The sequence below is a fragment of the Escherichia sp. WS338 genome (genome assembly GCF_046486405.1).
Taxonomy (GTDB): Bacteria; Pseudomonadota; Gammaproteobacteria; order Enterobacterales; family Enterobacteriaceae; genus Escherichia; species Escherichia coli.
The window spans coordinates 115,344-283,229 of sequence record NZ_JBJQLL010000004.1; the positions used below are offsets into that span (position 1 = coordinate 115,344).

The 167,886-nt window shown below is 52.3% G+C and carries 147 protein-coding genes, 1 rRNA gene and 1 pseudogene (1 of these 149 cut by a window edge); 47 read left to right on the forward strand and 102 right to left on the reverse strand.

Annotated elements, in window-relative coordinates:
- A protein-coding gene (gene pbp4b / locus ACJHWT_RS04725) for a penicillin binding protein PBP4B (RefSeq protein ID WP_001317977.1) crosses the window boundary here: on the forward strand, positions 1 to 200 show its 3' portion. Its footprint begins 1,102 nt before the window's first position; only the last 200 of its 1,302 coding nucleotides appear in the window; its start codon lies off the left edge, out of view; it ends in the stop codon at positions 198 to 200.
- A 57-nt stretch (positions 201 to 257) separates the two neighbouring features.
- Here pbp4b and yfeX read toward each other — a convergent pair whose 3' ends face one another.
- From yfeX to ACJHWT_RS04745, 4 genes are all read right to left on the reverse strand, one after another.
- Complete coding sequence (gene yfeX, locus ACJHWT_RS04730) at positions 258 to 1,157, reverse strand: porphyrinogen peroxidase (protein ID WP_000084590.1); 900 nt, start codon at positions 1,155 to 1,157, stop codon at positions 258 to 260.
- A gap of 95 nt (positions 1,158 to 1,252) precedes the next feature.
- Positions 1,253 to 1,828 (reverse strand): RpoE-regulated lipoprotein, encoded by a 576-nt coding sequence (locus tag ACJHWT_RS04735; RefSeq protein WP_000838945.1) that lies wholly within the window; start codon positions 1,826 to 1,828, stop codon positions 1,253 to 1,255.
- A 60-nt stretch (positions 1,829 to 1,888) separates the two neighbouring features.
- Positions 1,889 to 2,338, reverse strand: coding sequence for a DUF2919 domain-containing protein (locus ACJHWT_RS04740; protein ID WP_001296281.1), 450 nt, complete (start codon positions 2,336 to 2,338; stop codon positions 1,889 to 1,891).
- Positions 2,325 to 2,750 carry a GNAT family acetyltransferase gene (locus ACJHWT_RS04745; protein ID WP_000406000.1) on the reverse strand — a complete coding sequence of 142 codons (426 nt, stop codon included), beginning with the start codon at positions 2,748 to 2,750 and terminating at the stop codon, positions 2,325 to 2,327. Before ACJHWT_RS04745 ends, ACJHWT_RS04740 begins: the two co-directional genes overlap by 14 nt.
- A gap of 213 nt (positions 2,751 to 2,963) precedes the next feature.
- On the opposite strand from ACJHWT_RS04745, the gene amiA reads away from it, so the two are divergent.
- Both amiA and hemF read left to right on the forward strand, forming a co-directional pair.
- Positions 2,964 to 3,833, forward strand: a complete 870-nt coding sequence (amiA, locus tag ACJHWT_RS04750; protein ID WP_000102892.1) for an N-acetylmuramoyl-L-alanine amidase AmiA — start codon at positions 2,964 to 2,966, stop codon at positions 3,831 to 3,833.
- 3 nt (positions 3,834 to 3,836) lie between these two features.
- Complete coding sequence (gene hemF, locus ACJHWT_RS04755) at positions 3,837 to 4,736, forward strand: oxygen-dependent coproporphyrinogen oxidase (protein WP_001298446.1); 900 nt, start codon at positions 3,837 to 3,839, stop codon at positions 4,734 to 4,736.
- Positions 4,737 to 4,741: 5 nt separating this feature from the next.
- Here hemF and eutR read toward each other — a convergent pair whose 3' ends face one another.
- From eutR to maeB, 18 genes are all read right to left on the reverse strand, one after another.
- Positions 4,742 to 5,794, reverse strand: coding sequence for an HTH-type transcriptional regulator EutR (gene eutR / locus ACJHWT_RS04760; protein ID WP_000753706.1), 1,053 nt, complete (start codon positions 5,792 to 5,794; stop codon positions 4,742 to 4,744).
- A 45-nt stretch (positions 5,795 to 5,839) separates the two neighbouring features.
- A complete protein-coding gene (gene eutK / locus ACJHWT_RS04765) occupies positions 5,840 to 6,340 on the reverse strand; it encodes an ethanolamine utilization microcompartment protein EutK (RefSeq protein WP_001295463.1) in 501 nt (166 codons plus the stop codon).
- Positions 6,341 to 6,352: 12 nt separating this feature from the next.
- Positions 6,353 to 7,012: an ethanolamine utilization microcompartment protein EutL gene (eutL, locus tag ACJHWT_RS04770; protein WP_001111038.1), complete on the reverse strand. Its 660-nt coding sequence runs from the start codon at positions 7,010 to 7,012 to the stop codon at positions 6,353 to 6,355.
- A 9-nt stretch (positions 7,013 to 7,021) separates the two neighbouring features.
- On the reverse strand, positions 7,022 to 7,909 hold the full coding sequence (eutC, locus tag ACJHWT_RS04775; RefSeq protein WP_000372316.1) for an ethanolamine ammonia-lyase subunit beta: 888 nt from the start codon (positions 7,907 to 7,909) through the stop codon (positions 7,022 to 7,024).
- A gap of 20 nt (positions 7,910 to 7,929) precedes the next feature.
- Entirely contained in the window at positions 7,930 to 9,291 is a 1,362-nt protein-coding gene (eutB, locus tag ACJHWT_RS04780; protein ID WP_000769970.1) for an ethanolamine ammonia-lyase subunit alpha, read from the reverse strand.
- Positions 9,292 to 9,302: 11 nt separating this feature from the next.
- Positions 9,303 to 10,706: an ethanolamine ammonia-lyase reactivating factor EutA gene (gene eutA / locus ACJHWT_RS04785; protein ID WP_001097496.1), complete on the reverse strand. Its 1,404-nt coding sequence runs from the start codon at positions 10,704 to 10,706 to the stop codon at positions 9,303 to 9,305.
- Positions 10,703 to 11,929, reverse strand: coding sequence for an ethanolamine utilization protein EutH (eutH, locus tag ACJHWT_RS04790; RefSeq protein ID WP_000512386.1), 1,227 nt, complete (start codon positions 11,927 to 11,929; stop codon positions 10,703 to 10,705). Before eutH ends, eutA begins: the two co-directional genes overlap by 4 nt.
- A gap of 216 nt (positions 11,930 to 12,145) precedes the next feature.
- Positions 12,146 to 13,333 carry an ethanolamine utilization ethanol dehydrogenase EutG gene (gene eutG / locus ACJHWT_RS04795; protein ID WP_001317978.1) on the reverse strand — a complete coding sequence of 396 codons (1,188 nt, stop codon included), beginning with the start codon at positions 13,331 to 13,333 and terminating at the stop codon, positions 12,146 to 12,148.
- Positions 13,323 to 14,159: an ethanolamine utilization protein EutJ gene (gene eutJ / locus ACJHWT_RS04800; RefSeq protein WP_000929702.1), complete on the reverse strand. Its 837-nt coding sequence runs from the start codon at positions 14,157 to 14,159 to the stop codon at positions 13,323 to 13,325. The genes eutG and eutJ overlap by 11 nt, the downstream gene beginning before the upstream one ends.
- A gap of 10 nt (positions 14,160 to 14,169) precedes the next feature.
- Entirely contained in the window at positions 14,170 to 15,573 is a 1,404-nt protein-coding gene (locus tag ACJHWT_RS04805) for an aldehyde dehydrogenase family protein (protein WP_001075662.1), read from the reverse strand.
- A gap of 11 nt (positions 15,574 to 15,584) precedes the next feature.
- Positions 15,585 to 15,872 (reverse strand): ethanolamine utilization microcompartment protein EutN, encoded by a 288-nt coding sequence (gene eutN, locus ACJHWT_RS04810; protein ID WP_000762198.1) that lies wholly within the window; start codon positions 15,870 to 15,872, stop codon positions 15,585 to 15,587.
- A 106-nt stretch (positions 15,873 to 15,978) separates the two neighbouring features.
- Positions 15,979 to 16,272: an ethanolamine utilization microcompartment protein EutM gene (gene eutM / locus ACJHWT_RS04815; RefSeq protein ID WP_000387713.1), complete on the reverse strand. Its 294-nt coding sequence runs from the start codon at positions 16,270 to 16,272 to the stop codon at positions 15,979 to 15,981.
- A 38-nt stretch (positions 16,273 to 16,310) separates the two neighbouring features.
- Positions 16,311 to 17,327, reverse strand: coding sequence for a phosphate acetyltransferase (gene pta, locus ACJHWT_RS04820; RefSeq protein WP_000582963.1), 1,017 nt, complete (start codon positions 17,325 to 17,327; stop codon positions 16,311 to 16,313).
- The gene (eutT, locus tag ACJHWT_RS04825; RefSeq protein ID WP_000651281.1) at positions 17,324 to 18,127 is read right to left on the reverse strand and encodes an ethanolamine utilization cob(I)yrinic acid a,c-diamide adenosyltransferase EutT; all 804 of its coding nucleotides are present in this window, start codon (positions 18,125 to 18,127) and stop codon (positions 17,324 to 17,326) included. Before eutT ends, pta begins: the two co-directional genes overlap by 4 nt.
- Positions 18,124 to 18,813: an ethanolamine utilization acetate kinase EutQ gene (eutQ, locus tag ACJHWT_RS04830; protein WP_000733928.1), complete on the reverse strand. Its 690-nt coding sequence runs from the start codon at positions 18,811 to 18,813 to the stop codon at positions 18,124 to 18,126. Before eutQ ends, eutT begins: the two co-directional genes overlap by 4 nt.
- Positions 18,788 to 19,267: an ethanolamine utilization acetate kinase EutP gene (eutP, locus tag ACJHWT_RS04835; protein ID WP_000820789.1), complete on the reverse strand. Its 480-nt coding sequence runs from the start codon at positions 19,265 to 19,267 to the stop codon at positions 18,788 to 18,790. Before eutP ends, eutQ begins: the two co-directional genes overlap by 26 nt.
- Before the next feature lie 12 nt (positions 19,268 to 19,279).
- Positions 19,280 to 19,615: an ethanolamine utilization microcompartment protein EutS gene (gene eutS, locus ACJHWT_RS04840; protein WP_000356956.1), complete on the reverse strand. Its 336-nt coding sequence runs from the start codon at positions 19,613 to 19,615 to the stop codon at positions 19,280 to 19,282.
- Positions 19,616 to 19,907: 292 nt separating this feature from the next.
- Positions 19,908 to 22,187 (reverse strand): NADP-dependent oxaloacetate-decarboxylating malate dehydrogenase, encoded by a 2,280-nt coding sequence (maeB, locus tag ACJHWT_RS04845; RefSeq protein ID WP_000342670.1) that lies wholly within the window; start codon positions 22,185 to 22,187, stop codon positions 19,908 to 19,910.
- Positions 22,188 to 22,475: 288 nt separating this feature from the next.
- On the opposite strand from maeB, the gene tal reads away from it, so the two are divergent.
- Positions 22,476 to 23,426, forward strand: a complete 951-nt coding sequence (gene tal / locus ACJHWT_RS04850) for a transaldolase (protein WP_001003709.1) — start codon at positions 22,476 to 22,478, stop codon at positions 23,424 to 23,426.
- Positions 23,427 to 23,445: 19 nt separating this feature from the next.
- Positions 23,446 to 25,449, forward strand: coding sequence for a transketolase (gene tkt / locus ACJHWT_RS04855; protein WP_000087287.1), 2,004 nt, complete (start codon positions 23,446 to 23,448; stop codon positions 25,447 to 25,449).
- Between the two features lie 76 nt (positions 25,450 to 25,525).
- On the opposite strand, the gene ACJHWT_RS04860 is transcribed toward tkt, so the two are convergent.
- The 3 genes from ACJHWT_RS04860 to aegA all read right to left on the reverse strand — a co-directional run bounded on the left by ACJHWT_RS04860 (position 25,526) and on the right by aegA (position 29,317).
- The gene (locus tag ACJHWT_RS04860; RefSeq protein ID WP_001270548.1) at positions 25,526 to 26,569 is read right to left on the reverse strand and encodes a DUF1176 domain-containing protein; all 1,044 of its coding nucleotides are present in this window, start codon (positions 26,567 to 26,569) and stop codon (positions 25,526 to 25,528) included.
- Between the two features lie 125 nt (positions 26,570 to 26,694).
- Complete coding sequence (gene nudK, locus ACJHWT_RS04865) at positions 26,695 to 27,270, reverse strand: GDP-mannose pyrophosphatase NudK (RefSeq protein WP_001296284.1); 576 nt, start codon at positions 27,268 to 27,270, stop codon at positions 26,695 to 26,697.
- A gap of 67 nt (positions 27,271 to 27,337) precedes the next feature.
- Positions 27,338 to 29,317 (reverse strand): formate-dependent uric acid utilization protein AegA, encoded by a 1,980-nt coding sequence (gene aegA, locus ACJHWT_RS04870; RefSeq protein WP_001078845.1) that lies wholly within the window; start codon positions 29,315 to 29,317, stop codon positions 27,338 to 27,340.
- A gap of 205 nt (positions 29,318 to 29,522) precedes the next feature.
- Between aegA and narQ the strand changes: the two genes are divergently transcribed.
- Both narQ and acrD read left to right on the forward strand, forming a co-directional pair.
- Positions 29,523 to 31,223, forward strand: coding sequence for a nitrate/nitrite two-component system sensor histidine kinase NarQ (gene narQ, locus ACJHWT_RS04875; RefSeq protein ID WP_001296285.1), 1,701 nt, complete (start codon positions 29,523 to 29,525; stop codon positions 31,221 to 31,223).
- Between the two features lie 163 nt (positions 31,224 to 31,386).
- Complete coding sequence (gene acrD / locus ACJHWT_RS04880) at positions 31,387 to 34,500, forward strand: multidrug efflux RND transporter permease AcrD (protein WP_001273133.1); 3,114 nt, start codon at positions 31,387 to 31,389, stop codon at positions 34,498 to 34,500.
- Positions 34,501 to 34,598: 98 nt separating this feature from the next.
- On the opposite strand, the gene ypfM is transcribed toward acrD, so the two are convergent.
- On the reverse strand, positions 34,599 to 34,658 hold the full coding sequence (gene ypfM / locus ACJHWT_RS04885; protein ID WP_001386977.1) for a protein YpfM: 60 nt from the start codon (positions 34,656 to 34,658) through the stop codon (positions 34,599 to 34,601).
- 380 nt (positions 34,659 to 35,038) lie between these two features.
- On the opposite strand from ypfM, the gene ACJHWT_RS04890 reads away from it, so the two are divergent.
- From ACJHWT_RS04890 to ACJHWT_RS04900, 3 genes are read left to right on the forward strand one after another with little or no spacing between them, the layout of a single operon-like run.
- Entirely contained in the window at positions 35,039 to 35,395 is a 357-nt protein-coding gene (locus ACJHWT_RS04890) for an ArsC family reductase (protein WP_000258253.1), read from the forward strand.
- A 3-nt stretch (positions 35,396 to 35,398) separates the two neighbouring features.
- Positions 35,399 to 36,526 (forward strand): succinyl-diaminopimelate desuccinylase, encoded by a 1,128-nt coding sequence (dapE, locus tag ACJHWT_RS04895; protein ID WP_001277812.1) that lies wholly within the window; start codon positions 35,399 to 35,401, stop codon positions 36,524 to 36,526.
- A gap of 27 nt (positions 36,527 to 36,553) precedes the next feature.
- A complete protein-coding gene (locus tag ACJHWT_RS04900; protein WP_000383836.1) occupies positions 36,554 to 36,754 on the forward strand; it encodes a YpfN family protein in 201 nt (66 codons plus the stop codon).
- Positions 36,755 to 36,834: 80 nt separating this feature from the next.
- Here the strand turns inward: ACJHWT_RS04900 and ypfH are convergent, their stop codons facing one another.
- From ypfH to dapA, 8 genes are all read right to left on the reverse strand, one after another.
- A complete protein-coding gene (gene ypfH, locus ACJHWT_RS04905) occupies positions 36,835 to 37,533 on the reverse strand; it encodes an esterase (RefSeq protein ID WP_000679819.1) in 699 nt (232 codons plus the stop codon).
- A 73-nt stretch (positions 37,534 to 37,606) separates the two neighbouring features.
- Entirely contained in the window at positions 37,607 to 39,622 is a 2,016-nt protein-coding gene (gene tmcA, locus ACJHWT_RS04910) for a tRNA cytosine(34) acetyltransferase TmcA (RefSeq protein ID WP_000829310.1), read from the reverse strand.
- Positions 39,623 to 39,636: 14 nt separating this feature from the next.
- Positions 39,637 to 40,500: a neutral zinc metallopeptidase gene (locus tag ACJHWT_RS04915; protein ID WP_001267498.1), complete on the reverse strand. Its 864-nt coding sequence runs from the start codon at positions 40,498 to 40,500 to the stop codon at positions 39,637 to 39,639.
- Positions 40,501 to 40,646: 146 nt separating this feature from the next.
- Positions 40,647 to 41,045 (reverse strand): type II toxin-antitoxin system tRNA(fMet)-specific endonuclease VapC, encoded by a 399-nt coding sequence (locus ACJHWT_RS04920; protein WP_000911329.1) that lies wholly within the window; start codon positions 41,043 to 41,045, stop codon positions 40,647 to 40,649.
- Positions 41,045 to 41,272, reverse strand: coding sequence for a toxin-antitoxin system antitoxin VapB (vapB, locus tag ACJHWT_RS04925; RefSeq protein ID WP_000450524.1), 228 nt, complete (start codon positions 41,270 to 41,272; stop codon positions 41,045 to 41,047). Before vapB ends, ACJHWT_RS04920 begins: the two co-directional genes overlap by 1 nt.
- Before the next feature lie 156 nt (positions 41,273 to 41,428).
- Positions 41,429 to 42,142 carry a phosphoribosylaminoimidazolesuccinocarboxamide synthase gene (purC, locus tag ACJHWT_RS04930; RefSeq protein WP_001295467.1) on the reverse strand — a complete coding sequence of 238 codons (714 nt, stop codon included), beginning with the start codon at positions 42,140 to 42,142 and terminating at the stop codon, positions 41,429 to 41,431.
- Between the two features lie 212 nt (positions 42,143 to 42,354).
- The gene (gene bamC / locus ACJHWT_RS04935) at positions 42,355 to 43,389 is read right to left on the reverse strand and encodes an outer membrane protein assembly factor BamC (protein ID WP_001297320.1); all 1,035 of its coding nucleotides are present in this window, start codon (positions 43,387 to 43,389) and stop codon (positions 42,355 to 42,357) included.
- Positions 43,390 to 43,405: 16 nt separating this feature from the next.
- Positions 43,406 to 44,284 carry a 4-hydroxy-tetrahydrodipicolinate synthase gene (gene dapA, locus ACJHWT_RS04940; RefSeq protein WP_001295469.1) on the reverse strand — a complete coding sequence of 293 codons (879 nt, stop codon included), beginning with the start codon at positions 44,282 to 44,284 and terminating at the stop codon, positions 43,406 to 43,408.
- A 145-nt stretch (positions 44,285 to 44,429) separates the two neighbouring features.
- Here dapA and ACJHWT_RS04945 point away from each other — a divergent pair, with 145 nt between their 5' ends.
- Positions 44,430 to 45,002 (forward strand): glycine cleavage system transcriptional repressor, encoded by a 573-nt coding sequence (locus ACJHWT_RS04945; RefSeq protein ID WP_000176187.1) that lies wholly within the window; start codon positions 44,430 to 44,432, stop codon positions 45,000 to 45,002.
- Entirely contained in the window at positions 45,002 to 45,472 is a 471-nt protein-coding gene (gene bcp / locus ACJHWT_RS04950) for a thioredoxin-dependent thiol peroxidase (RefSeq protein ID WP_001068682.1), read from the forward strand. Before ACJHWT_RS04945 ends, bcp begins: the two co-directional genes overlap by 1 nt.
- 98 nt (positions 45,473 to 45,570) lie before the next feature.
- Here bcp and ACJHWT_RS04955 read toward each other — a convergent pair whose 3' ends face one another.
- Complete coding sequence (locus tag ACJHWT_RS04955) at positions 45,571 to 46,632, reverse strand: AI-2E family transporter (protein WP_000892043.1); 1,062 nt, start codon at positions 46,630 to 46,632, stop codon at positions 45,571 to 45,573.
- Positions 46,633 to 46,844: 212 nt separating this feature from the next.
- Here ACJHWT_RS04955 and bepA point away from each other — a divergent pair, with 212 nt between their 5' ends.
- Positions 46,845 to 48,308: a beta-barrel assembly-enhancing protease gene (bepA, locus tag ACJHWT_RS04960; RefSeq protein ID WP_000489684.1), complete on the forward strand. Its 1,464-nt coding sequence runs from the start codon at positions 46,845 to 46,847 to the stop codon at positions 48,306 to 48,308.
- Positions 48,309 to 48,328: 20 nt separating this feature from the next.
- Entirely contained in the window at positions 48,329 to 48,688 is a 360-nt protein-coding gene (arsC, locus tag ACJHWT_RS04965) for an arsenate reductase (glutaredoxin) (RefSeq protein WP_000166449.1), read from the forward strand.
- Between the two features lie 105 nt (positions 48,689 to 48,793).
- On the opposite strand, the gene ACJHWT_RS04970 is transcribed toward arsC, so the two are convergent.
- From ACJHWT_RS04970 to upp, 3 genes are all read right to left on the reverse strand, one after another.
- Positions 48,794 to 49,495 (reverse strand): DnaA inactivator Hda, encoded by a 702-nt coding sequence (locus tag ACJHWT_RS04970; protein WP_001307333.1) that lies wholly within the window; start codon positions 49,493 to 49,495, stop codon positions 48,794 to 48,796.
- Positions 49,496 to 49,589: 94 nt separating this feature from the next.
- Positions 49,590 to 50,879, reverse strand: a complete 1,290-nt coding sequence (gene uraA, locus ACJHWT_RS04975; protein ID WP_000198327.1) for a uracil permease — start codon at positions 50,877 to 50,879, stop codon at positions 49,590 to 49,592.
- An 85-nt stretch (positions 50,880 to 50,964) separates the two neighbouring features.
- A complete protein-coding gene (gene upp, locus ACJHWT_RS04980) occupies positions 50,965 to 51,591 on the reverse strand; it encodes a uracil phosphoribosyltransferase (protein WP_001295473.1) in 627 nt (208 codons plus the stop codon).
- Between the two features lie 324 nt (positions 51,592 to 51,915).
- On the opposite strand from upp, the gene purM reads away from it, so the two are divergent.
- The 4 genes from purM (at position 51,916) to ppx (ending at position 57,375) form a co-directional block, all read left to right on the forward strand.
- Positions 51,916 to 52,953, forward strand: coding sequence for a phosphoribosylformylglycinamidine cyclo-ligase (purM, locus tag ACJHWT_RS04985; protein ID WP_001295474.1), 1,038 nt, complete (start codon positions 51,916 to 51,918; stop codon positions 52,951 to 52,953).
- Complete coding sequence (purN, locus tag ACJHWT_RS04990) at positions 52,953 to 53,591, forward strand: phosphoribosylglycinamide formyltransferase (protein ID WP_001028626.1); 639 nt, start codon at positions 52,953 to 52,955, stop codon at positions 53,589 to 53,591. The genes purM and purN overlap by 1 nt, the downstream gene beginning before the upstream one ends.
- 171 nt (positions 53,592 to 53,762) lie before the next feature.
- A complete protein-coding gene (ppk1, locus tag ACJHWT_RS04995) occupies positions 53,763 to 55,829 on the forward strand; it encodes a polyphosphate kinase 1 (protein WP_000529576.1) in 2,067 nt (688 codons plus the stop codon).
- A gap of 4 nt (positions 55,830 to 55,833) precedes the next feature.
- The gene (ppx, locus tag ACJHWT_RS05000; RefSeq protein ID WP_001121363.1) at positions 55,834 to 57,375 is read left to right on the forward strand and encodes an exopolyphosphatase; all 1,542 of its coding nucleotides are present in this window, start codon (positions 55,834 to 55,836) and stop codon (positions 57,373 to 57,375) included.
- 38 nt (positions 57,376 to 57,413) lie between these two features.
- Here the strand turns inward: ppx and pdeF are convergent, their stop codons facing one another.
- Together pdeF and ACJHWT_RS05010 are read right to left on the reverse strand one after the other, a co-directional pair.
- On the reverse strand, positions 57,414 to 59,657 hold the full coding sequence (gene pdeF, locus ACJHWT_RS05005) for a cyclic-guanylate-specific phosphodiesterase PdeF (protein WP_410232315.1): 2,244 nt from the start codon (positions 59,655 to 59,657) through the stop codon (positions 57,414 to 57,416).
- A gap of 181 nt (positions 59,658 to 59,838) precedes the next feature.
- Positions 59,839 to 59,991, reverse strand: a complete 153-nt coding sequence (locus tag ACJHWT_RS05010) for a hypothetical protein (RefSeq protein WP_000017555.1) — start codon at positions 59,989 to 59,991, stop codon at positions 59,839 to 59,841.
- A 17-nt stretch (positions 59,992 to 60,008) separates the two neighbouring features.
- Between ACJHWT_RS05010 and ACJHWT_RS05015 the strand changes: the two genes are divergently transcribed.
- The 3 genes from ACJHWT_RS05015 (at position 60,009) to ACJHWT_RS05025 (ending at position 61,584) form a co-directional block, all read left to right on the forward strand.
- Positions 60,009 to 60,200: a YfgG family protein gene (locus tag ACJHWT_RS05015; protein ID WP_000076001.1), complete on the forward strand. Its 192-nt coding sequence runs from the start codon at positions 60,009 to 60,011 to the stop codon at positions 60,198 to 60,200.
- A gap of 310 nt (positions 60,201 to 60,510) precedes the next feature.
- Positions 60,511 to 61,029, forward strand: coding sequence for a glycine zipper 2TM domain-containing protein (locus tag ACJHWT_RS05020; RefSeq protein WP_001311989.1), 519 nt, complete (start codon positions 60,511 to 60,513; stop codon positions 61,027 to 61,029).
- 15 nt (positions 61,030 to 61,044) lie between these two features.
- Positions 61,045 to 61,584, forward strand: coding sequence for a DUF5384 family protein (locus ACJHWT_RS05025; protein ID WP_000755178.1), 540 nt, complete (start codon positions 61,045 to 61,047; stop codon positions 61,582 to 61,584).
- A 92-nt stretch (positions 61,585 to 61,676) separates the two neighbouring features.
- On the opposite strand, the gene guaA is transcribed toward ACJHWT_RS05025, so the two are convergent.
- Both guaA and guaB read right to left on the reverse strand, forming a co-directional pair.
- Positions 61,677 to 63,254, reverse strand: a complete 1,578-nt coding sequence (guaA, locus tag ACJHWT_RS05030; RefSeq protein ID WP_000138282.1) for a glutamine-hydrolyzing GMP synthase — start codon at positions 63,252 to 63,254, stop codon at positions 61,677 to 61,679.
- A 68-nt stretch (positions 63,255 to 63,322) separates the two neighbouring features.
- Entirely contained in the window at positions 63,323 to 64,789 is a 1,467-nt protein-coding gene (guaB, locus tag ACJHWT_RS05035; protein WP_001299507.1) for an IMP dehydrogenase, read from the reverse strand.
- Between the two features lie 161 nt (positions 64,790 to 64,950).
- Between guaB and xseA the strand changes: the two genes are divergently transcribed.
- Complete coding sequence (gene xseA / locus ACJHWT_RS05040) at positions 64,951 to 66,327, forward strand: exodeoxyribonuclease VII large subunit (protein ID WP_000937871.1); 1,377 nt, start codon at positions 64,951 to 64,953, stop codon at positions 66,325 to 66,327.
- A gap of 68 nt (positions 66,328 to 66,395) precedes the next feature.
- On the opposite strand, the pseudogene ACJHWT_RS05045 reads toward xseA, so the two are convergent.
- The 14 genes and pseudogenes from ACJHWT_RS05045 to yfhM all read right to left on the reverse strand — a co-directional run bounded on the left by ACJHWT_RS05045 (position 66,396) and on the right by yfhM (position 94,647).
- A pseudogene (locus tag ACJHWT_RS05045) lies at positions 66,396 to 74,433 on the reverse strand (adhesion domain-containing protein).
- Positions 74,434 to 74,553: 120 nt separating this feature from the next.
- Positions 74,554 to 75,531: a SinI family autotransporter-associated protein gene (locus tag ACJHWT_RS05050; protein ID WP_000806620.1), complete on the reverse strand. Its 978-nt coding sequence runs from the start codon at positions 75,529 to 75,531 to the stop codon at positions 74,554 to 74,556.
- Positions 75,532 to 75,585: 54 nt separating this feature from the next.
- Positions 75,586 to 77,763 carry an intimin-like inverse autotransporter SinH gene (sinH, locus tag ACJHWT_RS05055; RefSeq protein ID WP_001317981.1) on the reverse strand — a complete coding sequence of 726 codons (2,178 nt, stop codon included), beginning with the start codon at positions 77,761 to 77,763 and terminating at the stop codon, positions 75,586 to 75,588.
- 209 nt (positions 77,764 to 77,972) lie between these two features.
- Positions 77,973 to 78,188 (reverse strand): zinc ribbon domain-containing protein, encoded by a 216-nt coding sequence (locus ACJHWT_RS05060; RefSeq protein ID WP_000422355.1) that lies wholly within the window; start codon positions 78,186 to 78,188, stop codon positions 77,973 to 77,975.
- Between the two features lie 61 nt (positions 78,189 to 78,249).
- Complete coding sequence (gene der / locus ACJHWT_RS05065) at positions 78,250 to 79,722, reverse strand: ribosome biogenesis GTPase Der (protein WP_001317982.1); 1,473 nt, start codon at positions 79,720 to 79,722, stop codon at positions 78,250 to 78,252.
- A 117-nt stretch (positions 79,723 to 79,839) separates the two neighbouring features.
- Positions 79,840 to 81,018, reverse strand: a complete 1,179-nt coding sequence (gene bamB, locus ACJHWT_RS05070; protein ID WP_001177033.1) for an outer membrane protein assembly factor BamB — start codon at positions 81,016 to 81,018, stop codon at positions 79,840 to 79,842.
- Positions 81,019 to 81,028: 10 nt separating this feature from the next.
- Positions 81,029 to 81,649 (reverse strand): ancillary SecYEG translocon subunit YfgM, encoded by a 621-nt coding sequence (gene yfgM, locus ACJHWT_RS05075; protein ID WP_000409203.1) that lies wholly within the window; start codon positions 81,647 to 81,649, stop codon positions 81,029 to 81,031.
- Between the two features lie 17 nt (positions 81,650 to 81,666).
- A complete protein-coding gene (gene hisS, locus ACJHWT_RS05080; protein WP_001107167.1) occupies positions 81,667 to 82,941 on the reverse strand; it encodes a histidine--tRNA ligase in 1,275 nt (424 codons plus the stop codon).
- 110 nt (positions 82,942 to 83,051) lie between these two features.
- Positions 83,052 to 84,170: a flavodoxin-dependent (E)-4-hydroxy-3-methylbut-2-enyl-diphosphate synthase gene (gene ispG, locus ACJHWT_RS05085; RefSeq protein WP_000551807.1), complete on the reverse strand. Its 1,119-nt coding sequence runs from the start codon at positions 84,168 to 84,170 to the stop codon at positions 83,052 to 83,054.
- Positions 84,171 to 84,196: 26 nt separating this feature from the next.
- A complete protein-coding gene (gene rodZ, locus ACJHWT_RS05090; RefSeq protein WP_001090835.1) occupies positions 84,197 to 85,204 on the reverse strand; it encodes a cytoskeleton protein RodZ in 1,008 nt (335 codons plus the stop codon).
- A gap of 284 nt (positions 85,205 to 85,488) precedes the next feature.
- Complete coding sequence (locus ACJHWT_RS05095; protein WP_000003317.1) at positions 85,489 to 86,643, reverse strand: bifunctional tRNA (adenosine(37)-C2)-methyltransferase TrmG/ribosomal RNA large subunit methyltransferase RlmN; 1,155 nt, start codon at positions 86,641 to 86,643, stop codon at positions 85,489 to 85,491.
- A gap of 149 nt (positions 86,644 to 86,792) precedes the next feature.
- Positions 86,793 to 87,224, reverse strand: coding sequence for a nucleoside-diphosphate kinase (gene ndk, locus ACJHWT_RS05100; protein WP_000963841.1), 432 nt, complete (start codon positions 87,222 to 87,224; stop codon positions 86,793 to 86,795).
- Positions 87,225 to 87,372: 148 nt separating this feature from the next.
- On the reverse strand, positions 87,373 to 89,685 hold the full coding sequence (pbpC, locus tag ACJHWT_RS05105; RefSeq protein ID WP_001137634.1) for a peptidoglycan glycosyltransferase PbpC: 2,313 nt from the start codon (positions 89,683 to 89,685) through the stop codon (positions 87,373 to 87,375).
- Positions 89,686 to 94,647, reverse strand: a complete 4,962-nt coding sequence (gene yfhM, locus ACJHWT_RS05110) for an alpha2-macroglobulin (RefSeq protein WP_000736364.1) — start codon at positions 94,645 to 94,647, stop codon at positions 89,686 to 89,688. It lies immediately after the preceding gene.
- 206 nt (positions 94,648 to 94,853) lie between these two features.
- On the opposite strand from yfhM, the gene sseA reads away from it, so the two are divergent.
- On the forward strand, positions 94,854 to 95,699 hold the full coding sequence (gene sseA / locus ACJHWT_RS05115; RefSeq protein WP_000108624.1) for a 3-mercaptopyruvate sulfurtransferase: 846 nt from the start codon (positions 94,854 to 94,856) through the stop codon (positions 95,697 to 95,699).
- Positions 95,700 to 96,360: 661 nt separating this feature from the next.
- Positions 96,361 to 96,486, forward strand: a complete 126-nt coding sequence (gene timP / locus ACJHWT_RS05120; RefSeq protein ID WP_242815226.1) for a small toxic inner membrane protein TimP — start codon at positions 96,361 to 96,363, stop codon at positions 96,484 to 96,486.
- A gap of 31 nt (positions 96,487 to 96,517) precedes the next feature.
- On the opposite strand, the gene sseB is transcribed toward timP, so the two are convergent.
- The 11 genes from sseB to trmJ all read right to left on the reverse strand — a co-directional run bounded on the left by sseB (position 96,518) and on the right by trmJ (position 105,360).
- A complete protein-coding gene (gene sseB, locus ACJHWT_RS05125) occupies positions 96,518 to 97,294 on the reverse strand; it encodes an enhanced serine sensitivity protein SseB (RefSeq protein ID WP_001317984.1) in 777 nt (258 codons plus the stop codon).
- A 118-nt stretch (positions 97,295 to 97,412) separates the two neighbouring features.
- On the reverse strand, positions 97,413 to 98,696 hold the full coding sequence (gene pepB / locus ACJHWT_RS05130; protein ID WP_000133604.1) for an aminopeptidase PepB: 1,284 nt from the start codon (positions 98,694 to 98,696) through the stop codon (positions 97,413 to 97,415).
- A 58-nt stretch (positions 98,697 to 98,754) separates the two neighbouring features.
- A complete protein-coding gene (gene iscX, locus ACJHWT_RS05135) occupies positions 98,755 to 98,955 on the reverse strand; it encodes a Fe-S cluster assembly protein IscX (RefSeq protein WP_000523616.1) in 201 nt (66 codons plus the stop codon).
- A gap of 11 nt (positions 98,956 to 98,966) precedes the next feature.
- Complete coding sequence (fdx, locus tag ACJHWT_RS05140; protein WP_001124471.1) at positions 98,967 to 99,302, reverse strand: ISC system 2Fe-2S type ferredoxin; 336 nt, start codon at positions 99,300 to 99,302, stop codon at positions 98,967 to 98,969.
- A gap of 1 nt (position 99,303) precedes the next feature.
- Positions 99,304 to 101,154, reverse strand: a complete 1,851-nt coding sequence (gene hscA / locus ACJHWT_RS05145; RefSeq protein ID WP_001196594.1) for a Fe-S protein assembly chaperone HscA — start codon at positions 101,152 to 101,154, stop codon at positions 99,304 to 99,306.
- Positions 101,155 to 101,170: 16 nt separating this feature from the next.
- Complete coding sequence (gene hscB / locus ACJHWT_RS05150; protein ID WP_000384413.1) at positions 101,171 to 101,686, reverse strand: co-chaperone HscB; 516 nt, start codon at positions 101,684 to 101,686, stop codon at positions 101,171 to 101,173.
- A gap of 95 nt (positions 101,687 to 101,781) precedes the next feature.
- On the reverse strand, positions 101,782 to 102,105 hold the full coding sequence (iscA, locus tag ACJHWT_RS05155; protein WP_000028953.1) for an iron-sulfur cluster assembly protein IscA: 324 nt from the start codon (positions 102,103 to 102,105) through the stop codon (positions 101,782 to 101,784).
- Positions 102,106 to 102,121: 16 nt separating this feature from the next.
- Complete coding sequence (gene iscU / locus ACJHWT_RS05160) at positions 102,122 to 102,508, reverse strand: Fe-S cluster assembly scaffold IscU (RefSeq protein ID WP_000331707.1); 387 nt, start codon at positions 102,506 to 102,508, stop codon at positions 102,122 to 102,124.
- A gap of 27 nt (positions 102,509 to 102,535) precedes the next feature.
- The gene (gene iscS, locus ACJHWT_RS05165; RefSeq protein WP_001295373.1) at positions 102,536 to 103,750 is read right to left on the reverse strand and encodes a cysteine desulfurase; all 1,215 of its coding nucleotides are present in this window, start codon (positions 103,748 to 103,750) and stop codon (positions 102,536 to 102,538) included.
- 111 nt (positions 103,751 to 103,861) lie between these two features.
- The gene (gene iscR / locus ACJHWT_RS05170) at positions 103,862 to 104,350 is read right to left on the reverse strand and encodes a Fe-S cluster assembly transcriptional regulator IscR (protein ID WP_001241357.1); all 489 of its coding nucleotides are present in this window, start codon (positions 104,348 to 104,350) and stop codon (positions 103,862 to 103,864) included.
- A gap of 269 nt (positions 104,351 to 104,619) precedes the next feature.
- On the reverse strand, positions 104,620 to 105,360 hold the full coding sequence (gene trmJ, locus ACJHWT_RS05175) for a tRNA (cytosine(32)/uridine(32)-2'-O)-methyltransferase TrmJ (RefSeq protein WP_000940011.1): 741 nt from the start codon (positions 105,358 to 105,360) through the stop codon (positions 104,620 to 104,622).
- Between the two features lie 118 nt (positions 105,361 to 105,478).
- On the opposite strand from trmJ, the gene suhB reads away from it, so the two are divergent.
- The 3 genes from suhB to csiE all read left to right on the forward strand — a co-directional run bounded on the left by suhB (position 105,479) and on the right by csiE (position 108,752).
- Positions 105,479 to 106,282, forward strand: coding sequence for an inositol-1-monophosphatase (gene suhB, locus ACJHWT_RS05180; protein ID WP_000553451.1), 804 nt, complete (start codon positions 105,479 to 105,481; stop codon positions 106,280 to 106,282).
- 144 nt (positions 106,283 to 106,426) lie between these two features.
- Positions 106,427 to 107,281 carry an alpha/beta hydrolase gene (locus ACJHWT_RS05185; protein WP_001308852.1) on the forward strand — a complete coding sequence of 285 codons (855 nt, stop codon included), beginning with the start codon at positions 106,427 to 106,429 and terminating at the stop codon, positions 107,279 to 107,281.
- A 190-nt stretch (positions 107,282 to 107,471) separates the two neighbouring features.
- Entirely contained in the window at positions 107,472 to 108,752 is a 1,281-nt protein-coding gene (gene csiE / locus ACJHWT_RS05190) for a stationary phase inducible protein CsiE (RefSeq protein ID WP_000983018.1), read from the forward strand.
- Here csiE and ACJHWT_RS05195 read toward each other — a convergent pair.
- On the reverse strand, positions 108,744 to 109,883 hold the full coding sequence (locus tag ACJHWT_RS05195; protein WP_000244196.1) for a 3-phenylpropionate MFS transporter: 1,140 nt from the start codon (positions 109,881 to 109,883) through the stop codon (positions 108,744 to 108,746). The genes csiE and ACJHWT_RS05195 overlap by 9 nt on opposite strands.
- A 159-nt stretch (positions 109,884 to 110,042) precedes the next feature.
- The gene (gene hcaR / locus ACJHWT_RS05200) at positions 110,043 to 110,933 is read right to left on the reverse strand and encodes a DNA-binding transcriptional regulator HcaR (protein ID WP_000423251.1); all 891 of its coding nucleotides are present in this window, start codon (positions 110,931 to 110,933) and stop codon (positions 110,043 to 110,045) included.
- Positions 110,934 to 111,068: 135 nt separating this feature from the next.
- Here hcaR and hcaE point away from each other — a divergent pair, with 135 nt between their 5' ends.
- From hcaE to ACJHWT_RS05230, 6 genes are all read left to right on the forward strand, one after another.
- Entirely contained in the window at positions 111,069 to 112,430 is a 1,362-nt protein-coding gene (gene hcaE, locus ACJHWT_RS05205) for a 3-phenylpropionate/cinnamic acid dioxygenase subunit alpha (RefSeq protein WP_065203334.1), read from the forward strand.
- Positions 112,427 to 112,945, forward strand: coding sequence for a 3-phenylpropionate/cinnamic acid dioxygenase subunit beta (gene hcaF, locus ACJHWT_RS05210; RefSeq protein WP_001696037.1), 519 nt, complete (start codon positions 112,427 to 112,429; stop codon positions 112,943 to 112,945). The genes hcaE and hcaF overlap by 4 nt, the downstream gene beginning before the upstream one ends.
- Positions 112,945 to 113,265, forward strand: coding sequence for a bifunctional 3-phenylpropionate/cinnamic acid dioxygenase ferredoxin subunit (locus tag ACJHWT_RS05215; RefSeq protein ID WP_001080102.1), 321 nt, complete (start codon positions 112,945 to 112,947; stop codon positions 113,263 to 113,265). The genes hcaF and ACJHWT_RS05215 overlap by 1 nt, the downstream gene beginning before the upstream one ends.
- Positions 113,262 to 114,074, forward strand: coding sequence for a 3-phenylpropionate-dihydrodiol/cinnamic acid-dihydrodiol dehydrogenase (gene hcaB, locus ACJHWT_RS05220; RefSeq protein ID WP_001281377.1), 813 nt, complete (start codon positions 113,262 to 113,264; stop codon positions 114,072 to 114,074). Before ACJHWT_RS05215 ends, hcaB begins: the two co-directional genes overlap by 4 nt.
- A 9-nt stretch (positions 114,075 to 114,083) precedes the next feature.
- The gene (gene hcaD / locus ACJHWT_RS05225) at positions 114,084 to 115,286 is read left to right on the forward strand and encodes a phenylpropionate dioxygenase ferredoxin reductase subunit (protein WP_000660745.1); all 1,203 of its coding nucleotides are present in this window, start codon (positions 114,084 to 114,086) and stop codon (positions 115,284 to 115,286) included.
- A gap of 96 nt (positions 115,287 to 115,382) precedes the next feature.
- The gene (locus ACJHWT_RS05230; protein WP_001094726.1) at positions 115,383 to 115,805 is read left to right on the forward strand and encodes a DoxX family protein; all 423 of its coding nucleotides are present in this window, start codon (positions 115,383 to 115,385) and stop codon (positions 115,803 to 115,805) included.
- A gap of 47 nt (positions 115,806 to 115,852) precedes the next feature.
- On the opposite strand, the gene ACJHWT_RS05235 is transcribed toward ACJHWT_RS05230, so the two are convergent.
- From ACJHWT_RS05235 to ACJHWT_RS05260, 6 genes are all read right to left on the reverse strand, one after another.
- A complete protein-coding gene (locus ACJHWT_RS05235; RefSeq protein WP_000158532.1) occupies positions 115,853 to 116,725 on the reverse strand; it encodes an aldose 1-epimerase in 873 nt (290 codons plus the stop codon).
- A gap of 11 nt (positions 116,726 to 116,736) precedes the next feature.
- On the reverse strand, positions 116,737 to 117,831 hold the full coding sequence (locus ACJHWT_RS05240; protein ID WP_000700774.1) for a zinc-dependent alcohol dehydrogenase family protein: 1,095 nt from the start codon (positions 117,829 to 117,831) through the stop codon (positions 116,737 to 116,739).
- Between the two features lie 32 nt (positions 117,832 to 117,863).
- Positions 117,864 to 118,862, reverse strand: a complete 999-nt coding sequence (locus ACJHWT_RS05245; RefSeq protein WP_001276664.1) for an ABC transporter permease — start codon at positions 118,860 to 118,862, stop codon at positions 117,864 to 117,866.
- A 24-nt stretch (positions 118,863 to 118,886) separates the two neighbouring features.
- Positions 118,887 to 120,398 carry a sugar ABC transporter ATP-binding protein gene (locus tag ACJHWT_RS05250; protein ID WP_000493464.1) on the reverse strand — a complete coding sequence of 504 codons (1,512 nt, stop codon included), beginning with the start codon at positions 120,396 to 120,398 and terminating at the stop codon, positions 118,887 to 118,889.
- A 22-nt stretch (positions 120,399 to 120,420) separates the two neighbouring features.
- Positions 120,421 to 121,404, reverse strand: a complete 984-nt coding sequence (locus ACJHWT_RS05255; RefSeq protein ID WP_001124894.1) for a substrate-binding domain-containing protein — start codon at positions 121,402 to 121,404, stop codon at positions 120,421 to 120,423.
- Positions 121,405 to 121,500: 96 nt separating this feature from the next.
- A complete protein-coding gene (locus tag ACJHWT_RS05260; protein ID WP_001696039.1) occupies positions 121,501 to 124,782 on the reverse strand; it encodes a DUF5107 domain-containing protein in 3,282 nt (1,093 codons plus the stop codon).
- A gap of 117 nt (positions 124,783 to 124,899) precedes the next feature.
- Here ACJHWT_RS05260 and ACJHWT_RS05265 point away from each other — a divergent pair, with 117 nt between their 5' ends.
- Complete coding sequence (locus ACJHWT_RS05265) at positions 124,900 to 126,093, forward strand: ROK family protein (RefSeq protein WP_001317987.1); 1,194 nt, start codon at positions 124,900 to 124,902, stop codon at positions 126,091 to 126,093.
- Positions 126,094 to 126,155: 62 nt separating this feature from the next.
- Here the strand turns inward: ACJHWT_RS05265 and glyA are convergent, their stop codons facing one another.
- Positions 126,156 to 127,409 carry a serine hydroxymethyltransferase gene (gene glyA, locus ACJHWT_RS05270; RefSeq protein WP_000919149.1) on the reverse strand — a complete coding sequence of 418 codons (1,254 nt, stop codon included), beginning with the start codon at positions 127,407 to 127,409 and terminating at the stop codon, positions 126,156 to 126,158.
- Positions 127,410 to 127,736: 327 nt separating this feature from the next.
- Between glyA and hmpA the strand changes: the two genes are divergently transcribed.
- Positions 127,737 to 128,927, forward strand: a complete 1,191-nt coding sequence (hmpA, locus tag ACJHWT_RS05275) for an NO-inducible flavohemoprotein (RefSeq protein ID WP_000883131.1) — start codon at positions 127,737 to 127,739, stop codon at positions 128,925 to 128,927.
- Between the two features lie 44 nt (positions 128,928 to 128,971).
- On the opposite strand, the gene glnB is transcribed toward hmpA, so the two are convergent.
- The 5 genes from glnB to purL all read right to left on the reverse strand — a co-directional run bounded on the left by glnB (position 128,972) and on the right by purL (position 137,444).
- Positions 128,972 to 129,310 (reverse strand): nitrogen regulatory protein P-II, encoded by a 339-nt coding sequence (gene glnB, locus ACJHWT_RS05280; RefSeq protein ID WP_000717694.1) that lies wholly within the window; start codon positions 129,308 to 129,310, stop codon positions 128,972 to 128,974.
- A 60-nt stretch (positions 129,311 to 129,370) separates the two neighbouring features.
- Positions 129,371 to 130,705 (reverse strand): two-component system response regulator GlrR, encoded by a 1,335-nt coding sequence (glrR, locus tag ACJHWT_RS05285; RefSeq protein ID WP_001298983.1) that lies wholly within the window; start codon positions 130,703 to 130,705, stop codon positions 129,371 to 129,373.
- Positions 130,695 to 131,408 carry a two-component system QseEF-associated lipoprotein QseG gene (gene qseG, locus ACJHWT_RS05290; protein WP_001215876.1) on the reverse strand — a complete coding sequence of 238 codons (714 nt, stop codon included), beginning with the start codon at positions 131,406 to 131,408 and terminating at the stop codon, positions 130,695 to 130,697. Before qseG ends, glrR begins: the two co-directional genes overlap by 11 nt.
- Positions 131,409 to 131,572: 164 nt before the next feature.
- Positions 131,573 to 133,000: a two component system sensor histidine kinase QseE/GlrK gene (gene qseE / locus ACJHWT_RS05295; RefSeq protein WP_065203333.1), complete on the reverse strand. Its 1,428-nt coding sequence runs from the start codon at positions 132,998 to 133,000 to the stop codon at positions 131,573 to 131,575.
- Positions 133,001 to 133,556: 556 nt separating this feature from the next.
- The gene (purL, locus tag ACJHWT_RS05300; protein ID WP_000970172.1) at positions 133,557 to 137,444 is read right to left on the reverse strand and encodes a phosphoribosylformylglycinamidine synthase; all 3,888 of its coding nucleotides are present in this window, start codon (positions 137,442 to 137,444) and stop codon (positions 133,557 to 133,559) included.
- A gap of 257 nt (positions 137,445 to 137,701) precedes the next feature.
- On the opposite strand from purL, the gene mltF reads away from it, so the two are divergent.
- Complete coding sequence (gene mltF / locus ACJHWT_RS05305; RefSeq protein ID WP_000734231.1) at positions 137,702 to 139,258, forward strand: membrane-bound lytic murein transglycosylase MltF; 1,557 nt, start codon at positions 137,702 to 137,704, stop codon at positions 139,256 to 139,258.
- On the opposite strand, the gene tadA is transcribed toward mltF, so the two are convergent.
- Positions 139,255 to 139,758: a tRNA adenosine(34) deaminase TadA gene (tadA, locus tag ACJHWT_RS05310; RefSeq protein ID WP_001297409.1), complete on the reverse strand. Its 504-nt coding sequence runs from the start codon at positions 139,756 to 139,758 to the stop codon at positions 139,255 to 139,257. The genes mltF and tadA overlap by 4 nt on opposite strands.
- Before the next feature lie 57 nt (positions 139,759 to 139,815).
- Complete coding sequence (gene yfhb, locus ACJHWT_RS05315; RefSeq protein ID WP_000190644.1) at positions 139,816 to 140,451, reverse strand: phosphatidylglycerophosphatase C; 636 nt, start codon at positions 140,449 to 140,451, stop codon at positions 139,816 to 139,818.
- Positions 140,452 to 140,659: 208 nt separating this feature from the next.
- On the opposite strand from yfhb, the gene ACJHWT_RS05320 reads away from it, so the two are divergent.
- Both ACJHWT_RS05320 and yfhL read left to right on the forward strand, forming a co-directional pair.
- The gene (locus ACJHWT_RS05320) at positions 140,660 to 141,508 is read left to right on the forward strand and encodes a MurR/RpiR family transcriptional regulator (RefSeq protein ID WP_001296301.1); all 849 of its coding nucleotides are present in this window, start codon (positions 140,660 to 140,662) and stop codon (positions 141,506 to 141,508) included.
- 55 nt (positions 141,509 to 141,563) lie between these two features.
- Complete coding sequence (gene yfhL, locus ACJHWT_RS05325; RefSeq protein ID WP_001196285.1) at positions 141,564 to 141,824, forward strand: 4Fe-4S dicluster ferredoxin YfhL; 261 nt, start codon at positions 141,564 to 141,566, stop codon at positions 141,822 to 141,824.
- Between the two features lie 193 nt (positions 141,825 to 142,017).
- Here yfhL and shoB read toward each other — a convergent pair whose 3' ends face one another.
- From shoB to rseD, 13 genes are all read right to left on the reverse strand, one after another.
- On the reverse strand, positions 142,018 to 142,098 hold the full coding sequence (gene shoB / locus ACJHWT_RS05330) for a type I toxin-antitoxin system toxin ShoB (protein WP_000128775.1): 81 nt from the start codon (positions 142,096 to 142,098) through the stop codon (positions 142,018 to 142,020).
- A gap of 421 nt (positions 142,099 to 142,519) precedes the next feature.
- The gene (gene acpS, locus ACJHWT_RS05335) at positions 142,520 to 142,900 is read right to left on the reverse strand and encodes a holo-ACP synthase (RefSeq protein WP_000986029.1); all 381 of its coding nucleotides are present in this window, start codon (positions 142,898 to 142,900) and stop codon (positions 142,520 to 142,522) included.
- Complete coding sequence (gene pdxJ, locus ACJHWT_RS05340) at positions 142,900 to 143,631, reverse strand: pyridoxine 5'-phosphate synthase (RefSeq protein ID WP_001309669.1); 732 nt, start codon at positions 143,629 to 143,631, stop codon at positions 142,900 to 142,902. The genes acpS and pdxJ overlap by 1 nt, the downstream gene beginning before the upstream one ends.
- 11 nt (positions 143,632 to 143,642) lie before the next feature.
- Positions 143,643 to 144,371, reverse strand: a complete 729-nt coding sequence (recO, locus tag ACJHWT_RS05345; RefSeq protein WP_000399393.1) for a DNA repair protein RecO — start codon at positions 144,369 to 144,371, stop codon at positions 143,643 to 143,645.
- An 11-nt stretch (positions 144,372 to 144,382) separates the two neighbouring features.
- The gene (era, locus tag ACJHWT_RS05350; RefSeq protein ID WP_000020737.1) at positions 144,383 to 145,288 is read right to left on the reverse strand and encodes a GTPase Era; all 906 of its coding nucleotides are present in this window, start codon (positions 145,286 to 145,288) and stop codon (positions 144,383 to 144,385) included.
- Complete coding sequence (gene rnc, locus ACJHWT_RS05355; protein ID WP_001068343.1) at positions 145,285 to 145,965, reverse strand: ribonuclease III; 681 nt, start codon at positions 145,963 to 145,965, stop codon at positions 145,285 to 145,287. The genes era and rnc overlap by 4 nt, the downstream gene beginning before the upstream one ends.
- Before the next feature lie 271 nt (positions 145,966 to 146,236).
- Positions 146,237 to 147,211, reverse strand: coding sequence for a signal peptidase I (gene lepB / locus ACJHWT_RS05360; RefSeq protein ID WP_000002542.1), 975 nt, complete (start codon positions 147,209 to 147,211; stop codon positions 146,237 to 146,239).
- Between the two features lie 15 nt (positions 147,212 to 147,226).
- The gene (gene lepA, locus ACJHWT_RS05365; RefSeq protein WP_000790168.1) at positions 147,227 to 149,026 is read right to left on the reverse strand and encodes a translation elongation factor 4; all 1,800 of its coding nucleotides are present in this window, start codon (positions 149,024 to 149,026) and stop codon (positions 147,227 to 147,229) included.
- A 197-nt stretch (positions 149,027 to 149,223) separates the two neighbouring features.
- Positions 149,224 to 149,703: a SoxR-reducing system protein RseC gene (gene rseC, locus ACJHWT_RS05370; RefSeq protein WP_000589054.1), complete on the reverse strand. Its 480-nt coding sequence runs from the start codon at positions 149,701 to 149,703 to the stop codon at positions 149,224 to 149,226.
- Entirely contained in the window at positions 149,700 to 150,656 is a 957-nt protein-coding gene (gene rseB / locus ACJHWT_RS05375) for a sigma-E factor regulatory protein RseB (protein WP_000812053.1), read from the reverse strand. The genes rseC and rseB overlap by 4 nt, the downstream gene beginning before the upstream one ends.
- Positions 150,656 to 151,306 carry an anti-sigma-E factor RseA gene (rseA, locus tag ACJHWT_RS05380; RefSeq protein WP_001168454.1) on the reverse strand — a complete coding sequence of 217 codons (651 nt, stop codon included), beginning with the start codon at positions 151,304 to 151,306 and terminating at the stop codon, positions 150,656 to 150,658. Before rseA ends, rseB begins: the two co-directional genes overlap by 1 nt.
- A 32-nt stretch (positions 151,307 to 151,338) precedes the next feature.
- Positions 151,339 to 151,914 (reverse strand): RNA polymerase sigma factor RpoE, encoded by a 576-nt coding sequence (gene rpoE, locus ACJHWT_RS05385; protein WP_001295364.1) that lies wholly within the window; start codon positions 151,912 to 151,914, stop codon positions 151,339 to 151,341.
- Positions 151,911 to 152,066 (reverse strand): rpoE leader peptide RseD, encoded by a 156-nt coding sequence (gene rseD, locus ACJHWT_RS05390; RefSeq protein ID WP_001303621.1) that lies wholly within the window; start codon positions 152,064 to 152,066, stop codon positions 151,911 to 151,913. Before rseD ends, rpoE begins: the two co-directional genes overlap by 4 nt.
- Before the next feature lie 255 nt (positions 152,067 to 152,321).
- On the opposite strand from rseD, the gene nadB reads away from it, so the two are divergent.
- Positions 152,322 to 153,944 carry an L-aspartate oxidase gene (gene nadB, locus ACJHWT_RS05395; protein ID WP_001561889.1) on the forward strand — a complete coding sequence of 541 codons (1,623 nt, stop codon included), beginning with the start codon at positions 152,322 to 152,324 and terminating at the stop codon, positions 153,942 to 153,944.
- Here nadB and trmN read toward each other — a convergent pair.
- Entirely contained in the window at positions 153,929 to 154,666 is a 738-nt protein-coding gene (gene trmN / locus ACJHWT_RS05400) for a tRNA(1)(Val) (adenine(37)-N(6))-methyltransferase TrmN (protein ID WP_001317990.1), read from the reverse strand. The two genes, nadB and trmN, sit on opposite strands and share 16 nt — an antisense overlap.
- A gap of 131 nt (positions 154,667 to 154,797) precedes the next feature.
- On the opposite strand from trmN, the gene srmB reads away from it, so the two are divergent.
- On the forward strand, positions 154,798 to 156,132 hold the full coding sequence (srmB, locus tag ACJHWT_RS05405) for an ATP-dependent RNA helicase SrmB (RefSeq protein ID WP_410232316.1): 1,335 nt from the start codon (positions 154,798 to 154,800) through the stop codon (positions 156,130 to 156,132).
- Positions 156,133 to 156,164: 32 nt separating this feature from the next.
- Here the strand turns inward: srmB and ACJHWT_RS05410 are convergent, their stop codons facing one another.
- Entirely contained in the window at positions 156,165 to 157,046 is an 882-nt protein-coding gene (locus tag ACJHWT_RS05410; RefSeq protein ID WP_001296304.1) for a LysR family transcriptional regulator, read from the reverse strand.
- Between the two features lie 102 nt (positions 157,047 to 157,148).
- Here ACJHWT_RS05410 and eamB point away from each other — a divergent pair, with 102 nt between their 5' ends.
- Positions 157,149 to 157,736 (forward strand): cysteine/O-acetylserine transporter, encoded by a 588-nt coding sequence (gene eamB / locus ACJHWT_RS05415; RefSeq protein ID WP_000189225.1) that lies wholly within the window; start codon positions 157,149 to 157,151, stop codon positions 157,734 to 157,736.
- A 54-nt stretch (positions 157,737 to 157,790) separates the two neighbouring features.
- Here the strand turns inward: eamB and grcA are convergent, their stop codons facing one another.
- Positions 157,791 to 158,174: an autonomous glycyl radical cofactor GrcA gene (gene grcA / locus ACJHWT_RS05420; RefSeq protein WP_000627804.1), complete on the reverse strand. Its 384-nt coding sequence runs from the start codon at positions 158,172 to 158,174 to the stop codon at positions 157,791 to 157,793.
- A gap of 304 nt (positions 158,175 to 158,478) precedes the next feature.
- Between grcA and ung the strand changes: the two genes are divergently transcribed.
- Positions 158,479 to 159,168, forward strand: coding sequence for a uracil-DNA glycosylase (gene ung / locus ACJHWT_RS05425; RefSeq protein WP_001262718.1), 690 nt, complete (start codon positions 158,479 to 158,481; stop codon positions 159,166 to 159,168).
- 47 nt (positions 159,169 to 159,215) lie between these two features.
- Here the strand turns inward: ung and ACJHWT_RS05430 are convergent, their stop codons facing one another.
- Entirely contained in the window at positions 159,216 to 160,253 is a 1,038-nt protein-coding gene (locus ACJHWT_RS05430) for a tRNA/rRNA methyltransferase (protein ID WP_000997418.1), read from the reverse strand.
- A 206-nt stretch (positions 160,254 to 160,459) separates the two neighbouring features.
- Between ACJHWT_RS05430 and trxC the strand changes: the two genes are divergently transcribed.
- The 5 genes from trxC (at position 160,460) to ACJHWT_RS05455 (ending at position 166,174) form a co-directional block, all read left to right on the forward strand.
- Positions 160,460 to 160,879: a thioredoxin TrxC gene (trxC, locus tag ACJHWT_RS05435; protein ID WP_001098723.1), complete on the forward strand. Its 420-nt coding sequence runs from the start codon at positions 160,460 to 160,462 to the stop codon at positions 160,877 to 160,879.
- Between the two features lie 68 nt (positions 160,880 to 160,947).
- The gene (gene tapT / locus ACJHWT_RS05440) at positions 160,948 to 161,646 is read left to right on the forward strand and encodes a tRNA-uridine aminocarboxypropyltransferase (protein ID WP_001317991.1); all 699 of its coding nucleotides are present in this window, start codon (positions 160,948 to 160,950) and stop codon (positions 161,644 to 161,646) included.
- Positions 161,647 to 161,677: 31 nt separating this feature from the next.
- Positions 161,678 to 164,338: a peptidyl-lysine N-acetyltransferase PatZ gene (patZ, locus tag ACJHWT_RS05445; protein ID WP_216350136.1), complete on the forward strand. Its 2,661-nt coding sequence runs from the start codon at positions 161,678 to 161,680 to the stop codon at positions 164,336 to 164,338.
- A gap of 113 nt (positions 164,339 to 164,451) precedes the next feature.
- Positions 164,452 to 165,807, forward strand: coding sequence for a CDP-diacylglycerol--serine O-phosphatidyltransferase (gene pssA, locus ACJHWT_RS05450; RefSeq protein ID WP_000949265.1), 1,356 nt, complete (start codon positions 164,452 to 164,454; stop codon positions 165,805 to 165,807).
- A 43-nt stretch (positions 165,808 to 165,850) separates the two neighbouring features.
- Positions 165,851 to 166,174 (forward strand): YfiM family lipoprotein, encoded by a 324-nt coding sequence (locus ACJHWT_RS05455; RefSeq protein WP_001696047.1) that lies wholly within the window; start codon positions 165,851 to 165,853, stop codon positions 166,172 to 166,174.
- Here ACJHWT_RS05455 and kgtP read toward each other — a convergent pair.
- Complete coding sequence (gene kgtP, locus ACJHWT_RS05460) at positions 166,171 to 167,469, reverse strand: alpha-ketoglutarate permease (protein WP_000841086.1); 1,299 nt, start codon at positions 167,467 to 167,469, stop codon at positions 166,171 to 166,173. The two genes, ACJHWT_RS05455 and kgtP, sit on opposite strands and share 4 nt — an antisense overlap.
- A 325-nt stretch (positions 167,470 to 167,794) precedes the next feature.
- Positions 167,795 to 167,886 (reverse strand): 5S ribosomal RNA (gene rrf / locus ACJHWT_RS05465); the annotation flags it as partial.

Sequence of the window (167,886 nt, forward strand, 5' to 3'; positions counted from 1 at the left end):
CCTACGGTCACACTGGCTGGACCGGGACGGTGACCGTTATCGATCCGGTGAATCATATGGCGATTGTGATGTTAAGCAACAAGCCACATTCGCCAGTTGCCGATCCACAAAAAAATCCCAATATGTTCGAAAGCGGTCAGCTACCGATTGCAACTTATGGTTGGGTAGTTGATCAGGTGTATGCGGCGTTAAAGCAGTAATAAAAAGGCCAGTCAGTTGTGATACTGGCTGGCCTTAAATCATCGAATCAGAAACGATTACAACGCCATCAACTTGTCCAGCGACGGCGCGAAGTAATAGCCGCCAGTGACCGGTTTGGTGAAACGCAACATCGCATCACGTTTGCCATCGGTATCGCCAAACATGCTCAGCAGTTGCTGCTCAATGTTATGCAGACGCGCGCAGTAGGCGCAGAAGTACAGACCGTGAGTGCCACTGGCGGTGCCGTACGGCAGGCTCTGGCGAACAATCTTCAGCCCTTTGCCATCTTCTTTCAGATCAACGCGGGTCAGGTGAGAGGTTTCCGGACGTTCGTCGCCGTCAATCTCTTCGTTGGCCTCTTTGGTGCGCCCGATCATCATCTCCTGATCGTGAACGCTCATCCGGTTGAGCTGCTTGAGGTTGTGCTCCCAACGCTGCACAAACACATAGCTGCCGCCTGCATCCACGCCGTCTTTGATAACCGCCACTTCGCGGCGCGTCTCTTCACCCGCCGGGTTTTCAGTACCGTCAACGAAGCCGCTCAGGTCACGCTCTTCAACCCAACGGAAGCCGTGGATCTCTTCTTTCACTTCAATGCAGTCACCAAAGGCTTCCATCGCCGCCTGAGCGACAGAGAAGTTTACGTCGTGACGCAGAGAAAGAATGTGGATCAACACATCGAACTGGGTCGTCGGCGCAAGGCCTTTACCGTAGCCCGGAAAATCTTTCAGCTCTTCGGCCCCAACGCCGCCGCTCAGAGCGCGCCAGGTGTTGTTACCAAAGGCAACCACCGCACCAAGATGCGCATCCGGGAATTTCGCTTCAAAAGTTGCCAGTTTATCGGCAAATGTTTTACTGGCCGCACGCAGGGCGTCAACTTCCCCTTTCACGTTGGCTTCGATCCAAATCGCCGCGCGGCAATGTTCTGGCAAAATGCCACTCTGAACCTGAGACATTGTTCCTCCTGAAAATAAGAATGCCACGCAATCCGTGGCATTGTTGGGCGCTATTTTACGTGTTTTTTCGCGGCGGCGGTTTGTTCAGACGCAAATTAACGCCGCCAGATAATTTTACTGACTTTCCAGTTTTTCAGGGTATCGTCTGAAGGCATTAACCCTTCAGGACCACTCCATTCCCCGCTGAACTGGTAGCTAATATGTTGACTGCCTTCGGCTTTACATTCGACGGCACGATTATCATCACCATCAGCTTTTTGGCAATTGCCAAATGCTTTGCTGTAAAGGTCGCTAAACGGTGTACCGATTTTAACACCGGTGTCAGCAGGAATATCGCTATCCAGCACATCAATGCGGCTGATCGTACCCTGATCGCCGTTAATCACCATCGCCACGTTGTCGCCTTTCATCACTTCAAAAAAGCGCACCACGTTGCCGTTCGCGGTTTTCATTCCGCTGCGCAGGCGATAATCGCCATCAAGCGCATCGGCAATGGCTTGTTCTTGCAGTGGTGTGGACGCCGTTAATTCACCAACGCCCTGCTCGCTCACTTTGGTGGACGACCCAAACCAGTTCCACGGGTTAGCGGCAGACCAGTTAACTGACGACATCGTGGAACAGCCGGTCAGCATCAACGGCATAGCGCATAACATTAAACGCAGCGATTTCATGTCACTTCCTTTGGTTATTCAATAACGTTGCTTGGAGTGCAAATTCACCAAAAAGTGCCGTTATTCTTTTTCTTCATTAAAACAAGCGCGTAAACGTCGATTGGTCAGCAGCCAGATTAACGCCACAATATCCGCCACTACCAGCGCCAGCCCGATACCGCTAACGGATTCACCGTTCAGCCACAGCCACGGTTGCCAGCAAAGTAAAACCACCTGCGCCAACAGCAACAGAAAATAGAGCACATGCCAGATACGGGGAAATGAAGCCCGCCGACCACTCAGCAAAAACGCCAGCACCGCCGGAATGCCGGGAATCAACCCCAGCCAGAAATTATCGTGATCGGGATAAAACAGATTTAGCAGCGCAGTACCCTGCTCGCGCGACGCACCAGCAATGACAAACAGCACCCAGGTTCGCGCCTGAAGCAATAGCACAAGCCAGAAGAGCAAGGGTAAACGCAGGCGACCGTGCGCATCATAATGGACAGGATGAAACTCAGTACTCTTCATCTTCAATCAAACGCTTACCCAGACTCAGCACGTCGGCGTGTTCATATCCCAGGCGTTCATACATTCCGAGCACCATGTCGTTATCTTCCGGCACGTTGATCTGAATTTTCGGACAGCCGCGAGCAATCAGCTTTTTCTCCAGCCGATTAAGCAACGCATTAGCAATCCCACGCCCACGAAACTCTGGATGCACGCCAAGATAATAAGCAGACCCGCGATGCCCGTCATAACCGCCCATCACCGTTCCGACCACTTCACCGTTTACCTCAGCGACCAGAAACAAACTGACGTCATGGTTCATCTTACGCTCGATGTCCATTTCCGGATCGTTCCACGGACGCAGCAAGTCGCAACGCTCCCAAAGGGTGATGACCTCTTCGAAATCTTCCTGGCGAAATACGCGTATCTCCATGGTATTCGTTACCTTTTTGCGGGTTAAAAGGCTGATTATGGCGTGAACGGTCGAATTAGCCAATATCTGACGAAAATCGGTTGAAAAAGTGGCATAATGGGGAGTTGTCAACTATTGAAATGAAAAGTAAAACAATTCTCAACAGCAAACGGTCGTAACGGATTACGCGATACGATATAACATCTGGAACTTTATTATTACAACTCAGGCCGTATGAGCACTTTTAAACCACTAAAAACACTCACTTCGCGCCGCCAGGTGCTGAAAGCCGGTTTGGCTGCCCTGACGTTGTCAGGAATGTCGCAAGCCATCGCCAAAGACGAACCTTTAAAAACCAGCAACGGACACAGCAAGCCGAAAGCCAAAAAATCTGGCGGCAAACGTGTCGTTGTTCTCGATCCAGGCCACGGCGGGATTGATACCGGAGCGATCGGGCGCAACGGTTCGAAAGAAAAACATGTGGTGCTGGCGATTGCTAAAAACGTCCGTTCCATTTTGCGTAATCATGGGATTGATGCGCGTTTAACGCGTTCTGGCGATACGTTTATCCCACTTTACGATCGCGTTGAAATCGCCCATAAACATGGCGCAGATCTGTTTATGTCAATTCATGCCGATGGCTTTACCAACCCGAAAGCTGCCGGTGCTTCGGTATTTGCCCTCTCTAACCGTGGGGCAAGTAGCGCAATGGCGAAATACCTGTCTGAACGCGAAAACCGCGCCGATGAAGTTGCCGGTAAAAAGGCGACTGACAAGGATCACCTATTGCAGCAAGTGCTGTTTGATCTGGTGCAAACCGATACTATTAAAAACAGCCTGACGCTCGGCTCGCATATTCTGAAGAAGATTAAGCCGGTGCATAAACTGCACAGCCGCAACACCGAACAAGCCGCGTTTGTGGTGTTGAAATCGCCGTCGGTTCCTTCGGTGCTGGTGGAAACCTCGTTTATCACCAACCCGGAAGAAGAGCGGCTGTTAGGCACGGCAGCATTTCGCCAGAAAATCGCCACAGCGATTGCCGAAGGCGTGATCAGTTATTTCCACTGGTTTGACAACCAGAAAGCACACTCGAGAAAGCGGTAAGTGATGAAACCCGACGCACACCAGGTTAAACAGTTCCTGCTCAACCTTCAGGATACGATTTGTCAGCAGTTGAGCGCCGTCGATGGCGCAGAATTTGTCGAAGATAGCTGGCAGCGCGAAGCTGGCGGCGGCGGGCGTAGTCGGGTTTTGCGTAATGGTGGTGTTTTCGAACAGGCAGGCGTCAACTTTTCACATGTCCACGGTGAGGCGATGCCTGCTTCCGCCACCGCTCATCGTCCGGAACTTGCCGGGCGCAGTTTCGAGGCGATGGGCGTTTCACTGGTAGTGCATCCGCATAATCCGTATGTCCCCACCAGCCACGCGAATGTGCGCTTTTTTATTGCCGAAAAGCCGGGTGCAGAGCCCGTCTGGTGGTTTGGCGGCGGCTTCGATTTAACCCCTTTCTATGGTTTTGAAGAAGACGCCATTCACTGGCACCGCACCGCCCGTGACCTGTGCCTGCCATTTGGCGAAGACGTTTATCCGCGTTACAAAAAATGGTGCGACGAATACTTCTACCTCAAACATCGTAACGAACAGCGCGGCATTGGCGGGCTGTTCTTTGATGATCTGAACACGCCAGATTTCGACCACTGTTTTGCCTTTATGCAGGCGGTAGGCAAAGGCTACACCGACGCTTATTTACCAATTGTAGAACGACGAAAAGCGATGGCCTACGGCGAGCGCGAGCGCAATTTTCAGCTCTACCGTCGCGGTCGTTATGTCGAGTTCAATCTGGTCTGGGATCGCGGCACGCTGTTTGGCCTGCAAACTGGCGGGCGCACCGAGTCGATCCTGATGTCAATGCCGCCACTGGTACGCTGGGAGTATGATTATCAGCCAAAAGATGGCAGCCCGGAAGCGGCTTTAAGTGAGTTTATTAAGGTCAGGGATTGGGTGTAACTCCCTCACCCCCACTCTCGCATCCGCTGATGCAGCGTCAGTGACGGCTTCTCGGCAAACAGTTGCTGATAATCCGTGGCAAATTGCCCAAGATGCCAGAATCCCCACTGCATGGCGGCGTATTTTACCGTTGTGCTTTGTGACCACGGACTTATGAGTTCGCGGCGCACGGCGTTCAGGCGAATACGTTTCAGCCACGCGTTCGGACCAATGCCCAAAATGGCGTGAAACGCGTTTTGTAGCGTGCGGCGGCTGACATGCAGTTGATTACACAAGTCCAGCACCGTCACCGGTTCGGACATGTTTTCCAGCACATATTCACGGGCGCGGGAAAGCAATCGACGGTAACTCTGATGACTGATGCTTTCCGCCGTCATCATCGGCTGCGCTTCTTCCAGCATCGCCCCCATCGCCATTAGCAAATTATCCCCCAGCACTTTTCGCACTGCAGGCTGATGGAGATTTTCCGGGTTCTCGCAAAACGTCGCCAGCGCCTGTTGGACAAAGCCCCACAGCGCGGCTTTATGCTGCTCTTTCACTTCCAACGCCGACTGGCTACGCAGCATATGTAATACCCGATCCGGATTATGCAAAAAGTTAGCCTGACGGGTGATGACATCTTCAGAAAGCACTACGCCCAGGATCGTGTAATCGTCCGGCGTACTTAATTCAAACTCGGTTCCACCAGGGCGCGTCGCTATTTCTGCGCTTCCCAGACATTGCGAACCGATAAATCCCTGCTCACCGCGCGTCGCCGGAATGCCAAACCAGAACGAGTTCGGCCAGACCAGGCACGACTGACGCAGTGCCAGACCGGTGTATTCACGAAAAACCTGAATATCATCGAGTAGAATTTCCGTAAATTCACCATGAAACTTGCCCGGATGCAGCTGATCGTAAATCTGCTGCCAGGCGGTAATTGTCAAAGCATGTTCATAGACATCCGTTGTCTGTCGTTGATGAACATTATCCACTTCGACCTTCGGCGTGAGCTTCAGGTTTTCGGGTAAGGGTTCATGATAAAGATGGTGCAAATTGGCTGTACGGGTCTTTTTCATGATGTTAATGCCGGGTGTTGTAGGACACCCGGCACCTCCGACAGGTTAATGGGGCTTGAGACGATAACGACTACTGCGTTTACGTAACGTCCCGGCAGAAAAGAGCTGTTCGAGCGCATTTCTGGCTTTTTCCAGCGGCCAGCCAAAGTGGGCAGCCACTTCTCCTGCCGTCATTCCCTGACGTACTGATGTTAACAGCGCCAACAACTCGTCAGCAGATTCCGCGACGATAACTGGCGCGTCGGGTTCCTTTACGGGTTGCTTCGGCTGGCGGTTAAAGCCAGTAACCAGCCACTGGGTGTCATCGTCTGGCCGACCGATCTCCTTACGGCTGATGACACGCCCGGTACGCATCGCGGCAGCACAACCTGCGTCCAGCGCCGCACGACACGCCGCCAGATCGCCTTCCACCACCAGCGTTAGGCGACCAGGGTCAAGCACTTCGTGACTGAGCAGACGAACGTTAGCTGCTTTGAGCATGGCATCAGCTGCATCTATCGCGGCGACCATGCCGTCCACTTCCAGCAATCCCAGTGCATTGATCATCGGCAACCTCCGTTACGCACGCTGGATTGGATTACGCGCGATTTCCAGCACTGCATCGGTAAAGGCGTTACAGGCTGCTTTACACGCGGCCTGGCTACCGGTTAAAAATGCTGCCGAGTAGTTGGTTTCAGACGGCGGCGGTACGTAGGTCACCAGTTGCACGTCGGCAGATTTCAGGGCTGCATCAATGCCATAGGTCGCTTCCAGCGGCGGTGCCACCAGATACGCCATCGGATCGCCAAGCGTGATCCCGGCGGTTGATGAGAGATAAGAACCGGTACGCGAAACTACATGTGCCAGGAAGGCTGTGTTTTCTGCGTCATTAGCCCACTGGAAAGCCGCGCCATTTTCAATATGCGCAACCATCGCATCCAGACCAGCACGCACTTCCGCCGGGTTTGGCCCACCGAGCATAATCAGCACTTCACCGGCAGTCGGTGACGGTCCGTGTGCAGCTCCCGCATACAGCGAGCGGCCATACACCACTTCGACCATCGCCTGCTTGGTCGCTTCGTCAGCCGCAATGTAGGTGACGTCATCGGAATCAGCAGAAATCAGCCCAAGGCTACGAATATGCGGCGGCAATTTCAGTTCACGCGCAAATTCGGCGTTAACAGAGGCAATCACCCGCATGGCGGTGACCGACGGTCGAATCAAATCTAAAGCTGGCATGATGCCTCCTTATCGGGTCATGTTGATGCCGGATGCTTTCTGCTCCAGCATACGTTTCGCCAAATCCACAATGACGGCTGCGGCTTCAACCGGCGGCGTGCCGCCCTGGTGAATGTTAGAGATGCAGGTGCGATCGGCCTCAACGGTGGTCGCCATACGCGGCGAGTAAACGGCGTAGCAGGAGAGACTTTCTGACTGCCCTAATCCCGGGCGTTCCCCCACCAGCAGGATCACCACTTTCGCGCCGAGGATCTCACCGATCTGATCTTCAATCTTCACGCGACCATAACGAACAAAGAATGGAGTACCGACTTTCAGCCCGGCCTGTTTCAGGCCCGCCATCAGCGGTGGCAGGATCTCTTCGTAGTTCACGGTGATCGCATCAGTTGACAGGCCATCAGAAATAACGACCTGCACGTCCGGATTAGCAACACACTGTGCTTTCAGCGCTTCAACAGCTTCTGCACACAGGCGGCGGCCCATATCCGGGCGAGTCAGATAGAGATTTTTGTCGCTGATTTCGGAGCGGACTTCCAGCAAGCCCTGCGCTTTCACCCACTCTTCCGGTACTTCTTTCAGTACGGTATCTTTCGAACGAGAGTGATCGGCCAGGAAACGCAGCAACGCCTGGGTACGCGGACGCGGACCGGCACGACCGGTACAAACGCGGGCCACGGTGCTGCGACGCAGTTCTGTTAATACGTCCGCGCGATGTGGGTTTTCCACACCAATCCACGCTTTTGCTTCCGCAGAACCTAAATCCAGCGCGCAGCTTTCCGAGGTCACCGGTGCCGCACAGTTGGTGGTGGCGCACTTTGCTTCTGACGGCGCGGGGGCCGCTTGTCCCATTGACGCCATCACGCTGCGTACAATTTCTTCAATCTGTTTTTGATCCATGATGTGTTATCTCCGCGTCATCAGAAGAACAGTGACGGATCGCCCGCCCGTTTGGTCAGGCGACCGTTTGCCATAATGCCCATGCTTTCCAGCCAGCGTTCAAACTCCGGTGACGGACGCAGATTCAGTAACTGACGCACAGTGGCAGTGTCGTGGAATGCCGTGGTCTGATAGTTGAGCATGATGTCATCGCCCAGCGGCATCCCCATGATGTAGTTGCAGCCTGCGGTGGCGAGCAGGATCATGAGGTTTTCGTTGAGGTTCTGGTCAGCGTCAGCGTGGTTGGTGTAGCAGCAGTCACAGCCCATAGAGATGCCGCTCAGCTTACCCATAAAGTGATCTTCTAAGCCCGAACGGATAATCTGGCGGTCGTTGTAAAGATACTCCGGCCCAATAAAGCCGACCACGGTGTTGACGATAAACGGATCGTAATGACGCGCCAGCCCATAGTTACGTGCTTCCATCGTCACCTGGTCTGCGCCGAAGTTAGCGCCAGCGGACAGCGCAGAGCCTTGTCCGGTTTCGAAGTAGAGGCAGTTTTCCCCGGCGATACGGTTGAACTCCGCGCCCACTGCGCGTGCTTCATCGAGCATCGCCAGCTCCACGCCAAATTCTTTCAGCCCTTTTTCGCTGCCGCAGATACTCTGGAAAATCAGCCCGCCTGGTGCGCCACGACGGATCGCTTCAATCTGGGTGGTGACGTGCGCCAGCACGCAGCCCTGGGTCGGAATGTTGAATTTGTCGATCACGCCGTAAATGGTGTCCAACACGCGGCTTAAGTTTTCCACATCGTCAGTCACCGGGTTAACGCCGATCACCGCATCGCCCACCCCGAAGGAAAGCCCTTCGTAGATTTGCGCGGCGATACTTTGCACGTCGTCACGGGTATCGTTCGGCTGCAAACGGGCGCTAAAGGTGCCCGGAATACCGATGGTGGTATTGGCCTTTTTGATCACCGGCATTTTCTTCGCGCCGTAGATCAGGTCCGCGTTGGAGCAAATCTTCGCTACCGCCGCCACCACTTCCGAGGTCAGCCCTTTGCGGGTAAAGGCAATGTCGTCCACGCTGGTTTCATCGCTCAGGACGTATTCACGCAGTTCGCTGATGCTCCAGTTTTTAATCTGGTTGTAGGCCGTTTCGTTAACGTCGTCCTGAATCAGCCGCGTCACGCAGTCATCTTCATAGGCAATCACCGGATTATTGCGGATGTCCGCTACGGTCATTTCCGACAACACCTGCTTTGCCGCCACGCGCTCCTGTGAGCTTGCCGCTGCAACGCCCGCCAGCACATCCCCCGAACGCAGTTCGTTGGCTTTAGCCAGCACCTCTTTTACATCCTTAAACTGATATACATTGCCGAACAATGTGGTCTTTAGTTTCATAAGTCGTTCCCTCAGGAAGGAAATGCGAGTGATTTCACCGTCACCGGCACAACCGATCCGCCAAAAAGAGGCGTACCAATGTCGATATAGTCCCCCGCGCGGACAATCACTTCGTCAATGACTGCCAACGGGAGTTGTTGTAGCTGTGGGCGCAACAACATGCCCAGAGCTTTACCAAAGTCCTGCCCGGCCACCACCAGCAGGGGATGCGGATTCGGAAAACGCGCGACGAAATCGACCAGCGCGTTGATGACCGTCAGTACCGCGGCGTAACGCACAGGCAGCGAGGCGGGAAGCGCCAGCACGTACGCGTCAGTTTTGGGGCAAAGATCCAGCTGAATCAGCGCCTGTTGCCAGGCACTCACCAGATCCGTTTCATCAATCGGGATCGCCACCGGCAAATTGCGCAGCGGCAGTTGTACGCCCTCCAGCCAGATCGTGCTGCCAGAGAGTGAAAGGGTATGTGCACCCGCACCAATCACCGTGGCGCGCACGGTTTGCGCCGGAAACTGCACGTTCATCTCACGCAGGCGCGGATGGTCATGCAGCGCCGTTGCCAGAAGCGGGCCGATATCGGCAAAACAGAACGGGTCGGCGGGCTGGTGGCGATAACATTCGCCCACGCCGCCAGAAAGCGTAATGATTTCGGGCGTAACACCTGCGGGCAGCAAACCGGTTTGCATTAATGCCTGCGCGAGCGGCGAGAGCGTTCCGTCAATCACTTCGACAATCAGCTCTGCCATCCGCCGGGTAACCTGCACCAGCTGCGCGCCGGTCAGCGAACGGGCGTCAGTGCCTGCACCGAAGCACTCATCCACTATCATCTGCCCCGGTTTATGAGCGTAAACCACGCGCCCCTGGCTGTCGGTTTCCAGCAGGCGACCGCCGACATTGAGGCAGGCGGTGCCGCTGATTTTTCCGGCATCGAACAGGGCGTAGTTCGCAGTGCCACCGCCGATATCGATATTCAGTACCCGACACAGCCGTTGTTCAGAAAGGGTTTGCGCCCCGGCACCGTGACCGGCGATCACGGATTCGAGATGCGGCCCGGCGCTGGCGACGACAAAATCGCCCAGCGACTGGGAGAGCGTCATCACCGCCGGGCGAGCGTTGCGGGTTTTCGCGCTTTCACCGGTGATGATGATGGCACCAGAATCAACGCTTTCCGGCGCAATGCCCGCAGCCTGATATTGCTCGAGGATTAAGGTTTTCAGTTCCGCTTCTTTTAAACCACCCTGTTTATCGACAGGGGTAAAGAACACCGGGCTTTGCCAGCTAATTTCGCGTTTGATGAATTCGTAGCGCGGCACCTGCGACACCGCCGCACGGTTAACCAGCTCCAGGTGGGAGAAGATCACCTGGGTGGTGGTGGTGCCGATATCGATACCGACGCTCAGTAGCTGGCGAGTGTTCACGATTGTGCCTCCGCTTCGGTTTTGGCCGCGGTCGCGTCTTCTTTTGGCACCAGCATCATCGCCACGCCAATCGCCGTTACGCCGCCGATCAACTTGCCGACAATCATCGGGAAAATCATGGCGTTCATGTTGGCAGCGGCAAAGCCTAAGTGGTCACCCAGGGCGAAAGCAGCGGAAACGGCGAAGGCGCAGTTGATGACTTTGCCGCGGGTATCCATCTGCTTCATCATGCCAAACATTGGGATGTTGTTGGCAAGCGTTGCCACCATGCCGGCTGCCGCGATATTGTTCATATTCAGCACTTTACCGACGCTCATCAGCGGTTTTTCAAACCAGCGAGTCAGCAGCAGTACCATTGGATACGCCCCTAACAGAACGCAGGAGATCGAGCCGATAACTTCAATGGCGCGCATCACCTCACCGGGTTTATCGCCAGGGGCCATAAAGATAGGATCCAGACCGGGGATCAGTTCCCAGCCAAGGAGGAATTTCACTACCGCGGCAGCAAGACCGAGGGTGATCAATGCAACGAGGAATTTGGCGAAGATCTGGAAGCCGTTGATCATTTTTTCCGGGATGAATTTCAGCCCCAGCGCCACCAGCACCGCAACGATAAGTACCGGGATCATGTTCATCAGGATCAGCGCAAAGGTGAATTCCACCGGCTGACCGTTGATCTGCACACCGGAGTACATAGCAACCAGACCACCAGCAATACAGCCAATCGGAATGGTCACAATGCCCGCCAGCACGCCGAGCGCCAGATAACGACGGTCAGAAGGTTCGATAATGCCGAGCGCCACCGGAATGGAAAACACAATCGTTGGCCCCATCATCGACCCGAGAATTAACCCAGAGTATAGCCACGCTGCTACGTCACCGCCCGCCAGCTCTTTGGCGAGGAAGAAGCCGCCCATATCGCACGCCAGCAGTGTTCCGGCGAACATTGACGGGTTTGCGCCGAGCATTTCGTAAACCGGGATAATCACCGGTCCGAGAACGTGGGCCAGTACCGGTGCCAGTGCGGTCATACCGACCATCGCCAGGCCCAGAGCGCCCATTGCCATAAAGCCTTCTTCGAACTGACCGCCGGATCCTTCGATACTTTTACCGAACTTACCGAGGAAACGAGCAGAACCGCCGAACTGCGACAGGATCCTGTCTACGGCAGCTATCAGCATAAAGAACATCATGATGTACATGATGATTTCGTTAATACCCATCGCCTTTACTCCCTGTTAGTTGTTATTTATTGGCGGATGCGGCGTGAACGCCTTATCCGCCCTACATGTGCAATCCCGAAGGCCAGATAAGACGCGGCAAGCGTCGCATCCGGCAATTGCACCGCGCCACTGGCGGATGCGGCGTGAACGCCTTATCCGCCCTACATGTGCAATCCCGTAGGCCGGATAAGACGCGGCAAGCGTCGCATCCGGCATTTATTGCGCCGCTGCGTACAGGCCGACAATCTGCTCCAGGCTGGCGGTACGCGGGTTACTGCGCAGACAAATATCTTCCAGCGCGGCCTGCGCCCATGCGCCGTAATGCGCAGATGTCGCACCAACATCGCCCAGTCGTTTACCAATCCCAACTTCCGCTATCAGCTCACTTACCGCATTAATAGCGTCACGATCGTCGGATTTTTTAGTTCGCAGCGCCCGACCAATCTGACTAAACCGATCACGACAAACCATCCGGTTAAACTCCATCACCGTTGGCAGCAACATAGCGTTCGCGAGACCGTGCGGAATATGCAGCGCCGCGCCCGGCTGATGCGCCATCGCGTGGCACAACCCAAGACCCGCACTGGAAAACGCCATTCCCGCCATACATGAAGCCAGCAACATGCTCTCGCGCGCGGCAAGGTCGTGACCGTAGCCCACCGCTTTCGGCAGCGATTTGCCAATCATCGCAATGGCACCAATCGCCAGACTGTCGGTAAACGGTGTAGCGTTCAGGGCGCTGTATGCTTCAATGGCATGGGTTAACGCATCAATGCCGGTCATCGCCGTGACATGCGACGGCACACCTTCGGTCAATGCGGCGTCGAGGATCGCCACATCCGGCATCAGCGAGGCATGGGCTAACACCTGCTTGCGCCCGCTCACCGCGTCGATAATCACCGTTACGTTGGTGGTTTCAGAGCCGGTTCCGGCGGTAGTCGGAATGGCAATCAGCGGCAAGCGCGATTGCAGAACGCTGGTTTCTGACATTTCTGCCAGCGTGCTATCCGGGTTTGTCACCAGCAACGCCACGGCTTTCGCCGCATCCAGCACCGAGCCGCCGCCAAACGCGATCACCCCGTCACAACCTGATTCACGCAACTGTGCCACGGCTGCACACACGTCGGTGATGCACGGTTCGCCCACCGGACATGGCCAGAGCGTCATGGCGATGCCTTTAACAGCCAGGCTGCGCGTCAGCCCGGCGGTCATCCCCGCCTGATGCAAAAAGCTGTCTGCCATCACGAACAGATGTTTCAGCCCACGCGTTTGCGCTTGCTGCCCGCAACTACTCACCGCGCCCGGACCGCAAAGCGTCACCGGTGGAACGCTAAATGTTTTTACCCGTTGCAGATTCAGGGTATCGAACGCCTGAAAGAGCGCGGTCTGCAATTCATTTTGCATATAGCCCCTCCGCTTCCTCTCGCCCACTACTGGCGATCGCCAGCGGGGTCATAAACAAACTGTGCTGCGGTAAATGCACCTGTAACGCCGGGAATTGTTTGCGAAACAGTTCCGCCACGCCCGGTTGCATACAAGAGCCGCCCGCCAGCCATAAATCAGTAATGCCCTGCCCTTCAATATGCCGGGCGACAATGTCCGCCATTTTTTCGTACACCGGTTTCACCGCAGGCCAAATCTCTTCACCGTGACCGCGCTTGTACTGCTCTGCCTCTTCCAGCGGAATACGACGATTTCCGGCGAGAGTCAGAGAGATGTGATGTCCGCCAGTCGCTTCATCCGCCGAGTACGTCACCTTGCCCTTTTTCACGATGGCAATGCCGGTAGTGCCGCCGCCGATATCCACTACACCGGCGTTGTCCAGTTGCAGCAGATCCGCGACTGCGGTTGGCTCATCCAGCACATGGCTCACTTCCAGCCCGGCAGATTCCAGCACGTTGATGGAAATACGCGGGTCCGTACCTGGAGGAAAAGAGGTCGCCGCATGGCTAAAACGGCGACCGAATTGCTGCTCGAGGGTGTCGAGATGGCGACGAACAATGGTGACCGCACCGAAGAAATCCCAGACGATGCCCTCGCGGACTACATCGGCCCAGTCGAGGCATACCGCCACCGGCAGACCGTCGCGGTCGACAACCATCGACACCACATCGCAGGTGCCCAGATCCACCCCCAGCCACAGCGGAGATTCCGTCGCGGCGGGCGTCTGGTTACACAGCGTTGCCGCCGTTTGCAGACGTGGGGTGAGCCATTGTTCGTCGTGCGCCATCGGTTACTCCTTAAACAATGCGAAACGCATCGACTAATACACAGCGACGCAGACGGACAAACGTCCGCGCGCTGGTTACCCCTTCACCGGTTGGCGTGGTGATGGTCATGGTGGTCCAGCCTTCCCCGCCCAGCCCCAGCCCGGCAATGCACGGTCCGTTCTTAACGAAAATGCTGGTATCAATGGCATTCGCCATCTGGTTCATGTTCTCGATATTGCGCGAGTGCATTGCCGCCGTGTGGTGGCAACCGCCTTCCAGTTTCACCGCCAGCGCAATGGCATCCGCCACGTTGGCGACGCGCACGACGGGCAGCACCGGCATCATCAGTTCAGTCACAGCAAACGGATGTTCTGCGGTGGTTTCTACAAACAGCAGTCGCGTTTGTTCCGGAACTTTAAGGCCGATTGCCGCCGCGATTTTCGCCGCATCGCGACCAACCCAGTCACGGCTGACGGTGCCTTTTCCGCGCTCGTCGATATTTTTCAGCAACACCGGTTGCAGCTGCTGCGCCTGTTCTGCGGTCAGTTTCACCGCGTGCTGGCCTTCCATCAGACGCATCAGTTCATCGGCTACGCTATCAACAACAATCAGTACCTTTTCGTCGGCACAAATGATGTTGTTATCGAAAGAAGCGCCTTTGACGATGGACTGAGCGGCACGGGCGAGGTCGGCGGTTTCATCCACCACTACCGGCGGGTTGCCAGCGCCTGCGGCAATCAGACGTTTATTGGTGTGTTTACGCGCCGCTTCTACTACCGCTTCGCCGCCGGTCACCACCAAAAGGCCGATGCCCGGAAACTTGAATAAGCGTTGCGCGGTTTCGATATCCGGATTTGCCACAGTAACCAGTAAGTTTTCCGGCCCGCCTGCGGCAACAATCGCCTGGTTGAGCAACGTAATAGCCCGTTGAGAGACTTTTTTCGCCGCCGGATGCGGGGCAAAAATGACGCTGTTGCCCGCGGCAATCAGGCTGATGGCGTTATTAATGACGGTTGCCGCCGGGTTAGTGGAAGGCGTCACCGAAGCCACTACGCCCCAGGGCGCGTTTTCAATTAAAGTCAGGCCGTTGTCGCCTGTCAGCACCTGCGGAGAAAGGCACTCAACGCCTGGCGTGCCGCGCGCCTGAGCGACGTTTTTGGCAAATTTATCTTCTACGCGGCCCATACCCGTTTCACTGACGGCAAGTTCCGCTAAATCTCTGGCGTGTTTTTCGCCTGCTTCACGAATGGCAGCAATGGCTAACTGGCGCATTGCCACGCTCTTTAACCCTTGCTGGGCAATTTTGGCTGCCGCAACGGCGTCATCCAGGGACGCGAAAACGCCCATCTCATGAACGGCGGCGGGCGGCGTATCACTGCTTTGCATTTTCAGTAGTACCGCTTTCACCACCTGTTCAATATCCTGTTGATTCATGATGTTCTGCCTTATTTGTGGAAAATGACCTGACCGCCAGTCACCACCTCATCGACGATGCCAATCACGCACAGATCGACCGGTGACGTTTCGCTTTTATGCGCCTGGCGGGCGGAACTGCCACTCACCAGCAACACCCACTCCCCGGTTCCCGCGCCAATATTGTCGATGGCGACGGCGCATTGCCCGTCAGGATTACCTTGTGGATCAATCATTTCCACCATCAGCAATTTGTCATGCGCCAGTCCGTGATGGCGTACGGTACAAACAATTTGTCCAGTGACGACTGCCAGTTTCATACCCGCCTCCGTGGCGTATTTCAGGTAAAAGCTCCCCCTACCCTCCGCGGAAGGTAAACTGAAAAAGGAGAGAGCGTGACGCCCGAATCGACGTCACACAGGGTGATTACAGGTTGCTGCTATCGCCTTTCAGGCCGATCGGGAAGACTTCTTCCAGGTCGCCGTGCGGACGCGGGATAACGTGTACAGATACCAGCTCGCCGATACGCTGTGCCGCTGCAGCACCTGCGTCGGTCGCGGCTTTACAGGCTGCAACATCACCACGAACCATGGCAGTACACAGGCCGCCGCCAATCTGCTTAACACCAACCAGCTTGACGCGCGCAGCTTTCACCATCGCGTCAGAAGCCTCAATCAGTGCAACCAGGCCCCGGGTTTCGATCATTCCTAATGCTTCCATTGTGCTTTCCTCTTTATCAGGGTCCAGAACGGGACCGTTCATTCAACCAGTGTTTGTAAACTGCTTTCGCGGTTCACTTCTGTCTGACGCGGCACTGCTGCCACCAGCGCCAGCTCGATAATTTCCTGCACGCTACAACCACGAGAGAGATCGTGCATCGGCGCGGCAAGTCCTTGTATCAATGGCCCGACGGCACGATATCCGCCAAGTCGTTGTGCGATTTTGTAGCCAATATTTCCGGCCTCCAGCGACGGAAAAACCATCACATTGGCCTTGCCCTGTAGCGGGCTGGCAGGCGCTTTTTGCGCCGCCACTTCCGGCACGAAGGCGGCGTCAAACTGCAACTCGCCATCGACTACCAACTGCGGCGCGCGCTCACGGACGATTTCTGTCGCCTGCTGGACGTTGGCAACGCAGGGGTGACGGGCGCTGCCGTTACTGGAAAACGACAACATCGCCACGCGCGGCTCTTCTCCGGTGATGGCCTGCCAGGTTTCGGCGCTGGCAAGGGCGATATCCGCCAGTTGTGCCGCCGTCGGCTGTGGCACCACGCTGCAATCGGCAAAACCCAACGCGGGGCCGCTGTACTGTGGCAGCATCAGGAAAATGGATGAGAGCGTTTTACAGCCTAGCTGCAAGCCGATAATGCGTAATCCGGCACGCAGCACATTCGCCGTGGAAGAGAGGTTGCCCGCGATACAGACATCCGCTTTACCGGCGCTGACCATTGCTGCGGCGAACATCAGCGGGTCGGTAAGTTTTTCCAGCGCATCCGGCGGCGTTTTTTCGCCCGCGCGGGCCAGCCAGCGATGAGCAAATTCTTCCCGCATTGCGAGGTTGCCATGCGGATCAATCACCTGTAGCCCGTCCATCGCCACGCCGTGACTGAGCGCAAACTGACGAAGTTCAAACGGATTGGCGACCAGAATGGGCGTTGCCAGACCTTGTTGATGTAAATATTGCGCGGCTTTCAGCACACGTTGATCTAACGCATCCGGAAAAACTACTCTGGCGGGCGCTCGCAACGCCAGTTCACGACAACGTTCAATAATCATTGCGTTTCCCCCAGTCGTTGTTGGATCTGCTTCACCGTTAGCGGCTGCTTCGTTACGCTCAGGATCATCATCACGTAGACCGTGCTGGAAAGGCGGTTCAGCGCCTGCAAGATGTCCGGGCGTAATACTTCAAAGCTGCGGGTGATAAAGACCTGCGCCGCTACGGTTTCGGTTTCCCGCACTTTGGTGCGTAGCAGATTGAGTAACGCCGCATCGCGCCCGTGGCTGGCTTCCGGCACCAGATGATCGTGGTCGAGATAGCGCAGCGGCTGATGAGAAAGCCGATGCAGATCTTCGTCAGAAAGCCCGACAATCGCCTGGCAGGCCAGCGGTTCCCCCAGCGCATCGGCACGCATAATGTTGCCAAGACGCGAACGGATATCCGCCAGCCACGGCTGCCACGGTTCCGCCAGTTCAATTTGCAGCCACACTGCCAGCGCAATGGTGCTGTCGAGAACAGCGCGAAAAGCCAGGCGCGGATCGCTTTTGGCAACCATTTTTTCCGCCGACAGGTGAGTCAGCGTATCCGGCTTTTTTGCCACCGGCTGGCGGCACAGTTCGCAGCACGCCTGCGGATGTTCATCGCTACTGGTCAGCCCATGAACGGGCTGCGGCTGCTGCTGTTCATCGTCAACAAACAGGCGGCCCTGCTCGTCAATAAACTTGATGCGCAGATGGCGGCTTTCCAGTAACTCCCGGGCAGAGGGCGTCAGGCGACTGTCCGCAGGGAGATGGATCTCTGCGCCTTCGCTGAGCGTATGGTTCGCTCTTAGCCATGCTTCGGTGATGAAATCTTTCATAAGGATTGCCAGTTAGCCGGCCAGGCGACATACAGGAATTTCACGCTGGATGTCGTACCAAATTCGATGCTGGAGCCTTTCGGGATAAACATCACGTCGCCTGCTTTGGCGATCATGGTTTCGCCTTCGTGGCGAACATGCAGCTCCCCTTCCAGCACCATGTCGATTTCGTCGTAGTTCAGAGTCCACGGGAAGAATGCGTTCTCCCACTGCATAAAACCGGCGGCCATGCTGCTGCCGTCGTCTCCGGTAACCAAATCCGTTAATCCGACGCAGTGTGGCTGTGCGCCATCGAAACGACCAAACTTGACGCTACTGCCATCAATCACTTTGATGCCGCCTTTGCCGGTCACCGATTTGAAGCTCGGCTGCATTGCGCCCTGCTCCAGCGACTGTTTTTCCTTCATCACTTTTTCCATCAACTGCGCGACCAGGCTTTCGGTAAACTGGCCTTCCGGTAACTGGGCGATAATGGTTTCGCGGATACGCTGGCTTTCGGTTTTCTCTACGGGCACAGATACCGTTGCTGGTGTCGATTCCTCGCATTCGGTGATGGTAAAACCCAACAGATCCGCCACTTCACGGGCTTCCGGGGTAATAATGCTGGCGCGCAGAACCACGGACATTGCCTGTTCGCCGCGCGCGTGTGCTTCACGAATATCATTCGCTGTGATGAGTTTTTTCACCTGCTTCCTCCTGTTTGGTGAGAGATGCCAGATAATCCACCAGTTGCTGCACGCTTTGCGGGTCGTGGCTGTTTAGCTCGAAAATCGGCTCTTCGAAGCCCGTCTCAAGCAATAACTTTCGCGTTGCGGCGACATCAGCATCTGGCATGTCCGTTTTACTGATGACGGCGATTTGCCGTTTGCTGACGCCAATATCCAGCAACCCGGCAGGCAACCGACTTTCCGGGTCATTCGCGCCGTGGACATAGATCAGCATGTCCACATCCTGTAGCGTAGTAATTAAGGCGTGATACCAGCGGGGATGGCTAAAATATTCACCCGGCGTATCGATATCGCCATTATCATTAAATTCCACGGCCTGTGTTTTTCTTGCGAGGGTATAATTCCCCTGCAACGCATTAAATAACGTTGTTTTTCCTGCCCCGACGGTACCCACAAACGCAATTCGTTTCATGAATGCCTCGTATTAACTTTTGGTCATTTCACAAAGCGTATAATTTAATAAGCGTCCTAAACCACTGACGGTTTGTGATAACGCTTCTTCTACTGCGCCCACCGAGCCATAAATCACCAGCGCGCCGCTAAAACGGTCGAGAAAACCGATATGCACATCGGCGGCTTTCAACGCTAAATCACCGGCGATCATCGCCGTTTCTCCGGGAGTTAGCGTCATAATGCCGATTGCGCCCGCATCCGGAACGCCGATTTTCTTCGCCAGTTCCTCGCCGGGATGCGCGATGAGATGCGCCAGTGTGACCTGTTTACCGGGCACAAATTCCTGAATGATGCGTTCTTTATCCATGAGTCGCCGCCTGTGAAAAACTTTCGTGTATCGTGACAATTTTTCGTCAGAGTAAATAACAAAATTCGGCAAGCGCGTTTAAAAGGTGAGGTAGATCACTAAGAATGGAGAGATATTTGATGTGGTGCATAAACTTTCATATGCAACGCATGAATATAAATAAAATAATATCGAGATATTTTATATACTGATTTTTTTATTATTCGCAAACTCAGTAATAAACTTTACTAATATATTGCAGCTAAACCGCTTACCCTGAATATTCAGGGTAAGCGTGAGAGTTAAAAAAGAATTACAGCGGTTGGGTTTGCGCTTCAACCACGGCCAGCGCCACCATGTTGACGATACGACGTACCGATGCGATCGGCGTTAACACGTGAACCGGTTTCGCCACGCCCATCAGCACCGGACCGACAGTCACACCTTCCGAGCTGGAAACGCGCAGTAAGTTGTAACTAATGCGGGCAGCTTCCATGTTCGGCATCACCAGAATATTAGCGGAACCTTTCAAAGGGCTGTCCGGCATACGGTCGTTGCGAATCGCTTCCACCAGCGCTGCATCGCCGTGCATTTCACCATCAATCATCAGTTCTGGCGCACGTTCCCTGACCAGTTCCAGCGCCTGACGCATTTTGCTCGACGACGGGCAGTCAGAAGAACCAAAGTTGGAGTGCGACAACAGAGCCACACGCGGCTCAATACCAAAACGACGAACAGTTTCTGCCGCCATCAAGGTGATCTCCGCCAGCTCTTCTGCATCAGGCTCATCATTGACGTAGGTATCGGCAATAAAGGTGTTACCACTCGGCAACAGCAGCGCGTTCATTGCACCTGCGGTGTGAACGCCATCGCGATAACCAAAGACATTTTTCACCACGCTAAAGTGTTCATGATAATCGCCCACCGTACCGCAAATCATTGCATCGGCTTCGCCACGCTGAACCATGATCGCGCCGATCACTGTCGGGTTACTGATCAGCGCACGCTGCGCCTGCTCCTGAGTGACACCGCGACGCTTCATGATCTGGAAGTATTCGGTCCAGTACTCTTTAAAGCGCGGATCGGATTCGTTATTGACGATCTCAAAATCAACGCCCGCCTTGATCTGCAAGCCCAGTTTCTGAATGCGCATTTCGATCACGTTCGGACGACCAATAAGGATCGGTTTCGCCAGTCCCAGCGTTACCAGTTCCTGAGTGGCATGCAGAACACGCGCCTCTTCCCCTTCCGGCAGAACTACGCGCTTCGGCGCTTTGCGAGCCTGGGAGAAAATCGGCTTCATAAACAGGTTAGTTTTGTAAACGAACTCTGTCAGCTTGTCGATGTAGACGTCGAAATCAGCAATCGGACGCGTCGCCACGCCCGACTCCATCGCCGCTTTCGCCACCGCAGGAGCGATCTTAACGATCAAGCGCGGATCAAACGGTTTTGGAATGATGTATTCCGGACCAAAGCTCAGATCCTGATCGCCATACGCTGAAGCCACCACTTCACTCTGTTCCGCATGGGCCAGTTCTGCAATCGCGCGTACCGCCGCCAGTTTCATCTCTTCGTTGATGGCGGTTGCGCCAACGTCCAGCGCGCCACGGAAGATAAACGGGAAGCAAAGGACGTTGTTCACCTGGTTCGGGTAGTCGGAACGGCCGGTACAGATGATGGCATCCGGACGCACTTCTTTCGCCAGCGGCGGCAGAATTTCCGGTTCCGGGTTCGCCAGCGCCAGGATCATTGGCGCACGGGCCATTTTCTTCACCATTTCCTGGGTCAGCACTTTCGGGCCGGAACAGCCGAGGAAAATATCCGCGCCTTCAATCACATCATCGAGGGTACGTTTACCGTCATCCACCACCGCATATGCGGCTTTGGTTTCCGCCATGTTTGGTTCACGGCCCTGATAGATAACGCCTTTTGAATCGCAAACCACGATGTTATGTTTTTGCAGACCCAGCGCTACCAGCAGGTTCATACAGGCGATTGCTGCGGCACCCGCGCCAGAAACCACCATCCGCACGTCGGAGATGTTTTTCTCCACCACGCGCAAGCCGTTGAGGATGGCGGCAGTGCTGATAATTGCCGTGCCGTGCTGATCGTCGTGGAATACCGGAATATTCATCCGCTCGCGCAGTTTCTGTTCAATATAGAAACATTCTGGCGCTTTAATGTCTTCGAGGTTGATGCCGCCAAAGGTCGGTTCGAGCGCAGCGACGACTTCAATAAATTTGTCCGGGTCGAGTTCATCAACTTCTATGTCAAATACATCAATCCCGGCGAATTTCTTAAACAGAACGCCCTTGCCTTCCATCACCGGTTTGCCTGCCAGCGCGCCAATGTTGCCTAACCCCAGCACCGCCGTACCGTTAGAGATCACCGCTACCAGGTTACCGCGCGCGGTATATTTGTAGGCTTTTAACGGGTCTTTTTCGATTTCAAGACAAGGTGCGGCAACGCCTGGTGAGTAGGCCAGCGCCAGATCGCTCTGCGTTGCCAGAGGCTTGGTTGGAGAAACCTGGATTTTCCCTGGAACTGGAAATTCATGGAAATCAAGTGCACTTTGTTTTAACTGGTCATCCATTTGGTTGTTCCTTTCACGTAACGTTCACAAATAAAGTGTGTGGGCAACAGCCCCTGTCCACAACGTGGCGCACATTATTACCCTGCCGGAGTCTACAGACTTTGAGCAAGTCCAAACTCTCACCATTAATATAATGTTTTGGTAATAATCCTATAACACTGATGTTACCTGCTTAATCCAGCAATACCATGCCTGTCTGCTATGCTTTTTTGATGCGTTTAGCGAAATTTCTCAGAAGTGTGAATTAACGCACTCATCTAACACTTTACTTTTCAAGGAGTATTTCCTATGAACGAGTTAGACGGCATCAAACAGTTCACCACTGTCGTGGCAGACAGCGGCGATATTGAGTCCATTCGCCATTATCATCCCCAGGATGCCACCACCAATCCTTCGCTGTTACTCAAGGCTGCCGGATTATCACAATATGAGCATTTAATAGACGATGCTATCGCCTGGGGTAAAAAAAATGGCAAGACCCAGGAACAACAGGTGGTCGCAGCGTGTGACAAACTGGCGGTCAATTTCGGTGCTGAAATTCTCAAAATCGTACCCGGTCGCGTGTCAACAGAAGTTGATGCACGCCTCTCTTTTGATAAAGAAAAGAGTATTGAGAAGGCGCGCCATCTGGTGGACTTGTATCAGCAACAAGGCGTTGAGAAATCACGCATTTTGATCAAGCTGGCTTCAACCTGGGAAGGAATTCGCGCGGCAGAAGAGCTGGAAAAAGAAGGTATTAACTGCAACCTGACGCTGCTGTTTTCTTTTGCCCAGGCGCGGGCCTGTGCAGAAGCGGGCGTTTTTCTGATTTCGCCGTTTGTCGGGCGTATTTATGACTGGTATCAGGCACGCAAGCCGATGGACCCGTATGTGGTGGAAGAAGATCCAGGCGTTAAATCAGTGCGCAATATCTACGACTACTATAAGCAACACCACTATGAAACCATTGTGATGGGCGCGAGCTTCCGTCGCACCGAACAAATCCTCGCCTTAACCGGCTGCGACCGACTGACTATCGCACCGAATTTGCTGAAGGAGCTACAGGAAAAAGTTTCGCCAGTGGTACGTAAATTAATCCCACCTTCTCAGACGTTCCCACGCCCAGCTCCCATGAGCGAAGCGGAGTTCCGTTGGGAGCACAATCAGGATGCGATGGCGGTAGAAAAACTGTCTGAAGGCATTCGTCTGTTCGCCGTTGATCAACGCAAACTGGAAGATCTTCTTGCCGCCAAACTATAAACCAGCCACGGAGTGTTATATGTCCCGAAAAGACCTTGCCAATGCGATTCGCGCACTCAGTATGGATGCGGTACAAAAAGCCAATTCTGGTCATCCCGGCGCGCCGATGGGCATGGCTGATATTGCCGAAGTGCTGTGGAACGATTTTCTTAAACATAACCCTACCGACCCAACCTGGTATGATCGCGACCGCTTTATTCTTTCCAACGGTCACGCGTCGATGCTGCTCTACAGTTTGCTGCATCTGACCGGTTACGACCTGCCGCTGGAAGAGCTGAAGAACTTCCGTCAGTTGCATTCAAAAACCCCAGGTCACCCGGAGATTGGTTATACGCCAGGTGTTGAAACCACCACCGGTCCACTTGGACAAGGTTTGGCGAACGCCGTCGGGCTGGCGATAGCAGAGCGTACACTGGCGGCGCAGTTTAACCAGCCGGATCATGAAATTGTCGATCACTTCACCTATGTGTTTATGGGCGACGGTTGCCTGATGGAAGGTATTTCCCACGAAGTCTGTTCGCTGGCGGGCACGCTGGGACTGGGCAAGCTGATTGGTTTTTACGATCACAACGGTATTTCCATCGACGGTGAAACCGAAGGCTGGTTTACCGACGATACGGCAAAACGTTTTGAAGCCTATCACTGGCATGTGATCCACGAGATCGACGGTCACGATCCGCAGGCGGTGAAGGAAGCGATCCTTGAAGCGCAAAGCGTGAAAGATAAGCCGTCGCTGATTATCTGCCGTACGGTGATTGGCTTTGGATCGCCGAATAAAGCAGGTAAAGAAGAGGCGCACGGCGCACCGCTGGGTGAAGAAGAAGTGGCATTGGCACGGCAAAAACTGGGCTGGCACCATCCGCCATTTGAGATCCCTAAAGAGATTTATCACGCCTGGGATGCCCGCGAAAAAGGCGAAAAAGCGCAGCAGAGCTGGAATGAGAAGTATGCAGCCTACAAAAAGGCCCATCCGCAACTGGCAGAAGAGTTTACCCGTCGGATGAGCGGTGGTTTACCGAAGGACTGGGAGAAAACGACTCAGAAATATATCAATGAATTACAGGCAAATCCGGCGAAAATCGCTACCCGTAAGGCTTCGCAAAATACGCTTAACGCTTACGGGCCGATGCTGCCTGAGTTGCTCGGCGGTTCGGCGGATCTGGCTCCCAGCAACCTGACCATCTGGAAAGGTTCTGTTTCGCTGAAGGAAGATCCGGCGGGCAACTACATTCACTACGGGGTGCGTGAATTTGGCATGACCGCTATCGCCAACGGCATTGCGCACCACGGTGGATTTGTACCGTATACCGCGACGTTCCTGATGTTTGTTGAATACGCCCGTAACGCCGCGCGGATGGCGGCACTGATGAAAGCGCGGCAGATTATGGTTTATACCCACGACTCAATTGGCCTGGGCGAAGATGGTCCTACGCACCAGGCTGTTGAGCAACTGGCCAGTTTGCGCTTAACGCCAAATTTCAGCACCTGGCGACCGTGCGATCAGGTGGAAGCAGCGGTGGGCTGGAAGCTGGCCGTTGAGCGCCACAACGGACCGACGGCACTGATCCTCTCCAGGCAGAATCTGGCCCAGGTGGAACGTACGCCGGATCAGGTTAAAGAGATTGCTCGTGGCGGTTATGTACTGAAAGACAGCGGCGGTAAGCCAGATATTATTTTGATTGCCACCGGTTCAGAGATGGAAATCACCCTGCAAGCGGCAGAGAAATTAGCGGGAGAAGGTCGCAATGTACGCGTAGTTTCCCTGCCCTCGACCGATATTTTCGACGCCCAGGATGAGGAATATCGGGAGTCGGTGTTGCCTTCTAACGTTGCGGCTCGCGTGGCGGTGGAAGCAGGTATTGCCGATTACTGGTACAAGTATGTTGGTCTGAAAGGGGCAATTGTCGGGATGACAGGTTATGGGGAATCTGCTCCGGCGGATAAGCTGTTCCCGTTCTTTGGCTTTACCGCCGAGAATATTGTGGCAAAAGCGCATAAGGTACTGGGAGTGAAAGGTGCCTGATGGTGATCGCCGGATGCTGATTGTCGGATGTGACGCTGGTGCGTCTTATCCGGTCTACATGTCCCCGCCATTTTGTTTAACGGGTGATCCACAACGTGGGCCAGGCGTCTGGCCCATGCCAGTTATCGCAGGTGGGTTCTGCGGCGTAACGCACCAGGCGAAAACGCTGACCGTCAAAGCGCCAGCGCGCCTGAATGCCACAATCGCTTAATCCGCGCCCTTTTGCTAAGGTCACCAGTTCACGCGATTTTTCATCGAATGTTGCGTTCATCAGTTCCAGTTCATTGGTCTCCTGACCGTTGTTGAACGGCAAACGCAACCGTACCGGGCGCGAGGCCAGCGGCTTTTTACGCGACACAATCCATGCCAAATCAATGGTGTTATAGGCCCCTGCCTCACAGCTAATCATCATCAGCGCTTTATCATCGGTCAGCGCAGTGACATTCACCTCACGACGTAACGGATCAAGCGAACAGCGCAGACCATTCATCCGCCAGTTTCCATAATCCAGCAAATCGTTACGTTCTTCGCGTGAGAGTGGCGTCGGCGTTGGGTTAACCACCGCGACCTCTTTCAGCGCAGGCGCTGGCGGTACGCTGAGCGGCGGTTCGTCCCCTTTCTTTATCCACGCGGTTTCACTGCCAACGCGCTTTTGCTGAGCATCAATAAACAACAACGCCGCTTTTAAGCCACTCAGAGAAATGGTCTGATTGCCGTCGCGTAAGGTGATCGCCTTCCCTTCCTGAATCATCTGCAAAAACGCGGTGATGGTTGCCGTATCATCGGTTACTAATAACCATGGTGAAATCCGCCACTTGTCACCACTTAACGCCAACGGCTCGCCATCTAACAGCAGCCGTGGCGCTATCTCCCCTTCTGACGCATCCGGCGACTTCAATCCGCCGCGCTCAATACGTAAAACGGCATCGGTATGCGCTCCGGCGCTGCGGCTCAGGGTCATCACCAGTCCATTATGATCACCCGTATTGCGCGCCACACAAAAATTTTGATTATTACAGGTGACCTGCCAGTCGGAAAACACCCGTTGCGCTGGTGCCGCCCACACCAAAGACGTCGGCAACAAAGCGAAAAAAAAGAGAAGGAAAATGCGATAGCGCATGGACGGTACGACCCCAGAAGTTCAAACAAACAGCACAAGTCGTATCTTCGTTGCGCAGGTAGCGCGGCTCAATCGGATTTATCGGATTGAGCCAATAATAAACAACGAAATATTATTGTTATTTTTCAGTCCATTAAATGTGACATTTGCAAATAGTTAAGCAATAACACCGTCTTACCGTCACGTATCTCGCCGGTTTTAATCATCTCCAGCGCCTGGCTGAACGGCAGCTCGAGCACTTCAATATCTTCATCTTCGACACCACCGCCCGCGTTAGCGCGCTGGCTGTCACTGTATTCGGCGATAAAGAAGTGGATTAGCTCAGTCACACCGCCTGGCGACATATACAGTTCAAATAATTTGCGCACTTCGCCAACTTCATAACCCGTCTCTTCAATCGCTTCTTTACGAATACACACTTCCGGTTCGTCGTTATCCAGCAGCCCGGCGCAGGTTTCAATCAGTTGCCCGCTTTCATTGCCATTAACCCAGGTAGCGACGCGGAACTGGCGAATCAGAACCACGGTCTTTTTCTTCGCGTTGTACAGGAGGATCGTTGCACCATTACCGCGATCGTAAACTTCACGTTTATGACGGATAACTTCGCCATCTTTGCGCGTGAGATCGTAAGTAATGTTGTGCAGGGTGAAATAGTTATCGGAGAGAATTTTGTCTTTAACGAGGGTGATTTGTTGCGTCATACCGACTCCACAGCGCGAAATGAACAATTATCTTACGCTGTGAAGTCGGGTTTGTCTGCGCAGGCTATCAGTGAGATTTGACTGATTTTACGCCCAGCCAGTCAATGATCCCCTGTGCCGCATGACGTCCTTCTGCCATTGCGGTAACCACCAGATCCGCACCACGCACGGCGTCACCACCGGCGAAGATTTTCGGATTCGTGGTCTGGTAACGGTACTGGCTTTCCACATCCGCGATGATGCGGCCCCATTTGTCTACCGTTACACCGTGCGACTCCAGCCACGGCATCCCGTGCGGATTGAAGCCAAACGCCATAATCACCGCATCGGCTGGCATGACAAATTCACTGCCTTCCACCGGCACTGGACGCCGACGTCCCTGGGCGTCCGGCTCGCCAAGACGCGTACGCAGGAAACGAATTCCGCAAACGTGACCTTGCTCATTCAGCTCAAGCGCCACCGGCTGGACGTTAAATTCAAAGTTGGCCCCCTCTTCGCGGGCGTTCTTCACCTCTTTCTTCGAGCCTGGCATGTTAGCTTCATCACGACGATAAGCGCAGGTGACGTTACTCGCGCCGTGGCGCAGCGCGGTACGCACACAGTCCATCGCGGTGTCGCCGCCGCCCAGTACCACGACGTTGAGTCCGGCGGTATTGATAAACGGCTCTTCCGGTAGCTCTTCGAGTCCCATCACCTGTTTAGTGTTGGCGATGAGGAACGGCAGCGCGTCATAAACGCCCGGCGCATCTTCATTGGGTAAACCCGCTTTCATGGAACGGTAAGTGCCTACGCCAACGAAGACCGCGTCGTATTGTTCCAAAAGCGAATCCAAAGAGACATCTTTACCCACTTCACAATTGAGTTCGAAGTGAATCCCCATCGCGCTGAAGATTTCCCGACGGCGTGCCAGCAGGGATTTATCCAGTTTGAAAGAAGGAATGCCGAAAGTGAGCAAGCCACCGATTTCTGGATGGCGATCGTACACCGTCACCTCTACACCATTGCGGGTCAAAACATCCGCACAGGCCAGCCCTGCCGGACCCGCACCGATAATCGCCACCCGCTTGTCCACTTTGGTGACATGACTTAAGTCAGGACGCCAACCTTTCGCCAACGCCTGATCTGAAATGTAGCGTTCAATGTTGCCGATAGTTACTGCGCCGTGCTCATCGCGAATAGTACAGGCACCTTCACACAAACGATCTTGCGGACAAACGCGTCCGGTAATTTCCGGCAGGGTGTTAGTCTGGTGAGAAAGCTCGACGGCGGCGTCGATGTTTCCGGCTTTCACCAGTTCAATCCACTGTGGAATATGGTTATGCAGCGGGCAGGTCCATTCACAAACGCTGTGCTCGCCGCACTTAAGGCAGCGCGAGGCTTCCCGTTGTGCCTGATCGGCACGGAATGGCAGATAAATTTCATCAAAACCGGTTTTGCGCGCTTCAATCGCCAGTTTGTCCGGCTCGCCACGCGCGGGCGTTGCCTGCATTTGCTCGACTTTACTCATTACCGGCATTTCTTGCGCCGCGGTACTGGCATGCCACGGTTGATGTTCCTGACGTGCGGTACGCAAGCGGCGGGATTTCGCCATGCCTGAGAGTGCGGCGTCAGTGACCAGTTGCAGCGCGTCTGCCGGGCAATTCTCGACACAAGCAGGACCGTTTTCGCGCCCTGCACAAAGGTCGCATTTATGCGCCGTGGCTTTTACTTTTCCTGCCGCGACGGGGGTCAGGACGATTTGCATCGTACCAAATGGACAGGCCACCACGCAGGATTTACAGCCAATACACTTTTGCTGATTGACCTGAATGCTGTCATCAACGTGGCTGATTGCGCCATTAGGGCAGCTACGGGCGCAGGGCGCATCTTCACAATGGTGACAGGTCACGGCACTACGTTGCTGCTGATGTTTGATAACCGTAATTCGGGGATGAAAATGGTGTTGGCTCAGGACATGTTGCTCATCATTGTGAGCCATGACACAGGCGATTTCACAAGCATGACAACCCAGACATTGCTGACTGTTGGCCATAATAAAACGATTCATAACGACCTTCTTTTTTGGTTGTAAAAACCTTATTCTTTATATGAGTGTTGTTATTACCCGACTTACAGGGGAATCGGCAATGTTCATGTGCCCAGAATAAGTAACTATTTCGCTATAAACTGTGGCAGATCAAATAATCCCATCACTGACTAAATTTCGTTTCAGCGAACTGGAACATTAATGATTTTTTGTGGAGAAGACGCGTGTGATTGTTAAACGACCCGTCTCGGCCAGTCTGGCCCGGGCCTTTTTTTACATTGTGCTGCTGTCGATTCTTTCCACGGGTATCGCTCTGCTAACGCTGGCGAGCAGTTTACGCGACGCTGAGGCTATCAATATTGCCGGATCGCTGCGTATGCAGAGTTACCGCCTGGGCTACGACTTGCAAAGTGGCAGTCCACAACTCAATGCACATCGCCAGTTATTTCAGCAGGCACTGCATTCACCGGTATTAACCAATCTCAACGTCTGGTATGTGCCAGAGGCAGTAAAAACCCGCTATGCGCATCTGAATGCCAATTGGCTGGAGATGAATAATCGGCTCAGCAAGGGCGACTTGCCGTGGTATCAGGCTAATATTAATAATTATGTTAATCAGATAGACCTGTTCGTGCTGGCTTTACAGCACTACGCTGAACGCAAAATGCTGCTGGTGGTGGCAATTTCCCTGGCTGGCGGCATCGGTATTTTCACGCTGGTCTTTTTTACTTTGCGCCGCATACGCCATCAGGTGGTTGCCCCGCTGAATCAGCTGGTTACCGCCAGTCAGCGTATTGAACACGGGCAGTTCGACTCGCCGCCGCTGGATACCAGCCTGCCGAATGAGCTTGGCCTGCTTGCAAAAACCTTTAACCAGATGTCGAGCGAGCTGCATAAATTGTACCGTTCGCTGGAGGCGTCAGTAGAAGAAAAGACCCGCGATCTCCACGAGGCCAAGCGTCGTCTGGAGGTGTTGTATCAGTGTTCGCAGGCGCTAAACACCAGCCAGATTGATGTGCATTGTTTCCGCCATATTTTGCAGATTGTTCGCGACAATGAAGCGGCTGAATATCTGGAGTTAAATGTCGGTGACAACTGGCGGATTAGCGAAGGGCAGCCAAACCCGGAATTGCCGATGCAGATTTTACCGGTGACAATGCAAGAGACGGTTTACGGCGAACTGCACTGGCAAAATAGTCACGTTTCATCATCAGAACCGCTGCTTAACAGCGTTTCGTCGATGCTGGGACGCGGTTTGTACTTTAATCAGGCGCAGAAGCATTTTCAGCAGTTATTGTTGATGGAAGAACGTGCGACCATCGCCCGCGAATTGCACGACTCGCTGGCTCAGGTACTTTCTTACTTACGTATCCAGTTGACGTTACTGAAGCGTTCGATACCGGAAGATAACGCCACCGCACAAAGTATCATGGCCGATTTTTCCCAGGCGTTGAATGATGCTTATCGGCAGTTACGCGAGCTGTTGACTACTTTCCGCCTGACGCTGCAGCAGGCGGATCTCCCCTCCGCGTTGAGGGAAATGCTGGATACGTTACAAAATCAAACCAGCGCCAAACTGACCCTCGACTGCCGTCTGCCAACCCTGGCGCTGGATGCGCAAATGCAGGTGCATTTGTTGCAAATTATTCGCGAAGCGGTGCTGAATGCGATGAAGCACGCCAACGCCAGCGAAATCGCCGTTAGCTGCGTCACCGCGCCGGATGGCAATCACACAGTCTATATTCGCGACAACGGGATTGGCATCGGTGAACCGAAAGAACCCGAAGGCCATTATGGTCTGAATATCATGCGCGAACGCGCGGAAAGATTGGGTGGGACGCTGACTTTTTCACAACCTTCCGGCGGCGGCACGTTAGTGAGTATTAGCTTTCGCTCTGCGGAGGGTGAGGAAAGTCAGCTGATGTAATGCCTCTTATTGACCAAAGAATAGTGGCACTTAAGGTTCAGTATAAAAGGGCATGATAATTTACATTAACTCCTTTTTTTCTCCACGATTGGCTCGTACCTTGCCGCTACAGTGAAGCAAGCCAAGCCTACAACGATACGCAGAAACACGAGGTCCTCTTTTAATGGCGAATTTCTTTATTGATCGCCCCATTTTTGCCTGGGTGCTGGCAATCCTGTTGTGTCTGACAGGTACCCTGGCGATTTTTTCATTGCCCGTTGAACAATACCCCGATCTCGCGCCACCGAATGTGCGAGTGACCGCTAACTATCCCGGCGCATCGGCCCAGACGCTGGAAAACACCGTGACCCAGGTTATCGAGCAAAATATGACGGGCCTCGATAATCTGATGTATATGTCATCTCAGAGCAGCGGCACCGGTCAGGCATCTGTCACGTTAAGTTTTAAAGCAGGCACCGATCCGGACGAAGCCGTGCAGCAAGTACAAAACCAGCTGCAATCAGCCATGCGAAAGTTACCGCAGGCGGTGCAAAATCAGGGCGTGACGGTGCGTAAAACCGGCGATACCAATATTCTGACCATTGCCTTCGTCTCTACCGATGGTTCGATGGATAAACAGGATATTGCCGATTACGTTGCCAGTAATATTCAGGATCCGTTAAGCCGCGTAAATGGCGTCGGGGATATCGATGCCTATGGGTCGCAATATTCCATGCGTATCTGGCTGGACCCGGCGAAACTCAACAGTTTCCAGATGACGGCTAAAGATGTCACTGATGCCATTGAGTCACAGAACGCGCAGATTGCGGTTGGGCAACTTGGTGGTACGCCTTCCGTCGATAAGCAGGCGCTCAACGCCACCATTAACGCCCAGTCACTGCTGCAAACACCAGAACAGTTCCGCGATATCACCTTGCGGGTGAATCAGGACGGCTCAGAGGTAAGGCTGGGCGATGTCGCCACCGTCGAAATGGGGGCGGAGAAATACGATTATCTTAGCCGCTTCAATGGTAAGCCAGCCTCCGGGTTGGGGGTAAAACTGGCCTCCGGCGCGAACGAAATGGCGACAGCGGAGCTGGTGCTCAATCGTCTTGACGAGCTGGCGCAGTATTTCCCGCATGGACTGGAATACAAGGTGGCGTATGAAACCACCTCGTTTGTTAAAGCCTCCATTGAAGACGTGGTGAAAACGCTGCTGGAAGCTATCGCTCTGGTTTTCCTCGTTATGTATCTGTTCCTGCAAAACTTCCGCGCCACGCTGATACCCACTATCGCCGTGCCGGTGGTGTTGATGGGAACCTTCTCCGTACTTTATGCCTTCGGTTACAGCGTCAACACCTTAACCATGTTCGCGATGGTGCTGGCGATCGGTCTGCTGGTGGATGATGCCATCGTGGTGGTGGAAAACGTCGAACGTATTATGAGTGAGGAAGGACTCACTCCTCGCGAAGCCACACGTAAATCGATGGGGCAGATCCAGGGGGCACTGGTCGGGATTGCGATGGTGCTTTCGGCGGTATTTGTGCCAATGGCCTTCTTCGGCGGCACCACCGGTGCCATCTATCGCCAGTTCTCTATTACCATTGTTGCGGCGATGGTGCTGTCAGTACTGGTAGCGATGATCCTCACTCCGGCTCTGTGTGCCACGCTACTTAAGCCACTGAAAAAAGGTGAGCATCACGGGCAAAAAGGCTTTTTTGCCTGGTTTAACCAGATGTTTAACCGCAACGCCGAACGCTACGAAAAAGGGGTGGCGAAAATTCTCCACCGTAGCCTGCGCTGGATTGTGATTTATGTCCTGCTGCTTGGCGGCATGGTGTTCCTGTTCCTGCGTTTGCCGACGTCGTTCTTACCGCTGGAAGACCGTGGCATGTTTACTACCTCGGTACAGTTGCCCAGCGGTTCAACCCAGCAACAGACCCTGAAAGTCGTTGAGCAAATCGAGAAATATTACTTCACCCATGAAAAAGACAACATCATGTCGGTGTTTGCCACCGTGGGTTCTGGCCCTGGGGGTAACGGGCAAAACGTGGCGCGAATGTTTATCCGCCTGAAAGACTGGAGCGAACGCGACAGTAAGACCGGCACCTCGTTTGCCATTATCGAGCGAGCAACGAAGGCGTTTAACAAGATTAAAGAAGCTCGCGTTATCGCCAGCAGCCCGCCAGCAATTAGCGGTCTTGGTAGTTCTGCGGGTTTTGATATGGAGTTGCAGGACCACGCTGGGGCAGGTCACGATGCGCTGATGGCAGCACGAAACCAGTTGCTGGCGCTGGCGGCGGAAAATCCGGAGTTAACCCGTGTACGCCATAACGGCCTCGACGACAGTCCGCAGTTGCAGATTGATATCGATCAGCGTAAAGCTCAGGCGCTGGGCGTTGCTATCGACGATATTAACGACACGCTGCAAACCGCGTGGGGTTCGAGCTATGTGAATGACTTTATGGATCGCGGTCGCGTGAAGAAAGTCTATGTGCAGGCAGCTGCGCCGTATCGCATGCTGCCAGATGACATCAATCTCTGGTATGTCCGAAATAAAGATGGCGGCATGGTGCCCTTCTCTGCTTTCGCGACCTCACGCTGGGAGACAGGCTCACCGCGTCTGGAACGCTATAATGGTTATTCTGCGGTTGAGATTGTTGGGGAAGCCGCACCGGGGGTCAGTACCGGTATGGCGATGGATATTATGGAATCGTTAGTGAAGCAGTTGCCAAACGGCTTTGGTCTGGAGTGGACGGCGATGTCGTATCAGGAGCGGCTTTCCGGCGCGCAGGCTCCGGCGCTGTACGCCATTTCCTTGCTGGTGGTATTCCTGTGTCTGGCTGCGCTGTATGAAAGCTGGTCGGTGCCGTTCTCGGTAATGCTGGTCGTGCCGCTGGGGGTTATCGGCGCGCTGCTGGCAACCTGGATGCGCGGGCTGGAAAACGATGTTTACTTCCAGGTGGGCCTGTTAACGGTCATTGGTTTATCGGCGAAAAACGCCATCCTGATCGTCGAGTTTGCTAACGAGATGAACCAAAAAGGCCACGACCTGTTTGAAGCGACGCTCCACGCCTGCCGTCAGCGTTTACGCCCGATTCTGATGACCTCGCTGGCATTTATCTTCGGCGTATTGCCAATGGCAACCAGCACAGGTGCCGGTTCCGGTGGTCAGCATGCGGTGGGTACTGGCGTAATGGGCGGGATGATTTCGGCCACTATTCTGGCTATTTACTTCGTGCCGCTGTTCTTTGTGCTGGTGCGCCGCCGCTTCCCGCTGAAGCCGCGCCCGGAATAAGCAATAAAAAAGGCGACATGCCAATGTGTCGCCCTTTTCAACTTTCCGATTAAGAACCTGCTCAGCGGATTCTTGCTGTTTGTACTTTGTCTCAGGAATTACTTACGAAGCATAACTTCGATAAAGTCTTTCCAGTTCCCCAGTTCACGTTCAATCATAACAACCTCTCTTATAATTATGGGTATTCTACGGAAACAATATACCGTGGTGAAGCTAATTTACTCGATTGCTGTGATGACTACCTCCGGGGGACAAACCTTATGTAAATACTATGGTCCTGCGGTGATGATTTGTATGTGATGCACCGCAACATTTCGAGATATTCATACGGCATCTAATACTGATTTAATTCTGGTTAAAATACAGACAGATAACAAGATGAATATTCTTAATGTTTACGTTAAAAATGTTTAATGTTATTTAATGGTTGTTAATTTGAATACTTCGATAATGTTATATTTCCTGATAATCATTTGCAGGCAAAATGTTTTCACCTTTAAATGAGTATTTATTCTCATAAATCGAAAAAGGATTCATTATGGTTACACTTTACGGCATCAAAAATTGTGACACCATTAAGAAGGCTCGCCGTTGGCTGGAAGCTAATAACATCGACTATCGTTTTCATGATTACCGCGTCGATGGATTGGACAGCGAATTATTGAACGGTTTTATCAACGAATTAGGCTGGGAAGCGTTACTCAACACCCGTGGTACAACCTGGCGTAAACTGGACGAAACCACCCGCAATAAAATCACCGATGCGGCCTCTGCGGCGACATTAATGACTGAAATGCCTGCAATTATCAAACGTCCATTGCTCTGCGCGCCTGGTAAGCCTATGCTGCTGGGTTTCAGTGAATCCAGTTATCAGCAATTTTTCCATGAGGTGTAGTCTATGTCGTGCCCGGTTATTGAGCTGACACAACAGCTTATTCGCCGCCCTTCCCTGAGTCCTGATGACGCAGGATGCCAGGCTTTGTTGATTGAACGTTTGCAGGCGATCGGTTTTACCGTTGAACGCATGGACTTTGCCGACACGCAGAATTTTTGGGCATGGCGTGGGCAGGGTGAAACGTTAGCCTTTGCCGGGCATACCGACGTGGTGCCGCCTGGCGACGCCGACCGTTGGATCAATCCGCCGTTTGAACCCACCATTCGTGATGGCATGTTATTCGGGCGCGGTGCGGCAGATATGAAAGGCTCGCTGGCGGCGATGGTGGTAGCGTCAGAACGCTTTGTCGCACAACATCCCAACCATACGGGACGACTGGCATTTCTGATCACCTCTGATGAAGAAGCCAGTGCCCACAACGGTACGGTAAAAGTCGTCGAAGCGTTAATGGCGCGTAATGAGCGTCTCGATTACTGCCTGGTCGGCGAACCGTCGAGTATCGAAGTGGTTGGTGATGTGGTGAAAAATGGTCGTCGCGGATCGTTAACCTGTAACCTTACTATTCATGGCGTGCAGGGGCATGTTGCCTACCCACATCTGGCTGACAATCCGGTACATCGCGCAGCACCTTTCCTTAATGAATTAGTGGCTATTGAGTGGGATCAGGGCAATGAATTCTTCCCGGCGACCAGTATGCAGATTGCCAATATTCAGGCGGGAACGGGCAGTAACAACGTTATTCCGGGTGAACTGTTTGTGCAGTTTAACTTCCGCTTCAGCACCGAACTGACGGATGAGATGATCAAAGCGCAGGTACTTGCCCTGCTTGAAAAACATCAACTGCGCTATACGGTGGATTGGTGGCTTTCCGGGCAGCCATTTTTGACCGCGCGCGGTAAACTGGTGGATGCGGTCGTTAACGCGGTTGAGCACTATAATGAAATTAAACCGCAGCTACTGACCACAGGCGGAACGTCCGACGGGCGCTTTATTGCCCGCATGGGGGCGCAGGTGGTGGAACTCGGGCCGGTCAATGCCACGATTCATAAAATTAATGAATGTGTGAACGCTGCCGACCTGCAGCTACTTGCCCGTATGTATCAACGTATCATGGAACAGCTCGTCGCCTGATGAGTGGTTCTGCAAGAGGAAATAAGCATGGACTGGCTGGCTAAATATTGGTGGATTCTGGTGATTGTCTTTTTGGTAGGCGTCCTGCTGAACGTGATTAAAGATCTCAAGCGCGTCGACCATAAGAAATTTCTCGCCAACAAGCCGGAGCTTCCCCCGCATCGTGATTTCAACGATAAGTGGGACGATGACGACGACTGGCCGAAAAAGGATCAACCGAAGAAGTAAGCTAAGTGGCCGGATAAGGCGTTAACGCCGCATCCGGCCATGATGCCTGATACAGTCTTATCAGACCTACCCGGCTATTATTACATCATTTCAATCACATCATCATCGCCAGGCTTACCGCCGCTTAGCGCTTCGTCGAAATAATGTTTCGGAATGGTATAACGCAAGTGATCCAGGGCTAATTGCATACTGCGATTGTCGATCGCATGGCCTAAATCCTCCACGATATCCAGCGTCACATCGCCACCGGCACTGATTAACGCTTCCTGCGCCGCAACCGCATGCGCCAGATCGATAACCGGATCTTCACCGCCATGAATCAAGTGAATTGTCGTGGCTGTAGACGCGGTTTCCGGCAGGCTCGCGTAGCGTCCGTTGAAGGCAATGACGCGCGAAGCAAGGCCCGGTTCGGCTTTAATGCTCTCCAGCGCCATAATCGCGCCTTGTGAGAAACCGATTAGCGCCGTGGCATTAGCCCCTACTCCGCTTTGTTTCTGCCAGTAGCGCACCGTCTCAATAAACGTCGGCATGATGGCATCCACACGCGCCTGGCGATTATCTTCCGTAATACCCTGCACCGAAAACCACTGACGCCCCGCCGGATTACCGCTCGGCTCCGCGCCACCGACACTCACCACCAGCGCATCAGGAAACAGCGGCGCAAACCAGCTGCCTATTTCCCCCATTGCCACCGGGTTATCCCCGACACCGTGGAAAAGCAGTAACAACTGTTGTGCTGGTTTATCCGGGCTTTGAACAACAAAATGGTCATGTTTCATGGCGAACTCCTTAACTGATGTCATTAATTTTACGCCGCTGACTCACAATGACCATGGGAGAAAATTGAAGGAGTCAGTGAAAAAATTGCCATTGCGTTATGCGATCGCGCAGACGCTCAGTGCGAACATCATCAAGTGCGAATAGCGCCTGCGCTGCCTCTTCCCGCTGGCGAACCAGTAACAGCTTACGGCCTGAAAGTTTAAGTGTGGTACATAACTGCGCGTCGCTGGCGTTTTTCTGTAAACGCCCACGCAGCGCCGGTAATGCCAGTTCGCTGGTTTGTAGCAGACGCAATAAGCAACCTAACGATGTTAATAGCGGACGATGAGTGAAAGCAAAACCGGCCAGTTCAAGCCAGTCGTCGTCAGAAAGGACGGCATCGTTTAGTGGATCAACAGGAAGCATTTCGCCATTCCACTGCGCGAGAGCTTGCGCATCGCGACGTAAACGGTAATGCTCACGTTCAGCCAGCTGTTTACCCGCATCACTCATCGGTAACAGTGCCATCGCCGTATAGCAACCGCTGCTGGCTTCACGATGATTACCCATTCGCACCAGCACAAAACCGCAGCGTTGCCAGAAACGCCATAATTCCCCGGTGTAACCAAAACTCACCGAAAGATAGTCGAGGTCCTGCGTATATTGCAAAGCACCAGCAATCAGTTGCTGACCTGTGCCTTCCCGCTGACGAGCCGGATGAACTGCTATTCGGCTGACCCGCCTTCCGCGCAATGTCGCCGCCAGTGGATTGCTGCCGTGCGCCGCCAGCGACTGGGCCACCAGATTACCCCGCGGGCGACGAAAACCTGCCCATACCGCCTGACTGAGTTCTTGAGATAATCCGCCCTCATCCACCAGCCACAGCGCCCCGGCAATCTCGTTTTCGCCAGCCGCCTGTAAAAAATGTTGCCCTGGTGCATCCATCATCCGGCGTAAATCCAGCGGCGAAGTCCGGTAGTGCGCACCAGACAATAACTGATAAACCTTTAACGGCGTTTCTGGCTCGCTTCGCCATAACGTCTGTTCAAATGCGGAAATAACGATATTGCCTTGTGGTGTATGGGTGAAGTTTTCATCGTCAAAAACCAGTGCCTCACTAACCATTTTTTCCAGCGGGCATCCCTGCGCCCAACGGATCGGCTGTTGTAGTTCAAAACGGTGTAAATGCGGAAAGCGAGCGCAAAATTTCAGCAAAAAACCACGTCCGGTGCCTTCGTAGCCCTGCACCGTAGTAGTTAACAACGTTCGAGGAAAACGCGATACCAGTTGATACAACAACGGCGCAGGTATAGCTGCGGCTTCATCGACCACCAGCCAATCGGCTTGCTCATCGCTGGCTAACAAGGCATCCGGTGCAATAAAGCGAAACTTCTCGCCCGCAAATTGTGCCAGTACATCCGTTGCCGCTTTTGCGGGCGCGGTGACAATCGCACTGCCCGCAATACGAGAAATGAGTTGCCCTGCCAAGGCCGACTTACCGCGCCCACGCGCAGCAGTTACCGCTGCCACGCCCGGCGGCATGGTCAGTAGCTGCTGTAAGAGTTGCTGTTGTTCTGGTTGTGGTGCGCCGGTAGCGGGGTGCCAGTCAGTACGGGGAGTAAAATGCGCCAACGAGAACGGCTGGTTTTGCCGCCAGAGGATAGCGTCGTTATTCGCCGTAAGTACGCGTTTGAAATGCTGGACAAAATGCGGCGTCGCAATAGGGTCAGGGCAATCACTCCAGCGCAGCGAGTCGGCATCAGGTTGGTTTTCCCACTCATCCCATATAGGGAGTAACAACACCAGCCAGCTTCCCGCTTTCAACGTTCCGCTAAGTGCGGCAAAGGAAGCAGCATCAAAGCCGTGACGGGCGTCGAATACCGCATGCCGGAACTCGCGCCCAAGTAAAGTTTGTAGCGCCGAGGGAAAACAGTGGTTTTCAGCATCTGGCTGCGGCGAAATCCACAGCCAGTCGCCAGGTAAGGCATCACGCAACTTAAGCGCATGATCAAAACACCAACCCTCTTCCCCGCTCAACACCAGCAAGCGGCGGATCCCTTCACGTTTCATTTGCGCTGTTAATGTGTGAAGCGCAGTCAGTTCAGCCATCCCTGCCCCGGAAGTTAAATGCTTTTACCAAAAGTATTGCATTGTGCCGGATCGCCGCTGTCGAAACCACGTTTAAACCAGCTGTAGCGTTGCTGAGAAGTACCATGAGTGAAACTGTCTGGTACTACTCGCCCCTGACTTTGCTGTTGTAAACGGTCATCGCCGATGGCCTGCGCCGCATTCAGCGCCTCTTCCAGATCGCCGGTTTCCAGAACGCCTTGCTGCTGCATACTATGCCCCCAGACACCGGCAAAACAGTCGGCCTGGAGTTCCATACGCACAGATAAGCGGTTCACTTCCGCCTGCGTCGCGTTTTGTTGCAGTTGACGAACTTTCGGCTCGATGCCTAACAGTTTCTGCACATGATGACCGACTTCATGGGCGATAACGTACCCCTGGGCAAAATCGCCATCCGCGCCAAGTTTGTCTTTCATGTCATCATAGAAAGAGAGATCGATATAAACCGTGCCATCCGCCGGGCAATAGAATGGCCCCATAATGGACTGTCCCGCCCCGCAGCCGGTACGCGTCATTCCACGGTACATGACCAGCTTCGGTTGCTGATAGGTTTTACCCATCTTCTCGAATTGCTGTCCCCAGGTGTCTTCCGTGGTTGCCAGAATCACCGAGGTGAATTTTGCGGCTTCGTCTTCATTAGGGCTAATTGACCGCGTTGATTGCTGTTGGGAAACCGGCTGTCCGGTCATCAACCCGGTTAAATCAACGCCATAGTAGCCTGCAACCAGCACGACTATCAGTAAAATCAGCCCGCCTTTACCGCTTGGCAGGCGAAAACCGGGACCGCCCATAGACGGACCACCAGAGCTGTTGCGCCTGTCTTCAACATTGTCACTTTCACGTCGCCCTTGCCAACGCATAGATACCTCAACAATATATTCATTATAGAAATGATCGTAGGTGGTTCAGAGGAAGATTACCACAGGAAAGCGGGATGAAATGGCGGAGGAATTAAGGCTTCATGCCACGTTATATAATTTACGAATGTTAGAAGTAAAAGAGAATGTTAGCTCCAGTCTTCTAGTCTGATTCCCGCCACTCGCTCAAACTCTCGGGTATTGTTGGTTACCACAATCAAACCGCGACTGCGAGCATGTCCCGCTATCATCTGGTCAAAAGGTCCAACAGGCCTTCCCTGCCGGGCAAGCTCGGCCCTGATTTGCCCAGTATGCGTCGCAGCAGCACTATCATAATCAAGCACTTCCAAACGAGATACGAAACCTTCAATCACCGCCAAATTGCGTTCTGGCATCTGACTTTTTTCTGCCCCATAGATAAGCTCCATCAATGTTACAGAACTTATACACATCCGGCCAGAATTCAGGTTAAACCGCTCTCTGACATGTACTGGTTTATTCTTAATAGTGAAAATACAGATGTTGGTATCCAGCATGAATTTCAGCATCAGAATGATTCCCTTTCCTGCATTGCGGGTTGATCACGGATATCCATAAAATCCGCACTCACATTTTCGCCATCAAACCAACTGTCCCAGGACTCACCGGCGGGAGTGATGATTCTTGTACGACCAATCGCAATAATTTCTACTTTCTTAACGTCCTCTGGCAGAGCGACCGCTTTCGGTAATCTGACGGCCTGACTGCGATTACTTAAAAATACAGTAGTTTCCATAGCCCCCCCTTTTTTTTGGGATATACGTCATGTATATACATATTGGCCTGTTATTACTTTCCTGTCAAAGGGAGATAATGCGAAGTATTGTAGCGGGGGTATCGAAGACATTTAGCCGGAGTACCCTCCGGCTAAATAAACAAGCAACCAGAAAAATCAGTCCAGCTGTACACCCAGGCGGCGGGCGACGGCTTCATAGGCCTCGATCAGGCCACCGAGGCTCTGGCGGAAACGGTCTTTGTCCATTTTCTCCAGCGTTTCTTTGTCCCACAGGCGGCTGCCGTCCGGGGAGAACTCATCGCCCAGTACCACTTCACCTTTGTACAGACCAAACTCCAGCTTGAAGTCGACCAGAATCAGACCAGCATCATCGAACAGTTTTTTCAGCACGTCGTTCGCTTTGTAGGTCAGCTCTTTCATACGCGCCAGGTTCTCTTTACTTACCCAGCCAAAGGTTTCGCAGTAAGATTCGTTGACCATCGGATCGTGCATGGCGTCGTTTTTCAGGAACAGATCGAACAGCGGCGGGTTCAGCTCAATACCTTCTTCGATTCCAAGACGTTTCACCAGAGAGCCAGCAGCACGGTTACGCACGACACACTCAACCGGCACCATATCCAGCTTTTTCACCAGACATTCGGTATCGGAGAGCAGACGCTCCATTTGAGTCGGGATACCCGCTTCAGCCAGTTTGCTCATAATGAAGTAGTTGAACTTGTTGTTCACCATACCTTTGCGATCAAACTGCTCAATGCGCGCGCCATCCCCTGCTGACGTATCATTGCGGAATTCGAGCACCAACAGGTCCGGGTTTTCCGTGCTGTATACGGTTTTCGCTTTACCACGATACAACTCAGCTTGCTTTTGCATCTTTATCACTCCTGGGTGTGAATTAACGTTTTAAAATCTTTTGCTGTCTGGTGTGCCGGATGTTTTGTCGGATGCGGCGTGAACGCCTTATCCGACCTACGTCCGACAAACAAATTTCGTGCGAATTACCGCTAAAATCGCGTTTTTCTGTCGACGCACACGTTTGCGTATCATATCAGAAAAAAGGGCCGGATGACTCCAGCCCTGTATTTTTACTTGCTAAACGCAGCCTGGAAGACAGCTACCAGCGCGTCGTTCTGACTCTGAGTCAGAGTATGACCTTTCGGATCGATGAACTGTAGGCTGCTGCGGTTATCTAAATCGCCAACCTGCAGTTTATAGTCACCGGATGCCAGGCCTGGATCGCTCGCGCCCAGTTCCTGCCAGTCGCTGTCAGACAGCGGCTTATAAGTTACGGCCATGTTGCCCTGCGAACGGGTGCTGTCGGTCACTTTCATGCCCACTTTTTCCAGCGCCGCTGGCAGACGTTGCCAAACCACATTGAACGGCCCGCGTACGACCAGCATTGGTAAACCGGTGTCATCAGCTGCACTTTGTACGTCCATAGTGGTGGAGGCACGGTTTTGCGCAGCGTTCGCGGCGTCAGTGGCAGATTTATCCAGACCGGCGGAAATAACGTTCATCATCTCCGTGCTGTAACGCTGCATGGAAGCCGCGTCTGCAACCGGTTTGCCCGCCTGTTCCAGGTTCAGCAGTTTAACCGTAACCGCCTGCTGATAACCCTGCGGCTTAACAGAGATTTGATAACGACCACGATACTGCTCGTCTTCGTCCAGACGGTTCCATTGTACCCAATCGGTGGTCAGTGTCTGACCAGCATCATCACGTTGGGTGATGGTGTAGTTTTTCGCCTGCAGCACGCTAACCACCTGCGGCCACAGAGTATTGCCACGACCATTTTCCACCAGCAATGAAGCGGTATCGCCCGTGAACTGGGTACGCGCGCCAGAAACCAGTGCCAACGGCTGGGCTGGTGGACGAATGTCCAGCGCCTTACCGACAGCACCACTACCGTTGGTCACCGGGATTGCATAATCGCCGGAGGTCACCGGCAAAATCATTCCAGCCGGGGCATGAAGCTCCGCAAGCGGTGCCGCTTCCAGGTAGGCTTCATCACCACTGACCTGACGCTTATAGCGTGAGTCAGAACTACAGGCAGCGAGTAATAAAACAAGCGAAACACCCGCAACCTTTGCCAGGCGCGACTTTTGAACAGAGTAAGCCATCAAATCTCCCTAAACTTTACAGCAAACCGGCATGCTTAAGCGCCGCTCTGACCGTCTCACGACCACTGTCGGTGATTGGTGTCATTGGCAGGCGCAGCGTATCGGTCGCCACAAGACCCAGTTCCTTACATGCCCATTTCACCGGGATTGGATTGGGTTCGACAAATAGTTTGTTGTGTAATGGCATCAGACGCTGATTAATAACGCGTGCCTCGGCAAAATGCCCTTCTGCTGCCAGTTTGCACATCTGGGCCATATCACGCGCTGCGACGTTAGCCGTAACGGAAATAACCCCATGACCGCCTAATTGCATGAAGTCCAGCGCGCTCGCATCATCGCCGCTCAGCAGAACAAAATCATCTGAAACCAGCTCTTTGATCTGGTTTACACGCGTTAAGTTCCCTGTTGCCTCTTTGATTCCGATAATATTTTTTACTTTCGCCAGACGGCCCACCGTTTCCGGGAGCAGATCGCAGCCAGTACGGGACGGCACATTATACAGAATTTGCGGCAGGTCAGTATGTTCAGCGATGGCTTTGAAATGCTGATACAAACCTTCTTGCGACGGACGATTGTAGTAAGGGGTTACCGTCAGGCAGCCGACGATACCGCTGTCATTGAAGCGCTGCGTCAGGCTAATGGCTTCCGCAGTAGCGTTAGCACCGGTCCCGGCAATCACCGGAATGCGCCCGTCAGCCAGCTCCAGCGTCATCATCACCACATCAGCATGTTCGTCATGATTTAAGGTAGCGGACTCGCCAGTGGTGCCAACAGAAACGATCGCCGAAGTACCGCTGGCGACATGATAATCAATCAGTTTTTTCAAGCTAGCCCGACAGACATTACCTTTTTCATCCATCGGAGTAACAATCGCGACAATACTTCCCGTGAACATGGGCCATCCTCTGTGCAAACAAGTGTCTCAATGGTACGTTTGGTATGGCATTAAAAGCAAGCAGACAGAACCGTTCTGATTGTTGTATGCATGTTTTTTTTATGCTTTCCTTAAGAACAACTCACCCCTTGAAGGAATAACCAGTTTGACACTGTCATCGCAACATTATCTGGTGATCACTGCGTTGGGTGCCGATCGCCCTGGAATAGTGAACACCATCACCCGTCATGTCAGTAGTTGCGGCTGTAATATTGAAGACAGTCGCCTGGCGATGCTGGGAGAAGAGTTCACGTTTATCATGCTGCTTTCCGGTTCATGGAATGCCATTACTCTGATTGAATCAACGTTACCGTTGAAAGGTGCCGAGCTGGATCTTTTAATCGTGATGAAGCGCACGACGGCGCGTCCGCGTCCGCCAATGCCAGCATCTGTCTGGGTTCAGGTCGATGTGGCAGACTCCCCGCATTTAATTGAACGCTTCACAGCACTTTTCGACGCGCATCATATGAACATTGCGGAGCTGGTGTCGCGCACGCAACCTGCTGAAAATGAACGGGCTGCGCAGTTGCATATTCAGATAACTGCCCACAGCCCCGCATCTGCGGACGCAGCAAATATTGAGCAAGCGTTCAAAGCCCTATGTACAGAACTCAATGCACAAGGCAGTATTAACGTCGTCAATTATTCCCAACATGATGAACAGGATGGAGTTAAGTAATGAATCCACTGAAAGCCGGTGATATCGCACCGAAATTTAGCTTGCCGGATCAAGACGGAGAACAAGTTAATTTGACCGACTTCCAGGGACAGCGTGTTCTGGTTTATTTCTACCCGAAAGCCATGACCCCCGGCTGTACCGTACAGGCCTGCGGCTTACGCGATAACATGGATGAGTTGAAAAAAGCGGGCGTTGATGTGCTGGGTATCAGCACCGATAAACCCGAAAAACTCTCCCGTTTTGCGGAAAAAGAGCTGCTTAACTTTACGCTCCTGTCTGATGAGGACCACCAGGTGTGCGAACAATTCGGCGTCTGGGGTGAAAAGTCCTTCATGGGCAAAACCTACGATGGTATTCATCGCATCAGCTTCCTGATTGACGCTGATGGCAAAATCGAACATGTCTTTGACGATTTCAAAACCAGCAATCACCACGACGTTGTGCTGAACTGGCTGAAAGAACACGCCTGATTACTTTGCTCCATTCCGTGCTGGCTGCGCTTGCGGCCAGCACATCTCACATCTTCTCACTGCCCTGCAACACTCGTTTCAAATTTTTTCGCTGAAGGTCAGTCTTGCGCGATTTGCCCATCGGGCCAGGCGTGAATCACGGCTTTGATCAGCGTCGCCAATGGAATGGCGAAGAATACGCCCCAGAATCCCCACAAACCACCGAAGATCACTACTGATAAAATAATGACCAGCGGATGCAGGTTAACCGCTTCGGAGAACAACACAGGTACTAACAGGTTGCCGTCCAGCGCCTGAATGATCAGATACACCGCGAAGCAGCTCCAGAATTCCGTGCCAGCACCAAACTGGAATAGCGCCACGCCAACCACCGGAATGGTCACCACAAATGCACCAATGTACGGAATAAGTACCGAGAAGCCGACCAGCACCGCCAGCAGCAGCGAATAGTTCAGCCCGAAGAGTAAGAATCCCAGCCAGGTGGCAATCCCCACCACGATCATCTCCAGCACTTTGCCGCGGATATAGTTGGTGATTTGTTGATTCATCTCCTTCCACACCTGTCCTGCCAGTCCACGGTTACGCGGCAGCACCCGGCGAACGGCGTTCAGCATCTGCTCTTTGTCTTTCAGCAGGAAGAAGACCATCAATGGTACCAGCACCAGATAGACGGCAATGGTCAGCAAACCGACCAGCGAGGCGAGGGAAATTTTCACCACCGAATCGCCCATGGTCAGCATCCGACTGCGCATATTTTCGGCCATTGCATCAATAATGCCAGCATCCATTAACGCCGGATAGCGGCGCGGCAACGTGGCGGCAAAGTCAGAAAGCTTATTGAGCATCCCCGGCATATCGCGGATTAAGTAGATGCCCTGCTGCCAGGCGATAGGCAGTACCACGAACGCCATCAGTAGCAATATACCGACGAAAACCACCAATACAATCGACGTCGCCCAGCGGCGGGAGCAGCCAATAGACTGCAGGCGGACAGTCGGCCATTCCAGCAAATAGGCCAGCACAATAGCCACCAGCAACGGCGCGAGTAGGCCGCTAAAGAAAAAGATAATGCCAAAACCAGCAACCAAAATAACCAGCAAGGCAATCGCTTCCGGGTCGCTAAAACGGCGGCGATACCATTGCATCAACATTTCGAGCATACAGACCTTCCCTGAACCTCAAGAGCGGGATTGCGATCCGCAATTGTATCGAAATGCCACAAAAAAGACTTCGCTTTTTATGACGGATTCAGGAAACTGAAAAGTCATTTGAGTGGGCTAATCTTCGCCGTTACACTCAAAGGCGGCGCGGTGGGAACGATATTTCACAGTATCGGTCAAATGACTATCTCCAGAAATACAGGATAGAGGTTATGTTCAGGCAGTTGAAAAAAAACCTGGTTGCAACCCTCATTGCTGCTATGACCATTGGTCAGGTAGCCCCGGCGTTTGCCGACAGCGCAGACACCTTGCCGGATATGGGAACCTCCGCAGGAAGCACACTTTCCATTGGTCAGGAAATGCAGATGGGCGACTATTATGTCCGCCAGCTACGCGGCAGCGCGCCGTTAATTAATGATCCGCTGTTAACGCAATACATTAATTCGCTAGGAATGCGTCTGGTTTCGCATGCCAATTCGGTTAAGACACCGTTTCATTTCTTTCTGATCAACAACGATGAAATTAACGCCTTTGCTTTCTTTGGCGGCAACGTGGTGCTGCACTCTGCCCTGTTCCGTTATTCCGATAACGAAAGTCAACTGGCTTCAGTTATGGCGCACGAAATCTCCCACGTCACCCAACGTCACCTGGCGCGAGCGATGGAAGATCAGCAGCGCAGCGCGCCGCTGACCTGGGTCGGCGCGTTAGGTTCTATTTTACTTGCGATGGCCAGTCCGCAGGCGGGGATGGCGGCGCTGACCAGTACACTGGCGGGAACGCGCCAGGGGATGATCAGTTTCACCCAGCAAAATGAACAGGAAGCGGACCGCATTGGTATTCAGGTGCTGCAACGCTCGGGATTCGATCCGCAGGCGATGCCGACCTTCCTCGAAAAATTACTCGATCAGGCGCGTTACTCCTCGCGTCCGCCGGAAATTTTATTGACTCACCCGTTGCCGGAAAGTCGTCTGGCAGATGCCCGCAACCGTGCTAATCAGATGCGCCCGATAGTGGTGCAATCGTCAGAAGATTTCTATCTGGCGAAAGTGCGCACACTGGGGATGTATAATTCCGGACGTAACCAGCTCACCAGTGATTTGCTGGATGAATGGGCGAAAGGAAACGTTCGTCAGCAACGAGCGGCGCAATATGGTCGTGCTCTACAGGCGATGGAAGCCAATAAATACGACGAGGCGCGTAAAACGCTGCAACCGTTACTGGCGGCAGAACCTGGCAACGCATGGTATCTCGATCTGGCTACTGATATCGATCTTGGGCAAAACAAAGCCAATGAGGCGATCAATCGTCTGAAAAATGCCCGCGATTTACGCACCAATCCGGTGTTGCAGCTCAACCTGGCGAACGCTTATCTGCAAGGCGGTCAACCACAAGAAGCGGCCAATATTCTGAATCGCTACACCTTTAATAATAAAGATGACAGCAACGGCTGGGATTTGCTGGCACAGGCGGAAGCCGCGCTAAATAACCGCGATCAGGAGCTGGCTGCGCGAGCAGAAGGTTATGCGCTCGCCGGACGACTCGATCAGGCCATTTCGCTGTTGAGTAGCGCCAGTTCGCAGGTGAAATTAGGCAGCCTGCAACAAGCGCGTTACGATGCGCGCATCGACCAGTTGCGCCAGCTGCAGGAACGCTTTAAGCCTTATACCAAGATGTAATTCGCATTAAAGGAAGAACAATGACCAAACAGGTAAAAATCTACCATAACCCACGCTGTTCAAAGAGCCGGGAAACGCTGAACCTGCTGAAAGAAAACGGCGTGGAGCCAGAAGTGGTGCTCTACCTTGAGACACCCGCCGATGCGGCAACGCTGCGTGATTTGCTGAAAATGCTGGGGATGAATAGCGCCCGTGAATTGATGCGCCAGAAAGAGGATCTTTATAAAGAACTGAACCTGGCTGACAGTTCGCTTAGCGAAGAGGCGCTGATTCAGGCAATGGTGGATAATCCGAAGCTAATGGAGCGCCCGATTGTGGTCGCGAATGGCAAAGCGCGGATTGGTCGTCCACCGGAGCAGGTACTGGAAATCGTGGGTTAAGAAGTGCTCCATCGCTAGTTGAAGCACATTGCCGGATGCGACGCTTGCCGCGTCTTATCCGGCCGACGAATACTATGGGTGCATATCCGACAATAAACGTCTTGTCTACAGTTTCAGAATTTCTTTCACAAACGGAATGGTCAGCTTACGTTGCGCGGTAATCGACGCACGATCCAACTGATCCAACGTCATAAATAACGTGCGCATCTCTCTGTCGAGCCGCTTCAGCAAGAAACGCCCCACATCTTCCGGCAGTTCAAAACCACGCAAACGCGCGCGTAACTGTAGCGCCTGCAACTTATCTTCATCAGAAAGTGGCTGCAATTTGTAGATCTGCCCCCAGTCGAGACGCGACGCGAGATCCGGTAATCCAAGATTCAACTGCCGCGGTGGACGATCGCCGGTGATTAACAACCGTGTTTTGCCCGATTCCAGAATTCGATTGTAGAGATCGAAAATCGCCATCTCCCACAACTCATCGCCTGCAATACACTCAATGTTGTCGATACAGACCAGCGACAAATGCTCCATACCGTCGAGCACTTCCGGAACAAACCAGGTGCGTTTATCCAGCGGGACATAGCCCACCGCATCGCCACGCTGCGACAATTCCGCGCAAGCCGCGTGCAGCAGATGGCTGCGCCCCGCGCCTTCGCGTGCCCAGAGATAGATGTAACCGCTATGTTCCTGACGCAGCACGTTTTGCAGCGCGGCCAGTAAAGAGGAGTTATCCCCCGGCCAGAAACTTGCAAAGGTTTCGTCGTCAGGAAGATAAAGTGGCAAAGAGAGCTGTGCCGGTGTGTTCAGAGATACCTCAACCAGGATTTCACAAAATCGCGAGAAGTTTACCACAGAATCCCATGATGTTTGAACCGGGCAGCAACACTGCCCGGTCGGTACATTATTTGTCTGTTATATCCGCGTCTTCTGCGTCCAGCACCACTTCTTCAGGGCGCAGCATACTAATCAGTTTGAAGATCAAACTTAAGCCGATACCGACGATGGTCGCCAGCGCCATACCTTTCAGCTCCGCCGCGCCAATGTTTACCTTCGCGCCACTGACGCCGATGATCAAAATAACGGAAGTCAGGATCAGGTTCTGTGCTTTGTTGTAATCCACTTTCGATTCGATCAACACACGAATACCGGAAGCACCGATGACACCGTAAAGCAGCAGCGAAACGCCGCCCATCACCGGCAATGGAATCATCTGGATAGCTGCAGCCAGTTTACCGACGCAGGAAAGCAGGATAGCGAAAATCGCCGCACCGCCGATAACCCAGGTACTGTAAACACGGGTGATCGCCATCACGCCAATGTTTTCTCCGTAAGTGGTGTTTGGCGTGGAGCCAAAGAAGCCGGAGATCACGGTCGACAAGCCATTAGCAAACATCGAACGGTGCAGACCTGGATCGCGCAGCAGATCTTTTTTGACGATATTAGCCGTTACGACCAGGTGCCCTACGTGTTCGGCAATAACCACTAACGCCGCTGGTAGAATAGTCAGAATGGCAAACCACTCGAAGCGCGGCGTATAGAGGGTCGGCAGCGCAAACCAGTGAGCATTAATAATCGGCGTGGTATCGACAATTCCCATTGCGAAAGAGAGCGCGTACCCCACCAGCACGCCAATTAAAATCGGGATAATTGCCAGGAAACCACGAAACAGCACGGAACCTAAAACCGTGACCGCCAGGGTGGTAATAGAGATGATGATGGTTTTGGAGTCTGGCGTTTGCCCTTCAGCCGGGAGTAAACCCGCCATACCGGCAGCTACGCCCGCCAGCTCCAGACCGATGACGGCAACGATTGCGCCCATTGCCGCAGGTGGAAACAGCACGTCCAGCCAGCCGGTCCCCGCTTTCTTCACGATAAAAGAAACCAGGCAGAACAGCACGCCGCACATAATAAAGCCGCCCAGCGCAACTTCATACCCCAACGGCAACAGTAACAATACCGGTGAAATAAAGGCAAAGCTGGAACCAAGATAAGCCGGAATTTTCCCTTTACAGATGAAGAGATACAGCAGTGTTCCTATACCGTTAAATAACAGTACAGTCGCCGGGTTAATATGAAATAAGACGGGCACCAGGACGGTTGCACCAAACATGGCGAACAAATGTTGCAAACTAAGCGGGATTGTCTGTAAAAGTGGCGGTCTTTCACTCACCCCGATAGCACGGCGCGTCATAGTATTATCCTCTGTATTATGTGTTATAGGCGCTTTACTCAAAAAAAAGCCGACTCTTAAAGTCGGCTTTAATTATTTTTATTCTTTATTTCGTACCAAAGATTTTGTCACCGGCATCGCCGAGGCCCGGAATAATGTATCCGTGCTCGTTCAGTCCCTGGTCAATCGATGCAGTATACAGTTCGACGTCCGGGTGCGCTTTTTCCAGCGCAGCGATACCTTCTGGCGCAGCGACCAGCACCAGAACTTTGATGCTGCTGCAGCCCGCTTTTTTCAGCAGGTCGATGGTCGCGATAACGGAACCACCGGTTGCCAGCATTGGGTCAACGATCAGCGCCATACGCTCATCGATGTTAGAAACCAGTTTCTGGAAGTACGGTACCGGCTCCAGCGTTTCTTCATTACGGTACATACCGACGACACTGATGCGCGCACTCGGAACGTTTTCCAGCACACCGTCCATCATCCCAAGACCCGCACGCAGAATTGGCACAACGGTAATTTTCTTACCTTTGATCTGGTCGATTTCTACCGGGCCGTTCCAGCCTTCGATAGTGACTTTTTCCGTTTCGAGGTCGGCGGTCGCTTCGTAAGTCAGCAGGCTACCCACTTCGGAAGCGAGTTCGCGAAAGCGCTTGGTGCTGATATCTTGCTCACGCATCAGTCCCAGCTTGTGTTTGACGAGTGGGTGTTTGACTTCCACGATCTTCATACTCTTTCTCCTTTGAGGGGCAGCCACAAAAAAAATCGACGGATTATACCTCCTTTCTTCAAGGCGGCAATATTATTTTCGTTGACTTTAGTCAAAATGATAACGGTTTGAGATAAAGTTATTTTATATTCAAATGGTTATGGAAGAAGATTATTCCATCCGAAAACGATCCTTTGCCCTAGTACAAGTATTCTTTCGCCGCGCGCCTGGGGAAAAGACGTGCAAAAAGGTTGTGTAAAGCAGTCTCGCAAACGTTTGCTTTCCCTGTTAGAATTGCGCCGAATTTTATTTTTCTACCGCAAGTAACGCGTGGGGACCCAAGCAGTGACCGATAAAACCTCTCTTAGCTACAAAGATGCCGGTGTTGATATTGACGCGGGTAATGCTCTGGTTGGAAGAATCAAAGGCGTAGTGAAGAAAACGCGTCGTCCGGAAGTGATGGGCGGTCTGGGCGGCTTCGGTGCACTGTGTGCATTGCCGCAAAAATATCGTGAACCTGTGCTGGTTTCCGGCACTGACGGCGTAGGTACCAAGCTGCGTCTGGCGATGGACTTAAAACGTCACGACACCATTGGTATTGATCTGGTCGCCATGTGCGTTAATGACCTGGTGGTGCAAGGTGCGGAACCGCTGTTTTTCCTCGACTATTACGCAACCGGAAAACTGGATGTTGATACCGCTTCAGCGGTGATCAGCGGCATCGCGGAAGGTTGTCTGCAATCGGGCTGTTCACTGGTGGGTGGCGAAACGGCAGAAATGCCGGGGATGTATCACGGTGAAGATTACGATGTCGCTGGTTTCTGCGTTGGCGTGGTAGAAAAATCAGAAATCATCGACGGATCTAAAGTCAGCGACGGCGATGTGCTGATTGCACTCGGCTCTAGCGGCCCGCACTCGAATGGCTATTCGCTGGTGCGCAAAATTCTTGAAGTCAGCGGTTGTGATCCGCAAACCACCGAACTTGATGGTAAGCCATTAGCCGATCATCTGCTGGCACCGACCCGCATTTACGTGAAGTCAGTGCTGGAGTTGATTGAAAAGGTCGATGTGCATGCCATTGCGCACCTGACCGGCGGCGGCTTCTGGGAAAACATTCCGCGCGTATTGCCAGATAATACCCAGGCAGTGATTGATGAATCTTCCTGGCAGTGGCCGGAAGTGTTCAACTGGCTGCAAACGGCAGGTAATGTTGAGCGCCATGAAATGTATCGCACCTTCAACTGCGGCGTCGGTATGATTATTGCCCTGCCTGCTCCGGAAGTGGACAAAGCTCTCGCCCTGCTCAATGCCAACGGTGAAAACGCGTGGAAAATCGGTATCATCAAAGCCTCTGATTCCGAACAACGCGTGGTTATCGAATAATGAATATTGTGGTGCTTATTTCCGGCAACGGAAGTAATTTGCAGGCAATTATTGACGCCTGCAAAACCAACAAAATTAAAGGCACCGTACGGGCAGTTTTCAGCAATAAGGCCGACGCGTTCGGCCTTGAACGCGCCCGCCAGGCGGGTATTGCAACGCATACGCTCATCACCAGCGCGTTTGACAGTCGTGAAGCCTATGACCGGGAGTTGATTCATGAAATCGACATGTACGCACCCGATGTGGTCGTGCTGGCTGGTTTTATGCGCATTCTCAGCCCGGCGTTTGTCTCCCACTATGCCGGGCGTTTGCTGAACATTCACCCTTCTCTGCTGCCGAAATATCCCGGATTACACACCCATCGTCAGGCGCTGGAAAATGGCGATGAGGAGCACGGTACATCGGTGCATTTCGTCACCGATGAACTGGACGGTGGCCCGGTTATTTTACAGGCGAAAGTCCCGGTATTTGCTGGTGATACGGAAGATGACATCACCGCCCGCGTGCAAACCCAGGAACACGCTATTTATCCACTGGTGATTAGCTGGTTTGCCGATGGTCGTCTGAAAATGCACGAAAACGCCGCGTGGCTGGATGGTCAACGTCTGCCGCCGCAGGGCTACGCTGCCGACGAGTAATGCCCCCGTAGTTAAAGCGCCAGCTCTGCCGCTGGCGTTTTTCAATTCACCTGTAAATCGCAAGCTCCAGCAGTTTTTTTCCCCCTTTTCTGGCATAGTTGGACATCTGCCAATATTGCTCGCCATAATATCCAGGCAGTGTCCCGTGAATAAAACGGAGTAAAAGTGGTAATGGGTCAGGAAAAGCTATACATCGAAAAAGAGCTCAGTTGGTTATCGTTCAATGAACGCGTGCTTCAGGAAGCGGCGGACAAATCTAACCCGCTGATTGAAAGGATGCGTTTCCTGGGGATCTATTCCAATAACCTTGATGAGTTCTATAAAGTCCGCTTCGCTGAACTGAAGCGACGCATCATTATTAGCGAAGAACAAGGTTCCAACTCTCATTCCCGCCATTTACTGGGCAAAATTCAGTCCCGGGTGCTGAAAGCCGATCAGGAATTCGACGGCCTCTACAACGAGCTGTTGCTGGAGATGGCGCGCAACCAGATCTTCCTGATTAATGAACGCCAGCTCTCCGTCAATCAACAAAACTGGCTGCGTCATTATTTTAAGCAGTATCTGCGTCAGCACATTACGCCGATTTTAATCAATCCTGACACTGACTTAGTGCAGTTCCTGAAAGATGATTACACCTATCTGGCGGTGGAAATTATCCGTGGCGATACCATCCGTTACGCGCTGCTGGAGATCCCATCAGATAAAGTGCCGCGCTTTGTGAATTTACCGCCAGAAGCGCCACGTCGACGCAAGCCGATGATTCTTCTGGATAACATTCTGCGTTACTGCCTCGATGATATTTTCAAAGGCTTCTTTGATTATGACGCGCTGAATGCCTATTCAATGAAGATGACCCGCGATGCCGAATACGATTTAGTGCATGAGATGGAAGCCAGCCTGATGGAGTTGATGTCTTCCAGTCTCAAGCAGCGTTTAACTGCTGAGCCGGTGCGTTTTGTTTATCAGCGCGATATGCCCAATGCGCTGGTTGAAGTGTTACGCGAAAAACTGACTATTTCCCGCTACGACTCCATCGTCCCCGGTGGTCGTTATCATAATTTTAAAGACTTTATTAATTTCCCCAATGTCGGCAAAGCCAATCTGGTGAACAAACCACTGCCGCGTTTACGCCACATTTGGTTTGATAAAGCCCAGTTCCGCAATGGTTTTGATGCTATTCGCGAACGCGATGTGTTGCTCTATTATCCTTATCATACCTTTGAGCATGTACTGGAACTGCTGCGTCAGGCTTCGTTCGACCCGAGCGTACTGGCGATTAAAATTAACATTTACCGCGTGGCGAAAGATTCACGCATCATCGACTCGATGATCCACGCCGCACACAACGGTAAGAAAGTCACCGTGGTGGTTGAGTTACAGGCGCGTTTCGACGAAGAAGCCAACATTCACTGGGCGAAGCGCCTGACCGAAGCAGGCGTGCACGTTATCTTCTCTGCGCCGGGGCTGAAAATTCACGCCAAACTGTTCCTGATTTCACGTAAAGAAAACGGTGAAGTGGTGCGTTACGCACACATCGGGACCGGGAACTTTAACGAAAAAACCGCGCGTCTTTATACTGACTATTCGTTGCTGACCGCCGATGCGCGCATAACCAACGAAGTACGGCGGGTGTTCAACTTTATTGAAAACCCATACCGTCCGGTGACATTTGATTATTTAATGGTGTCGCCGCAAAACTCCCGCCGCCTGTTGTATGAAATGGTGGACCGCGAAATCGCCAACGCGCAGCAAGGGCTGCCCAGCGGTATCACCCTGAAGCTAAATAACCTTGTCGATAAAGGCCTGGTTGATCGTCTGTATGCGGCCTCCAGCTCCGGCGTACCGGTTAATCTGCTGGTTCGCGGCATGTGTTCGCTGATCCCCAATCTGGAAGGCATTAGCGACAACATTCGTGCCATCAGTATTGTTGACCGTTACCTTGAACATGACCGGGTTTATATTTTTGAAAATGGCGGCGATAAAAAGGTCTACCTTTCTTCCGCCGACTGGATGACGCGCAATATTGATTATCGTATTGAAGTGGCGACACCGCTGCTCGATCCGCGCCTGAAGCAGCGGGTGCTGGACATCATCGACATATTGTTCAGCGATACGGTCAAAGCACGTTATATCGATAAAGAACTCAGTAATCGCTACGTTCCCCGCGGCAATCGCCGTAAAGTACGGGCGCAGTTGGCGATTTACGACTACATCAAATCACTCGAACAACCTGAATAACCCTATGCCAATACACGATAAATCCCCTCGTCCGCAGGAGTTTGCTGCGGTCGATCTTGGTTCAAACAGTTTTCACATGGTCATAGCCCGTGTGGTAGATGGTGCCATGCAGATTATTGGCCGCCTGAAACAGCGAGTGCATCTGGCGGACGGCCTGGGGCCAGATAATATGTTGAGTGAAGAGGCAATGACGCGCGGTTTAAACTGTCTGTCGCTGTTTGCCGAACGGCTGCAAGGGTTTTCTCCTGCCAGCGTCTGTATAGTTGGCACCCATACACTGCGTCAGGCGCTGAACGCCACTGACTTTCTGAAACGCGCGGAAAAGGTCATTCCCTACCCGATTGAAATTATTTCCGGTAATGAAGAAGCCCGTCTGATTTTTATGGGCGTGGAACATACCCAACCGGAGAAAGGTCGCAAACTGGTTATTGATATTGGCGGCGGTTCTACAGAACTGGTGATTGGGGAAAATTTCGAACCGATTCTCGTTGAAAGCCGCCGGATGGGTTGTGTCAGCTTTGCCCAGCTTTATTTCCCTGGCGGGGTCATCAATAAAGAGAATTTTCAGCGCGCTCGCATGGCGGCAGCACAAAAACTGGAAACTTTAACCTGGCAATTCCGTATTCAGGGCTGGAACGTGGCAATGGGCGCTTCCGGTACCATAAAAGCCGCCCATGAAGTGTTAATGGAAATGGGCGAGAAAGACGGGATAATTACCCCGGAACGTCTGGAAAAACTGGTAAAAGAAGTTTTACGGCACCGTAATTTCGCATCGCTGAGCTTACCAGGTCTTTCCGAAGAGCGGAAAACAGTCTTCGTTCCTGGACTGGCGATTTTATGCGGTGTGTTTGATGCTTTAGCCATCCGTGAACTGCGCCTTTCTGACGGGGCGTTACGCGAAGGCGTACTGTATGAAATGGAAGGACGTTTCCGTCATCAGGATGTGCGTAGTCGCACCGCCAGCAGCCTCGCCAACCAGTATCACATCGACAGTGAACAGGCCCGACGGGTGCTGGATACCACTATGCAAATGTACGAACAGTGGCGGGAACAGCAACCGAAGCTGGCGCATCCGCAACTGGAGGCGCTACTGCGATGGGCCGCCATGCTGCATGAGGTCGGGTTGAATATCAACCACAGCGGTTTGCATCGCCACTCCGCTTATATTCTGCAAAACAGCGACTTGCCGGGTTTTAATCAGGAACAGCAGTTGATGATGGCGACGCTGGTGCGCTATCACCGTAAAGCGATTAAGCTCGACGATCTGCCGCGCTTTACCTTGTTTAAGAAGAAACAGTTCCTGCCACTGATTCAGCTATTGCGCCTTGGCGTATTACTCAATAATCAACGTCAGGCAACCACCACACCGCCAACATTGACGCTGATTACCGATGACAGTCACTGGACACTGCGTTTTCCGCATGACTGGTTTAGTCAGAATGCGCTGGTACTGCTTGATCTGGAAAAGGAGCAAGAATACTGGGAAGGCGTGGCTGGCTGGCGGTTGAAAATTGAAGAAGAAAGTACACCAGAAATCGCCGCTTAATGCTTTGCGGGCCGACGAGAAATGTCGGCCCGCATTATTCAGGCACTTTCGCGAATGGGTTCGATTTCATTCAGCGTATCAATTAACGGTTGCGGCTTACCAATAAGATAACCCTGCATATAATCGATCCCCAAAGAGAGCACCACCTCGCGGATCTCTTCGTTTTCAACGTACTCTGCCACTACCCGCATTTTCTTCATTCGCGCCAGGTGGCAAATCGACGCCACTATCTGATAATCCAGACTATTTGACACAATATTGCGGATAAAACTGCCGTCAATTTTAAGCAAATCGGCATTCACATTTTTAAGCCGCGCATAGCTGGCATAGCCGGTGCCGAAATCATCAATCGCAATCTGGCAGCCTAATTCCTGAAGATGCTGCAAGGTGATTTGCGCCTGCTTAACATTGGTCAGAGCATTACTTTCGGTGACTTCAAAAATAAGTTGCCACGCTTCAATTTGATATTTAGCCAGCAGCTGACTGACTTCAACGGGAAAACGAGCCTGACATACCGAGGTTGGCGACAGATTAATCGCAAAACGGTGAGCGGGCATCTTCGCTCTGTTTTCAGCCATAAATTGCAGCGTATGCTCAATGACCCACATGTCGATACTCGACGATAAACCAAATTCGTGCGCGACCGGCAAGAAGCTGTCGGGGCTGATCAGTTCATCATTCTCACCTTTCATGCGCAGAAGAATTTCATGGTAGACATCGCCACGCATACCGGTAATCGGCTGGGCCATCAGGAAAAAATGGTTGTGTTCCAGCGCCTGCTGTAGCCGATTCATCATCACGACTTTATCTTTCAATTCGCGTTGCAAATACATTGCCCCGCGACGCTGCATATTTTCCGGGGCGTTCGTCACGATGGAAAGTTCGGCGACCGTATTTAGCTCTCCCAGCAGCAGGTAGATATGATTCACTGGCGAGCGCACATAGCAGTAACTGACGCCAATCTGCGGTTGCATCGGCATTCCATCCCAAAAGAAACGAAATTGCTTGAGATGGCTATCCAGTGCGGTAATGCGCTCCTGGTGCGATTCTGTATTCAGTCGCAGCGCGAGATCGTTACCCGAAAGCTGATAAACATCCTCACCCGGTTCCAGCAAGGGTGACAGCCAGTGAGAAAGTTTTTGCTTGTATTGAATCCGTAGCATGATGCCATAGTTCTTAACCAGCATTTCCATGCCAGGGATGCGTAAATAACAAAGCGCAGACCAGGGGGCATCACGCAACGCGCGATTCAGGGCGCGAACATTTGGCAGATGAACCACCGGGTCCACATACGCAAGCCGCTGAATGCGTCTGACTACCGCTCGCTGACGGGTTGCCAGTACAGCCATATAATTGACAATAAAAGAGAATACCAGATAACTGGAGGAGGTTATGGTCAGCTGCGTGGTATAGCCAGGATAAATGGGAATGTAATTTTGATAGCTGTGGATGCTGATCATCAACACGACCGCCCAGAGCAGCGAAATCAGCTTATAACCATAGCGCATCGCTCCCCACATCATCAGGGGCAGCAATAATGACAAGGTATAGTTGGTGCTAAAAATTGTGCTTTTTTCATTTAACGGCATGCATAACAGCAGCAGTAAAGCACCTAATGCCAGTAACCAGAGTGCGAACTCTTTTTTGGTGACTTTGACATCAACCTGCTGTTTTAATTGCGAATAATAACTACGTAAATAAAACGGATTTCGCACTACACGAATGATGAAGTAGCACAGCGGGACACCAATCAGATTACCCACCAGCAAGGCCTGATAATTGATTAAGGTCCCGAGGTTAAAGGGCATGACGCCGACCAGATTTTCTCTGCTCGCCAGTAATCCAACAAACGCAGCAAACTGGAAAAGTATCAGAAACAGCGTTGCAGGAAACACAATCTGCCAGAATAGTCGCTGGGAAATTAAACGGCTATCACCATGTGAAACGTTGTTACGCCGGGGAGTAAAAACCCTGTAACCGCCCCAACAGAGAATGATAATGATAATAAAATTAGCCGTTAATGAGAGCGTTTCGTAAAAACCCAGCTCTGCATATTTGCGGACAAAAATCCCTAAGGCGATCCCTGGCAATGCCGCCCAGCTGAAAAACATCATCATGCTGATCATCAGTGCCAGTGGCAGATAAAAGAGAAAAACTTCACCGGAAGAAATATGCGCGAAAGTATTAATGTGGGCGAAAATGGGCAAGATTAAAGAAGGCAGGAACAGCGGAAGCCCCCACCATTTATCACGTATTTTTATATAAGTTGCATTCAGTTTCATAGATGCTCAGCAGAATCCCCCACATCCTGAAGGAGGTGTATTCAGACAGGCATCCCACCTGACTTCGAATGATGATTATTCATCACTATAGAGAGCAATGATTCTAAGTGTCATATGAAAGTTCCAATTGATATATATCAAACAAAATAACCCTGATTAATGAATTATTACGTTTATCATGTTAACTCATCATTATTACATAATCATTGTAAATAATTAAATTAACTTCCATAACATTAAAATATGTATCCACTGACGCTTTTTTACATAACGAAGAATTGACCATTTTGTCCTGTTGTGCCTTAATGTAAGTACCGTCCACGGCGTGGGACATACTTCAAGGAACCTTTTGTGAGTCAGGCAACCAGTATGCGAAAACGACACCGATTTAACAGTCGCATGACCCGTATCGTACTGCTCATCAGCTTTATCTTCTTCTTTGGCCGTTTTATCTACTCGTCCGTCGGTGCCTGGCAGCACCATCAGAGCAAAAAAGAAGCTCAGCAATCCACACTCTCCGTCGAATCACCAGTACAACGTTAGCGGTTACCTTCTCCACTCTCACAGAACATAACGGCACCTCGCTGTCGGATGCTTTTGCTCTTTGGGATTATCAAAGCGGCAGATATTTTTTCATCTTAAATTTTACGTTTTTGTCCTGACTGATGTTTATCCTGTTCGACTGCGAAATAAATACATCATTAATACATATGTTGTGATGATGTATTTTTATAAATTATTTCCCGCATGAATTTTAATAAATTTAATCTATTCCTTTATACGCAATACATTTACTTTCCTCTTTTGATGATCTTAAATGTCTTATTTTTCGTAATGTGTATAACAAGGAATAGTGATGAAATTTAAAAAATGTCTTCTGCCTGTGGCAATGTTAGCGTCATTCACTCTGGCAGGATGCCAGTCAAATGCTGATGATCATGCCGCCGATGTTTATCAAACCGATCAACTGAATACCAAACAAGAAACTAAAACCGTTAATATTATTTCCATTCTTCCCGCAAAAGTTGCCGTAGACAACGCCCAAAATAAACGGAACGCACAAGCCTTCGGCGCGCTTATTGGCGCTGTCGCTGGCGGTGTTATCGGCCACAACGTCGGGTCTGGCAGCAATTCCGGAACGACGGCAGGTGCAGTTGGCGGCGGAGCTGTAGGCGCGGCAGCGGGTTCTATGGTGAATGATAAAACCTTAGTGGAAGGTGTTTCTTTAACATATAAGGAAGGCACCAAAGTGTATACCTCCACCCAGGTGGGTAAAGAGTGCCAGTTTACGACAGGTTTAGCCGTTGTTATTACCACGACGTATAACGAAACACGTATTCAGCCAAATACCAAATGTCCTGAAAAGAGCTAATAATCAGGAGGAGTCATGAAGAAAGTTTTTCTTTGCGCCATCTTAGCCTCCTTAAGCTATCCGGCTATCGCCTCATCATTGCAGGATCAACTCTCGGCTGTCGCAGAAGCGGAACAGCAAGGTAAAAATGAAGAGCAAAGGCAGCATGACGAATGGGTCGCGGAGCGCAACAGGGAAATCCAGCAAGAGAAGCAACGTCGCGCAAACGCCCAGGCCGCGGCTAATAAAAGAGCGGCAACGGCAGCGGCGAATAAGAAAGCTCGTCAGGATAAACTGGACGCCGAAGCCACTGCGGACAAAAAACGCGATCAAAGTTATGAAGATGAGCTACGCAGCTTAGAGATTCAGAAACAAAAACTGGCGCTGGCGAAAGAAGAAGCCCGCGTTAAGCGAGAAAACGAATTTATCGATCAGGAACTGAAGCACAAAGCTGCGCAAACCGATGTGGTGCAATCTGAAGCTGACGCAAACAGGAATATGACTGAAGGCGGTCGCGATCTGATGAAAAGCGTGGGCAAAGCAGAAGAGAATAAATCAGATAGCTGGTTTAACTAAACGATGTTAGTAACTTCAAACCTATAATTCTTTAGGATAAAAAACCCTCTGTAGTAACAGAGGGTTTTGTTCATTCATAGTGCAGGGTCAAATCATTCCCACTCAATAGTTGCTGGTGGCTTGCCGCTGATGTCATACACCACGCGGGAAATACCATTCACTTCATTGATAATGCGGTTGGAAACGCGACCGAGGAAATCGTACGGCAGATGTGCCCAGTGTGCGGTCATAAAGTCGATGGTTTCGACAGCACGCAGAGAGACAACCCAGTCATACTTACGACCATCGCCCATTACGCCAACGGAACGTACTGGCAGGAAGACGGTGAATGCCTGGCTGACTTTGTCGTACAGGTCCGCTTTACGCAGTTCTTCAATGAAGATGGCGTCAGCACGGCGCAGCAGGTCACAATACTCTTTCTTCACTTCTCCCAGAACACGAACGCCAAGGCCTGGTCCCGGGAACGGGTGACGGTACAACATGTCATACGGTAGGCCCAGCTCCAGACCAATCTTACGCACTTCGTCTTTGAACAGCTCTTTCAGCGGTTCAACCAAGCCCATCTTCATCTCTTTCGGCAGGCCACCCACGTTGTGGTGAGATTTGATGACGTGTGCTTTACCGGTTGCAGAAGCAGCAGATTCGATAACGTCAGGGTAGATAGTGCCCTGCGCCAGCCACTTCACGTCTTCCAGTTTCAGCGCTTCTTCATCGAATACTTCAACGAAAACGCGCCCGATGATTTTACGTTTTGCTTCCGGATCATTTTCGCCAGCCAGCGCTGACAAGAAGCGATCTTCTGCCGGTACGTGAACAATATTCAGACCAAAGTGATCGCCAAACATATCCAGAACCTGCTCTGCTTCGTTGAGACGCAGCAGGCCGTTGTCGACGAATACGCAAGTCAGGTTTTTACCGATAGCGCGGTGCAGCAGCATTGCAGTCACGGAGGAATCCACGCCACCAGAGAGGCCGAGGATCACTTTATCGTCGCCTACCTGCTCGCGGATACGGGCTACAGCATCGTCGATAATTTTCGCTGGCGTCCACAGGGCTTCACACTGGCAGATATCACGCACAAAACGCTCCAGCATGCGCATACCCTGGCGGGTGTGAGTCACTTCCGGGTGGAACTGTACGCCATAGAAGCGTTTTTCTTCGTTAGCCATAATGGCAAACGGGCAGCTTTCGGTGCTGGCTACGGTGACGAAGTCGGACGGGATAGCGGTAACTTTATCGCCGTGGCTCATCCAGACATCGAGCAGAGGTTTACCGTCTGCGGTCAGCGCATCTTCGATACCGCGAACCAGTGCGCTGTCGTTTACGACTTCAACCTGCGCGTAGCCAAATTCACGTTCGTTAGAGGCTTCAACGTGACCGCCCAACTGCATCGCCATGGTCTGCATGCCATAGCAAACGCCGAATACCGGTACGCCTGCTTCAAAAACATACTGCGGCGCACGCGGGCTGTTTTCTTCAGTGGTACTTTCCGGGCCGCCGGAAAGAATAATGCCGCTTGGGTTGAAGTCACGAATTTGTGCTTCTGTCACATCCCACGCCCACAGTTCGCAGTAAACACCCAGTTCACGCACGCGGCGCGCAACCAGTTGAGTGTACTGAGAACCGAAGTCCAGAATGAGGATGCGATGCTTATGAATGTTTTCCGTCATTGACGCTTATTCCGAGGCAAGTGAAACAGATAATATAAATCGCCCGACATGAAGTCGGGCGAAGAGAATCAGGAGCCCAGACGGTAGTTCGGGGACTCTTTAGTAATGGTCACGTCGTGAACGTGGCTTTCCTGAATGCCCGCACCGCTGATACGTACAAACTCCGCTTTAGTACGCAGTTCGTCGATAGTACCACAGCCGGTCAGGCCCATACAGGAGCGCAGGCCGCCCATCTGCTGGTGAATGATCTCTTTCAGGCGACCTTTATAGGCCACGCGACCTTCGATACCTTCCGGCACCAGTTTGTCGGCAGCGTTGTCACTCTGGAAGTAACGGTCAGAAGAACCTTTGGACATCGCGCCCAGGGAACCCATACCACGGTAAGATTTGTAAGAACGGCCCTGGTAGAGTTCAATTTCACCCGGAGATTCTTCAGTACCTGCCAGCATGGAACCCACCATTACCGCGCTTGCGCCAGCGGCGATAGCTTTGGCGATGTCGCCAGAGAAACGGATACCGCCGTCAGCAATAACAGGAATACCGGTGCCTTCCAGGGCTTCTACTGCATCAGCAACGGCAGTGATCTGCGGAACACCGACGCCAGTCACGATACGAGTCGTACAGATAGAGCCTGGGCCGATACCCACTTTAACCGCGCTGCAACCTGCTTCTGCCAGAGCGCGGGCGCCCGCAGCTGTTGCCACATTACCGCCGATGATTTGCAGATCCGGATATTTAGCACGAGTTTCACGGATACGCTGCAGAACGCCTTCAGAGTGACCGTGAGAGGAGTCGATCAGCAGAACGTCAACGCCTGCGGCAACCAGCGCGTCGACACGCTCTTCGTTACCAGCGCCAGCGCCAACCGCTGCACCAACACGCAGACGGCCTTGCTCGTCTTTACAGGCGTTCGGTTTACGTTCCGCTTTCTGGAAGTCTTTCACAGTGATCATGCCGATCAGGTGGAATTCGTCATCAACCACCAGCGCCTTTTCAACGCGTTTTTCGTGCATTTTTGCCAGCACCACTTCACGGGCTTCGCCTTCACGCACGGTTACCAGACGCTCTTTCGGCGTCATGTAAACGCTAACCGGTTGATTCAGATCGGTCACAAAACGCACGTCACGACCGGTGATGATGCCGACCAGTTCGTTTTCTTCGGTAACCACCGGGTAACCCGCAAAGCCGTTACGTTCGGTCAGTTCTTTCACTTCACGCAGGGTGGTTGTCGGCAGCACGGTCTGCGGATCAGTTACCACGCCAGATTCGTGTTTTTTCACACGGCGAACTTCTTCTGCCTGGCGTTCAATGGACATGTTTTTGTGGATAAAGCCGATACCGCCTTCCTGAGCCAGAGCAATAGCCAGGCGCGCTTCCGTTACGGTATCCATTGCTGCGGAAAGCATAGGGATATTCAGACGAATAGTTTTCGTCAGCTGGGTGCTGAGGTCAGCAGTATTCGGCAGAACGGTAGAATGTGCAGGAACGAGGAGAACGTCGTCAAACGTCAGAGCTTCTTTAGCGATACGTAGCATGGGCAATATCTCGACCAGAGTGGTTAATAAATATTGCCGCGGCATTATACAGAGCGTAACCGATTGCATCTACCCCTTTTTGCAAAAAATGCTTGCTATCCCCGGAGGGCGGGTTACTATCGACTGAATAACCTGCTGATTTAGAATTTGATCTCGCTCACATGTTACCTTCTCAATCCCCTGCAATTTTTACCGTTAGCCGCCTGAATCAAACGGTTCGTCTGCTGCTTGAGCATGAGATGGGGCAGGTGTGGATCAGCGGCGAAATCTCTAATTTCACACAACCGGCTTCCGGTCACTGGTACTTTACGCTTAAAGACGATAACGCCCAGGTGCGCTGCGCGATGTTCCGCAACAGCAATCGCCGGGTCACCTTCCGCCCGCAGCATGGGCAACAGGTTTTAGTTCGCGCCAACATTACGCTGTATGAACCGCGCGGCGATTATCAAATTATTGTCGAAAGTATGCAGCCCGCCGGTGAAGGTTTACTGCAACAGAAGTACGAACAGCTTAAAGCGAAGTTGCAGGCTGAAGGTTTGTTCGATCAGCAACTTAAAAAACCACTCCCCTCCCCTGCACACTGCGTTGGGGTGATTACCTCAAAAACAGGTGCCGCACTGCACGATATTTTGCATGTGTTGAAACGCCGCGATCCGTCTCTGCCAGTGATAATCTATCCCACTGCCGTTCAGGGCGATGACGCACCAGGGCAAATCGTTCGCGCCATTGAGCTGGCGAATCTTCGCAACGAGTGCGACGTATTAATCGTCGGGCGTGGCGGTGGCTCGCTGGAAGATTTATGGAGTTTTAATGATGAGCGTGTGGCGCGGGCGATTTTTGCCAGTCGCATTCCGATAGTCAGCGCCGTCGGGCATGAAACCGATGTGACAATTGCTGACTTTGTTGCTGATCTACGTGCGCCAACGCCGTCAGCCGCCGCTGAAGTGGTGAGCCGAAATCAGCAAGAATTGCTACGTCAGGTGCAATCGACCCATCAACGGCTGGAAATGGCGATGGATTATTATCTCGCCAACCGCACGCGTCGTTTTACGCAGATTCATCATCGCTTGCAGCAACAGCATCCGCAGCTCCGGCTGGCACGTCAGCAAACTATGCTCGAACGTCTGCAAAAGCGGATGAGCTTTGCGCTGGAAAATCAGCTTAAGCGTGCCGGGCAACAGCAGCAGCGATTAACACAGAGGCTAAACCAGCAAAATCCGCAGCCGCGTATTCACCGCGCACAGACGCGAATTCAACAACTGGAATATCGTTTAGCAGAAACCCTGCGCGCACAGCTTAGCGCCACGCGTGAACGTTTCGGTAATGCAGTAACACACCTCGAAGCCGTAAGCCCACTGTCAACGCTGGCGCGCGGTTATAGCGTCACCAGCGCCGCTGATGGCGCGGTGTTAAAACAGGTTAAGCAAGTGAAAGTGGGTGAGACACTGACCACACGACTGGGAGATGGTGTGGTGATTAGTGAAGTCAGCGCCGTAACAAAAACCCGCAAATCACGTAAAAAAACGTCTAATCCGTAGACCGGATAAGAGGCGCCAGCATCGCATCCGGCAATAACTCCCAGGCCACGCCAGATCCGCCATGCTGGTTACTGGAAGCAGGTCACCAGACCCGGTTTATTTATTAGCGTGATACTACAATCCTGTGCTCCGGTACCTTCGTCCATCCCACATTGTTGAGAGGACAAATAAGGAAAACTGGGTGAAGACGGCCATCCCAGTGAATTAAAAACAGTATGCAACAACTCTAATTCATTGTATGTCGGTGCATTTTCTATGCTGCCACACTGCCTTGCGATATCCCATTTACTGGCATCAATGATATGTGCAGAAGCCCAGTTTTCGTAGTTAATAATCGGTGAGGATACGGGATTAGCCCCGGACGGCAATTCTGTCGTTAACAACGGTCGATGTAGCGATTTACCATTCACCACTACCGTGTCTGCCATATGTCCCCAAAAGTGCGCCGAGGAAACATTTGGGCTGGTTGGTACCGTAAAAATAGCGTCCAGCGTGTCTGTCGCGGAAGCGTAATTAGCCAGAGTAACCGTCAGTGGCGTTTTATAACCTGGGGTATTATCCTGGCGGAGCGTAAAACTTGCCGTCCCATCCGCGCCTGTCATGCCACTAATGGTATTACCGCTTTCACTCAGCGTAACAGCCGAACCAGATAACGGCTGAACGATGAGATCGTCCATCGCCACCACATCACCATACAACGTTGCCCCAGCGTTACGCGGCGATGCCTCACCGCGTTTCAAAGTAAATTCCACATTCGGCACCGTATTCCCGGCGCTATCTTTCACCGTCACGGTAACGGGCATGGCTTCGCCTTTTTTCACTTTCGCCGCCTGAGTGGCTGCATCAAACGCTGTTGAGGTAAGTGTGACGCTGGAAACCGTTGAACGCGCGTTAGCCAGGCAAGGCTGAAATGATTTTGTTGAACCCGTATACAGCGTGCCATTTCTCAAATCAACCGACTGGTCTTTACCATCGGCGGATTTATCCTCTGCCCACCAAGTGTAATACGCAGGCCAGCCAGTTTCAGTGACAAACGTGTTATTCGGATAACGCGCAGACAACGAACTTAAATCATTGAATAGTGGCTGCCTTGCTACTTCACAAGGGCTCACACTCGCATCTGATTTCTGTGTTGGGGTAAAGTACGGCCAGTCTTCATTATTGTTATTGATCTTGCCGACGCCAGAAGTCGATGTCAGTTCACTCCACAATTTCGGGCGTTCAAATACCGCACCATTCACTGCCGTCAAGGTTGCTGGCATTAGCCTTCGCAGAATCCGGGCTGGTCACTACCGTGAATATCAGGTCCTGATTAGCCGTAACCTGCGGATTTCGCGCCAATGAAGCTGTAAACGGCGTTACCAGACCGACGGTGTTATTTTGGGTAACGTTGAACGTTATCGTGCCATCACTGCCGGTGAAGCCGCTCCATGCCGACGTATTCTGGTTGAAGGAGATACGCGCCGATGTCGGGGTGACTTCATCTAAAATGAGATCATCTACGGTATTGGAGGATACAGAGATCCCTGAACGGCTTTTCGCCTGCACGCGCTTGAGCGTAACACCTTCGCCGCCAACAGGATTACCATTGGCATCTTTGATCGTCACCACGATGGGAAGCATCTCACCTTTTTTCACAGATGACGTGGGGGTACCACCATTGCTGGCAGTTCGGCCCTCATCATAGGCAGTCGATGACAGCGTAAGGCTTGCTGGTGCCGAATGTGGCTGCGTCAGACAGAGCATTAAAGCGTATCCATTAATAGTCGTCGTCGATTGTCCCGTTTTCAAATTAATGACGCCGTAATACCACGTCAACGCGTCAGTGGTGCTCATTTCATAAGTCCACCAATTTCCACTTCCGGCAGTTATAGGCAACCCCAAATCTGTCAGTATTGTCCCGCTTGGATGATCATTATATAGCCCCTGTAACTCATTGAGACGCGGCTGATACTCAACCGGGCAATCCGGCGTAACTTTATTGGTATAAAAAAGGTATGACCACGACTCATTATTATTACTTACCGAGGACCCCAAGGTCGCTTCTGCTGCCAGTAGCGGTCGTTTAAAGGTCACCCCCGCCCTACTGGTAAACGTGTCGGGCATATGACCCCAGTATTTTGCTTTCGGTGAGTTCGGACTGGTTATCACAGTGAAAATAACATCCATCGTGGCACTTTTTGTGGTGTCGCGCATCAATGTTGCAGTGAGCGGAGTTGCCAGCCCATAAGTCTCGTTTTGCGTCACATCAAAAGTCGCTTTACCATCACTTCCTGTCGTCAGAAGTGCCTGTGCCCCATTATTATAGAGTGACATGTTTACTCCGGCAGGGGTGACCGGCACGATAGTAAGATCATCATACGTAGAATCTAGCCTGTTTTTTGCACGATCCAACGCAGTCCCGCGTATGAGATTAAAGTTTGCGCCTGGCAACAGATTTCCTGCGCTATCCCGCACAATCACCGTCATCCGGATCGCCGTACCTTTCGCCGCCGTTGCACTAGGGCGACCATCGTTGCTGGCCGTTTTCTCCGCATCCAGTGCCGTGGAGGTCATCTCTATAGAAGCTGCCACTGCATGAGGGTTTACCAGACAGGACACAAATGCCACGGTGTTTGATAATGCCCTGGAGCTTGATCCATTCGATAAATTAATAGACTGATCGTACCAGACGTTCGCGTAGGCAATTTTATCGTAAGCCCACCAGGTGTTAGTCAGCGGAAGGCCTAAATCGGTCCCTATCGCACCATTAGGATGTTCACTGTATAACTCTTGAAATTCGCTTAATAACGGTTGATAAGGTTCGCCGCAGTCTGATTTGCTGACATCATTTTTTGCTGCCGTATTCAAAGAAAGCCATGATTCATTATTAGCCATGGTTGACTGCCCCGCTGGATGCTCGGCAGTAAGCAATGGCCGCTTAAAGGCAATTCCCGACCGGGTAGTAAACGTTTCAGGCATATGCCCCCAGTAACTTGCCAGTGGCGTATCCGGGCTGGTTATGACGGTAAACATGACCGGTAATTTGTTGGATTCTATCGTCGGCTGATACAACTGGGCGTACATATTGGTTACCAGGCCCATAGAATCATCTTGTTTTACCGTAAAGGAGGTAGTCCCATCCGCGCCAGTCACCCCATAAAGCAGGCTTGAAGAACTATTCATCCTCGCAGAAGCGCCTGCCGCGTTAATTACCGTAATCGACTTATTTATCATCTCGGCATTTTGACGGTTCTTCGAGCCTTCACGTCTGAGAATAAAGGGGACATTGGGCACGCTATTTCCCTGCGCATTTTTAGTCACCACGCGAATCACCGCGTCTTCGCCTTTTTTCACTTTCAACGCACTCAAGGTGTCGTCAACTTTGACAAATTGCGCCGTATCATTCGCCTCAACGATGATCTGACTGGCAACGGCGACAGGCGTGGTCCGGCAGCTCAGTAATGCACCACCAGATGAGGGCATCTGCGTTTCATCTCCTGTCTTCAGCGAAACGACATCATACGTAAAGGTTTGAGTGAATGTATCTGCAACGGTATTCGAGATATAGAACCTCGACACTGGCCAGCCAATAGCATCATGTAATGCGCTACTCCCCTGGTGCGCATAAATGGCCCTAAGTTCATTGTCAGTTGGAACATACTCCGCGCCACAACCATTTATCGAGGTATCGTTAGCCTGGCCCGACGGGAACGTAGACCAGGCCTCCCCCTCTTCCACCAGGGTACCGATACTGGTGGTAGCACTATTCTCGTCCCTCAGTAAAGGCCTTCGATAAATAAGACCGTCATCGCCTGTCGCCGTTTCAGCCATATGCCCCCAGAATTTGGCTTTTGGCGAATCCGGGCTGGTAAGCACCGTAAAGACAACGGGAAGCGTCGATTTAGTGCTGCTGGAGGAATCCAACGCTGCCGTGAGTTCTGTTTTTAGCCCGGTAGTCTGGTCTTGCTTCAATGTGAAAGTGGTGATGCCATCAGCCCCCGTCACGCCATAAATAACCAGGGTCGTTGAAAGAAAATCATCTTGAGTATTTCCCCAGGCATCCGTTACCGCCAGCGAAGCAATCGACGTCGTAGTTGACACATTGGCCCTGTTCACGCTGGTGTTTCGTTTGAGGGTAAATGCGGTATTTCCCACAGGGTTACCCTGCGCATCTTTAGTGGTCACTCGTAATACGGCTTCTTCGCCTTTTTTCGCTTTGACAACATTATTCGTACTGTCAAATTTTGTGGGGTCTGCAGCTTCAAGAACAATTTGGCTTGCCTTAACAATCGGCGTCGTCTGGCAGGTAAGCAGTTCTTTTGTGGCAGATGGAATTATCGAACTGGTGCCTGAACTGAGATTGACGGCCTTGAAGTCACGCTGTTCCAGGCTACTACTACCTGTCGTGCTGGAAAGGTAACTTGAGGCGACGGGCCAGCCCTGAACCGTTTTCATCGCATTGCCGCGGTTGGCTTCATACAATGACTCCAGCCCGGCCTGGGAGGGAACATATTCACTACCACAACCATTAGAGGATGTGCTTATAGCCTGGGTTTGGGTAAATTGCGCCCAGTCTTCATTCTCTTCTGCAATCGCTGTTCGACCCGACGTACTGGATAACTCTTTCAACAATAATGGGCGTTTAAAGACCGTTCCATCTGCAGCCGTCACTGTTTCAGGCATATGCCCCCACATTTTCGCCTTATCGCTGTCCGGGCTGGTGACAACGGTAAAAATGGTATCGAGGGTCGCTTTTTTCGTTGTGTCTGAATAGAGCGCGGCGGTCAGCGACGTTTTTGTGCCATGGGTATCCGGGCGGGTAATAGTGAGAATTTTAGTGCCATCGCTGCCGGTCATCGCGCTGTATGCTGCGGCGGTATCATTGAGCGAAGTTTCATCCGCCAGGCCACTATTGATCACAACCGGCGCAACCAGCGCATCACCGCCACCGGCAATGTGTTTTTCGTTTGATCGGGTATAACCATCGCCACGCTTCAGCGTAAAAGGCATATCACCCAATGGATTGCCCTGAGCATCTTTTACCGTCACCTTCACCTGTAGCGTTTCGCCTTTTTTCAGCTTCGCCGCATTTGCTGCCGCGTTCCACTGCGCCGGGTCCACCACTTCCAGCGTAATGCTGCTGGCAGGATTGTTAGCCGTCGTCAGGCAACTGACATAAACCGCCGTGCTACCGCCAACGGTCCGCGCGCCATCGTTGAGGGCTATGGTGTAGTAATGCGGCACCTGATCCGCGGGCGAACTGCTCCAGTAGGGCTGACGCTGCGTTGGCCAACCGTGTACCGTTTGAACGGCGTTACCGCTGTTAGCATCATAGAGCGCGTTAAGCTGGGAACGGCGTGGGAGCATATTGGCACCACAGCCACCTTTACTGGTGCTGGAAGTGTTGGCCTGGCTAACGCGCGACCACACTTCGTTATTTTCCGTTAATGTGCCGTCCGGGCTGGACACTTCCGCAGCCAGCCGGGGTCGGGCAAAGGTTAATGCATCGACGGTAATCGTCTCATCCATATGACCCCACATCTGCGCGCCAACCGCATCCGGACTGGTGAGCGTAGTGAAAATCACATTGTAATTAACAGTATTGGGAATATAGGAGTTTACAGGCGCAATATTCAGCGGCGTCGCTAAGCCCACACCTTGCGGTTGCTTAATTTCCACAGTAGCAAAACCCTGCGCATCCGTAGTACCGGCATAGACTAAAGACGGTTGCGATGTTCCGTAGAGTGTGCCATTCATCTCGATTGCGCCGCGGGTTGGATCATCAAAACCTGTAGTCTGCCCCTGACGATTTTTCCCCATATCTTTAGTGATGGTGAACGCGGTATACGGCACGGGCGCATTATTCAAGGCATTAAAGGTGCGTACCGTCATGGTAATCGTTTCACCCACTTTAGCCTGCGCTCTGCTGCTTGTGGAAACATCATGATCGGTGGTCGCAGCAATCTGGGCGACCATCTCATTGCCCGAACAAGAAAGGTAGTTTTGCTTAAAGCCGGAATAGGTGTCGATGTTGCCCGTGGCCAGGTTCACCGACGCGTGCGACGTCTCTTCCACCGCACTAAGATACGCTTTTTGCAACGTTGGCCAGCCATATTCGGTGCCGATGACATTGGCTGGATGTGCGGCAAACAAACTGTGCAATGAGCTTTGGCTCGGAATATGACCTAAACCACACTCAGCCTGCATACTGCTATTCTGATCAAACAGCGCCCAGTCTTCGTTATTTTCCCGCACTGCTCCCAGTTCGTTGTCGGTTTCATCCGCCAGCCGTGGGCGTTTAAAGATATTATTCGCTTCAATAATGCCTAACATATGTCCCCACATCCGCGCTTTGTCGGAATCAGGGCTGGTGATCACCGTAAAAATAACGTCTTTCTCATCCGAGGCGGTAAAATCACTGCGCATTTTCGCGGTGATGTGTGTTTTCACCCCCACGCCGCCTGGCTGGGTCAGCGTCAGAGAGGCCTCTCCGTTAGCATCAGTGATCCCTTCATAGGTATGCGCGTCAACTTTGCGAACGTTACTGCCACCATCAATTTGTACCGGGTGCGTCTCCCACGCAGCGTCAGTTTGATTCTTACGGTTAACACCGTCATCCAGATGCAGCGAAAAGTAGTAGTAAGCCAGCGGCTGATCGTTGTTCTTGCTATCGGTAATCGTCAGGCGTAAAGAAGCCTCTTCCCCCACCTTTACTTTCATCGCTTTTATCGTCGAATCATAACTGCCCGGCGTCAGTACCAGCTTCGGTTCAACATCGGGCGCTTCTTTATCGACACAGCTCACAATAAACGTCGTATCGTCCGGTTTTTGCGCTTCGCTGCGGTTCGAAACATCCGCCGCATAGTGCTGCCCGCTCATCCCCGCCAGTGATGACCAGTAGTAGTTACCCTGCATCGGCCAACCAGCCACATCCTGCACTGACGTTGGCACCACCGTCGCCAGCGCACCGAACTGACGCATTCCGGGCAAAATGTCGCAATGTTTATCCGCACCACTCCAGGTAAAGGTGGACCAGGTTTCATTGTGATCGTTAACCGTACCGTCTTCATTATCGACTTCCGCCGCCAGTTTTGGTCGACTAAAAGTGTAATCACGGGCCTTCAGCGTATCGGGCATATGACCCCACATTGTGGCCTGCGGGACATCCGGGCTGGTGAGGACGGTAAAGATCACTGCCGTTTCACTGGTCTGAGCAATACCCGCGAGGCTCGCGACCAACGGCGTTTTTACACCAGGGCCGTTGGCCTGGGTGACCGTAACCGTGGCAACACCATTCGCATCGGTAGTACCACGATATTCCGTCGCGGTGGTGGTTAATTCGGTCGTGCCCAGTTTTACCGGCGCAGTATTGTTCACTACACCCTGGCGGTTTTCAGCATCTTTGCGTTTGATAACAAAAGGAATATTCCCCACAACATTACCGACGCAATCTTTGGTGGTGACCGTTAACGTGATACTGCCGCCAACCGTCGTTTTCGCCGCACCGGAGGATTCGTCATAGCCCGCGGCGCTGACGGAAATAAGGTCACCCTGCGCGGGCGCAATCTTCAGCGTCACTTTCTGATCGGCGAGGGTCAGAACACTTTCATAGGGATAGCCCGTCGAGGTAAGTAGATATAACAGCGGCATGGTCTGCTGGGGGTCTGGCTGCGCCCAGGCGATCAGCGAACGCCCGGCAAGGCCCTGTGCGCAAAATGAGCGATCTGCGACTGGCTGTGGGTCCAGTAAGGTGTCCGGCGTCGCGGCATCCGCCCAAACTAAAGATACTGTCGGTGGCGTTTGGTTTTCCCAACGTGGTGTGGCAATGATATCGCCTTCTCTGTCTTGCGGGTTGGTGACGAGCAATTTAGAGACGCTAACATCCGCGCTGAATTCACTCGGTTTAGCGGTAAACGCTACCTCATGCGTCTTTGCAGGATCCAGAAAGACACTGCCCTGGTAGACGGGTATGCTGGCACTGTCGGCGGTGGGCACGGTACCGTTAAATTCGCCGACCGTATCTGAAGAGTCTTGCCATGCAGATTCTGCCCATGACCACCCAGGCAGCATTGCGCTTATCAGCAATGCGCATAACACAAGGATTTTATTCAGGGTCAGGGACATGACAGAAACTCCACCGATTGTTAAACGGACGCTTGTCGCATCAACATATTTTGCTTAATCCGGGATTAAGCAAAATATGCGGAAACAGCATTCCCTTGCGGGAATGCTGCTGAGTACGCGTTATTTGTGTTTGTAAATAATGTGAAGTTTGTAACCCTGTACCCCGTCGCCGTTTGTCGGAATGGTAAGAGCCTCTTTACCATCGCGCGCAGGACCGTTAAGGTTGGTTCTGGCTTCGTCGTTGGTCGCAGGGATGGCCAGATTGTTATTATCGAAGCTTGAGTTAACGATACCACCTGAAGTGCCCAGCTGCTGGCTGCTGCCAGAAAGTACCCAACGGAAGTCATAATTGGCGGTAACGTCAGCATCGGTACCCGCATCAAACTTGCCGTTTTTGTTCTCATCCGAGTACAGTTTGGCCACGTAGGTTTTGCCAAGTTCGATTGGCGTGCTGCCGTTGATAAGGTTGATACTGGTACCATCAACAAAGATGGCGACTTTCAGGTTCTGGTTAACCACCGGCCCTGGCGCAACGTTATCGCTGTCGCTTCCGCCGCCGCTGGCAGTGGAAATGTCATAAAGATGCAGCGCAGTCCCGACGTTTGGCGTACCGGTCTGCGTGGTCGGCGTAATTTCAATACCGATATAACGACCACGGTCGTCATCGGTAAGAGTGTAACTGGTCACCTTCGTTGCCAGCTCTTTCGGATCGCCCCCCTGAGCGTCCTTGTAGCTCATCCAGCGGATAGTATCGATAGTCTTTGCGTTATCGCCCAATCCCCCAAGATCCACGTCGCCTTCGGTATCACCAATTTCCCAACTTACGGTTAATTTATCACCCGAGTAAAGACGCTTGTCCGTTTCACTGCCTGTCGGGCGAGCGCCTTTTAGATCAGAAGTCAACGTTACATGGTCGGCATCTGTCGTAGCGCTTCCCCCTTCCGAATAGAGCCACGGAATGGTTCCCTGGAAAATATTGGTTTCGCCGCTGTCGACCCAGGCGCTTTCTTCCGCCAGCGCCACAGGTGCCACACAATAACCTGCCAGTGCCAGCGCCAATGCGATCCGGGTCAGACCGCGTCTTTTATCCTGCTTCATTGATGCTCTCCTTAATGAACCTTCAGCGACTGGCCGACTGGCCTTACGCCAATCTTATTTTTTGGTATACAGCACGCGTAAACCGTATCCCTGCAAGCCATCTCCCGCTTGTGCGCCATAGGTTTGCGCTGCTTCGCGGTTAGTGGCCGGAATCACAATGTCCTCATTGGAAGTGTTCGCCTGTGCACCCACTTCACCATTGATGCTCTTGCCGGTAAATTCCCACTTGTAGTCGTACTGCGCCATCTCTTCGTCAGTCAGTTTTTCGACCTGCTGGAAGACACCGTCTTTATTGCTGTCACGCCACAAAACAAATCGATAAGTGTTGTTGAGCGGCAGCGGTTCTTTATCTTTACCTATCAGGTTGCTGGGTTTAGCCGCCCCCACACGATAGATAAATGCATTTAGCCCACCAATTTCTGCCCCGAGGAAAGTGACATCCACATAGTTACTGTCGTCGTAGGGCGCAGCTTTTGCTTTCCAGCGATAGGTGCCGGGTAAGGTACTGGAGAGGGTGACAGTACCCTTTTCTTTATCTTGTTTAGCGATAAAAACGCAGGGGTTGTCGGTCGAGCAAGGCTTGTTGGTTAACGTCACTCGTTTGTCCTGCGCGTCGTAAAGCCGCGGCGTGAGGTTATCTTCCGGCAGCGCATCGCCGTTGCGGTCGGTGTTATCGCCAAAGCTGTCGGTTACATCGAGATCCATCACCACACCATCAACGCCATCTGCCTGGGCGCTGGCTTCGTGGCTGTGGTTGTTCTCTTCCGGCACGTTCGCGATGTTATTAACAATCAACTCAATTTTACGGTCCTGCTGAACGGTGATTTCCACCACACCAGAGTTCTGTCGGTTGCCCTTTTCATCTTCCAGTGCCAGACGTACTCGCCAGGTATTGAGTTTTTCTTGTTCGGCTTTGTCAGAGCTGTACTGCCAGGCGGGCAGCACCAGGTTCCAGTGGTTATTGTTACCCTCTGTCAGGGTATTCTCTTTGATAACCGGCATAACCAGCGTGCGGGCAGCATTGTTTTTCGCCTGCCATGACGCAGCGACAATTTTGTAGTGGTGGTTGATAAGCGCGTTAATGGTCCACTTACATTTTTCCAGCCCGACCGCCGCTTCAGGCGTGTCTTTAATGACACACTCGGGGTGTTCGTTGGTGGCATCCGCTTTTAACCACAGGGTGACATCAAGCGGATCTTTTTCTTTGTATTCCAGAACAATAAAGTTATTACGCTCAACAAAATCATGACGACTGCCCATCAACGAGTGAGCCGCTTTCACTTTATCGCTATCCAATTGATCTTTTAGCGGAACGCCGAACTGATAATTAAGAGTGGCATTAATGCTGACATCGCTGTTATCTCCGGTCCCCGCTTTATAGTCCGCCCCAACGGTTAGTAATGGCACCGGTTGATAATTCAGTCCAAGTGTTACCGCGTAGGGATCTTTCTCCAAATTATCCGTACCAAAAAGGGCAACTTCATCGCCGTAATATTGCTCGAAGACAACTTTGCCCCCCAGTTGCGGATAAGAAGGTAACCAGGCTTCGGCGCGAATATCCCAGCCGCGCGCAGGACGCTCCTCATAAAAATCGAAATCTTCGGAGTCTTTCCAGTCAGAAAGCGGATGATAATAGTTGCCAGAGAATTTTAAATAATCAGTCCACGCTTCGCCGCCTAAACCTAAACGGCGATGTCCTCGGGTAAAATCATAATCATAAAATATATTTCCGCCCAATAACCATTCATCAAAATTATATCTTACCCCAAGACCAATATTCCCGATTGTACGATCTTCTTTTCGCTGCGCAGAAAATTGACTGAAATAAACAGTGGTTTGATTATCGTACCAGGGAACAAAATAATCGATGGAACTGCCATCCAGATCGCCGCCCTGGCCAATGGAGAGGTTCGAACGGACCTTACCGTAGGGAGAGAGAGTGTCTTCAATATAAGATTGTGCGGTTGAGGTGATTTGACTTTGCAGATAGCTTCTGGCCTGAGATTCCAGCGCCTCAGGGGTCAAGTTTTCAAACCCTTGCGTGGCGGAGTTGATGATGTAATCGGCTCCGCGCTCTTTCAGCGATTTACCCTTGTTGGTTTGTTCATCCTGCTGTGCTGCCTGGCTACCTAAATCAGGTAACGATTCGTTTTGCTTAACATTTATCTCTGGTGCCGCGAAAGCAGCACCAGAGATAAATGTTAGAATAATACAGCGTTTCCATCGCAGCATGCACTTTCCCTGTGACAATGATACAGTCAAAAATAAGCTTTAATATTGTATCCCTGATTATTCAGAAAGGCATGTCATAAAGAATAAATATATTCTTAATTATTTAAATTAGTGATTTCACTCAATTACATTAGTTATTCCACTAATAACAGATTGTTTTACCATTCACATATTAAATATAAATGATAAAACAATATATTCACATGATATTAAGCAATAACAAATTCAACGCGTTTTTTAGATATTAAACCGTGCCCATGTTGGCAGAAATAGTCCACAGCACCACAAGCTTTTAACACTTGTAACGGCTGATGACACTCAGGGCAAATTGCCTGGACGGTAAAGTCTTTGTCGCAAGTTGCACAGTGGGCAGTCTCGCCGTTACGTTCGAGAGAGTTTTGGCAGATTGGGCAATTGAGTTCCATAAATGCTCCTCACATTTCATAGGCTTCCCTCTCCATATGGAAAGGGAAACCAGATAAGTGATTACTTACTTTTCTTGATATGCTTCATCAGGCGCTTACGTTTACGCATCTGGGTTGGCGTCAGGGTGTTACGCTTGTTCGCATACGGGTTTTCCCCTTCTTTGAACTGAATACGAATCGGCGTACCCATCACGTCCAGAGACTTGCGAAAGTAGTTCATCAGATAGCGTTTGTACGAATCAGGCAGGTCTTTCACCTGGTTACCATGAATCACCACAATCGGCGGGTTATAACCACCGGCGTGGGCATATTTCAGCTTCACACGACGACCGCGTACCAGCGGCGGTTGGTGATCTTCAACAGCCATCGTCATGATGCGCGTCAGCATAGAGGTCCCCACACGACGGGTGGAGCTGTCATACGCTTCACGTACTGATTCAAACAGATTACCAACACCACTGCCGTGCAAGGCTGAGATAAAATGCACACGAGCAAAATCGATAAAGCCCAGACGGAAGTCCAGCGTCTCTTTCACCTGCTCTTTCACTTCCTGGCTCAGGCCGTCCCACTTGTTCACTACAATCACAAGTGAGCGCCCACTATTGAGAATAAAGCCCAGCAAGGAGAGATCCTGATCGGAAATACCTTCACGCGCATCAATCACCAACATCACCACGTTGGCATCTTCAATGGCCTGCAACGTTTTGATTACCGAGAATTTCTCTACCGCATCGGTGATTTTGCCGCGTTTACGTACGCCAGCGGTGTCAATGAGCACATACTCACGTCCATCGCGTTCCATTGGAATGTAGATACTGTCACGCGTCGTACCAGGCATGTCATAAACAACAACGCGCTCTTCACCAAGAATACGGTTAGTGAGTGTAGACTTACCTACGTTCGGACGACCCACAATCGCCAGTTTGATCGGCAGACTTTGCGGGTCGAAGTCGTCTTCCTCTTCTTCTTCGCCGTTCTCTTCCGCTTCAAATTGCGCCCAGTATTCGGCGTCTTCATCGACTTCTTCTTGCGGTGCCAGATCTTCCATCCACGGCAGCAGCACGTGCTCCAGCAGACTTAATACGCCACGACCGTGAGATGCGGCGATCGGGTAGATTTCCCCTAAACCAAGCGAGTAGAAATCAACCACTGCCTGATCGGGATCCAGACCGTCAGTTTTGTTTGCCACCAGGAAGGTCGGTTTTTCACGGGAGCGCAGATGTTTGGCAATCGCTTCATCCGCCGGCATCAGGCCCGCGCGCGCATCCACCATAAACAGTACGACGTCCGCTTCTTCAATCGCCAGCAGCGACTGTTCCGCCATACGTGTCTCTACACCGTCTTCGGTGCCATCAATCCCGCCGGTATCAATGCAGATAAACTCACGGCCTTCAATTTCTGCACGACCGTACTTACGGTCACGAGTCAGACCCGGGAAATCCGCAACCAGCGCATCTCGGGTGCGAGTTAGACGGTTAAATAACGTGGATTTTCCTACGTTAGGGCGCCCGACAAGCGCGACCACAGGTACCATGTTTAAAGCCTCATTTTTATAAATCATCAGACAACGCACGCTATATTCGTGTCGTTGTTAAAAACAGGAAAACGGCCCCTGTCCAGGAGCCGTTTTCAAAGTGAACGACAGAGACGATTAACGTGTAATAGAGTACACGGTTCCGTCTTTTGCCTGGATCAGCAGTTTGCCGTCAGCGGCAACCGGTTCAGTCTGGAAACCGGAACTATCAACTTTTTGCTGGGCAACGAAACGACCATCTTCGACGTTAATCCAGTGCAGATAACCTTCGCTGTCACCTACCACCAGGTTGCCATTATACAGCACCGGAGAAGTCAGCAGGCGATGCAGCAGATCGCTTTGTGTCCACAGCGTAACGCCGCCATCAATGGTCAACGCCATCACCCGGTCATTTTGATCGACCAGATAGATGCGATTGCCGTCGACGATGAAATCATTCACCGAACCCAGTTCGCGTTTCCACATAATCTGACCACTGCGCAGATCAAGCGCCGTCAGGTTACCATTATAGGCCAGCGCGAAAACAACGCCGTTAACAACGACGGGAGTCGTGTCAACATCGCTCAGACGGTCAATTTCGGTAGAACCGGTCGCCTGGGAAATACGCTGCTGCCAAATCATCTGGCCCTGTTCCATCAGCACTGCGCTGACGCGACCATTATCGCCACCCACGACGGCCGCACCAAAAGCCGTTGCCGGCGCAGACTCGCCACGCAAAGAGAGCGAAGGCATATCGAGGTTAACTGTCCATTTGACAGCGCCGTCAGCTTCGTTCAGCGCTTGTAACTGACCGTTACTGGTGTGGATTAACACCAGACCGTCGCTGACCACCGGACGCGAAAGTGCTTCACCCGCGACTTTAGTTTGCCATGCCACAGTACCATCGCTGGTATTCAGCGCGTAAACCTGCGCCTTTTCGCTGCCAATGTAGACATGCCCACCAGACACGGTCACGCCGCCAGAAAGTAATGCAGGATCTTTAGAGAACCAGCCATCTTTCTCGGCCAGGTTGACAGACCAGATTTCTTTGCCGTCATCCGCATTCAGCGCTTTTACTAAACCAGCGCGGTCCGCTGCATAGACAACGTTGTCCGCCAGTGCCGGATGAAGATTGGAATAGAAGTTGCCAATGCCGCTACCAACGGAAGTGCTCCACGCAGTAGTCGGCGTAAACTGGTTTTCAACGGTTGGCAATGGGGACATCTTTACCACATCTTCTTCGCTGTTAAACAGCGAACAGCCGCTTAAAAGGGTAACGGAAAGCAGTCCTGGCAGCAGTAATTTACGCAATTGCATCGGGTCCCTCTCAGATGGACAAATTATTAATTTTCATCTGCATCATTTCGCTCAGTGCCGGGGTAACATCGCTTTTCACGCCTGCTTCCCATGCACTACGCGCACCTTGCTTATCACCTTTGCTCAGCAATGCTTCACCACGCAGGTCGGCAACAATGGCAGCCCACCCTTCACCTTTGATAGCATCAAGGGTTTTTAGCGCGGCATCAGCCTGCTTGAGCTGTACCTGAACGCGAGCAAGACGCAGATTTATCACGGCTTTGAGATTTTCATCGCTCGTGTCTGCCAGCCCCTGTTGTAACTGGGCGGCAGCTTTCTCTAGTTCATTTTTGTCAACAAATTGCTGCGCAAGTTCCAAAGAAGCCAGCGCACCATAAGTATTTTTATTTTCAGCAGCAAATTTTTCCGCCGCTGGGATGCTATCCGGTTTGCCTTCGCTCACTGCGGTAACCGCATTTTGATAGGCAAGAGAAGCGGAGCGTGCAGAATCAACCTGATGGCTGTTCCAGTAGCGCCAGCCAATCAGTGCGCCAACGCCCAAAATCACCCCAACAGCCAGTGCTTTGCCATTTTCAGCAAAAAAGCGTTTAACCGCTTCAACCTGGTCGTTTTCGTTCTCGTAAATTTCCACGCTGTCCTTCTCCTTCCTTAACCCAGTAACGTGCGCAAATGCGCGGCTACGCTATCCTGCGCAACTGCAGTTTGCTCACCAGAGCGCAAATCCTTCACTACTGCTGTGCCGTTAGCCACTTCAGACTCACCCAGCACCACAGCAACGCGGGCACCCCATTTATCAGCACGGGCAAACTGTTTCTTAAAGTTGCCGCCGCCGTGGTTGGTCATCAGTTTCACGCCCGGTAATTCATCACGCAGACGCTCAGCTAATGCCATAGCCGCAGATTGTGTATCAGCACCTGAAGCCACCAGGTATATATCGACAACAGGATCGGCTTTAAATTCCGGATTAACGGCCTGTACTAACAATACAAGACGTTCGAGGCCCATCGCAAAACCGACAGCCGGTGTTGCACGACCGCCCAGTTGTTCCACCAGACCGTCATAACGACCGCCTGCACACACGGTGCCCTGGGAGCCGAGGCTGTTAGTCACCCACTCGAAAACGGTACGGTTATAGTAATCCAGACCACGCACCAGACGCTGGTTTACGGTGTAAGCGATCCCCGCGCTCTCCAGCAGTTTGCACAGACCGGCAAAATGCTCACGAGATTCCTCGTCCAGATAATCGCCTAATGCCGGAGCGTCGTTGAGAAGCGCCTGCACTTCCGGATTTTTTGAATCCAGCACGCGCAGCGGGTTAGTGTACATGCGGCGTTTGCAGTCTTCGTCCAGCTTTTCTTTATGCTGCTCAAGGAATGCCACCAGCGCATCGCGGTAATTGGCGCGTGCTTCCAGCGAACCGATAGAATTCAGCTCAAGAGTTACGTGCTCGGAGATACCCAGCGCGCGCCACCAGCGGGCAGTGAGCATAATCAGTTCAGCGTCAATATCCGGACCTTGCAGACCGAAAACTTCGCAGCCCAACTGATGGAACTGACGATAACGCCCTTTCTGCGGACGCTCGTGACGGAACATAGGCCCGATATACCACAGACGCTGTTCCTGATTGTACAGAAGACCATGCTCGATGCCGGCGCGTACACAGCCCGCCGTCCCTTCAGGGCGCAGAGTCAGGCTGTCGCCATTGCGATCCTCAAAGGTGTACATCTCTTTTTCAACCACGTCGGTGACTTCACCAATCGCACGTTTGAATAGCGGGGTCTGCTCTACAATCGGCAAGCGGATTTCACTGTAACCGTAGCTGCCGAGCACGTTTTTCAGTGTGCCTTCAATGCGCTGCCAGATGGCCGTTTCGCCAGGCAGGTAATCGTTCATGCCGCGAATGGCTTGAATGTTTTTTGCCACGTTTATTCTCTTTCTGAATATAAAAATGAACCCTCAACGCTTCCCTCAATGTTTCGGGAGCCATGCGGGTTCAATCATACACGGGAAGCGAGGCGCTTCCCATCACGTTATTATTTTTCAACCTGCTGAACGTCAATTCGACGCGCTTCGTCCAGCTGACTGGCTTTCGCACGAATGCGCGCTTCCAGCTGATCGATCATATCGTTGTTGTCCAGACGGTCTTTGCGCACGCCATCTTCATAGAGGCCGCTTTTCTTGTTGCCGCCAGTGACGCCGAGTGTAGAAACCAGCGCCTCACCTGGGCCATTCACCACGCAGCCGATAATCGAAACGTCCATCGGAGTGATGATATCTTCCAGGCGTTGCTCCAGCGCGTTAACCGTACCGATAACATCAAATTCCTGACGCGAACATGTCGGGCAGGCGATGAAGTTGATCCCGCGCGAACGGATACGCAGCGATTTCAAAATATCGAAACCGACTTTGATCTCTTCGACCGGATCGGCCGCCAGCGATACGCGCAGCGTGTCGCCGATGCCTTCAGACAGCAGCAGACCTAAACCAATAGCGGATTTTACTGCCCCGCTACGCGCACCACCGGCTTCGGTGATCCCCAGATGCAGCGGCTGATCGATTTGTTTTGCCAGCAAACGATAAGACTCAACAGCGAGGAAGACGTCAGACGCTTTCACGCTGACTTTGAACTGATCGAAGTTCAGGCGATCGAGATGATCAACATGACGCATGGCAGATTCCAGCAACGCCTGCGGCGTCGGTTCGCCATACTTTTCTTGCAGATCTTTTTCCAACGATCCGGCATTAACGCCAATACGGATCGGAATGTTTTTATCGCGCGCACAGTCAACCACCATGCGAATACGCTCTTCATTACCGATATTGCCAGGGTTAATACGCAGACAATCGACGCCGTATTCCGCTACTTTCAGCGCAATGCGATAGTCGAAGTGGATGTCAGCCACCAGCGGCACGTTAACCTGCTGTTTGATGAGTTTGAACGCTTCTGCCGCGTCCATCGTCGGTACGGAGACACGGACGATATCAGCGCCAACACGTTCCAGCGCCTTGATTTGATTGACCGTTGCTTCGACGTCTGTCGTGCGCGTATTGGTCATGGACTGTACGGCGATGGGAGCACCATCGCCAATCGGCACATTCCCAACGTAAATACGTGTTGATTTTCTACGTTGAATTGGAGCCTGGTTATGCATGAAAAATCTCCCGCGTTACCCGTCTGTTACTGCGCCGGTGATTGTTCGGCATTGAGGGTCAGACGCGCAACCTGGTTAGTTCTGATAAAACGACTCAGATCGACAGGTTTCCCTTGATACTGGATCTGTACTGCGGCTGGCGCACCAATTTTCAGTTTGTACGGTGCCTGGCCGGTTAAGTTCAAATTACCGTCTTTACGCTGCATACCGCTAAACAGTTTTTTACCGGTAGCATCGGTGACTTCCAGCCAGCAATCGGCAGTAAAGTTCATCACCAGCGCATTCGGGTCAACCGCCGGCGTGGTCACGCCAGCCTGATCGGTTGGCAACGGCGCAGCGCCATCTGGTGTTGTTGTTGCCGCTGGTGCCGGAGTCGCAGCGGTATCAACATTTGCCTGCGAAGGTGGAACAACCGCATTCTGTTGCGGATCAACAGCTGGTGCTGGCGCAGTTACGGCAGGTGTTTGCGTGTTGGTTGCGGTGGTATCCACAGGTGATGTCGGCGTGGTCGCCATAGCCTGATCTGTGGTTGTCGACGTATCTAACGGTACACTCTGGCTTTGATTATTATTCAGTTCCGCAGAAGATTGATCGGCCATAGTGGTGATCTCTTCCTGCTGAGCTTTGTGGTCTTGCCACCACCAGGCACCGCTCAGGCCAATAACCACAAACAATACCAGCCAGGTGAAGGTCATCAGCCAACCGTCACGTTTTTTGCGGCGTTTACCGAGGGAAAAACTCTGCATCGGCGCAACTTTTGCAGCCCGTAGTGGAGCCTGCTTTTCCAGCCCTGGCAGCAGTTCTTCTTCTGGAATATGTACCAGACGCGCATAAGAGCGGATATATCCGCGCAGGAATGTTGAAGCAAGATCGGCGGGTGCCTTATCTTCTTCAATGTCGCGTACCGTGGAAACCTTCAGGCAAAGTCGCTCGGCAACGGCCTGTTGACTAAGTCCTAGTTGTTCGCGAGCATTACGCAGGCGAGCGCCGGTAGTAAGTGCTTCATTTTGGTCGTGCGTGGCTTCAGTATTCATTCGCTGCAGGTACGTTTAAATGAGAATTGAGATGCCGGTGAACCATCATGCTCACCCACACCGCGAAACATCCGTTAAGTTAACCGTTATCATACAGTATAAGACCGTCTGTGTGCTCGTGACAAAGCCCACATTCGCTAAGGCTAACTTACTGTTGCATCGTTACATACTGCCTTAAAGTCAGCAAAAACGCACCGTTAATATTGACCAGACAATTGCAACTTAATACTTCATTCATAAAAGATTACGCCACGGTACATAAAGTAACCGTGGCGTAATGGCTATCAGACCGCTTTAATGTCGATGGCTTCACCCTGCATCCGTTTACGCAGGGTACGTTTCGTACGGTCGATAACATCGCCCGCCAACTGACCACAGGCAGCATCAATGTCATCACCACGCGTTTTACGCACAATAGTGGTGAAACCGTAGCTCATCAGCACTTTTGAGAAACGGTCGATACGGCTGTTCGAACTGCGTCCATACGGCGCGCCCGGGAACGGGTTCCACGGGATCAGGTTGATCTTACACGGCGTATCTTTCAGCAGTTCTGCCAGTTGGTGCGCGTGTTCAGTGCCGTCGTTAACGTGGTCAAGCATCACGTATTCAATAGTGACTCGGCCCTGATTGGCGTTGGATTTCTCCAGATAACGGCGCACCGCCGCAAGGAACGTTTCGATATTGTACTTTTTGTTGATCGGCACAATTTCGTCACGAATTTCGTCGTTCGGCGCGTGCAGGGAGATAGCCAGCGCAACGTCGATCATATCGCCCAGTTTATCCAGCGCCGGAACCACACCGGAAGTGGAAAGCGTGACGCGACGTTTTGACAGGCCAAAACCGAAATCATCAAGCATGATTTCCATCGCCGGAACGACGTTGTTCAGGTTGAGCAGCGGCTCGCCCATACCCATCATCACTACGTTAGTGATTGGGCGCTGACCGGTGACTTTTGCTGCGCCGACAATTTTCGCCGCACGCCACACCTGGCCGATAATTTCCGATACCCGCAGGTTGCGGTTAAAGCCCTGCTGGGCGGTGGAACAGAATTTACACTCCAGCGCACACCCTACCTGCGAAGAGACGCAGAGCGTGGCACGGTCGTCTTCCGGGATATACACCGTTTCAACGCGCTGATCGCCAACGGCGATCGCCCATTTAATGGTGCCGTCAGATGAACGCTGTTCTTCAACCACTTCCGGTGCACGGATTTCCGCCACCTCTTTCAGTTTGCCGCGCAACACTTTATTGATGTCGGTCATCTCATCAAAGTTGTCGCAGCAATAGTGATACATCCACTTCATCACCTGATCGGCGCGGAAGGGTTTTTCACCTAAATCTTTAAAAAACTCCCGCATCTGCTGACGGTTGAGATCCAGCAGGTTGATTTTTCCATCTTTCGTGGTGACGTTTTCAGGTGTGACTAATTGTTCAGACATATGCTATTCCGGCCTCGTTATTACACGTTATGGCCCCTGGAGGGTTGAAAAAAGAAACGCCCCGGTGAGCGGCTGCTCGTCCGGGGGCGCTGCATTGTACAAATTCTGGCGCACGGATGCCACGTTTGCACGCGGCATTTACGAAATTATTAACGGGTGCGCGGGCACACTTCGCCTTCGCCGAAGAAATAAGCGATTTCGCGAGCGGCAGATTCGACGGAATCAGAACCGTGGGTACCATTTTCGGTCAGGCTGTCAGCGTAATCAGCACGCAGAGTACCGGCCAGTGCGTTTGCCGGATTGGTCGCGCCCAGCAGATCGCGGTGACGCTGAACAGCATTTTCACCTTCCAGCACGGAAACAACGATCGGGCCAGAAGTCATGAATTCAACCAGACCATCAAAGAACGGTTTTCCATCGTGTTCAGCATAAAAGCCACGAGCCTGTTCAACGGTCAGGTGCAGCATTTTGGTGCCGACAATTTTGAACCCTGCAGCTTCAAAGCGCGCAAAGATACTACCAATCACGTTTTTTGCTACCGCGTTCGGTTTGATGATGGAAAAAGTACGTTCAATAGCCATTTTTACCTCTGTAAATTGTTCTGTTGTTGTCTGTACCAGCGTACGAGATGGCGCGGATTATAATGAGCAACAGAGCCGTTGACTATTGATGAAGGTAACATTTTTTTAAAATAAACCCAGTTTAAGCAACAATCAGGGACAAAACAGACTATTGCATGACAAATTTCACTGTCGCTATTTGCCCCACGTCATCCATCACCAGCAATTGATAATCGCCTTTATCCGTCAAATGCAGGGTCACGTTGCGCCCACGTTCAGTTAACGGTTCGCCGTTCAGAAACCACCAGCGTTCACCTGCCCCTCCACTTGATTGCAACGGCAAAGTCGCTTCCGCTGCGCCCGGTAAACGTTTAATAATCGCGCCATCGCGCACACCTGTTAGCTGCAGCGGGAGTTGTGCATCGTGACCGTATGGCGGGCAAATTGTCGAGGCCGGTGGCAAGCGCACAGCGCGACGTTCTGATGCGGGCAGCCAGGGTTCCAGCGGTAGCGGCCAGACATTTATCATTTCTTGTCGCGCCTGAGGGCAATCAGCGGCAACACGTTTGCCGTTTTCATCCAGCCAGATGGGGAAACGAATGCCATTAATGCCTTCCTGCTCCGGCAGTAATAGAGTTGGCGGCTGGCTCCCGTCCAGCAGCCAGGTTGCCAGGCGGCGGCGACAGTTACCGTCACCTTCCGGCAAAGACTGTCCGCCCGGCCAGCAGATAACGCCACGACTTACAGAGTAAGGACGTGGGTCTTCCGGCAAATTCACACTGCGCGACAGTAAGATATTATTAACCTGATTCAACAGCGGTACGGCACTGGCAAAGCCAAACTGACCAACAACGGGCGTGCCGTCCGGTCTGCCAGTCCAGATCCCAATGACATAGCGAGCGTTAACCCCAATCGCCCAGGCATCACGATAGCCATAGCTGGTGCCCGTTTTCCATGCCAGTGGGGCGACGCGCGGCAAGTCACCATCCGGCAAGGGTTGCGCTTCATCAGCCATAATCCGGCGAATGATCCACGCAGCCCCCGACGACATTAAAGGCCGTTCAAACAGCGGATCGTCAGGCTGTAAGCGCAATTTGCCTGCCTTGCCGTGGCGAGCAAACGCGGTATACGCTGCCGCCATATCTTCCAGTTTTGCGCCAGCGCCGCCGAGAATGAGCGAAAGATTCGGCGCAGCACCGTTGGGCAGATACAACGGCAATCCAACATTGCGTAACTTTGCCGCAAACCGTTTCGGTCCATAGGCTTCCAGCACCTGCACAGCAGGTAAGTTCAGCGATCGCACCAGCGCCTCACTCATGCTGATCGGGCCATGAAAACCGCTGTCAAAGTTGCCAGGTCGGTAATCACCGGTGCGTCGGGGGACGTCTTGCAACAGCGATGCCGGGTGGATCAAGCCTTCATCCAGCGCCAGACCGTAAACAAACGGTTTGAGCACCGATCCTGGCGATCGGATCGCATTGACCATATCAACATGACCAAAGCGTGAATCATCGTTGAGATCAACCGAACCCACCCAGCCGCGAACACGCATATCGGTATGATCAACCACGATCATCGCCAGTGAGCTGCGCGGTGGTAATCGTCCTTTCCAGTTTTGCGCCAGTTCTTCCAGACGTCGTTGAAGACCGGCATCCAGCGTAGTAACGATTTTGTCGCTTTTGCTTTTACCGAGCATCATGCGCGAAAACAGCGGTGCCAGTTGCGGCATTTGTCGGGGTGCCAGCCAGATGGGTTCTTCCCTTGACTCTTTTACCCGCTCACGGGACCACACACCTTGCACGGCCATCCGTTCGAGCACTTTATTACGCGCGGCTTCGGCACGCTCCGGCCAACGATCCGGGCGAAGACGGCTGGGCGCTTGCGGCAAAACCGCCAGCATTGCCGCCTCGGAATAGCTTAAATTCGCAGGCGATTTCCCGAGGTAAGCCCAACTTGCCGCACCAATCCCCTGCAACGTACCGCCAAACGGGGCACGGTTAAGATACAAGGTCAGAATTTCACGCTTAGACAGATGCCATTCCAGTTGCAACGCGCGCCAGAGCTGGCGAATTTTGCCGCCAAACGTTTTGGGATGAGGATCAAGCAGGCGCGCCACCTGCATGGTGAGCGTGCTGCCGCCGGAAATGACCCGACCCGACGTGAGATCTTGCCAGGCTGCACGCGCCACCGAGAACGGATTCACCCCCGGATGCTTCCAGAACCAGCGATCTTCATAATTGATCAGCGCTTCAAGGTAACGTGGAGAAACATCTTCGATTGTTACCGGATAACGCCAGATGCCGTCAGCATCGGCGAAACGCCAGAGTGGCGTACCATCCTGCGCCACCACCACGCGTGCAGGATTCACTTCTTGCAATGGCAGAGGCCAGAGTTTATCTGCTGCCCATGCTGCCAGAATGATGATAAAAGGCGCGGCTGCCAGCATTATCCAGCAGCCGCGTTTGGTTAACAGGCGAGGCATTTACGGTCTGACTATCAACAGATCGTCAGCCGCACCAGTCGCCCGCCATTGAGGAACATACATTGATTCCACCATAGGCTGCGGCACCTGATACGTTCCCGGCGTCACCGCCCGCGCCAGATACACCAGCGTTACCGGTTGATATTCATCAACGGCAACCGCCGCCACAAAGCGATCGTCACGGAACTCTATGTGCTTAATGCTCGCCTGCTGCATCTGGTTCAGCAAGTTCTGCACTTCACCACCACTTTGCTCCAGGCTGGCGCTGCCGTTCGCCAGATTCTGGTTTTCCAGTTCCAGCCCCGCAGACAACAGATCCACGACTAACGCATCCGGTACACTGTTACTGGCTTTAACCTGCAACCACACCAGCACCAGATCGCCGCTACGTAACGAGTCCAGCGATTTGCTCTTACCGTCAGTACCCAGAATATGACGCTCAATTTGCAGCACATTGCTCGCCGGTAAAGGTGCGGATTGCGGATAACCGCTGGCATCCACACGCAGCCATAACGGCTGATCGCCACTGTTGGTCACCTGCAAGGTGGCAAGTTGATCGCTATTCAGATTGCTGGTTTGCGCTTTCTCGCCTGTCAGCGGCTCAGCAGAGAAAGTGGTTTGCGCCTGCCATTTGCCCGGTAAATCCTGAAGAGTACGGGCAGCCAGGAACAACGCGTTACTTTCCTGCGTCGATAGCCAGCGTTCACCGAACGCCTGCTGCGAAAGTGTGTTCAACAGGGAGTACTGCTCATCGGGTAGCAGTTTGTTCTCTTCCAGCAATGAGAGCATCAACGCGCTGTCGCGCAGTGGACTACCGTAATCACCCAGCCATATCCGCTCATCACTATTACGCGGCGTTTTCAGCGCCAGCACAATCGCTTCTTCACCACGCATTGCATCACCCATGGTTTTCAGCGCAACGCCAAGTTGCAGCAGCGGTAAACCAGAAGCGGCATCTGCACGATGCTCCCAGATTTCACGCAGCGCACCCAGTGGTGCTTTTTGCTGACGGGCCAACACCAGCGCAGCGTAAGACTGTACGGCGAATTTACTGGCTTTGAGATTATCAGCGTACGGGATCGATATCATGCCCGGATCTTGTAAATAGCGCAGCAGACGCTCATTACCCCGGTTAATGGCGTCTGTCGGCACGCTGTAACCCTGTTCGCCTGCGCGGACCAGGAAATCCATCACGTAAGCCGTCAGCCAGTACTCTTCGTCACCGTTTTTATCCCACAGCGCAAAGCCGCCGTTATCACGTTGCATTTGCAGCAAACGGGAAATGCCGATATCGACCGATGCACGGCGTTTCTCATCACTGTCGCCTTTGATGCCCAACGCCTGCAGTTGGGCTGCATTGGTATAAAGTGACGGGAACAGGCCGCTGGCGGTTTGCTCGAGACAGCCGTACGGATACGCTTTTAACTCTTTGATATAACGTGCGATGTTCAGCGGTGGTTTGCCGCTCAACAACAATTGCCCTTCCAGCGTAACAGGCGAGAAGTTTTGCAATCCATCAGCCGGGAGCGCCCAGGTTTCACCAGGCTGTAACGCCGTACCGTAATTGACCGTTTGTGCCGGGAATGCCGGACGGACGCCGATTGTCCACTGCTTATGCTGATCGGCAACGGTTTCCCCCGGTAACGCTAACCCGCTAATGGTGGCCTGAATGTCTCCATCGCCATAACCCGGCAATGCTCGCACTGGTATAAACAGCGTAGTACGCACACCTGGCGCTAATTCAACGGCTGCGGGTGAATCGCTGACCAGTTCAAGCAAACCACTGGCGGTCAGGGCAACGTTCAGTTTTTGCGGTTTATCGGTAAGATTAGTGATATCCAGCGTCAGACGCGAGGTATCGCCACTCGCCATAAAGCGTGGCATGTTCAGTTCAGCAATCACCGGTGCGGCAACTATCACTTTGCTTTCGTTGCTACCGAAGTCATCTGCCGTCCAGGCTTGCGCCATGACGCGCAATTCACCGTTAAAATCACCAATCGGCAGTGTAACCGAGCCTTCACCCTGTTCGTTGAGCGTTACCGGCAGCGCCTGCTGCGCGACAATATTGACGTGATTGACCGGCGGTTTACCACCACGTTTCAGCTCATCACCATCGCCACCAAAACGCAGAGCTGCCAGACGCCCCTGACCTTCAATGACCTGACCGTAAATATCGTAAATGTCTGCACCATAGCGTTTCTGACCAAAGAACGCCTGCCACGGATCGGGGGTAACGTAATCAGTAATATTCAGCACACCGCTATCAACGGCAGACACCAGCACATTCACCTGTTTTGGCATCTCACCATTTTTATTGCTGGCTTTAATTTTCACGGTTAATGGCTGATTGGGGCGCATTTTGGTGGGGGTTTCCAGCGCCAGATCGAGACGACGGTTTTCATCGCCAAGCGGCAGATGCAACACCCCAACTGCGCGTTTTGGCGTCGCGGAGCGAGATTTATCGCCAGGACGTACCACCAGCGTACTTAAATACAAATCATGACGATTCCAGGTTTTATCGACCGGAATCGTCAGATCCAGCCCTTGAGCCGGAACATCAATCTCTTGCCACCACAGCGGCCCTTCACTGGACTCGACCATCGCATAACCTTTACCCGCCGTTGGCGCGGCAATATGCAACTTAATGGTATCGCCAGGGCGATAACTGGCTTTATCCAGTTTCAGCGTGACACGGTCGGGTCGCACGGCACCGCTCCCGTCGCTGTTGTCCTGCCAGCTATAGCCAGCCCAGAAACGCACACTACTGACCGCTTCATTCGGCGCTTTAACTTCCAGACGATAAGCGCCCCACTCTACCGGGAAACTGACCTTACCGGTTTCGTCCGCTTTCAGATCCAGAGTTTGTTCATTTTCGATCAGATCTTTTTGCTCAAACTGTGACTGCCAGCCTTCATATTCCGACCAGTTCCAGTAGTAATCGCGGCGTTCGCGAATCAGGCGCACCTGCAAGCCCGATACGGCTTTTTTCACGCCTTGCGCATCGCTATAAACGATGTCAAAAGCGGCGTTACTGCCTTCATCAACAATGGGCTGTTTCACCGTGCTGTCGGTGCGATAATCGTAAACCGATTTCGAGGCGAACTGCGGACGGATCCCCGGCAATGCATCAGCAGGCCAGATAGCCTGCTCAGCGCGGCGCGTCACCGGGCGACCGCCCGATTCCAACAAACTACCCTGGAAAATAACCTGTAATGGGGAATGCGTTTCCTTCCACTGGCTTTCTGTAGAAACTTCGCCACGCCCTTTATCATCCAGCGTCAACTGAACTTCATCCAGCGTGCGGGAAAGATTTTCGGCAGCTATATCGCCGAATTCGAAACCAGGTAAGGCTGACACAGCTTCACGCAGTGGGCGCAGGAAAAGTTGCCCTTGCAAAGTATTACCATTAGCAGGCGCACCATACAGGTAGTACCCCACCACGGAGAATCTCACTTCATCTTTCGGCGTTAGCGGGGTTTTCTCACCGGTCAGATTCAGCGCCATGCGCTCTGGCATAAAATCTTCGACGTGGAAATCCCACATCCGATACTGGTTATCGCCCGTGTTAGCGCGAATATGCCACATACCGGTTGCCGCATTGCTATCGAGTGGCCAGGTAAAGTGGTAGAGGCCATTCTCCGGCTGACTAACGACGCTCCTGAGTACCTGCCCGTCGGGTTTAATCACGTCTAACTTGATGGGTTGATCGGGCAATGCTTTACCATCTGCATCACGCAATAAACCATTGAGGATGACTGTTTCACCAGGGCGATAAAGATCGCGCGGGCCAAACATGAAAAACTGTTTGCTATAGCCTGGCGCGCCAGCAATGTTAAATTCTGCTAAGTCCAGCGCCGGAAGTTTTAAATCGAGTAGCGTTGTCTGACCGTCTTTACGCGCCAACAGTAATGCCGCGTTTTTATCATTTTCCAGCTGCACATGCCCCTGGGCATCACTGGTTGCCTGAGTCAGAGTCTGCCCTTTCTCATTTAATAAAGAGACTTCAATTCCTTGCTGGGCTGCGCCGTTTTCCAGACTTTGGGTAAAGATATCCAGACGATTGTGATAACGGTGAGCTGAAACGCCAATATCACTTAACGTAAACAGCGTCGCGGGATTACTGTAATCGTAACGTCCAGCCTGATTCATCACAGCCAGATACACGCCCGCCTGCTGAAGCGGTTTGATATCGCCCAGCGGCAGCAATAATTTTTCACGGGTGTTACGCGCAGGATTGAGATCAAACCGTCCGGTGTAGACCAGATCCGCCATCTGCAGCAGTTTATCTGACTGCCAGTTCGCCAGCGAATTGCGGTATTCCCACTGGCTAATGAAAGCGGGCAGTGATTCTGGTTTCACACGGAAGAAGTTAACATCGACATTGTTAACGTTAAGCGCCATTACCGGCAGCCCTTCAACGACCTTACCAGGAAGCAACGAACCACGACTGGCAAAACCGACGCTGGGTTGGATATCGCGGGTAGTTATAGTTTTTTCGTCATCTTTACTAAAGGTTGCGTTATTGAGCGCTTTGACCTCCTTGCCAATAGTGACGATCAAATCACGTTTCGGTTCGAGGTGGCGTAAACGCAACTCTTTAAGATTATCTGACAGCTCCCAGGCACCATCCACTTTGCCGCTTTTCTTATCGACGACATGGATAACGCGTGAGAATTCCTGATCCGGGTCGAGAGGGATGGAGAATGTCAGCACCAGCGTGGCTGCGCCATCAAGTTGAACTTCAGAGAGATCCAGCAATGTCAGCGCCTTACCGGCACTCTGTTGGGCCAGTTTTTGTCGCTCTGGCGCGGAAAGTTTTGCTGAACTCACGTTTTCTGAAGAGGCCGCTTTAGTAACTTCAGAAGGCGCATCTTTTTTCACCGCTGTTGGCGCGTTATCGTTGTTGTCGCACCCTGCCAGCGCCAGCATTAGCATGCAGGCGGCTACGCGTAACTTTTTCATTTTTCATCCCTGCCACAATGGCCCGTTAGCAACGTCGAATAATTATTATGCGTGAGAATTTACGTTATGTAATTCAGTATCACGCCCATACAATCCGAATTTTAGTGAGAATTGTGGCTCAGACAGCCAAATCAGCCTCTTTTGCTTGTCGCCTTTCACTAAACATCCGACAATTTAGCCTAACCCCGGCAAAAATGGAGATGCCTATGTCCACGACATGGTTTGTAGGAGCCGACTGGCTCGCCGAACATATTGATGACCCGGAAATTCAGATTATCGATGCCCGCATGGCGTCGCCTGGACAGGAAGATCGTAACGTTGCTCAGGAGTATCTGAATGGACATATTCCCGGCGCAGTGTTTTTTGATATAGAAGCGCTTTCTGATCACACTTCCCCGCTTCCGCACATGCTGCCGCGCCCGGAAACGTTCGCCGTGGCGATGCGTGAATTAGGCGTTAACCAGGATAAGCACCTGATTGTCTATGACGAAGGTAATCTTTTCTCAGCCCCACGAGCATGGTGGATGCTGCGCACCTTTGGTGTAGAGAAAGTGTCGATTCTGGGTGGTGGACTTGCAGGCTGGCAGCGTGATGATCTGCTATTAGAAGAAGGCGCAGTAGAGCTGCCGGAAGGAGAGTTTAACGCCGCGTTTAATCCTGAAGCCGTGGTGAAAGTAACCGATGTGTTATTGGCAAGCCATGAAAATACGGCGCAAATTATCGATGCCCGCCCGGCTGCACGTTTTAACGCAGAAGTTGATGAACCTCGCCCAGGTTTACGTCGCGGACATATTCCCGGTGCACTAAATGTTCCGTGGACGGAACTGGTGCGCGAAGGTGAACTAAAAACGACCGATGAACTGGATGCGATATTTTTTGGTCGCGGCGTAAGTTATGACAAACCTATTATCGTCAGCTGCGGCTCTGGTGTAACGGCAGCCGTGGTTTTGTTGGCACTCGCGACACTTGATGTGCCAAACGTGAAACTGTACGACGGCGCATGGAGTGAATGGGGCGCACGAGCAGATTTACCAGTTGAGCCAGAGAAATAAGCTTTTAACAGGCAATAAAAAACCGCCGAATCTGGCGGTTTTTTATTGCTGGTCTGGTTCGCGGCCTTTCCAGCAGATTGGCTTGTGTTGCATGAGCAACGCAGGTGCTTCACAGCAAAGCAATACTCGCCAGTAACTCTCTTTTTGTCAAGCGAAAGAGAGTAATCATTGTTTATTTAGCGTATTATCGACACCGGCCCTTTCCGCCGTGTTCGGTAATAAAATAACCTGGCTTATTAGTCCGAATTCAGAAAAATATAAACAAATCCTGCTCAAAATTAAAAATACTAACCGGTAAAAGATATTACTTAAACATGTAAATTCACTTTCCTTTAAAAAACAAAAAACCGCCAAAATCAGGCGGTTATTTGTTGCTGGTTTGGTTCGCGGCCTTTCCAGCAGATTGTATTACCGTAGTAATGCAAGCGCGTCTCAGCGGACACAATACTCGCCAGTAACTCTCTTTTTGTCAAGTAAAAGAGAGTTATTATTGTTCTGTTAGTGTATTATCCACTGCGGACCTTTCCGCCGTCTCGCAAGCGGGCGCTGGCTTAAGGAAAGGATGTTCCGCGACCGTTAGAGCAAGCGCGTCTCAGCGCTTGCTATCGCGGCAATATCGCCAGTGGTGCTGTCGTGATGCGGTCTTCGCATGGACCGCACAATGAAGATACGGTGCTTTTGTATCGTACTTATTGTTTCTGGTGCGCTGTTAAGCGAGGTAAATAATAACCGGAGTCTCTCCGGCAACAATTTACTGGCGGTTAACAACCTTCAGAGCAGCAAGTAAGCCCGAATGCCGCCCTTTGGGGCGGCATATTTTAGATTATCCGGTTCTGTTTAAAGTCACGCAAAAAACCACCCCAGCGACGTTCATAGAATGGCGCAATATGTTCGGTAATAAAGTGGCTAATTCCTTTTTCCCCTTTTTTCACCTGACAAATATCGATGGGTTCATCGCCAGGTAATGTATCGGTCGCTACACTTCCCGCCGCCTGAATAATTTCTTCGATATCACCATCGGCTTCAATGCCAATAAGTAAATTAGGCTGTGCCTCTTCGTTCTCTTTAATTGAACAAATAAAAGCACGCTTCACCGGCTTAATGGTTTTAAATAAGGTGGTGAGTGAATCAATCATTTGTGCTGGTGGCTCTGCGACTTCCGATAATATCAGCGATTCACCGCCTTCCAGTACTTCCTGGCTGCTCAGCGGATTTCCTTCTTCACCAATCAGCAAACTGATTTCACGCGGCATAAATTCTTTACCGGTTGGCAGTTTGGCATTAAGGAAGAGCGTTTCGCCAAGGGTCATCTCAAACAATGTGCGAACGGGCATTACGACAAATGCCTGTTCGTCTTCAACCGCCTGTTGAAGTGCTTCTAACGAGGTAAAAAAAGGAATGACGCTGGTGCAGTCTTCTTTTTCCCAGTGCTGTAAATCAAGCGCGCTATCTTCAACCACAGCCTCGCCCTGCGCCGCCGTACCCGGCACCCAGACGGTGGATTCCAGTAGAGTACGGAAAAAGGCCGGGCGGTGCGCCGGTTCGGTTGCTGCTTTTTCCAGCAGGTCTTCAAGTTCGTTTTTTGTTTCGGACATAAGAACCACAATTCATTCAACGTTCGGGGCACAAGTGCCTGATGCGCTACGCTTATCAGGCCTACAAGGGAATCTCAATCTATTGGATTTTCGCAATTTTGTAGGCCAAATAAGACGTTTACGCCGTTAACAGATTAGCAATCGTGCGCACACCTAGCCCGGTCGCGCCCGCAGACCACTGTTCAACCGGCGCTTTACGGTAAGTCGCCGAGCAGTCGATATGCAGCCAGCCTTGCTGATAGTTCTCAACAAAGTGCGACAGGAAGCCCGCCGCCGTGCTTGCACCTGCCGGATACGCCGCGCTTCCGGTATTGTTCAGTTCGGCAAAGTTAGACGGCAGCTGGCTGCGGTGGAACTCCGCCAGCGGCAGACGCCAGAATGGTTCATTCTCCTGCGCGGCACTCGCCAGCAAGCGAGCGGCAAGCGCATCGTCAAAACTGAACAGCGCGTGATAATCATTACCCAGCGCGGTTTTCGCCGCCCCGGTGAGGGTCGCCGCATCAATGATCAGTTCCGGTTTCTGCGCACTGGCATCAATCAGGCCATCGGCCAGCACCAGACGCCCTTCCGCATCGGTGTTCATCACTTCAACTTTTTTACCGTTGCGATAGGTAATGATATCGCCCAGCTTGAACGCATTGCCGCTGATCAGGTTATCCGCACAGCAGAGGAACAGCTTCACGCGCTTGTTCAGTCCGCGCGTAATGGCAAACGCCAGCGCTCCGGTAACCGTTGCCGCGCCGCCCATGTCCGACTTCATCGAGTCCATAAATGCGGTCTGTTTGATACTGTAGCCGCCGGAATCAAAGGTGATGCCTTTACCAACCAGGCACGCGTACACTGGCGCTTCTTTATCGCCTGTTGGGTTGTAATCCAGCGCCAGCAATACCGGGGAACGTTCTGAACCGCGCCCGACCGTGTGCAGCCCCATATAACCTTGATCACGCAGATCTTCGCCTTTGGTGATCCGGTAAGTCACACGATCGCCCGCGACATTGCTGATCAGATCAACAGCACGCTGTGCCAGTTGCGATGGCCCCAGTTCTTCCGCCGGTGCGTTGATGGTGTCACGCACCCAGTCGATGATCATCAGGCGGTTATCCAGTTCCTGCCGTTGGGCATCGTCCAGATCCGGCCACTCCACTTTACGTGTGCCTTTCGGGGCTTTGTAACCTTGCCAGAATGCCCAGCAGCGATCCGCATCCCAGTCTTCACCGCTTAACTGAACATGCTTGATGCCCAGACCGTCAATCTTGCGCGCCGCACGCTGGATCAGCCCCAGATCGTCTGTCCCGTTCAAATGCAGGGTAATGCCATCATTATTAATGCTGTAAGTCGCTTTTTCTCCCCAGCGCGCGTCGGCAGGTTGGGTAGAAAGGGTAATTTTCATCGCTTCTGTCATTTTAGTTATCCTTATTCGTTTAACAGCAAAACGGGCTACCCCCAGGCAGCCCGTTCATTCACTCGGCTTCGTCCAGCCAGACTAACAAAATCGCTTCGAGGATTTTCTCGTTGGATGCCTGCGGGTCGTCGTCGAAATCTTCCAGATCGCAAATCCACTGATGCATATCGGTGAATCGAACCGTTTTCGGATCAAGATCGGGATACGCATCGTACAGTGCTTCGCCAATTTCGCGGCTATCGGTCCACTTAAGTCCCATACTAACCTCTGTTAATGCTCACGCGCATGGTTGATAGTGTAACGCGGGATTTCGACCACTAAATCTTCGTCGGTAACGCGCGCCTGGCAGCTTAAACGGCTTTCCGGCTCCAGTCCCCAGGCTTTGTCCAGCATGTCGTCTTCCTGCTCTGAGCTTTCCGGCAGCGAGTCAAAACCTTCGCGAACGATGCAGTGGCAGGTGGTGCAAGCACAGGATTTTTCACAGGCGTGTTCAATCTCGATACCGTTACGCAGCGCAACGTCGAGAATGGTTTCACCACTATTCGCTTCCAGAACAGCGCCATCAGGGCAGAGATCCTGATGAGGCAAAATAACAATCTTTGGCATATTAAACCTCGTCCACGGAATGGCCTTTCAGCGCACGACGAACCGACTGGTCCATGCGGCGAGCGGCGAAATCCTGGGTTTGTTTGTCTACGTTTTTAATCGCTTGTTCGATGGCGTCAACATCATCGCCCTGCGCCACTTCACTCAGGTGAGCGGCAGCATCGTCAATGACCTGACGCTCTGCGGTGCTTAACAGCGCGGCATCAGCAGCCAGCGCGCCGTGCAGGCTTTCCAGCACACGCGCCGCTTCTACTTTTTGTTCTGCCAGCATTCGGGCTTTTACGTCCTGCTCGGCATAGCTCATTGAGTCTTTGATCATCGAAGCGATTTCGCTATCGGTCAGACCGTAAGACGGTTTGACCTGAATAGACGCCTCAACGCCGGTGGATTTCTCCATCGCCGTCACGCTCAAAAGACCGTCGGCATCGACCTGGAACGTCACGCGAATATGCGCGCCGCCAGCCGGTAGCGCCGGAATACCACGCAGCGCAAAACGCGCCAGCGAGCGGCAGTCCTGCACCAGTTCGCGCTCACCCTGCATTACATGGATAGACATCGCCGTCTGACCATCTTTAAAGGTGGTGAAATCCTGAGCGCGCGCCACCGGAATAGTGGTATTACGCGGAATCACTTTCTCCACCAGGCCGCCCATCGTTTCGAGGCCCAGCGACAGCGGGATCACATCCAGCAACAGCATTTCGCTGTCCGGCTTGTTACCCACCAGAATATCCGCCTGAATCGCCGCGCCAATAGCGACGACTTTATCCGGGTCGATAGAAGTCAGCGGTGGACGACCGAAAAATTCGCCTACTCGTTCACGCACCAGCGGCACGCGAGTAGAACCGCCAACCATCACCACTTCCAGCACTTCATCAGCTTCTACGCCAGCGTCTTTCAGCGCGCGACGACAAGCCAGTAAGGTTCGTTTTACCAGTGGCGCGATCAGTTCATTGAATTGTTCACGGCTGATTTCGCCCTGCCAGCCCGCAACGTTAACGGTCACGGAGTCCGCATCGCTCAGCGCGATTTTGGCTGCAATGGCGGTATCCAGCAGTTCACGCTGAACGCGGTTATCGCTACGATCAGGAATGCCCGCCTTCTCGCGAATGTAATCCGCCAGCAGATGGTCGAAATCATCGCCGCCGAGCGCGGAATCACCGCCGGTTGCCAGCACTTCAAACACGCCGCGACTTAAGCGCAGAATGGAAATATCAAACGTCCCGCCACCGAGGTCATAAACGGCGATCACGCCTTCCTGACCGGAATCCAGCCCGTAGGCGATAGCCGCAGCGGTCGGTTCGTTAAGTAAGCGCAGAACATGTAACCCCGCCAGACGCGCCGCGTCTTTGGTGCCCTGACGTTGGGCATCGTCAAAGTACGCCGGAACGGTGATAACTACACCATCCAGCTCGCCTGCCAGGGCTTCAGTTGCCCGCGCCGCCAGTGCTTTGAGGATGTCCGCAGAAACGCGCACCGGGTTCAGCAGCCCCGCCGCCGTTTCAATCATCGGCAGGCCGTTTTCGCTAGCCTGGAATTGATAAGGCAGATGCGGATAGCGTTGCTGGATATCAGCCAGCGAGCGCCCCATCAGGCGTTTAACAGAACTAATGGTGTTGGCGGTGTCAAGCGCTGCGTTAGTACGCGCGTCATAACCCACCGAATGCCCTTGCTGTTGATAGTGAACAACAGACGGCAGCAGGTGACGGCCTTCATGGTCGGCTAACGTTTCGGCCTGACCGCTGCGCACTGTCGCCACCAGCGAGTTGGTTGTGCCCAGGTCAATACCGGCCGCCAGACGACGCTGATGCGGCGCAGCACTCAAACCAGGTTCACTAATTTGTAATAAGGCCATGTTTAGCTTCCAGAAATTAAAAATCGAGCAGTTTTTCTTCGAGTTGTTCGGCACTGCTTCGCAGTTTATCGAGAAAACGCAGCTTACGCACGGTATCCGCCGCCGCGTCCCACGTCTCGTTGTCTAACTGTTCAACCATCAACTGATGGCGGGTATCAAACATCTTTTTCACACGTTTGATAAAGCTTTCCAGCCGCGCTTCATCTTTCGCCTGTTCGATCTCGTCCAGTTCTTCGCGCAGTTCCAGCTGTTCCATCAGGAACGCGGTGTCGCGCACAGTATGCTGCTCGCTGGCGAGATCAAAACCGTGCAAAGAAAGCAAATATTCCGCGCGCATTAACGGATGACGCAGCGTTTGCCAGGCCTGGTTAATGGTTGCAGATTGCTGTACGGCGGCGAGTTGTTCCGCCTGGCTTCCGCTGGCGAATTTATCAGGATGATACTGACGTTGTAGATCCTGAAAACGCAGGCTCAGCGCCTGGGTATCGAGTTGATAACGGGCAGGCAAGCCAAAGAGGGTGAAGTAATCCATAACATTCTCAGGGCTGCGATCCGCCGCGATAACGGCGAATCAGGTAAAACAAACCCCACGCGCAGGCGACCACGGTGGGGTTATCGGTATGCGCATCAAACGTGGAAGCTTTCGCCGCAACCACACTCATCTTTAACGTTCGGGTTGGTGAATTTAAACCCTTCGTTCAGGCCTTCTTTTACGAAGTCCAGCTGCGTACCGTCCAGAAATTGCAGGCTTTTGCCATCGACCACGACTTTCACGCCTTTGTCTTCAAACACGATGTCTTCCGGCGTCGGTTCGTCAACAAATTCCAGTACATAAGCCATACCTGAACATCCGGAGGTTCTCACGCCCAGACGCAGGCCAAACCCTTTGCCGCGGTTAGCCAGAAAGGTATTTACTCGCGCTGCTGCACTGTCGCTCAGTGTAATCGACATAACCAAACCTCAACTCTTATTTTGCTTCACGTTTGCTTTTATAGTCCGCAATGGCGGCTTTGATCGCGTCTTCTGCCAGAATAGAACAGTGAATTTTCACCGGCGGCAGTTCAAGTTCTTCAGCAATATCGGTGTTTTTGATCGCCTGCGCTTCGTCGAGAGACTTCCCTTTCACCCATTCGGTGACCAGGGAGCTGGAAGCGATAGCAGAACCGCAGCCGTAAGTTTTAAAACGCGCGTCTTCAATGATACCTTCATCGTTGACTTTAATCTGCAACTTCATCACGTCGCCACAGGCCGGTGCACCCACCATGCCGCTGCCGACGTTCTCGTCGTTGTTGTCAAAGGAACCCACGTTACGTGGATTCTCGTAATGGTCGATAACTTTTTCGCTGTAAGCCATTATAAATTCTCCTGATTCCGATACCGATTAATGATGTGCCCATTCGATGCTGTTCAGATCCACGCCCTGCTTGTACATTTCCCACAGCGGAGAAAGGTCACGCAGACGACCGATGGATTTACGAACTAACTCGATGGTGTAGTCGATCTCTTCTTCAGTAGTAAAACGACCTAAAGAGAAACGGATAGAGCTATGTGCCAGCTCGTCGTTCAGCCCCAGCGCGCGCAGCACGTAGGACGGTTCGAGGCTTGCTGACGTACAGGCGGAACCTGAAGAAACCGCGAGGTCTTTCAGCGCCATAATCAGCGACTCACCTTCAACGTAGTTGAAGCTGACGTTGAGAATGTTCGGCGCACCGTGTTCCAGGTCACCGTTCAGGTAAACTTCTTCGATATCTTTGATGCCGTTCCACAGACGGTTACGCAGGCCGCGCAGACGTTCCATCTCGGTCGCCATCTCTTCTTTTGCGATGCGATAGGCTTCGCCCATACCAACGATCTGGTGAACAGGCAGAGTGCCGGAACGCATACCGCGCTCGTGACCGCCGCCGTGCATTTGCGCTTCGATGCGTACGCGCGGTTTACGACGCACATACAGCGCACCGATACCTTTCGGGCCATAGATTTTGTGACCGGAGAATGACATCAGGTCAACTTTCAACTGGCTCAGGTCGATAGGCAGTTTGCCCACGCTCTGGGTTGCATCAACGTGATAGATAATGCCGCGAGCACGGCACATTTCGCCGATAGCCGCGATATCCTGCACCACGCCGATTTCGTTATTTACGTGCATGATGGAAACGAGGATGGTGTCGTCACGCATCGCTGCTTCCAGTTCTTTCAGGTCGATAATGCCATTACGCTGCGGTGCCAGGTAGGTGACTTCGAAACCTTCGCGCTCCAGTTGACGGCAGGTATCCAGTACCGCTTTGTGTTCGGTTTTACTGGTGATGATGTGCTTGCCTTTTTTCTGATAAAAGTTGGCTGCACCTTTGATCGCCAGGTTGTCAGATTCGGTTGCACCAGAGGTAAAGACGATTTCACGCGGGTCAGCGCCGACCAGATCGGCAATCTGATTACGGGCGATATCTACCGCTTCTTCAGCCTGCCAGCCGAAACGGTGAGAACGGGAGGCCGGGTTACCAAAGGTTCCGTCCATCGTCATAAACTGCATCATTTTCTCGGCAACACGCGGGTCCACCGGCGTGGTTGCGGAGTAGTCGAGATAAATCGGTAATTTCATTGCTCTATAAACTCCGTACATCACTCAATGCAAGGAACCAGGCTACCGGCTGGATGTACGACCGTGTTTACGGAGCGCGATACGCCCCGGCCTGATTCTGAATTCTTTTTATTAAGCGCGTAACTTAACGTCGATCGCGTCTTGTGTGCGGGTGCGTGGCGCGTCGTGAGTATGCTGACGACCAGACACATCCAGCACTTCCTGGTTATTAACCAGTTCGCCTAAAGTAATGTTGTTGAGAAAACCAGTGAGACGGTCGCTCAAATCACGCCACAGCGCGTGGGTCAGGCATTTATCGCCGCCCTGGCAGCCGCCTTTACCCTGACAACGGGTGGCATCTACAGATTCGTCAACGGCGCTAATCACTTCGCCAACGGCGATGCTGCTGGCATCTTTGCCTAACAGATAACCACCGCCTGGTCCACGTACGCTGGAAACCAGACCATTTTTACGCAGACGGGAAAACAGTTGTTCCAGATAAGAAAGGGAAATTCCCTGACGTTCGGAAATATCAGCCAACGGTACCGGGCCCGCTTCAGAGTTGAGCGCAACGTCAAGCATTGCGGTCACGGCATAGCGCCCTTTAGATGTCAGTCTCATGTCTTACTTCACCTCAAACTCGCCCCTGCCCGGGGTTTTTTATTGTAAAAGTGGGGGTATTGCATAGCAGGGTCAAGTCTGACATTCCCGAGTAAATTGGTCAACTATTTACTTGACTGATTTAGTCGGGTATTTAACCTTCAGTGCCATTTTTTATCGTGGCGTTTGTACCTGTTGTCGGATGCGGTGTGAACACCTTATCCGACCTGGGATTCCGTGCACTTACAGGCCTGATAAGACGCGTTAAGCATCGCATCAGGCAACCACTGTTATTCGGCCTTGTTACCTTTATTCTGCTGCTCAATAGAAGCCAGAATCCCGCGCAGGATATTCAATTCCTGGCTTTCCGGGCGTGCACGGGTAAACAGACGACGCAATTTATTCATCACCTGCCCCGGATGGTTTTCACGAATAAAACCGGTTGCCAGCAGCGTTTGTTCCAGATGACCATAAAAACGCTCCAGATCATCGACCAGCGGATACGGCGTCTCTTCATGCTCGGCCTGCTCACCATTTTCCTGAGTTGCCAGCCAGGCCATGCGCACTTCATAGGCAATAACCTGAACCGCCATCGCCAGATTCAGCGAACTGTATTCCGGGTTAGCGGCAATCGCGACATGATAATGGCATTTCTGCAACTCTTCATTGGTCAAGCCGACGCGCTCGCGACCAAAAACCAGCGCCACCGGGGTATTTGCCGCTTCAGCGACGCTTTTCAGACCGCATTCGCGCGGGTCGAGCATCGGCCACGGCAGCGTGCGGGAGCGTGCGCTGGTGCCCACCACCAGGCTACAACCGGCTAACGCTTCGTCGAGCGTATCGACGATGTGAGCATTACCAATCACATCGCTGGCCCCTGCTGCCAGGGCAATCGCCTGGGAGTCAGGTTTCACCAGTGGATTAACCAGCCACAGATTGGTTAATCCCATTGTTTTCATGGCACGGGCAACAGACCCCATATTGCCGGTGTGTGACGTCTCCACCAGCACAATTCGAATATTTTGCAGCATTGTCTTTCTTCATCTAAAGATTATTCACGCATCTTATCATAAAACGAAGACAGATGCCGATCTCGCTGCTATACTCTGCGCCGTTTTCCCGTTCTTTAACATCCAGTGAGAGAGACCGATGCATCCGATGCTGAACATCGCCGTGCGCGCAGCGCGCAAGGCGGGTAATTTAATTGCCAAAAACTATGAAACCCCGGACGCTGTAGAAGCGAGCCAGAAAGGCAGTAACGACTTCGTGACCAACGTAGATAAAGCTGCCGAAGCGGTGATTATCGACACGATTCGTAAATCTTACCCACAGCACACCATCATCACCGAAGAAAGCGGTGAACTTGAAGGTACTGATCAGGATGTTCAATGGGTTATCGATCCACTGGATGGCACTACCAACTTTATCAAACGTCTGCCGCACTTCGCGGTATCTATCGCCGTTCGTATCAAAGGCCGCACTGAAGTTGCTGTGGTTTACGATCCTATGCGTAACGAACTGTTCACCGCCACTCGCGGTCAGGGCGCACAGCTGAACGGCTACCGTCTGCGCGGCAGCACCGCTCGCGATCTCGACGGTACTATTCTGGCGACCGGCTTCCCGTTCAAAGCAAAACAGTACGCCACCACCTACATCAACATCGTCGGCAAACTGTTCAACGAATGTGCAGACTTCCGTCGTACCGGTTCTGCGGCGCTGGATCTGGCTTACGTTGCTGCGGGTCGCGTTGACGGTTTCTTTGAAATCGGTCTGCGTCCGTGGGATTTCGCGGCAGGCGAGCTGCTGGTTCGTGAAGCGGGCGGCATCGTCAGCGACTTCACCGGTGGTCATAACTACATGCTGACCGGTAACATCGTTGCTGGTAACCCACGCGTTGTTAAAGCCATGCTGGCGAACATGCGTGACGAGTTAAGCGACGCCCTGAAGCGTTAATGACTCTGGCGGGTGATGTCACTCACCCGCCCTCGTCTTTCAGGCGCTATTCCGAAATACTTCCTCACCGCTTTACTTTCTTTCGCCACTCTCCCACCATCTTTCCCCGATTAATGGATGATAAAGAAGTCGCAAGGAAAGGTTATGGCGCTGCCAGTGAACAAACGCGTTCTCAAAATTCTGTTTATTCTCTTTGTTGTTGCCTTCTGCATTTATTTAATACCGCGCATCGCCATCAATTTTTTCTATTACCCTGACGACAAAATCTACGGCCCCGATCCCTGGTCAGCCGAATCAGTAGAATTCACCGCTAAAGATGGCACTCGCCTACATGGTTGGTTTATCCCTTCTGCAACTGGCCCCGCTGAAAAGGCCATTGCCACCATTATTCATGCTCACGGCAATGCCGGAAATATGTCCGCCCACTGGCCGCTGGTCAGTTGGTTACCCGAGCGTAATTTCAACGTTTTTATGTTTGATTATCGCGGGTTTGGTAAATCAAAAGGCACGCCGTCCCAGGCCGGATTGCTGGACGATACGCAAAGTGCCATCAATGTGGTGCGCCATCGCAGTGATGTAAACCCACAACGGCTGGTGCTGTTCGGGCAGAGTATTGGCGGGGCGAATATTTTGGATGTTATTGGTCAGGGTGATCGTGAAGGCATACGTGCGGTGATCCTCGACTCCACATTTGCCTCTTATGCGACCATCGCCAACCAGATGATCCCCGGCAGTGGCTACTTACTTGATGAGAGTTACAGCGGCGAAAATTACATCGCCAGCGTCAGCCCGATCCCGCTTTTACTGATTCACGGTAAAGCTGATCACGTTATCCCATGGCAGCACAGCGAAAAGTTGTATAGCCTGGCAAAAGAGCCAAAACGGTTGATCCTAATCCCGGATGGCGAACACATTGATGCTTTTTCCGATCGTCACGGCGATGTTTATCGCGAACAGATGGTGGATTTTATCCTTAGCGCGTTGAATCCGCAGAACTAACCCATGATCGCTAGCACGATAATCATTCACAAAACCACCTTAAGACATGCTAATCCACTGGTCAGAACAGTTTAAGATGAGAAAAATTCTGTGACGCTTGCCAACATTTCTGATGATTAGCATTCCCTTCGCCATTTCCCTGAGCAAACTTTAGCTATTCTTATCAATTATGCTTATGGGAGATCTACAGATGATGCCTACGCTTGCTCCACCATCTGTCCTTTCGGCTCCCCAGCGCCGCTGCCAGATCTTGCTGACGCTCTTTCAGCCGGGGTTGACCGCCACCACGGCAACTTTCAGCGAGCTTAATGGTGTGGATGATGATATTGCCAGTCTTGATATCAGCGAAACAGGACGGGAGATCCTGCGCTATCATCAACTCACACTGACTACTGGTTATGACGGTAGCTACCGGGTTGAAGGTACAGTGCTTAACCAACGTTTGTGTTTATTTCACTGGCTACGACGTGGTTTCCGTCTGTGTCCGTCATTTATTACCAGCCATTTCACCCCCGCCCTGAAGAGTGAACTGAAGCGGCGCGGAATTGCGCGTAACTTTTACGACGATACCAATCTACAAGCGTTAGTGAATCTCTGCTCCCGACGGCTGCAAAAACGCTTTGAAACGCGCGATATTCATTTCCTGTGTCTGTATCTGCAATATTGTTTGCTGCAACACCACGCTGGAATTACGCCTCAGTTTAATCCGCTCCAACGTCGCTGGGCGGAATCCTGCCTTGAATTTCAGGTAGCGCAGGAAATTGGACGCCACTGGCAGCGTCGGGCGCTCCAGCCTGTACCGCCTGATGAGCCACTGTTTATGGCATTACTTTTTTCCATGTTGCGGGTTCCCGATCCACTGCGGGATGCGCATCAGCGGGACAGACAACTGCGTAAGTCTATCAAACGTCTGGTAAACCATTTTCGTGAGCTGGGAAATGTTCGTTTTTATGATGAACAGGGGTTATGCGATCAGCTTTATACCCACCTCGCCCAGGCGTTAAATCGCAGTTTGTTTGCCATCGGTATTGATAACACCCTGCCGGAAGAGTTCGCCCGCCTGTATCCACGCCTGGTGCGCACCACCCGCGCGGCGCTGGCCGGATTTGAAAGTGAATACGGCGTCCATCTTTCTGATGAGGAAAGCGGTCTGGTCGCGGTGATTTTCGGTGCCTGGCTAATGCAGGAAAACGACCTGCATGAGAAACAGATTATTCTACTGACCGGGAATGATAGCGAGCGAGAAGCGCAGATTGAGCAGCAGCTACGCGAACTAACGTTACTGCCGCTCAATATTAAACATATGTCGGTAAAGGCATTTTTGCAGACAGGCGCTCCGCGCAGCGCGGCACTGATTATTGCTCCTTATACCATGCCGTTACCGCTCTTTTCACCACCGCTGATCTATACGGACCTGACGTTGACAACACATCAACAGGAGCAGATCCGCAAAATGCTCGAATCAGCATGAGGGAACAACTTTCGGGCGCAAAAACATTGCCGGAAGCGCCACCAGCGCCATCACCCAGAACACGCCGTGGCCCAGATATTGATACAGGAAACCGGCGAAAACGGTCATGATCGCAATACTGCCGCCCATCGCGACGGCAGAGTAAACCGCCTGTAAACGGATGACTTCGCTACCCTGGCGAGCGGCAATATAGCGCATGGCGGCCAGGTGGCAGACCGTGAAGGTGCCGCAATGCAGAATTTGCACCACTATCAACCACGGCATCGCCGTCGTTGCTCCCATAATGCCCCAGCGCACTACGCCGCAAATCGCCGAGATCAACAGCATATCGCGTGCACTACAACGGCGGAAAAGTTTATTACTCAGCGCAAAGATAATGACTTCCGCCACCACGCCCAGCGACCACAAATAGCCCACCGCCGAGGCCGAGTAGCCAGCGGCCTGCCAGTAAATGGCGCTAAAACCGTAATAGGCCGCATGCGCCCCCTGCAATAAACAAACGCAGGCCAGAAAGCGCCAGTTCTGGCGAACCAGCGCCAACCACGCAGACCAACCGGTGCTCTCCTGCTGGCGGCTTGCCCCTTGTGGCTGAATCGTCGGACGGATGAGAAAGCCGAGCAGCATGGATGCCACGCCCAACGTTAACAGCGCGAGGATCACCCGATAATCAAACATAGTGACCAGTTTACCCGTCAACGCCGAGCCAATGACAAACGCCACCGAGCCCCACAATCGTACTTTGCCGTAATCAAGCGGGAACTGCTTTTGCCACGTATTCGCCAGTGCATCGGTCAACGGTACCAGCGGTGAGAAAAAGAGGTTAAAGCCAATCATCACCAGCATCAGCCACGCTACGTGCGCCCCCGCCCAGAAGGCGACAGCAAAGAGAAGTGTCAGCAGTGCCAGCACGCGCAAGGCGGAAATCAGGCGGGAAGGATCGCTGACGCGGGGCGCGATGAGCAAACTCCCGAGAAAACGGGCAACCAGACCTGCCCCCAATAACAGGCCGATGGTTTCTGGCGTTAAACCAATCCCCTTAAGCCAGACGCTCCAGAAAGGTAGAAAAATGCCGTAACTAAAAAAGTATGTGAAATAGCCGAGCGCCAACCAGCGCGTGGATTGCAAAACCATGAGTCCCTCCCGTCAGGAGGCGTTAGTCTGGGGTTAATCGAATGTTGGTGCAAGTTGAAAAATAAGAATATTCGAGCCTGCTTCCCGATGTCTGTAACACCAGTTCACAAGCACTAAAAAACTGCGATCCGCGACGCATGTTGCAAAAATAATGCGTAATTATGCCGTTACGCTTGCCAAACGTTCCTGCACAATGGCGATGAAATCGCGTAATGCCGGCTTCATCTCCCCTTTCTTCCACGCCATCAGTAAAGCAATGGAAGGCACATTTCCGGCAATGGGTCGAAATACCACCTGGCCGGTATTAAAATTATTCATATAACCGGGTATCAAAGTGACGCCCAGCCCCATCCCCACCAGATTCATGGTCACCAGAATATTCGTTGCCACCTGGACGATATTTGGCTGGCTGTTTTCTTGCGCAAACCACGCTTTAACGATCGGCGCAAGCGAACCGGAATACGCCGGATCAGTACTGACGAAATTCACACCATCCAGTTGCGCGGCAGTGATCTCTTTTTCATGTGCTAAAGGGTGATCAACCGGTAACACCACCACTAATGGTTCGTCAAAAAGCTCCAGATAATCAATCTCCGGGCTATAAACAGGATGGCGCATTAAGCCGACGTCGAGTTCACCACGGCGAATTTTTTCTTCCTGTTCCGTGGTGATTAAACTCACCAGCTCAATTAAGGTGTCTGGCTGTCTGAGACGAAACATCGGTAATACTTTTGGCAGTAAATTCACTTCCGCCGATGGCACAAAGCCAATGGTTAATTGTCTGTCTTCCTGAACAATTTTCCGCGCCCGTAATTTGGCATTTTCCGCTTGTTCGAGGATTGCCAGCGCGTCCTGGAGAAAACATTCTCCCGCCGCCGTCAACGCGACTTTGCGCTTATCCCTCACCAGCAACGGAACACCGACACAGTTTTCAAGATCGCGGATCTGGCTGCTTAACGAAGGCTGTGAGGTATGCAGTTTTTCCGCCGCACGGGTAAAGTTCAGTGCCTGCGCCACTGCGACGAAATAGCGTAAATGCCGTAGTTCCATCACCTTCCCCTTGTTATCGAAAAAACGTCTCAGCTGGTAGAAATTAACTATTTCACATATCAGCAACCAACCAGCAACATCCTTATGACACAAAAATAGAAGGTCAATACATCTTATCTTTCAGGATTAAAAAATATGACCACACCCTCAGATTTGAACATTTACCAACTGATTGACACCCAAAACGGTCGGGTCACTCCGCGTATTTATACCGACCCGGACATTTATCAACTGGAGCTTGAGCGCATTTTCGGTCGTTGCTGGCTATTTCTCGCCCACGAAAGCCAGATCCCAAAACCCGGTGATTTCTTTAACACCTACATGGGAGAAGATGCGGTTGTCGTAGTGCGTCAGAAAGACGGCAGCATCAAGGCGTTTCTCAACCAATGCCGCCACCGGGCCATGCGTGTGAGTTATGCAGATTGCGGCAACACGCGCGCCTTTACCTGCCCGTATCACGGCTGGTCTTATGGCATTAACGGCGAGTTGATCGATGTACCGCTGGAACCTCGCGCCTACCCACAAGGGTTGTGTAAATCCCACTGGGGACTAAACGAAGTTCCTTGTGTGGAGAGTTATAAAGGGCTGATTTTTGGCAACTGGGATACCAGCGCACCGGGCCTGCGTGATTACCTTGGTGACATTGCCTGGTATCTGGATGGCATGCTGGATCGTCGCGAAGGCGGCACCGAAATTGTCGGCGGCGTACAAAAGTGGGTGATCAACTGCAACTGGAAATTCCCGGCAGAGCAGTTCGCCAGTGACCAGTATCATGCTCTGTTCAGCCATGCTTCTGCCGTTCAGGTATTAGGGGCGAAAGATGATGGCAGCGATAAGCGTCTCGGTGATGGACAAACTGCCCGCCCGGTGTGGGAAACCGCCAAAGATGCGCTGCAGTTTGGTCAGGACGGTCACGGCAGCGGTTTCTTCTTTACTGAAAAACCGGATGCTAATGTCTGGGTCGATGGCGCAGTTTCCAGCTATTACCGCGAAACCTATGCCGAAGCAGAACAACGTTTAGGTGAAGTTCGCGCCCTGCGCCTGGCGGGTCATAACAATATTTTCCCCACGCTTTCATGGCTCAACGGCACTGCCACGCTCCGCGTCTGGCATCCGCGCGGCCCTGATCAAGTCGAAGTGTGGGCGTTCTGTATTACTGACAAAGCCGCCTCCGATGAAGTTAAAGCCGCTTTTGAAAACAGCGCCACTCGTGCTTTTGGTCCTGCTGGTTTTCTCGAGCAGGATGACTCGGAGAACTGGTGTGAAATCCAGAAATTGCTGAAAGGTCACCGCGCCCGCAACAGCAAACTGAGTCTGGAAATGGGGCTTGGTCAGGAAAAGCGTCGCGACGACGGCATTCCTGGCATTACTAACTATATCTTCTCAGAAACGGCCGCTCGTGGAATGTACCAACGCTGGGCCGATCTCCTGAGTAGCGAAAGCTGGCAGGAAGTGCTCGATAAAACCGCCGCTTACCAGCAGGAGGTGATGAAATGAGTGCGCAAGTTTCACTGGAGTTACATCACCGCATTAGCCAGTTTCTCTTTCACGAAGCCAGTCTGCTGGATGACTGGAAATTTCGTGACTGGCTGGCACAGCTCGACGAAGAGATTCGTTACACCATGCGCACCACAGTTAACGCGCAAACACGCGACCGCCGCAAAGGCATTCAGCCGCCGACGACCTGGATTTTCAATGACACCAAAGACCAGCTGGAACGGCGAATCGCCCGTCTGGAAACGGGTATGGCTTGGGCAGAAGAGCCGCCGTCACGCACTCGTCACTTAATCAGCAACTGCCAGGTAAGCGAAACCGACATCCCAAACGTATTTGCCGTGAGGGTGAATTATCTGCTTTATCGGGCACAAAAAGAGCGCGATGAAACATTCTATGTTGGAACGCGTTTCGACAAAGTTCGCCGTCTGGAAGATGACAACTGGCGCTTGCTGGAACGGGATATCGTCCTGGATCAAGCGGTAATCACTTCCCATAACCTGAGTGTACTGTTCTGATGAATCGAATTTATGCGTGTCCCGTTGCGGATGTGCCGGAGGGTGAGGCTCTCCGGATCGATACCTCGCCCGTCATCGCCCTGTTCAACGTTGGCGGCGAGTTTTATGCCATTAACGATCGTTGCAGCCATGGTAATGCGTCAATGTCAGAAGGGTATCTGGAAGATGACGCCACGGTGGAGTGCCCGCTACACGCCGCCAGTTTTTGCCTGAAAACGGGGAAAGCGTTATGCCTGCCCGCCACCGATCCGCTCACCACTTATCCAGTACACGTTGAAGGTGGTGACATTTTCATCGACTTACCGGAGGCGCAGCCATGAGCGATCTGCATAACGAGTCCATTTTTATTACCGGCGGCGGATCGGGATTAGGGCTGGCGCTGGTCGAGCGATTTATCGAAGAAGGCGCGCAGGTTGCCACGCTGGAACTGTCGGCGGCAAAAGTCGCCAGTCTGCGTCAGCGATTTGGCGAACATATTCTGGCGGTGGAAGGTAACGTGACCTGTTATGCCGATTATCAACGCGCGGTCGATCAGATCCTGACTCGTTCCGGCAAGCTGGATTGTTTTATCGGCAATGCAGGCATCTGGGATCACAATGCCTCACTGGTTAATACTCCCGCAGAGACGCTCGAAACCGGCTTCCACGAGCTGTTTAACGTCAACGTACTCGGTTACCTGCTGGGCGCAAAAGCCTGCGCTCCGGCGTTAATCGCCAGTGAAGGCAGCATGATTTTCACACTGTCAAATGCCGCCTGGTATCCTGGCGGCGGTGGCCCGCTGTACACCGCCAGTAAACATGCCGCAACCGGACTTATTCGCCAACTGGCTTATGAACTGGCACCGAAAGTGCGGGTGAATGGCGTCGGCCCGTGTGGTATGGCCAGCGACCTGCGCGGCCCACAGGCGCTCGGGCAAAGTGAAACCTCGATAATGCAGTCTCTGACGCCGGAGAAAATTGCCGCCATTTTACCGCTGCAATTTTTCCCGCAACCGGCGGATTTTACGGGGCCGTATGTGATGTTGGCATCGCGGCGCAATAATCGCGCATTAAGCGGTGTGATGATCAACGCTGATGCGGGTTTAGCGATTCGCGGCATTCGCCACGTAGCGGCTGGGCTGGATCTTTAAGGAAGTACGATGAAAGAAAAAACGATCATTATTGTCGGTGGCGGGCAAGCGGCGGCAATGGCTGCGGCCTTGCTACGCCAGCAAGGGTTCAGCGGTGAGCTGCATCTGTTTTCCGATGAGCAACATCTTCCTTATGAACGCCCCCCGCTCTCGAAATCCATGTTGCTGGAAGATTCCCCACAGTTGCAGTCTGTGTTACCCGCTCACTGGTGGCAGGAAAACAATGTTCATCTGCATTCCGGTGTAACCATCAAAACATTGGGCCGCGACACACAAGAGTTAGTGTTAGCTAACGGCGAAAGCTGGCACTGGGATCAGCTTTTTATAGCAACCGGCGCGGCAGCTCGACCGCTGCCGTTGCTTGATGCACTGGGAGAACGCTGCTTTACCCTGCGCCATGCCGGTGATGCCGCCAGACTGCGAGAAGTTCTGCAGCCCGAACGGTCAGTCGTGATTGTCGGTGCCGGAACTATTGGTCTGGAACTGGCTGCCAGCGCCACGCAGCGTGGATGTAAGGTGACAGTGATTGAACTGGCGGCAAGCGTCATGGGCCGTAATGCACCACCGCCCGTGCAACGCTATCTTTTACCGCGCCATCAGCAGGCTGGTGTGCGCATTCTGCTCAATAATGCCATTGAACATGTGGTCGATGGTGAAAAAGTAGAACTGACGCTGCAAAGTGGCGAAACGCTTCGGGCCGATGTGGTGATTTACGGTATTGGTATCAGCGCCAACGACCAACTGGCTCGCGAGGCCAACCTTGATACTGCCAATGGTATTGTCATTGATGAAGCTTGCCGCACCTGCGATCCCGCGATCTTTGCCGGTGGCGATGTGGCAATCACCCGTATTGATAATGGTGCACTACACCGCTGCGAAAGCTGGGAAAACGCCAATAACCAGGCGCAAATTGCCGCTGCCGCAATGTTGGGGCTACCGCTTCCGCGACTGCCGCCGCCGTGGTTCTGGAGCGATCAGTACAGTGATAACTTACAGTTTATTGGCGATATGCATGGCGATGACTGGATTTGTCGTGGCAACCCGGAAACTCAGAAGGCGATTTGGTTTAATCTGCAAAACGGCGTGCTTATCGGTGCGGTAACGCTGAATCAGGGGCGTGAGATTCGCTTAATCCGCAAATGGATCCAGAGCGGCAAAACGTTTGATGCGAAACTGCTGATAGATGAGGACATCGCGCTTAAATCACTGTAACCAGGATAATTAGCGAATATCTCAATGCCTGGGGCGTGGCGAGGTGCAAGAGTGTGTATTACGTTTAAATCACATTATCTTGCAAAGGGATTGGTTATGAACACACTACGTTATTTTGATTTTGGAGCTGCACGCCCCGTTTTGTTATTAATTGCCCGTATCGCCGTGGTCTTAATTTTCATTATTTTTGGTTTTCCCAAAATGATGGGTTTTGACGGTACGGTCCAATATATGGCCTCGCTGGGCGCGCCAATGCCGATGCTGGCAGCGATTATTGCGGTAGTTATGGAAGTGCCCGCCGCGATATTAATCGTGCTTGGCTTTTTCACCCGTCCGCTGGCGGTGCTGTTTATTTTCTACACGCTGGGTACAGCGGTAATTGGTCACCATTACTGGGATATGACCGGCGATGCGGTTGGGCCAAATATGATTAATTTCTGGAAAAATGTCAGTATCGCTGGCGCATTCCTGCTGTTGGCAATTACCGGGCCGGGGGCAATTTCTCTCGATCGGCGTTAGGAAAGATGCCGGATGCGGCGTGAACGCCTTATCCGGCATTTTATAAATTACAGTAACGCAACCCGCAACGACATCTCTGAAGTTGTTGATTCCCCTGGTGCAAGCGCAATGAGATCACCCCCTTCCGGGCGATGATGGTCATCCGGCGCATGGCTCATCGGTTCCAGACAGAAGAAATCAAACGCATATCCTTTATCAAACGCCGGGTCGGAAACAAAGATGAAATAACATGGTGCAGGTGGCGTCGTTTCCATGATGATGGCATAACCCTCCTGCGGCTGCTCGATGCGGGCCTGACCATTCCATCCGGCAAAGCCATTGTTTACCCACTGGCACGGCAACGGCGCGAGCTGGTTGAAATCCAGCTCCTGCGGTAGCTGCTCGCAAAACTCACCCGCCAGCCACTGCTCCCGCTCCAGCCAGTAACCAATCGCCTGTGCCTGAATCCGCGTTTGCGGCGACAACGGAAAATAAGGATGCCAGCCGGTACCAAATGGCAGCGTCTCTGCCCCTTGATTGGTGACAGAGAGTGTCACCGTCAGCGTATCCGCCGTTAAATGAAACGCCTGGCTTACCCGATAGTGATAAACGCCGCTGCGATGTTCATACACCAGACACAAGCTATCATCGCTGCACGAGGCACATTGCCACTGCCCCAGCCAGCCGTCGCCGTGCAGATAGTGCGCATCCCATTCAACATTCGGTTGCAGTTGATACTCACGCCCCTGCCAGACAAAACGATTGCCGCTCACCCGGTTTGCAAACGGCACTAGCGGAAAACAGGAGGCATCGGTTGCCACACCGCTTTTTTTACCAGGACGTAAGAGCGGCGTCGTATCACGCCAGAAACCTTCGATGACACCACCCCGGTCAGAAACGTCCAGCTTTAGCGGCCCGTGAGATAAGGTATAGATGGTCATCCGCTGACTCCTTAATCCGGGAAGTTAATCACAACTTTCCCGCATTTACCGCTCGCCATCAGCGCATAGGCTTCTCCTGCCTGTTCCAGCGTGAAGCGATGGGTAATGGCATTACGCGGCCACAGTTTCCAGTCCGTTAAATCGTGGGCGCATTTTTCCATATGGAACAGACTGGTCACCCAGGAGCCAATAATCCGCCGTTGATGATGCATCAGATCAGCGCTAACCTCGAACTCCACTTTTCCGGTTTCCCCGATGTAAACCACCCGTCCCCAGTCAGCAGTGGATTGCAACGCCAGTAAGCGACCTGCGGCATTACCGGAACAATCGAGCGCAACATCCGCGCCACCGTGGGTGAGTTCGGCGATAATCTGCGGCAGACCTTCGGTGGTTGCTAAATAGCCGTGATCCATCACCCCTAACTGTTTCGCCATCGCCAGACGTTCCGGCAGCATATCAACGCCGATGATCCGTTTTGCACCGCGACCTTTCGCCAGCATCATCGCCATCATGCCGACTGGCCCCAAACCGACCACCAGCACGTTATCACTGCCGGAAACTTCGCCGCGCAAAATTCCTTCATACGCTGTACCAACGCCGCAACTGATAAACGCACCATCTTCATAGCTCAGCGCGTCCGGCAGGAGGATCAGATCTTTTTCTTCCGCCAGCAGGTATTCAGCATGGCCGCCGTCACGCTGCCAGCCGTAAGCCGCTTTTCCTTCGCCAGTACAAGAGATAGGAAAACCACGACGGCAGTTCGGGCAAAAACCACAGCCAGAAATGTGATACACCAGCACGCGGTCTCCCTCTTTAAAATGGCGGCAGCCTTGCCCCATCGCCACAATCTGCCCGCACGGTTCATGACCGTTGATAAAGCCCTGGTATAACGGTTTATCGGGCGCCGCCGCCGTGGCGCGGTGCTGGTGGTAGATATAGTGGACATCGCTTCCGCAAATCCCGGAGGATTTCATTTTGATCAGTACCTGGTTAATCCCCGGCGTCGGCACCGCAACTTCCCGCAGATCGACGGTCGAATTTCCTGGTAAATAAGCTGCCAGCATCGTTTTCATAAATTCCTCATTAACAATACGATTAATTTTCATCCCTGCCGCACCCGCGCCAGGGGCGTTAAGGTTTAGCGTTTCGCTTTACTGCTTCGCTGGGTCAGCAAGATATTCGCCAGCACCGCCACCACGATGATGACGCCGCGTACCACCTGCTGGAAAAAGGAGTTAATACCGAGCAGCACCAGACCGTTACCGATTAGCGTAATCACCAGCACACCAAGCAATGTACCGAACAGGGAACCGCGACCGCCGGAAAGTGCCGTACCGCCGACCACGACCGCGGCGATGACGTCAAACTCCAGACCGTTTGCCGCACCTGCGTTACCAGAACCGAGGCGCGCCGCCAACAAAATGCCGGTCACCGCCGCTAATAATCCCGAAAGGGTAAAGATAAGAATGCGCACCCGACGAACGTTGATGCCGCACAACTGCGCCGCCGTAGCATTACCGCCAACGGCAAAAACCGAGCGCCCGAAGGCGGTTTTGCGGCTGATGAACACAAACAGCGCAAACAACACCATCATGATCAGCGCGGATACCGGCACTCCGAGAAATTGTCCACCCAGCCAGTCCAGTACCTCGTTTTCGTCAATCGGCACTGGCAGGGCGTTGGTCATAAACAGCCCCATTCCGCGCAGGGCGCTCCACAGCCCCAGCGTGGCCACGAAACTTGGCACGTTAAACACGCCGCGCAGCACTCCGGCGAGCGTTCCCATCAGCGCGCCTAACAGCAACACCAGCAGACAAGCTATCGCCAGCGGAACTTCAAATTGCAGCAAAAATGCCAGGCACACCGAGACAAAAGCCACCATCGGCCCAACGCTGACATCAATTTCCCCGGAGATAATAATCAGCGTCATCGCCCAGGCGGCGATCCCAATGGTGGCGGCATCGCGCAGCACGTTCATCTGGTTATTCAATGAGATAAAACCCGGCGCGTTCAGAGAGAAGACCAGATAAAGAATGGCGATCACCACCAGCAAACCGATCTCATTAATATGGCGACTGACAAATTGTTTGAGCGAGACGCTCTTGCCCTGCGGCAATGGTAATGACGAAGCAGACATCTTCAGGTTCCTCGGTAAAATTCATCAGTGCACAGACAGAATGGCGGACATCAGCTCATCCACATTGACCGGCGAGTGAAACTCCTGCGAGAACGTACCGTGCTGTAATAACAGGATGCGGTCACACACCAGCGGCAACTCCTCCACTTCACTGGAGATAAACACCACGCTTTTTCCTTCGGCAGCCAGCTCGCGGACAATACGGTAAATCTGCTGTTTGGCTTCGATATCGACGCCACGCGTTGGCTCGTCGAGCAACAAAATCTGGCTGGCGGCATAGACCCAACGACCGATCACCACTTTTTGCTGATTGCCACCAGAAAGCGTGCCGATGGGCGTTTCGCTACTGGCGGCCTTGACCGTCATCCGCTGCATCACCTCTTCGGTCAGGCGGCGGATGGTGGACCATTGCAGCACACCGTTGGCGCTGATTTTTTGCCGATTGGTCAGCACTGTATTTTCGTCAACGCCCAACCAGGGAATGATCCCCGCTTCTTTGCGGTTTTCTGGCGTATAGCCAATGCCGCGTTTCAGCATGTCGCCGTAATCGGGGCGCGTGATTTTCTCGCCGTTGATAACAATTTCGCCCTGTTCATACGTCTCCAGCCCAACAATCGCCTTCAGCAATTCACTGCGCCCTGCCCCCAGCAGACCAGCAATGCCGAGCACTTCGCCACGACGTAGTGTAAAACTGATATCCTCCAGCTTGGGCTTATGGCGTAACGCACGGACTTCCAGCACGGCTTGATCCATAATTTCCTGAGGGGCAACCGGCGCAATATCAACGTGATCGCGCCCGAGCATTAGCGACACAATATGATGCGTGGAGGTGTTTTCGAGCATCACATCGCCCGCCACCTGACCATCGCGCATAACGGTGGCACAGGAGGCAATGCGGCGAATTTCTTCCATCCGGTGGCTGACATAAATCACCGCCACGCCCAGTGCCGACATCTTTTTCACCGCGCTGATCACCAGTTCAACCTCCGCACTGGCAAGCGAGCTGGTGGGTTCATCAAGAATGACCACGCGCGGCTCGCCCTTCATCACCCGCGCAATTTCCACCAGCTGCTTTTGCGCCGGGCTTAGTGTTGAAACAAGTTGTTCAGGACTAACGTCAACGCCCAACGCCTGCAAGCAACGTTGGGCGTCCTGCGCCATTTGCAGGTAATCAATCATGCCGTTGCGGCGGGGCCACTGACCGAGGCAGAGGTTTTCCGCCACTGTCAGCCCTTCCACCAGACTTAACTCCTGATAAACCGCGCGTACCCCCAGTTCAGCGGCACGGCGAGTCAGCGTAGCTTCGTCACCTTCCAGTCGCGTCTCGCCAATCCAGATATCACCGCTATCCGGACGTTCGCTACCGGTAAGCATTCGAATGAGGGTCGATTTTCCCGCACCGTTTTTGCCTAACAGCGCACGAACTTCGCCTTTATTGAGCGTGAAGTTAACGTTATCCAGCGCAACGACGCCGGGATAACGCTTATTTCCTGCCACCACTTTTGCTACCGGGACTGCCTCTGTTGCTGTGAACATAGGGACCTCTGCGAATCAGCGATTAGGGCAGACCATCAACGTGCGTTGCCAGCCACTGTTTACCGTCTTCCGTTTTGGTATAGAGATCGATTGGCACCTGAATCACTTTTTCACCGTCGGCTTGTTTATTGATAACCTTCAAAGTTTGCGCGAAAACAGCATTGCCCATTTTCTTACCGGAAATATCCACCACCGCTTTCAGCACCTGATTGTTTTCCAGCTCCTGAGCAATTTCAGTGGTCATATCCGAACCGAAAACAGCAATTTTTCCGGCCTGATTTTGATTACGTACCGCTTTTACCGCGCCGAGTGTCGCACCGCCCGATTCCCCCATAATGGCGTTGAGATCCGGCGTGGAGATAATTAGTTTTTCACCAACGGAAATCGCTTTATCTAAAACAGTCCCTTCCTGATTAGCGACTATTTGCGCGCCGGGAACGCGGGATTTTAATACCTCTTCAAATCCTTTACGTCGCTGCACACAAACTTCAAAGGCTTCGCAATTGATGACGGCAATTTTCGGCTGGTCAATTTTATTGGCAATAAAATAATCGGCGGCAGCGTTACCCAGTTTTTTACCAAATTCCAGCGGATCGCCGACCAGATACGCCGAGACATATTTATCGACACCTTTTTGATTAATACAGGTGTTGTAGCAAATCACCGGAATACCCGCTTCACTGGCGCGACGAACGGTACGACTACTGCCATTTTCAGACACTGCCGATAAAATAATGGCATCGACATTACGCGCCACGAGGGTATCAACAAAGGTACTTTCTTTCGAAATATCACCCTGGGCGTTAGTTTCAATTAACTGTACCTGTACTGAAGAATCTTTTGCCGCATCCTGAACGCCCTGACGCACGCCAGCGTAATATCCCTGGGTATCAAGGTATATTGCACCAATGGTCATTTCTTTATCCGCAGCCCTGGCAAATAAAGCGCTACCTAATAGCGTAGCCATTAATAATAGATTACGGGTTGTTCTCATTTTTTTAGGCATAGTGCCTCCTGTAGGGTTTTTATTTACAACGGCTTATTCTAATTATTTTGTGATGAGCGGCAGCGCGTGCCGCTCAAATATTACAGTTAATAGGGTTTAGTGAACGCGGTTAAAAATAAAAGGCATCACAGTGGTGAATAATGCCGCTTTCGGCCAGGCCGGATTAATCGCCGTCAATTCAGCGCGAGCAGATTCATAGTGCGCAACCTCCCCGAGTCCCGCGGACGCCAGCATCGCCACCATCAGGCATTTTTCTTTATGCTGCTGTTGTAAATCGCCATACAGCGACAACAGGTCAGGTTGTGAAACAGCAAAGAAATCCGCCTCAATACTGGTTTTCGCCATCTCTTGCGCCCACTGTTTCATTTCACTAAACAGTTGCTGTGCGGTTTGCTGTTCACCCAGCAGTCGCAGCGCCATTCCTTGCCAGAAGAGATAATCAACCGGCTGATCGTTGTAATAACTGTGAATGTTAATGGTGCGATCGCCGGTCGCCGCCAGACGTAAACAACGCGTCGCTTCAGTTTCATCGCCCTGCGCGTTAGCGCATATCGCCTGCCAGAACCAGATGTCGTTATCAGTTTGCCCGGGTAAACGGCCTTCGCTTAAATTTTCCGGATAATGCAGCGCGGCATGAAGCAGTTCGCTGGCCTGCTGCGGCTCTCTGGCATCAAGGTGCTGCCAGGCGCGTAATAGCTGATTGAGGATAAACTGACTGGTGACCTTCCCTTCCCCGCCTTCCCACGGGTGGAATTTGCGCGTGGCGAGAATGTCCGCCGCTTTGTCTGCCTGACCCGTGAGATGCCACAAATTGAGCAGTTCTGCGGTCATGTCGTCGCGTTTCAGCGCAATTTCCAGATTATTTTCCAGACGCGCCAGTCGTTTCTCCGGTGTGGCTCCGCTTAACTTATCAAGCAAATCCCGTTCGAAAAGCAGACGTGCATCCTGCGGCGCAAGCTGATAAGCATTATCAAGATAACGCGCGGCCAGCTCATAATCGTGTTGCTTATTCCACGCATGGATCGCTAACCCGCGCCAGCCGTCGGCAAACTCCGGCGACATCTCTACGCAACGTTGCCATAAAGTAATGGCTTTGTTGTAGCTGCGCTTGTTGTAGTAGAAGCAGGCCAGTAAATGACGGGCAAACCAGCACTCTTCAATACTCTCCAGCGCCGCCACTTCTTCCAGCGTATTCGGGAAACGGACAAACTGTGGGAAGACATCAATGGCTTTTGTGACCAGTTCGCCGCGTTCAGCTTTCGGCAGCAAGCTGGCTTGCAAGTAAAGCGGCAGCGTGCGCTGGCAGTCCAGTGCGTTCAGCATCTCTGCCGCCAGGGTGGGCATTCCCCAGTTAATCAGTTGCCCGGCGGTCATCAGGGCGTTAACGTCGCGTCCCTGACACAGACCGCGCCACTGCGTGAAGGCTGATTCGCTACGACCATCGAACCAGTTCAGCCACCACAGAGTGGCGTTCAGCGGATAATCGCGCAGCAGTTTCTCGCGCTGCAAACGCGCGTTGTCCTGACGACCACTTAACACCAGCAGCAGATTATGCAGGCAAAGCACTTCCTGATTGGTTGGGCAGGCGCGAAGACTTTGTTGGCAAAAATCCAGACCAGCGTCGAAGTGACCATTACGCGCCGCCAGCCGTGCCAGACCATAATAGCCACCTGCTTTACTGTTGCCGCTCCAGACCGCCCGCCAGAAATCCTCTTCGGCTTGTTGATATTGCCCCTGACGTTCGTAAGCACTGGCGCGAATCAAACTCGCCTGTCCGCACTGCGGATTTTTGTTTAGCGCATGTGCGCGTTTCAGCGCCTGAGTGGCATACGCCACCGCTTGCGGGAAATCTGCTCGGTTATATTCCAGCATCGCCAGCGCCAGGTTACAGCGATAATCCAGCGGATCCAGCGCCACGCCGCGCAGGTAGTAATCGAACGGTGAACGGCTGGCGTGATGATATTGCTCCAGATGCTGACCGATAAACCAGGCTTCATCTGTACTGGTAATGTCTTGTGCTGCCAGTGGCGCTTTGGCGACGTCCGGCAACGGCAACTCTTGCGGCTGATGTTCCTGATAACTCAGTGTGATATTGCCGTCGGCATCGGAGAGTTCAATGGTCAGCCTTTCAGGATTGATACCGTGCAACACGCCCTGGATGGCGGTCGCTGGTGTCAGGGCCACGGCATCATCGAGCAACGCGTTGCATTTGCCGATTTCGCGGATCGCCAGACGGTATCCTTTCAACGGAGAGATGGCATACAGCCCCCACTCAATCCCCCGCTCGCTACGCTGGAGTTTAATCACCGCATCGCGGGAGGCGTTTTGCACCATGCCCAAAGAATGGTAAGGCAGGAAATACTGCTCAAAACGCTTCTCTTCGTAAGCATCAAGCCAGGTAAAATCGGGCTGGTTATCGGCAAAAATACCAGTCATCAGTTCGATATACGGGCCGTTATTGTCGGTCAGACTCTTATCCCACGCCTGGCCAAATTCACTGTGTCCCCAGCTCCACTGTTTTTTACCTGGCGCAATATGGTGGTTGGCAACGTGCAGCAAACCGCCATCTTCATCGTGACACCACGCGCCAACAAAATCGTACTGTGATTTTTCAGCCATATATGAGGTTGGAACGGGCACATTTTTATAGCGAGAAATGTCCACTCCGGCGGAGTAGTCCACTTTGTAGTAAGTGCCGGTGGCGATGGGGAAAGCGGAGACGGCCCGTTTGCCGTGATCAAACACCGCCGTTACATCCGGCGGGAAGACGCTCTGATGCCCTTCACCCCCTTTCACTGCCGGGTTGGCCCACCACAAGAAATGACGCGGCGTGGCGTTGCCGTTATAGACGCGGCTGGCAATTTCCAGTGCCGCCCGGTCAGGGCGCAGGGTGAAACCTGTCATCACCTGTAAACCGTGCATCGGCTCCGTTTCGCCGACCCACACGGTTTGTGCGCCGTCTTCATGGGCTTCGAGGGTGAAATCGACGGGCATAAAGGTGGTCGGGCGATGGTGTTGCGGCCAGTTAAACTCAATCCCGCCGGAGATCCACGGCCCCAGCAGCCCCACCAGCGCCGGTTTAATGACTTCATTATGATAGACAAAATCGCGCTGTTTCACTTTATCCCACGCGCGATGCACCCGACCGCCCAGCTCCGGCAGGATCATCACTTTGATGTAGTCGTTTTCCAGCCACACCGCCTGCCAGGATTTCAGGGTTTTCTGCTCGCTCAGCGTATCGGTCACGCCGTAGGGATAAACCGCGCCGGACGATCCCTGATAAACGCGATTTTCCAGGAACATGGGATGTATATCCTGCGGCCCGGTTTCATAGGTCGGGATCTCAACGCGCTCTTGCCACACTTTTACTGGAGTCATGGTGCCCTCAATATTAACAAGACATACTGAATTAAAAGATTTGTGGCAGTGTATTGAACAATCTGGCAATGTTTTCGCGGAATAATCACGCAATTAACTAAACAAGGTTTAGTGAAGATGAGAGCCTGCATTAATAATCAACAGATTCGCCACCATAACAAATGCGTGATTCTGGAACTGCTGTACCGGCAAAAGCGCGCCAATAAATCAACGCTGGCCCGGCTGGCGCAAATTTCGATTCCGGCGGTCAGTAATATTTTGCAGGAACTGGAAAGCGAAAAACGGGTGGTGAATATCGACGATGAAAGCCAGACGCGCGGGCATAGTAGCGGTACATGGCTGATTGCGCCGGAAGGTGACTGGACGTTGTGCCTGAACGTGACGCCCACCAGTATTGAGTGTCAGGTTGCTAATGCTTGTTTAAGTCCGAAAGGTGAATTTGAGTATTTACAGATTGATGCACCGACGCCGCAGGCGCTGCTGTCCGAAATCGAAAAATGCTGGCATCGCCACCGTAAATTGTGGCCGGACCGTACCATCAACCTGGCGCTGGCAATCCACGGTCAGGTTGATCCGGTGACCGGCGTGTCGCAAACCATGCCGCAAGCGCCGTGGACAACGCCGGTTGAGGTAAAATATCTGCTGGAAGAGAAGCTCGGCATTCGGGTGATGGTCGATAATGACTGCGTGATGCTGGCGCTGGCGGAGAAATGGCAAAATAATTCGCAGGGCCGGGATTTCTGCGTGATCAACGTTGATTACGGCATTGGCTCGTCGTTCGTGATTAACGAGCAAATTTATCGCGGCAGTTTGTATGGTAGCGGACAGATTGGTCACACCATCGTTAATCCGGATGGCGTCGTCTGCGACTGCGGACGTTATGGCTGCCTGGAAACCGTCGCCTCGTTAAGCGCATTAAAAAAACAGGCGCGGGTATGGCTAAAATCACAACCGGTTAATACTCAGCTTGATCCTGAAAAACTGACTACCGCGCAGTTAATCGCTGCCTGGCAGAGTGGAGAACCGTGGATCACCAGTTGGGTTGATCGCTCTGCCAACGCCATTGGTTTGAGTCTGTATAACTTCCTCAACATCCTCAATATTAATCAGATTTGGTTGTACGGTCGCAGTTGTGCCTTTGGTGAGAACTGGCTTAATACCATTATTCGCCAGACGGGATTTAACCCGTTCGACCGCGACGAAGGACCGAGCGTGAAAGCGACACAGATTGGCTTTGGGCAATTAAGCCGCGCACAACAGGTACTGGGAATTGGCTATTTGTATGTTGAGGCGCAGTTACGGCAGATTTGATGGCGCGATAACGTAGAAAGGCTTCCCGAAGGAAGCCTTTTTCAACAGATTAACCGCTTCGCTTATGCGTAAACCGGGTAACGTGCACAGATGTCGAGAACTTTACCTTTGATGCGCTCGATAACGGCTTCATCATTGATGCTGTCCAGCACGTCACACATCCAGCCCGCCAGTTCTTTCGCTTCTGCTTCTTTGAAGCCGCGACGCGTAATCGCCGGAGTACCCACGCGAATACCGGAGGTCACAAACGGGCTCTTCGGATCGTTCGGTACACTGTTTTTGTTGACAGTGATGTTAGCACGGCCCAGAGCGGCGTCTGCTTCTTTACCGGTCAGGTTTTTATCAACCAGATCAACCAGGAACAGGTGGTTATCAGTACCGCCGGAAACCACTTTGTAGCCGCGTTCGAGGAACACTTCTACCATCGCTTTGGCGTTTTTCGCGACCTGCTGCTGGTAAGTTTTGAACTCAGGTTCCATCGCTTCTTTCAGAGCAACCGCTTTACCGGCGATTACGTGCATCAACGGACCGCCCTGACCACCAGGGAAAACGGCAGAGTTCAGTTTTTTGTACAGCTCTTCGCTACCACCTTTCGCCAGGATCAGGCCGCCGCGCGGACCCGCCAGGGTTTTGTGAGTGGTGGTAGTAACAACGTGAGCATGAGGAACCGGGTTCGGGTAGACGCCAGCAGCAACCAGGCCCGCAACGTGCGCCATATCAACGAACAGGTAAGCACCGATGCTGTCAGCGATTTCACGCATTTTCGCCCAGTCCACCACGCCGGAATATGCAGAGAAGCCACCGATAATCATTTTCGGTTTGTGTTCTTTGGCTTGTTTTTCCAGATCGGCGTAGTCGATATGACCGCTAGCATCGATACCGTAAGGAACGATGTTGTACAGTTTACCGGAGAAGTTAACCGGAGAACCGTGAGTCAGGTGACCGCCATGCGCCAGATTCATACCCAGAACGGTATCGCCTGGTTCCAGCAGCGCGGTGTAGACCGCAAAGTTAGCCTGGGAGCCGGAGTGCGGCTGGACGTTAGCGTAGTCAGCGCCGAACAGTTCTTTCGCACGATCGATCGCCAGTTGTTCAACGATATCAACATACTCGCAACCGCCGTAGTAGCGTTTGCCCGGATAACCTTCAGCATATTTGTTGGTCAGCTGAGAACCCTGCGCCTGCATTACGCGCGGGCTGGTGTAGTTTTCGGAGGCGATCAGTTCGATGTGCTCTTCCTGACGTACTTTTTCCTGCTCCATAGCCTGCCACAGTTCGGCATCATAATCGGCAATGTTCATTTCACGCTTTAACATCCGCATCTCCTGACTCAGCTAACAATAAAATTTTTGGCCTTTATAGGCGGTCCTGTTGGACAACGGCGAACAGTATAACCGAATCATTGTGCGATAACAGGTCTTGACAAAGGAATTTACGCAAACGATTACCTTCAGGCTGCGCAAGGCTTTGGAGAATAAAGAGCTTGCAACCGGAAACGGATTTCTTTTCAGGTTTGTGATGCAAATTTTTCACTTCATCACATTCTTTCTGAAAAACACCAAAGAACCATTTACATTGCAGGGCTATTTTTTATAAGATGCATTTGAGATACATCAATTAAGATGCAAAAAAAGGAAGACCATATGCTTGACGCTCAAACCATCGCTACAGTAAAAGCCACCATCCCTTTACTGGTGGAAACGGGGCCAAAGTTAACCGCCCATTTCTACGACCGTATGTTTACTCATAACCCAGAACTCAAAGAAATTTTTAACATGAGTAACCAGCGCAATGGCGATCAACGTGAAGCCCTGTTTAACGCTATTGCCGCCTACGCCAGTAATATTGAAAACCTGCCTGCGCTGCTGCCAGCGGTAGAAAAAATCGCGCAGAAGCACACCAGCTTCCAGATCAAACCGGAACAGTACAACATCGTCGGCGAACACCTGTTGGCGACGCTGGACGAAATGTTCAGCCCGGGCCAGGAAGTGCTGGACGCATGGGGTAAAGCCTATGGCGTACTGGCTAATGTATTTATCAATCGCGAGGCGGAAATCTATAACGAAAACGCCAGCAAAGCCGGTGGCTGGGAAGGTACTCGCGATTTCCGCATTGTGGCTAAAACACCGCGCAGCGCACTTATCACCAGCTTCGAACTGGAGCCGGTCGACGGTGGCGCAGTGGCAGAATACCGTCCGGGGCAATATCTCGGCGTCTGGCTGAAGCCGGAAGGTTTCCCGCATCAGGAAATTCGTCAGTACTCTTTGACTCGCAAACCGGATGGCAAAGGCTATCGTATTGCGGTGAAACGCGAAGAGGGTGGGCAGGTATCCAACTGGCTGCACAATCACGCCAATGTTGGCGATGTCGTGAAACTGGTCGCTCCGGCGGGTGATTTCTTTATGGATGTGACGGATGACACGCCGGTAACACTGATCTCTGCGGGTGTAGGGCAAACGCCAATGCTGGCAATGCTCGACACGCTGGCAAAAGCAGGCCACACAGCACAAGTGAACTGGCTCCATGCGGCAGAAAATGGCGATGTTCACGCCTTTGCTGATGAAGTTAAGGAACTGGGGCTGTCACTGCCGCAGTTTACCGCGCACACCTGGTATCGTCAGCCGAGCGAAGCCGATCGCGTTAAAGGTCAGTTTGATAGCGAAGGTCTGATGGATTTGAGCAAACTGGAAGGTGCGTTCAGCGATCCGACAATGCAGTTCTATCTCTGCGGCCCGGTTGGCTTCATGCAGTTTGCCGCGAAACAGTTAGTGGATCTGGGCGTGAAGCAGGAAAACATTCATTACGAATGCTTTGGTCCGCATAAGGTGCTGTGATTTGATGTTGCCGGATGGAAACATCCGGCAACCCTTGACGCGGTTTAAATTGCCGCGTCGTCCTCTTCACCGGTACGGATGCGAATGACCCGTGCCACGTCGAAGACGAAGATTTTACCGTCACCGATTTTGCCGGTTTGCGCCGTGCGAATAATGGTATCAACACAGGTATCGACAATGTCGTCCGGTACGACAATCTCAATTTTCACTTTCGGCAGAAAATCCACCATATACTCCGCGCCGCGGTACAGCTCGGTATGGCCTTTCTGGCGGCCAAAACCTTTCACCTCAGTGACCGTCATGCCGGTAATGCCGACTTCAGCCAGTGCTTCGCGAACATCGTCCAGCTTGAAGGGTTTAATAATCGCATCAATCTTTTTCATGCTATTCCTTGAAAAGGTCGCCTGTCTTTTGATCTGCTAAACGTAACACATAACGCCAATTCATTCCTTGAAATCGTTTGCATCCAGCTCGTGTCGGGAAAGCAGTTTATAAAATTCTGTCCGGTTGCGCCCCGCCATTCTCGCCGCGTGGGTGACGTTGCCTTTGGTGATTTGTAGCAGCTTACGCAAATAGTTGAGTTCAAACTGATTACGTGCCTCAACAAAGGTTGGCAGCGCCGTGTTTTCGCCCTCCAGCGCCTGCTCTACTAATGCATCGCTAATCACCGGAGATGAGGTCAGCGCCACGCACTGTTCAATCACGTTGACCAACTGGCGCACGTTGCCCGGCCAGCTCGCGGTCATCAGGCGTTTCATCGCATCGGTGGAGAACGCGCGGACAAACGGTTTATGTCGCTCTGCCGCCTGGCGCAACAGGTGATTTGCCAGTAGCGGAATGTCTTCTGTGCGCTCTGCCAGAGCCGGAATTTTCAGGCTGACAACGTTGAGGCGGTAATAGAGATCTTCACGGAATTCCCCGCGCGCCATCGCTTTTGGCAGGTCGCGGTGAGTGGCGGAAATAATCCGCACGTCGATATCAATATCGCGGTTACTGCCCAGCGGGCGCACTTTACGCTCCTGCAACACGCGCAGCAGTTTAACCTGCAACGGTGCGGGCATATCGCCAATCTCATCGAGAAATAGCGTACCGCCTTCCGCCGCCTGGAATAAACCTTCGCGATTGCTGACAGCGCCAGTAAACGCACCACGCGCATGACCAAACAGCTCGGACTCCAGTAATTGCTCGGGCAATGCGCCACAGTTAATAGCAATAAACGGCTTGCTGTTGCGCGGGCTGGCGTTGTGGATAGCCTGGGCGAAAATCTCTTTCCCGGTGCCGCTCTGGCCATTAATCAAAACGCTGACGTCTGATTGCGCCACCAGCCGCGCCTGTTCCAGCAAACGCAGCATCAGCGGGCTGCGGGTGACAATCGCCTCGCGCCAGCGTTCGTCGGTGGCTGGCGCGGATTGTTCCAGCGCATCATCAATTGCCTGATATAGCGCGTCTTTATCGACAGGCTTGGTGAGGAAACTGAACACTCCCTGCTGTGTTGCAGCAACGGCATCGGGAATAGAACCATGTGCGGTAAGAATAATTACCGGCATTCCCGGCTGCACTTTCTGGATTTCAGCAAACAGCTGCATACCATCCATTTCATCCATCCGCAGGTCGCTGATAACTAAATCTACTTTTTCGCGATTCAGTACCCGTAATCCTTCAGCACCACTTTCCGCCGTGACCACGCTGTAGCCTTCGCTGGTCAGGCGCAGGCCAAGCAGTTTCAGCAATCCCGGATCGTCATCGACCAATAATAAATGCGCAGGTTTATGGCTCATCAGGAGTGACCTCATGGGTGGATGGCGCGGGCTTTTCACTCTCGTGCGGCGTATCCGGCGAGAAATTTCCAGCCGGTTTGCGGGTCGAGAGCTGGCGTTCAATATCAGTCAGGTTTTCCAGCTTGCGGGTGGTGAGTTCCAGTTGCTGCTGTAGAACGTGATGTTGCTGGCGCAATGTATCCAGCTCGCTGTCGCTGGATTGCTGGAGTTTGCCGTAGCGTTGGCGCTCTTCCGCCAGTTGCAGTTGCAGCGCCTGACCGTCGCGCCAGAGTTGATACAGAGGGCGAACCTGTGCCGGGATCTCGGTACTTAGCGCATCAATGCGCGCGACCAGCTGGCGGCGCTCATACGGCGTAATTTTGGCGTCGGCGAGCAAAATCCCTTGTTTAAAGGTATTTTGCCAGTTGCCGTCGTCATATTGGCGGGCTTGCTGACGCGACTGCGCAGGCATTAAACGATCAGCACAATCCATCGCCCGCAGCCAGTAAAGCGGATTGGTTTCGGTTGATTTACCTTGCAGCGCCCAGATGTCGCTACATTCAGTAGAAAGATAGTCAGCCAGTTGATAAACCGGAATTTTTTCTTCTGCTGGCGTATCAATGGCTGGCTTATTGTGACTCTGCACGCAACCCAGCAATGCCAGACATGGCAGCCCTGCCAGCCACAGCCGTCGGGGCAATAATCGTTGAAAAATGTGTCGCATATTCACCAGACTTAAAGCCTATCCCAGTGGGCGTAATTGTTGCAGGCAGTTTGGACATGGACAGCGCGGAGAAACCAGAGCGTACATGTCGTACGTGAAGATTTCGAGCACTGCCCGGGGCCGAACTGACAAATAAAATAGCCTGATGGGATGGGCTGTTAGCATTATTTCGTGTTTTTCGACGACGGTAATTCAATGCGGAAACAAACGTCTTGCCCGCTCTCGTCGACCAGATACAGTTCCCCTTGCATATGGCGAATACAATCCCTGGCAATGCTTAATCCCAGACCGCTGCCCTTCACCGCCCCTTTTCGCTGGTGGCTTCCTTGAAAAAAGGGTTCGAAGATCATGGCGCGTTCCTCTTGCGGAATGGGTGTGCCTGTATTGATGACATCAATATAAACCCGCGCACCATGTAAACTGCTGCGAAGGCAAATGTTACCGGATTCAGTCCCGTAGTACACAGCATTGGAGTAAAGATTATCCAGTACGCTCATCAGCAGCATTGGCTCCGCCAGGCAAGCTGTTGCTTGGAGATCGACGTCGGTATGCATCATTTTAGCCCGTGCGGGCAGGCTATGAGCAGAAACCACTGTCTCCACCAGCGGTGCTAACTCAACATTCTCCAGTTCCACCGCACTGTCCGCCTGTTTACGGTTGTAATCAAGCAGTTGTTCGATCAGCTTTTGCAAATTGCGGCTGCTGCTATCAAGAATGCTCACCACCTCTTTTTGCTCTGGCGTAAGCGGCCCGACAACCTGATCAGCCAGTAATTCAGTGCCCTCGCGCATACTCGCCAGTGGCGTTTTTAATTCATGAGATAAATGTCTTAAAAATTGATGGCGTTGGGATTCCAGCCATGACAGGCGCTCACTTAACCAAAGAATACGTTGCCCAACCGAGCGTAACTCGCTCGGTCCACTGAACGAGACGCTATTGCCCAGAGAACGCCCTTCCCCCAGACGGTTGATCATGCGCTCGATATTTTTCACCGGCCCGATAATCATCCGCGTGAAAAGCAGTACCATCACCAGACTCACCAGAAATAGCACCAGCGATTGCCAACCAAAATATTGCCCACGTTCGGCGATTTCACGCTGAAGTTGCTGCCCACGAGAGAACACCACTGTGCGCGTGGCCTGTACCATTTCGGTATTGGCACTGGCAAAGGCTTCAAGACGTGCGGCGGCGGCATCATCGGGACCGCTGTTGTTACACTGAAGTTGAGCCAGATTGTTCAAATCCTGACGTAATGCCTGGTAGAGTTTATCGTCCGGCAGCACGCCTGCGTGGGCATCGAGCATTTCGCTGTAACGCTTGCGCTGGCTTTGATAAACCTTCGCCAGGGTTGGGTCGTCCAGCACGCAATACTGACGGTAACTACGCTCCATCTCCAGCGCCGCGTTGGTCATCGCTTCACTGCGCCGGGCATCAATAAGCGTAGTGCGGTTAACCAGCGCCGCCTGATCGCTAAGCGCATTCAGGCTTTGCCAGGCTTGCCATGCCAGCACCAACAGGGGCAGCAGAATCAGCAAAAATGCCAGCATTACCAGTTGTCGTAATGAGCGGGGAAAAACGGGCCAGCGTTTCAAGGTGTTACTCTCGTCAGACGCGAATAGCCTGATGCTAACCGAGGGGAAGTTCAGATACAACAAAGCCGGGAATTACCCGGCTTTGTTATGGAATAAGGCGGTGCCTAACTCGACGTTTCGCCCGATGGTTGATATAGCTACGCTGATATCAGAAGTTGGACGGCAGGCACCTTGTTGTGCGTCATTCGTATTTTATGTAGCACGTCCCGAAGGGGCTGACATAAGTCGGTGAATGAGCCACTGGTTACTATTATGCAGTAACTGTGCCAATAAAGAAAATAGTTTGGTAACGTACTGATTATACGCTGCTTTGAGGGATTTATGGCTTCTTCGCTATTTGAATGTAAATCAGCCACTGTGTCGCTAAAAAGAGACAACTTAAGATAAACTTATTAGATACTATTAAAATCAATCAGTTAAGTGTCGCCAGAAAGCGACACGGTAAACCACCCATTGTCGTGATTTACAGACACAAAAAAGCTCCCGAAGTTGGGAGCTTATAATAGCGGTTGGTGCTTAATGCCGGATGCGGCTGCAAAACCAATGGGTTGACGGCTTACCCCAACTGCTTACGTGCATTGCGGAAAATACGCATCCACGGCCCATCCTCGCCCCAGTTTTCCGGATGCCAGGAGTTGCTGACAGTACGGAAAACTCGTTCCGGGTGCGGCATCATAATGGTGACTCGACCACTTTCAGTCGTGACCGCCGTAATACCGTTCGGTGAACCGTTCGGGTTAGCCGGGTAGGTTTCAGTGACTTTACCGAAGTTATCGACATAGCGCAGTGCCACCAGCCCTTTGCTTTCCAGCGCCGCCAGATGCGCCGCATCACGCACTTCCACGCGCCCTTCACCGTGAGAGACAGCAATCGGCATCTGCGAGCCCACCATCCCCTGCAACAGCAGCGACGGGCTTTGGGTTACTTCTACCAGACTGAAACGCGCTTCAAAGCGATCGGAGGTGTTACGCACAAAACGTGGCCACAACTCGCTACCCGGGATCAGTTCTCGCAGATTAGACATCATCTGGCAACCGTTACATACCCCCAGCGCCAGCGTTTGCGGACGATGGAAGAAGGTTGCAAACTCATCGCGTACACGGTCATTGAACAGGATAGACTTCGCCCAACCTTCACCAGCGCCCAGCACATCACCGTAGGAGAAACCACCGCACGCGACCAGGGCGTGGAAACCCTCCAGGCCCGTGCGTCCAGCCAGCAGATCGCTCATATGCACGTCGATAGCATCGAAGCCTGCACGGTGGAAAGCTGCCGCCATTTCAACATGCGAGTTCACGCCCTGCTCACGCAGCACGGCAACTTTCGGGCGCGCGCCAGTGGCAATAAACGGTGCTGCCACATCTTCGTTGATATCAAACGACAGTTTCACATTCAGGCCCGGATCGGCGTCGTTTGATTTCGCCTGGTGCTCCTGATCGGCACATTCAGGGTTGTCACGCAGGCGCTGCATCTGCCAGGTAGTTTCTGCCCACCAGACACGCAACGTAGTGCGGCTTTCGCTGAATACAGTCTGCCCGTTGGCGGTAATCACAAAACGGTCACCGGAAACCGCCTGCCCTACATAATGGACGCAATCCGCAAGCCCATGCTGTGCCAGTACGGACTCGACCGCTTCACGGTCAGCGGCACGAACCTGAATCACCGCACCCAGTTCTTCGTTAAACAACGCAGCCAGGCGATCGTCGCCCAGAGAGGCGATATCCGCGTCAATCCCGCAATGACCGGCAAACGCCATTTCCGCCAGCGTCACCAGCAGGCCACCGTCAGAGCGGTCGTGGTACGCGAGCAGTTTACGCTGTGCAACCAGTGCCTGAATCGCGTCATAGAAACCTTTCAGTTGGGCAACGTCGCGTACATCTGCCGGTTTGTCGCCAAGCTGACGATAAACCTGCGCCAGCGCCGTTGCGCCCAGCGCGTTATTGCCTTTGCCCAGATCAATCAGCAGTAATGCATTATCTTCGGTAGAAAGCTGCGGCGTGATGGTGTGACGCACATCTTCCACGCGGGCAAATGCAGAAATCACCAGCGACAACGGCGACGTCATTTCGCGCTCTTCGTTACCTTCCTGCCAGCGGGTTTTCATCGACATAGAGTCTTTACCCACCGGGATCGTCAGGCCCAGCGCCGGACAAAGTTCTTCGCCCACAGCTTTAACGGCTTCATACAGGCCCGCATCTTCACCAGGGTGGCCTGCCGCCGCCATCCAGTTGGCGGAAAGTTTAATGCGTTTGATATCGCCAATCTGTGTTGCGGCAATATTGGTTAACGCTTCACCGACCGCCAGACGGGCAGAAGCGGCGAAATCCAGCAGCGCAACCGGCGCACGCTCGCCAATCGCCATCGCTTCACCGTAGTAGCTATCGAGGCTGGCGGTAGTGACCGCGCAGTTAGCGACCGGCACCTGCCACGGACCCACCATCTGATCGCGCGCTACCATGCCGGTTACGCTGCGGTCACCAATGGTCACCAGGAAAGTTTTCTCCGCCACGGTCGGCAGATGCAGCACGCGTTTCACCGCGTCAGCAATGGTAATCCCTTCACGAACCAGCGCATCACCCTTCGCTTTCAGCGTTTGTACTTCGCGGGTCATCTTCGGCGTTTTACCAAGCAGGACGTCCAGCGGCAGATCGATCGGCTGATTATCAAAATGACGATCGTGCAGAGAAAGATGCAGTTCTTCGGTCGCCTCACCAATCACCGCGTAGGGTGCGCGCTCACGCTTACACAGCTCGTCAAACAGCGGTAACTGATCGGCAGCAACCGCCAGCACGTAACGTTCCTGGGATTCGTTACACCAGATTTCCAGCGGGCTCATGCCCGGTTCGTCGCTCAGGATATCGCGCAGTTCGAATTTACCGCCGCGCCCGCCGTCGCTCACCAGTTCCGGCATGGCGTTAGAAAGACCGCCAGCGCCGACGTCGTGGATAAACAGGATTGGGTTGGCATCACCAAGCTGCCAGCAACGGTCGATCACTTCCTGGCAGCGACGCTCCATCTCCGGGTTGTCGCGCTGTACGGAAGCAAAGTCGAGGTCGGCATCAGACTGACCAGACGCCATGGAAGACGCCGCGCCGCCGCCAAGACCGATGTTCATTGCCGGGCCGCCGAGAACGACCAGCTTCGCACCAACGTTGATCTCGCCTTTTTGTACGTGATCGGCGCGAATGTTGCCGATCCCGCCCGCCAGCATGATCGGTTTGTGATAACCGCGCAGCTCTTCGCCATTGTGGCTGTTCACTTTTTCTTCATAAGTACGGAAGTAGCCGTTCAGTGCCGGACGACCAAATTCGTTGTTAAATGCCGCGCCACCCAATGGGCCTTCGGTCATGATGTCCAGCGCGGTGACAATGCGCTCAGGCTTACCGAAATCTTCTTCCCACGGTTGTTCGAAGCCAGGAATTCGCAGGTTGGAAACGGAGAAACCGACCAGACCAGCCTTCGGCTTCGCGCCGCGCCCGGTGGCACCTTCATCGCGGATTTCACCGCCGGAACCGGTCGCCGCGCCCGGCCACGGAGAAATCGCCGTCGGGTGGTTGTGAGTTTCGACTTTCATCAGAATATGCGCCGGTTCCTGATGGAAATCGTAGCGGCCCGTTTCGTGGTCAGCAAAGTAGCGGCCCACTTCAGAACCTTCCATTACGGCGGCGTTATCTTTATAAGCAGAGAGAACGTGGTCTGGCGTGGTTTCGAAAGTATTTTTGATCATCTTGAACAGCGATTTCGGCTGCTGTTCACCGTCGATAATCCAGTCGGCGTTAAAAATTTTGTGGCGACAGTGCTCAGAGTTCGCCTGAGCAAACATATACAGTTCGATGTCGTTCGGGTTACGACCCAGCTTTGTGAACGCATCCTGCAGATAGTCAATTTCATCTTCCGCCAGCGCCAGACCAAGACGCAGGTTAGCGTCGATTAGCGCCTGACGGCCCTGCCCCAGCAAATCAATGCTGGTGACCGGGGTTGGCTGATGATGAGCAAACAAGTGTTCTGCATCATCTAAAGCAAAAAAGACCGTTTCCATCATGCGGTCATGCAGTTCAGCGGTAACCTGCTGCCATTGTTCATTGGTCAGCGTACCGGCTTCTACATAGTAAGCAACGCCGCGCTCAAGGCGGTTTACCTGTTGTAGACCGCAATTATGGGCGATATCGGTCGCTTTCGAAGACCAGGGAGAGATGGTGCCAGGACGCGGGGTCACCAGCAGGAGTTTGCCTTGCGGGGCGTGGCTGGCGAGTGCCGGGCCATATTTCAGCAGGCGTTCAAGTTGTGCGTGCTCATCATCGTTTAACGGCGCATTGAGGTCAGCAAAATGGACATACTCGGCGTAAATAGTGTGAACCGGGAGCCTGGCAGCCTGAAAACGTGCCAGCAGTTTGTTGATTCGGAATGCCGACAATGCAGGCGAACCACGCAGAATTTCCATCATAAGTCTCTCGTCTTCTAAGCTTTCGGTGTACCCAAGGGGGGGAAACGGGCGTCATTATAAAGAATCTGATGCGCTGACGAAACCGTTTGCGTGGAAATAAAATCACCATCGTGAATTAGCAACGCGTGCCGCCAATGGCTGTAATAAGTTGCCAACTGGCGCAGGTTTACGCAAAATGCCGCTCATTTATGAGTAAACCTTTCACTATTATTACGTTTTTTCAAGCTGGGACGCGCACGACACAGAGAATTAACTAATTGAAAAAATTAAAGATTAATTATCTGTTCATCGGCATTCTGGCACTGCTGCTCGCGGTCGCTCTCTGGCCATCCATTCCCTGGTTTGGTAAAGCCGACAACCGTATCGCCGCCATTCAAGCGCGGGGAGAGTTGCGTGTGAGCACCATTCATACTCCCCTGACGTATAACGAAATCAACGGGAAACCTGTTGGCCTGGATTACGAACTGGCGAAACAGTTTGCCGATTACCTCGGCGTAAAACTGAAAGTGACCGTGCGGCAGAATATCAGCCAGTTATTTGACGACCTCGATAATGGCAATGCCGACCTGCTGGCGGCAGGACTGGTTTATAACAGTGAGCGGGTAAAAAATTATCAGCCTGGCCCTACCTATTATTCCGTGTCACAACAACTGGTTTATAAAGTGGGTCAGTATCGCCCACGTACGCTGGGCAACCTGACGGCGGAGCAACTCACCGTTGCACCGGGTCATGTGGTGGTTAACGATCTCCAGACCCTGAAAGAAACAAAATTCCCGGAATTAAGCTGGAAGGTTGACGACAAAAAAGGCTCTGCGGAATTAATGGAAGATGTCATCGAAGGAAAACTCGATTACACCATTGCTGATTCTGTTGCCATTAGCCTGTTTCAGCGCGTTCATCCGGAACTCGCCGTAGCGCTCGACATTACCGATGAACAACCGGTGACCTGGTTTAGCCCGTTAGATGGCGATAATACCCTTTCCGCCGCTCTGCTCGATTTCTTCAATGAGATGAATGAAGACGGTACGCTGGCACGCATTGAAGAGAAATACCTGGGGCATGGCGATGATTTTGATTACGTCGATACGCGCACATTTTTACGCGCCGTCGATGCGGTACTGCCGCAGTTAAAGCCCCTGTTTGAGAAATACGCCGAAGAAATTGACTGGCGTTTGCTGGCCGCTATTGCTTATCAAGAATCGCACTGGGATGCTCAGGCCACTTCACCGACGGGTGTGCGCGGCATGATGATGTTAACCAAAAACACCGCGCAAAGCCTCGGCATTACGGATCGTACCGATGCCGAACAGAGCATCAGCGGCGGCGTGCGTTATTTGCAGGATATGATGAGTAAAGTGCCGGAAAGTGTGCCGGAGAACGAACGGATCTGGTTTGCCCTTGCCGCGTACAATATGGGCTATGCGCATATGCTGGATGCCCGCGCCCTGACGGCAAAAACCAAAGGTAATCCTGACAGTTGGGCTGACGTAAAACAGCGTCTGCCTTTACTTAGCCAGAAACCCTATTACAGCAAGCTGACTTACGGCTACGCTCGTGGGCATGAAGCCTACGCTTATGTCGAAAATATTCGTAAGTATCAGATTAGCCTGGTGGGTTATCTGCAGGAGAAAGAGAAGCAGGCTACAGAAGCGGCGATGCAACTGGCGCAGGATTATCCGGCGGTATCGCCTACGGAGCTGGGCAAAGAGAAATTTCCTTTTCTCTCGTTTCTTTCCCAGTCGTCATCAAACTATTTGACCCACTCTCCCTCTCTGCTGTTTTCCAGAAAAGGGAGTGAAGAGAAACAAAATTAATCTGTCGAGGATTGCGCTTTTTTCTGCGCTTTAATTTCCTGGCGGCGCATGCGAAAGAAGTCACTGAGCAACGCCGCGCACTCATCCGCCAGTATTCCTTCGGTAATTTCCACCCGGTGATTCATACCCGGATGATGCAGCACATCCATTAAAGATCCCGCAGCGCCAGTTTTCGCGTCACGCGCACCAAAGACCACGCGACCAATGCGACTGTGGATCATTGCTCCGGCACACATTACACAGGGTTCAAGCGTGACATACAGCGTGGCGTCGATCAGTCGATAATTTTGCATCACCAGACCGCCCTGCCGCAGGGCCATGATTTCTGCATGTGCGGTGGGATCATGTCGACCAATCGGACGGTTCCAGCCTTCGCCAATAACACGATTGTTATGCACTAATACCGCGCCGACCGGCACTTCCCGCTCATCCCAGGCACGCTTTGCCAGCGTCAGCGCGTGACGCATCCAGTATTCGTGGCTAAATTCGACTTCAGACAAAAAGAAAACTCCGGTTATAAAAGCGCGGCGCATTATACACGGACGCTATGCTTTACTCTATTCCAGTTGCTGGAGTTCACCGCGCGGGGTTACTCGCCAACGATGCTGACAGAAATAAAGCAGCGGATTGTCCTGATTACTGTCGCTATAGCCACTGTACAGCCGCAGCGGCGTGCCGATTTTGCGCTCCAGTTGTGCGACCTTTTCATGTCCCAGACAACGCATCGTCAATACCCAACCACCATAGCCACGCTGAATTTGGCTGGCGATAAGATTAACCCGCGGCAGCCAGGGCGTATCGAAATAAACCGCTTCAACCAGCGGCTGCGGAGAGCCGGTAATCAACCAGATATCAGCATCGGAACTTAACAGGTAGGTGGTTAATCGCTCCTGAACCAGCGGAAAGGCGGTAACATTGTCACGAAACCAGCGTACGAAATCGGCCTGCAACGCCTGCAAACGCGCTTCATTGTGACCAAAAGTGCATCCCCACAGAAGCAGACTCATCGGCCAGCGTGCCGCACGACCTTTTATCAATAACGCAATGGCTATGATCGGCAACAACGGCAGGACAAGTAACGCATTCAGCGGTTGGCGACGCAGTAAATAACGCAGAAAACTGCCGAACATATCCTGCTGATGCAATGTTCCATCTAAGTCAAAAAACACCACACGACGCTCGTGAGTTGCCAAACCATACTCCTCTGGACTGAAACATCCTGATTAATTTTCGCTACTACATAGCCTAACAGATAGATCATCACTTTTCCGGCAACAATCGACCGCATCATGGCTAACTGGAATTTTTAATTCATGGCAATTAGCGGCAATGGAATATAAAATTCACTCGCGTGTGTCTCATATTGCCTGTTGTCGCCACTATTTCATCGCGAGGAAAGATATGAACGGCTTACTTCGTATCCGTCAGCGTTACCAGGGGCTTGCCCAAAGTGATAAAAAACTGGCGGATTATCTGCTGCTACAACCTGATACGGCGCGCCATTTAAGCTCTCAGCAACTGGCCAACGAAGCCGGAGTCAGTCAGTCCAGCGTCGTGAAGTTCGCGCAAAAACTCGGCTATAAAGGTTTTCCGGCACTTAAGTTGGCGTTGAGTGAAGCGCTGGCAAGCCAGCCGGAATCTCCCTCCGTGCCCATTCATAACCAAATCCGCGGTGATGATCCGTTACGGCTGGTCGGCGAAAAACTGATTAAAGAAAATACTGCCGCTATGTACGCAACGTTAAACGTTAATAGTGAAGAGAAACTGCATGAATGCGTGGCAATGTTGCGCTCTGCGCGGCGGATAATTCTGACCGGTATTGGCGCTTCGGGTCTGGTGGCGCAAAACTTTGCCTGGAAGCTGATGAAGATTGGCTTCAATGCTGCCGCAGTGCGCGATATGCATGCGCTACTCGCTACAGTACAGGCGTCGTCCCCTGACGATCTGTTATTAGCCATTTCCTACACCGGTGTACGACGCGAGTTAAACCTGGCGGCAGATGAGATGCTGCGAGTGGGCGGAAAAGTGCTGGCGATTACCGGCTTTACTCCCAATGCCCTGCAACAGCGTGCTTCTCATTGCCTGTATACCATTGCCGAAGAACAAGCGACAAACAGTGCTTCAATCTCTGCTTGTCACGCGCAGGGAATGTTAACGGATTTGCTGTTCATTGCGCTGATTCAGCAGGATCTGGAACTGGCTCCAGAACGTATTCGTCACAGTGAAGCGCTGGTGAAAAAACTGGTCTGAGTAAAGAATGCGCGTATAATGCCCGCCCGGTTTGTGTTGTTTTGAGAGTTTCCTTATGGCGCTGTTAATCACTAAAAAATGCATCAATTGTGATATGTGTGAACCCGAATGCCCGAATGAGGCGATTTCAATGGGCGATCATATCTACGAGATTAACAGCGATAAGTGTACCGAATGCGTAGGGCACTACGAGACACCAACCTGCCAGAAGGTGTGCCCGATCCCCAATACTATTGTGAAGGATCCGCAACATGTCGAGACGGAAGAACAGTTGTGGGATAAATTTGTGCTTATGCATCACGCGGATAAAATTTAATATTCTACCCTGGATGTAGAGTGTTAATTATTTTATAGAGAAACCTTAACGCTATTATATTTATTTGATTGATGACATTAGCATAATTATTCACTAAGTTAATTTATATAGTATCTGCCCAGACACTTATTTATAGTTATTAAAGGCGCGTCCGACTGGTTCACCGGACGCACCTTAAGTACGTTTCCTTGTGTTATAAGAACAGAAGGATCAGCTGTAAAACAGCAATGATGATTTTGATAATCCGTTTAATCAGGTATCGGCAATCAGTCATTCGTTTTTCCTTAAACAAGGAATGCAGCCGTTCAGATTAGCCCTTACATCACCCCAAAACTGAACGTGCGAGTTATTGGAATCGAGTGCTGCACTCCACACCAGAGCTTTGACGACACCACTCGTTTCAATGGGGGAATTCAGTGGCATGGTGTAAAGCACAGCAAAATTGCCAATAACGAAACCGATTTTAATGTACTTATCAAAAAGCGGTCACGTTAATCTTTTTATCAATGTCGATTTCTTCGTAAAGGCTCGCGTTTTTTATGTCAGAGATTGCAAGTTGCTTGTACAGGATAACGAAATTGATCCATAATCATTTCTGTTGGAATCGTGTGCTGCACAAAATTAAAGTTGTAAAGTGAATACCCCCGTTCCTTACCAGTTCGGGGGTTTTACTTTATAAAGAGAACGGTATTTTTTTAACTTTCAATAATTACCGTGGCACAAGCATAGTGGCGTTCATCTGCCAGCGTTACATGCATATTTACAACGCCGAGCTTTTCCGCCAGTTTTAATGCCTCACCCCATAGCCGTAGCCGTGGTTTGCCGAGCTCATCATTGAATACTTCAAATTGATTAAACGCCAGACCATTGCGGATCCCGGTGCCAAACGCTTTTGCCGCCGCTTCTTTCACAGCAAAACGCTTCGCCAGAAAACGCACCGGCTGGTGGTGCGTTTTCCAGATTGCCCATTCGTTATCGCTTAATACGCGGCGTGCCAGGCGCTCACCGGATCGGGCGATCACCGCTTCTATGCGAGCGATCTCCACAATATCCGTACCTAAACCTAATATTGCCATTAGCCACGCGCTTCCAGCATCAGACGCTTCATTTCTGCCACCGCATCTTTCAGTCCGGTCATCACTGCACGACCAATAATGGCATGACCGATATTCAGTTCATGCATCTCAGGGATGGCGGCAATAGCTTTCACGTTGTGATAGGTCAGACCGTGACCAGCGTTAACTTTCAGACCGAGACTAGCGGCAAAGGTCGCGGCTTTGGCGATACGCGCCAGCTCTTGCGCCTGTTCGGCGTCAGTTTTGGCATCAGCATAGCAACCGGTGTGGATCTCGATAAACGGTGCGCCAACCTCTGCCGCAGCTTTGATCTGCTCTTCATCGGCGTCGATAAACAGAGAAACCTGGATCCCGGCCTCCGCCAGACGTTTACAGGCATCGCGCATTTTGTCACGCTGCCCTGCGACGTCCAGGCCGCCTTCGGTTGTTACTTCCTGACGCTTTTCCGGTACCAGACAGCAAAAATGTGGCTTCGTCTCAACGGCGATCGCCAGCATCTCTTCGGTCACCGCCATCTCCAGATTCATGCGGGTATCCAGCGTCTGACGCAGGATGCGCACATCGCGGTCAGTAATGTGGCGGCGATCTTCACGTAAATGCACGGTAATGCCGTCCGCTCCCGCCTGCTCAGCAATAAACGCCGCCTGCACCGGATCCGGGTAAGCAGTACCGCGTGCGTTACGCAGCGTTGCAATATGGTCAATGTTGACGCCTAACAGTAATTCAGCCATGACAATCCTCATCATTCATAATGTGTTTTCACCGTTCGCTTAGGCATAAACTGCCGGAACAGTTCCCTGCTCTTTAATGGTTTACCGCCAAGATACGGCTTAAGCGCCATGCGGGTAAAGCGTTTCGCGGCGCGCAGTGTGTCTGCGTCAGGAAATTCCCGCGCGTTTAACGCTTTTAACTGCCTTCCGGTGAACGTTTTATTGTCGATAACGACGCTTGCGATAAACCCTTTTTCTTCGCGATAACGATACGTCATGGTGTCATCTACCGGCTCGCCGCTACCAGCACAATGGGTAAAATTGACGCCATAGCCCAGATGCCCGAGCAGTGCCAGTTCAAAGCGACGCAGCGCGGGTTCTGGCGTACCAGTGGCACCTGCAAGTGACTGAATGCAGTGCAAGTAATCGAAAAAGAGTTCAGAGAAGCGCGTCTCGTATTCCAGTACGCGGGAGAGAAGTTCGTTGATGTACAGACCGCTGTAAAGCGTGATACCGCTTAATGGCAGCGCCAGCGAGACAGCTTCAGCACTGCGCAGTGTTTTGACTTCACCACGCCCACCGAAGCGAAGCAAGAGAGGGGTGAAAGGTTGTAATGCACCTTTCAGAGTAGAGCGTTTAGAGCGTGCGCCTTTGGCAACCAGACGCACGCGACCCGATTCCTCCGTGAAGACGTCCAGCATCAGGCTGGTTTCGCTCCACGGGCGACTATGCAGGACAAATGCGCGCTGCCAGCCTTCCATCGGAGTTACTCTTAAAGATCGTCAACATAACCGAGACTGCGCAGTGCGCGTTCGTCGTCGGCCCAACCGGATTTCACTTTTACCCACAGCTCAAGGTGAACAGGCGCTTCAAACATTTCCTGCATGTCTTTACGCGCTTCAATCCCGATGGTTTTGATCTTGGCCCCTTTGTTGCCAATAACCATCTTCTTCTGCCCTTCACGCTCAACGAGAATCAAACCGTTGATGTCATAACCGCCGCGTTCGTTAGAGACGAAACGTTCGATCTCCACGGTCACGGAGTACGGCAGTTCAGCGCCGAGGAAACGCATCAGTTTTTCGCGGATGATTTCAGACGCCATAAAACGCTGTGAGCGATCGGTGATGTAATCTTCCGGGAAGTGATGGGTCGCTTCAGGCAGATGCTTACGCACGATTGCTGCGATAGTGTCGACATTCAGCCCGGTTTCGGCAGAGATCGGCACAATATCCAGGAAGTTCATCTGGCTTGCCAGGAACTGTAAGTGCGGCAGCAGATCGGCTTTTTCCTGCACGTTATCCACTTTGTTCACCGCGAGGATTACCGGCGCTTTGCCATCGCGCAGTTTGTTGAGCACCATTTCATCGTCCGGCGTCCAGCGGGTGCCTTCTACGACAAAAATCACCAGCTCAACGTCGCCGATAGAGCTGCTCGCCGCTTTGTTCATCAGGCGGTTAATGGCGCGTTTTTCTTCCATATGCAGGCCTGGGGTATCAACGTAGATCGCCTGATACGCGCCTTCAGTATGGATCCCCACAATGCGGTGACGAGTTGTTTGCGCCTTGCGGGAGGTGATGGAGATCTTCTGCCCCAGCAGTTTGTTCAACAATGTGGATTTGCCAACGTTCGGACGTCCGACGATAGCAATAAATCCGCAGTAACTTTTATCGATGCTCATTCCAGCTCCAGTTTTTTCAACGCCTGTTCGGCGGCAGCCTGCTCAGCCTTACGACGGCTTGAACCTGTGCCAACCACCGGTTCACTCAGGCCGCTGACCTGGCAGTGGATAGTAAATTCCTGATCGTGCGCTTCGCCACGTACCTGGACTACCAGATAAGTTGGCAGCGGCAGATGGCGACCCTGCAAATATTCCTGCAGACGCGTTTTCGGATCTTTTTGTTTATCGCCTGGGCTAATTTCGTCCAGACGAGTTTGATACCAGTTGAGGATTAATTTCTCGACGGTTTGAATATCACTGTCGAGGAATACGCCACCAATTAATGCCTCGACGGTGTCAGCGAGAATTGACTCACGACGAAATCCACCGCTTTTAAGTTCACCTGGCCCTAAACGTAAGCACTCACCTAACTCAAATTCGCGCGCCAGTTCAGCCAGCGTATTACCACGGACCAGCGTGGCGCGCATCCGGCTCATATCGCCTTCATCCACACGAGGAAAACGGTGATAAAGCGCATTGGCGATAACGTAGCTCAGAATAGAGTCACCTAAAAATTCTAAACGCTCGTTATGTTTACTGCTGGCACTACGATGAGTTAATGCCTGCTGCAACAGTTCCTGATGATTAAAAGTGTAGCCCAGCTTCCGTTGAAGCCGATTAATTACGATGGGGTTCATGCGATACCAATAAATAAATGCGTCAACAATTCAGCACACGAAACAGACCTGATATACATGGCTCGGCTAACTGCTTCACTGCAGTTTCAGTTTACCGGTATATGGGGACCAACGCTGTTTCGTGTGCCGTGGCAACCTGGAGGTGCCAACCTTAAACTTCGGGGGAATATTCTATACACAACGACGGGGGATGTCGTTAGCCACGGGAGATTTATCTCATAAATAATTCACGTTGTCGCCATAACGGCGACAACGTGAACGAAGATGGCTATTAATGGATACCGCCAATGCGACTTAAGCGCACACCAGTCGGCCATTCGCCTTCTTGCTTATCGAAGCTCATCCAGATAGCCGTTGCCCGACCGACCAGATTCGCTTCAGGCACAAAGCCCCAGTAACGGCTGTCCGCGCTGTTGTCGCGGTTGTCGCCCATCATGAAGTATTGTCCCGGCGGAACAATCCAGGTTGCCAGTTGTTGCCCTGGCTGCTGGTAATACATCCCCACCTGGTCCTGCGCAATCGGCACTGTCAGAATGCGGTGCGTCACATCACCCAATGTCTCTTTACGCTCGGAAAGACGAATTCCATTTTCTTTGGTTTCGTTTTTCGGCACTTCAAAGAATCCGCTGGTCGCTTCCCCACCATTACGGCGTGAGAAGGTCTGAACGAAATCGCTCGGTTCCACGTTGGAGTAAGTGACCGGTAGCGCGTTTTCGCACGCCTGGCCGGAACTGCATCCCGGTTGAATCGTCAGCTCTTTTGAGACCGGATCATAAGTGACTTTATCGCCTGGCAAACCCACCGCGCGCTTGATGTAATCAAGCTTTGGATCTTCCGGATATTTAAAGACCACGATATCGCCGCGTTTCGGATGACCGGTTTCGATCAGCGTTTTCTGGTAGATAGGATCTTTAATGCCATAAGCAAACTTCTCTACCAGAATAAAATCACCGATTAACAGAGTCGGCATCATCGAACCTGACGGGATCTGGAACGGTTCATAAATAAACGAACGCACAATCAATACGATAGCCAGCACCGGAAAAACAGAAGCACCGGTTTCCAGCCAGCCAGGCTTCGGCGCAACTTTCTTCAGCGTTGCTTTATCCAGTGAGTCACCGGCAGCCGCCTGCGCCGCTGCCTGACGTTCCCGCCGTTTAGGTGCGAAAAAGAATTTATCCACGCACCATAAAATGCCCGTCACCAGTGTGGCAATCACCAGAATCAGGGCAAACATATTCGCCATGCCAACTCCTAAGGGTTATTTGTTGTCTTTGCCGACGTGCAGAATGGCGAGGAACGCTTCCTGCGGCAGCTCGACGTTACCGATCTGCTTCATGCGTTTCTTACCTTCTTTCTGCTTCTGCAGCAGCTTTTTCTTACGGCTGATATCGCCGCCATAACATTTAGCCAGTACGTTTTTACGCAGCTGTTTCACGGTGGAGCGCGCAATGATGTGCGTACCAATCGCTGCCTGAATGGCGATATCAAACTGCTGGCGTGGGATCAGATCTTTCATCTTCTCCACCAGCTCGCGACCGCGGTTTTGCGAATTATCACGGTGGGTGATCAACGCCAGCGCATCAACACGTTCACCGTTGATTAATACGTCTACACGTACCATGTCGGACGCCTGGAAGCGTTTGAAGTTGTAATCCAGAGACGCATAACCACGCGAGGTAGATTTCAGGCGATCGAAGAAGTCGAGCACCACTTCCGCCATCGGGATCTCGTACGTCAGCGCCACCTGATTACCGTGGTAAACCATATTGGTCTGCACGCCGCGTTTTTCTACGCACAGCGTAATAACGTTGCCGAGATATGCCTGCGGCAGCAGCATGTGACACTCTGCAATCGGCTCGCGCAGTTCGTAAATGTTATTTACCGCTGGCAGCTTGGATGGGCTGTCGACGTAGATAACTTCTCTTGACGTGGTTTCAACTTCATACACTACGGTCGGCGCAGTGGTGATCAGATCCAGATCGTATTCACGTTCCAGACGTTCCTGGATGATCTCCATGTGCAGCAGGCCGAGGAAGCCGCAGCGGAAACCAAAGCCCAGCGCGCTGGAGCTTTCCGGCTCATAGAACAGTGAAGCATCGTTCAGGCTGAGTTTGCCCAGCGCGTCACGGAAGGCTTCATAGTCGTCGGAACTTACCGGGAACAGACCGGCGTATACCTGCGGTTTGACTTTCTTAAAGCCAGGCAGCGCCTTTTCTGCCGGATTACGCGCCAGCGTTAAGGTATCGCCTACTGGAGCGCCGTGGATATCTTTAATCGCACATACCAGCCAGCCTACTTCGCCGCATTTCAGTTCAGTACGGTCAACCTGCTTCGGCGTGAAGATGCCCAGACGGTCGGCGTTATAGGTCTGCCCGGTACTCATGACTTTCACTTTGTCGCCCTTACGCAGGGTGCCGTTTTTAATACGGATAAGTGAAACAACGCCCAGGTAGTTGTCGAACCAGGAGTCGATAATGAGTGCCTGCAACGGGCCTTCCGGATCGCCTTCCGGCGGCGGAATGTCGCGCACCAGACGTTCGAGAACGTCCTGTACGCCAACGCCGGTTTTCGCTGAACAGCGCACCGCGTCGGTGGCGTCGATGCCGACGATATCTTCAATTTCTTCCGCCACGCGTTCAGGATCGGCTGCCGGCAGGTCAATCTTGTTCAGTACCGGCACCACTTCGAGATCCATTTCCATGGCGGTGTAGCAGTTTGCCAGGGTTTGCGCTTCTACGCCCTGCCCGGCGTCGACCACCAGCAATGCACCTTCACAGGCAGCCAGCGAACGAGAAACTTCATAGGAGAAGTCTACGTGGCCCGGGGTGTCGATAAAGTTAAGCTGATAGGTTTCGCCGTCAGACGCTTTGTAGTCCAGCGTCACGCTTTGCGCTTTGATGGTAATGCCACGCTCACGCTCAAGATCCATGGAATCGAGAACCTGCGCCTCCATTTCACGGTCAGACAGGCCACCGCAGATCTGGATAATACGGTCAGACAGCGTCGATTTACCGTGGTCAATGTGAGCTATGATCGAAAAGTTACGTATATTCTTCATAAAGTATGATTATTGTGCCTTAATGCCCGGTTAACCAGGCTTTTAGAAGTCGCTGTTCTGAGCTTAACGTCTGTATTAATAGAAACGCCGCATTCTACACTACAACATTGAGGCGAGGAAATGTTCATACCGTATGGATTGTGGTATCTGGAAACGTCCTCGCATTTGTTATGCAAAATGCAACAAAGCCAGTGAAATCACTGGCTCGCGTCTTCCGAAGATGTTTCAAATCGCACAAGGCCAGGCGGCAAGGCCACGCTTAAGATGATCGGTTGCCATTCAGACCGGGCAGCAAACTTTCGAGAGCAGCCACGTGCAATCAGGAATCCACCAACGCCACCGAGAATCGCACCGCATAATGCTGCAATATCTGAAGCAAAGAGTAGCTGAAATAGTGAAGCGATGAGGAATAGTCCCACCAACGGCGACATATAAACCAGTAATGCGGAGCTAAGCAGGCTGCCTTCGGCGATTCCTAATTCTACTTTTTGCCCCGGCACTAACGGCTCATCACAGGGTACGACAATGGTATGCGTGGTTTGCGGGCCAAGTTTATTCAACACGCGGCTACCGCAACCGGCACGTGAAGCGCAGCTGCTGCATGAGGCTTTAACATCACAACTAACCAGCGCCTGCCCGTTTTCCCAGGAGACGACGGTAGCCCACTCTTTGATCATTGCGCTGCCCCGAACTTAATATTCTCGGCAATGCGTTTCGCCGTTTGCGGCGGCAGTTCACCGACAATGGTGATTTCGGCGTTATCACGTACGCTTGTACTGACGGTTCTGCGCCCGGTGCGCAACATCTGATCGGTGCTCGATGGCGTAGCGCGGTTAACGTTTACCGAGAAGCTGAATAATCCGTCGGAATAGAGACGTGATTCGATAGGCATGTTGTCCATCGTCGGTAGCGGACGTCGACTACTGGAAACTTCGCTAAAACCCTGTGGCAACCAGGTTGGCGTCCAGCTGAATTTAGCTTTTTCACCTACAGGAACAGAAAGCAACGGCGGCAAATTTGCCTTCGCCAGCGTCTGCATACTGCTGCTGATATCCTGATTGACATTAAAAGCAATCACGCGAAATTGTTCCAGCGTTTCACCATCGCGATCAAGGAGATCAACCCGCATCGGTAATTTCGATTCGGTGTCCATCCACACGATGTAGCTGTAGCGTGTACCATCTCGGGCAACCACACGAATGACTTCGCAAAGACGATCAGCAATACGCGTGCGCCCGACGGAGATAAAGTCGTAGTAAGGAGAAAGGCGTTTGAAATCGGTATAGATGAGCGATGGTAGAGAATCAACAATGTAATCGCCATTAAGCGTGAACGGTTCAAGTCCCGGTTCAAAATAGCTGATTTCATTGCCGCGCTGTACCACTTCCCGGCGCGGGCCATCCATTTGCAACAATTGTGCAAGAGGACGGTTATCGAGGCGTGCATGTCGATAACGCAGAGACTCAACACCCTGTTTATTGATGCTGATGAATGACAGCTCGTAATTCAGTGACTGACTGGCCAGGTTCATCTGCTGTAATAACGCCCCGGACGCGGGAGTGGCCGAGGCGTTAGCAGAGAATAACAGGCTACCTGTCACTAATGACATGGCAAACCAAAGTTGCTTCATTACTGCGATTGCGTTCCTAAAGTTTGAATTCCTGGCACCTGTACAGCGGCTTGCTGTGTTTGTGCCTGCTCAAACTGAAGCTGTTCAGAGTGGAGTCGACGTTGCAGTTCATAATCCTGCAACATGGCATTAATGCGACGACGCTGCTCCTGTACCTGCTGCTGTTGACCATTGTTTGCGGTCGCTTCAGAAGGTACTCCCAGACTTACCGGACTGGCTTTCCCCATCATCGGCAGAGTATTAAATACCGGTGTTTCGGGCTGCTGGGACGTTTCAGATTGTCCATTATAGTGCTGGACACCAACGATAACTGCAAGCGATACACATGCCGCTACGCCCATTTGGGTAAGCTGTGCCGCCCATGGACGTATTTTCTGCCAGAATGGCATTTTCTGCCATTGATGCGGCGCAGGCTGGGCTTCCGGGATCAACGTCGCCGGTTGACGTACTGGCTCTTCTTCAATGGCGGCCATCACGCGTGAAGAGATATCGAAATGGAGCACCTCGGGAGTATCACCCCGCATTGAGTCACGGATTAAGTGATAGCTTTCCCAGGTTTTCTGCATTTCTGGGTTATGAGCCAGTTCGTTAAGCAGCTCACTATCCAGCGTTTCGCCATCCATTAAAGCGGAAAGTTGTTCTTTCTGCATGCCTAATACCCTTATCCAGTATCCCGCTATCGTCAACGCCTGATAAGCGGTTGAACTTTGTTATCAATAGCTTCCCTCGCTCGGAAGATACGTGAACGCACCGTACCTACCGGACAATCCATGATAGCGGCTATCTCTTCATAGCTCAGGCCATCCAGCTCCCGCAAGGTTATTGCCATGCGTAAATCTTCCGGGAGGGACTCAATAGTTCGGAAAACTATCTGTCTCAGTTCTTCTGACAACATTAAGTTCTCAGGGTTCGAAATTTCTTTCAACGCGCCGCCACTTTCGAAGTTTTCAGCTTCAATGGCATCCACATCACTGGAAGGTGGACGACGCCCCTGAGCAACCAGGTAATTTTTCGCTGTATTTACAGCAATCCGATACAGCCATGTATAAAAAGCGCTATCTCCCCGGAACGAATCCAGCGCACGATAGGCTTTAATAAAAGCTTCTTGTACCACATCGGGAACATCACCCGACGGCACATAGCGGGAAACCAGACTCGCCACTTTATGCTGATAGCGCACTACCAGTAAGTTAAAGGCTTTCTGATCTCCCTTCTGGACCCGTTCAACCAGGACCTGGTCCGTTAACTGCTCGCTCATCCGAGGTAAAGTCTCCCCAAACCAAATTTCCACGCGCTATCGAAACGCCACTCCATTAGCTGCAATTTGAGCAAGCAAAGGGTTAGAGTGTCTCGTTTTTGTAAAGTTCCGTAACGCATCTGTTTTTGTTTGTCATGCTGTAGACGGATCATTATCTATCATTATAAGTCTACAGAATCTGAACATCGCATTATCTGTGTAGAAATGCCCATTTAACTGCCTGAAGAGTAACCCAACGGCCTTTTTATTTCACCACCTAATCCTCCACCAGCCAGTAACTTCTCTTTTTCTCGCCGCCCTGCGTCAGCGTGTTTAGCAACTGTAACAAATATTAAAATAGCAGGTGTTTATTCGCACAACATGATGCTATGCTGACCAAACAATGTTTAGTAAATTAAACAAAGAAAATGAATACTCTCCCTGAACATTCATGTGACGTGTTGATTATTGGTAGCGGCGCAGCCGGACTTTCACTGGCGCTACGCCTGGCTGACCAGCATCAGGTCATCGTTCTAAGTAAAGGCCCGGTAACGGAAGGTTCAACATTTTATGCCCAGGGCGGTATTGCCGCCGTGTTTGATGAAACTGACAGCATTGACTCGCATGTGGAAGACACATTGATTGCCGGGGCTGGTATTTGCGATCGTCATGCAGTTGAATTTGTCGCCAGCAATGCACGATCCTGTGTGCAATGGCTAATCGACCAGGGGGTGTTGTTTGATACCCACATTCAACCGAATGGCGCAGAAAGCTACCATCTGACCCGTGAAGGTGGACATAGTCACCGTCGAATTCTTCATGCCGCCGACGCCACCGGTAGAGAAGTAGAAACCACGCTGGTGAGCAAGGCGCTGAACCATCCGAATATTCGCGTGCTGGAGCGCAGCAACGCGGTTGATCTGATTGTTTCTGACAAAATTGGCCTGCCGGGCACGCGACGGGTTGTTGGCGCGTGGGTATGGAACCGAAATAAAGAAACGGTGGAAACCTGCCACGCAAAAGCAGTGGTACTGGCAACCGGCGGTGCGTCGAAGGTTTATCAGTACACCACCAATCCGGATATTTCTTCTGGCGATGGCATTGCTATGGCGTGGCGCGCAGGCTGCCGGGTTGCCAATCTCGAATTTAATCAGTTCCACCCTACCGCGCTGTATCACCCACAGGCACGCAATTTCCTGTTAACGGAAGCACTGCGCGGCGAAGGCGCTTATCTCAAGCGCCCGGATGGTACGCGTTTTATGCCCGATTTTGATGATCGCGGCGAACTGGCCCCGCGCGATATTGTCGCCCGCGCTATTGACCATGAAATGAAACGCCTCGGCGCGGATTGTATGTTCCTCGACATCAGCCATAAGCCCGCCGATTTTATTCGCCAGCATTTCCCGATGATTTATGAAAAATTGCTCGGGCTGGGGATTGATCTCACACAAGAACCAGTACCGATTGTGCCTGCTGCACACTATACCTGCGGTGGTGTGATGGTGGATGATCATGGGCGTACGGACGTCGAGGGTTTGTATGCCATTGGCGAAGTGAGTTATACCGGCTTACACGGCGCTAACCGCATGGCCTCTAACTCCTTGCTGGAGTGTCTGGTCTATGGCTGGTCGGCGGCAGAAGATATCACCAGATGTATGCCTTATGCCCACGGCGTCAGTACGTTACCGCCGTGGGATGAAAGCCGCGTTGAGAACCCTGATGAACGGGTGGTGATTCAACATAACTGGCACGAGCTACGTCTGTTTATGTGGGATTACGTCGGCATTGTGCGCACAACGAAGCGCCTGGAACGCGCCCTGCGGCGGATAACCATGCTCCAGCAAGAAATAGACGAATATTACGCCCATTTCCGCGTCTCAAATAATTTGCTGGAGCTGCGTAATCTGGTACAGGTTGCCGAGTTGATTGTTCGCTGTGCAATGATGCGTAAAGAGAGTCGGGGGTTGCATTTCACGCTGGATTATCCGGAACTGCTCACCCATTCCGGTCCGTCGATCCTTTCCCCCGGCAATCATTACATAAACAGATAAAAAGCCTGGGTCAGCGCCGTATACGCTTCGGAATAGTTCTGGTCTGGCCCACGAATGACTAAGCGATCGCTAAAGCATTCTCCCGCCTGCGGGGAGAATGCCAGCAGCACCCGATGCGGCAGTCGCGCTTCGTTTTCCGCCACATCCGTCCGCAAACGTAAATGCCAGCCCATACTTAATGCCAGTTCAGTAAAACCATTACCAATCTGCTCTGGCAGCACCACGCAGAAAAATCCCTCTTCGGTAATGCACTCCGCCGCACAGGTCAGCAACGATGGGTGATCAAGCGTAGTGGTATAGCGAGCCTGTTCCCGTTGAGGTGTCGCGCACTCTACTCCCTGCTGATAGTAAGGTGGGTTACTGATGATTAAATCGAAGCGTACTGTCTGCTGTGTGATCCACTGCTGAATATCCGCCGTATGGACGTTAATCCGCTCTGCCCACGGGGACTGGTTGATATTTTCCTGCGCCTGCGCGGCAGCTTCACTTTCCAGTTCAACTGCATCAATCATTACGCTGTCATCGGTTCGCTGCGCCAGCATTAATGCCAGCAACCCGCTACCCGCGCCGATATCAAGGCAACGTTTTACCCCAGCCACCGGTGCCCATGCGCCCAGCAAAATGCCATCCGTTCCCACTTTCATCGCACAACGATCGTGAGCAACAAAAAACTGTTTAAAAGTAAATCCATTACGACGAAGCACGGATGTAGACTGTGACATGAAAATAAAACCTTGCAGGAAAAACGGCGATAGCACCGGGTGAGAACAATACCCGAGAAGCGATATCCATACAAACAGATGAAGATTGCAGCCGTAACGTCTATAATCAGCGCCCCACACAGAGGTAGAACATGACTGTAACGACTTTTTCCGAACTTGAACTCGACGAAAGCCTGCTGGAAGCCCTCCAGGATAAAGGTTTCACTCGCCCGACCGCCATTCAGGCTGCCGCCATTCCGCCTGCGCTCGATGGCCGTGATGTACTCGGTTCTGCGCCGACAGGCACCGGTAAAACGGCGGCGTATCTGCTGCCAGCGTTGCAGCACCTGCTCGATTTCCCACGTAAGAAATCCGGTCCGCCGCGTATTTTGATCCTCACCCCAACTCGCGAGCTGGCGATGCAGGTGGCCGATCATGTCCGCGAACTGGCGAAACATACGCATCTGGATATTGCCACCATCACCGGCGGCGTAGCCTATATGAACCACGCGGAAGTGTTCAGCGAAAATCAGGACATCGTGGTCGCCACGACCGGACGTCTGCTGCAATACATAAAAGAAGAGAACTTCGATTGCCGCGCGGTTGAAACGCTGATCCTCGACGAAGCAGACCGTATGCTGGATATGGGCTTCGCCCAGGATATCGAACATATTGCTGGCGAAACGCGCTGGCGTAAACAGACCCTGCTCTTTTCGGCAACTCTGGAAGGCGATGCGATTCAGGACTTTGCCGAGCGTCTGCTGGAAGATCCGGTGGAGGTTTCTGCCAATCCGTCCACCCGTGAGCGCAAAAAAATTCATCAGTGGTATTACCGCGCCGATGATCTTGAGCATAAAACCGCGTTGCTGGTGCATCTGTTAAAACAGCCGGAAGCGACCCGCTCAATTGTGTTTGTGCGTAAGCGTGAGCGTGTGCATGAGCTGGCAAACTGGCTGCGCGAAGCAGGCATCAACAACTGCTATCTCGAAGGTGAGATGGTACAAGGCAAGCGTAACGAAGCGATTAAACGCTTGACCGAAGGCCGCGTAAACGTACTGGTTGCTACCGATGTTGCCGCGCGCGGTATCGACATTCCTGACGTCAGCCACGTCTTTAACTTCGATATGCCGCGCAGTGGCGATACTTATTTGCACCGTATCGGACGTACCGCGCGCGCCGGTCGTAAAGGCACCGCGATTTCGCTGGTGGAAGCCCATGACCATCTGCTGCTGGGCAAAGTTGGCCGTTATATTGAAGAGCCAATTAAAGCTCGCGTAATTGATGAGTTACGTCCGAAAACGCGTGCGCCAAGCGAGAAGCAGACCGGCAAGCCATCGAAGAAAGTGTTGGCTAAACGTGCCGAGAAGAAAAAAGCTAAAGAGAAAGAGAAGCCGCGGGTGAAAAAACGCCATCGCGACACTAAAAATATTGGTAAGCGCCGTAAACCAAGCGGAACGGGCGTGCCACCGCAAACGACAGAAGAGTAATCTCAATGCCGGGTTTAAGCCCGGCATTGTTTTTATCCCGGCAAAAAACACTCTTCAACACACTGAATAAAAGTGTGCATCGCCGGGCTAACCGCTTTTCCGGCATGGTGAGCGCACATGGCCGTAATGGTTTGCGACTGTTCGCCAAAAGGCAATTCAATTAATTCTCCGCACTCCAACTCTTTTACCACCGCAAAACGCGGCAGGTAACTGACTCCGATATTTGCCGCGACACAACGCTTGATGCTTTCGATACTTATAAGCTCAATGGTGTTTTCCACCGTGATCCGCCGCTGGCGCAGCGTGCTCTCAAATATCTGCCGGAAGACACATTGTGGTTCGTTGATAATAAAGCTACAGGCGTTATGTCTTCCCGGCTCAGTAAAATCGACATCTGCAATTTGCGGTGAAGCCACCAGCACCAGCGGTTGTTCACCCAACTCTCGTCGGTTCAAAGCATCATCATTCCCTACGCGATAAAAAACCCCGACATCGGCCTCATCATTCAGTAGCGCATCACGGATCACGTAACAGTTCAGCGACTGCAACGATAAACGCACTTTTGGAGCGCGTTGCCGAAAACGCTGCAACACCTGCGGCATTCGATAAGAGAGCAACGTTTCGCCTGAAATAACGCGTAGTTCCCCGTCCGGATCCGACTCTTTTTTGGCAGCCTCACGAAGGGTATCCATCACTCTGGTGAGTTCATAAATGTGCGGCAGCAGCTTTTTTCCTTCGCGGGTAAGGCACATTCGTCGACCAATTTTCTCAAATAACTGGACTGAGAACTCCTGCTCAAGCTGCTGAATATGAAAAGTCACCGTCGATTGTGTGCAGCACAATTTTTGCGAAGCTCGCAAAAAGGAACCCTCTTCCACCACGGTTTTAAGTGTAATAAAACGGCGCAGATCCATAACCCCAAACCTATCGAAAATATCGAATTTAGAATGTAAAAACATTCATTTTTTTAAATGTTCCGTGTCGGGTACTGTCTACCAAAACAGAGGAGATAACAAGTGACACCGACCCTTTTAAGTGCTTTTTGGACTTACACCCTGATTACCGCCATGACGCCAGGACCGAACAATATTCTCGCCCTTAGCTCAGCCACAACGCACGGATTTCGTCAGAGTACTCGCGTGCTGGCAGGGATGAGTCTGGGATTTTTAATCGTCATGTTGCTATGCGCGGGAATTTCGTTTTCACTGGCTGTTATCGACCCGGCAGCAGTGCATCTGTTGAGTTGGGCGGGGGCGGCATATATTGTCTGGCTGGCGTGGAAAATCGCTACCAGTCCAACAAAGGAAGATGGGCTTCAGACAAAACCAATCAGTTTTTGGGCCAGCTTTGCTTTGCAGTTTGTGAACGTCAAAATCATTTTGTATGGCATTACAGCACTGTCGACGTTTGTCCTGCCGCAAACGCAGGCGCTAAGCTGGATAATTGGCGTCAGCGTTTTGCTGGCGGTGATTGGGACGTTTGGCAATGTGTGCTGGGCGCTGGCGGGGCACCTGTTTCAGCGATTGTTTCGCCAGTATGGTCGCCAGTTAAATATCGTGCTCGCGCTGCTGCTGGTCTATTGCGCGGTACGCATTTTCTATTAATGAAAAAAGCGGAAGAGGTCGCCCTCTTCCGCTTAGTAACTTGCTACTTAAGCCTTACAGGCTTTCAGTAAAGGTACGAGCGATAACGTCGCGCTGCTGTTCCGGAGTCAGAGAGTTAAAGCGAACTGCATAACCGGATACACGGATGGTCAGCTGCGGATATTTTTCCGGATGCTTAACTGCATCTTCCAGAGTTTCACGACGCAGAACGTTTACGTTCAGGTGTTGACCACCTTCAACGCGAACTTCTGGTTTCACTTCTACTGGAACTTCACGGTACTCAATGTCACCCAGTTTGCTTACTGCAACCACTTCGTCTTCTGCAAAACCTGCTTTCGCAACGATGCAACGCGCTTCGCCTTTTTCGCTGTCCAGCAGCCAGAAAGAGTTCAGCAGATCGTCGTTAGCGGCTTTAGTAATCTGGATACCTGTAATCATGTGATGCCTCCCCGGCAAAATTATTTGATTTGTTCAGCCTGTCGCGGCCAATTGGTAAAACCATTGTTGCTTGAGTGTATATATACTCCTCAAACACCCTTGAATCTTTGATTTAAATCAATAAAAACCACACATCAAGTATGGTTGCAAATGGATTTTATTGTTTTACATCAACTTATGCAGGTGTGAAATTTTACCAATTTACATTTTTTTGCACTCGTTTAAGTCTAAAAAATGAGCATGATTTTGTTCTGTAGAAAGAAGCAGTTAAGCTAGGCGGATTGAAGATTCGCGGGAGAGCGAGATGGCAAACGAATTAACCTGGCATGATGTGCTGGCTGAAGAGAAGCAGCAACCCTATTTTCTTAATACCCTACAGACCGTCGCCAGCGAGCGGCAGTCCGGCGTCACTATCTATCCGCCACAAAAAGATGTCTTTAACGCGTTCCGCTTTACAGAGTTGGGTGACGTTAAAGTGGTGATTCTCGGCCAGGATCCTTATCACGGACCGGGACAGGCGCATGGTCTGGCATTTTCCGTTCGCCCCGGCATTGCGACACCGCCGTCACTGCTGAATATGTATAAAGAGCTGGAAAATACTATTCCCGGTTTCACCCGCCCTAATCATGGTTATCTTGAAAGCTGGGCGCGTCAGGGCGTTCTGCTACTCAATACTGTGTTGACGGTTCGCGCAGGTCAGGCACATTCCCACGCCAGCCTCGGCTGGGAGACCTTCACCGATAAAGTAATCAGCCTGATTAACCAGCACCGCGAAGGCGTGGTGTTTTTGTTGTGGGGCTCACATGCGCAAAAGAAAGGGGCGATTATTGATAAGCAACGCCATCACATACTGAAAGCGCCGCATCCATCACCGCTTTCTGCGCATCGTGGGTTCTTTGGCTGCAACCATTTTGTGCTGGCAAATCAGTGGCTGGAACAACGTGGCGAGAAACCGATTGACTGGATGCCAGTATTACCGGCAGAAAGTGAGTAAATTTGCAGGAAAACGCCGGATGGCAGCGTTGCCACCCGGCTGATTTATCAGGCTTTATTCTGACGCCACCATTCACCAAGCAAAACGCCGGTTGCAACAGAGATATTTAGCCCGGCAACGTTGCCAGTACCATCAATCTTCACGCGCAAATCGTTCGGATCGCGTGCGGCATCCGGTAACCCTTCATATTCCTGACCCAGCACCAGTACCATTTTCGCTGGCAGACTGGTTTTGAACAGCGGTTTCCCCTGCTCGCTGGAAGTGGTCACTACGGTGTAACCTGCCTGACGGAAATCATCCAGCACGTTAACAATGTTGTCGCCAGTAATCGGCTGAACGTGCTCTGCGCCGCCTTCTGCGGTACGGATAGCCGCCCCCGACTCCAGCAGTGCCGCATCCTGCACCACAACGCCTTTCACGCCGAAGTGCGCGCAGCTGCGCATCATGCCACCCAGGTTATGCGGGTTAGATTCGTTTTCCAGCGCCAGTACACAATCCTGCGCGCCTGCCTGGCTTACCCACTGCTGCACGGTTGTACCGTTACGCTTTTTGATCAGGAAGCAAACGCCGCCGTGATGTTCCGTGCCTGACGCTTTTGTCAGTTCCGCTTCATCTACCACATGGTACGCTTTGCGGTTTGCTGCCATCCAGCGCAAGGCTTCTTTAAAACGCGGCGTTACACTCTGGATAAACCAGGCGCGAACAATCGCTTCCGGACGGCTCTGGAACAGTGCCTGACAGGCATTTTCGCCGTAGACGCGGGTTTCTTCCGCACGCTGACGACGCAACACTTCCGGATCAATAAAACTTTTACCACTGATGCCACCGTGATCGGCCTTTTCCGGCGTCTCATCACCCGGCGCGCGGGAAACTGTGCGCCACGGCGACTCTTCCCACTTGCGGTCACGGGGCTGACTCTGTTTGTCATCGCGGGCGGGGCGACGGCCACCGTCAGCACGAGATTTTCCTGGACGCCCGCCCCCTTTCCCGGTACGCGGGTTGTGGGTACGTTTATCAGAATCATCATCACTGCGGACATACATCACTTTGACCTTGCCGCTTTTACCTTTCATTTCATCGTTCATGCTTTTCTCCACCAGCGCTGCGCGAAGCGCGCAGATTACCCGAAGTCCGCGCGGTTCGCCATGATTTCGTACCAAAGCCTGCGACTATCATACCTATTGAATTAAACAGATTGTTGTCTGGAACAATGTCCCCGATAATATGTAACATATTAGAAACATACCGGCGTCGTTGCCGATAAGTCTCCTTACTCATCCCGAGGTTAGTTATGAATACCGTTTGTACCCATTGTCAGGCCATCAATCGCATTCCCGACGATCGGATCGAAGATGCGGCAAAATGCGGACGCTGCGGTCACGACTTGTTTGACGGAGAGGTGATTAATGCGACCGGTGAAACGCTCGACAAATTGCTGAAAGATGATCTACCTGTGGTGATCGACTTCTGGGCACCGTGGTGCGGCCCCTGCCGTAATTTCGCACCAATTTTTGAAGATGTCGCGCAAGAGCGTAGCGGTAAAGTGCGCTTTGTGAAAGTGAATACCGAAGCTGAACGTGAATTGAGCAGTCACTTTGGAATTCGTAGTATACCGACGATCATGATTTTCAAAAACGGTCAGGTTGTCGACATGCTTAATGGCGCAGTACCGAAAGCGCCGTTTGATAGCTGGCTGAACGAATCTCTTTAATCTTACCGGGGCGCATCTTGTGCCCCGTTTTCTCCTCTGCGACAATGGCGTTTTTTCGACGCTCTCTTATGACCGAAAACGCTGTTCTCCAGTTACGCGCCGAGCGTATTGCGCGCGCAACACGTCCTTTTCTTGCCCGCGGTAATCGCGTTCGTCGCTGCCAACGCTGTCTTTTGCCAGAGACATTATGTCTCTGTTCGACAATTACCCCAGCACAAGCAAAAAGTCGCTTCTGTTTGCTGATGTTCGACACCGAGCCAATGAAGCCCAGTAATACCGGGCGTCTGATTGCTGATATTTTGCCTGATACCGTTGCGTTTCAATGGTCGCGTACCGAACCCTCGCTAGATTTGCTGGATCTGGTACAAAACCCGGACTATCAGCCAATGGTGGTCTTTCCCGCCTCGTATGCTGATGAGCAACGGGAAGTGATCTTCACACCACCTGCCGGTAAGCCTCCGCTATTTATCATGCTCGATGGTACCTGGCCTGAAGCTCGCAAGATGTTTCGTAAAAGTCCGTATCTGGATAATCTTCCCGTCATTTCCGTCGATCTTTCCCGGCTTTCTGCCTATCGCCTGCGTGAAGCCCAGGCTGAAGGCCAATATTGTACTGCCGAGGTAGCCATCGCACTGTTAGATATGGCCGGCGATACCGAAGCCGCAACGGGCTTAGGCGAGCATTTCACTCGTTTTAAAACGCGCTATCTGGCAGGAAAAACGCAACATCTGGGTAGCATCACAGCAGAACAGTTAGAAAGCGTTTAAAATCATTCGGTCACTTCTGCGGGAGACCGGTATGAGTCAGCGAGGACTGGAAGCACTACTGCGACCAAAATCGATTGCGGTAATTGGCGCATCGATGAAATCCAATCGAGCAGGTTACCTGATGATGCGTAACCTGCTGGCGGGAGGCTTTAACGGACCGGTACTCCCGGTGACGCCAGCCTGGAAAGCGGTGTTGGGTGTGTTGGCCTGGCCGGATATTGCCAGCTTGCCCTTTACACCCGACCTTGCGGTTTTATGTACCAATGCCAGCCGTAATCTTGCTCTTCTGGAAGAGCTCGGCGAGAAAGGCTGTAAAACCTGCATTATTCTTTCCGCCCCGGCATCGCAACATGAAGATCTCCGCGCCTGCGCCCTGCGCCATAACATGCGCCTGCTAGGACCAAACAGTCTGGGGTTACTGGCTCCCTGGCAAGGTCTGAATGCCAGCTTTTCGCCTGTGCCGATTAAACGCGGCAAGCTGGCGTTTATTTCGCAATCGGCTGCCGTCTCCAATACCATCCTCGACTGGGCGCAACAGCGTGAGATGGGCTTTTCCTACTTTATTGCGCTCGGCGACAGCCTGGATATCGACGTTGATGAATTGCTCGACTATCTGGCCCGCGACAGTAAAACCAGCGCCATCCTGCTCTATCTCGAACAGTTAAGCGACGCACGACGCTTTGTTTCGGCGGCCCGTAGTGCCTCTCGCAACAAACCGATTCTGGTGATTAAAAGCGGACGTAGCCCGGCGGCTCAACGTCTGTTGAACACCAAGGCAGGAATGGATCCGGCGTGGGATGCGGCTATTCAGCGTGCCGGTTTGTTGCGGGTACAGGATACTCACGAGCTGTTTTCGGCGGTGGAAACCCTCAGCCATATGCGCCCGCTGCGTGGCGACCGGCTGATGATTATCAGCAACGGTGCTGCGCCTGCCGCGCTGGCGCTGGATGCCTTATGGTCACGCAATGGCAAGCTGGCAACGCTAAGCGAAGAAACCTGCCAGAAACTGCGCGATGCACTGCCAGAACATGTGGCAATCTCTAACCCGCTCGATCTACGCGATGACGCCAGCAGTGAGCACTATATTAAAACGCTGGATATTCTGCTCCACAGCCAGGATTTTGACGCGCTGATGGTTATTCATTCGCCCAGCGCCGCTGCTCCCGCAACAGAAAGTGCGCAAGCATTAATTGAAGCGGTAAAGCATCATCCCCGCAGCAAGTATGTTTCTCTGCTGACGAACTGGTGCGGCGAGCACTCCTCGCAAGAGGCACGACGATTATTCAGTGAAGCCGGGCTGCCGACCTATCGCACGCCGGAAGGAACCATCACTGCTTTTATGCATATGGTGGAGTACCGACGTAATCAGAAGCAACTACGCGAAACGCCGGCGTTGCCCAGCAATCTGACCTCTAATACCGCAGAAGCGCATCTTCTGTTGCAACAGGCGATTGCCGAAGGGGCTACGTCGCTCGATACCCATGAAGTTCAGCCCATCCTGCAAGCGTATGGCATGAACACGCTCCCCACCTGGATTGCCAGCGATAGCACCGAAGCGGTGCATATTGCCGAACAGATTGGTTATCCGGTGGCGCTGAAATTGCGTTCGCCGGATATTCCACATAAATCGGAAGTTCAGGGCGTAATGCTCTACCTGCGTACAGCTAATGAAGTCCAGCAAGCGGCAAACGCTATTTTCGATCGCGTAAAAATGGCCTGGCCGCAGGCGCGGATCCACGGCCTGTTGGTGCAAAGTATGGCTAACCGTGCTGGCGCTCAGGAGTTGCGGGTTGTGGTTGAGCACGATCCGGTTTTCGGGCCGTTGATCATGCTGGGCGAAGGCGGTGTGGAGTGGCGTCCTGAAGATCAAGCCGTCGTCGCACTACCGCCGCTGAACATGAACCTGGCCCGCTATCTGGTTATTCAGGGGATCAAAAGTAAAAAGATTCGTGCGCGCAGTGCGCTACGCCCATTAGATGTTGCAGGCTTGAGCCAGCTTCTGGTGCAGGTTTCTAACTTGATTGTCGATTGCCCGGAAATTCAGCGTCTGGATATTCATCCTTTGCTGGCTTCTGGCAGTGAATTTACCGCGCTGGATGTCACGCTGGATATCGCGCCGTTTGAAGGCGATAACGAGAGTCGGCTGGCAGTGCGCCCTTATCCGCATCAGCTGGAAGAATGGGTAGAATTGAAAAACGGTGAACGCTGCTTGTTCCGCCCGATTTTGCCAGAAGATGAGCCACAGCTTCAGCAATTCATTTCGCGAGTCACCAAAGAAGATCTTTATTACCGCTACTTTAGCGAGATCAACGAATTTACCCATGAAGATTTAGCCAACATGACGCAGATCGACTACGATCGGGAAATGGCTTTTGTGGCGGTACGACGTATTGATCAAACAGAAGAGATCCTCGGCGTCACGCGTGCGATCTCCGACCCTGATAACATCGATGCCGAATTTGCCGTGCTGGTTCGCTCGGATCTCAAAGGGTTAGGCTTAGGTCGACGCTTAATGGAAAAGTTGATTACCTATACGCGAGATCACGGACTACAACGTCTGAATGGTATTACGATGCCAAACAATCGTGGCATGGTGGCGCTGGCCCGCAAGCTCGGGTTTAACGTTGATATCCAGCTCGAAGAGGGGATCGTTGGGCTTACGCTAAATCTTGCCCAGCGCGAGGAATCATGAGTAAGGTACTGGAAATGTTGACCACTTAATCGGGACTGGTGTTATTATTGCCCGCTTATGTCGTCTGCATTGCACAGAGGACCCTTCAATGAACAGAGAAGAAATGCACTGTGATGTTGTCAAAATTTAAGCGTAATAAACATCAACAACACCTTGCCCAACTACCCAAGATTTCTCAATCAGTTGATGATGTCGATTTCTTTTACGCTCCCGCCGACTTCCGGGAGACGTTGCTGGAAAAAATAGCCAGCGCGAAGCAGCGCATTTGCATTGTTGCCCTGTATCTCGAACAGGATGACGGTGGCAAAGGCATTCTGAACGCGTTGTATGAGGCTAAAAGGCAGCGTCCGGAACTGGATGTGCGGGTGCTGGTCGACTGGCATCGTGCACAACGTGGACGCATTGGCGCTGCGGCATCTAACACTAACGCTGACTGGTACTGCCGCATGGCGCAGGAAAATCCGGGCGTAGATGTTCCGGTTTATGGCGTTCCAATCAATACCCGTGAAGCCCTTGGTGTTCTGCACTTTAAAGGCTTTATCATCGACGATAGCGTACTTTATAGCGGTGCCAGCCTGAACGATGTTTACCTGCATCAGCACGATAAATATCGCTACGACCGTTATCATCTGATCCGTAACCGTAAGATGTCAGACATTATGTTTGAATGGGTTACACAGAATATTATGAATGGCCGCGGCGTTAATCGTCTGGATGATGTTAATCGGCCAAAAAGCCCGGAAATCAAGAACGACATTCGCCTGTTCCGCCAGGAGCTGCGTGATGCCGCTTATCATTTCCAGGGCGATGCCGACAACGATCAGCTTTCCGTAACGCCGCTAGTGGGGCTGGGGAAATCGAGTCTGTTGAACAAGACCATTTTCCATCTTATGCCTTGTGCCGAGCAGAAACTAACCATCTGTACGCCATACTTCAACCTGCCAGCAATCCTTGTGCGCAATATTATCCAGTTGCTGCGCGAAGGGAAAAAGGTCGAAATTATTGTTGGTGATAAAACCGCGAACGACTTCTACATTCCGGAAGATGAACCTTTCAAGATAATTGGCGCATTGCCTTATCTCTATGAGATCAATCTGCGTCGTTTCCTGAGCCGTTTGCAGTATTACGTCAATACTGACCAGCTAGTGGTTCGGTTATGGAAAGATGACGACAACACCTATCACCTAAAAGGGATGTGGGTTGATGATAAGTGGATGTTGATCACCGGTAATAACCTGAACCCGCGCGCCTGGCGTCTGGATCTGGAAAACGCCATTTTGATCCACGATCCGCAACTGGAGCTTGCGCCACAGCGAGAGAAAGAACTGGAGCTGATCCGCGAGCATACCACCATCGTTAAGCACTATCGCGATCTGCAAAGTATTGCCGATTATCCGGTGAAGGTTCGTAAACTCATCCGTCGTTTGCGCCGTATCCGCATCGACCGATTAATTAGCCGCATCCTGTAATCACAACCCCGTCCTGTACGGGGTTTGTTTTGGAGGCCACGTTTTGCGTATTCTTTTTGTCTGTTCGCTATTGTTACTTTCTGGATGCAGCCATATGGCTAACGATAGCTGGAGCGGGCAGGATAAAGCTCAACACTTTATCGCCTCGGCGATGCTTTCCGCCGCCGGAAATGAATATGCACAGCATCAGGGGATGAGTCGCGATCGCAGTGCCACTTTCGGGCTGATGTTCTCTGTTGGGCTGGGCGCGTCAAAAGAACTTTGGGATAGCCGCCCCGAGGGGAGCGGCTGGAGCTGGAAAGATTTTACCTGGGATGTCGCCGGTGCAACTACTGGCTATACCGTCTGGCAACTGACCCGTCACTAAAGACGCATCCCCTTCCCTTTGCGATGTAGCATCAAAGAAACCAGAAACGCCACCACGGCCATCAAGGTCACATACCAGAAGAAGGCTGTTTCCATTCCTATTGATTTCAGCGACAACGCTACGTACTCCGCCGAACCACCAAATATAGCATTGGCGACCGCATATGACAGACCAACACCTAATGCACGAACCTGTGCCGGGAACATCTCAGCCTTCAGTATTCCACTGATTGAAGTATAAAAACTCACGATCAGCAGGGCACACATCACCAGACCAAAAGCGGCATAAGGCGAGGAAACGTTTTGTAATGCTGAGAGAATAGGAACGGTAAAAATGGCTGCCAGCGAACCGAAACATAACATTGAGGTACGGCGACCAATCTTATCCGACAGCGCGCCAATGAGTGGTTGAATAAGCATGAATACAAACAATGCGGCAGTCATAATGCCACTCGCCACGTTGGCATGCATTCCCGCAGTATTTACCAGATACTTCTGCATATAAGTGGTGAAGGTATAGAAACAAAGGGAGCCCGCAGCGGTAAAACCGAGAACCATGATGAATGCACGGCGATTGCGCCATAATCCTTTCAGAGATCCAGCTTCTTTTAAAGCGCGCGTTTCTTGTTGCGAAGTTTCATCTAACTGACGACGTAACCACAACGCCACAACAGCTAACACAGCTCCTAACGCGAAAGGAATACGCCATCCCCACTCTCTGAGTGCAGCGTCTTCCATGGTATGTTGTAAAACCACGACAACCAGTAGGGCTAGCAGTTGTCCGCCGATCAACGTCACATACTGAAATGATGCGTAAAAACCTTTGCGCCCTTCAACGGCAACTTCACTCATATAGGTGGCGCTGGTGCCATATTCTCCGCCAACGGATAATCCCTGAAATAAACGAGCGAGAAGCAATAATGCCGGAGCCCACGTACCTATAGTTTCATAACCTGGGAGGCAGGCGATAACCAGCGATCCGAAACACATCATACACACCGATAACAGCATCGATTTTTTGCGACCATGTTTATCGGCTATGCGGCCAAATAGCCAACCGCCTATTGGGCGCATCAGGAATCCCGCAGCAAAAACACCTGCTGTTTGTAGTAGTTGAGTCGTCGTGTTCCCGGAAGGGAAGAAAATGTGGGCGAAGTAGAGTGAACAGAACGAGTAGACATAGAAATCGAACCACTCGACCAGATTACCTGAAGAGGCCCCCACAATTGCCCAAATGCGGCGACGAGTATCACTACTTGTCAGTTTGCTGTCTGCCATTACAGTACTTTCAGCCATGCCATTATGTCTCCTGCCGTAATCCGATGCTTTTGTCGGTCGCTTTTGTTTATTTCTATTGGTAAAGAAAATGTTATACATTTGTTGCATATCATTATGCAACCTTAACCACGAATTTAGTTAGCAGGAAAATGGTTATTGAGGAGCTTAAGGATAAATTTCTGGTAAGGAGGACACGTATGGAGGTGGGCAAGTTGGGGAAGCCGTATTCGCTGCTGAATCTAGCTTATGTGGGAGTATAAGACGCGCCAGCGTCACATCCGGCATTTATTCCGCACCAGCGCAAAAAGGCCATCCGTCAGGATGGCCTTCTGCTTAATTTGATGCCTGGCAGTTCCCTACTCTCGCATGGGGAGACCCCACACTACCATCGGCGCTACGGCGTTTCACTTCTGAGTTCGGCATGGGGTCAGGTGG

Coding starts and splice junctions, on each gene's coding strand:
- yfeX (WP_000084590.1), bottom strand. CDS start 1,157: ATGTCTCAGGTTCAGAGTGGCATTTTGCCAGAACATTGCCGCGCGGCG.
- ACJHWT_RS04735 (WP_000838945.1), bottom strand. CDS start 1,828: ATGAAATCGCTGCGTTTAATGTTATGCGCTATGCCGTTGATGCTGACC.
- ACJHWT_RS04740 (WP_001296281.1), bottom strand. CDS start 2,338: ATGAAGAGTACTGAGTTTCATCCTGTCCATTATGATGCGCACGGTCGC.
- ACJHWT_RS04745 (WP_000406000.1), bottom strand. CDS start 2,750: ATGGAGATACGCGTATTTCGCCAGGAAGATTTCGAAGAGGTCATCACC.
- amiA (WP_000102892.1), top strand. CDS start 2,964: ATGAGCACTTTTAAACCACTAAAAACACTCACTTCGCGCCGCCAGGTG.
- hemF (WP_001298446.1), top strand. CDS start 3,837: ATGAAACCCGACGCACACCAGGTTAAACAGTTCCTGCTCAACCTTCAG.
- eutR (WP_000753706.1), bottom strand. CDS start 5,794: ATGAAAAAGACCCGTACAGCCAATTTGCACCATCTTTATCATGAACCC.
- eutK (WP_001295463.1), bottom strand. CDS start 6,340: ATGATCAATGCACTGGGATTGCTGGAAGTGGACGGCATGGTCGCCGCG.
- eutL (WP_001111038.1), bottom strand. CDS start 7,012: ATGCCAGCTTTAGATTTGATTCGACCGTCGGTCACCGCCATGCGGGTG.
- eutC (WP_000372316.1), bottom strand. CDS start 7,909: ATGGATCAAAAACAGATTGAAGAAATTGTACGCAGCGTGATGGCGTCA.
- eutB (WP_000769970.1), bottom strand. CDS start 9,291: ATGAAACTAAAGACCACATTGTTCGGCAATGTATATCAGTTTAAGGAT.
- eutH (WP_000512386.1), bottom strand. CDS start 11,929: ATGGGTATTAACGAAATCATCATGTACATCATGATGTTCTTTATGCTG.
- eutG (WP_001317978.1), bottom strand. CDS start 13,333: ATGCAAAATGAATTGCAGACCGCGCTCTTTCAGGCGTTCGATACCCTG.
- eutJ (WP_000929702.1), bottom strand. CDS start 14,159: ATGGCGCACGACGAACAATGGCTCACCCCACGTCTGCAAACGGCGGCA.
- ACJHWT_RS04805 (WP_001075662.1), bottom strand. CDS start 15,573: ATGAATCAACAGGATATTGAACAGGTGGTGAAAGCGGTACTACTGAAA.
- eutN (WP_000762198.1), bottom strand. CDS start 15,872: ATGAAACTGGCAGTCGTCACTGGACAAATTGTTTGTACCGTACGCCAT.
- eutM (WP_000387713.1), bottom strand. CDS start 16,272: ATGGAAGCATTAGGAATGATCGAAACCCGGGGCCTGGTTGCACTGATT.
- pta (WP_000582963.1), bottom strand. CDS start 17,327: ATGATTATTGAACGTTGTCGTGAACTGGCGTTGCGAGCGCCCGCCAGA.
- eutT (WP_000651281.1), bottom strand. CDS start 18,127: ATGAAAGATTTCATCACCGAAGCATGGCTAAGAGCGAACCATACGCTC.
- eutP (WP_000820789.1), bottom strand. CDS start 19,267: ATGAAACGAATTGCGTTTGTGGGTACCGTCGGGGCAGGAAAAACAACG.
- eutS (WP_000356956.1), bottom strand. CDS start 19,615: ATGGATAAAGAACGCATCATTCAGGAATTTGTGCCCGGTAAACAGGTC.
- maeB (WP_000342670.1), bottom strand. CDS start 22,187: ATGGATGACCAGTTAAAACAAAGTGCACTTGATTTCCATGAATTTCCA.
- tal (WP_001003709.1), top strand. CDS start 22,476: ATGAACGAGTTAGACGGCATCAAACAGTTCACCACTGTCGTGGCAGAC.
- tkt (WP_000087287.1), top strand. CDS start 23,446: ATGTCCCGAAAAGACCTTGCCAATGCGATTCGCGCACTCAGTATGGAT.
- ACJHWT_RS04860 (WP_001270548.1), bottom strand. CDS start 26,569: ATGCGCTATCGCATTTTCCTTCTCTTTTTTTTCGCTTTGTTGCCGACG.
- nudK (WP_001296284.1), bottom strand. CDS start 27,270: ATGACGCAACAAATCACCCTCGTTAAAGACAAAATTCTCTCCGATAAC.
- aegA (WP_001078845.1), bottom strand. CDS start 29,317: ATGAATCGTTTTATTATGGCCAACAGTCAGCAATGTCTGGGTTGTCAT.
- acrD (WP_001273133.1), top strand. CDS start 31,387: ATGGCGAATTTCTTTATTGATCGCCCCATTTTTGCCTGGGTGCTGGCA.
- ACJHWT_RS04890 (WP_000258253.1), top strand. CDS start 35,039: ATGGTTACACTTTACGGCATCAAAAATTGTGACACCATTAAGAAGGCT.
- dapE (WP_001277812.1), top strand. CDS start 35,399: ATGTCGTGCCCGGTTATTGAGCTGACACAACAGCTTATTCGCCGCCCT.
- ACJHWT_RS04900 (WP_000383836.1), top strand. CDS start 36,554: ATGGACTGGCTGGCTAAATATTGGTGGATTCTGGTGATTGTCTTTTTG.
- ypfH (WP_000679819.1), bottom strand. CDS start 37,533: ATGAAACATGACCATTTTGTTGTTCAAAGCCCGGATAAACCAGCACAA.
- tmcA (WP_000829310.1), bottom strand. CDS start 39,622: ATGGCTGAACTGACTGCGCTTCACACATTAACAGCGCAAATGAAACGT.
- ACJHWT_RS04915 (WP_001267498.1), bottom strand. CDS start 40,500: ATGCGTTGGCAAGGGCGACGTGAAAGTGACAATGTTGAAGACAGGCGC.
- ACJHWT_RS04920 (WP_000911329.1), bottom strand. CDS start 41,045: ATGCTGAAATTCATGCTGGATACCAACATCTGTATTTTCACTATTAAG.
- vapB (WP_000450524.1), bottom strand. CDS start 41,272: ATGGAAACTACTGTATTTTTAAGTAATCGCAGTCAGGCCGTCAGATTA.
- purC (WP_001295467.1), bottom strand. CDS start 42,142: ATGCAAAAGCAAGCTGAGTTGTATCGTGGTAAAGCGAAAACCGTATAC.
- bamC (WP_001297320.1), bottom strand. CDS start 43,389: ATGGCTTACTCTGTTCAAAAGTCGCGCCTGGCAAAGGTTGCGGGTGTT.
- dapA (WP_001295469.1), bottom strand. CDS start 44,284: ATGTTCACGGGAAGTATTGTCGCGATTGTTACTCCGATGGATGAAAAA.
- bcp (WP_001068682.1), top strand. CDS start 45,002: ATGAATCCACTGAAAGCCGGTGATATCGCACCGAAATTTAGCTTGCCG.
- ACJHWT_RS04955 (WP_000892043.1), bottom strand. CDS start 46,632: ATGCTCGAAATGTTGATGCAATGGTATCGCCGCCGTTTTAGCGACCCG.
- bepA (WP_000489684.1), top strand. CDS start 46,845: ATGTTCAGGCAGTTGAAAAAAAACCTGGTTGCAACCCTCATTGCTGCT.
- arsC (WP_000166449.1), top strand. CDS start 48,329: ATGACCAAACAGGTAAAAATCTACCATAACCCACGCTGTTCAAAGAGC.
- uraA (WP_000198327.1), bottom strand. CDS start 50,879: ATGACGCGCCGTGCTATCGGGGTGAGTGAAAGACCGCCACTTTTACAG.
- upp (WP_001295473.1), bottom strand. CDS start 51,591: ATGAAGATCGTGGAAGTCAAACACCCACTCGTCAAACACAAGCTGGGA.
- purN (WP_001028626.1), top strand. CDS start 52,953: ATGAATATTGTGGTGCTTATTTCCGGCAACGGAAGTAATTTGCAGGCA.
- ppk1 (WP_000529576.1), top strand. CDS start 53,763: ATGGGTCAGGAAAAGCTATACATCGAAAAAGAGCTCAGTTGGTTATCG.
- ppx (WP_001121363.1), top strand. CDS start 55,834: ATGCCAATACACGATAAATCCCCTCGTCCGCAGGAGTTTGCTGCGGTC.
- pdeF (WP_410232315.1), bottom strand. CDS start 59,657: ATGAAACTGAATGCAACTTATATAAAAATACGTGATAAATGGTGGGGG.
- ACJHWT_RS05010 (WP_000017555.1), bottom strand. CDS start 59,991: ATGTCCCACGCCGTGGACGGTACTTACATTAAGGCACAACAGGACAAA.
- ACJHWT_RS05025 (WP_000755178.1), top strand. CDS start 61,045: ATGAAGAAAGTTTTTCTTTGCGCCATCTTAGCCTCCTTAAGCTATCCG.
- guaA (WP_000138282.1), bottom strand. CDS start 63,254: ATGACGGAAAACATTCATAAGCATCGCATCCTCATTCTGGACTTCGGT.
- guaB (WP_001299507.1), bottom strand. CDS start 64,789: ATGCTACGTATCGCTAAAGAAGCTCTGACGTTTGACGACGTTCTCCTC.
- xseA (WP_000937871.1), top strand. CDS start 64,951: ATGTTACCTTCTCAATCCCCTGCAATTTTTACCGTTAGCCGCCTGAAT.
- ACJHWT_RS05050 (WP_000806620.1), bottom strand. CDS start 75,531: ATGAAGCAGGATAAAAGACGCGGTCTGACCCGGATCGCATTGGCGCTG.
- sinH (WP_001317981.1), bottom strand. CDS start 77,763: ATGCTGCGATGGAAACGCTGTATTATTCTAACATTTATCTCTGGTGCT.
- ACJHWT_RS05060 (WP_000422355.1), bottom strand. CDS start 78,188: ATGGAACTCAATTGCCCAATCTGCCAAAACTCTCTCGAACGTAACGGC.
- der (WP_001317982.1), bottom strand. CDS start 79,722: ATGGTACCTGTGGTCGCGCTTGTCGGGCGCCCTAACGTAGGAAAATCC.
- bamB (WP_001177033.1), bottom strand. CDS start 81,018: ATGCAATTGCGTAAATTACTGCTGCCAGGACTGCTTTCCGTTACCCTT.
- ispG (WP_000551807.1), bottom strand. CDS start 84,170: ATGCATAACCAGGCTCCAATTCAACGTAGAAAATCAACACGTATTTAC.
- rodZ (WP_001090835.1), bottom strand. CDS start 85,204: ATGAATACTGAAGCCACGCACGACCAAAATGAAGCACTTACTACCGGC.
- ACJHWT_RS05095 (WP_000003317.1), bottom strand. CDS start 86,643: ATGTCTGAACAATTAGTCACACCTGAAAACGTCACCACGAAAGATGGA.
- ndk (WP_000963841.1), bottom strand. CDS start 87,224: ATGGCTATTGAACGTACTTTTTCCATCATCAAACCGAACGCGGTAGCA.
- pbpC (WP_001137634.1), bottom strand. CDS start 89,685: ATGCCTCGCCTGTTAACCAAACGCGGCTGCTGGATAATGCTGGCAGCC.
- yfhM (WP_000736364.1), bottom strand. CDS start 94,647: ATGAAAAAGTTACGCGTAGCCGCCTGCATGCTAATGCTGGCGCTGGCA.
- sseA (WP_000108624.1), top strand. CDS start 94,854: ATGTCCACGACATGGTTTGTAGGAGCCGACTGGCTCGCCGAACATATT.
- timP (WP_242815226.1), top strand. CDS start 96,361: ATGAAGATACGGTGCTTTTGTATCGTACTTATTGTTTCTGGTGCGCTG.
- sseB (WP_001317984.1), bottom strand. CDS start 97,294: ATGTCCGAAACAAAAAACGAACTTGAAGACCTGCTGGAAAAAGCAGCA.
- pepB (WP_000133604.1), bottom strand. CDS start 98,696: ATGACAGAAGCGATGAAAATTACCCTTTCTACCCAACCTGCCGACGCG.
- iscX (WP_000523616.1), bottom strand. CDS start 98,955: ATGGGACTTAAGTGGACCGATAGCCGCGAAATTGGCGAAGCACTGTAC.
- fdx (WP_001124471.1), bottom strand. CDS start 99,302: ATGCCAAAGATTGTTATTTTGCCTCATCAGGATCTCTGCCCTGATGGC.
- hscA (WP_001196594.1), bottom strand. CDS start 101,154: ATGGCCTTATTACAAATTAGTGAACCTGGTTTGAGTGCTGCGCCGCAT.
- hscB (WP_000384413.1), bottom strand. CDS start 101,686: ATGGATTACTTCACCCTCTTTGGCTTGCCTGCCCGTTATCAACTCGAT.
- iscA (WP_000028953.1), bottom strand. CDS start 102,105: ATGTCGATTACACTGAGCGACAGTGCAGCAGCGCGAGTAAATACCTTT.
- iscU (WP_000331707.1), bottom strand. CDS start 102,508: ATGGCTTACAGCGAAAAAGTTATCGACCATTACGAGAATCCACGTAAC.
- iscS (WP_001295373.1), bottom strand. CDS start 103,750: ATGAAATTACCGATTTATCTCGACTACTCCGCAACCACGCCGGTGGAC.
- iscR (WP_001241357.1), bottom strand. CDS start 104,350: ATGAGACTGACATCTAAAGGGCGCTATGCCGTGACCGCAATGCTTGAC.
- trmJ (WP_000940011.1), bottom strand. CDS start 105,360: ATGCTGCAAAATATTCGAATTGTGCTGGTGGAGACGTCACACACCGGC.
- suhB (WP_000553451.1), top strand. CDS start 105,479: ATGCATCCGATGCTGAACATCGCCGTGCGCGCAGCGCGCAAGGCGGGT.
- ACJHWT_RS05185 (WP_001308852.1), top strand. CDS start 106,427: ATGGCGCTGCCAGTGAACAAACGCGTTCTCAAAATTCTGTTTATTCTC.
- csiE (WP_000983018.1), top strand. CDS start 107,472: ATGATGCCTACGCTTGCTCCACCATCTGTCCTTTCGGCTCCCCAGCGC.
- ACJHWT_RS05195 (WP_000244196.1), bottom strand. CDS start 109,883: ATGGTTTTGCAATCCACGCGCTGGTTGGCGCTCGGCTATTTCACATAC.
- hcaR (WP_000423251.1), bottom strand. CDS start 110,933: ATGGAACTACGGCATTTACGCTATTTCGTCGCAGTGGCGCAGGCACTG.
- hcaE (WP_065203334.1), top strand. CDS start 111,069: ATGACCACACCCTCAGATTTGAACATTTACCAACTGATTGACACCCAA.
- hcaF (WP_001696037.1), top strand. CDS start 112,427: ATGAGTGCGCAAGTTTCACTGGAGTTACATCACCGCATTAGCCAGTTT.
- ACJHWT_RS05215 (WP_001080102.1), top strand. CDS start 112,945: ATGAATCGAATTTATGCGTGTCCCGTTGCGGATGTGCCGGAGGGTGAG.
- hcaB (WP_001281377.1), top strand. CDS start 113,262: ATGAGCGATCTGCATAACGAGTCCATTTTTATTACCGGCGGCGGATCG.
- hcaD (WP_000660745.1), top strand. CDS start 114,084: ATGAAAGAAAAAACGATCATTATTGTCGGTGGCGGGCAAGCGGCGGCA.
- ACJHWT_RS05230 (WP_001094726.1), top strand. CDS start 115,383: ATGAACACACTACGTTATTTTGATTTTGGAGCTGCACGCCCCGTTTTG.
- ACJHWT_RS05235 (WP_000158532.1), bottom strand. CDS start 116,725: ATGACCATCTATACCTTATCTCACGGGCCGCTAAAGCTGGACGTTTCT.
- ACJHWT_RS05240 (WP_000700774.1), bottom strand. CDS start 117,831: ATGAAAATTAATCGTATTGTTAATGAGGAATTTATGAAAACGATGCTG.
- ACJHWT_RS05245 (WP_001276664.1), bottom strand. CDS start 118,862: ATGTCTGCTTCGTCATTACCATTGCCGCAGGGCAAGAGCGTCTCGCTC.
- ACJHWT_RS05250 (WP_000493464.1), bottom strand. CDS start 120,398: ATGTTCACAGCAACAGAGGCAGTCCCGGTAGCAAAAGTGGTGGCAGGA.
- ACJHWT_RS05255 (WP_001124894.1), bottom strand. CDS start 121,404: ATGCCTAAAAAAATGAGAACAACCCGTAATCTATTATTAATGGCTACG.
- ACJHWT_RS05260 (WP_001696039.1), bottom strand. CDS start 124,782: ATGACTCCAGTAAAAGTGTGGCAAGAGCGCGTTGAGATCCCGACCTAT.
- ACJHWT_RS05265 (WP_001317987.1), top strand. CDS start 124,900: ATGAGAGCCTGCATTAATAATCAACAGATTCGCCACCATAACAAATGC.
- glyA (WP_000919149.1), bottom strand. CDS start 127,409: ATGTTAAAGCGTGAAATGAACATTGCCGATTATGATGCCGAACTGTGG.
- hmpA (WP_000883131.1), top strand. CDS start 127,737: ATGCTTGACGCTCAAACCATCGCTACAGTAAAAGCCACCATCCCTTTA.
- glnB (WP_000717694.1), bottom strand. CDS start 129,310: ATGAAAAAGATTGATGCGATTATTAAACCCTTCAAGCTGGACGATGTT.
- glrR (WP_001298983.1), bottom strand. CDS start 130,705: ATGAGCCATAAACCTGCGCATTTATTATTGGTCGATGACGATCCGGGA.
- qseG (WP_001215876.1), bottom strand. CDS start 131,408: ATGCGACACATTTTTCAACGATTATTGCCCCGACGGCTGTGGCTGGCA.
- purL (WP_000970172.1), bottom strand. CDS start 137,444: ATGATGGAAATTCTGCGTGGTTCGCCTGCATTGTCGGCATTCCGAATC.
- ACJHWT_RS05320 (WP_001296301.1), top strand. CDS start 140,660: ATGAACGGCTTACTTCGTATCCGTCAGCGTTACCAGGGGCTTGCCCAA.
- yfhL (WP_001196285.1), top strand. CDS start 141,564: ATGGCGCTGTTAATCACTAAAAAATGCATCAATTGTGATATGTGTGAA.
- shoB (WP_000128775.1), bottom strand. CDS start 142,098: ATGACTGATTGCCGATACCTGATTAAACGGATTATCAAAATCATCATT.
- acpS (WP_000986029.1), bottom strand. CDS start 142,900: ATGGCAATATTAGGTTTAGGTACGGATATTGTGGAGATCGCTCGCATA.
- pdxJ (WP_001309669.1), bottom strand. CDS start 143,631: ATGGCTGAATTACTGTTAGGCGTCAACATTGACCATATTGCAACGCTG.
- recO (WP_000399393.1), bottom strand. CDS start 144,371: ATGGAAGGCTGGCAGCGCGCATTTGTCCTGCATAGTCGCCCGTGGAGC.
- era (WP_000020737.1), bottom strand. CDS start 145,288: ATGAGCATCGATAAAAGTTACTGCGGATTTATTGCTATCGTCGGACGT.
- rnc (WP_001068343.1), bottom strand. CDS start 145,965: ATGAACCCCATCGTAATTAATCGGCTTCAACGGAAGCTGGGCTACACT.
- lepB (WP_000002542.1), bottom strand. CDS start 147,211: ATGGCGAATATGTTTGCCCTGATTCTGGTGATTGCCACACTGGTGACG.
- lepA (WP_000790168.1), bottom strand. CDS start 149,026: ATGAAGAATATACGTAACTTTTCGATCATAGCTCACATTGACCACGGT.
- rseC (WP_000589054.1), bottom strand. CDS start 149,703: ATGATCAAAGAGTGGGCTACCGTCGTCTCCTGGGAAAACGGGCAGGCG.
- rseB (WP_000812053.1), bottom strand. CDS start 150,656: ATGAAGCAACTTTGGTTTGCCATGTCATTAGTGACAGGTAGCCTGTTA.
- rseA (WP_001168454.1), bottom strand. CDS start 151,306: ATGCAGAAAGAACAACTTTCCGCTTTAATGGATGGCGAAACGCTGGAT.
- rpoE (WP_001295364.1), bottom strand. CDS start 151,914: ATGAGCGAGCAGTTAACGGACCAGGTCCTGGTTGAACGGGTCCAGAAG.
- rseD (WP_001303621.1), bottom strand. CDS start 152,066: ATGATCCGTCTACAGCATGACAAACAAAAACAGATGCGTTACGGAACT.
- nadB (WP_001561889.1), top strand. CDS start 152,322: ATGAATACTCTCCCTGAACATTCATGTGACGTGTTGATTATTGGTAGC.
- trmN (WP_001317990.1), bottom strand. CDS start 154,666: ATGTCACAGTCTACATCCGTGCTTCGTCGTAATGGATTTACTTTTAAA.
- srmB (WP_410232316.1), top strand. CDS start 154,798: ATGACTGTAACGACTTTTTCCGAACTTGAACTCGACGAAAGCCTGCTG.
- ACJHWT_RS05410 (WP_001296304.1), bottom strand. CDS start 157,046: ATGGATCTGCGCCGTTTTATTACACTTAAAACCGTGGTGGAAGAGGGT.
- grcA (WP_000627804.1), bottom strand. CDS start 158,174: ATGATTACAGGTATCCAGATTACTAAAGCCGCTAACGACGATCTGCTG.
- ung (WP_001262718.1), top strand. CDS start 158,479: ATGGCAAACGAATTAACCTGGCATGATGTGCTGGCTGAAGAGAAGCAG.
- ACJHWT_RS05430 (WP_000997418.1), bottom strand. CDS start 160,253: ATGAACGATGAAATGAAAGGTAAAAGCGGCAAGGTCAAAGTGATGTAT.
- trxC (WP_001098723.1), top strand. CDS start 160,460: ATGAATACCGTTTGTACCCATTGTCAGGCCATCAATCGCATTCCCGAC.
- tapT (WP_001317991.1), top strand. CDS start 160,948: ATGACCGAAAACGCTGTTCTCCAGTTACGCGCCGAGCGTATTGCGCGC.
- patZ (WP_216350136.1), top strand. CDS start 161,678: ATGAGTCAGCGAGGACTGGAAGCACTACTGCGACCAAAATCGATTGCG.
- pssA (WP_000949265.1), top strand. CDS start 164,452: ATGTTGTCAAAATTTAAGCGTAATAAACATCAACAACACCTTGCCCAA.
- kgtP (WP_000841086.1), bottom strand. CDS start 167,469: ATGGCTGAAAGTACTGTAATGGCAGACAGCAAACTGACAAGTAGTGAT.